This is a genomic window from Peribacillus sp. TH14, from assembly GCF_016651145.1.
GTDB classification, from domain to species: domain Bacteria; phylum Bacillota; class Bacilli; order Bacillales; family DSM-1321; genus Peribacillus; species Peribacillus butanolivorans.
Genome location: NZ_JAEKEK010000002.1, coordinates 173,015 through 371,091 on the forward strand (window position 1 = coordinate 173,015; position 198,077 = coordinate 371,091).

At 36.4% G+C, this 198,077-nt stretch carries 193 protein-coding genes, 21 pseudogenes and 1 riboswitch (1 of these 215 cut by a window edge); of the genes and pseudogenes, 145 read left to right on the forward strand and 69 right to left on the reverse strand.

From position 1 onward, the window contains the following. A protein-coding gene (locus JFU50_RS28745; protein ID WP_201225350.1) for a class II aldolase/adducin family protein crosses the window boundary here: on the forward strand, window positions 1–182 show its final stretch. Its footprint begins 1,114 nt before the window's first position; the window shows 182 of its 1,296 coding nt (coding positions 1,115–1,296); its start codon lies off the left edge, out of view; its stop codon occupies window positions 180–182. A gap of 121 nt (window positions 183–303) precedes the next feature. Further along, a complete protein-coding gene (locus JFU50_RS28750; RefSeq protein WP_201225352.1) occupies window positions 304–1,065 on the forward strand; it encodes a DeoR/GlpR family DNA-binding transcription regulator in 762 nt (253 codons plus the stop codon). Window positions 1,066–1,068: 3 nt separating this feature from the next. On the opposite strand, the pseudogene JFU50_RS31215 reads toward JFU50_RS28750, so the two are convergent. The 4 genes and pseudogenes from JFU50_RS31215 to JFU50_RS32095 form a co-directional block, all read right to left on the reverse strand. Next, window positions 1,069–1,161, reverse strand: a pseudogene (locus tag JFU50_RS31215) (IS6 family transposase); the annotation flags it as partial. Window positions 1,162–1,830: 669 nt separating this feature from the next. Beyond that, window positions 1,831–2,034 carry a hypothetical protein gene (locus tag JFU50_RS28755; RefSeq protein WP_201225354.1) on the reverse strand — a complete coding sequence of 68 codons (204 nt, stop codon included), beginning with the start codon at window positions 2,032–2,034 and terminating at the stop codon, window positions 1,831–1,833. Between the two features lie 330 nt (window positions 2,035–2,364). Next, window positions 2,365–2,796 carry a DUF6946 family protein gene (locus JFU50_RS28760; RefSeq protein WP_201225356.1) on the reverse strand — a complete coding sequence of 144 codons (432 nt, stop codon included), beginning with the start codon at window positions 2,794–2,796 and terminating at the stop codon, window positions 2,365–2,367. Beyond that, the gene (locus JFU50_RS32095) at window positions 2,769–2,906 is read right to left on the reverse strand and encodes a DUF6946 family protein (RefSeq protein WP_446728200.1); all 138 of its coding nucleotides are present in this window, start codon (window positions 2,904–2,906) and stop codon (window positions 2,769–2,771) included. Before JFU50_RS32095 ends, JFU50_RS28760 begins: the two co-directional genes overlap by 28 nt. Window positions 2,907–3,626: 720 nt before the next feature. Here JFU50_RS32095 and JFU50_RS28765 point away from each other — a divergent pair. From JFU50_RS28765 to JFU50_RS28790, 6 genes are all read left to right on the forward strand, one after another. Then, a complete protein-coding gene (locus tag JFU50_RS28765) occupies window positions 3,627–4,718 on the forward strand; it encodes a zinc-binding dehydrogenase (RefSeq protein WP_242485276.1) in 1,092 nt (363 codons plus the stop codon). Between the two features lie 14 nt (window positions 4,719–4,732). Further along, entirely contained in the window at window positions 4,733–5,614 is an 882-nt protein-coding gene (locus JFU50_RS28770) for an HpcH/HpaI aldolase/citrate lyase family protein (protein ID WP_274608386.1), read from the forward strand. Window positions 5,615–5,632: 18 nt separating this feature from the next. Continuing rightward, on the forward strand, window positions 5,633–7,057 hold the full coding sequence (locus JFU50_RS28775; RefSeq protein WP_201225362.1) for an aldehyde dehydrogenase family protein: 1,425 nt from the start codon (window positions 5,633–5,635) through the stop codon (window positions 7,055–7,057). A 300-nt stretch (window positions 7,058–7,357) separates the two neighbouring features. Continuing rightward, complete coding sequence (locus JFU50_RS28780) at window positions 7,358–8,674, forward strand: MFS transporter (RefSeq protein WP_201225364.1); 1,317 nt, start codon at window positions 7,358–7,360, stop codon at window positions 8,672–8,674. A 580-nt stretch (window positions 8,675–9,254) separates the two neighbouring features. Then, window positions 9,255–9,926 carry a GntR family transcriptional regulator gene (locus tag JFU50_RS28785; RefSeq protein ID WP_201225366.1) on the forward strand — a complete coding sequence of 224 codons (672 nt, stop codon included), beginning with the start codon at window positions 9,255–9,257 and terminating at the stop codon, window positions 9,924–9,926. 677 nt (window positions 9,927–10,603) lie between these two features. Continuing rightward, entirely contained in the window at window positions 10,604–11,686 is a 1,083-nt protein-coding gene (locus JFU50_RS28790) for a CdaR family transcriptional regulator (RefSeq protein ID WP_201225368.1), read from the forward strand. 651 nt (window positions 11,687–12,337) lie between these two features. Here the strand turns inward: JFU50_RS28790 and JFU50_RS28795 are convergent. Further along, window positions 12,338–13,573 (reverse strand): annotated as a pseudogene (locus tag JFU50_RS28795) (IS110 family transposase). Between the two features lie 340 nt (window positions 13,574–13,913). On the opposite strand from JFU50_RS28795, the gene JFU50_RS28800 reads away from it, so the two are divergent. The 10 genes from JFU50_RS28800 (at window position 13,914) to JFU50_RS28845 (ending at window position 20,994) form a co-directional block, all read left to right on the forward strand. Then, window positions 13,914–14,351, forward strand: coding sequence for a DUF3997 domain-containing protein (locus JFU50_RS28800; RefSeq protein WP_201225370.1), 438 nt, complete (start codon window positions 13,914–13,916; stop codon window positions 14,349–14,351). Between the two features lie 161 nt (window positions 14,352–14,512). Next, a complete protein-coding gene (locus JFU50_RS28805) occupies window positions 14,513–14,932 on the forward strand; it encodes a bleomycin resistance protein (RefSeq protein WP_342214653.1) in 420 nt (139 codons plus the stop codon). A 33-nt stretch (window positions 14,933–14,965) separates the two neighbouring features. Next, on the forward strand, window positions 14,966–15,160 hold the full coding sequence (locus JFU50_RS28810) for a hypothetical protein (RefSeq protein ID WP_201225372.1): 195 nt from the start codon (window positions 14,966–14,968) through the stop codon (window positions 15,158–15,160). 332 nt (window positions 15,161–15,492) lie between these two features. Beyond that, window positions 15,493–15,912 (forward strand): MerR family transcriptional regulator, encoded by a 420-nt coding sequence (locus tag JFU50_RS28815; protein ID WP_242489170.1) that lies wholly within the window; start codon window positions 15,493–15,495, stop codon window positions 15,910–15,912. 232 nt (window positions 15,913–16,144) lie between these two features. Beyond that, the gene (locus JFU50_RS28820) at window positions 16,145–17,275 is read left to right on the forward strand and encodes an NADH-dependent flavin oxidoreductase (RefSeq protein WP_201225374.1); all 1,131 of its coding nucleotides are present in this window, start codon (window positions 16,145–16,147) and stop codon (window positions 17,273–17,275) included. A 54-nt stretch (window positions 17,276–17,329) separates the two neighbouring features. Continuing rightward, window positions 17,330–18,070 carry an SDR family oxidoreductase gene (locus tag JFU50_RS28825; protein ID WP_201225376.1) on the forward strand — a complete coding sequence of 247 codons (741 nt, stop codon included), beginning with the start codon at window positions 17,330–17,332 and terminating at the stop codon, window positions 18,068–18,070. A 223-nt stretch (window positions 18,071–18,293) separates the two neighbouring features. Next, window positions 18,294–18,857 carry a histidine phosphatase family protein gene (locus JFU50_RS28830; protein WP_201225378.1) on the forward strand — a complete coding sequence of 188 codons (564 nt, stop codon included), beginning with the start codon at window positions 18,294–18,296 and terminating at the stop codon, window positions 18,855–18,857. Window positions 18,858–18,953: 96 nt separating this feature from the next. Continuing rightward, complete coding sequence (locus tag JFU50_RS28835) at window positions 18,954–19,427, forward strand: GNAT family N-acetyltransferase (RefSeq protein ID WP_201225380.1); 474 nt, start codon at window positions 18,954–18,956, stop codon at window positions 19,425–19,427. Window positions 19,428–19,540: 113 nt separating this feature from the next. Beyond that, window positions 19,541–20,314 carry a GNAT family N-acetyltransferase gene (locus JFU50_RS28840; RefSeq protein WP_201225382.1) on the forward strand — a complete coding sequence of 258 codons (774 nt, stop codon included), beginning with the start codon at window positions 19,541–19,543 and terminating at the stop codon, window positions 20,312–20,314. Window positions 20,315–20,448: 134 nt separating this feature from the next. Then, window positions 20,449–20,994, forward strand: coding sequence for a GrpB family protein (locus tag JFU50_RS28845; protein ID WP_201225384.1), 546 nt, complete (start codon window positions 20,449–20,451; stop codon window positions 20,992–20,994). Window positions 20,995–21,510: 516 nt separating this feature from the next. On the opposite strand, the gene JFU50_RS28850 is transcribed toward JFU50_RS28845, so the two are convergent. Both JFU50_RS28850 and JFU50_RS28855 read right to left on the reverse strand, forming a co-directional pair. Continuing rightward, the gene (locus JFU50_RS28850; protein ID WP_201225386.1) at window positions 21,511–22,470 is read right to left on the reverse strand and encodes a hypothetical protein; all 960 of its coding nucleotides are present in this window, start codon (window positions 22,468–22,470) and stop codon (window positions 21,511–21,513) included. 60 nt (window positions 22,471–22,530) lie between these two features. Beyond that, complete coding sequence (locus JFU50_RS28855) at window positions 22,531–22,983, reverse strand: hypothetical protein (RefSeq protein WP_201225388.1); 453 nt, start codon at window positions 22,981–22,983, stop codon at window positions 22,531–22,533. A gap of 467 nt (window positions 22,984–23,450) precedes the next feature. On the opposite strand from JFU50_RS28855, the gene JFU50_RS28860 reads away from it, so the two are divergent. The 11 genes from JFU50_RS28860 to JFU50_RS28905 all read left to right on the forward strand — a co-directional run bounded on the left by JFU50_RS28860 (window position 23,451) and on the right by JFU50_RS28905 (window position 32,095). After that, entirely contained in the window at window positions 23,451–23,843 is a 393-nt protein-coding gene (locus JFU50_RS28860) for a hypothetical protein (protein ID WP_201225391.1), read from the forward strand. 138 nt (window positions 23,844–23,981) lie between these two features. Continuing rightward, on the forward strand, window positions 23,982–24,230 hold the full coding sequence (locus JFU50_RS28865) for a hypothetical protein (RefSeq protein ID WP_201225393.1): 249 nt from the start codon (window positions 23,982–23,984) through the stop codon (window positions 24,228–24,230). 306 nt (window positions 24,231–24,536) lie between these two features. Then, window positions 24,537–24,977, forward strand: coding sequence for a terpene synthase (locus JFU50_RS28870; protein ID WP_201225396.1), 441 nt, complete (start codon window positions 24,537–24,539; stop codon window positions 24,975–24,977). A 271-nt stretch (window positions 24,978–25,248) separates the two neighbouring features. After that, complete coding sequence (locus tag JFU50_RS31220; protein WP_242489171.1) at window positions 25,249–25,449, forward strand: hypothetical protein; 201 nt, start codon at window positions 25,249–25,251, stop codon at window positions 25,447–25,449. Window positions 25,450–25,482: 33 nt separating this feature from the next. Then, entirely contained in the window at window positions 25,483–25,920 is a 438-nt protein-coding gene (locus JFU50_RS28875) for a hypothetical protein (protein WP_242489172.1), read from the forward strand. A 1,439-nt stretch (window positions 25,921–27,359) separates the two neighbouring features. After that, a complete protein-coding gene (locus JFU50_RS28880) occupies window positions 27,360–27,992 on the forward strand; it encodes a type 1 glutamine amidotransferase family protein (RefSeq protein ID WP_201225398.1) in 633 nt (210 codons plus the stop codon). A 750-nt stretch (window positions 27,993–28,742) separates the two neighbouring features. Next, window positions 28,743–29,231 (forward strand): hypothetical protein, encoded by a 489-nt coding sequence (locus tag JFU50_RS28885; protein WP_201225400.1) that lies wholly within the window; start codon window positions 28,743–28,745, stop codon window positions 29,229–29,231. Window positions 29,232–29,481: 250 nt separating this feature from the next. After that, entirely contained in the window at window positions 29,482–30,222 is a 741-nt protein-coding gene (gene map, locus JFU50_RS28890; protein WP_201225402.1) for a type I methionyl aminopeptidase, read from the forward strand. Window positions 30,223–30,515: 293 nt separating this feature from the next. Beyond that, entirely contained in the window at window positions 30,516–30,965 is a 450-nt protein-coding gene (locus JFU50_RS28895; protein ID WP_201225403.1) for an S-Ena type endospore appendage, read from the forward strand. Between the two features lie 172 nt (window positions 30,966–31,137). Continuing rightward, a complete protein-coding gene (locus JFU50_RS28900; protein ID WP_242489173.1) occupies window positions 31,138–31,632 on the forward strand; it encodes a BclA C-terminal domain-containing protein in 495 nt (164 codons plus the stop codon). A 118-nt stretch (window positions 31,633–31,750) separates the two neighbouring features. Beyond that, complete coding sequence (locus tag JFU50_RS28905) at window positions 31,751–32,095, forward strand: DUF3992 domain-containing protein (protein ID WP_397443461.1); 345 nt, start codon at window positions 31,751–31,753, stop codon at window positions 32,093–32,095. A gap of 583 nt (window positions 32,096–32,678) precedes the next feature. On the opposite strand, the gene JFU50_RS28910 is transcribed toward JFU50_RS28905, so the two are convergent. Next, a complete protein-coding gene (locus JFU50_RS28910; RefSeq protein ID WP_116821653.1) occupies window positions 32,679–33,914 on the reverse strand; it encodes an IS110 family transposase in 1,236 nt (411 codons plus the stop codon). A 436-nt stretch (window positions 33,915–34,350) separates the two neighbouring features. Here JFU50_RS28910 and JFU50_RS28915 point away from each other — a divergent pair, with 436 nt between their 5' ends. The 3 genes from JFU50_RS28915 (at window position 34,351) to JFU50_RS28925 (ending at window position 36,765) form a co-directional block, all read left to right on the forward strand. After that, on the forward strand, window positions 34,351–34,503 hold the full coding sequence (locus JFU50_RS28915; RefSeq protein WP_242485230.1) for an aspartyl-phosphate phosphatase Spo0E family protein: 153 nt from the start codon (window positions 34,351–34,353) through the stop codon (window positions 34,501–34,503). Window positions 34,504–34,789: 286 nt separating this feature from the next. Continuing rightward, on the forward strand, window positions 34,790–35,251 hold the full coding sequence (locus JFU50_RS28920; RefSeq protein WP_201225404.1) for a hypothetical protein: 462 nt from the start codon (window positions 34,790–34,792) through the stop codon (window positions 35,249–35,251). A 153-nt stretch (window positions 35,252–35,404) separates the two neighbouring features. Next, a protein-coding gene (locus tag JFU50_RS28925; protein WP_201225405.1) for an IS3 family transposase occupies window positions 35,405–36,765 on the forward strand; the annotation gives its coding sequence in 2 pieces (ribosomal slippage) (window positions 35,405–35,861 and window positions 35,861–36,765; 1,362 coding nt in all). A 210-nt stretch (window positions 36,766–36,975) separates the two neighbouring features. Here the strand turns inward: JFU50_RS28925 and JFU50_RS28930 are convergent. The 3 genes from JFU50_RS28930 to JFU50_RS28940 all read right to left on the reverse strand — a co-directional run bounded on the left by JFU50_RS28930 (window position 36,976) and on the right by JFU50_RS28940 (window position 38,517). After that, window positions 36,976–37,269: a putative quinol monooxygenase gene (locus JFU50_RS28930; RefSeq protein ID WP_056529674.1), complete on the reverse strand. Its 294-nt coding sequence runs from the start codon at window positions 37,267–37,269 to the stop codon at window positions 36,976–36,978. Window positions 37,270–37,371: 102 nt separating this feature from the next. Continuing rightward, on the reverse strand, window positions 37,372–38,013 hold the full coding sequence (locus JFU50_RS28935; RefSeq protein ID WP_056529677.1) for a nitroreductase family protein: 642 nt from the start codon (window positions 38,011–38,013) through the stop codon (window positions 37,372–37,374). A gap of 75 nt (window positions 38,014–38,088) precedes the next feature. Further along, entirely contained in the window at window positions 38,089–38,517 is a 429-nt protein-coding gene (locus JFU50_RS28940) for a MarR family winged helix-turn-helix transcriptional regulator (protein WP_201183568.1), read from the reverse strand. Between the two features lie 237 nt (window positions 38,518–38,754). Here JFU50_RS28940 and JFU50_RS28945 point away from each other — a divergent pair. After that, window positions 38,755–38,922: pseudogene (locus tag JFU50_RS28945) on the forward strand (NAD(P)-binding domain-containing protein); the annotation flags it as partial. A gap of 150 nt (window positions 38,923–39,072) precedes the next feature. Next, window positions 39,073–39,375 (forward strand): IS3 family transposase, encoded by a 303-nt coding sequence (locus tag JFU50_RS28955; RefSeq protein WP_201183566.1) that lies wholly within the window; start codon window positions 39,073–39,075, stop codon window positions 39,373–39,375. Between the two features lie 170 nt (window positions 39,376–39,545). Here JFU50_RS28955 and JFU50_RS28960 read toward each other — a convergent pair whose 3' ends face one another. From JFU50_RS28960 to hxlA, 3 genes are all read right to left on the reverse strand, one after another. Further along, window positions 39,546–40,262, reverse strand: coding sequence for a 3-ketoacyl-ACP reductase (locus JFU50_RS28960; protein ID WP_201183564.1), 717 nt, complete (start codon window positions 40,260–40,262; stop codon window positions 39,546–39,548). A gap of 137 nt (window positions 40,263–40,399) precedes the next feature. Beyond that, window positions 40,400–40,957 carry a 6-phospho-3-hexuloisomerase gene (hxlB, locus tag JFU50_RS28965; protein WP_201183562.1) on the reverse strand — a complete coding sequence of 186 codons (558 nt, stop codon included), beginning with the start codon at window positions 40,955–40,957 and terminating at the stop codon, window positions 40,400–40,402. Between the two features lie 7 nt (window positions 40,958–40,964). Continuing rightward, a complete protein-coding gene (gene hxlA, locus JFU50_RS28970) occupies window positions 40,965–41,612 on the reverse strand; it encodes a 3-hexulose-6-phosphate synthase (protein WP_048883203.1) in 648 nt (215 codons plus the stop codon). 222 nt (window positions 41,613–41,834) lie between these two features. On the opposite strand from hxlA, the gene JFU50_RS28975 reads away from it, so the two are divergent. From JFU50_RS28975 to JFU50_RS29010, 9 genes and pseudogenes are all read left to right on the forward strand, one after another. After that, window positions 41,835–42,200 carry a winged helix-turn-helix transcriptional regulator gene (locus tag JFU50_RS28975; protein ID WP_056519732.1) on the forward strand — a complete coding sequence of 122 codons (366 nt, stop codon included), beginning with the start codon at window positions 41,835–41,837 and terminating at the stop codon, window positions 42,198–42,200. A 212-nt stretch (window positions 42,201–42,412) separates the two neighbouring features. Then, window positions 42,413–43,265 (forward strand): annotated as a pseudogene (locus JFU50_RS28980) (YitT family protein). Between the two features lie 928 nt (window positions 43,266–44,193). Beyond that, the gene (gene zwf / locus JFU50_RS28985) at window positions 44,194–45,714 is read left to right on the forward strand and encodes a glucose-6-phosphate dehydrogenase (RefSeq protein WP_201183556.1); all 1,521 of its coding nucleotides are present in this window, start codon (window positions 44,194–44,196) and stop codon (window positions 45,712–45,714) included. A 29-nt stretch (window positions 45,715–45,743) separates the two neighbouring features. Beyond that, window positions 45,744–46,250, forward strand: a pseudogene (locus JFU50_RS28990) (NAD(P)-binding domain-containing protein); the annotation flags it as partial. 174 nt (window positions 46,251–46,424) lie between these two features. After that, window positions 46,425–46,559 (forward strand): hypothetical protein, encoded by a 135-nt coding sequence (locus JFU50_RS31660; RefSeq protein WP_274606936.1) that lies wholly within the window; start codon window positions 46,425–46,427, stop codon window positions 46,557–46,559. Window positions 46,560–46,587: 28 nt separating this feature from the next. After that, window positions 46,588–47,580: an iron-containing alcohol dehydrogenase gene (locus JFU50_RS28995; protein ID WP_342366389.1), complete on the forward strand. Its 993-nt coding sequence runs from the start codon at window positions 46,588–46,590 to the stop codon at window positions 47,578–47,580. Window positions 47,581–47,654: 74 nt separating this feature from the next. Then, entirely contained in the window at window positions 47,655–48,167 is a 513-nt protein-coding gene (locus tag JFU50_RS29000; protein ID WP_201183550.1) for a type 1 glutamine amidotransferase domain-containing protein, read from the forward strand. A gap of 99 nt (window positions 48,168–48,266) precedes the next feature. Next, the gene (locus tag JFU50_RS29005; protein ID WP_201183548.1) at window positions 48,267–48,983 is read left to right on the forward strand and encodes an SDR family oxidoreductase; all 717 of its coding nucleotides are present in this window, start codon (window positions 48,267–48,269) and stop codon (window positions 48,981–48,983) included. Between the two features lie 256 nt (window positions 48,984–49,239). Continuing rightward, window positions 49,240–50,129 (forward strand): annotated as a pseudogene (locus JFU50_RS29010) (aldo/keto reductase). 116 nt (window positions 50,130–50,245) lie between these two features. Here JFU50_RS29010 and JFU50_RS31225 read toward each other — a convergent pair. From JFU50_RS31225 to JFU50_RS29025, 4 genes and pseudogenes are all read right to left on the reverse strand, one after another. After that, complete coding sequence (locus JFU50_RS31225) at window positions 50,246–50,707, reverse strand: GerAB/ArcD/ProY family transporter (RefSeq protein WP_242489193.1); 462 nt, start codon at window positions 50,705–50,707, stop codon at window positions 50,246–50,248. Next, a pseudogene (locus JFU50_RS32100) lies at window positions 50,634–51,397 on the reverse strand (GerAB/ArcD/ProY family transporter). The gene JFU50_RS31225 and the pseudogene JFU50_RS32100 overlap by 74 nt, the downstream one beginning before the upstream one ends. Then, entirely contained in the window at window positions 51,381–51,560 is a 180-nt protein-coding gene (locus tag JFU50_RS29020; RefSeq protein WP_201225407.1) for a Ger(x)C family spore germination C-terminal domain-containing protein, read from the reverse strand. Before JFU50_RS29020 ends, JFU50_RS32100 begins: the two are co-directional and overlap by 17 nt. Window positions 51,561–51,573: 13 nt before the next feature. Continuing rightward, window positions 51,574–51,765 carry a hypothetical protein gene (locus JFU50_RS29025; protein WP_201225408.1) on the reverse strand — a complete coding sequence of 64 codons (192 nt, stop codon included), beginning with the start codon at window positions 51,763–51,765 and terminating at the stop codon, window positions 51,574–51,576. Window positions 51,766–52,046: 281 nt separating this feature from the next. Here JFU50_RS29025 and JFU50_RS29030 point away from each other — a divergent pair, with 281 nt between their 5' ends. The 6 genes from JFU50_RS29030 (at window position 52,047) to JFU50_RS29045 (ending at window position 55,433) form a co-directional block, all read left to right on the forward strand. Beyond that, complete coding sequence (locus JFU50_RS29030) at window positions 52,047–52,481, forward strand: OsmC family protein (RefSeq protein WP_201183542.1); 435 nt, start codon at window positions 52,047–52,049, stop codon at window positions 52,479–52,481. Between the two features lie 209 nt (window positions 52,482–52,690). Beyond that, window positions 52,691–53,014 carry an isochorismatase family protein gene (locus JFU50_RS29035; RefSeq protein WP_242489175.1) on the forward strand — a complete coding sequence of 108 codons (324 nt, stop codon included), beginning with the start codon at window positions 52,691–52,693 and terminating at the stop codon, window positions 53,012–53,014. A 215-nt stretch (window positions 53,015–53,229) separates the two neighbouring features. Further along, entirely contained in the window at window positions 53,230–53,757 is a 528-nt protein-coding gene (gene tpx / locus JFU50_RS29040; RefSeq protein WP_201225409.1) for a thiol peroxidase, read from the forward strand. Window positions 53,758–53,991: 234 nt separating this feature from the next. Continuing rightward, window positions 53,992–54,141 (forward strand): hypothetical protein, encoded by a 150-nt coding sequence (locus tag JFU50_RS30500; protein WP_207198915.1) that lies wholly within the window; start codon window positions 53,992–53,994, stop codon window positions 54,139–54,141. A gap of 220 nt (window positions 54,142–54,361) precedes the next feature. Next, window positions 54,362–54,526, forward strand: coding sequence for a hypothetical protein (locus JFU50_RS32105; protein WP_446728198.1), 165 nt, complete (start codon window positions 54,362–54,364; stop codon window positions 54,524–54,526). A gap of 16 nt (window positions 54,527–54,542) precedes the next feature. Continuing rightward, complete coding sequence (locus tag JFU50_RS29045) at window positions 54,543–55,433, forward strand: SDR family NAD(P)-dependent oxidoreductase (RefSeq protein ID WP_446728199.1); 891 nt, start codon at window positions 54,543–54,545, stop codon at window positions 55,431–55,433. A 68-nt stretch (window positions 55,434–55,501) separates the two neighbouring features. On the opposite strand, the pseudogene JFU50_RS29055 reads toward JFU50_RS29045, so the two are convergent. From JFU50_RS29055 to JFU50_RS29065, 3 genes and pseudogenes are all read right to left on the reverse strand, one after another. Beyond that, window positions 55,502–55,728: pseudogene (locus JFU50_RS29055) on the reverse strand (transposase); the annotation flags it as partial. Between the two features lie 319 nt (window positions 55,729–56,047). Then, entirely contained in the window at window positions 56,048–56,185 is a 138-nt protein-coding gene (locus JFU50_RS32110; RefSeq protein WP_201225411.1) for a helix-turn-helix domain-containing protein, read from the reverse strand. Further along, window positions 56,166–58,064 (reverse strand): sigma-54-dependent Fis family transcriptional regulator, encoded by a 1,899-nt coding sequence (locus JFU50_RS29065; protein ID WP_201225413.1) that lies wholly within the window; start codon window positions 58,062–58,064, stop codon window positions 56,166–56,168. The genes JFU50_RS32110 and JFU50_RS29065 overlap by 20 nt, the downstream gene beginning before the upstream one ends. Window positions 58,065–58,588: 524 nt before the next feature. Between JFU50_RS29065 and JFU50_RS29070 the strand changes: the two genes are divergently transcribed. The 9 genes from JFU50_RS29070 to JFU50_RS29110 all read left to right on the forward strand — a co-directional run bounded on the left by JFU50_RS29070 (window position 58,589) and on the right by JFU50_RS29110 (window position 65,957). After that, complete coding sequence (locus JFU50_RS29070) at window positions 58,589–59,614, forward strand: amidohydrolase family protein (RefSeq protein ID WP_201225415.1); 1,026 nt, start codon at window positions 58,589–58,591, stop codon at window positions 59,612–59,614. Window positions 59,615–59,689: 75 nt separating this feature from the next. Further along, a complete protein-coding gene (locus JFU50_RS29075; protein ID WP_201225417.1) occupies window positions 59,690–60,403 on the forward strand; it encodes an iron-sulfur cluster assembly protein in 714 nt (237 codons plus the stop codon). Between the two features lie 55 nt (window positions 60,404–60,458). Further along, window positions 60,459–61,031, forward strand: coding sequence for a DJ-1/PfpI family protein (locus JFU50_RS29080; RefSeq protein WP_201225419.1), 573 nt, complete (start codon window positions 60,459–60,461; stop codon window positions 61,029–61,031). A 620-nt stretch (window positions 61,032–61,651) separates the two neighbouring features. After that, a complete protein-coding gene (locus tag JFU50_RS29085) occupies window positions 61,652–62,095 on the forward strand; it encodes a methyl-accepting chemotaxis protein (RefSeq protein ID WP_201225421.1) in 444 nt (147 codons plus the stop codon). Then, window positions 62,071–62,292, forward strand: a complete 222-nt coding sequence (locus JFU50_RS29090) for a hypothetical protein (protein WP_201225423.1) — start codon at window positions 62,071–62,073, stop codon at window positions 62,290–62,292. Before JFU50_RS29085 ends, JFU50_RS29090 begins: the two co-directional genes overlap by 25 nt. 204 nt (window positions 62,293–62,496) lie before the next feature. Then, on the forward strand, window positions 62,497–62,667 hold the full coding sequence (locus JFU50_RS29095; RefSeq protein ID WP_201225425.1) for a hypothetical protein: 171 nt from the start codon (window positions 62,497–62,499) through the stop codon (window positions 62,665–62,667). Further along, complete coding sequence (locus JFU50_RS29100; RefSeq protein ID WP_201225427.1) at window positions 62,649–63,824, forward strand: spore germination protein; 1,176 nt, start codon at window positions 62,649–62,651, stop codon at window positions 63,822–63,824. Before JFU50_RS29095 ends, JFU50_RS29100 begins: the two co-directional genes overlap by 19 nt. After that, a complete protein-coding gene (locus tag JFU50_RS29105; RefSeq protein ID WP_201225429.1) occupies window positions 63,817–64,881 on the forward strand; it encodes a GerAB/ArcD/ProY family transporter in 1,065 nt (354 codons plus the stop codon). Before JFU50_RS29100 ends, JFU50_RS29105 begins: the two co-directional genes overlap by 8 nt. Then, window positions 64,878–65,957: a Ger(x)C family spore germination protein gene (locus JFU50_RS29110; protein WP_201225431.1), complete on the forward strand. Its 1,080-nt coding sequence runs from the start codon at window positions 64,878–64,880 to the stop codon at window positions 65,955–65,957. The genes JFU50_RS29105 and JFU50_RS29110 overlap by 4 nt, the downstream gene beginning before the upstream one ends. A 580-nt stretch (window positions 65,958–66,537) precedes the next feature. On the opposite strand, the pseudogene JFU50_RS32115 reads toward JFU50_RS29110, so the two are convergent. Continuing rightward, a pseudogene (locus JFU50_RS32115) lies at window positions 66,538–66,720 on the reverse strand (transposase); the annotation flags it as partial. 471 nt (window positions 66,721–67,191) lie between these two features. Here JFU50_RS32115 and JFU50_RS29120 point away from each other — a divergent pair. From JFU50_RS29120 to JFU50_RS29195, 17 genes and pseudogenes are all read left to right on the forward strand, one after another. Then, window positions 67,192–68,295 carry a lyase family protein gene (locus tag JFU50_RS29120; protein ID WP_242489189.1) on the forward strand — a complete coding sequence of 368 codons (1,104 nt, stop codon included), beginning with the start codon at window positions 67,192–67,194 and terminating at the stop codon, window positions 68,293–68,295. A gap of 5 nt (window positions 68,296–68,300) precedes the next feature. Then, window positions 68,301–68,468: a hypothetical protein gene (locus JFU50_RS31250; protein ID WP_242489177.1), complete on the forward strand. Its 168-nt coding sequence runs from the start codon at window positions 68,301–68,303 to the stop codon at window positions 68,466–68,468. Between the two features lie 102 nt (window positions 68,469–68,570). Further along, on the forward strand, window positions 68,571–69,785 hold the full coding sequence (locus JFU50_RS29125) for a BCCT family transporter (RefSeq protein ID WP_342366390.1): 1,215 nt from the start codon (window positions 68,571–68,573) through the stop codon (window positions 69,783–69,785). 376 nt (window positions 69,786–70,161) lie between these two features. Continuing rightward, entirely contained in the window at window positions 70,162–70,407 is a 246-nt protein-coding gene (locus tag JFU50_RS29130; protein ID WP_048689328.1) for an AbrB/MazE/SpoVT family DNA-binding domain-containing protein, read from the forward strand. Between the two features lies 1 nt (window position 70,408). Further along, window positions 70,409–70,810 (forward strand): type II toxin-antitoxin system death-on-curing family toxin, encoded by a 402-nt coding sequence (locus JFU50_RS29135; protein WP_144551424.1) that lies wholly within the window; start codon window positions 70,409–70,411, stop codon window positions 70,808–70,810. Between the two features lie 312 nt (window positions 70,811–71,122). Then, window positions 71,123–71,326 (forward strand): DeoR family transcriptional regulator, encoded by a 204-nt coding sequence (locus JFU50_RS29140; protein ID WP_063597005.1) that lies wholly within the window; start codon window positions 71,123–71,125, stop codon window positions 71,324–71,326. Between the two features lie 25 nt (window positions 71,327–71,351). After that, window positions 71,352–71,453, forward strand: a pseudogene (locus JFU50_RS32120) (DeoR/GlpR family DNA-binding transcription regulator); the annotation flags it as partial. Window positions 71,454–71,570: 117 nt separating this feature from the next. Next, a pseudogene (locus tag JFU50_RS29150) lies at window positions 71,571–71,774 on the forward strand (recombinase family protein); the annotation flags it as partial. 117 nt (window positions 71,775–71,891) lie between these two features. Continuing rightward, complete coding sequence (locus tag JFU50_RS29155; RefSeq protein WP_201225435.1) at window positions 71,892–72,098, forward strand: hypothetical protein; 207 nt, start codon at window positions 71,892–71,894, stop codon at window positions 72,096–72,098. Window positions 72,099–72,196: 98 nt separating this feature from the next. Further along, complete coding sequence (locus JFU50_RS29160) at window positions 72,197–74,188, forward strand: sigma-54-dependent Fis family transcriptional regulator (protein WP_201225437.1); 1,992 nt, start codon at window positions 72,197–72,199, stop codon at window positions 74,186–74,188. A 55-nt stretch (window positions 74,189–74,243) separates the two neighbouring features. Continuing rightward, window positions 74,244–74,405, forward strand: coding sequence for a hypothetical protein (locus JFU50_RS29165; RefSeq protein ID WP_201225439.1), 162 nt, complete (start codon window positions 74,244–74,246; stop codon window positions 74,403–74,405). A gap of 37 nt (window positions 74,406–74,442) precedes the next feature. Further along, on the forward strand, window positions 74,443–75,795 hold the full coding sequence (gene lpdA, locus JFU50_RS29170; RefSeq protein WP_201225441.1) for a dihydrolipoyl dehydrogenase: 1,353 nt from the start codon (window positions 74,443–74,445) through the stop codon (window positions 75,793–75,795). A 24-nt stretch (window positions 75,796–75,819) separates the two neighbouring features. Continuing rightward, complete coding sequence (locus tag JFU50_RS29175) at window positions 75,820–76,767, forward strand: thiamine pyrophosphate-dependent dehydrogenase E1 component subunit alpha (RefSeq protein WP_056519792.1); 948 nt, start codon at window positions 75,820–75,822, stop codon at window positions 76,765–76,767. A gap of 18 nt (window positions 76,768–76,785) precedes the next feature. Continuing rightward, the gene (locus tag JFU50_RS29180; protein ID WP_056519793.1) at window positions 76,786–77,844 is read left to right on the forward strand and encodes an alpha-ketoacid dehydrogenase subunit beta; all 1,059 of its coding nucleotides are present in this window, start codon (window positions 76,786–76,788) and stop codon (window positions 77,842–77,844) included. 13 nt (window positions 77,845–77,857) lie between these two features. Beyond that, window positions 77,858–79,102: a dihydrolipoamide acetyltransferase family protein gene (locus tag JFU50_RS29185; RefSeq protein ID WP_098175209.1), complete on the forward strand. Its 1,245-nt coding sequence runs from the start codon at window positions 77,858–77,860 to the stop codon at window positions 79,100–79,102. 129 nt (window positions 79,103–79,231) lie between these two features. Continuing rightward, window positions 79,232–80,055, forward strand: a pseudogene (locus JFU50_RS29190) (aldehyde dehydrogenase family protein); the annotation flags it as partial. 51 nt (window positions 80,056–80,106) lie between these two features. Further along, window positions 80,107–81,156 carry a 2,3-butanediol dehydrogenase gene (locus JFU50_RS29195; RefSeq protein WP_201225444.1) on the forward strand — a complete coding sequence of 350 codons (1,050 nt, stop codon included), beginning with the start codon at window positions 80,107–80,109 and terminating at the stop codon, window positions 81,154–81,156. Between the two features lie 936 nt (window positions 81,157–82,092). Here the strand turns inward: JFU50_RS29195 and JFU50_RS29200 are convergent. Continuing rightward, window positions 82,093–83,238, reverse strand: a complete 1,146-nt coding sequence (locus JFU50_RS29200) for a tyrosine-type recombinase/integrase (protein WP_201225446.1) — start codon at window positions 83,236–83,238, stop codon at window positions 82,093–82,095. A gap of 349 nt (window positions 83,239–83,587) precedes the next feature. Here JFU50_RS29200 and JFU50_RS29205 point away from each other — a divergent pair, with 349 nt between their 5' ends. Together JFU50_RS29205 and JFU50_RS29210 are read left to right on the forward strand one after the other, a co-directional pair. After that, window positions 83,588–83,824 (forward strand): hypothetical protein, encoded by a 237-nt coding sequence (locus JFU50_RS29205; protein ID WP_201225448.1) that lies wholly within the window; start codon window positions 83,588–83,590, stop codon window positions 83,822–83,824. 56 nt (window positions 83,825–83,880) lie between these two features. Beyond that, entirely contained in the window at window positions 83,881–84,834 is a 954-nt protein-coding gene (locus tag JFU50_RS29210; protein ID WP_201225450.1) for a helix-turn-helix domain-containing protein, read from the forward strand. A gap of 301 nt (window positions 84,835–85,135) precedes the next feature. Here the strand turns inward: JFU50_RS29210 and JFU50_RS29215 are convergent. Beyond that, window positions 85,136–86,285, reverse strand: a pseudogene (locus tag JFU50_RS29215) (IS3 family transposase). Window positions 86,286–86,891: 606 nt separating this feature from the next. Here JFU50_RS29215 and JFU50_RS29220 point away from each other — a divergent pair. The 23 genes from JFU50_RS29220 to JFU50_RS29325 all read left to right on the forward strand — a co-directional run bounded on the left by JFU50_RS29220 (window position 86,892) and on the right by JFU50_RS29325 (window position 114,341). Continuing rightward, window positions 86,892–88,274, forward strand: coding sequence for a hypothetical protein (locus JFU50_RS29220; RefSeq protein WP_201225452.1), 1,383 nt, complete (start codon window positions 86,892–86,894; stop codon window positions 88,272–88,274). A 17-nt stretch (window positions 88,275–88,291) separates the two neighbouring features. Beyond that, window positions 88,292–89,524 (forward strand): hypothetical protein, encoded by a 1,233-nt coding sequence (locus JFU50_RS29225; protein ID WP_201225454.1) that lies wholly within the window; start codon window positions 88,292–88,294, stop codon window positions 89,522–89,524. Window positions 89,525–89,883: 359 nt separating this feature from the next. Continuing rightward, entirely contained in the window at window positions 89,884–90,138 is a 255-nt protein-coding gene (locus JFU50_RS29230) for a hypothetical protein (RefSeq protein ID WP_201225456.1), read from the forward strand. After that, window positions 90,122–91,342, forward strand: coding sequence for an AAA family ATPase (locus JFU50_RS29235; protein ID WP_201225458.1), 1,221 nt, complete (start codon window positions 90,122–90,124; stop codon window positions 91,340–91,342). The genes JFU50_RS29230 and JFU50_RS29235 overlap by 17 nt, the downstream gene beginning before the upstream one ends. Further along, complete coding sequence (locus JFU50_RS29240) at window positions 91,343–91,630, forward strand: hypothetical protein (RefSeq protein WP_201225459.1); 288 nt, start codon at window positions 91,343–91,345, stop codon at window positions 91,628–91,630. It begins immediately after the preceding gene. A 151-nt stretch (window positions 91,631–91,781) separates the two neighbouring features. Beyond that, a complete protein-coding gene (locus tag JFU50_RS29245) occupies window positions 91,782–92,495 on the forward strand; it encodes a hypothetical protein (protein WP_201225460.1) in 714 nt (237 codons plus the stop codon). 1,205 nt (window positions 92,496–93,700) lie between these two features. Continuing rightward, window positions 93,701–95,596, forward strand: a complete 1,896-nt coding sequence (locus tag JFU50_RS29250; RefSeq protein WP_201225461.1) for a sigma 54-interacting transcriptional regulator — start codon at window positions 93,701–93,703, stop codon at window positions 95,594–95,596. Between the two features lie 198 nt (window positions 95,597–95,794). Then, window positions 95,795–96,571: an enoyl-CoA hydratase/isomerase family protein gene (locus JFU50_RS29255; RefSeq protein ID WP_201225462.1), complete on the forward strand. Its 777-nt coding sequence runs from the start codon at window positions 95,795–95,797 to the stop codon at window positions 96,569–96,571. Between the two features lie 330 nt (window positions 96,572–96,901). Then, window positions 96,902–97,885 (forward strand): Bug family tripartite tricarboxylate transporter substrate binding protein, encoded by a 984-nt coding sequence (locus JFU50_RS29260; RefSeq protein WP_201225463.1) that lies wholly within the window; start codon window positions 96,902–96,904, stop codon window positions 97,883–97,885. Window positions 97,886–98,000: 115 nt separating this feature from the next. Further along, window positions 98,001–98,135 carry a hypothetical protein gene (locus JFU50_RS31675; RefSeq protein WP_274608381.1) on the forward strand — a complete coding sequence of 45 codons (135 nt, stop codon included), beginning with the start codon at window positions 98,001–98,003 and terminating at the stop codon, window positions 98,133–98,135. A gap of 32 nt (window positions 98,136–98,167) precedes the next feature. Continuing rightward, complete coding sequence (locus JFU50_RS29265) at window positions 98,168–98,479, forward strand: tripartite tricarboxylate transporter TctB family protein (RefSeq protein ID WP_342366391.1); 312 nt, start codon at window positions 98,168–98,170, stop codon at window positions 98,477–98,479. A 12-nt stretch (window positions 98,480–98,491) separates the two neighbouring features. Beyond that, window positions 98,492–99,997: a tripartite tricarboxylate transporter permease gene (locus tag JFU50_RS29270; protein ID WP_201225465.1), complete on the forward strand. Its 1,506-nt coding sequence runs from the start codon at window positions 98,492–98,494 to the stop codon at window positions 99,995–99,997. 92 nt (window positions 99,998–100,089) lie between these two features. Then, on the forward strand, window positions 100,090–100,482 hold the full coding sequence (locus JFU50_RS29275) for a PaaI family thioesterase (RefSeq protein ID WP_242489178.1): 393 nt from the start codon (window positions 100,090–100,092) through the stop codon (window positions 100,480–100,482). Window positions 100,483–100,742: 260 nt separating this feature from the next. After that, complete coding sequence (locus JFU50_RS29280; RefSeq protein WP_207198908.1) at window positions 100,743–101,918, forward strand: MFS transporter; 1,176 nt, start codon at window positions 100,743–100,745, stop codon at window positions 101,916–101,918. A gap of 225 nt (window positions 101,919–102,143) precedes the next feature. Then, the gene (locus JFU50_RS29285; protein WP_201225470.1) at window positions 102,144–103,550 is read left to right on the forward strand and encodes an MmgE/PrpD family protein; all 1,407 of its coding nucleotides are present in this window, start codon (window positions 102,144–102,146) and stop codon (window positions 103,548–103,550) included. A gap of 324 nt (window positions 103,551–103,874) precedes the next feature. Further along, window positions 103,875–104,651, forward strand: a complete 777-nt coding sequence (locus JFU50_RS29290) for an enoyl-CoA hydratase/isomerase family protein (protein ID WP_201225472.1) — start codon at window positions 103,875–103,877, stop codon at window positions 104,649–104,651. 237 nt (window positions 104,652–104,888) lie between these two features. Beyond that, on the forward strand, window positions 104,889–106,067 hold the full coding sequence (locus tag JFU50_RS29295) for an acyl-CoA dehydrogenase family protein (protein WP_201225474.1): 1,179 nt from the start codon (window positions 104,889–104,891) through the stop codon (window positions 106,065–106,067). Beyond that, the gene (locus JFU50_RS29300; protein ID WP_201225476.1) at window positions 106,054–108,162 is read left to right on the forward strand and encodes an acetate--CoA ligase family protein; all 2,109 of its coding nucleotides are present in this window, start codon (window positions 106,054–106,056) and stop codon (window positions 108,160–108,162) included. The genes JFU50_RS29295 and JFU50_RS29300 overlap by 14 nt, the downstream gene beginning before the upstream one ends. Before the next feature lie 108 nt (window positions 108,163–108,270). Next, on the forward strand, window positions 108,271–109,134 hold the full coding sequence (locus JFU50_RS29305) for a 3-hydroxyacyl-CoA dehydrogenase family protein (protein WP_201225478.1): 864 nt from the start codon (window positions 108,271–108,273) through the stop codon (window positions 109,132–109,134). Then, entirely contained in the window at window positions 109,131–110,324 is a 1,194-nt protein-coding gene (locus tag JFU50_RS29310) for a thiolase family protein (protein WP_201225480.1), read from the forward strand. Before JFU50_RS29305 ends, JFU50_RS29310 begins: the two co-directional genes overlap by 4 nt. A 21-nt stretch (window positions 110,325–110,345) precedes the next feature. Beyond that, complete coding sequence (locus JFU50_RS29315) at window positions 110,346–111,116, forward strand: electron transfer flavoprotein subunit beta/FixA family protein (RefSeq protein ID WP_201225482.1); 771 nt, start codon at window positions 110,346–110,348, stop codon at window positions 111,114–111,116. 11 nt (window positions 111,117–111,127) lie between these two features. Continuing rightward, window positions 111,128–112,102 carry an FAD-binding protein gene (locus JFU50_RS29320; protein WP_201225639.1) on the forward strand — a complete coding sequence of 325 codons (975 nt, stop codon included), beginning with the start codon at window positions 111,128–111,130 and terminating at the stop codon, window positions 112,100–112,102. A 145-nt stretch (window positions 112,103–112,247) separates the two neighbouring features. Continuing rightward, window positions 112,248–114,341, forward strand: a complete 2,094-nt coding sequence (locus JFU50_RS29325) for a (Fe-S)-binding protein (RefSeq protein ID WP_201225485.1) — start codon at window positions 112,248–112,250, stop codon at window positions 114,339–114,341. A gap of 352 nt (window positions 114,342–114,693) precedes the next feature. Here JFU50_RS29325 and JFU50_RS29330 read toward each other — a convergent pair whose 3' ends face one another. Next, complete coding sequence (locus tag JFU50_RS29330; RefSeq protein ID WP_201225487.1) at window positions 114,694–115,125, reverse strand: tyrosine-type recombinase/integrase; 432 nt, start codon at window positions 115,123–115,125, stop codon at window positions 114,694–114,696. 328 nt (window positions 115,126–115,453) lie between these two features. On the opposite strand from JFU50_RS29330, the gene JFU50_RS29335 reads away from it, so the two are divergent. From JFU50_RS29335 to JFU50_RS29355, 5 genes and pseudogenes are all read left to right on the forward strand, one after another. Beyond that, window positions 115,454–115,807, forward strand: coding sequence for a hypothetical protein (locus tag JFU50_RS29335; protein WP_098175180.1), 354 nt, complete (start codon window positions 115,454–115,456; stop codon window positions 115,805–115,807). 61 nt (window positions 115,808–115,868) lie between these two features. Then, the gene (locus tag JFU50_RS29340) at window positions 115,869–116,372 is read left to right on the forward strand and encodes a hypothetical protein (protein ID WP_201225489.1); all 504 of its coding nucleotides are present in this window, start codon (window positions 115,869–115,871) and stop codon (window positions 116,370–116,372) included. A gap of 118 nt (window positions 116,373–116,490) precedes the next feature. After that, the gene (locus tag JFU50_RS29345; RefSeq protein ID WP_201225491.1) at window positions 116,491–116,667 is read left to right on the forward strand and encodes a hypothetical protein; all 177 of its coding nucleotides are present in this window, start codon (window positions 116,491–116,493) and stop codon (window positions 116,665–116,667) included. Window positions 116,668–116,827: 160 nt separating this feature from the next. Then, window positions 116,828–117,313 (forward strand): DUF2975 domain-containing protein, encoded by a 486-nt coding sequence (locus JFU50_RS29350; RefSeq protein WP_201225493.1) that lies wholly within the window; start codon window positions 116,828–116,830, stop codon window positions 117,311–117,313. 35 nt (window positions 117,314–117,348) lie between these two features. Further along, a pseudogene (locus JFU50_RS29355) lies at window positions 117,349–117,519 on the forward strand (DUF2975 domain-containing protein); the annotation flags it as partial. A gap of 107 nt (window positions 117,520–117,626) precedes the next feature. On the opposite strand, the gene arfA reads toward JFU50_RS29355, so the two are convergent. Next, window positions 117,627–117,731, reverse strand: a complete 105-nt coding sequence (gene arfA, locus JFU50_RS32125) for an alternative ribosome rescue factor ArfA (RefSeq protein WP_201225495.1) — start codon at window positions 117,729–117,731, stop codon at window positions 117,627–117,629. Window positions 117,732–118,564: 833 nt separating this feature from the next. Here arfA and JFU50_RS29365 point away from each other — a divergent pair. Continuing rightward, window positions 118,565–119,122, forward strand: coding sequence for a hypothetical protein (locus JFU50_RS29365; RefSeq protein ID WP_201225497.1), 558 nt, complete (start codon window positions 118,565–118,567; stop codon window positions 119,120–119,122). Window positions 119,123–119,208: 86 nt separating this feature from the next. Beyond that, window positions 119,209–120,069: a CPBP family intramembrane glutamic endopeptidase gene (locus tag JFU50_RS29370; protein WP_201225499.1), complete on the forward strand. Its 861-nt coding sequence runs from the start codon at window positions 119,209–119,211 to the stop codon at window positions 120,067–120,069. A gap of 1,357 nt (window positions 120,070–121,426) precedes the next feature. Here the strand turns inward: JFU50_RS29370 and JFU50_RS31255 are convergent. The 7 genes from JFU50_RS31255 to JFU50_RS31870 all read right to left on the reverse strand — a co-directional run bounded on the left by JFU50_RS31255 (window position 121,427) and on the right by JFU50_RS31870 (window position 126,526). Continuing rightward, window positions 121,427–121,654, reverse strand: coding sequence for a tyrosine-type recombinase/integrase (locus JFU50_RS31255; protein ID WP_342366384.1), 228 nt, complete (start codon window positions 121,652–121,654; stop codon window positions 121,427–121,429). Between the two features lie 107 nt (window positions 121,655–121,761). Further along, window positions 121,762–122,016 carry a hypothetical protein gene (locus tag JFU50_RS31260; RefSeq protein ID WP_242489179.1) on the reverse strand — a complete coding sequence of 85 codons (255 nt, stop codon included), beginning with the start codon at window positions 122,014–122,016 and terminating at the stop codon, window positions 121,762–121,764. A 50-nt stretch (window positions 122,017–122,066) separates the two neighbouring features. Then, window positions 122,067–122,282 carry a hypothetical protein gene (locus tag JFU50_RS31265; protein ID WP_242489180.1) on the reverse strand — a complete coding sequence of 72 codons (216 nt, stop codon included), beginning with the start codon at window positions 122,280–122,282 and terminating at the stop codon, window positions 122,067–122,069. A 495-nt stretch (window positions 122,283–122,777) separates the two neighbouring features. After that, a complete protein-coding gene (locus tag JFU50_RS29380; protein ID WP_201225501.1) occupies window positions 122,778–124,100 on the reverse strand; it encodes a CitMHS family transporter in 1,323 nt (440 codons plus the stop codon). 419 nt (window positions 124,101–124,519) lie between these two features. Further along, complete coding sequence (locus JFU50_RS29385) at window positions 124,520–125,617, reverse strand: AbrB family transcriptional regulator (RefSeq protein WP_201225503.1); 1,098 nt, start codon at window positions 125,615–125,617, stop codon at window positions 124,520–124,522. Window positions 125,618–125,643: 26 nt separating this feature from the next. Next, a complete protein-coding gene (locus tag JFU50_RS29390; protein WP_342366392.1) occupies window positions 125,644–126,447 on the reverse strand; it encodes a LysR family transcriptional regulator in 804 nt (267 codons plus the stop codon). Next, complete coding sequence (locus tag JFU50_RS31870; RefSeq protein ID WP_342366385.1) at window positions 126,395–126,526, reverse strand: hypothetical protein; 132 nt, start codon at window positions 126,524–126,526, stop codon at window positions 126,395–126,397. Before JFU50_RS31870 ends, JFU50_RS29390 begins: the two co-directional genes overlap by 53 nt. Window positions 126,527–126,790: 264 nt before the next feature. Here JFU50_RS31870 and tcuA point away from each other — a divergent pair, with 264 nt between their 5' ends. The 3 genes and pseudogenes from tcuA (at window position 126,791) to JFU50_RS29405 (ending at window position 130,457) form a co-directional block, all read left to right on the forward strand. Beyond that, complete coding sequence (gene tcuA / locus JFU50_RS29395; RefSeq protein WP_242485222.1) at window positions 126,791–128,302, forward strand: FAD-dependent tricarballylate dehydrogenase TcuA; 1,512 nt, start codon at window positions 126,791–126,793, stop codon at window positions 128,300–128,302. Window positions 128,303–128,928: 626 nt separating this feature from the next. Continuing rightward, a pseudogene (locus JFU50_RS29400) lies at window positions 128,929–129,932 on the forward strand (IS1595 family transposase). An 87-nt stretch (window positions 129,933–130,019) separates the two neighbouring features. Then, window positions 130,020–130,457 (forward strand): VOC family protein, encoded by a 438-nt coding sequence (locus tag JFU50_RS29405; protein WP_201225507.1) that lies wholly within the window; start codon window positions 130,020–130,022, stop codon window positions 130,455–130,457. 394 nt (window positions 130,458–130,851) lie between these two features. Here JFU50_RS29405 and JFU50_RS29410 read toward each other — a convergent pair whose 3' ends face one another. Together JFU50_RS29410 and JFU50_RS29415 are read right to left on the reverse strand one after the other, a co-directional pair. Next, entirely contained in the window at window positions 130,852–130,998 is a 147-nt protein-coding gene (locus JFU50_RS29410; RefSeq protein ID WP_201225509.1) for a hypothetical protein, read from the reverse strand. Window positions 130,999–131,057: 59 nt separating this feature from the next. Then, window positions 131,058–132,185: a 2-methylaconitate cis-trans isomerase PrpF family protein gene (locus JFU50_RS29415; RefSeq protein ID WP_201225511.1), complete on the reverse strand. Its 1,128-nt coding sequence runs from the start codon at window positions 132,183–132,185 to the stop codon at window positions 131,058–131,060. Window positions 132,186–132,333: 148 nt separating this feature from the next. Here JFU50_RS29415 and JFU50_RS29420 point away from each other — a divergent pair, with 148 nt between their 5' ends. Both JFU50_RS29420 and JFU50_RS29425 read left to right on the forward strand, forming a co-directional pair. After that, entirely contained in the window at window positions 132,334–133,197 is an 864-nt protein-coding gene (locus JFU50_RS29420) for a LysR family transcriptional regulator (protein WP_201225513.1), read from the forward strand. Between the two features lie 250 nt (window positions 133,198–133,447). Next, the gene (locus JFU50_RS29425) at window positions 133,448–134,758 is read left to right on the forward strand and encodes a CitMHS family transporter (RefSeq protein ID WP_201225641.1); all 1,311 of its coding nucleotides are present in this window, start codon (window positions 133,448–133,450) and stop codon (window positions 134,756–134,758) included. 91 nt (window positions 134,759–134,849) lie between these two features. Here JFU50_RS29425 and yyaC read toward each other — a convergent pair whose 3' ends face one another. Together yyaC and JFU50_RS29435 are read right to left on the reverse strand one after the other, a co-directional pair. Then, window positions 134,850–135,422: a spore protease YyaC gene (gene yyaC, locus JFU50_RS29430; RefSeq protein WP_201225515.1), complete on the reverse strand. Its 573-nt coding sequence runs from the start codon at window positions 135,420–135,422 to the stop codon at window positions 134,850–134,852. Window positions 135,423–136,050: 628 nt separating this feature from the next. Continuing rightward, the gene (locus tag JFU50_RS29435) at window positions 136,051–136,752 is read right to left on the reverse strand and encodes a hypothetical protein (RefSeq protein ID WP_201225517.1); all 702 of its coding nucleotides are present in this window, start codon (window positions 136,750–136,752) and stop codon (window positions 136,051–136,053) included. Between the two features lie 522 nt (window positions 136,753–137,274). Here JFU50_RS29435 and JFU50_RS29440 point away from each other — a divergent pair. After that, the gene (locus JFU50_RS29440; protein ID WP_201225519.1) at window positions 137,275–137,457 is read left to right on the forward strand and encodes a hypothetical protein; all 183 of its coding nucleotides are present in this window, start codon (window positions 137,275–137,277) and stop codon (window positions 137,455–137,457) included. A gap of 1,017 nt (window positions 137,458–138,474) precedes the next feature. On the opposite strand, the gene JFU50_RS29445 is transcribed toward JFU50_RS29440, so the two are convergent. Beyond that, a complete protein-coding gene (locus JFU50_RS29445) occupies window positions 138,475–138,705 on the reverse strand; it encodes a tyrosine-type recombinase/integrase (protein WP_313889464.1) in 231 nt (76 codons plus the stop codon). A 106-nt stretch (window positions 138,706–138,811) separates the two neighbouring features. On the opposite strand from JFU50_RS29445, the gene JFU50_RS29450 reads away from it, so the two are divergent. From JFU50_RS29450 to JFU50_RS29500, 11 genes are all read left to right on the forward strand, one after another. Next, complete coding sequence (locus tag JFU50_RS29450) at window positions 138,812–139,312, forward strand: hypothetical protein (protein WP_201225521.1); 501 nt, start codon at window positions 138,812–138,814, stop codon at window positions 139,310–139,312. A 964-nt stretch (window positions 139,313–140,276) separates the two neighbouring features. Next, window positions 140,277–140,780, forward strand: coding sequence for a hypothetical protein (locus JFU50_RS29455; RefSeq protein ID WP_201225523.1), 504 nt, complete (start codon window positions 140,277–140,279; stop codon window positions 140,778–140,780). Between the two features lie 227 nt (window positions 140,781–141,007). Next, window positions 141,008–141,937 carry a sugar-binding transcriptional regulator gene (locus JFU50_RS29460; protein ID WP_201225525.1) on the forward strand — a complete coding sequence of 310 codons (930 nt, stop codon included), beginning with the start codon at window positions 141,008–141,010 and terminating at the stop codon, window positions 141,935–141,937. Between the two features lie 19 nt (window positions 141,938–141,956). Next, a complete protein-coding gene (locus tag JFU50_RS29465; RefSeq protein WP_201183935.1) occupies window positions 141,957–142,991 on the forward strand; it encodes a galactitol-1-phosphate 5-dehydrogenase in 1,035 nt (344 codons plus the stop codon). Window positions 142,992–142,993: 2 nt separating this feature from the next. Beyond that, window positions 142,994–144,553 carry an FGGY-family carbohydrate kinase gene (locus JFU50_RS29470; protein WP_201183938.1) on the forward strand — a complete coding sequence of 520 codons (1,560 nt, stop codon included), beginning with the start codon at window positions 142,994–142,996 and terminating at the stop codon, window positions 144,551–144,553. Then, window positions 144,519–146,000: a sugar ABC transporter ATP-binding protein gene (locus tag JFU50_RS29475; RefSeq protein ID WP_201183941.1), complete on the forward strand. Its 1,482-nt coding sequence runs from the start codon at window positions 144,519–144,521 to the stop codon at window positions 145,998–146,000. The genes JFU50_RS29470 and JFU50_RS29475 overlap by 35 nt, the downstream gene beginning before the upstream one ends. Before the next feature lie 18 nt (window positions 146,001–146,018). Then, window positions 146,019–146,996: an ABC transporter permease gene (locus tag JFU50_RS29480; RefSeq protein ID WP_201183945.1), complete on the forward strand. Its 978-nt coding sequence runs from the start codon at window positions 146,019–146,021 to the stop codon at window positions 146,994–146,996. Between the two features lie 12 nt (window positions 146,997–147,008). Then, complete coding sequence (locus tag JFU50_RS29485) at window positions 147,009–148,004, forward strand: substrate-binding domain-containing protein (RefSeq protein ID WP_201225527.1); 996 nt, start codon at window positions 147,009–147,011, stop codon at window positions 148,002–148,004. A 5-nt stretch (window positions 148,005–148,009) separates the two neighbouring features. Beyond that, the gene (gene deoC, locus JFU50_RS29490) at window positions 148,010–148,684 is read left to right on the forward strand and encodes a deoxyribose-phosphate aldolase (RefSeq protein ID WP_201225643.1); all 675 of its coding nucleotides are present in this window, start codon (window positions 148,010–148,012) and stop codon (window positions 148,682–148,684) included. Between the two features lie 1,643 nt (window positions 148,685–150,327). Further along, complete coding sequence (locus tag JFU50_RS29495) at window positions 150,328–151,998, forward strand: M4 family metallopeptidase (RefSeq protein ID WP_201225529.1); 1,671 nt, start codon at window positions 150,328–150,330, stop codon at window positions 151,996–151,998. A gap of 306 nt (window positions 151,999–152,304) precedes the next feature. After that, the gene (locus JFU50_RS29500) at window positions 152,305–152,619 is read left to right on the forward strand and encodes a hypothetical protein (RefSeq protein WP_201225531.1); all 315 of its coding nucleotides are present in this window, start codon (window positions 152,305–152,307) and stop codon (window positions 152,617–152,619) included. A gap of 199 nt (window positions 152,620–152,818) precedes the next feature. Here the strand turns inward: JFU50_RS29500 and JFU50_RS29505 are convergent. Continuing rightward, window positions 152,819–153,349, reverse strand: a pseudogene (locus JFU50_RS29505) (IS110 family transposase); the annotation flags it as partial. Window positions 153,350–153,700: 351 nt separating this feature from the next. Here JFU50_RS29505 and JFU50_RS29510 point away from each other — a divergent pair. After that, window positions 153,701–154,237 carry a DUF1572 domain-containing protein gene (locus JFU50_RS29510; RefSeq protein WP_201225533.1) on the forward strand — a complete coding sequence of 179 codons (537 nt, stop codon included), beginning with the start codon at window positions 153,701–153,703 and terminating at the stop codon, window positions 154,235–154,237. A gap of 165 nt (window positions 154,238–154,402) precedes the next feature. Here the strand turns inward: JFU50_RS29510 and JFU50_RS29515 are convergent, their stop codons facing one another. Beyond that, window positions 154,403–155,347, reverse strand: coding sequence for an urea transporter (locus JFU50_RS29515; protein WP_201225535.1), 945 nt, complete (start codon window positions 155,345–155,347; stop codon window positions 154,403–154,405). A 477-nt stretch (window positions 155,348–155,824) separates the two neighbouring features. On the opposite strand from JFU50_RS29515, the gene JFU50_RS29520 reads away from it, so the two are divergent. From JFU50_RS29520 to JFU50_RS29565, 10 genes are all read left to right on the forward strand, one after another. Further along, complete coding sequence (locus JFU50_RS29520) at window positions 155,825–156,076, forward strand: hypothetical protein (RefSeq protein ID WP_201225537.1); 252 nt, start codon at window positions 155,825–155,827, stop codon at window positions 156,074–156,076. Between the two features lie 48 nt (window positions 156,077–156,124). Next, window positions 156,125–156,427 (forward strand): urease subunit gamma, encoded by a 303-nt coding sequence (locus tag JFU50_RS29525; protein WP_061465959.1) that lies wholly within the window; start codon window positions 156,125–156,127, stop codon window positions 156,425–156,427. 24 nt (window positions 156,428–156,451) lie between these two features. Next, the gene (locus JFU50_RS29530; RefSeq protein ID WP_201225539.1) at window positions 156,452–156,775 is read left to right on the forward strand and encodes an urease subunit beta; all 324 of its coding nucleotides are present in this window, start codon (window positions 156,452–156,454) and stop codon (window positions 156,773–156,775) included. Continuing rightward, window positions 156,772–158,484, forward strand: coding sequence for an urease subunit alpha (gene ureC / locus JFU50_RS29535; protein WP_201225541.1), 1,713 nt, complete (start codon window positions 156,772–156,774; stop codon window positions 158,482–158,484). Before JFU50_RS29530 ends, ureC begins: the two co-directional genes overlap by 4 nt. A gap of 22 nt (window positions 158,485–158,506) precedes the next feature. After that, window positions 158,507–158,965 carry an urease accessory protein UreE gene (gene ureE / locus JFU50_RS29540; RefSeq protein WP_201225543.1) on the forward strand — a complete coding sequence of 153 codons (459 nt, stop codon included), beginning with the start codon at window positions 158,507–158,509 and terminating at the stop codon, window positions 158,963–158,965. Then, window positions 158,955–159,641 (forward strand): urease accessory protein UreF, encoded by a 687-nt coding sequence (locus JFU50_RS29545; protein WP_201225545.1) that lies wholly within the window; start codon window positions 158,955–158,957, stop codon window positions 159,639–159,641. Before ureE ends, JFU50_RS29545 begins: the two co-directional genes overlap by 11 nt. Before the next feature lie 21 nt (window positions 159,642–159,662). Beyond that, a complete protein-coding gene (gene ureG, locus JFU50_RS29550) occupies window positions 159,663–160,274 on the forward strand; it encodes an urease accessory protein UreG (protein WP_201225547.1) in 612 nt (203 codons plus the stop codon). After that, a complete protein-coding gene (locus tag JFU50_RS29555; protein ID WP_201225549.1) occupies window positions 160,274–161,098 on the forward strand; it encodes an urease accessory protein UreD in 825 nt (274 codons plus the stop codon). The genes ureG and JFU50_RS29555 overlap by 1 nt, the downstream gene beginning before the upstream one ends. A gap of 122 nt (window positions 161,099–161,220) precedes the next feature. Then, a complete protein-coding gene (locus tag JFU50_RS29560; RefSeq protein WP_201225551.1) occupies window positions 161,221–161,934 on the forward strand; it encodes a HoxN/HupN/NixA family nickel/cobalt transporter in 714 nt (237 codons plus the stop codon). A gap of 79 nt (window positions 161,935–162,013) precedes the next feature. Continuing rightward, window positions 162,014–162,628: a PadR family transcriptional regulator gene (locus JFU50_RS29565; RefSeq protein ID WP_201225553.1), complete on the forward strand. Its 615-nt coding sequence runs from the start codon at window positions 162,014–162,016 to the stop codon at window positions 162,626–162,628. Between the two features lie 320 nt (window positions 162,629–162,948). On the opposite strand, the pseudogene JFU50_RS31270 reads toward JFU50_RS29565, so the two are convergent. From JFU50_RS31270 to mntA, 6 genes and pseudogenes are all read right to left on the reverse strand, one after another. After that, window positions 162,949–163,047: pseudogene (locus JFU50_RS31270) on the reverse strand (TetR/AcrR family transcriptional regulator); the annotation flags it as partial. A gap of 698 nt (window positions 163,048–163,745) precedes the next feature. Then, entirely contained in the window at window positions 163,746–164,663 is a 918-nt protein-coding gene (xerS, locus tag JFU50_RS29570; RefSeq protein ID WP_342366394.1) for a tyrosine recombinase XerS, read from the reverse strand. Then, entirely contained in the window at window positions 164,609–164,878 is a 270-nt protein-coding gene (locus JFU50_RS31275; RefSeq protein WP_242489181.1) for a hypothetical protein, read from the reverse strand. The genes xerS and JFU50_RS31275 overlap by 55 nt, the downstream gene beginning before the upstream one ends. A gap of 135 nt (window positions 164,879–165,013) precedes the next feature. Further along, the gene (locus tag JFU50_RS29575; RefSeq protein ID WP_201225555.1) at window positions 165,014–165,757 is read right to left on the reverse strand and encodes a Fic family protein; all 744 of its coding nucleotides are present in this window, start codon (window positions 165,755–165,757) and stop codon (window positions 165,014–165,016) included. A gap of 150 nt (window positions 165,758–165,907) precedes the next feature. Continuing rightward, window positions 165,908–166,365: pseudogene (gene hepT / locus JFU50_RS29580) on the reverse strand (type VII toxin-antitoxin system HepT family RNase toxin). Between the two features lie 146 nt (window positions 166,366–166,511). Then, a complete protein-coding gene (gene mntA, locus JFU50_RS31280) occupies window positions 166,512–166,757 on the reverse strand; it encodes a type VII toxin-antitoxin system MntA family adenylyltransferase antitoxin (protein ID WP_242486205.1) in 246 nt (81 codons plus the stop codon). 178 nt (window positions 166,758–166,935) lie between these two features. Between mntA and JFU50_RS29590 the strand changes: the two genes are divergently transcribed. Further along, a complete protein-coding gene (locus JFU50_RS29590) occupies window positions 166,936–167,094 on the forward strand; it encodes a hypothetical protein (RefSeq protein WP_201225557.1) in 159 nt (52 codons plus the stop codon). 497 nt (window positions 167,095–167,591) lie between these two features. Here the strand turns inward: JFU50_RS29590 and JFU50_RS29595 are convergent, their stop codons facing one another. The 16 genes from JFU50_RS29595 to JFU50_RS29670 all read right to left on the reverse strand — a co-directional run bounded on the left by JFU50_RS29595 (window position 167,592) and on the right by JFU50_RS29670 (window position 184,052). Beyond that, window positions 167,592–168,287: a gluconate 2-dehydrogenase subunit 3 family protein gene (locus JFU50_RS29595; protein WP_201225559.1), complete on the reverse strand. Its 696-nt coding sequence runs from the start codon at window positions 168,285–168,287 to the stop codon at window positions 167,592–167,594. A gap of 320 nt (window positions 168,288–168,607) precedes the next feature. Beyond that, entirely contained in the window at window positions 168,608–170,272 is a 1,665-nt protein-coding gene (locus JFU50_RS29600; RefSeq protein ID WP_242489182.1) for a GMC family oxidoreductase, read from the reverse strand. A gap of 161 nt (window positions 170,273–170,433) precedes the next feature. Beyond that, the gene (locus tag JFU50_RS29605) at window positions 170,434–170,976 is read right to left on the reverse strand and encodes a type 1 glutamine amidotransferase domain-containing protein (RefSeq protein ID WP_201225561.1); all 543 of its coding nucleotides are present in this window, start codon (window positions 170,974–170,976) and stop codon (window positions 170,434–170,436) included. Between the two features lie 418 nt (window positions 170,977–171,394). Then, window positions 171,395–172,522, reverse strand: coding sequence for a sugar ABC transporter substrate-binding protein (locus JFU50_RS29610; RefSeq protein ID WP_201225563.1), 1,128 nt, complete (start codon window positions 172,520–172,522; stop codon window positions 171,395–171,397). A 110-nt stretch (window positions 172,523–172,632) separates the two neighbouring features. Continuing rightward, window positions 172,633–173,634 (reverse strand): ABC transporter permease, encoded by a 1,002-nt coding sequence (locus tag JFU50_RS29615; protein ID WP_201225565.1) that lies wholly within the window; start codon window positions 173,632–173,634, stop codon window positions 172,633–172,635. A 43-nt stretch (window positions 173,635–173,677) separates the two neighbouring features. Further along, window positions 173,678–174,670: an ABC transporter permease gene (locus tag JFU50_RS29620; RefSeq protein ID WP_201225567.1), complete on the reverse strand. Its 993-nt coding sequence runs from the start codon at window positions 174,668–174,670 to the stop codon at window positions 173,678–173,680. Further along, the gene (locus tag JFU50_RS29625; protein ID WP_201225569.1) at window positions 174,670–176,196 is read right to left on the reverse strand and encodes a sugar ABC transporter ATP-binding protein; all 1,527 of its coding nucleotides are present in this window, start codon (window positions 176,194–176,196) and stop codon (window positions 174,670–174,672) included. The genes JFU50_RS29620 and JFU50_RS29625 overlap by 1 nt, the downstream gene beginning before the upstream one ends. Continuing rightward, window positions 176,190–176,363: a hypothetical protein gene (locus JFU50_RS29630; protein WP_201225571.1), complete on the reverse strand. Its 174-nt coding sequence runs from the start codon at window positions 176,361–176,363 to the stop codon at window positions 176,190–176,192. Before JFU50_RS29630 ends, JFU50_RS29625 begins: the two co-directional genes overlap by 7 nt. A gap of 273 nt (window positions 176,364–176,636) precedes the next feature. Further along, window positions 176,637–177,065 (reverse strand): GlcG/HbpS family heme-binding protein, encoded by a 429-nt coding sequence (locus JFU50_RS29635; protein ID WP_201225573.1) that lies wholly within the window; start codon window positions 177,063–177,065, stop codon window positions 176,637–176,639. Between the two features lie 192 nt (window positions 177,066–177,257). Beyond that, window positions 177,258–177,995, reverse strand: coding sequence for a cysteine hydrolase family protein (locus JFU50_RS29640; RefSeq protein ID WP_201225575.1), 738 nt, complete (start codon window positions 177,993–177,995; stop codon window positions 177,258–177,260). A gap of 177 nt (window positions 177,996–178,172) precedes the next feature. Then, a complete protein-coding gene (locus JFU50_RS29645) occupies window positions 178,173–178,715 on the reverse strand; it encodes a type 1 glutamine amidotransferase domain-containing protein (RefSeq protein ID WP_201225577.1) in 543 nt (180 codons plus the stop codon). Window positions 178,716–178,774: 59 nt separating this feature from the next. Further along, window positions 178,775–179,512, reverse strand: a complete 738-nt coding sequence (locus JFU50_RS29650) for a cysteine hydrolase family protein (protein ID WP_201225579.1) — start codon at window positions 179,510–179,512, stop codon at window positions 178,775–178,777. 505 nt (window positions 179,513–180,017) lie between these two features. After that, window positions 180,018–180,794 carry an N-acyl homoserine lactonase family protein gene (locus JFU50_RS29655; RefSeq protein WP_207198910.1) on the reverse strand — a complete coding sequence of 259 codons (777 nt, stop codon included), beginning with the start codon at window positions 180,792–180,794 and terminating at the stop codon, window positions 180,018–180,020. Next, on the reverse strand, window positions 180,778–181,953 hold the full coding sequence (locus JFU50_RS29660; RefSeq protein ID WP_201225584.1) for a mandelate racemase/muconate lactonizing enzyme family protein: 1,176 nt from the start codon (window positions 181,951–181,953) through the stop codon (window positions 180,778–180,780). Before JFU50_RS29660 ends, JFU50_RS29655 begins: the two co-directional genes overlap by 17 nt. 143 nt (window positions 181,954–182,096) lie before the next feature. Beyond that, on the reverse strand, window positions 182,097–182,780 hold the full coding sequence (locus JFU50_RS29665; RefSeq protein ID WP_201225586.1) for a GntR family transcriptional regulator: 684 nt from the start codon (window positions 182,778–182,780) through the stop codon (window positions 182,097–182,099). 816 nt (window positions 182,781–183,596) lie between these two features. After that, window positions 183,597–184,052 carry a PAS domain-containing protein gene (locus tag JFU50_RS29670; RefSeq protein ID WP_201225588.1) on the reverse strand — a complete coding sequence of 152 codons (456 nt, stop codon included), beginning with the start codon at window positions 184,050–184,052 and terminating at the stop codon, window positions 183,597–183,599. Between the two features lie 489 nt (window positions 184,053–184,541). Between JFU50_RS29670 and JFU50_RS29675 the strand changes: the two genes are divergently transcribed. The 4 genes from JFU50_RS29675 to JFU50_RS29690 all read left to right on the forward strand — a co-directional run bounded on the left by JFU50_RS29675 (window position 184,542) and on the right by JFU50_RS29690 (window position 188,289). Continuing rightward, a complete protein-coding gene (locus tag JFU50_RS29675; protein WP_201225590.1) occupies window positions 184,542–184,748 on the forward strand; it encodes a helix-turn-helix domain-containing protein in 207 nt (68 codons plus the stop codon). A gap of 205 nt (window positions 184,749–184,953) precedes the next feature. Next, the gene (locus JFU50_RS29680) at window positions 184,954–186,816 is read left to right on the forward strand and encodes a sigma-54-dependent Fis family transcriptional regulator (protein WP_201225592.1); all 1,863 of its coding nucleotides are present in this window, start codon (window positions 184,954–184,956) and stop codon (window positions 186,814–186,816) included. A gap of 206 nt (window positions 186,817–187,022) precedes the next feature. Continuing rightward, window positions 187,023–187,421, forward strand: a complete 399-nt coding sequence (locus JFU50_RS29685; RefSeq protein WP_056519646.1) for a hypothetical protein — start codon at window positions 187,023–187,025, stop codon at window positions 187,419–187,421. 4 nt (window positions 187,422–187,425) lie between these two features. Beyond that, the gene (locus tag JFU50_RS29690) at window positions 187,426–188,289 is read left to right on the forward strand and encodes an alpha/beta fold hydrolase (protein WP_201225594.1); all 864 of its coding nucleotides are present in this window, start codon (window positions 187,426–187,428) and stop codon (window positions 188,287–188,289) included. 21 nt (window positions 188,290–188,310) lie between these two features. Here JFU50_RS29690 and JFU50_RS29695 read toward each other — a convergent pair whose 3' ends face one another. From JFU50_RS29695 to JFU50_RS29705, 4 genes are all read right to left on the reverse strand, one after another. Next, window positions 188,311–188,502: a hypothetical protein gene (locus JFU50_RS29695; protein WP_201225596.1), complete on the reverse strand. Its 192-nt coding sequence runs from the start codon at window positions 188,500–188,502 to the stop codon at window positions 188,311–188,313. Between the two features lie 78 nt (window positions 188,503–188,580). Next, a complete protein-coding gene (locus JFU50_RS30505) occupies window positions 188,581–188,727 on the reverse strand; it encodes a hypothetical protein (RefSeq protein WP_157444368.1) in 147 nt (48 codons plus the stop codon). A 32-nt stretch (window positions 188,728–188,759) separates the two neighbouring features. Next, the gene (locus JFU50_RS29700) at window positions 188,760–188,954 is read right to left on the reverse strand and encodes a CDGSH iron-sulfur domain-containing protein (RefSeq protein WP_201225645.1); all 195 of its coding nucleotides are present in this window, start codon (window positions 188,952–188,954) and stop codon (window positions 188,760–188,762) included. Between the two features lie 575 nt (window positions 188,955–189,529). Beyond that, window positions 189,530–189,883: a hypothetical protein gene (locus JFU50_RS29705; protein WP_207198911.1), complete on the reverse strand. Its 354-nt coding sequence runs from the start codon at window positions 189,881–189,883 to the stop codon at window positions 189,530–189,532. 1,038 nt (window positions 189,884–190,921) lie between these two features. Between JFU50_RS29705 and JFU50_RS32130 the strand changes: the two are divergent. Together JFU50_RS32130 and JFU50_RS32135 are read left to right on the forward strand one after the other, a co-directional pair. Continuing rightward, a pseudogene (locus JFU50_RS32130) lies at window positions 190,922–191,074 on the forward strand (DUF6946 family protein); the annotation flags it as partial. Further along, window positions 191,059–191,187 (forward strand): annotated as a pseudogene (locus JFU50_RS32135) (DUF6946 family protein); the annotation flags it as partial. The pseudogenes JFU50_RS32130 and JFU50_RS32135, both read left to right, overlap by 16 nt. Window positions 191,188–192,013: 826 nt before the next feature. On the opposite strand, the gene JFU50_RS29710 reads toward JFU50_RS32135, so the two are convergent. Then, window positions 192,014–193,171 (reverse strand): HAL/PAL/TAL family ammonia-lyase, encoded by a 1,158-nt coding sequence (locus JFU50_RS29710; protein WP_446728201.1) that lies wholly within the window; start codon window positions 193,169–193,171, stop codon window positions 192,014–192,016. Here JFU50_RS29710 and JFU50_RS29715 point away from each other — a divergent pair. The 3 genes and pseudogenes from JFU50_RS29715 to JFU50_RS29725 all read left to right on the forward strand — a co-directional run. Then, window positions 193,114–193,908 (forward strand): annotated as a pseudogene (locus tag JFU50_RS29715) (NAD(P)/FAD-dependent oxidoreductase); the annotation flags it as partial. The gene JFU50_RS29710 and the pseudogene JFU50_RS29715 sit on opposite strands and share 58 nt — an antisense overlap. Before the next feature lie 596 nt (window positions 193,909–194,504). Then, a riboswitch (Lysine riboswitch) is annotated at window positions 194,505–194,683 on the forward strand. A gap of 138 nt (window positions 194,684–194,821) precedes the next feature. Beyond that, entirely contained in the window at window positions 194,822–195,706 is an 885-nt protein-coding gene (dapA, locus tag JFU50_RS29720) for a 4-hydroxy-tetrahydrodipicolinate synthase (protein ID WP_201184219.1), read from the forward strand. Window positions 195,707–196,090: 384 nt separating this feature from the next. Then, window positions 196,091–196,480 carry a VOC family protein gene (locus JFU50_RS29725; protein ID WP_201225598.1) on the forward strand — a complete coding sequence of 130 codons (390 nt, stop codon included), beginning with the start codon at window positions 196,091–196,093 and terminating at the stop codon, window positions 196,478–196,480. Window positions 196,481–196,774: 294 nt separating this feature from the next. On the opposite strand, the gene JFU50_RS31680 is transcribed toward JFU50_RS29725, so the two are convergent. Both JFU50_RS31680 and JFU50_RS29730 read right to left on the reverse strand, forming a co-directional pair. After that, the gene (locus JFU50_RS31680; protein ID WP_255264167.1) at window positions 196,775–196,897 is read right to left on the reverse strand and encodes a hypothetical protein; all 123 of its coding nucleotides are present in this window, start codon (window positions 196,895–196,897) and stop codon (window positions 196,775–196,777) included. Between the two features lie 153 nt (window positions 196,898–197,050). After that, window positions 197,051–197,911: a tyrosine-type recombinase/integrase gene (locus tag JFU50_RS29730; protein WP_201225600.1), complete on the reverse strand. Its 861-nt coding sequence runs from the start codon at window positions 197,909–197,911 to the stop codon at window positions 197,051–197,053. Between the last annotated feature and the right edge of the window lie 166 nt (window positions 197,912–198,077).

A 198,077-nucleotide genomic window follows, 5' to 3' on the forward strand; every position in this document is an offset into this window, starting at 1 on the left:
TGATTAACAATGGGTATGCAGTTGTATCAGGAAACAGTTTACTGAGTGTATTTGATAGACTAGAAGTAGCTGAATATAGTGCAAAAGCATTGGTGTACTCCAAAAGTATTGGCAAAGTAATCGATATTAGTGATGAAGACATTGAAGAAATTATTGAGGGGTTTAAGTTAATAGCCAAATAATTTCAGTGAAAAAAAGAAACAGTTTCTAAGCTCTCTATTTCTTTAGAGGGCTTAATTTGTGTTACAATACAAAAACAAACAAATGCAAACAAAGATTATGTAGATAGGAGAAAGTGTGGGTATGCTTGTAGCTCAAAGACACCAAAAAATTGTAGAACTCGTAAATGAACGTTCGAGTATTCGTGTTACAGAATTAAGTGAAATCTTTTCAGTGACAGAAGAAACAATCCGGCGTGATCTCGAAAAGCTTGAGAAAGAAACCAAACTTTTACGCAGCCACGGCGGTGCCGTTAGCTTGCAAGAAGATGTTTCGGAAATCCATTTTTCCGAACGAGTGATAACAAATGTCAAAGAAAAAAAAGTGATAGCCTATGAAGCAGCAAAGCGGGTGGTCGAAGGTGACCGGATTATTTTAGATGCAAGTACAACAGCCTGGTATATGGCAAAAGCCTTGCCAAACATATCGATCACGGTTATTACCAATTCCACTAAAGTCGTTATGGAATTGAGCAAAAAAGAAAAAATAGAGGTTATTTCAACCGGAGGAAGATTGCTGCCAAAGTCTTTATCGTTTGTTGGTCCGATAGCAGAGAGATCTTTAAATATGTATCATGTCAACAAAACGTTTTTGTCATGCAAGGGGATTCACTTAGAAGAAGGACTTAGTGATTCTAATGAGGGACAGGCGCTATTAAAAAAGAAAATGATCGAAAGGTCGGATGTTGTAATCCTGATGGTAGATTCCTCAAAGTTTGGAAAACTGGCGTTTTCGATAATCGTACCGCCTAGTGGAGTGGATGAGATCATTACGGATGAAGAAATCGATGAAGTATCAAGACAATTGCTTGAAAATAGAAATATAAAAGTGACGATTGTAAAATAAGAAAGACGCACTAACAAATGTTTTTGATCCTAGGATAGAACGAACTCGCTTTTTAATAAACCGATGATTTTGTTCCACTATGTTTTTGAGGTATTCACTTGGATGCCTAGTCGCATCTTTTTTCCTTTCTTATTTTCTATTACTCATGGGATGCTGTATTCTTCTGATAAAGAGTCCTTCGGTTCTAAGAAACATGTGGTATTCATCTGGTTATGGAAGTGGAATGATGGGGGCTATGGGAGGTACAATAAAACTTGCTGCTAGGAGATTTTTATTAAAAAGATTTGAAAAGGCGACTTAATTGTCGTTTTTATTTTGCACTAGAATAAAGGTGATGAATTACATATTCTCTTATTCAAAGTGACATCGTTCTAGTTCTGGAATACATAAGTAATTTGAACATAAAAACTACTAGGTATGAGCGTCAAAAAGAACAATCATCATAGATTCCAGGAGATAAATTCATCAGTTGCTCTAGTGAGGTTTACTTCTTAATTATTTTAGAAATAACCTCGATAGAATATATATTGATCTAATATACAAGTATACAAGGTGACCCAATATAACTGTTTCATAGTGATTTGTTTGTGATTCGAATTGAAAACAGGTGATCTGAAGGAAGTATGGTGATGTGTACCGAATAAATCAATATAAGATTACTCAAACACCCTAAATAGGGTAGTAATATATAATTGATTTGATTGTACTACTGATCTATAGGGCCTATCATTATTAGGTAGGTCCCTTAATTACGTCTTGCTACTGTTATTTTGAAAACTCTAATGCTAGATAACTATATTTCCAAGTATTCTGAGACATTTTTTGGATTTTTTTACTCAAAACACCAGATAAATGTTTAGTTGATTCAGTAGCAAGTGTTTTCAAAGCAGCAACACCCGCAATAGCCCAACCCCATTTGAAAACAGATCTTGGATGATAAAGAAATGAGAGAGGATGGCTAACAGTCACCCTCTTTTCTTATCTAAAGAACGCTTTAAAATAGGCTTTTCCTCATTTTAATCAATCGTTTGATTAAAATAATATTCTTGACTCCTCAATCGTTACGTTACGCCTCTTCCCAATCCTATTGCTCAGGATTGCAATCACACAAATTATATTTTAGTTCTTTTCGATTCCAGCTAGTAAGCGTAAGTTCTTTATTCCAGCCTTTAGGGGGATTGTGATAACCTCCCTAGGGTTTCTTTAATATCGAAATTAATCTGCCATTTTTCCACCACACTTAAAGTACATAATCACTACTTTAATTGGATGCAAACCGATATGAACTATTCAAAAAAATTAATATGTAAGAAACTTCGGATCTCCACGTATCCACCCAAAATACAAGTCATTTCCATTAATAGTAGCGGGACCTATTATACGGCTTTTTAAGGCCCGTAGCCCAATGAGAGAAACAAACTTTTCGTAATCTACAAATCCTTTATCGCTTTCGCTAAAAGAGTGAATCAACATAAGAGCATTTGGAGACGTGAATTTTTGAGAAAGGAGAATTGCTGAGGCTGCCCTATGTAATAGTTGATATCTAAGGCCTGAAATCTCTGTGTAAGATAACCGTTTTATTTCTAGCGTTTTAAGTAGAAATTGAACTCTTTTTCTTAAACCACTACTAGGTTCAAGACCTAGTCTCTTGCAAATAGTTTTACCAAAATCCTCATTAACCTTTCCCTCAACAGCAATAGAAATCAACTGCTCTTTCTTCTGTTGTGACATCCCTTTTGCAAAACAAAGATATCATTTTGTGAGGCACGACTAGCTCCTGGTAAACTCACTTTATATTCCGGTAAACCGAGAAGTAATTCAGCGTTTTCAAATAGTTCAATCCCAGATTCAAGAAATCTTGCTTTAAGATCAGGTGGAAACTAGTTTTGATCTTCTCAACAATAGGCTAGGGTCTTTGCTGAATATCCTTCTTTAAACGGCTTCTTCTCATTTATTAATTAAATTCTCTCTTTCAATCTCTTTATCTAACTCCATTTATTATATAACTTATATTTTACAAACAAAAACCACTACAACATGCCTTTTTAATCGTCCACTATGGGTGTACTCAAAATTTACAAGGTCCGGACTAAAATCTGGATCATCAGTGTTAAGAAAATATACATCAGTTATCTCAATCATTAACAGTCCTTCTTTGTTTAGTTTCAATCTTTCAATTCCTTTAACATTTTCTTGACTTAGGAAAGCGACCTATGGAATTGAATATCACTTTTGCACACAACTGAAAAACTGTTGTTTTTGATAGAATTTTATCTGGTTGCTGTGTTAAATAGCTCGAAAATTTCGCATTAATAATTTGAATGTTCTGTTTCTTTTTGTACAACAATCTGTAATTCGTTGACAGAAAAAGTAAAATTATTATATTTAAACCACCGGAAAATTGTATACAAAAATTTAATAAAAACAAATTTTGTATACAATATTAGGGGATAAATCTAATAAAAATGGAGGATTGTGTAAATAGATGGAGATTAGTTGAATTAAAAAAAATCTTTGTAACCATTAAAAAAAGAAATCTATTAAGGGTGGAGGAACGTGTATTGAACGGAAGAGTAGCGGCAATGACGGGCTTAGAAGAAATGACCATTAAGGAATATGAATTGCCGAAAGCAGAAAAAGGGCAAGTCATACTAGAGATTATCAAAGCTAATATTTGTGGATCAGATATTCATATGTGGGAGGGCAAGCATGTCCTGAAAAATCATGTACTAGGACATGAAATGGTTGGAAAAATAGTCGAAATTGGTGAAGGTATAACAACTGACTATGCTGGTCAAAGCATAGCGGTAGGAGATAGAGTTGTTCCAGTCTATTATCTGACATGTCAAAAGTGTCAAGCTTGTTTAAGTGGTCACTTTAATTTATGCGAGAATGGAAGCGATTTCATGGGGCAAATTTCAGAAAAGCATCCACACTTTACCGGTGGTTTTGGAACTCATTACTTTATTCATGCTAACCAGTATTTTTATAAAGTTCCAGATAACATCCCTGATAATGTAGCAGCAGGTTCCAATTGTGGGATTGCTCAAATTATGTATGCGATGGATAACTCCAATTTAAAAGTAAACGATTATTTTGTCATTCAAGGTGCTGGTGGGCTTGGGCTTTTTGCATCAGCAATCGCAAAAACAATGGGCGCAAATGTCATTGTCATTGACGGTGTAGATACACGACTAACCGAAGCTAAAAAATTCGGTGCCGATTTTGTCATAAACATGAAGGAATATGACACAGTTGATAAAAGAATCGCTCGTATTAACGAAATTACGAATGGACACGGAGCAGACGTTGTTCTGGAAGTTACGGGCATACCTAAAGCTTTTGATGAAGGACTTCGGATTGTAAGGATGGGCGGTACCTATCTGGAATTAGGGAATGTTCTAGTAGATGAGTCGCTTAATACGACCATCGTTCCCGGATTAATTACGAGAAAGTGTATCACCATTAAAGGAATTCTTCGTTACCAACCATGGTATCTTCATAAAACACTACTGTTTTTAGAAAAATATCATGATAAATATCCATTTAGTTCTCTTACAGATCGAACGTATTCCCTTGATGAGGTACAGCTTGCTCTTGAAAAAGCGGCATCAAAAGAAGTACAAAGGGCTATCATCGAGCCGAATAAATAGGGATGGGTGATATGATGAGGAACCATTTCTTAAGACGATCCTTGCTTTACGTTCCGGGAAGCTCCCTTAAAATGATGAATAGGGCATTGGAAATGGAAGTGGATAGCGTTATTTTTGACCTTGAAGATGCTGTTAGTTTTTCAGAAAAGGTTGAAGCAAGAAAAAGTATTTCAGAATTTATCGCTACTGCCAAACAAACGAATAAAGAAGTGATCGTAAGAACCAATCCAATTGATACTTATTTAGGAATCATGGATTTGATGGCGATCGTGCCGAAAGGACCCCATACGCTGGTGATTCCTAAGGCAAGTGTGAAATCAATATTGACGGCAGATGTCATCATTACTGCGATTGAAGCGGAATTAGGTTGGGGAAAAAATACAATCAAACTGATCCCATTAATAGAAACAGCTGACGGAATTACAAATGTTGATGAAATTGTAAGCGTTGCAAAACGTATAGACGGCGTCCATCTCGGAGGGGAAGACCTTACAAACGAATTAGGTGTTACTCGGACAAAAATTGGTGACGAACTGTTATATGCAAGAAACAAGGTGGTTTTTGCTGCCAAAGCTTTCGAACTGGATGCCATTGACTGTCCATATGTGGATTTTAAAGATACAGAGGGATTGACCTTTGACATTAACAGGGCCAAATCTTTGGGGATGACAGGCAAAGTTTGTATACATCCAGGACAAATTGAGACAATCAATAATACTTTCTCACCTCGTGAAGAAGAAATTAAAGAAGCTGTTACAATTATTGAATCATACGAAAAAGCCATTCAAAATGGTATAGGCGTGTATTCACTGAACGGAAAAATGATTGATGCTCCAATAGTAGAACGAGCTAAAAATTTAATTAATAAAATGGAAAAAATAACAAAAAACCAATAATAAAAGGAGATAAATATTATGTTAAAGGTACTAACAATTGAAGAAATTATTAAACGTGGTAGACAAGCTATGGAAGCAATTTCCCATTTAACTCAAGAAGATGTTCGTGAAATCGCAAGAAAAATTGCATATTTAGCAACTTCTCGAGCTGAAGTCTATTCAAAAGGACTATTTGAAGAAAATGGTGGAAGTGGAAGACTTGAAAGTAAATTAACGAGAAATAAAGATCGACCATTAGGCTTAGCGGCACAATTAGATGGTGTTAAAACGGTAGGAGTTATTGAAGAGGATCCAAAAGGAAACCTAGTTAAAATTGCAAAACCTATTGGTGTACTTTCTTCTCTAGTACCAATGACGGTTCCTGAAGGATTAGTCTCTGCTCAATCAATCTTTAGCATTATGGCTAAGAATGCAATCATTTTTTCTCCACATCCAAGAACAAAAAAGATCACTAATTTTGTTGTAAATGATTTTAGAGAACTCTTAGGCCGTTTAGGATTACCTAAAGATTTAATCCAGTGTATCGAGAAGCCTTCTAAAGAATTAACAGAAGAATTAATGGCTAAATCCGATTATGTTATTGCTACTGGAGGAGCCGCTATGGTTAAGGCAGCTTATTCTTCTGGAACACCTGCATTTGGAGTAGGTGCTGGAAACTCTGTATCTTTTGTAGATGAAAGTGCAGATTTAGAAGATGCTGCTCTAGGAATTATGAAAGCAGAAACAAATGACTGGGGAGCAGGATGCTCTACTGAGAACTCAGTAGCAATTCATGAAAAGGTCTATGAAGACATGATCAATGCTCTTAAAGCACAAGGTGGATATATGTGTACACCAGAAGAGCGTGATTTATTGGTTGCTGCTTTATGGAAAGATGGCCATTTAAATGTAGATTGTATCATTCATTCACCACAAGATATTGCTAAAGTTGCCGGATTTAAAGTAAACGAAGATACAAAATTTCTTATGGCTGAAGAAACTGATCTAGGCGCTAATAATCCTATGACTGGAGAAAAATTGGCCCCAGTAATTGCTGTCTGGAAAGTAAAAGATGTGGATGATGCTATTGAATTAACAAATACGCTACATGCAATTTCAGGTTCAGGTCATTCATGTGCAATTCAAAGTCATAATGAAGAGAACATTAAAAAGTTCGCATTTGGAACGAAAACAGCTCGTATTGCTGTTAATGCAAATACTGGTGTAAATAATGGCGGTGGTAATAACAATCCAATGCCATGGACTTTCACATTAGGATGTGGAACATGGGGAGGAAATGCTTATTCTGAAAATAACACTTTCAAACATTATTACAATACAACTTGGGTTTACCGTACCCTTCCTGATTCAGAAGTAAAAAATCCGCAAATTGATGAAGTCTTTGCAGGGTTAACAGACATTGATGAATTATTCAGTGGTTATCCTAAAAAGTTGGAACTATAAAATATGTGAGCGATAATATCACTTGACGATAGGATTAGTGAAATAACGACATGCTCATTAGAGTTGATCTTGAGCATGTCGTTTCTCACCAACTAATTTTAAAATTTTGAAAGCGCTTATTTAAGGGAGAAACGAGATTGAGAATACCCTATTAGGCGGCACGACTCTCGAATATAAAGTCAGTACTCAACACGAATTAGGTTGATAGGATCGATCAATGCAAAAATATTGCTAGACAAAATAGGAGAAACAGTAGATTCAACCATTATCTCTAAACTTATTTTACTGGGGGAATAATGTATGGCAATAAGAGGTAGCCTTGCAAGAAGAAAATACCTACACATTATATTACCGCTTTTTATTGGTTCGTTACTAGCATATCTTGACAGACTCAATCTTTCATATGCTGCCTTAACCATGAATGAGCAATTAGGCTTTTCTGCTGAGGTTTTTGGAATGGGGGCAGGAATTCTATTTGCTGGATATGTATTATTTGAAATACCAGGCTCTGTATATGCTGAGAAAAAAAGTCCAAGCAAATGGCTTGTAAGGATCATGGTTACTTGGGGGTTGTCATGTGCCCTTATGGCATTTATTAAAACACCAGGTCAATTCTATATTGTGCGCTTTCTAATCGGTGCAGCAGAAGCTAGTTTTTATCCGGTTTGTTATTCAGTTATTATCCCGCGTTGGTTTAACATGAAAGAAAGACCTGCAGCACTTTCCATTATGGTCACTTCTCTGATTGTTTCTAGCATTATCGGTGCACCTCTAGCTGGTCTATTAATAGGATTGGATCTAGATTTTGCATTATTTACGCTTCATGGTTGGCAGATATTATTCTTGTTAGAAGGAGTTTTAGCAGTTGGTTTTGGAATTTTCCTTTTATACTGGTTGAAAGATTGGCCTAAAGATGCTAAATGGATGACGGAAGAAGAAAGAAAGGCTACTATGGAAGAGTATGAGCAAGAAGTAGCTGCAAAAAGCTCTGTAAAGCAATATACGATATGGCAAGTGTTTGCCGATAAAACAGTAATAAAGTTATGTCTCATTTACTTCTTGTGGATTAGTGGATTCTGGGCTTTTGGATTCTGGTTGCCAACGGTTTTACGATCCGTATCTGGATTAAGTAATTCAGGTGTAAGTTTCTTAACGCTTGTTCCAATGACTATTGGATTAATTGGTTTTATTATTAATGGTGTAACGGCTTCTAAGTCTGGTAAATTAAAAAGACATATCGCGACCCCATTGTTTATTGGTGCGTTTGGTATGGCAGCAGGTACATTTACGAGTAACCCAACATTAAGCTTAATATTTATTAGTATCACTTGTTTAGGTGTATATATTGGTCAAGGTTGTTGGTGGTCAGTACCAACTACATTCTTATCAGGTTCAGCAGCAGCTGCTGCTACTGCCTTGATTAATTCAATTGGAAACATTGGTGGTTGGGTTGGGCCATATTTAGTTGGATTTAGTCAAACAAGTACTGGCTCCTACCAAATGGCGTATTTAATTTTGGCTGCTTCATTGGCTATTGCAGGTGTCTTGACGTTAACACTTAAGGATAAAAGTTCAGCTGTTAGTGGTGTTAATATAGAAAAAGAAAATGCGATTTAGAGAAAAATTAGTTGCGATCATTATTGAACAAAGTCTTAACGTATTATAGTTAGTTAATGCAGAGAAGTGCAGCTGAAACATTTTCTGCATTGCCTTCTCTAGTACCGACTATTAAGAAACATTTCTACAAGATTATATTACCCCAAAAAAATACCCTATAGAGTAGATTGTGAAAAAAAGATACTCTATGGGGTATATTTGCTATAAAAAATAAAATTTCTATATATCATACTGAGAGTTAAGTGAGTAGAGAAGTTAAGGTGAATTTAAAGATAAGATTTACAGCACTTTAGCTTAAAAAACATATACAGTGTTATTGAAACAACATGTTTCAAAGTTTAAACGGGAAACTATTTAATATATAGTTTGACATACAGTGTTTTGCTTATCATCTTTTTAAGGCAAATTCACAGCAATATAAAAATTTTGACAGTGATTATTTAAAGTTATATTATGTGGTATAATTGTATACAAAATTTATATAAACAATCATATTGTATACAATATGATTGTTTATATAAATAGGTATATTAAGGATTAATTAAGAGTAATTAACAATAATTTAAATAGGAGGCTGTTTATGCTTTCAAATATAGAATTTAATAAGGAAGCAAATATTTCAACTGCTGAAAATTTAGCTTCTGAGATCCGCAAACTCATACTTAATGGTACTTTGAAACCGGGAACAAAGTTGAAAGAAGAAGATATATGCAAACAACTGCATGTCAGCAGAACACCATTAAGAGAGGCATTTCGAATGCTTCAAAGTGAAAGTCTGGTGTCATACACTCGGTATGTAGGGGTTTCCGTTGCAGAATTATCAGCGAAATTCGTGGAAGACAATTGGGATTTAAGGGCTTTGCTGGAGTGCTATGCTGCAAAGCAGGTAGTTTTTAATGCAACAAAGGAAGAGATTGAAGAATTATATAAGCTCAAAAAAATAATGTTAGAAATTAAACCAAATGAAATTGAAAAGTTTGAAGAAAATGATAAAAAGTTTCATCTTACGATAGCACGTCTTTCGGGAAATTCGGAACTCGAAAATTTAATAATAAAGATGTGGGATAACGCATTGTCATTAAGGATTATTGCTGTTCAAAATAAAAATAGAATCACTAGTGCATGCAAGGAGCATGCGGCTGTCATTCAGGCGATATATGAACGGGATGCAAAAAAAGCAGTAAAGTATATGCAAGAGCATCTTAATAAAGCAAAAGAGGATATATTTGAAAGCCCTATTTTTAAAGATTGAACTTGAGTATTTTTCCTCCAAGTACTTTCTTTACTTTTTCTGTAAATTTAGCACCTTGTTTATTATGTTCTTCTTCCATTTTAATTAATTTGGAATTAATTGAAATGGAAAAACAGATATTCACCATTAGTCCAATTCAATTCAGGTGGTTTTTTATTAGATTCATATACTAGACCGGTAAATGAAAGATATTCCTGAGATTAAAGGTGGACAGACATTTTGGGTAAATAAGACGATAAAGATTAATGATCCTTCATATATTATAGCAGTTGGTAGAGTAGCTCCTTAATATATTTAAAATCTAGTAGCTTTAGTTATTACCATATATATGCTTATTTTATGACTACTCTTTGTCAAAGCACGAGATTGTGAAATTTCCAACTTAAACAAACGGGTGGCTTTAATTTAACAAGCCAAACTAAAAAGTCGGTTCCTTAGCGTTGAGGTGAATGACTTTTCAGCTTGGAATTCTCTTAGCGTAGAAAATTTCTGAAATGGGCGGTATAGCATTGTTTCTACCATTCGTAAAAGTACACTCCTAAACACACAGTGTCAAACATAAATATTCTTTTTTCATTGAAATATTAGGGGCTCTATGTAAACTAAATTGCTATATTCTACAACTCCCTCAATTTTTAAAATAAAAAAGAGATAATCTATAGCAAAGGAAAAAATCTATGATAAAAGAAAATTTCCAGATTAGCCATACGTTTGCCCAAATGATTGTAGATGCGGCAAAAGAAGTCATTGGAAAAGATATAGACTTTATACATCTAGACGGTAAGGTTATTGCCAGTACGGACCAAGATCGAATTGGCTCTTTTCATGCTGCTGCCCTTCAAGTACAGGAAAAAGGAAGTGTTGTAGAGGTTTTGGGGAATGAGGCGTTTAAGGGCGCAAGAAAAGGCATTAGTTATCCAGTGATAATCGATAAAAAAATTCTTGGTGTTATCGGCATATCTGGAGATCCAAAAGAATGTAAGTCACTAGGGTTTTTACTGACCAAAATTACCGAAGTGTTAATAAAGGAACAAATGATCGTTATTCATTCCTTAGACGAATTGCGTTCTTCTATTGTTCGCATGCTCATTTTTGAAAATGAAAAAGGGGATGCCTTCATGAATGAACACTTACAGCAACTTCAACATGAATTAGAAGACAGAGTATTTGTTGCTATTATTCATTTGCAAGGTTTGAATAATAACTCATCACTCGCTGCTAAAATGAAAGAGATTTTATTAGAACAGGGTATTAAACTGTTCACTTACTTATTTCCTAATCAAATAGCTTTAATTATTAATGAGTCACAGTATAAAATAATGCTGAAAAGATTTGAATCGAATAATAGCTTTAAGTATATGAACTGTTCGATAGGGATAGGAAGCATCGGTATTTTAGATGAGCTTTCAAAGTCCTATAAGCATGCAAAACTTGCCTTAAAATATGCTCTTTCCAAAAAAGTAACGGTATGTATATATGCAAAGCTCGATTTAGAAATGATCATGGAAAATATTGATTTCCATATAAGAAATGTCTATGCGACTAAGCTGATCGGTGTACTTTCAGAAGAGGAGATAACTCTCTTGCATACTTATTATGATAATAACCTTTCACTGAAGAAGACAGCTGAAGAATTATTTATCCATAAAAGCACCTTGCAGTACCGTCTAGATAAAATTACTCAAAAAACAGGGGAAAATCCAAAAAACTATCATGATTCTGTGAAACTTTACATTGCCCTTATACTTCAAACTCTTTAGGTTGAAGTTTTATACTTGCTCCTATTGTGGCTTATATCCTAATCAATTTAGTCATTGAACCTGGCTTATGCATACTGCTGTCAGGTAAATGGGACAGCGACAAACAGCATTCTAATCCTGCTAAATAGAAAGAACACTTTATGATTCATCTACCCCACAGTATGCATCAAATACGCATTATTGTTTTATTATTCTATAAGTAAGATTCAACTTCCGAAATATTCAATCATTTTTATAATAATGAATAGTTAAAATATATATTAAGATTTCAAGGCTATTTTTTAACAAACTGTATTTCAAAGCAGTAAAAATGTAAATTTGTCATGATTGACATTTCGGCTTACTGATTTTATCCCGTTCGTAAAAGTACACTTTTACGAACTTTTTTTAATTGGAATTGTTACTTCTTTAAAATAGACTCTTTTAAACAATGATTTTGATTTTTCTTCTTCAACTAACAGGTGCGTTAGCTGAAGATCGGAGCTGTCTTTAAGACAGCTTATTCTTATGCAACTAAACCAGCTAATAGTTTGTCAACATTTATCAATAAAAACTAAAAATATTTCATGCTATACTAAAAATATGCATACCAAATAGCCCCCCTACGAATAGCGTTTGGAAAGTTTTGTGATATTTAGTTGCACTTTCAAACTAGTCTAGATCTTGGAAAGTCGAGTTGTTTTGTAATAGTGCATAAATCCATTGTAGAAGCTTATTAGCACATGCTATAACAGCTACTTTATAGGGCTTTCCTTCTTTCCGTTTCTTATCATAGAACTCACGTAATCTCTTATTACGAGGGATGATTTCATCAGTCGTTTTCTTTTTGCGACAATCACGAATGGCACATCGAACAGCCATATATAGGGCATGCCGTAATCTACTCGAACCTCTTTTGGTTATTTTGTTTACGGATCCCTTGAATCTACCAGATTCAAAGATACTAGGATCAATTCCTGCAAATGCTACGAGTTTTTTAGGGTGATTAAACCGATCAATCTCACCAATTTCAGAAATAATCGTTGCCGCGATTTTTTCACCGATACCAGGGATTGATTGGATTATCTTATATTCTTCAATTTCTTTAGCCAAAGCACCTATCTCTTCATCCAACTTTGATAGGTGCTTTTGGTATTCCATAAGCATTTTGATATACATTTCTTAGCTCATTATGTGACTTTGATACAGTGTTGTCTGAAAGGGATTTTTAGCTGCTGCAGCTATAAGTTTCTTTGCCTTTGTATTTGCCCACTTTCTTGAACGACTTGTACATAATTCATCGATTTTATTACCTAATGCTTCTTCATCGACTACCAAAACATCTTTAGATGTAGGAAATTCTAATAAGGTTAGTAAAGAGGCAACTGAATATAAGTCCCCAAAAACCCCATGATACTCAGGGAAAACCTGATCAAGAACTGCTTGAAATTGAAGTTTCGTTTGTACATATATACCCGTTACATTTTCGTGTTGTCTTGTAGGATTACGAAGGTTTAAGAGTTGAATTCCTCGTTTTTTATTTGGTTTCAAATCTTCTTTATAATACAGCTCGCAGAGATGGTAAGCATCAATCACATCTGTCTTTACTTTTCGTAGAGATGAGCTCTTTGCTCGATAGGAGAAAAGTGGGTTAATGATAATTAGTAAATAACCTCTTTCCTCGAAATACTGAACAACTGGAGTATGATAATGCCCAGTAGACTCTAAAACGACCGGAGGTCGAATTCCTGCTAAGTTTTCTATCTCTCTAAGATATTGGTGTAAGCTCTCTAGCCCTTCAATGGTATGTGCTACTTTAAAACTTCTTTTATAAGGCTTCTTCTTATCCAAGAATGCTTGAACCTGACTTTCACCTTTAGCTACATCCAGACCAACCACTGGATTCATTTTTTATCTCCTCCAAAAACATAATATTTGCCGGTAACCCCTAATCCTTCTTGCAGTATCATAGCTTCGCTTGTTATACGAGATCTTGGTCCCAACCAGCCAAATCATGTTTAAGCAAGTAGGGGGCGAACTGTTTAGTTGACGGGATCTTAAGCCCCACGGGCAGGTACGTTCTACCCCGGCTACCGTTATCATATATCGATATAAAAAATGGTCAACCAGAAATATTTTCTGGCTGACCTTATAATACGAAGGGGCAGGTTAGTCGAGAAAATTATACGAATATAGAATATACTAAAGCTGAAATTAGAATGGATTTTTTTGATATCGAGGGATTTTAATGCAAATAAAGCAATTATTTAATTATTTTCTATTAGCTTTAATATCACTTTCACTACTAACAGGTTGTCCGGGTCCAACTGACTACGATATAGACCTTCCTGGAGGTTATTCTGTTATAAGAACATCAGCCCATCAAGTCAAGATTGCACCAAAAGAAAGTGATAGTAGTTGGGGAACCGACGTCATTCCTACGAAAGTTACTGAAGTTGCTTGGGATGGTAATTATATTATTGCAAAGCAACTTGGTTTGAAAGAAGACGAAGATAGTAGCAATGGCTATCAAATTCCTGATGAAGAGAAAGTGAATTTTTGGATATTAGAAATTAAGACAGGCAAAGTAACTGGACCTTTGGATGACGAAAGTTTTATAGCGAAAAAGGCTGAATTAGAAATATCTAAAGATGTTGTTTTACAAGAAATAGATGATATAAGATAATTTCATAATGAACTAACGGGTGCGTTAGCTGAAGATCAGAGCTGTCTTTAAGACGGCTTTTTCTTTATGCAACTATCGGTGGAGGATTGTTGAAAGGAATGATATAGAATATAGGGTAGGGTACATATATTAATAAAATTAGAAATGGAGATAGAATAGATATGATGTTTAAACTAAATACATTAGTACCAGAGTTATCAGTTTCAGATATAAATAAAAGTCTTAATTTTTATTTAAACATTCTCTCATTTAAGTTAGAGTACCAACGTCCAGAAGATAAGTTCGCTATGCTATCACTAAATGACTGTCAAATTATGATTGAAGAGATAAATGGCTATTGGCAGACTGCGGAGTTAACATATCCTTTTGGGAGGGGAATTAACTTTCAAATAACGGTAAGTGATATTAACGAAATATATAAGAGTCTAAGAATGCATGAGTATCCGATTAAGATAGAAATTCAGGAGAATTGGTATAGGGCAGATAATAAATTAAAGGGACAAAAAGAATTTTTAATTATGGACCCAGACGGTTATTTATTAAGGTTCGTCCAAACCTTGGGGGAAAGAGAAAATGTATAATATTAATATATTTAATAGTATTGGAGGTTTGAAATGATTAATAGTGGAGATGGATTATTTGCTCTTGTAGCTTTTTTACCTATTATTTTTTGTTTAGTAATTACTGGTTTTTCCATTTATTTTGTAATTAAGGTAATTAAGTTCATGAATGAAAAAACAAAATTAGACCGAGATAGAAATGAGAAGCTTGATGAATTAATTAAGGTCAATCAAGGTAAAAAAGATTAAATAACTTTATATTTAATTCAACAAACGGGCGTTAGCGCCATAACAAGGCTGCCAATTGGCGGCCCTTCTTAATGTAAGACTCTTACAATAATTATTCATTCAAATAAAAGTGAAAAAGTACCCTTAATTAACTAGCGAAGCAGTTTAGTTCAATAAGGAATGGGATAACTATAAAAAAGGAAAATTCGTAGTATTGGCGAGTTTTCCTTTTTTATTGCCTGACGAAACCAAATTAATCTAAAAATGTTAGTGCATCATAGAGAGACAAAATATAATACCTTGACTTAGAGTAAACTCTAAGTATTACTCTTACTTTGTATCACAAATTAAAAATGAAAGAAGATATAGACATATCAGATTTAATGGAGGCGGCTACATTGACATATTCTATTGGAGAATTTTCTAAAATCGTTGGGTTAAGCGACCATACATTGAGGTTTTATGAAAAAGAAGGGTTAATAAAAGTAAACAGAGACGAGAACAATGTCAGAGTCTACTCGGATGAAAATAAATTATGGATTGAATCTTTGCTTCACTTAAAAAATACGGGAATGCCACTAAAAGACATGAAACAATTTGCCATGTGGGGGCATGTTGGAGATGCAACTATGGAAGAAAGGTTAGCTCTACTTAAAAATCATCGCAAAAAAGTAGTGGAAGATTTGGAGAAGCTTCGTCGAAGTTTAGAACATCTGGATAATAAAATAACTTTTTACGAAAATGAATTAGGAGACTGTTTCTCTAGAGATTAAGCAGCCAGTTATTTTCTCCATTTTCGTCTTTTTGATAAACCTCGTACAGACAGTTTTCGAAATCGCGTTTTTATCGAAAAAAAATAAAAATAAAAAACGCTTGCGTTAGAGTGCACTCTAAGGATTAATCTACTCTTGCACTATTTAAATACATGAAGGGTTGATAAACCTTTATAAAATAGTGCAAAACTGACATGAATATATAAATAAACATATTGAAAGAGGTTAATAAATGAACACAAAATACAGCAACTTATTTGAGTCCCTTACATTTAAAAATGGTATCACCATTAAAAATAGAGTCGTTATGGCACCAATGACCACTTGGGCAAGTAATGACGATTACACCATTTCAGATGAAGAAGCAGCATACTACAAAAAAAGAGTAAATGGTGTCGGTCTTGTGATTACAGGCTGCACGCATGTTCAGCCAAATGGGATCGGTTTTACGCATGAATTCGCAGCGTATGATGATTCCTTTATTCCAAGCCTTCGGAAATTGGCGGATGCAGCGAAAAGCGGCGGAGCTCCTGCCATTCTTCAAATTTTCCATGCCGGCAACAAAGCACTGCCGGACTTGACACCAAATGGTGATATTGTTAGTTCCAGCGCTGTAGAGACGGAAGCGACGGCCTTTGCTCCTTCCGTATTGCCGAGAGAACTTTCACACGATGAAATAGTGGACGTGATTCATGCGTTTGGAGAAACAACAAGACGGGCCATTGAAGCAGGGTTTGATGGCGTTGAAATTCATGGCGCACACGGATTTTTGCTCCAAAACTTCTTCTCTCCTTTCTTCAACAGACGCGAGGATCAGTGGGGAGGCTCTCTAGAAAATCGCTTGCGTTTCCCACTGGCAGTCGTTCAGGAAATGAAGAATGTCATTAAAAAACATGCGACAAAACCGTTTATTTTAGGATACAGAATATCTCCTGAAGAATCAGAAGAAGGCGGTTTGCGAATGAAGGATACCTACGCATTAATTGATCGCCTTGTTGAGCAGGATGTAGATTATATTCATGCTTCATTGGCAGATGCGCTTTCCTCACTGCCGGTCGACAGCCAGGAAAAAACGTATCTTGAGTTACTTGTGGACCATGTAAACGGCCGGGTACCTTTGTTGGCTGCTGGTTCTATGGTAACGCCGGATGATGTGGCACAAGCGTTAGACAAAGGCCTTACCCTGGCTGCAATTGGCCATGGTTTAATTATGAATCCAGACTGGGTGGAAAAGGTGCAGAACGGACAAGAGTCTGAGATCCAGACAGCGATAAAGGCTTCAAATGTTCGTGAGCTTGAGCTTCCGGAAAAACTTTGGGGTATCATTCAAGCTTCAGGCCCGTGGTTTAAGATTGAAGAATAAAAATTAAGTTGACGGTTTTGGTTACATTTTTATTAAGAGAGGATGTTATACAGTATGTCTACTATTCAAGGTAAGGTTGTCATTATTACGGGTGCTTCTAGCGGGATTGGAGAAGCTACTGCAAAAGAACTTGCTTCTAAAGGTGCGAAGCTGGTACTGGCCGCTCGTCGCGAAGATCGTTTACAAAAGCTACAAGAAGAAATTCAACAGAATGGCGGGCAAGCTATTTATAAAGTGACGGATGTTTCCTCACACGAACAAATGGAAAAGCTGGCTGATTATGCGCTTAAAGAGTTTGGCAAAATTGATGTCATGGTCAATAATGCAGGCGTAATGCCGCTATCACCTGTTCATCAAAAAAAAATCAATGAATGGGATTCGATGATTGATATTAACATCAAGGGTGTGCTCTATGGTATTGCGGCTGTTCTTCCGTCCATGAGAGAAAGAAAAGAAGGGCATATCATTAACGTTTCCTCCATAGCTGGTCACTTAGTATTCCCTGCTAGTGCCGTTTATAGTGGTACAAAGTTTGCGGTACGTGCCATTACAGAAGGTCTCCGTATAGAAGAGGCTAGCAACAATATTCGTACAACCATTATCTCGCCAGGAACTATTGCTACAGAATTACTAGAATCCATTTCAGATTTAGAGTTAAAATCTGAAATCATTGAAGTTAGTAAAATTGGAATCGAGCCTGCTAGCATTGCCCGTTCCGTTGCATTTGCCATTGAACAACCATCAGATGTAGCGATTAATGAGATGATTATTCGTCCAACCATTCAAGAACTCTAAAAAGAAACTTTTGTAACGAGGCAGCCCACTTTTTTTAGGGGCTGCTTTTTTTAAAATTTAAGTTTGTGAAGCATTGTACTTAAACAAACGGGTGCTTTAGTTCATTAACAAGGGTTGCTGCGGCAGCCTTTTTCTTATGGCACTAACGGGGCAGTTTAGTTCAAGAAGGAAATTACAGACAAAAATAGAAACTAGTATTTACTACTTATGTGGGAGGATCTGTATGCTAAAGAAGATTTACATTGTCAGACATTGCGAAGCACAGGGGCAACCTTCGGAATCTCAATTAACAGAAAAAGGTTCGAAACAAGCGAAATATTTAGTTGATTTCTTCAGTAATGCAAAAATTGACCGAATAATATCAAGTCCGTTTTTGCGTGCTATTCAATCAGTAAAACCATTAAGTGAGAAAGCAAATATTAAAATAGAGATTGATGAACGCCTCTCAGAACGAACACTAAGCACAACGGACTTACCTGATTGGTATGAAAAACTAAAAGCAACATTTAATGATATGGAATTAAAATTTGAAGGAGGAGAGTCAAGTCAAGAAGCGAAGAAGCGAATTGTAAATGTTGTAGAAGAAGTCTTTAAAAGTGGGACTGAAAACACAGTAATCGTCAGTCACGGAAATATAATATCCTTACTTTTAAAGAATTATAATAGTGACTTTGATTTCGAGTGTTGGAAAAACCTTAGTAATCCTGACGTTTTTCAAATAAACTGTATTAATAATGAAGTGATCTTGGAACGTATATGGGATGAAGATAAAATAATAAAAATCTAATTAAATACATTAATTTAATGAACGGGTGTAGCGATCCTCTAGTAAGGATCGCGCCTAAAAAATTTATTTAAAATAAGATAACGAAGGGAAAGTCATATGCAAATTATTAGCGTTAGAGAACATCCCGAGTATAAAGAAAAAGCAATTAAATATTTTCAGTGCAAATGGGCAAACGAAAACAGTATGAAAGTATATGAGGACTGTATTACACACAGCATAACAACGGATAGTCCGTTTCCTATTTGGTATTTAATGGAGGATTATGGTGAAATTATTGGCTGCGCAGGTCTTATTAGCAATGATTTTATTAGTCGGATGGATTTATGGCCTTGGATATGTGCTCTTTATATTGAAAATAGCTATCGTGGTAGATCTTTAGGTAAAGAGCTACTTTTACGTGCTAAGGCTGATGCCGAAAAAGCAGGATTCAATAAAGTTTTCCTTTGTACTGATCACATTGGATACTATGAAAAATATGGATTCACTTATATAGGTGACGGATACCATCCTTGGGGAAGTAGTTCAAGAATTTATGAGAGTAATAACCAAAATAATCATTTTTCAGCTTAGCGATTTTTTATTCAAGAATGGCTTTTCTTAATGAACTAACGGGGCAGGTTAGTGGAAGAAGGAAAGTACGACATGTATGATGAATAATCAAAAAACAAAGGGGGAATCAGTGTATGAATAATGAATTTAAAAAGGCCATGAATTTACTGGAAAATAAGGATAAAGAAACTTATCCTACATTTGCTTACTCTGTATTAAATAATTATATTCCTGGACAGGTCTATATGGATGAATTGAAGAAAACAGTTTTAATTGGAACTGATTCAGGTATTTTTGTTATTGGTGGAGACGAAATGAACAATGGTTTTGACAGCATACTTTTAGAAATTTATAGAAGCAGAAAAAATGATAAAAAGCGATTCACTTTGTTTTCTCCATCAAAAGAATGGGATCAAGTTATAAATAAGTTGTTTGAAAAAGAGTTAAGACAAATGCATAGATATTCTTTTCATTTTAATAAGGATACATACTCAACAATAAAAAAAGAAAAACTCCCTAAAGATTTTAAAGTAAAGAGAATAGATGAAAAAATAATTACTGATAGTCTAGAATTTAATGAATCTTATTATAATGAATATTGGGGTTCAGTATCAAATTTTCTTGAGAATGGTTTTGGGTATTGTTTGGTACATAATGATACCGTTGTAAGTGAGTGTACATCTATATTTAGTTCATCACAATTTGCTGAAATTGATATTGCAACTCAAAATAAGTATAGAGGAATGGGCTTAGCTCAATATGTTGCAGAAATATTCATTGAACATTGTATTGAAAGAAATTTGAAACCCAACTGGGATTGTGATGTTAACAATTTTGCGTCGATAAAGCTGGCTGAAAGATTAGGATTCGAAAATCCAATAGAATACTCATTATTCGTTAGAAGGTAAAAAGTTCTTATTTCGCTAACGGGTGCGTTAGCTGAAGATCGGAGCTGTCTTTAAGGCAGCGCAGGTTTGTAAAAGAATGCAGGTACAAAGATTTTTCTGAATCTGAAAAAATTAAAATCTTGAGGGAGAGTAAAATGAAAGATATTCATGATGAAAGCACATGGCCCGTTTGGGATAATGAGACAATAGACATTGTCGAACCAAATCCCAAGTGGGTAGAAAAAGGTAATCAGGAAAAAGCACTTCTTCTTAATCTTCTTTCAACTTTCGGCATAACGGAAATTCAACATTATGGAAGTACATCTATTCCAAATTTACCAGCTAAACCAATCATTGATTTAATGGCTAAAATTGATTCATTTCAAAAAATAAAAGAAATATCTTCATTGTTAGCTAATCACGACTGGAATTATGTACCACCTAACTTAGACAATCGACCTTGGCAAAGGTTTTTTGTGAAAGTAATTAACGACAAACGAGTAGTACATTTACATATTTTACTTGAGGGAGAAGAACGGTGGGATAATCAGCTACTTTTTCGTGATTTATTACGGACTAATCAGCAGTTTATTGATGAATACGCTATTCTTAAAAGAAATTTAGCAAAAAAATATAGCAATGATCGTGAAGCGTACACTAAAGCAAAAACAGAATTTATTAATTATGTTCTTAAATCTTAGTTGTGAACTAATATAAGTTTGTGAAGAAATGTACTTAAACTAACGGGTGCTTTAGTTCATTAAGGTTCACTAAAAATAATCAAACTATTTTATAAAAACTGTAAACAAAATCAATAGAAAAGAATCCAATTTGATCAATCTTTATTTCAAAGCAACAGTTGATTCTTTTATCAACAGATGCCTTAGCACAATAAGAGAAATAAAAAAATCCCTTTCCTAACGTACAGGAAAGGGATTTTTTTTGCTGGGATTTGCTTAACGTACTGGATTCCGAAATGCTGGAGGTACCCTTTCTATACATCTTATTCGATTTCCACAAATATAAGGGATTTAGCATTCGATGCGTGTTCCTGATGAATTCACGTTTGATACGATTGCTTAAAAAAACAACTACCTTTTGGAATTATCTTTTATAGTTTTTACTATGGCTAGAAAAACTATAAATCCAACTATACCCGCGAAACTTAATATATTAATTATAGTAGACAATCCGATTCTTCCCTTCCATTGATAATCTTATTCTTTTTCTTGAATAACTACTCTAAAGGAACCAAAAGCTAGTTGACTCTCATAATTATCAGCAGATACTTCATAAGGAAACGGAAAGGCGATGAATTGGAAATTATTTTCGTTTTCAACTTCCGGTAGTTTAAAATCAAAAAGATATCTAGTTTCTGGAGGAATAGTTGTATATAAGACTTCTGTGTTATCTATAACTGCAACTTGCTCCCAATCTTTTAAAGCTATGACGGCATATCTGAGCTCATCATTCGTTTCATTTCCGGCAGAGAGCTTAAGCTTCTTGCCTTCTTTTTCAGTCATAATTGATTGCAACTTTTCCTGACTATTTGTGATAAATACATTTTCATTTAACCCATCTTTTACAATAGCATCAGGTTTTACTTCCTTTACTTTTTTTACATTTTCGCTGCTGTCAGCTTTGTTGACGGAATACCGCATACTTAAAACTTGTTCTAAAATTCCTGCCTTAATTAGATCGAGTTCCTTCAATTTATACTCTGGCTTTTGCACGATTACAAAAGTCAATTCACTGGAGTCGGAACGAATAGGAACAGAAACTTTGAAGTTTATGGAGCTGTTAGGTTTCATTTCAAAGAAAAATTTATTTACTTCCTGCTCCTTATTTTCAGCTTTGAATTTTACTTGTTTATAATCTTCAAAAATAAGTAAAGTATACTTTCTGTCTTCATCTATGTCGTTGTCTACTGAGGCAACAACTGTTACTTCATTGTCTTTACTATTAAGTGTACTTCCTTGATCTATAAGTTTCCCTTTCAAATTTTCCAAACCATACCCAATCGAACCATACTCATCCGCATTCGTTAGTTCGCGTTCTTTTTCAATATCAACAACGTTAGAAGTGCTTAATTCTTTAGTTGGAGATGAAGAAAAAAACCAGTAAAAAACTCCAAGCAATACCAAAACAGATAACGCAGTAATGTAGTATTTTTTCATAGACCAATCTTCTCCTAATTAAAAGAGATATGCAATGAGCATATCTCTTCATTCTTTTTATTACCAATATGCCTTTGTTTGACCAGTAATATCTTTATACCCTTTAAGTTTAAAAATATGAGTCCCAACAGCCCAATCATTCCCAAAGTATGCTGTTCCGTTCATTGTTTTAACTCCAATATAGTCCGCCTTTTTAGAACTTGCCGAATTAGTTTTGATTAAAGATCCATCACCATTAAAGGTTTTAGCTCGTGCGTAAATATAATCCTGTATCTTATTAGAGGATGATTTAGCTACTGCATAGGCTCCACCTCCAAAAGGTGAATGTGTAGTTAACTTACCGTGAACCTTATTCTTTGCTAGGATGGAACCACCTGTACCATCGGGTACTTGAGTAAATGATTTTTCTTGTGAATTTACCAAACCTTCAGTTTCTGCGGCACTTGCTCCCGTAGCAGAACTTAATATGGATAAACCTAATGCTGTTATCAATAATGACCTTTTCAACTTCAATATAATCCCCTCCATTTATTTGTATATATTTTACTATTTTACTATATAAGTAAATATTTAACAATTTTTTGTAAGGGAGTATCAAAAATAGATATATATCATTTAAAATTAACACGCTCACATTTTTGATAAGAATTTTCATTGTAGGTTATAAGCTAATGAATTAAATGAAACAGAAAATATCAGAAGAAATATATAGGTGTATGAAAATAATTAGAGAAAATGATTTAAATCCAATTGTTTAAGAAAATTCACATAATGTGAATTTTTAATTTTGGGATTATTTACATTAACATCCTTTCAAATTAAAGTAAGAAAGTACCCTTAATTAACTAACAGGTGGTGGACTAAAAGGGGTTGCTGCGGCAGCCTTTTTCTTATGGCACTAACGGGGCAGTTTAGTTGAAGAAGGAACTTTAACTTTATGGTATTATTTAGGAAAGAGAATTGTTGTTAGGAGGACAGTAATGGGTGGTTCGCTTGTCTTGAAAATTTTGTTGATACCGATTGTTGGCATTGGTCTTTATATTACATTTAAATATATTAGACCAATGGTACCAATACCAGGGTTTACTGTGTACAAATCCTCTGGGATAACAGTGGACTATCCTTCTGTTGATTTAGAAAATAAAGAAGTTATTGGAACAGTTTCGTTTAAAGATACAAAAATAATGACGGTAATTGTAAATGTACAATCAAATTATGTTAAGGTTGAAGGCAGTGTTGAGAATACTCGTAAGGGTCAAATTGATAGTGACTATATTGATATGGTTAAAAACCAGGCTGAATTTTTCATTGAAAACAAAATAAGTAACCCTAAAAAGTATTATGAACAGTTTATAGAAGCTGATCCTTCTTGAACTAACGGGTGCTTTACTTCAATAAGGAAGGTTGCTGAGGCAACCTTTTCTTATGGCACTAACGGGGCAGGTTAGTTTAACAAGAATTCCCTTAAATATTTGGTGTTTTGGTAAAATTAAGTTGTGGGAGGGGTTGAAATGGATAAAGAACTTGAAGATATAATTGTTAAATCTTTTTTTAATAGAAGAATCCAACAAAGAGTTTTGTTCGAACTTTTTTCGGCAAAAAAACGAATGGATGCAATAGGCAGATTAAATCATAATTACTTAACTACACTCAGGGAGGAATTTATGATTGAAATACCAAAGCCTAATTCTGACCCAGAAGAAATAGAAAATCTATTGAAAAAACAAGGTGCTGGTAATGATTGTTACGCAATGTCTTAGAATGATTCTATCGACGGAAAGTATATGTCTTTAACTTCGGCTTTAGAGGTGTCAGTCGGTGAAGGATTTCCATCAATAATCTCGTGTATCCCTGGAAAACTCGCCTACTTTGAAGCAGAACAGTCATATGGTCCTCCACCAAGGTTTATTCTGAAAAGAAAATAATCCTTGTTGAACTAACGGGGCAGGTTAGTTGAATAAAAAATGTTTGTTTTTTATAGTTTCAGAAGGGTAATTTGTTTAGACTAAAGAATATGTACAGATATTACGGCAGGTCATAAATTAATATTTGGATAGGTGAAAAAAATGATTTCAATCGATAGAAAACTAAGATTACGAGATTTAGAAGTTTTTCGTTTCTTTAAAGACAATAAAATGCTGGCTTATGTCATTATTGAAGATACTAGAGGACCCTTTACAGAAGAAGATAAAAAGTTAGAGCCACTTTGTTTTTTAGATGACGAAGATATAAATGGAATTGTTAATGTATTTAGAATTTATCTCCTATCAGATGAACCTTTAGAAAAAGAGGATTCGATTATGTTAAGACAGTTTTTTGGAGAATTAGTTGACATTAGTTCTGTTACAAACTATATTACTCAAGAATTTATACAAAAAGACTTATATGAACATGTGGATGATTCTTGGGATGTTAAAACTTATCAAAGAATGTTAGATATAGTTGGTTCAAAGTATAAAATCATATCAATTGATGAAAAAAATTGGTTAAATTTATCTCAAGAATAATGTCAATTTAGTTGAAGCATGGGTTGCTTGGGCAACTCTTTTTTCTTATTGGGGTAGAGTCAGGAAAATGCGCATTTACAACGATAAGCATTTTGATACAAGTCTTATGAGACATTATATAGCCTAATTTAGAGGTACTTTGAATGTGTCTCAATAGGTTCTACTCTATTGAGATTGTGAATGATAGTACTTAAACTATCGGGGCAGTTTAGTTTAATAAGTTCAAATGATAAGATAAAAGAAATGATGGCGAATATAGGGGCGATTTATAATGGATAACTGGAGAAATAATACGATTTGGTTTGAACAAATACCAGATAATCATCAGTCTTACTTAAACTTAAAAGAAGATAAGTATAATGAGATGGAGCTTGAAAACATTGAGTATTTAACTCTTTGGCATCATAAAAAGAATAAGCTGGGCAACTTTGTTGGTATTCCTGAAAATCTCCTCTATCTAGAATTAAACTAGTCCAATATACAAGATTTCCTTGGGATAGAAAAAATGAATAAATTAAAGCGTTTAGAATTACATTATTGTACTAAATTACAAAATGATTTTGGTTTTTCTGGATTAGCCAATACGCTAGAACATTTACATATTAATCAATCTAAGAAATTTGTACCAAATGAAGAATTTTTCTCTCTGAAAAATCTTCGGGTCCTGTGCCTTAATTCTTGCGGTAATCTTGAGAATTTGAATTTTTTAAATCAATTTCCTAACCTAATTGACTTTAGATTTGTTGATACTAATGTGTTAGATGGTGACTTATCACCAATTTTAGACCATCCAACAATCCGAAGTGTAGGCTTTCTGAATAAGAGACATTACAATATTAAAGATGATAAAATGGATGCTTTGTTAAAGGATAAAAATGGTGGAGAAGAATTTAAAACTGTTATCAAGTATGGAAAATATGAGACTTTTAGATATATTTATTAACTCAATTCTTAATGAACTAACGGGTGCGTTAGCTGAAGATCAAGCTGTCTTTAAGGTAGCTTTTTTTATGCAACTATCGGGGCAGGATAGTTCAACAAGCATAGTGTATTCGGACTGTTCAGTAGCGTTTTTTTTATATCTTTCTCCTAATTTTTCGTCTAATAATATATAAAACTCGCGATAATATAGTAAACATAAGTTAAATGACTAATTGTGACTAAGCAAAGCGAACAGATATTTATTAATTTTGAATACCCCACCTTTTTAAAAAGACGGTAGATTAATAAGAGAAGACCTAGAATAATCAATTGTAATATAAATGTTATATAGATATATGCATGTAAAGACTCGCCCATTCCAATGTAAATACCTGTACCTACTAACATAACCCCTAATAGTACAGATATCGCAATAAGATAACTTAGGGTACTACTCTTATTTTCTACCATTTGTGGTGCAAAAAATGTTATTCCTAACACCATGAAACATATCAAAATATGAAGCAACCATACTAACATGATTAAATCTCCTATCTTCACCTAATCGCATTTGATGTTCTGTATAATTTAGCTTTTAGAGAATTTATTCTAGCTTTTTTAATTCCTCCCTTTAATTATCGTCATTATTCCAACTATCGTAACAACATTCTTTTGGAATACCCCGTAATTTAAATTATACTTCGCAGTTTGGGTCAACTCTACAATAATCTTTAATGAACTAACGGGTGCGTTAGCTGAAGATTGGAGCTGTCTTTAAGGCAGTTTTTTCTTATGGAACTAACGGGGCAGTATGTTTATTAAGATGATATAATAAAATTACAGTGATTAAATGCAAGTACCTTGTTCCACTAACAGGCGCAAGAGTTGAAGAAAATATGAGTTAATTGAACTTTATCACTTTAGGAATTATAGTTGAGGTGCCTAAGAATAAATGGAGGAATATCCCAAAAGAACTGAAACATATAAAAGAAAAGAGCCCCCAGGCATTTTGTTTTTTTATGGTTCTTATCTGCTATTAACTGAATTACTTCCTATCCAATATAGGAACATATGGACAGCATTGGTTGTATCTCTTATTATTATAATTACTCTTTTGGTGGTTATTGATAGAATAAAGGGCTGGTATTATACAAAGTGGATTGTGTTTATTCTTATTTTTATATTGGGTGAAGGTTTATATATCTTCAATTCAATAACATAAATTGGAATTGAAATACCACTATTCTAATTTAACTAACGGGTGCGTTAGCTGAAGATCGGAGCTGTCTTTAAGGCAGCTTTTTCTTATGGAACTATCGGGGCAGGATAGTTCAATAAGAAATAGACAATTGGTTAATTGTGGTATATAATCGCATTAAAAGGAACGTACGTTCTTTTTGATGGAGTAGCTTTTGATGTGGAAAAAATAAACTATGAAAATTATGATTGGAGTGTTAGTGGATGAAAATAAAAAAAGTTTATCTATATGTATTTAATACAATGTCAGACTGGGAATATGGATATTTAATTGCTGAACTAAATTCAGGAAGATATTTCAAAAAGGATTTAGCACCTTTAAAAGTAATTACAGTAGGAGCGAATAAAGAAATTATTACTACGATGGGGGGACTGAGTATAAAACCAGATATTGCCCTTGATGAATGTAACTTTGATAGTAAAGATCTTGTAATTCTACCTGGAGGGAATACATGGGGAGAAGCTATTCATGAACCTATCTTGAAAAAAATTGGCGAGGCTTTAAAGCTTGGCACTATTGTTGCTGCTATTTGTGGTGCAACTGAGGGACTAGCGAATATGGGATATCTAGATTCTAGAAAGCATACAAGCAATAGCTTAGAGTATATTAAAATGGTCTGTCCTAATTATAAAGGAGAAAATTTTTATGAGATGGAACCTGTAGTAACTGGTGAAAATTTGGTTACTGCATCAGGAGTAGCTCCTTTGGAATTTGCGATGGAAGTACTGAAAAAATTAGATGTATTTGCACCAGATACATTACATTCGTGGTATAACCTAAATAAGACTCACAAACTTGAATACTTCTTCCAACTAATGAACTCAATAAATAAGTGAGTTTAAAAATCAACTTGGCAGTTTTATTTTACTTGAAATAATCTCCATACTTTTTGCGATGTCAAAGTATAGTTTTTGTACATAACTTAAAAATTTTAGAGAAGTTAATAGAGATTGTGAATGATTATACTTAAAATATCAGGTGCGTTAGTTGAGAACCGGGGCTGCCATTTGGTGGCCTTTTTGCTTAATGAACTAAAGGGGCAGGATAGTTCAAGAGGACTTTTCAATATGACACCAAATAAATGGAATTATGTGTTAAAGTTTTATAAGAAGATTAGGAACTCGAATTTAAAGGGAGATAAAGATGAGAAATGTAATTTATATATTAATTACTATTTTGATTTGGATATTATCAGGAACTTTTTTGTTCATTCATAGTAATGGGATGATGAATGTTAGTCCTTGGGGAATGCACACTTTTGTTAATATAACGATACAAATAGCAGTTATTTTTTTACCGATTATTGGACTATTTTTGTCAATTCTTATTAAGAAAAGAGTCATAAGGTATGTAATGATTTTAGGATGCTTAATAAACATTTATTATCTCTCCATTCCATTTACCTTTGTCTGGTTACATTACTTTAAGGTCGTTTAAATACAGTAGAATACTTTTTGAAAAGTAAAAGTTGCTTTGGCAGCTCTCTTTCTTATGGAACTATCGGGGCAGTTTAGTTTAAGAAGAAATTGTCTCATAATCTATACAATACCCTTATAATAAAGATAAAAAAGTAGGTGTGTAACCAATTGATTTCTTGGAAGATAACAAAATATAATCCTAAAAACAAAGATGAAAGAGGTTATTATCTTGATGACAAGGAATGGACTTGTTTTTCAGAGGTGGAAACAGTAGTAATTGAAGAAGATTATTTGAGAACAGAATCAAATTATATAAACGCAATTACTACTTTTATGGATGAGATGGGTTTAAATAAGGTTTATTTAAACGCTTTAGAGATATGGTCTGACGAGGTTGCGAATCAAAATGCTTCTGGTTTTTTATCAAAAATGTGGGTGGGCAAAGGCGTAACTACTCAAGAAATCAATGAGTTAGCAAAGTTAACTTTAAGGAATGTTATTTGGTGTAAGTTAAGTTACAAAAACGATTTTTTTGTTCATTTCGGATACGATTACTATATGTACATTGGGGCAAATAAGGATTGTCCTAACGCCCGTAAAAAGGTTGAAGATTCTGGATTATTTGTTGAGAATTTTAATTCTCCTTATTTAAATTAGTACCACAATTTCAGTGAGGTTTATACGAAAGTTATTCAACTAACGGGTGCGTTAGCGCCATAAGAAGGCCGCCAATTGGCGGCCTTTTGAACGTATGATTCTTAGCATTATCATACATTCAAATTCAAGTGGAAAAGTATGATACAATCAAGGCTTTTGAATGTTATGATTAAGAAAATCTGGTGGCAGATGTTATGGCATAGAAGGAATTAATTGCAGAGTCTATGAAAAAAAAATGAGGTGAAGAAAAATGGTTGCAAAAACAGAAGAAGATTTTAATGGTTTGAAGGAAATTGGCAAAATTGTTGCCTCCATTAGAGATGAATTGGTACAAAGAACAATTCCTGGCATAACGACCAAAGAACTTGACGATATAGCCGGAGAGCTTTTAGAGAAAGCAGGTGCAGTTTCAGCCCCAAAAGGTGAATATGATTTTCCTGGCTATACTTGCATTAGTGTTAATGAAGAAGTGGCACATGGCATTCCGGGTCCTCGGGTTATTCATGAAGGAGATTTAGTAAATATAGATGTTTCTGGTTCCAAAAACGGTTATTTCGCAGATACAGGAATCTCGTTTGTAGTAGGCGAAGGCGAAGCAGTATTAACCCAAATATGCGACGTTGCTAAAAAGGCATTTGAAGCAGGTCTTAAGAAAGCAAAACCCGGTTCCAAAAAAAGTAGAATCGGAAAAGCAGTATTCGAAACAGCGAGACAGCATGGATTCACTGTTATCAAAAACCTTACAGGACATGGTGTTGGACGTAGAATACACGAAGCACCTGACCATATTTGTAATTATTATGATCCATGGGATAATGAAATATTAAAGGAAGGGATGGTTATCGCATTCGAACCATTTATCTCAACCTTTGAAGAAGAAGCATTACAAAAAGAAGACGGTTGGACCTATGCCACAGAAAAAAGCTATGTAGCTCAATTGGAACATACGATTATCCTTACTAAAAATGGTCCAATTATTGTCACACTTTAATTCAAACATACGCGAAAAAGAAAAATATATGGAGTTCGCTTACTAACGGATGCGTTAGCGCCATAAGAAGGCCGCCAATTGGCGGCCTTTTGAATGTGCGATTCTTTATATTATCGTACATTCAAGTTAAATAAAAAATACTCAACTCTTTATCGAAAAATATAGTCCTTTCTAGTTGATAACTGTGCTAATTTCACTATAATTCCACAGATGTACAAGCATTCTCTAAAAAAAAGAATTAAATATAGAGTGAACAAGCTCAAACACCTTTGTAAAGAAAGGAGGAATCCTTTGTGGGAAAAGAGAAGAACAAGAAATGTAATTGTGAAAAAAAAGAAAAAAAGAAGCCGAAACCCCCAAAACCACCCTGTCCACCTGAATATAAATGCTTTCCTAAACCATTTTGCGATATTGAAATCGTTTGTACAAAAACTTGTGGAAATATACATTTAAATCATGATGTTCGCGATTTGAACATTTGGAAAAAAGGATTGGATGAAAAAACGATTGTCACTGCATCCTTTTTCAATAGCTCCTCTAGTTCAGTTTCCCTTCGAGTTGTTGTGATTCGTATGGGGAAAATTCCTGTTGTACTTAATATCCCAAAAGGAAACTCACTTTCGGCAACTGTAGAAGATGCTGTTTCTATAATTGTATCTCATGAAGGAGAAGGAACAGTTGATGGGACATACTGTTTGGAAATATGTTTTCCTTTTCGCGACAAAAAATTCTTCTTCAACTAACGGTGTGTTAGCGCCATAAAAAGCCGCCAATTGGCGGCCTTTTAAATGTAAGATCATTTTAATAATCATACGTTCTAACGAAAGTGAAAAAATACAAAGTTTCCTATCCTAAAAAGAAGAATACCTTATAAAAAGGGTTTGTACTTTTTATTAACAAAGGAGAGAACAAAAGTTGACGAACAACCTTAATTTTTGTGGGCCACTGGGAAAATGTTGTTCAGGAGAAATTCAAGGGCCAAGTGTAACTGCTAATTCTATGTTTGCCTCTAATACAGTAGGTACTGTGATTTCGGTAGCTCTCGGAGGCGCTACCAGTATTCCCCTTCCCAATAATCAAAACTTAGATAGTTTTGTAACTAATGGTGCAAACACCATTTTCACTGTCCCAGTAACCGGCCGTTACTACATTACCTATCAAATTAATACAACAGCTGCACTCGGACTAGGAGCTGGTTCAAGAATTTTACTAAATGGTACTACTCCAATTCCAGGTTCTATATTAAGACCAGTTATAAGCGTTTCAACCTTTAATAATGATGTCATTGTAAACCTAACTGCTGGTGACACAATTTCATTGCAATTATCTAGCAGTATACTCTTAGTAGCTACTCTCTTATCAGCAGGAGGATCAACAGGTGCATCCCTAACAATTATTAGAGTAGAGTAAAGGGATAATATTTGAAGTACTAATACACTTTTGAACTCTTAAATAACAAAAAACAGATATTATCAACATTATATGGCACTGAATTTATTCTAAATATAAATTAGGAGGGAGATTAATATTGATGCAATTCGGGAATTGTTGTAATGGTCTATTAGGGAGTGTAAATGATGCAGTGTGTTTTACTGTTGATTTAAGTAATACAGCTGGGGTAGCTTTAGAGCTTTGGAATGATGCTACCCCTTTTATTATAAATGGAACAATTGTAGTAGAAAACAACGGAATTATCGGAGCTTCACCAACGGCTGCTCTCTCTGTAAATGGAACTCCAGTTGGTGGATTTATAGTCACAGCAGGTCAAGTCAAATCTATTACTATGAACAATATAAATTCGATTGGACTCATCGGATCAGGTACAGGAACAGCAAGTATCAGAGTTTCATTTTCCTTAAATTATAAATTTTAATTGGAATTTAGAAAAAATTATAAAAAGTGTCATACCATTGTTGAAAAAAGAAGGTGTTTCTGGAAGAAAGGACCTTGAAAAACAGTTCTATATTTTAGGGTAAAAAGAAGCTAGAGTGCCTGAATTTAAAGGTCAGATTCAAGCACAAGAAAAAGGACTCGACTTATGGAGGGCCTTTCGTTTTTATGGATGAAGGTGGATCTCAGTATACAAGCAGCCAGATGTGATCGATTTATGTAAACTATAGGTTTAAAGTGAAATATCACTTTTCTATCCCATTAATACGGGCCTTCATAATCAATGAAGGCCCGTATTAAATACTATATCCTATTTGGAATTCTGAAAATTAATTCTTTAAATAACCCATGTTAATAATATTGAAATTACTAAACTTTGAATCATAATCATACATTCAAAGTTGAAGTGAAAAAGTACCCTTAATGAACTAAACCAGCTAATAGTTAGTCAACATTTTTCAATGAAAACTTAAAATATTTCATGCTATACTAAATTTGTGCATGCTAAATAACCTTCCAATGAACTATATTTGGAAAGTTTTGTGCTATTTAGTTATACTTTTAAACTAGGTTAGATCTTGGAAAGTCGAGTTATTTTGTAATAGTGCATAAATCCATTGTAGAAGCTTATTGGCACATGCTATCACAGCTACTTTAAAGGGCTTTCCTTCTTCACGTTTCTTATCATAGAACTCTCGTAATCTCTTGTTCCGAGGGATGATTTCATCTGTCGTTTTCTTCTTGCGACAATCACGAATGGCACAACGAACTGCCATATATAAGGCATGTCGTAGTCTACCAGAACCTCTTTTGGTAATCCGATTTACTGAGCCTTTAAATTTACCTGATTCAAAGATACTTGGATCAATTCCGGCAAATGCCACTAGTTTTTTAGGGTGATTAAACCGATCAATCTCTCCAATTTCAGAAATAATCGTTGTAGCGATTTTTTCACCGATACCAGGGATGGATTGGATAATCTTATATTCTTCAATTTCTTTTGCCAAAGCATTTATCTCTTCTTCAAATTTGGATAAGTGCTTTTGGTATTCTAGAAGCATTTTTATATACATCTCTAGGCTTAAAATGTGACTCTGATATAAAGTTCTCTGAAAAGGATTTCGAGCTGAGGCAGCCATAAGTTTCTCTGCCTGTGTATTCGCCCACTTTCTAGAACGACTTGGACAAAGTTCATTAATCCTATTTGCTACAGTTTCTTCATCGACTGCTGATATGTCTTCAGAAGTAGGGAATTCTAATAGAGTAAGCAAAGAAACAACCGAATACAAATCTCCAAAAACCCCTCTATATTCAGGAAATACTTGATCAAGAACAGCCTGAAACTGTAGTTTTGTTTGTACATAGATACCTGTTATATTTGCATGTTGTCTTGAAAGATTACGAAGATTTAAGAGTTGTATCCCTCGTTTTTTATAAGGCTCTAAATCCTCTTTATAGTACAGCTCGCAGAGGTGACGTGCATCGATTAAATCTGTCTTTACTTTCCGTAAACTAGAGCTCTTCGCACGATAAGAAATGAGTGGGTTAACGATAATTAATAAGTAACCTCTCTCCTCAAAATACTGTACAACGGGCGTATGATAATGCCCAGTAGACTCTAAAACGACCGGAGGTCGAATTCCTGTTACGTTTTCTATCTCTCTAAGATATTGGTGTAAGCTCTCTAGTCCTTCAATGGTATGTGCTACTTTAAAACTTCTTTTATAAGGCTTCTTTTTATCCAAGAACGCTTGAACCTGACTTTCACCTTTAGCTACATCCAGACCAACCACTGGATTCATTTTTTATCTCCTCCAAAAACATAATATTGCCGGTAACCCCTAATCCTTCTTGCAGTATCATAGCTTCGCTTGTTATACGAGATCTTGGTCCCAACCAGCCAAATCATGTTTAAGCAAGTAGGGGGCGAACTGTTTAGTTGACGGGGTCCAAGCCCCACGGGCAGGAACGTTCTACCCCGGCTACCGTTATCATATATCGATATAAAAATTGTTCAACCAGAAATAACTGGCTGACCTTTATAATACGAAAGGGGCAGGATAGTTGCATAACCGTAGTGTATTCGAACTGTGACGTATTGCAGGATAATTTCATGTCTTTTTCCCTATTTATTAACAAGTTCAAGAGAAAACATTTTAATAATTACACAATTGTAATATAATCCTAAAATAGAAATTAGTTACCTAAAAAGGAGTATTCAAAATGTGCGAAATAAAAATGTATAGGGATTTAGAATTAAATATAAAGAACCTAAGAAAATTACTTATAGAAACTGGTGTTAAGAAAGGTCTAAATCATCAGGAAACACTTAAATATAGTGAAAAGCTAGACAAGTTGATTCTTAAGCAATCCCTAATAAGTAATTATTAAATACTTAAAGATTTACCAAACCCCGCAATCAATGATCTTTATCGAACGAATTAACATTTTCATCTCCCCTTTATGTCGCAGTTTGTATCTGATGTGTAACATGATCCCTTTAAGGTCAATATATTATTACGAGCAAGGCAAATTAGTCACCACATGCATCTCCACCAGCCGGCCTTGCTCTTTACTTCATTTCATATTCGAACTGTGAAATAAGAATGTTGTGTTTTTTTAGTTTTTAGGAAAACTAATTAAAATTGATTTAATACAACAACAGGAGGTAACAATATTGAAAAAATTAATAACTACATTAATCATCTTTAGCTTTATAGCCACTGTAGTATCTTCAAATGCAGCAGCAGCGTCAGACGAGCTATTTAAAACTCCTGTCATAAAGCAAACTGATCAATGGAAAATCGAAATAAAAAAGGGTAAAGAGACGAAAAAAACTAATAAGAATGTGTTTAAATCATATAACGTTGTTATCACCAATATTGGTAAAGAGCTAGATAAAGTTGAATTTAATACTTACAGGAATGAACCAAATACTGAAACAAAATACGGATTAAGTATTAACGACCATCAATATGAGAAATTTAAAAAGGGACAAGCCTTTGAATTTTCAAATTTCCCTATATCGGTTAAATCCAATGAACTTCAATTTGAAATAAGTTGGCACGGAAAACCACACAGCAAAGAAGTTCAGGGCAGAAAATACAAGGAGACGTTTACTTTCACGCCTACTAAATAAGAGAAATGAAGGGCCGGGATACTTGGGTGCCCTTTTTTACCGCACAGTTTGTGTCAACTCTACAATAAGTCTTTATAGAAAAAAGTCGATTCCTTAACGTTGAACTGCACCCCAATTGTTAGACACAACTAACAATTGGAGGTGCAGTTTTTTATGACGAGATTTTCTTCAGAAGAAAAAATACAGGCAGTAAGACAATATATAGATGGTAATGAGGGAGGACAAACAATTGCTAAATCTATTGGTGTTCATCCGAGTTTACTCCATCAGTGGATTAAACAATTTGCACTTTTTGGTGAGGATGCTTTTGAAAAACGCTATACAGCCTACCCCGCACAGTTTAAACTAGATGTACTCAATTATATGAACGAACACGGGACGTCTATCAGGGAAACAGCGGCGATTTTTAATATTCCATCTTATGAAACGCTTCGAAAATGGAAAGTTGCTTATGAATCAGAAGGATTTGATGCCCTACAATCAAAGAAAAAGGGGCATCCATCCATGAAAAATAGAAATAATAAGACATCAAATACTCTAGTACCCGATGAAGGATCAATAGAGGCTTTACAGGCGGAGAATGAACGTTTACGTATGGAGAATGCCTATTTAAAAAAGTTGAATGCCTTAGTTCAAAACAAGGAAAAATCACCAAACAAGACAAAGCACAAGTAGTCTATGAATTAAGGAATACATTCCCGGTGAAAGCACTTATACAGCTCGCAGACATTCCGCGTAGCACGTATTACTATTGGGTGAAAAACTTCGGTCGTCCTGATCCAGATGCAGAACTGAAAGTATTGATTAAATCTGTTTTCGATGAACATGAAGGTCGGTTTGGTTACCGTCGTATTCGTGATGAACTTAGAAATCGCGGACACAAAGTAAACCACAAAAAGATACAGCGTATCATGAAAGAACTAGGACTAAAATGTCTTGTCCGTATGAAAAAATATCGCTCTTACAAAGGAACTGTGGGTAAGATTGCACTAAATATTTTAGATCGCAATTTCAAAGCTGAAAAACCAAATGAGAAATGGGTTACGGATATTACAGAGTTTAAATTATTTGGAGAAAAGCTATATTTATCGCCGATATTGGACTTATTTAATGGAGAAATCATTACGTATACAATCGGTTCAAGACCAACCTACTCACTCATTTCAACGATGTTGGATCAAGCTTTTGAACGTTTAACAGACGACGATACTCTCCTTATTCATTCAGATCAAGGCTGGCATTATCAAATGAAGCAATACCGTAATGCCCTTAGGGAACGTGGCATTACGCAAAGTATGTCTCGCAAAGGGAATTGTTACGATAACGCTGTTATGGAAAATTTCTTTGGTATCATGAAATCGGAACTTCTTTATCTAAAAGAATTTGAAAGTGTGGAACACTTTAAACAAGAACTAGCAAAATATATAGAATACTATAATCACAAACGAATCAAGGCAAAATTAAAAGGCATGAGCCCGGTACAATACCGAGCTCATGCCCAACGGGCTGCCTAACGAAATAACCTGTCTAACTTTATGGGGTCAGTTCACGTAGAGGAGATCGACTTTTTAGGTTAATTGTCACACAGATTATGTACGCCAAATAAGCGCGTGATGTCCGAGAAAATGGAATGGAAATAAACAAGAGTTGCAGCTTGTTTTACCGAAGCAGCAACTCTTTGTTTTATAAGATGGGATATAGGAAATCCCATACATTTTAACTCATTATTTTAATGGTTGTCCTTCAAATGCGTTAACATTTAAAGGTGAAGAAAGGAATTCTTTAGCTTTACCAACAAACGAGGTGAAGTGCTCACTTGAATTATGGCTTGCAACCGCCAGATGATCTTGCCAAACTTCAACCATTGTAAATTCATTGTCTTTTTCTGTAGCTTTGTGAAGAGTGTAAGAAACATTTCCACTTTCCGCTCTTGAAGCTACGATTAGCGGTTGAATCTCCTCTAGAAATGCATCTTGTTTTGCTGGATTAATATTGAATACGGCATGAATGATAATCATTAAACGTCATCCTCTCTTTTGTTAAGCATAATAAACTTAATATATAATTAAAGTAAAAATAACATACTCGATTGAAATTTAATGAATGGATTCTTTATTACATTACTTCCATTGTGCGACTTTATCAATTGGAAGACGAACTGATTGATGGCCATTATCTGCTGCTTTACCGATTGAAATTAGCATAACTGGTACGTATCGATCTTTATCTAATCCAAAAGCTTCTGCAATCTGGTCTTTTTCATAGCCCCCGATTGGATTTGTATCATAGCCATAAGCACGAGCCGCAAGCATTAGTTGCATGGATACAAGACCACCATCAACTAGAACGACCTCTTTCATCTCTTCACTAGTGATTTTTTCGAAATATCCAGCAAATGAGGCTAATATGTTTTCTTTTACTTCTAAAGGCATAAGCCCTAAATCTACAGCTTTACCGTAGATTTCTTCGCCGTTATCAAAATTGTTCATATCACCAAATACGGCAATTACTGCGGAAGATGTTTCGACTTGATTTTGGTTAAAGCGAGCAAGAGGTGCAAGTGTTGCTTTTCCCTCAGGACTATCAATTACAAGGAAACGCCATGGTTGCATATTAACTGAAGAAGGAGCAAGTGTCGCTAAGGTAAGTATTTCCTCCATTTCTTCCCTACTGATTTTTACGGATTTGTCGTAATTTTTTATGGAGCGGCGTCCAGTGACAATTTCTTTGAAATCATTTGTTAATTGTGCTGTAGTAGTCATAAGATAGTCTCCTCTTTTTAACTTTAGTAGTTTAATTTATAGTTATTCTCATTTCAAATTGTAACGAATCAAGTGTTAGACTTGGCTTATATTTTTTTGAATGCGTGTCAGCATATCTGTTAACTCTTGACGTTCTTCTTCTTTGAAATCTTTAAGCATCAAAGTGACAAAACGAGCCTTTTCAGCTTGGTAGAGAATAATCTGTTTGCGACCATGATCTGAAAGACAGACAAGAGTAAATCGATTATCCTCCGGATCTTTGCGTCTTAAAATCATTCCAGTCGCTTCAAGTTGTTTTAAATGCCGGGTAATCGCTGCACTGTCAATGTTAACCTCTTTTTGAAGTGCTGTTTGACTAATTTCATCAACTTTATAAAGCTGATATAAGATATCATGTCTTGATTGACTAATGCCCGTACAACTTTCAAATTTTGAACTTATCTGTTTGTTAAGGCAGTTCATTATATATAAAATAAAAGATTCATTAGAACATGAATTCGTCAAGAAACACCCTCTTTTCATACGTTAGACAAAATAATTGATAGCTCAATAGTTGATGTGTCAATTAATATACTATACCCTAAATAATAAAGCAAGTATTTTAGTACTGCAACTTTTGCTTAACCAGAAGCTGCTCATCAATTATTGGAAGAGGATGGTTATAGATGGTGATAAAAGAAAGATTATGATTATACTTTGAATCCATTACGCTATAGGTGAAATACTCAAGGAGGATTAATGATGAAGGTCGGATTAATTGGATTAGGAAAAATGGGGCTAAACTTAGGAAAGAACTTAATTGACCATAAACATGATGTAGTAGCATTTGATCTAAATACAAATGCTGTTGAAGAAATAAAGAAATACGGGGCTGAAGGTACATCTAGCTTACAAGATCTTGTTCAATCCACAATGGAATTGAATACGGAATGATGGCTTCGATTGGAGAAGGATTTGAAGTATTAGAAAAGATGACCCCTGTACAATGATATGATCCCCTTTTAGTAGACAGAAAAAAGAAAGCACATTAATCTGTCTATATATGGAGGGGATTTTTCTATGGGTAATATTAAAGGAACGTTTGATAAAGCATTCAAAACACTTCCCACCAATACAATAACCTATTTGAAAAAATATAAAATGCAATCCAGTATGTCAAGAAAGGGAAACTGCTGGGATAACGCTTGTATGGAGAATTTCTTCAGCCACTTTAAATCGGAGTGTTTCTATATGAACTCCTTCGGTACCTCTGAAGAGGTTCGAGGTGCTGTAAGTATGTATATTCGATTCTATAACCATCATCGCTTCCAGAAAAAATTAAACAACCTGAGTCCATATCAATATAGAACTCAGGTTGCTTAATTGGTCTTTTTTATTTCTGTCTATTTGACAGGGGTCACTCCACAACAGAGATCATCTTCTTTAGGCTGCCTAATCCTTTTTTTAAAAATGTCCTTTACAAAGGGTACACTTTACAACTAGGTTCCTACTTCTTATCCAATATAGACAAGAAGAGTCGATCACTTCTCAAATTAAGGATTAGTTGACCATAATCCTGAAGTCTTTACTAGGACTCTTGGATGAAGTTTTAACCCGGCTACAAGCAGCTCTGCTAAATCCTCTGATTGCATAACATTTTCAGGATTTCCACTAATAAGATTGGTTTCAATGGCCAAATCAGTTGCAACTGTACTTGGTGTTAAAGCCGTTACACGGATATTATGCTTTCTTACCTCTAGCATGAGTGATTCCGTTAGTCCTAAAACAGCAAATTTAGAAGCGCTGTAAGCACTTGTAACAGGTGCTCCTTTTTGGCCCGCAGTTGAGGACATATTCACAATATCTCCTGATTTTCTTTCAATCATATCAGGTAAAACGGCTCTTGTTACATTATATACACCCATCAAGTTTACTCGGATGATGTTTTCCCATTCTTCAGGAGTTAAATCAAGAAAACCGCCAAATTTAGCTATACCTGCATTGTTGACTAAAATATCAATAGAACCTAGGTCTGATTTGATGTGTTCAACAGCTTGATGAACTGCTTCAAGATCGGCTACATCTGCTGTTGCTGCTGAAACGTTCACATCATATTGCTCTAGTTCCGCGGTTACCTTTTCAAGATTTGACATCGTTAATCCAATCAATCCTAAATGAACTCCTTCTTTTGCTAAAGCAATCGCAGTAGCACGCCCGATTCCTCTGCCTGCCCCAGTAATTAAAGCAGTTTTTCCTTTTAATGAAATCATGCTATCATTCCTTATTAAAAAATTTTAGAATAATTGTTAATAATAACAAAATAATGTTTTAAAGACTAACCAAAGAACCGCAAAGTTTCTTTAGTATGTTTGCGGTCTTTTGGTTATTACATTCTTAGGACTATGTTTTATTCAAGATTGGCATGTCTGCCATACATCTTATTGGTATCTAATCCCTTTTTCTCCATGAATCTCAAGATGACGGCATCATAAAAAAGTAAAAGGGTCTGCTCAAATAATGAGCCCATTGGTTGGATGGTTTTATAATCGCCCTCTGATTGGTCTTTCGGGGATCCAGGCAATTTAATGGTGATATCTGCTAACTGTCCAATAGTGGAATCAGGGAAAATCGTGACAGTTGCAATTTTACCACCAATGCTTTTTGCTTTTTCAGCCATGGAGACTAAGCTTTTTGTTTCCCCGGATCCGGATCCGATGATTAAGATATCCTCTTTTTCAAAGTTGGGAGTTACAGTTTCACCGATTACATAAGAATCAATTCCCATATGCATCATCCGCATGGCGAAGGATTTGGCCATGAATCCTGATCTGCCTGCACCGGCGACAAAAACCTTTTTCGATTCAAGTATCCCGTTGACGAGTTTTTCAGCTTCTTCATCTGCGATTAAGTCAGCTGAATGATTAAGCTCTTTTAAGATTTCTGCTAAATATTGAGTCGTCTGCATCTTAGGATTAACCTGCTGTAACCGTTTGTTCTTTGATCATTTGTTGCATTTTGGCAGCAGCAGCTTTTTTATCAGCTTGTCCAGTAATCCCGCCGCCTACAATGACAAGGTCTGGATTTACTTTAATGACTTCTGGAAGTGTTTCTAATTTAATGCCGCCTGCGATGGCCGTTTTAGCATTTTTAACCACACTTTTGATGGTTTGTAGATCTTCAAAAGAATTTTTTCCGACTGCTTGAAGATCGTAGCCCGTGTGAACACAAATATAATCCACGCCCATAGTATCCACTTCTTTAGCACGTCCAGCAAGGTCTTTTACCGCAATCATATCGACAAGGACTTTTTTACCCTGTTTTTTCGCTTCTTCTACAGCACCTTTAATCGACATATCTTCAGCCGTTCCAAGAATAGTGATGATATCAGCACCTGCTTCGGAAGCTTTCATCACTTCATATCCAGCAGCATCCATAATTTTCAGGTCTGCTAATACTTTTAAGTTAGGGAATGCTTCTTTTACTGCCTTTACAGCATGGAGACCTTCGTTGATCACAACCGGTGTTCCGATTTCTACGATATCAATATGCTCCTCTACTTCTTTTACCAATTCGATTGCTTCTGGAATGTTGACTAAATCTAATGCTAATTGTAATTCCATCTATGTTTCACTCCTCATAATTTATTAAGTTTGTTGCACAGTAGTAATAATGCCCATTGTTCACTTTCGTTGCTCCTGGCAACTGTAACCAATGCTCTTGTTAACAATGGTACAGTGTTAGTATAATGTGTATATTAAAAGTATGAAAGTACGCACTTTATTTTTACATAGTGTTAAAAAGTATACTATGTGTTATTCTATATAGAAATGGAGGTGAAACAAATGTCACGTATGCAGGACAAAATGTTTAACTGTGAAAAAGAATTAACGCTTTATGTTATTGGCGGTAAATGGAAAATGCTGATTTTGTGGCATTTAGGAAAAGAGGGAACGAAGCGATTTGGTGAGCTGAAGGCTCTTATGCCGGGCATTACTCAACGAATGCTTGTTAACCAATTACGCGAGCTAGAAGAAGACCTCATTGTTGAACGAAAAGTCTATCCTGTTGTTCCTCCAAAAGTAGAATATTCATTGACCGAACAAGGAAAAAGCTTAATGCCAATACTCGATTCCATGTATGAATGGGGTAAAAACTATATGGAGAATGTGATGGATACTCCTGCCAATAAAAGTGCGTCTATTAAATAGCAATCATTCTAAAAAGAGGGGATTAAAAACCACAAGTAGACTTTTAATAAGTCAAGACTTGTGGTCTTTTTATTTGCAATGATCCAGTTCATAAAGGAAATAAAGGAGTACATTCTGGAAAAAGGTAAATAATATTCCTGTGTTGTAAAGGATTTTAGCTGTACTGTTTTATAGTAAGGAATCAAGAATAATACATATTTTCAGGTGAGATGATGAAAAAAATTGTTGAGTATGTTTTTTTAACTTTGGGGGCGTCAATCGTTGCTATGGGATTAGAAACGATGTTAGCACCAAACGGGCTAGTAGATGGTGGTGTAACAGCGTTATCGATTATGGCCAATGCTTTATGGGGAATCCCGATTTATGTTGTATTTTTGGGCTTAAATATTCCTATCTTAATTTTTACAGCTAAAGAAGTGGGTAAAACCTTTGTCATTAGAACTCTATATGCAAATATTATTACTACCGTTGGTTTAGTACTATTTAAATCGATTCCTCCTATTACTAAATCTGAAGTATTAATTGTTTAATACGGTGGGGTAATCTTAGGAGTTGGGATAGGAATCGTTGTAAAATTTGGCGGTGCAATAGATGGCACTGAAATGCTGTCGATTTGGTTTAACCAACACTATCGATTTCCGATTGCCTCATTTTTATTTGTCGTAAATGCTTTCATATTTACGATTGCGGCGGTTGTCTATACATTGGAACAGGCCATGCTTTCTCTGGCTGTTTTTTATATAGTGACGAAAATGATTAATTATGTTTTAGATGGATTAAATCATGGGAAATCTGTCATGATCATTTCAGAAAAACCTGATGAAGTTGGAGATAGCATTATCAGTCATTTAAATATCAACATCACATTTTTATATGGAGAAGGCGGTTTTTTTAAGGGAAAGAAAGAAGGTTATTTATTGTATTACAAACAGGTTTCTTTTTTCCAATTTAAAAAGTGTCGTTTTAGCAGCAGATCCATCAGCTATTATGGAGGCGTCCTATGTTTGTGAAACATCTGGTATAGATAGGTCGCTTATACTACCGAAAGCAAATCCTTCTAAATAATAAAGCTTAATATTTGCTTATATTAATTAGCCTCATGTTGATACATGTGTATATCGCCCGTTATAAACCAATTCGCAAAGCTTTGATAAATGACTGTGCAAACGACAAGGGCAAAGAGTCAGCAGTAAGCAAAACATTACAAAGAGTCGTGAACCCAAGGATATTCCATTATTTATCATGAGTCGATAAAACTATTATTTAAATAATGACTCCAAGGCAATTTTGAAAGATCTTCGTAAATAACGAAGATCTTTTTATTTTAAATCCTCTAATTGAAAATCTCACAACCCCATATGGTATATAAAAGTATACTAAGTATATTTTTAAACATTATATAATAAAAAAGTGCGTACTTTTAATTATTTGTTGTAGATATTATACTAACATCAATGCAGCAACCAATCTTTTTTAAGCGGCAATTGTTAAGATGAAAAGGGACTTATACCATTAGGCCTTTTAACAGGGGAATGAAGAATTCTCCTTTATATTTTGAAAATAAGATCGGACTTAAGATAAATCTAATCTTTCTCAACTGTAACAACATCCAATACAGTTGTTAGGTGGAAGTTATACGCATTATTCAAGATAGATCGTCTATTAATGAATGCAGAAAGGAATGAAACGAAGAGGGTAAGGAAAAAAGCAAAACATCGAAAAGTTTGCGAAAGATGTTTAACGATCACTACAAATGATTAATAATGTCCTCAATGTGGCTATGACCATTTCCGGAAATTCATTTTCATGGTGCAAGTTGGGTGAAATAATCAAGTGTATAAAGCGGATGCAGGGTAGCGAAAGTCTGCAATCATTTAGATCGTAAAAAATTTGATGTGCCTTATATGGTTACCATAACCAACAATTATCGAGTATTAGAGTAGGTACCTACCTTTTCTATTGCAAAGTGTTTTGAAAAATGGAGGAATGAAAAGTGGATTCTATGACCTTTGTTTTGTTTGGAGCAACGGGTGATTTGGCCAAAAGAAAAATTTATCCGGCTCTTTTTAATTTGTTTTTAGATAAAAAGATGCCCCAGTCATTTTCAATTATTGGGTTAGGCAGGAGAGAACTATCGGATGGTACATTTCAAACAAATGTAGAACATTCATTAAGAACATTTTCTAGACGCTTTATCGAAGATAAAGCTAAATTAAAAGAATTTATCGACGCGTTTCGTTACAGCCAATTAGATGTAACGGATGTGAAAGGGTATCAAGAACTGCTTAATTTGGTTCAGAGGCGTGAACGGGAGTTAAATATTCCTGAAAATCGATTATTCTATCTGTCTGTTGCACCCGAGTTTTTCGATGTAATCGCCTCTAATATTAAAGAAAGCGGATTGGGAACGACCAATGGATGGAAACGCCTGATTATTGAAAAGCCGTTTGGGCATGATATGGTTTCCGCCCAAGATTTAAATCAAAGGCTACGCAAATCTTTTAGCGAAGAGGAAATTTACCGGATAGACCATTATCTTGGCAAAACAATGGTTCAAAACCTCGAAGCATTGGCATTTACCAATCCTGTGCTTCAATCCTTATGGAATAATCAGCACATAGCCAATATACAAATAACGGCTAGTGAAACGGTTGGAGTAGAAGATAGAGCGGGCTACTATGATCAAGCCGGAGCCATCCGGGATATGTTCCAGAATCATATGCTGCAAATGTTGATGATGATGGCCATGCATTTACCAAAAACGACAAGTGCGGCAGATATCCGGAATGAAAAGAGAAAGGTGATGGAATCATTGCGGCCTTTGCAGAAAGAGGATGTCGGTTCTCAAGTTGTCCGTGGCCAATATAGTGCCGGAGAAATGAATCATGAGCCAGTGGTTGGATACAGGGAGGAACCTGGGGTTGATTCTTCCTCTGTCAATGATACTTTTGTTGCCGCCCGTTTATGGATTGATAATGATTTTTGGGGAGGAGTTCCTTTCTATATCCGTACAGGAAAGAGAATGAAGGAAAAGTCGACTCGTATCGTCATAGAGTTTAAAAATCCAGTGAAGGAATTGTATGGATCCGATCAACAAACGGAACCAAATCTATTAATTGTCAATATCAATCCCAATGAAGGGATATCGTTACAATTGAATAGTAAGAATCCGCTAAAAAACGGGAAAATTGAGCCTATTTCAATTGACTTCTCAACAGGAGCAAAAGACATACCCGAAGCTTATGAACTCTTAATCTTTGATGCATTACGCGGTGACTCGACATTCTTTGCCCACTGGAATGAAGTGGAATTATCGTGGAATTGGGTGCAGCCAGTTTTAGAAGCGTTTGAGGAAAACACAGTCCCCTTACATTTGTATCGTTCAGGTTCGATGGGGCCGGGTGCTTCGGATGAACTTTTAAAAGAGGACGGGTTTTATTGGTGGGAATACCAAGGGTCTAAGTATGAGATGATTTCAAAAGATCAATCAGTAAAAGTATTAAAAATACGTTAACAACACGAATAGTACAGGAGGACAAGAGGATGCAAGTTGGATTAATCGGGTTAGGGAAAATGGGGATAAACTTAGGGAAAAATCTAATTGACCACAACTACGAAGTAGCCGCCTTCGATTTAAATGTTAATGCTGTAGAAGAAATCAGTAAGTACGGTGCTATAGAAACATCGAGTTTTAAGGAACTTATTAAAATCCTGGACGGCCCTAGAATTATCTGGATCATGGTTCCGCACGCTGTTGTCGATTCAGTTATAAATGAGATCACTCCATACTTGAGTAAAGGCGATATCATAATCGAAGCTGGTAATTCTCATTATAAGGACTCCATTCGCCGCTACGGCCAGCTAAAGCAAGTTGGTGTAAGCTTTATGGATGTTGGTACATCCGGGGGAATGGAAGGAGCGCGTAACGGAGCTTGTTACATGGTCGGCGGGGATTCAGAAGTTTGGAGTATGGTTGAACCCATATTTCGAGACACAGCGGTTGAAAAAGGATATTTATATGCTGGTCCAGCAGGCAGCGGCCATTTCTTACTCGAAATCGAAGCAGAAGATATAGTAAGGACCATTGTTGAGGGAGAACCTGAATTTGTTCATTAGTAACATTTAAGATGATGGGAAACACTTATGACGTACTCAATTTTAAAAAAATGGATAAGGGAACCTTAAAGTTGCTAATTTCACCACAGAAAAGGAGAATTTACACATATGAATCGATTTACTTTTCCGAGAGATGTTTATTTTGGAGAAGGATCCTTAGAAGTTTTAAAAACCCTTGAAGGGAAAAAAGCGACGGTTGTTATTGGCGGTCAATCGATAAAAAAAATCCGGTTATCTCGATAAAATCCAAACTTATTTACGAGAGGCAGGCATTGAGACGCAACTAATCGAAGGTGTTGAAAACGATCCATCTATTACAACCGCTCAAAACGGCGGCAAGAAGATGGAAGAATTCCAGCCGGATTGGATCATTGCTGCCGGCGGCGGATCTCCGCTTGATGCGGCTAAGTTGATGTGGATTTTTTATGAAAACCCCGAACTGCCATTTGACCAAATCAAGGCTCCAAATGTACTGCCAACATTGCGTTTTATTGCCATTTCAACTACTAGCGGAACAGGCAGTGATGTATCTCCATTCTCCGTTATTACGGACTATGATAAGGGAGTGAAGTATCCGGTTTTTGGATATGAAATTACGCCTGACATTGCAATCGTTGATCCTGAACTGACGTATTCCATGCCTGCTTCGATTGTAGCCTATACGGGGATGGATGCATTGACACATGGCATTGAGGCATATGTATCCACCCTGCACAACTCTTTTACTGATCCGCTGGCCATGCAGTCGATTAGGCAAGTGGTAGAAAATATTGAAAAATCCGCAGTAGGTGACAAACAGGCAAGGGCAGAAATGCATTATGCCCAGGCCATAGCCGGCATGGCCTTTTCCAATGGATTTTTAGGAATTGTCCACAGCTTAGCCCATAAGAGCGGAGCCATTTTTGAAATTCCGCACGGTACAGCAAATGCACTCTACTTGCCATATGTGATTGATTATAATAGAAAGGTGGAAAGCTCAAGATATGCGGATATTGCAAGGATGCTTGGTTTAACCGGAAATACGGATGACGAATTGATTGACTCGTTAACAGACCTCATCCGTCGTTTAAACAAATCTTTGAATCTGCCATTAACACTAAAGGAATTTGGTGTGGGAGAAGCAGAATTTGAAAAACACCTGAACCAGATGGCAGCAGGAGCTGTTGAGGATCCTTGTACTCCATCCAATCCACGAGAAGTATCGGTGGAGGATATGAAAAAAATCTATATTGCGGCTTACAACGGAGATAAAATCAACTTCTAATGAAGATAATCAGAACATGGTACGGAAATGAATATTTTTACTTCTGTTCTATGATTTTAAGGAGGTTAATGAACATGAGTAAAAAAATCGCTACGCTTATAACAAACCTATTTGAAGATGTGGAGTACACTGAACCAGTACAAGCCTTTAAAGAAGCTGGTCATGAAGTTATCACGATTGACAAACAATCAGGGAACGAAGTAACTGGTAAAAAAGGCACAACCGTAAAAATTGATAAATCCATTGATGAAGTTCATCCTGCAGACTTTGATGCGTTGCTTATCCCTGGTGGATTCTCTCCCGATTTATTGCGTGAAGACGATCGTTTTGGGGAATTTGCAAAAGTATTTATCCAAGACGAAAAACCCGTTTTTGCCATTTGTCATGGACCACAAGTGTTAATCGATACAGACCTTTTAAAAGGTGTCGACATCACTGGCTATAAATCCATTCGCAACGATTTGAAAAATGCTGGTGCAAATTATAAAGACGAAGAAGTTGTCATCAGCAAAAATATTGTAACAAGTCGAGAACCAAAAGATATTCCAGCATTCAATCGTGAATCACTAAAACTTTTAGCTAAATAACAATGGTGATGTAAAAACTTAAATATATCTAACTTGCGGATTCTTTAATCAGAATCCGCAAGCTGGTTAAACAAACGTATGAATAAAGGAGGAATTACGTTGTCATTAAAAGGAAAAAGAGTGGTTGTTTTAGGAGGTACATCTGGTATTGGTTTAGCCGCTGCTAAGGCGTTTATCGATGAATCCGCTCAAGTCATTATTGCTAGCCGTTCTGCTTCAAAATTATCTGACGCAAAAGTGAAGCTTGGTGGTAACGTAGAGGGCTATGAAATCGACTTTCGCAGCGAGGAAAAGGTTGCTGACTTTTTCAAGAAGGTTGGAAAATTTGATCACCTAGTGGTTACTGCAGGTGAAGGCGCAATGGGTCACTTTAGCGAACTGCCTGTTGCAACAGTAAGAGAGGCTTTTGATAGTAAGTTCTGGGGGCAGTATATTTCGGTTCGTGCTGCTCTTCCATACTTGAATAATGAAAGTTCTATTACATTAACTTCTGGTGTATATGGTGTGCGTCCTCCTCAAGGTGCAACGACTCTAGCTTCCATTAATTCAGCAATCGATGGATTAGTACGAGGACTTTCAGTAGACCTGGCACCTATCAGAGTAAACGTGGTATCACCTGGTATCGTTGACACTCCTCTTTACGGCGGAATTCAAGAAGATGAAAGACAAATTATGTACCATGGGATTGCTAAGCAATTACCTGTTGGACGCGTTGCTCAACCTAAAGATATAGCTGAAACCTATGTTTACCTAGCGAAAAATGGGTTTACAACTGGCACATCGGTTCTTATCGATGGAGGAGCTCATCTGATCTAATCCATTGATATCAAAGTCGATTGATAAATTGATTTAGAATAGAAGTGGTGAGGTTGACTCAAAGTGTCAGACACTTACAGACCATCCTCACTTTCTTTGTTTTTTTGCACAGACGGAAGCAGTAATGGCCATATCATGCAATAAAGAATGGCTTTGTTGGTTACGGAAATTCTAAATATATGCGTAGTTTATACGAAGAGACGTTAACATTCTACTTCTATGATACCCAAATACATAATAGAAAGGGTCGAGCCTAATGGATGAAAAGAAAAGAGCGGAAATTAAAAATGCATTAGCCAAACACGTGGTAACCCTACCTGACGGCACTTCTTTACCTAGTTTAGGACAAGGAACATGGTACATGGGGGAAAATCCCCAAGTGAGAGACAAAGAAATAAAAGCCTTGCAGCTCGGCGTAGAATTGGGCATGACACTTATTGACACTGCTGAAATGTACGGAAATGGCGATTCTGAACGCTTAGTTGGCGAAGCCATTAAAGGACGCAGAAATGAAGTCTTTTTAGTCTCAAAAGTGTATCCCCATCATGCAGGTTTAGATATGATTTCAAAAGCATGTGAAAACAGCTTAAAACGACTCGGAACAGACCACTTGGACTTATATCTTCTCCACTGGAGAGGACATGTTCCTTTAGAGGAAACAATTGAAGGAATGGAAAAACTACGTGAAGAAGGGAAAATTTTAAGATGGGGCGTCTCTAATTTTGACACGGTTGATATGGAAGAGCTATGGAACACCACAAATGGAAAAAAATGTGTAACAAACCAAGTGCTATATCATTTAGGTTCAAGAGGAATCGACTTCGATCTCTTACCATGGCAGCGTGAACATAACATGCCAATCATGGCCTCAGTCCCCTTGCTCAAGGAGGCTCTTTAATAAGACAGCTTTTAAACGATCCAGCTATTCATGATATTGCTGACAAATACAATGTCCAACCATTACGAATCGCTCTTGCTTGGACCATCCGTTCGAATAACGTCATCTCTATTCCAAAAGCGGTTCAAGATGAACATGTTTTAGCAAATGCTGAAGCAGCAACAATTGAGTTTACTGAAGAAGATCTCAGTAGAATTGATCAAGTATTTCCTAAACCTACTAGGAAAATGCCATTGGATATTATTTGAAAATTCACTTTAAAGAGGGAATATTGTTGGAGTTGCTGACAATCTAATAAGAATTTCAAAAAAACTGTGTAGAATTTATTCCATACAGTTTTTTTTATCGGGGAAATTTAATATCCTTATCGAATTATTCTCGCATCAAAACCCTTTTTAGTTAGTTTTTGTTTAATGTTAATCGTTAAAAAGAGAAAAGGGACATACAAATATATAAAATAGAAGCCGACAGATGAGTATAAATCAGCTAATCGTTCTATCTGTTTATGGCTCTCTAATACATTAGAGAACAAAAAGAATAAAAAGAGGCAAATGAATAAGCTGATACGTTGTTTGATATTTACTAAATTTTTGAGTCCGCCGCAGACTGCCCATAGATGCCCGCTAATATGAGGCAATACGACAAGGAACCATAAGGAAACGACAATATATTCGACTCTTTCTATGAAAGGCATTTCCGCAATTTTAAGTAAAGTTAAGGTCGGCCAAATCGTATGTTTGAGATGCTCTTCATTAAAGAAAACAAAAGTAATGATTGTTATGGAAGGGTATAGAAGATTGTAAACAAAACCCCGAAACGGGCCCATTTTTTTGATTTTTCAGGGTTCTTGATAAATGGATAGAACATGAGTAGAGTCTCAAAGCCAAGAAACTGAAACACCATCGTATTATTTTAGATGATCCTAATATTTCCTTAACCGAGTGATTAAAAAGAGGCAGTAAATGATTGAATTGGGCAAATTTTAAGGAAAAGAATAAAAGGGGAAACAGAAAAACAAAAGGTATAACTGTTCTCCAGAAACACACCACGGTAATCACATGAAACCCAATGGAAGCAATGTAATAAAGAAGGAATAGAAAAATCACGCTTATTTACCATGTCTTCATTAAAGGAAACATCCAAACTTGAACAACCTCAATATAAACACGTAAAACAATCAATGCCACTACAAGAAAATAGATGATGATAAAAACGTTTAATAACCCGCCAATCCATTTCCCAAAGCAAAATTGATGGATATAAATGATATCGTTATTAGCAATTGTAAGAAGCGATATGTCATCCAAACTAAAACATGAATGCTTATACTTGATAATAGGACGGAAATCCATGCATCGTAACCGGCACTCTTTATAATATCTCTTTGAAAACCCATGATTCCCACACCAATAATATTAGAGTAAATCAGAAATAAAACGAAAAAAGGAGATACTAAAAATCGTTCATCTGTTAAAGTGTGCACCTTATTCCTCTCCTCTTCAAAAATGAAATCCATACTCCCCGACACCTGTTTGTATAATATTCACCTTTGTATTGACTGTAGTTTTGAGATGGGGATACATATCCTGAAACCGGCTATAATTCCACTTTCTTGATTTTGCTCTAACCATGTCTCCAAACCCGATTGGATCTACTTGGTATTCTTGAAACAACTTCATTAAAATGTTTATTCTAAAGATTTTCCATTTTTAGGATATCTTTATTTGCGGTTACATTAAGCCAAGGCGGGACATCTTTTATCTGAGTATTCATCGTTAAATCGATAGATATTTTCGGAACTTGAGCGGTTTGACTAATTGTATAATGAGCTTTTGCATCCAGATTCATCATAATCATATGCCCTTTCATTCCTTCGTCATGCATAGCCGGTTTTGCTAAAGGAACGGGTCATGGCCCTTTTGTCAATAAATCCAGTACTTCGTGCTTTCTTTGAAATCTTACGAATAAGCTAACTTTCGTAAATAACCATGTCAATCTATTAAATTTACGCCGCTAGTTGTTCAAGAGGGAAGAAGATCACCATACCAATAAAAGCTCGTAGCAGAAATTAAAAAAGTAAATGAAAATACCTCTATCATAGAGTAAAAATATACGTGAATAGGCAAGATATTTATGCAGTTAATTTATTTGAGGGAGTGTTAATTATGGCTGATATGAAAATAAATGTGAATGCTATTTGGGATGGTGGGGTAACAGGGAATGGAACCCTTAAAGCGGAGTATCTTGATACAAAAATCGCTATTCCAACATCATTAGGAGGTAGTGGTAACGGAGCAAATCCAAAAGAGGTTCTCGTCGCTTCTGTAACAACTTGTTATGCAGCAACACTAACATTTGTGCTTGAAAGCAGAAAACTTCCTGTGGCGAAACTTACAGTGAACTCTGAGGCAAGTATATCTGATAATGAGTTTAAAATTATCCATTATCCTCACATCGTTTTATCTGCTGGCGCGACAGAAGAACAAATTCAATCTGCACAAAGAGCGACAGAAGCAGCAGATAAAGGGTGCGATGTCGGAAATATATTGAAAAAAGCAGATGTTAAAATTGAAGTTCAAGGTAAAGTTTCTGTGAAATGATATGATTCACTCAAAGATGTAGCGGTTAATTTTTAGAATTTTCAAATATAACGGTTCTTTTAAAATTAAGGCGGCGGTTCTGCTGACTTTCTTATGTGAGGAAATAGCTAAAATTGAGCATGAAGAATTAGTAGTAAACATTCAACTTTTAATACTATTACTACCCTCATGATAAAAACTGGAAAATTAAAGGTGCGGGAGAATCAATGATGCAGGAAAACAATATGTTCCAAAGCAAAGGTCCTCAAAAACAGATTGAATCTGCATCAGGAGCTGACTTTTACGAGTCATTTAAACCATATCTCGAAGACGACAAAACAATCATCACAAGCCCACATAAAATCTTTGGTCCAGAATCGAATGATTTAGTTTTACAACTTCGTAAACGTGGCATTAACACGGTTATTATTGGAGGAATGAATACAAACCTATGTGTTGACTCCCATATGCGTGAATTAGTAGAACAAGGCTTCAAAGTTTATATCGTGAGTGATGCAACAGCTGCTCCTGGTAAAGATGCATTCAATGCATGAATTGTAAACTTTGGATTCGTTCAAGTGGTGTTTGGACAACTCAAGAAGCCATCGAGAAATTAAACTCTTAATTCGGTTACGGTAAACGCTCCAAATAGTTGAAGTCGGATATCATCCTGTTTAAGTTGATATCCGACTTTTTGTTATTCGAAGAATAACACATTAAATAAAGTACACTATATAACAAAATTAGATTAATATTGAGGGTATTAGGTATGCCAATTGAAAGGGAAAATTCAATTACATTTGGTGGGAAACCTGTAACTCTTATCATTCAAGAATTAAAAGTTGGAGACATAGATCCTGATTTCATTGCACTTTCAGAAAATTTACAGCCATATTCATTGAATGACGACAAAGGAAGCGTTCATTTGATTAGTGTGATCGCTTCTATAGATGCAGCTGCAGGTATTTGCGATATGCAAACTCGGAGCTTTAATGAGGAAGTTGCAAAAATGGATAACGTAGAATTTCTCTCTGTAAGCGTAGATTTACCATTTGCTTTATCTCGCTGGCGTAAAGCAGCCGGTCTTGAGAAAGTGAAGATGCTGTCTGACCACCGTGAACTTTCCTTTGGTGAAGCCCTTGGCGTAGCGATGAAAGAACTTCGTTTGTTAACGCGTGCAATCATTGTTCTTGATAAAGACAATAAAGTAACATATGTGGAATACGTAACTGAAGCGACAAACCATCCGGATTATGCCAAAGCAGTCGTAGCTGTGAAAAATGCGGAAGATCAATAATCACTTTTTTGTTCAAATTTATTGATCTTCCACAATCGAGGCATTATCTACAGTATGGAAAAAAGCCCAATTTCTCAATTTAATGATGAGAAATTGGGCTTTTTAATATTGGTATTTCCTTAACGTTGTAAATTCGCGTTTTGCTGGTGGTACCCCATCGCCATCAAGCTAAGGTGAATTTGTATCATCATAATGAAAAAAACGCTATTCTTTTTGTAGAAATATACAGGAAGGATGGCGTTTTCTATGAGTTTTTCTGTTTCAGACGAAATGAATCTCTTTTCTCAAGAACTTCAATTAGCTAAAGAAGTTGGTTTTGTTCAACGTACAAGTAAATATCAAGCACAAGAATTATTTGCTTTTCACCCAGGTTTACGATCATAAGGCCCGCCTCCATTCCTATGAAATATTGGCAGAAATTACTCAGCTAAAATAGGTCAAAACTGGCCGATCCTTATGGCAAGCTTTTAATGTATCTCTATAAATTTTTTTGTATAGAATATAAAAATGTGCCTGTCAAAGAAATTTTTGTAGTCTATGTTATCCATTTGTTAAATAGCAAAATCCTTTAACAAACTTGATGTAAACAAAAGGAGAAAAAGAGATGAATCCAAAATATGAAGCTGCTTTTAAACCATTTATCTTCCGTTCTGGAGTTGAAATAAAGAACCGTATTACAATGGCACCCATATCTACACAAGAGCACATGAAAATGGTGAAGTATCAGACGAAGAAGTTGCGTATTATCAAGAACGTGCCGGTGGTGTAGGAGCGGTAATCACCGCATGCACACATACGTCACCAGGAATGGAAAAGGATTCCTGGGTGTATTTGGTGCAGATTCCGATTACCTAATCCCTAGTTTAAGACGTGTGGCGACAGTTATACAGGAAAAAGGTTCAAAGGCGATTTTACAAATTTTATGGGGTGGCAGAATGTGCCCGCCTGAAGAATTGCTCGATCGTCAACCAATTGCTCCGAGTGCGGTAGCAGCGGAACGGGACGATACCGTGGTACCTCGGGAAATGACAGCAGACGAAATTGATGAAATTATTAAAGCATTTGGTGAAGCAACCAGAAGAGCAATCGAAGCTGGGTATGATGGAGTTGAAATCCATGGTGCCAATACGTATTTGATTCAGCAGTTCTTTTCTCCACACTCAAATCGCAGAACTGACAAGTTGGGTGGAACGCTGGAAAAACGTATGTCCTTCCCGCTTGCTGTAGTTGACGCTGTTAAAAAAGCAGTTTTAGACCATGCAACAAAACCTTTTATCATCGGCTATCGGTTATGGCCTGAAGAAAGAGAGAATCCTGGCATCACCATGGAAGAAACGTTGGAATTGGTGGACAAGTTAGCGGACCAGGACCTGGATTATCTCCATAATTCTGTCGGCGGCTTTTGGAACGGATCAATCCGTGATGATAACAATCAGACATCCCGAGTTGTTATGATCCATGAGCGTGTGCCGCCCATAGAAAGGATTGGATCTAAAGTGAACCTGGGATTAAAAGATAAAACGGCACTCGTGACAGGCGGCAGTAGAGGTATTGGAAAAGCAATTGCCGTCGCGTTTGCCAAGGAAGGCACCAATGTTGTAATTTGTGGCTGTGGTAAAGAAGCATTAAAAGAAGCAGCAGCGGAAAATGAAAAGCTGGGAGGCAATAGGTTTTAATTTTTGATGAAAATAATTATATAAACAGCTCCATGTATGAAGTGAACCCAAAAAGTTAGACACTTTATTTACTTAGGCTGCTTTAGAGCATGAACCCGGTAATCTACTGGGCTCATGCCTTTTAATTTTACCTTGATTCGTTGATGATTGTAGTAATAGATTATTCTAGTTCTTGTTTGAAATGCTCCATGCTTTCAAATTCTTGAAGATAGAGTAATTCGGATTTTAATAAGCCAAAGAAGTTTTCAATGACCGCATTATCGAAACAATTTCCTTTGCGGGACATGCTTTGTGTAGGGGATAAACCTACATTTCTTTCTTGAGCAATGGATTTATAGGATTTTTTCCCTTCTAAGTACTCTAAAACTACATTTGATTTTTCGTCTATCGTATATTTAGTCAAAAAACTGCACCTCCAATTGTTAGATGTTGTCTAACAATTGGGGTGCAGTTCAGTATCATGGTGCTCTTTGAAGTGGAAACTCTACAGTTCATCATTTACTTCAGAAAATATACAATTTTCAGATCCTTTGTGAAATAAGGAATTAAAAACGGCAGAACTTATAATTTGCCCAATAACCACTGAAATCAAGAAAGGATATCCAGGCTTTTCATTATCCATTTTTATTAGATAAACCTTCATTTTTAGTATTCCGCCCGAGCTTTCTATAAATTGTGCTTCTATGAATGCCAAGTTTTTTAGCAGCCGCTGTAACATTGCCATTTGCCTCATTAAGTACCATAAGAATCATATGCAATTCTTGCTCGCTTTAAAGAGGTTGGATATTTCACTGATTCTTCGTGGGATGAGGAAGGATTAGTAAGTATTAATGGCTGTTCTATATTATTCAATTTTTGATGTGAATGATCTGTCGATGAATAATTTATTAACCTTTTAGATAGTCCGATTTCTTTTGGGAAATCACTGTTTGTGATTACATTGCCATTTGCCTTTATGGCCACTTTGTAGGCAAAATTCCTTAATTCACGTACATTCCCAGGCCATTCATACTGCTCTAAGACAAACAAGTCTTGGTCTCCTATTTTAAGTGGTGGTCTCCTAATTTCTTCACAGGTTGTTGTCAAAAAATGATTTAATAGTAAGGGGACATCCCCTGTTCTTTCGCGCAGTGGGGGGACTTGCAAGGAGAGGATATTAAGCCTGTAGTAAAGGTCTGTACGAAAAGTGCCTTCCTCGCAGGCTTTTTTTAAATTACAATTTGTTGCGGCAATTACCCGTACATTTAATTTTATCGGTTCTCTTCCACCCATTCGCACAATTTCTCCTTCTTCAAGCACGCGCAAAAACATGGTCTGTATATCTAGTGGCATCTCGCCAACTTCATCTAAAAAAATTGTTCCTCCTTCAGCCTGTTGGAATTTTCCGGCACGGCCACCTTTTATACTTCCTGTAAAAGTGCCTTCCTCATAACCGAATAATTCGCTTGCTGCGAGTTCTTTTGGAATTGCCCCGCAATTAACAGCTACAAAAGCAGCTTCAGATCGATGACTATAAGCGTGTATTGATTGGGCGAATAACTCTTTACCAGTACCGCTCTCTCCCTCAATTAAAACGGGTAAATCCAGATTGGCCATTGTATGCGCCTCATCGATAACAGATTGGAATTCCGGAGATTTCCCAATCATATTTATGAAGGAGTACTTTGTACTAAATCTCGTTTTATTTAAAGGTTTGACTTTTGAAATCGCATGTATCATAAAACCAATAGGGAATCCTTGATGATAGAAAGGGACTGACTCAAAAATCCAGCCGTCTTTCATGCCTTCTGTGCCACTGCAATCTGATAACGAATTTATTAATCGGTTATTGTAATCAATCCAACCTTTGTCATACCATTGGGTGGAGGCTTTAATGACTTGATGTCCACGATCGAGCACAGCCACTATTTTACTGGGGTTTTTACGAGTTGTTTCAATATAATGTTCAAGTAGCAAAAAGTGCTCAAATTTGAGCCGGCTTAGGAGCTTTTCTTCGATTGTTTGAGTGATAGAAACAACAGCGGATAGAGAGAGGGGATGTACCACGTCCCAAATACCCGTTAAGTTGACCGCTCCAAGAACCTTTTGTGTTGCAGGATCTTTAATCGGCGAGGCTGAGCATACCCAATTGTGAACAGGTTGGCAAAAATGTTCTCCCGCGAAGACTTGCATTGGGACTCCTGTAGCCAAAGAAGTGCCCATAGCATTTGTCCCTACATAGCTCTCTGACCATGAAGTCCCTGCTGTAAAATTCATATTTTCGGCTTTCTTTTTGAGTGAGGCATTTCCATCTAGATATAATAATTCTCCTCTATGATTACAAATCACAATTAAGTGACCTGAATCTATTGCTGATTCTTTAAGTTTTGGTAGAAGGGATTCTGAAATAGAAAAGAACGTGTGGGTTGTTTGATATTCTTGTATTTCATCTTGTGACAGAACCAGTGGGGCTCTCCCTTTGGTGGGGTGTACTCCATGACGAATAGAGCGCTCCCAAGATTGATAAGTTAAGGATCTCACTTCAGATACTAAATTTTGGCCGGATATAAAATTCTCCCAGGCTCTTTCGATTCTATCTTTTTCAGTCTTCGGTGAAGAGGAAATATCCAACGAAATATATGGGTTCTTCATACCGGTACCTTCCTTTTAATGTAAGTACGTGCCATGTTCCTGAAATCACCCTGACCTTTCAGTAAACGCTTACAATAGTTTTAAGTGATTGATAATAAAAAGTTCTCTATCACGTTGGAAATATAGTTACACATATTATATACCAATTATCTAAATTATCAATATCGTTAATCTCCTCTATGCTGTCCCACTCTCAAAATATAATCTACTATTCTATATTTAATCAAACTTATAAGTTTGGTGTGTCGCACTTTGCTTAATTACGATCGTCACTTTTAGATACAGTGTCGCTTTATGCACCATATGTCATTAGAATAAAAATACAGAACTTTCAATATTTTTATTTAAATCTATAGTTATCATTCAAAATTTCCAATTATTTAGAGCCTGATAAATATCGGAATAGAGGCACTCTTGCTTGTATTAAAGAAACCTTTAATAATTTTTGATAGTAAAGAAGGAAGTTTTGGCACAGTATTTGCAATAAAGTAAAGAGAAAGGCGAAAATTGAAGGGGTGATAATGTTGTATAAAACGAAAAGCGGGGAAGAAATTTTTGTTATTGATTCTCATGTGGCAATTTGGGATGGAAGCAAGGAAAACCAGCTAAACATACATGGTGAACAGTTTATTAGTTGTTTCTATGATTATCATAAGAACTTGAGTCCTGAAGAATATTTTTGGCCAAGGGAAAAATTCGAGAAATATGGCTCGGAAACGTTGGTACAGGATGTCATTGTAAAAGGATATGCTGATATGGCTATTTTTCAACCGGTATATCTTAAGGAGTTTTACAAAAACGGGTTTGGAGATTTTGATGTAAATGATGCCCTTTCAAAAAAATATCCAAATCGTTTTATATGTAATGGGACGCTTGATCCTCGACATGGTGAGCGCGGGTTAGAAAATCTAGAAGCGATGAAATTGAAATACGGTTGGCAAGGTATTAAACTTTATACAGCTGATTGGTATGGCGATTCTAAAGGGTATAATCTGTCTGATCCGTGGTCTCAGCGTTATCTGCAAAAATGCCTTGATCTAGGAATAAAAAATATTCATATCCATAAAGGTCCAACGGTCACACCGCTTAATCGCGACGCTTTTGATGTAGCTGACGTTGATGATGCTGCAAGTACTTTTCCAGAACTGAATTTTATCGTAGAGCATGTTGGGTTGCCTAGACTGGAAGATTTTTGTTGGATTGCAACACAAGAGAAAAATGTATACGGGGGATTAGCTGTAGCCATATCACTTATCCATCAACGTCCTCGCTATTTTGCAGAAATCATAAGTGAGTTATTGTACTGGCTGGATGAGGATCGCATCCTTTTCGGGAGTGATTATGGAATATGGGAACCAAAATGGCTTATCGAAAAATTCGTAGATTTTGAGCTTCCTGAAGATATCCAACAGGAAACAGGCGTAACTTTTGATTTGAATGTTAAAAAGAAAATTTTAGGCGGTAATGCAGCCAGACTCTATAATATTGATATCGAGGCTCAAAAAGCGAAGTTGCAAAAATGTGAATTAGCTTCACATATAATGGTTTAATCTCAATCAATAGACCAGTTGAGTCATGTTAAAGTTTTGCCTCAATCATTGAAAAAGAGAGGTGCATCGAACTTTATGAACAAAGAAAAACAGGTTTATAGCATGCTTGATAAAGTTTATGATCCAGAATTGGATCGGCCTTTAACTGAATTAGGATTTATCGATCACACGGTAATAAAAGAAAACGATGTCGAAGTAGTTTTTCGATTACCAACTTACTGGTGTTCACCTAACTTCGCATATATCATGGCCGAAGATATACTGAAGTATGTGGCTGAATTAGACTGGGTAAATGAAGTTAAAGTAACTTTATTAGATCACTGTGCTTCGGATGAAATCAACCAAGGAGCAACTTCAGGTAAATCCTTTAGCGAATCCTTTAGTAGTTTATCTGATGGAGATCTTGATGAATTACGTAAGACTTTCCAGATAAAAGCTTTCTATGCAAGGCAAGAGAAACTTATAAGATATTTACTTCAAAATGGCATGTCAAAGAAAGAAATCATCAATTTATCTATCCAAGAGCTATATGAACTGCCTTTATCTGTAGAAGGGAAGTTACTTAGAGAAAAATACCTGGAAAAGAAAAAAACGTCGAATTACTTAAATCTCTTAGCCATAACCACTCCTGAAGATAAAGAGATAACTGAAGAAGGGTTTGCTGATTATCTGCGAGGTGCCAAAGGATCACGAATGAATATGGAGTTTAATGCTCATTATTGTCGCGGTTTATTAGAGGCTCGATATAATTTGCCTTCCGCTGATGAAAGTACATTGACGAAAATATAATTTTAAGGATGCTTATGAATTTTAAAAAAATTTCAGAAAAGGAATGTGATGAAAAATGAGTAAGAACGTTCTTATTATAACTGGTGACGCTGTAGAGGCATTGGAAGTATTTTATCCATATTATAGATGTATCGAAGAAAATATTAATTGCACAATTGCCTCACCTGTGAAAAAAAGTCTCCAGACAGTTGTTCATGATTTTTTGCCTGAAATGGAAACGTTTACAGAAAAATGGGGATATAAAATTGAATCTCATGCCTCGGTTGATGAGATTGAACCTACTGATTATGACGCACTTATTATTCCTGGGGGCCGTGCTCCTGAATATATTCGTATGAATAAAAAAGTACAAGATATAACCACCCATTTTTTAAAAGAAAATAAACCACTTGGAGTTATCTGTCACGGACAACTGGTATTAACAACGATAAGAGAATATATAAAGGGCAGGGAGATGACAGCTTATACGGCATGTAGACCCGAAATAGAAGCTGCAGGAGCTACATACGTGGAAGAAATGCTTCATGTTGATGGCAATATCGTGTCAGGGCATGCTTGGCCAGATCTCCCAGGTTTTATGAAAGAATTCTTTAAATTACTAAATGTTAAAAAAGAAGCTTCTGTTTAATTAAGTCAAAAGGACTGAAACATTTCCTCCATTATTTTCAAGCTAATATGAGTGAGAATACTAATATTTAGAAAAAAGGGTTGCCACTGGCAATCCTTTTTAAATTGGACAATATTTATGGCTGAATTTATTAAAACGGCTTCCACTTTATTGAACATAATCCCTCATTCAAATGACAGGCATGTTCGTTGATCTATATCAAAGAGTAATTAACCAGAATGGCTGCTGTTGGCTCATGTATGGGTAGGAAATATCACATATCCAGAAATGGTCCTGAAAATGGATTGGGTCGCACGACTTATTTATATAACGATTTAACTATGTCGTATTAATTCTATAAAGTGAGATAGGTTGCGAAAAATAAAGGGATTGGCATTTCGCAGAGGTCTGCGACCTAAGAGACTATCAACACCCTCTCCAAATCGTAAAAAGCAGGTTTAAATTTAAAAGAAACCATCTGGAAAGCACAAGGGGCAGACCAAGATTACCAACAGGGTACAGCTAATGGAAAACGTGTTCAAGCTCTGGCGGGTGCCAAGAACCATGCTGTTGTGCAATCCGATTGCCATCTTGAAAAATCGGTTCAATGCATTATCGGCGCAGCGTTTGGCAGCAGCTGAATGCTCGAGCAGATGAAATCTATCAATCTGTCTGTTGACATGGCGGATAAAGGAGTCACCCCATTAGTATTTAGCGCGACAAAAATTAAAGAAATCTCCACTCTAATTACTGATATTTCAGGTCAGACGAATTTACTTGCATTAAACGCTGCAATTGAGGCTGCTAGAGCCGGGGAGCATGGAAAAGGATTCTCAGTTGTTGCAGAAGAGGTTAGAAAATTAGCCGATCAAACCAAACAATCTGCAAATAATATCCATAAGCTTGTTTCAATCATCCAAATTGAATCAAACGAGACCGTTAATAATATTCAAATTGTAAGAGAAAACGTAGACTCTGGAAAAAAGCATTCTGAAGAAACAGTAACAAACTTTGAAGAAATTTTAATTTTAATTGAGCAGGTAACATTCAGATTCAAGAAGTGGCAGCCTCTACCCAGTTTATAAAGAATGGTTTTGAAGAACTACAGCAAACCATAGAAATAATTGCTGAAGGGTCACAGGAAACGCTATCTGGTACTGAAACAGCAGCTGCTGCTAGGAAGCAGCAATTGGCCTCAATTGAGGAGGTTCCAAATGCAACAATTTCCTTGACCAGATTGTCGGAGGAATTGCAGGAGATGATTTCTCGTTTCAAAGCTTAACTAAAAAAATGCCCCGAAGCGTTACCCCTCCTTTTCTGAATGAACTATTTCTAATGCAATGTGCACATGCGAATATGTGGTTGTGGCTTTAAAAAACATATCTCAGACGTCATATTTTACCTAGTTTGGTATTTGTATAAATAACAAGCAAAGGGGGAAAATGAAATAAGAAATAATGGGATTTGAAAGGGCAGATGAGAAGTCATGAACTCAATAATAGTAGAAATAAATGAGGCTTTTAAAGATGCAGAAGACTTTTTCATAGAACCGTTTATTTTGGATGGTGAAGCAGTCCTTTTACTTGGTTTACATTCAATAGTTAACCTTATAAAAACAAAAGAAATATTAAAAAAGATATGGATACCAGTGAAGTGATTCATTCAATAAGAGTAAAAAGAACTTTTTTCAACAGAAAAGGTGCTGAAATAAATAGTGAAGAAGCAATAGAGTCTATTCTTCAGGGTAAACTCATTGTTTACTCAAAAGAAAAAAATATAATGTTGCAATTTGAACCACTTCCCAAAGAATTGAGTCGGTCAATTGAATCGCCGGCTAATGAAAACGTATTACAAGGTCCTTTAGATTCTTTTATTGAAGATATGTCAACAAATATAGGAATAATGAGAAAAAAAGTTTCCTCTGCTCAGCTCTCAGTTAAAACCTATACGGTAGGAAGTGATCAAAAAAAGAAATTATCAATAGTTTATTTGGACGACCGAGCAGATAAAGGTGTGATCAAAAAGATCATTTCACATATTGAAATGAATCAACACACAAATATTCTCTATCTTCAGCATCTTTATCGTTTTATGGGTGTGCGAAAATGGGAGGTTATCCCTCAGTTTAATAACACAGAAATGCCATTGGAAGCAGTAGATGGTTTAAACAAAGGAAGGGTCATTCTATTCGTTGACGGTTTTCCCTTTGCGCTTATCTTGCCACATTTATTATGGGATATGTTCGCCCAGGCGAATGACCGTAACTATGCTTACCCAATTATGAGCGCCATCCGATTTTTACGTGTTCTTGGCGCTTTGGTTACCCTTATATTTCCAGCTCTCTATGTGGCCCTTGTTGCTGTAAATCCTGAGATATTAAAAATTGAATTGGCTCTATCGATTGCTCAGAGCAGGGCGGGAATACCCTATCCCCCTTTTGTTGAAATTACAATTATGCTCCTTATTTTAGAGTTAATTATTGAAGCGAGTATAAGGCTTCCGCTCAGTATCGGTCCAACGGTAACAATGGTAGGGGGAATTGTCATTGGACAAGCAGTAGTAGACGCAAAGCTGGTTAGCAACCTTTTAATTATCGTTGTAGCAGCAACCTCGATAGCGAATTCAAGCGTTGTAGGGTTTCAAAATGCGTTAATCCTGCGCTTACTTAAATATGTAGTTGTTATTTTTGCTTCAATCTATGGCGTGTTGGGAATATTATCCGGTCTGGTATTCATAAGTGCTTACTTTGCAAGTCGAGAGATATTTGGAATTCCATACACTAGTTTAACTAAGGGGAGGGGGGGAATTGGATAAAAGCCTTCAGGTTATATGCATGGGGTTAATGTCTCATTTTGGTCTTATTTTTTTCATTTATCCGGAAAGAATTATTGCCAGCACACAAAAAGGTCACTGGGAACCGATTTTAATTCAATGTGTCATATTTATTCTATTTTTATGGCTTTACCTAAAGGGTCTATCTTATTTTCCAAAACACGATATTATCGGTATTTTAAAGACCTTAGGTAAAGCTTTTTCTTTCACATTACTTTTTCCTGTTCTTCTTTACTTAATTATAACTACTATTGAACTTGTTAGCGCCTATGCAGAAGTGACCAACATTATCTTTTTAGCGAATACTCCTACATGGGCAATTATTACATTAATGATTCCTATTTCAACTTATATCGCCGTAAAAGGAATCGAAACCATCTTACGTACAGCCTTATTAATATTCTGTATCTTTTTCCCATTAATCTTACTTATGCTTTCGATTTGCTTTCAAGACGTTGATTGGCATAATGCATTTCCGATTATGGATACCGGCTTTAATTTTTTTCGAGAACCTCCCTTTTATACAAGTTTTTTTTCTTTCGCCATTGTTTTTTCATTTTTAGGTTTTATTCCAAAAAAAATATCGTATAACTCTAAAAAAATCATGTTTGCAGTCTTTTTGCTTATCCCATTTTTTTTCTTATCCGTTTATTTACCTCTTTTAACCTTTGGAAATGAAACGGCTAGTACGCTGCTTTTTCCCTTTATAACCACATTGGATAAAGTTCAGCTTCAATGGCTTATATTTGACAGGGCAACCTTGTTTTTTGCGTTAAGCCTAGTTACCTTTATCATGTTGCTTACTTCCTTACTTTTATGGCAGTCCTCTATAATAATGAGTCAATATTTCCCGGGATTAAAGCAAAAATATCATATTGTAGCCTTATCTGTTAGCATTCTTATCATTTGCTTATGTATTCCTAGTTGGCAAGAGACTGAGAAGTTGCTATGGTGGAATACTGCTTTCCGATTTTATATTTTAATCGTACTCCCTTTAATTATATTCCTAATCGGTGTAAGGAGAAAAAGACTATCATGAGAAGTATTATGATTTGTTTTAAACTAGTGCTTATTCTATGTATATTGATGCCATTAAGTGGTTGCTGGGATATTAAAGACATTAATCATCGTGCCTTTCCGATTGCAATGGGAATTACTAAAGAGGGAGAAAAATTCAGAGTCTTACTTCAAATTCCTATTTCTTCAGAGGGTGTTCAGAAACAGACAATTGTCAAAGGAACAGGATTAACCATTTTAAAGGCAGTAGAGGACATTAGAACTAATATGGAAAGCAGTGTAGACTTATTGCACATAAGGATAATCATATTTGATCGAAAATTAGTAGAAGAAGGAGGGATGGAAGAACCGATTAACACGTTTATGAGAATTCGTGAAGTATCTTCAAAAACATTAATCGCAATATGTGATGATAATATAGATGCTTTTTTCTTAACACTCAAAAAAAATCTAGAAAAAGGGATAAATCTTTATGACTTTTTTGAGAAATATGCAGGTTGGACCCCACAAATATCTTTAACACGTCTATGGCATGTTTATCGAGCCCTTAATTCCTACACTCAAAATGTAGCAATTCCTATGGTCAAATCAGGGGAAAACACTGCAGTTACTTATACAGGTTCTGCAGTGATGAAAAGAGGAAAAATAGTTTCTAAAATGGATCCTAAAGAAACCCTCCTTTTTAATGCCTTTCATGGGAACAGTATGAAGGGAAGAGTAGAAGTAATGGAACATGCAACCATCATGATTGTTGGAAATACAGGTTTTCATAAAGGAGAACTAAGAAATCATATTCCATATATGTTCTCAACGATTCGTTTAGATGTAGTTATTCAAGAGAGAAGAGGAAAAGTTTCCAATGCAATAATTAAAAAAGAGCTTGAAAAGGTAATGGTAAATCGTTTTGATGGAATGCTGAAACGGTTTCAAAAGCAAGAAACAGATGTCTTCGGTTTGGGACAATACTACAGAAATAAAATTCCTTATGAGGAATTGAAGGACTGGCGAAAGAAATATTATCCCAATCTAGAAATGAAGCTTACCATTCATACTACTATACAAAATGAGGGAAGTATCAAGACTATAATTGACAAATAGATTTTGGATATCATACAAAAAATGGATAGGATTTAATTTTAAAATGAACATTATCAAGAGCCCCATGCATCTTGGTGTACTTTGAATTGGAAATACTACAGTTTATGCTCTACTTCAGATAGTATATATACTTATAATCTTTCAAGAAATAGTGAATACTTTAGTACTTGTTGATTATTAGGCACTTTGAGAAAATAAGGAATTATTCAAAAACGGTAGAAATTATAAACTTCTCAATAAACACATGAAATCAAGAAAGGACATCCAGACTTTTTATCACCTACTCATTTTACAGTTTTATTAGTTAAACCTTGATTGTAAGTATTCTGCCCGAGCTTTCTATAAATTGTGCTTCTATGAATGAGAATACTAATATTGAGAAAAGGGGCTGTCTAATAAGTCCCTAAAATAAAACAGGTGAAGAAAAACGATTCGTTTTTCTTCACCTGTTTTTCTAGTTTTATCATTATTCATTGTAAGTAACTGGCGAAAGCCAGCTACCTTCAGTAGATTCTGAGCCATGGCCTACGATGTCAAACTCGGGTTGGACTTTCCCCGAAGCGAAAATCGACGGAACGACCTATTGCCCTTGATGTGACCAAAAACACTCACAACCTCGATTTTTTCGTCGAGCGTAGATTTGTGCATTTGATTCAGACCAAAGGTTCACTTTTGCTTTCGTTTTTAGTTCTTCATAAATCGGGTTATAATGCACCTGACGAGTTCCTGCTGCCTTTGAGCAACGCGATTTCAATGGGCAATCTGAACAGTCCTTTCATTCATAAATTTTAAATTCACGCGTGAAGCCATTTTTATCCGTGCGGGTCGAATAACGTTTAAATAAAACCTTACGGTTATTTGGACAAGTTTATTCATCCTTGTGTTCATCATATATCCAGTTACTTGCATGACGAATATCTTTTTTGTAACTCGGTTTTTGTTCCGTTAAAAATGTATTATAGAGAATCAAGGCTTCAAATTCTGTTTCAAAAGAGTTCGTAATCTTCTTTATTTGTGATGACCTGAATCTGTTGGTATGTCTCGTCAATTTTCTCTTGCAGCTTCTCCTCAAATTTCATCGTTGCCTTTTTCCACACAAATATCACGCAGGTTGGAAACAATCGGGTATTGGCGGCGACGATGGAAAACATGGATTTGAAGAATTTTTACAAATCAAAACTGTTTATCTTAAGTTTTAATTTGTGTACGAAGAAGGTGAAGTGTGTTGAACAATATGAGAGTAGAAGAGGATGCAATCGGAAAGGTTGCAATTCCTAAAGAGGCTCTTTATGGAATTAACACAGTACGAACAATTGAAAATTTGTCGTTTTCAAATCGAACGCTTCAGCAATACCCACTTTATGTGAAAGCACTTTTGATTGTAAAAAAATCAGCTGTTGCTGCAAATGTTGAAGCTAAAGTGTTATCAAAAGAAGTGGGTGAACAGATATCTTCTGCTTGTAATCAACTTTTATCTGGAGCAAATGGAGATCAGTTTTTAATTGATGTATTACACGGCGGCGGTGGGATCGGAACAAATATGAACGTCAATGAAGTGATTGTCAATTTTGCTAATACGGCTTTTGGCGTGGAAAAAGGCGGGTATACACCCATTCATCCAACAGAGCATGTAAATGCATCTCAATCTACTTCAGATGTTTGTCACACAGCGATCCGGATGGCGATAATTTCAAGTTTTCAATTATTAAGACAAGAAATGAATGATCTTATAGAAAAAGTGGCGTTTAAAGCAAGTGAATTTGGTGATATAACAACTATTTCCCGAACATGTTTACAAGATGCCATGCGTGTTGGATTAGGTGAAAAATTTAGTGGTTATGCAGCGATGTTGGAGCGCCGTCTCAAGCATATGGAAAAGTCCGTTGAACAACTGCACGCTATCAATCTGGGAGGAACGGTTATTGGCTCTGGTGTTGGTGCATCAGACAGTTATCGAGATGTGATTGTTATGAAGTTAAGTGAAGCATCAGGACTGCTGCTTCATCATCGGGAAAATTTATTTGATGCTGCTCAAAATATGGACGATTTAGCGGATTTGTCAAGTGAACTAAAACAGCTTGCATCTTGTTTGATTAAATTCGCTAAAGATTTACGATTACTGTCATCAGGACCAGAAGCAGGGTTTGGTGAAATTGTACTACCAGCAGTACAAGCAGGTTCATCGTTTTTCCCGGGGAAAATAAATCCGGTAATACCGGAAACACTCATTCAATGTTGTTTTCAAGTGTTAGGTTGTGATCGTGTCGTCCAGGCTGCATTAGAACATGGTGAATTAGATTTGAATGTATTCGAAGGTGCAGCGGAGTTAATATCTTAGATGCCATGAACATGTTATCAATCATGCTGCCAAAGTTCACGATGCTTTGTATAAATGGGACTACTGTCAATGGAGGGGTGCTTAGTATAAGCGGATTACTAATGGTAATAGCGTGCATTGCTACTTACTTTTCTCCACTAGGATTGGCGGTGCAAATGCAAAACCCATCTTAAGTTTCAAAAACTGGTTGCAATCACTTTAACCACAACCATTGCCTCTGGTTTAACATTCTGGGGAATTGTTGAGCCTGTATACCATGTATCAGCGCCGCCGGAATCTTTGGGAATTACCCAAATAGTCCAGCCGCGGCCATCTTTGCCATGTCAAAGATGTACCTTCATTGGACAATTACACCTTATGCTATATATTGTGTACCAATTATTGTTTTTGCTTTTACTTATTATAATATGCGTAAACCATATAGCTTATCGTCTACATTATCACCTGTTCTAGGTAAGAAATTAGACGGGAAAAGCGGACAGGTGATTGATGCAGTCTGCTTATATACATTGGCATTGGGTATGGCAGCTTCGATGGGTACGAGTACGATGAGTCTAGCTGGCGGAATCAAAAGTTTGACCGGAATTGAAAGTACGCCGGTTGTTTGGGGAATTATTACACTTGTCGGAACAGCAATCTTTATTGTTTCTGCATCAAGTGGATTGACAAAAGGAATCCGAATTTTATCTATTAAAGCGTTCTATGCCGTTGCGTTATTCCTTTTTATTGCTGGTCCGACTTCTTATATGCTGAATTTAGGAACAGAATCGTTAGGTTACTACTTAACACACTTTTTTGAGAAGAGTTTGTTTACAGGATCTGCTGCTGGAGATCAATGGCCTCGATGGTGGACAACATTTTATTGGGCAAACTGGTTTTCATGGGCAGCAATTACGGCTTTATTTCTAGGGAGAATAGCTTATGGATATACAGTAAAAACCGTAATCCTTGTTAACTTTATTTTGCCGGCGATATTCGGTGGCATTTGGATGACGATTTTTAGTGGAACATCCATTCAAATGCAAATGGAAGGGGGAGCACTCGCAGGAGTTTTGAATAACAGTGGTCCTGAATTGGTTTTATATGCTGTATTCGAAGCGCTTCCTTTTGCTCAAATTGTTATCCCTTTTTATCTATTCATTGTTTTCCTTTCATTTGTTTCGGGAGCGGATGCAAATACCGCGGCAATGGGTGGCATCAGTTCGACTGGTATCTCCCCAAAAAGTCCTGAACCGGGAATATTAATCAAAGCTACTTGGGGAATAACCGTAAGTTTTGTTTCATGGATGATGATCAGTTTTGCGCAAATAGACGGAATTAAAATGCTCTCTAATCTTGGTGGTGTCCCGGCTCTGATATTAGAGCTCGGTGTATTGATAGCGCTCTTCAAAATTGCAAAATCCCCTGCGAAATATGATGTTAGTGATCAAAAGGAAATCGTAGAAGACCAAGACTTAATCGATGTAGAGAAAAAAAGTGAAGTTATATAATAATCAGCTAAAGAATAAAGGAGTAAGAGAACCGGGGCATATATTCTGCTCTGGTTTTCTTGCGTATATATAATTAGATAATTGATTTAACCATTAGATAAACTGTAGCTTGGGCAGCTGGTCCAACCTAAGGTAACATGATCATTACTTGCTCATAAGATAATATAATATTGGCTGTACCATTTTATATTAGAATTGCTGGGATAATGAAGGTTGTTCAGCTTGTAGAATAAGGTCCCATTTAGGGTCTAAATCTGCAAGTTTTTTTATGTAATCAAAAAAATAACAGATACCAGATAAAAGTAGTATAAACCATAAAGACCAATGTTATAATAGTAATAACAATTATAACTTTCTTTTGAAGGGGGAATGAATAATGGCCATTAGGAAATTAACTAAAGTCGGAAATAGCTTGGGTATTACGTTTCCAGTTGAAATGTTGAAAACTGCAAATTTAGCTTTTGGTGACGAATTAGAGGTTGAGTTCAAGGGTGAAGAAATCATTTTAAGGAAAAATAAAAATGTCAAATTACCTAAAGGTGTAGATGCGGAATTTATGGAAATGTTATCAGATGTTATAAAAGAACATGACGAAGCATTCAAGGGATTGGTGGATAGGTAATATGACATTGGATATTATCTATCTTTCCACCAATCAAATTATTGCTATCAATGCCATTCAAATAAAAGTATATTCTCCTACTGAACAAATCGGGGTGAAAGATCCCGGCCTCCTTGATTCTGCAGTGAACAGACCCAGACAAACTGTTTTCGAGAATGATGCTTACCCATCTATTCATGAAAAGGCTGCAGCCTTATTCGAATCCATTTCTAAAAATCATGCTTTCCACAACGCAAACAAGAGGACAGCACTCGCTTCCCTTATTATGTTTCTAAAGATCAATCATTATCAATGGCTAATGGGAATAGAAGAAGAACAGGATTTTGTTGTAGATGTCGTCAACCATAAGTATGATTTTAATGCTATCGCAAGAATCATCCAAGAGAACATAAAGGCTTTATAAAAGGGTTCGAGAGATTCATGGAGGATTTAAGCTATTTGGTCTTCTTTACCGAAGTTTGGATTTATAACATTGGAAAATATAAAGATGGAGATATGCAGCAAATTCATGCTGGGTTTTTTGAATACAATAAGTAATTATTGAAAAAGTGGGGGAGCAAGTCGTCTGGATGACTTGTTCCCCCTTTTAATCTCATGACTATGTATACTTATAAAAATTTGTGGTAATTGGCGCTGTTAGTGCAATTGAATGGACAGGCGAAGAGTCTTTGACTTGTTCTATAATGTAAATAGAATAAAATTTGGAGGTGGAGAAATGCTTCCACAAGATAGACAAAGTGAAATCATGAAACAACTACATGAATTTAAAACAGTCAAAATTTTGGAACTCAGCAGAGAGTTAAACGTAACGCGAGAAACAATACGAAAAGATTTATATGAGTTGGAGGAAAAGGGCTTGTTCGCAAAGTCCATGGGGCGCAATTCTAAACAAAGCAAACTTAGAGACAAGCTACATTAATCGTTAAAGTACGAATGAAAATGAAAAAAGAAGTATTGCAAAGCGGGCATCCGAATTTGTAGAAAATGGAGACACCCTTTATATTGACTACGGAACAACAACCTTAAATTTCACTCGTGAAATTTAAAGTAAAAAAGATTTTACGATCCTAACTAACTCATTGCCAATTGAACATCTCCATTTCTGAGCATACGTTTCATACCCCTTTTTGGTATAGTTGAAGGATTCAGAAAGGGTAATTATGTTGAATTTTGGATATGCACGCGTTAGTACACAAGATCAATCATTGTCGTTACAACTTGATTCTTTAAATCATTTTGGAGTTGATCAGATTTTTGAAGAAAAGGAATCAGGAAAGAGAAGAAATCGTCCTCAGTTGGATGAGCTTCTAAAAGTGTTACGCGAGGGAGATACTGTGGTTGTCTATAAATTAGACCGTATTAGCCGAATGCTTGTAGGATTCAAGGTAATTAAATAACTGAACGGAGGAGAATATGCTTTCATCGGATGAAGAAAGAGAATTTAGACTTGAAGTGAAATCTAAGAAACTAGCAGATTCGATAGATTGAGAAAGAGCCTGGAAAAGGCAAAGAAAGAGGAGACAAAAGTTAAAGAAAGTGTTGATGAGCCTAAACAAATTGATTTGAATATAGGTATCGAGCCGAAAGAAGAAGAAATTTTGGGAGAAAATGAGACACTGACATCTGCAGAAAGAGAGAAAGAATTAACAGATACTAGGCCTTTCATTTGCGGGTATTTTTGCTTTATATGATAATTTGAAAAAAGTGAATAATAATATCTTGGACCAAATAGAAGAAGTAAAAAAATTATGTGAAGAATTAGCAAATTTATGTTATGGAGGGCATTTAAATGAAACATAAACTTACAAGAGAGTTAGTTGGACCCATAGATTATAATCCTTCTATTAATCAACTTTGGAAACGATTCCAGGAGTTGGGACAATATACTGGTGATGGCGTACGTGATGACATCATTGATTCCTGGGAGAATTCAAAGAAACTAGGCATCAGTCCTTTTCAAAACAGAATTCAAGAAATTATTAACGAGAACGAATTGAAAGATCGACTCGAGAAAAATGAAGAATTACTTACTTATGCTACACCAAAAATAAATAAATTATCCGATATTTTAATTGAATCTAAAACGATGCTTTCCATTGCAGATAATCACGGTACTGTTTTATATTCAAGCGGTGAAAGGAATGTTTTGAAAAAGGCGGAGAAGATAAATATTTTTAATGGTGGAACTTGGAGTGAGCAATCGGCAGGAACAAATGCGGTTGGGCTTGTGCTAAAAAAGAAACAGTTCTCCCAAGTTTTGTTTTCGGAACATTATTGTGAAAAACATCATGATTGGTTTTGTGTAGCTTTCCCTATTTTGTACCCGTTTACAAATGAACTGCTTGGAATTATGAATATTGCAGGATACGAAATTCAGATGAATTCACAAAAGATTAAGTACATCGTTTCAGAAGCGAAAAATATTTCTAAGTCTATTAATCATTATTTTTTTAAATATGCCTTGAGTAATCATTTATTTTTAAACACTGCTTTGGAAGGTGTAGAAGATGCTGTATTTATTGTGAATGGCGGTAAAAGTATTGTGGATAAAAATGATGCTGCTAGATCACATTCCATTCTAAGCAATATTCAAACCCTTAAAAATATCCCTAAATTAGATAGTCTCATAGATTTTGTTTTGCAAAATGGACAGCAAATTCTGAGAGAAGAAGTAAGTATGGATAAAAATAAGCAAAAATTCATTTGCTCCATTTATCCTGTCACTTTCCAGACTGAAAATTTGGGGGCTGTTATATTTTTTAGAAAAAATACGGAATCCCCCACATTAATATCGCAAAAGCCTACAATAACTCGTTCAACCCATTCTAATACAACCCGCTATAGTTTTGACGATATGATAGGTTCCTCAAAGGAATTTACAGATGTCGTAAAAAAAGCACGAAAAGCATCGTTAATTGATTCCACTCTTTTTCTCTCAGGTGAAACAGGGACGGGTAAAGAGCTTTTTGCACAGTCGATCCATCAAGCGAGCAATCGTAGTAATAAACCTTTTGTAGCGATTAACTGTGGAGCTGTTCCACATGGATTGCTTGAAAGTGAATTATTCGGTTATGAACCAGGTGCATTCACCGGAGCTAAATCGAAAGGAAGCCCCGGAAAGTTTGAATTGGCTCAGGGAGGTACGATTTTCCTTGATGAAATTGGAGATATGCCGCTGAATTTGCAAGTACACCTGCTTCGGTTATTGGAAGAAAGGGTGGTCACCAGACTGGGCGGGGACAAACTGATTCCGCTTGATGTACGTGTCTTTGCGGCTACTCATAAAAATTTAAAGGAAGCTGTACAAAAAGGTGAATTTCGCGAGGATCTATTGTATCGTCTTCATGTGATCCAATTGAGAATTCCTGCTTTACGTGAAAGAATCGGCGATGTCCCTGCATTGGTCCATCACTTCATAAAAAAAATGAGTGGAGAATTTGGAAAACGTGACATTGTAGTACAATCAGATACCATGCAGTACCTGACACAATATCATTGGCCAGGGAATATTAGGGAATTGAAAAATGTCGTTCAACAATCTCTTTTTAATATGGAAGGAAATAGCCTATCCCCATTCGATCTGCCTCCAGAATTGCTTGAAGGCCCGGTAGTAGAAGACGAAAAGGTAAGACTCATTGAAGCGATGATTAAGGAGGATGGAAATGTCACAAACGCCGCAAAAATCCTTGATATTTCTCGCGCTACCATGTATCGAAAAATCAAACAGTATCAGCTGACTGCTGAAGATTGGAATAGCAAAAAAGTAAAAAGCCAAATTTAAAAAAATCCTCCATTTTATACCTCTCTCAGTTGAGAAGGATAAAATGGAGGATTTTTTGTCTAGAGACAGTGAGACAAGTGAGACACAATCCGTCTCATTGATACAAAATTTAAAGATGAGTGAAAATACAAAGGAAGAGGAACCACATTGTTATGACAGCGTTTTCATCTATTTTATAAAAGTTGGCACGCCACTTGCATTATATGAGTGTAATTAACTTTCACTTTAAGACGAAAGCAAGGTGATGAAAAGAAATGAAAGAATTTGATGTAGTTGTCATTGGTGCAGGACCTGGGGGATATGTTCCCGCCATTCGGGCTGCACAATTGGGCAAGAAGGTAGCGATCGTCGAAAGAAAGAAAATAGGCGGAACATGTCTGAATGTCGGTTGCATTCCTTCAAAGGCATTATTGAGACATAGTGAAATGGTTGAAGAAATTCAAAAGGCAAATAGCTGGGGCATTAAAACCGGTGAATTATCGATTGATTTTCCAAAATTAATGAAACGTAAAGATCAAGTCGTACAGACGTTGACCGGTGGTGTTCAGCATCTATTAAAGAAAAACAACATTACCCTTTTTCTTGGAGAAGCGTCGATTTCGGATGCTTTAGTTGTTTCCATTGGAGACGGCAAAATCAAAGGTAAAGATATTTTATTAGCAACAGGAAGCACACCATTTATCCCTCCTATTAAAGGTTTGGATAAAATAAACTACCACACTACCGATTCTTTCTTTGACTTGAAGGAACTACCAGAGTCCATGACGATCATTGGCGGCGGGGTCATTTCAATAGAGTTAGCTTTTGCAATGGCCCCACTAGGAACAAAGGTGACCATTATCGAAGTGGCTCCTGACATTCTATTAACTGAAGACCTTGACGCACGAAAAATCATTAAAAAGCAATTGCAAAAGAAAAATATACAAACCATTATAAAAGCCAAAATCCAGGAAGTACAAAAAGGGAAGGTCATTTTAGCGGATCAAGAAATCTCATTTGACACTCTTTTGGTGGCAACTGGAAGAAAACCAAATATTGAAGTGGCACAAGAACTTAACCTAAAAATGGATGCATCGAACAAGTTTGTGGCAGTTAATGATGATTATGAAACTAGTAAAAAACACGTTTATGCAGTTGGAGATTTGGTAGGAGGCTATCAATTGGCACATGCAGCAAGTGCAGAAGGGCTCATTGCGGTTCATGCCATGAATGGCGATCATCCTCAACCTCTATATCAAACGGAAATTCCTAGATGTGTCTATACACATCCTGAAATCGCTTCGTTCGGGCTCAATGAAGAACAAGCAAAGAATGCCGGTTATAATGTGAAAATAACCACATCTAACCTTGCAGGAAACGCGAAAGCCATTGCGATGGGGGAAACGGAAGGTTTTATCAAAATTATCTCGGATCATCAATATGAGGAAATACTAGGCGCCGTTATTGTTGGGGCGAATGCAACAGAGTTAATTGGAGAAATATTGGCCATGAAGCACTCAGAAGGTACGATGAATGAGCTAGCAAGCATGGTGCATGCCCATCCTGCCATTTCTGAAGCAATTGGAGAAAATGCAAACGCTTTACTTAAACAAGCAATTCATATGTAAACAACATAAAGGGAGGAATAATAAATGGAAAAGAAAGAAGTCCTTTGGATTTATCAAAAGATGAATGAGATTAGGTTTTTTGAAGAAGATGTGCATCGTACTTTCGGAAAAGGTTTAATTCCAGGATTTGTCCATTTGTATGCAGGAGAAGAGGCTGTTGCAACAGGAGTAATGGCACTATTAGATGATGAAGATTATATTACCAGTACCCACCGTGGACATGGACATGCGATTGCAAAAGGTTGTGATATTAAAGGCATGATGGCAGAGATTATGGGTAAAAAAGATGGCTTAGGCGGAGGAAAAGGTGGATCCATGCATGTTGCCGATGTTGGTAAAGGAATGCTAGGTGCCAATGGAATTGTTGGGGGTGGTTTCGGCTTAGCAGCTGGTGCAGCTCTTACCATTAAGACTCTAGGAAAAGACAATGTCGCGGTTTGCTTCTTTGGTGATGGAGCGTCAAACGAAGGAACATTCCATGAAGGGCTAAATCTAGCTTCTATTTTAGACTTACCGGTCATTTTTGTTTGTGAAAATAACCAATTTGGTGAAGGTACACCATTTAGATATGCAAGTGCATCTGAAACCGTTTCTGAAAGAGCATCATCTTATAATATGCCTGGTGTACGTGTGGATGGTATGGATGTTGAGGCTGTTTACAATGCTACAAAAGAAGCCATCGAAAGGGCAAAGTCAGGTAACGGTCCTACCCTAATTGAATGTGATACATACCGGAAATATGGTCACTTTGAAGGGGACGAACAAAAATACAAAACGGATAACGATCCAAATAAAGACCGTGATCCAATTATCGAATTCAGAGAAAAAGCGGTTCAAAATGGTTGGATGACAGCAGAAGAGGCGGATGGTATTGAAGCACAAGCTAAAGAAACGATCAAAGAAGCAGTTGCTTTTGCAGAAGCAAGCCCACTACCAGATTTAGAAACTTTATATACGGATATATTTGCATAAGAATAGGGGGAATGAAAAATGACAAAAAGACAAGTAACTTTTATGACTGCTATTACTGAAGCGATGACACAAGCAATGCGAAAAGATGAAACTGTTATCTTAATTGGTACGGATGTTGCTGGCGGTGCTGAAGTCGACCATTTAATCAAAGACGATGGACGTTATGATGATGCATTTGGTGGGGTTTTCGGATTATCCAAAGGAATGGTAACAGAGTTCGGTCGCGGACGTGTCATTGACACACCGATCGCAGAACACGGTTATTTTGGTGCAGCAGTCGGTGCAGCTGCTACAGGATTACGTCCCATTTCCGAATTGATGTTTAACGACTTCATCGGATTTGCTTTAGATCCAATCTTAAATCAAGGTGCAAAGATGCGATATATGTTTGGCGGAAAAGCAAAAATCCCACTTTCTGTTCGGACAGTACATGGTGCAGGAGCAGGAGCAGCTGCCCAACACTCCCAAACTTTGTATGGAATGTTCGGTTCTATTCCGGGAGTTAAAGTAGTCGTTCCCTCCAATCCATATGACGCAAAAGGGTTGATGCTAGCAGCGATTGAAGACGATAACGTAGTCATTTTTTCGGAAGATAAAACCCTCTATGGCATTAAAGGCGATGTGCCTGAAGAATATTATACAATTGAAATTGGTAAAGCCAATGTGACAAGAGAAGGAACGGACCTTACGATTGTGGCGATTGGTAAAATGGTTCGAGTAGCCCATGAAGTGGCAGAAACATTAGGTAAAGATGGAATCTCAGTGGAAGTCATTGATTTAAGGACGGTTGCCCCTTGGGATCAAGAAACTGTGTTGGAATCGGTGAAGAAAACGGGAAGACTAATCGTTATTGATGAGTCAAATCCACATAACAACACAGCTACTGATATTGCATCAGTAGTGGCGGATAAAGCCTTTGATTATTTAGATGGTCCGATTAAAACGGTATGTGCACCAAATACACCGGTACCATTTGCGTTTAATTTGGAACAGGCCTATATTCCGGATGCAAAAAAAGTATTGACTGTTGCAGAAGAGTTAATTGCTGACTTGAAAAAACAACATGTAATGAAATAGGAGGTGAAGCGAAATGAGTGAAACAATCGTAATGCCTAAATTAGGAATGACGATGACTGAAGGTACCATTGTTGAATGGTATAAAGAAGTGGGAGATCCTGTTAACGAAGGCGAAGCGGTTTTAATGATCAGTTCAGAAAAATTAAACCAAGAAGTTGAAGCTCCGATATCGGGTACTTTACTCATTAAAAATGCGGAGGTTGAAGAACAACTAGAAGTCGGTGCTCCAATAGCTGTGATTGGAGAAGCAGACGAAGTGGTTGTAACGAATGAATTACAAGTTGAGCAAACAGCAACAGCCCCTGTAGAAGCGGAAGCTATTGATCAACCTGCTAAAGTGAAAAAAACCGAAGGAAAAAAAGTAAAAGGTAACCGGATATTCATTACTCCATTAGCGAGAAAAATGGTTAAAGTAAATAATCTGGATATTGATTTAATTAAGGGCACCGGTGGAAACGCTAGAATTACAAAACGAGATATCCAACGTGTTCTAGCGGGTGGTTACGATTATCAAGCAGAGTCACAAGTTGCAGCAGCCCTAGCTACACCTGCTGCCAATGATGAATCCGTAGGTGAAGGTCTGCGTCCGATGCGAAAAGCGATTGCTCGCAATATGCGTAGAAGTTTGGGACAAACCGCTCAATTAACGTTACATCGAAAGGCAAATGCTGATCGTTTAATTGATTTCCAACAAGTGCTAAGGAAAGAAATTGAGTCTGCTGATTTAGATGTCAAACTTACTTTGACTGTATTGGTTGCTAGAGCAACGGTTCTAGCTTTACGAGATTTGAAGAAAATGAATTCTCACTACCAGGATGGCAAATTGACAGAGTTTGATGAGGTTCATCTAGGTATTGCAACTTCTTTGGACGATGGCTTATTAGTCCCTGTCGTTAAGAATGCCCAGCAAAAAACAATCGGTACTCTGGCAAAAGAAATAAAAGAAATATCGACGAAAGCAAGAAACGGTCAGGCAGGCGGAGATTTACTAACTGGCTCAACATTTACCATTACAAACCTTGGAGCCAGTGGAATTGAATACTTTACACCTATTTTGAATACACCAGAAACAGGTATTTTAGGAGTAGGGGCTTTCCAGGATGAATTAATCTTAGATGAAGAGGGCAAAGTTAAATCCGTTAAGAAAATTCCATTTAGTCTCACCTTCGATCATCAAATAGCAGATGGTGCTCAAGCAGCAGAATTCCTAAATGTCTTAGTCAAATATATTGAGACACCATATTTACTAGTTCTCTAATAAAAGTATTAAAAGAGATTAACAGTTAATGAATAGCCATCTATTGTTAATCTCTTTTTGCATAGGATCATATTAAACTAAAAAGGGGTAGCGTCAGGATTTAGACAATTTACAACGGTAAGAGAAAAACCTGGTTTTGGTAAAACCGCAGGGTCAGCCTCTTGTTAACCATCCTTTAGTCGATAAAATTGCTTTTACCGGTTCTACTGAGGTTGGAAAGCTAATCATGTCAAGCGCGTCTAAAACTTGAAGCGAGTTACCCTTGAGCTTGGCGGAAAGTCGCCAAACATCATCCTTCCCGACGCTGATTTAACAAAGACAATACCAGGGGCACTTAACGGTGTTATGTTCAACCAAGGACAGGTTGCTGTGCAGGTTCCCGAGTATTTATTCAAAAGAAGCAATTTGATAATGTTGTAGCAGATATGGCTGAACATGCGAAAAGAATTAAACAAGGCTCCGGAATTTTTGCGAATACACAAATTGGACTGCTGGTTTCCATCGAACAGTAAAACCGTGTACTTGGGTATATTGAAAAGGGACTAAATGAAGGTGCACAGCTTGTTACAGGTGGTAATAAGCCTCAGGAACAGGGTTACTTTGTTTCCCCCACTATTTTTGCAGATGTACGGGATGAAATGACAATCGCTAAGGAAGAAATCTTTGGACCGGTTATCGCTGCTATGCCATATGACGATATTGATGAATTAATTAATCGTGCCATCAATAGTGAATATGGACTGCCAGCTGGTGTGTGGACACGCGATGTGGCTAAAGCTCACTATATCTCCAGCAAGCTTCGTGCGGGATCCGTATGGGTAAACTGCTACAATGCATTCGATGCAGCCTCTCCATTCGGCGGATACAAACAATCAGGTATGGGACGTGAAATGGGCTCCTATGCACTTAATAATTATACAGAAGTAAAGAGTGTCTGGATTTCAATGCAGTAAATATATAACTCAATAATAAAAGGAATTATTAACACTTAAGGAGAGGGAAAAATGAAAGCTCTGAGATGGCATGGAGTAAGAGATTTACGATTAGATAATATCGAAGAACCGACTGCAGAAAAAGATAAAGTAAAAATTAAAGTAGAATGGTGCGGGATTTGTGGAAGTGATTTACACGAATATACTGCTGGACCGATTTTTATTCCAACTGAGGCACCACATCCATTAAGCGGGGGCAAAGCTCCTATCGTATTGGGACATGAATTTTCTGGACGAGTTGTTGAAGTTGGAGAAGAAGTAACAAAGGTTCAGGTTGGTGATCGTGTGGTTGTTGAGCCAATTTATGCCTGTGGTAAATGTGCGGCTTGTAAACAGGGGACGTATAATCTTTGTAAGAAAATGGGCTTTTATGGTCTTGCTGGCGGCGGCGGCGGTTTCTCAGAGTACGCAGCGGTTCCAGAGGCAATGCTTCATAAAATTCCAGAAGTGGTGTCTTATGAGCAGGGGGCACTTGTTGAACCATCAGCGGTAGCTCTTCATGCTGTACGTCAGAGCAAATTGAAAGTAGGAGATAAAGCTGCTGTTTTTGGAACTGGTCCTATCGGACTTTTAGTTATTGAAGCACTAAAAGCATCAGGTGCATCAGAAATTTATGCAGTTGAGTTATCTGAACAGCGGAGAAAAAAGGCGGAAGAACTTGGTGCTATTGGTATCGATCCTAGTCAATGTGATCCTGTGGAACAAATTCAAAAGCTAACAAACGGAGGAGTAGATGTTTCTTATGAAGTTACTGGAGTTCCCCCGGTTCTGTCTCAAGCAATTAACTCTACCCAGAATGGTGGAGAAACTATGATTGTAAGTATTTTTGAAAAAGAGGCCTCTATTCATCCTCAAAATATTGTTCTAAAAGAGCGTACAATAAATGGCATTATCGGGTACCGCAATGTATTCCCTGCAGTTATTAGTTTAATGGCCCAAGGTTACTTCCCTGCTGATAGATTAGTAACTAAACGGATTAAGCTTGATGACGCAATTGAAGAGGGCTTTGAGGCTTTACTAAAAGAAAGGAATCAAGTGAAAATTTTAGTGAAATCCGAATAGTAAAAAAACAGATTTCCTTAAAAAGGAAATCTGTTTTTTTATGCTATAAAAGACATACTTCCATTCATGGTAATACAGTTTTTTCATCAACAATCTATTTGACCCTACCTCAACTCCCTTTTGTTATTATCTTTAATCATTTAAACTTCATTTTAAATCCCAACCCTCATCTAATTGGAAAAACCGCTGGTTTAGTAGATGCGGTGAACCGTATCACAAGTGAGTTGGACTTTTTTAAGATAGCACTAAGAGATTCAAAAATGATCCTCAAGGTACCCTCCAACTAAATATGGGGTATGACAACCAAAAGCGAAATATGGGACCATATGCAAATAAATTCCAATTATGCAGGGTATTAAGAGAATATTGAATCTCTTAATAAAGTTGTTCCGTTAAGGGTCATTTAGTTGAGGAAAGAATTATGTACAAAGTATAGAAATAAAGTAATAGATAAAAAAGATATGAGATTAATTTGCATTGTTAACACAAATGAATGGATGTGGAAGTTAGTAAATTGATAACAGATTACTTGGAACAGGATTTACAGTTTCTTATTCAATTGTCTTAGATTAACTCTCAGTCAAAAATAAATTTATTTTCCAAGCCCATTGCCCAATTATTTCATTAAAGAGCTTCCTAGAAATACTAAATTATTTCAATCCAAACAGAAAAATCATATAATCTTTGACGAGTGTCTTCTATTATATAGGGTAAAAGAAAGAGTCTTTTACCTTATATAATCTTCAAGATGCTGCTGGCGTTATTTTATAACGTGTCCCAGCCTGAGAACATACCGATCGACCATCTTCCACGTTTTATGTCCCGTCTGTTTCATGATAGCAATATCAGTCATTCCAATTATTTCCGCTCTAGCAACGCCTGACTTAAGTCCCAAAATCCAGCAAAAACTTCTCCAAAAATGACGACTTTCTTCTATTATATATACTCCCCAAACACATCTGATTTCCACAAATGAATCGCATGGCGTTCTTTTTCAAAAACCTTCTCCAAATAAATTTCTGTAGTGGATAGCTGCTCATGGCCCAGACTCTTCATAATCTGATAGACATCCACTCCATTTAAGTGAGAAATGATGGCAAAAGCATGCCTAAATGTATGAGGACCAATGGAAGAAGAACGAAACTTCAAAAAAGGCAATCCACTCTCTTTAATGGCCTTTGTTATGTATTGAGACAAATAAGAGGGAGAGTAGGCCCGGCCGGTATTGGTCGTAAAGAGCGGGTCGTCTCCTTCTGCTGCATCTATATCGTCGATTCCTCTAGCTGAACGGAACATTCGAATACTGTTCATTCCTTTTTCTTTCAATGGTATTTGCCTTTTTTTATTTCCTTTACCTAGGACCTCTAAAAAATACGTGCTGGTAATGGAATCATATTGAAGATCCTTGACTCGGAGTCTTGTAAACTCTTCATTACGCATGCCTGTCATCGTTAGGATATGAATAATCGAAAAAACGATGGGGTGGTTGATTTCCCTGAAGTAATCAAGTAGCTGAATGACTTCGTTTGGTCCCAAATCACGGTTCGGCCGATCATCTTTACGAATACTTATCTTAAAGAAACCTTTATGAATGGGGTCACTGATATAGCCTGATTCGAACAGGAATTTCAAAAAACTCTGAATGATGGTTGTCTTTCTGGATAATGTGGCAACGGAATAAGCGCCTTTTTTTAAGACATAGGGGCTTTTTTCTGATAACCATTCCTGATATCTTCGAATGTGCCGGGTAGATAGAGATTTAAAGAGGGAACCGTCCACAACTTTTTCCAAGTCTACATGGATTTCCACCGAATAAGTGAGTAATTGTTCAATAAATTGAATAAGCTCTCGCTCATAGGCTTGGACGGTGCGGGTGGACTTTTCATGTTGCTGTTTTAAATGCTCTCGTCGTTGAAGAAACCACTGTAGCATTTCTACATCGCTAAAATCGGAAAAAGGCTTATGTCCATTCTTTTCTGTCGTATCTAATCGTTCTTGTAACGTGTGGATGGAAATTTCTGAAAGGCTTTTTTTCCATGCACTACTCTGAATCTCTTTCGTATTTTCTATCAGTTCATGCATACCTGAATCCCTCACTTTTATAATCCAACGATTAATAAGATAAAGTATATATTTATTAAAACCCTTTTAATTAATAGTACTTACATTATAACAAATTATAAGAATTAAATAATTATGTAAGACCTAAATAAAACCTATCTTTATTTAGGTTATATGGTTTAATTTATCAATACGTTATTTCATTTAATATAGATTTTATTGATTAACATAAAAAGATACATTAAAGTATAATTAATAGATTTCATTCATTATACATATTAAGTACTCTAGTAACGGATATGATAGAATGAATAAATGAAGAACCATATATATGAACATTTAAAATATATGAATAAAGGGTGGAGTAAATTTGATAATTTCAGATGTTGAGAATAAACACGAAATGATCCCGTATGAAGTTGGAGATTCAGTTCGGGTTCAGCAAACGTGCACAGAAGAAGAAGACTCAGAGAGTTTTTACTATATTAAAGAATTTGAAAAGAAAAAAGGGGAGGTCATGGAAGTAATCGATCATCCACGTCTACAATATCGCATAAGATTTGGACAAGCTGAAGCCGTTTTGTATCATGAGGAAATTACGCTGTAACAAGCAGGGGTAATGATGATGAAACGAGAAATCCAGGAAGACAGGAGTGGTATAAAGTGGAATGGTATACGCAACAAGAGGTAGCCGATTTACTAGGTGTCTCCAAAGCAACGGTCTATCATTATGCAAAGCAGAAGAAAATTAGTAAAATTGCGGATCCCCATCGAATTCATAGAGAGGCACGCTATGAAAAAGCGGAAGTGGATCAACTTGTGAATCAAAAGAAATCGCACCCTACGGGTATGAGGCCTACTGAAGTAGCAAACAAACTAGGATTGTCTGTTCAAAGTGTCTATAAGTATATTCAAGAGGGGGTAATAAAAGCAGAGGTAGTACCTTTTGGAGATGAGAGGACAATCTATGTCATATCTGAAACAGCCTATGAAGAAGCGGCCGGATTACTGAAACCATCTGAATCCCAACGCCCAAAACGATTTGAGTATTATCATTCTAGTCAAGATATCGTCTTATTTCAGAAATTCCATTCAAGCAAGGTGCCTGAAGCACGTGTTATACGGAATAAGGAGAATGAATGGGGTTTTTACTTAGCAAATATTCAAAAATGGTTGCCATTTGAAGAAGGGATAAGGGAGTATCAGTTAAAGCCGGTCTATCCCATTCATCAATCCACTTTGGAGTATAAAGGCTATGTACAGCTAGAAATTCCGAAGGATGCCGTTGTATTTTATCCATTCGTGGACTATTTATATGAAACATGGGGAATGGAAAACATACGATTGAGGGAACAGGATCACACGATAGAACTCTTCATCCGGGCGGGGGAAAGGCCATTAACGACAAAGTGTTTCTTTGCAGCTGATATCTTGCCATTTTTAATAAAAGGAGACATCTACAATGAAGAGGGTCACCTGATTTTACGAAGTTCTTATAGAAAAACTAGTTTGGAATTACCTATTGATCTATTAGAAAGTATGACAGAGTTAGCTGAACAAGAAGGAATTAGTATGAGTAAGTGGGTAGAGCAAAAATTATCATCACTACTAAAGTGATTTTAAATGAAGAAAAGGTTTGATTGAGGTCTTTATACCATCCAAGTCATTGCCCATTCATTTTATACAGAGCTACTCAGAGGCGTCAGTAAATATTTTATTGAATATAAACTATTTCTTTGCATATTTTTATTTCAAAATACACTAAAAAAAGACCATTTCATATCCTGGAAAGGAGCATGAAATGGTCTCTTTTATAATAATTTTTTAAGCTGTTGCTGAAGTTAAACAAATTTTCTTAGTTCAAATAACTATAATTATTGGATTTGAGTCAATATTTTGGACACTAAAAAGTTAAATCTTAAGCTGTATTCCTAATTCGATCTTCAATGGCTTGTGGGGTTTGATAGCCCAAGCTGCTGTGAATTCTTTTTCGGTTATACCAACCTTCAATTAATTGGAACATCGCTAATTTAGCTGTTTGATAGTCTAGATATTGTACGTGGTTGACTTCTTCCTTTTTTAATAGGGCATGAAAGAATTCAATACAGGCATTATCGTACGGGCAACCTTTCTGACTAAAGGATTGCTTAATATGATGGTTTTGGATATGTTGAGTAAACTCACTGCTTGTATATTGTGAGCCAAGATCCGTATGAAGAACTAAGCCCTCCGAGGGCTTTTGTGATAAGTGTGCGTTATTGAAAGCTTTTATGACCAGTTCTGTCGTCATTGAACGAGAAAATGAATACCCTACTATTTTCTTAGAATGAAGGTCCAATACCGAAGCTAAATAACACCATCCGTCTTTTAACGTGTGGATATACGTAATATTGCTACCCATTTCTCATTAATGGTTTGAGTAGTGAAGTCTCGTTTTAGCAAATTATCCAATTGAATAACCTTTTCTTTAGATGGATAGGGACGGTATTTTTTCTTGGTAATAGAACGAATTCTCGCCTTGCTCATTAAACGTTGAACACGCTTTAGACTTAGGGAAAACCCTTTGGTTAATAAGCTTTCATGAATCTTTGGAGCCCCATATCGTCCTTTGCTTTCCAGGTAAATAAGATGAATTTCCTTCGTTAGTTCTATGTTTTCCTGTTCGCGATTTGATACGACTATTTGAAGGGATTGATAATGGCTGCTTCTTGGGATTTCTAGTATTTCACACATCTTCTGTACGGGATATTGTTTCTTGTGTTCCTCAATAAATTCGGTAAGATCTGTCTCGGTTACTTTTTAGCGAATATGGCCATAGCCTTTTTTAAGATTTCAACTTCTTGCTTTAACCGAAGGTTTTCCTTCTGAATGGCGTCTAATTCCTTTGGAGTCATGGACTCTTCCCCTAAACCGATAGGAGTAAATTCTTTAACCCATTTATAAATGGTAACTTCTGATACGCCATATTCGCCGCTTAATTCTTTGACCGAATTACCCGAGTGATAAAGATCTACAATAGTCTTCTTGAATTCATTATTATATTTTTTACCTGTATTTTTACGTTCCAAGACGGACACATCCTCTCAAAAATCATTGTAAGGACTTAACTAAAATGTGTCCATGAAACTATACTAACTCCATTATCGTAACTTAGGTATGTTGTAAATAAAACTAATCCTAAGAAGAAAATTTAAGAGATATACAATAAGACATCTCTTAAAATAGTGTGTTTCTAAAAGCTTCTATATTAAATCGAATGAACCATTATCCATAAAACAAAAGTTAATTTCGCTGTAGAACGAATCTCAGCAACGGAAAAATCATACATATAAAGATATCTTTACTTTTTAGGAGGTGTGCAAAACTTATTTAGAAATTAATAATTAGCAAATGGGATTAGGTATAGATGAGAATAATGTACAGATAAACATTTAAATGCATATAAGATTAATTTTTTTAATAAAAGGTTATATAGAATTTTTAATAAAAGGATTACTAAAAAGGTGATGAATCCGAATATCATTCGAATAAATTGTAGGAATTGAATATTTTGGTTAGCATTTACAAACAATACGGCTATTTTTAATACGAAGATAGAGTATTATATAGAATTCATTTATATTATTAATAATATATAATAATGGTATTCAGTTAAAAGATGGGAGCTATACTAATTGATATTAAATCGAGTGCTTTTTGCTAGAGAAGCTATTATAACTATCTTACATAGAGGGTTTGATAATGACTGTAATCTTCAAGGAAACATCTATATAAAGAAAAAACTAGGACGATATAACTTAGTTTTCGAACAGTCAATAGTTAACGATGAAATTCTAGATAATCTAAATCATGTAGTATTTATAGAGGAAGGTTTTTTAAATCCTAAACATGAATTAAATCCATATTCACAGAGTAAATGTACTTTTATGAGAAGATTTGTTTCAAGCTCAAAACCTAAAAAAATTATAAAAGCGTTAGAAGATAAGTTTGAACTTAAGTTATCATTAAAAGATTTACTCATTATTAATGAATTTATCAAGAAATATACAGGACTCGATCTTAATCGTAATCCTATACTTTATGGAGATACATTATTGTACGAACCTATAAGTGTTAGTTTTAAACCTAATCATTTGAACGGAATAACTTTTAATAATCTAGAGAAGGATTCAATTGTTATAGTTAAATTTAAGAATAAAGATATCATAGTGTCGTCTCATTTAAAGGTGATAGAAAGTTTCACATCAGAATTAGAGATTAATCCTTCTGAAGAATGGAAATCATTAGATATAGAAATTTTTAAAAATAATAGATTAGTTTATTTTAATTATAATCTTTCATATATAAGTACAGTACATTTAAGTATGGGTATGGCAAGTAGATCTAAACGAATAAAATTAAATGAATTAGATGATTTTTTTGAATTGCAAAATGACCCTAGTAAACATGAAATGATAATTGGAGAAGCAGTTGATAAATTAGAAGAGCTGTTTTGGAAATCTAATAATCAAATGAGACAAAAACTTTTAAAAGAGCAAGAAAAGGAAAATATCACATTTATAAAGCCAGGTGAAACAAAAAAATCGATTGAGATTATTTCTAAATATCTTCAAGAATCTCAAGATGAATTCTGGGTTTTTGATCCTTATTTCACCGATAAGAATAGATTTAATAAAACACTAGATTGGCTAAGAATTTTTTACGAATGCTCATCACAACCAAAGAATATAGTCTTCTTTTGTAAAGACGAAGATAAGGCTTACGATTTCGTTACAATTAAAGAGGCGATAAAGCAAGATTCTGTGTTAAAGAGAATAGTAAAGAAGGGAATATTAAATTTAAATTTTATTCAAATCAGTTCACCTATACATGACAGATTTATATTAGGTAGAAATAAAAACACCTTCTCAGGATTAACTATTGGGACTTCTTTAAATTCAATTGATAGTAACCACTTTTGTATTAATATATTAAATCATTCAGCAGCAAAGAAAATTTTAGGAGAACTTAATGATTATATAAATGAAGGTAATCTGGTAGGAAGTTGTGAGATTTAATAAAAGAGGTAAATTATATGGATAATACTACGATTCAAAATCTTGCGAAGGTTATTACTGGAAACTGGGATGAAAAAAAACAAGATGTTAAAAAGGAAATCAATTCTATTTTAAAAAGAAAGTCTATAAAACGTATTTTATTTGAATTAAATGAATCTATAAAAACAAGGGAAATAAGTGATAAAAATAAAGCAGTATTAATAACTACTATTGCATTTATTAGAAGAGATTTAGATTCTAAAGAAGAGATCGGTAGATTACTCAATCAATATGGTATGATTAATCAGCTTTATGGGGGACTTATAAAATTACTGGATGGAAAATCTGAAACATTTAAAATTGATATTGAATGGAGCATCAGGGATCATCAGAATAACTTTGAATTTTTATATAGATTCCCTGCACCTGAATATTGGAGATTTATAGACTTAATAATTACAGCTTCAATATTAAAAGAATTTGATTCAGAAAAGTTTGAACGTATTTTATTATTAGATAAGACTAATTTATTATTACTGAATTATATTCAAGGAAACATTCGATGGAATCCGACTCAAAATCTAATCGTCAAATTGTTAAACGATCAAAATACTGCTTTAAGACGTAGTATAGGACTATTCTTGCTAATTTCACCTATTGAGAGAGTAACTAAAAAAAGTGGAAAATTAACTAAAGAAGATGCTTCTATTTTAAATAATCAAGTACAAAATTTTATTAAAATTTTTGAAGATTTAATATTTACGTACCGAACGGAACTTTTAGTCAATTATTTTTTACATAATAAAAGGTCTAAGTCTTGGCCTGTATTTTTAGCTAAGTTAATGATAAATCATGAGTTGAAAGAATGTCTAATTAGAGAGATTGAATCTGAAAAAGTAAAGTTTCTAGATGATATTTTGATACTTCTATTAATAATTAGAAAAAATAGAGTAAAGGAATCTGGAAACGAGGGTTTCAAACAGTCTTTATATGACGCAATTATAGAAAAAGTTAAAAGTTTTATAAATACAGGGACTGGTATATATAAATGGGATTATCAAAAGGAAAAAGAATTTGAAATCATTTGTAGCCTCTTGTCTAAAAAGAATAAACTTAAACTTAAAAAATTCATTTTAAAAACACATGCAGAATTAATGATTTCTGACTTAGATGAGTTAGTAAGGTATGACATCTATTTAAAAGATAAAAATAAAGCAGAGATCCTTAATGGGATGGGTAAAGTTATAACTCACAATCTAAAAGCAAATTAAAAGTTAATTTCATCTAAAAATAATTATATAAAAGAAATTTATTGGGATATTCTGTCCCTTTAATGTATCAAAATATTTTATAATTTGAAGGAAGCTGTATATAGTATTTTCCTGAGAAGTTCAATAGTTCTATTGTGTTTTCATGTCCTTTATTTTAAAGAGATATTAAGATCTATTTTAAAATTAATTAATAAAATTTGTGAAAGGGCTATGATATTGAAATATTTATGTGTGAAAATCAGATCTATAAGAGTAATTATAGATAAAGAGACAAATATCTATGATATAGACAATAAGAGGAAATATCTCAGGGTTTATTGAATTTCTTTGATATAGATAGCGAAAAGGAGGAATAGATAGTGTTTTATAAAACAGGATTTAGAGAGAAGAAAAGTAAAACTGGTTTTCATTTAGTTCCAGATAATTGGAATGACTTTGGATATTACACTTTATATAAAGTGTTTTATGTGAATGAAGAATTAGAAGAAACGGAGTTAGGTTACGTAAAGATTGCCTATAAAGGCCAAAATGAGAGTAGCACATCTTTAGAGAGTACATTTGAGAGCTTGTCAGATAATTATTTTTCATTAGGTCAGAGTGCTTGCATACTATAGGGAATTAAAGAAATTAGGAGATCAAATAAGAATTGATTATTTTAATAATTTAAAGGATGTTGCATATAATGAAGAAATTTATAAAGAAGTGAAAGATGAGGAAGCTTTCAAAACTTCATTAGTGCGAGAAATAAATCCTAGAGTTTTTGATAAACAGTTTACTCGAATAGCTCGAGGTGGGGCTGTTTTAACTGATTATGCATTTGAATACAATATCCCAAATTCTAAACTCCCTGGTACTATGTTTGAATTTGAGGTGATACCTGAATCATTACCGCCAACTAATATACATGCAATCATAGGAACTAATGGTGCAGGGAAAACAACAGCTTTAAAAGGGATTATCCAAGAATATTTAAATGGGAATTTAAGTGATAGTTTTGCTAACACCATTTTTATCTCATTTAGTGTTTTTGACAAGCATCCTATTTATGAAACAGATGACAAAGAGAATGAATATTATTATGTTGGAGTAAAAAAGAATAAATCTGAAACGAAAACTTATGATGAACTTAAACAAGAGTTTGCTGAATCTGTTTATAAGATATTTTCAAAAAAGAGATTTTATTCTCTACATAGAATGTTTGAAATTTTAAATGCTGATTTTAATTTAAGCAGTTTTGGATTAATAAATATAATCGAAGATTATATCGTTACGAACCAAAGTAAAGAAGAAACAGAAAAATATAGTGAAATATTGGCTGATAGATTTATTGATTTAAGTTCAGGACATCAAATTATTTTATTATCGATAGCTAAGACTGTCGAATTAATAGTAGAAAAATCCCTGATTTTAATCGATGAGCCTGAGACACATTTGCATCCACCTCTACTATCAGCATTTATAAGAGCAATATCAGAATTAATAATTTCTGAAAATGGTGTGGCGATTTTAGCTACTCACTCTCCTGTAGTACTTCAAGAAGTCCCAAAGTCATGTGTTTCTATAATTAGAAAGCGTGGAGACTATATTAAGATTGATAGACCAAGATTTGAAACATTTGGAGAGAATGTAGGTGTTTTAACAGAAGAAATCTTTGGTTTAGAAATTAGAAATACAGGTTTCCATTCTATGCTGAAAAAAGAAGTCGAAAAATATAAGGATTATGAAATAATTATAGATAGATTTAATAATGAACTAAGTATAGAGGCTAAATCATTAATTCGTACATACATAAATCAACTAACTAGAGAGGGAAAATAAATGTATTCAATAAAATTTCCTGATTATAATTTAGAAGATTTTTTGGATGAAATGTTATCTAATAAGCATGGGGAAACATATAACTTTTTAAAGGGTAGATTACTTGCTATAAAAAATATACTTATTGAAAAAGAAACTCAATATATTAGTTTAGCAACCTCAGATTCTGGCGGATTGTATAGCCTTAATGAACAATTAAGTATCGATATTCCTCAGAATGTTTTACTAAAAGATATTCTTAATCTTCCTAGGAATATTAGTAAAAAAAATAATCGAGTTACTCAGTAAAAATGGATTAAGTGTTATATTTGATAATCTTTCGGGAATGAGTTTAAGGGGAATAATAGAGGTAATAAATAATATCACGATTGAGGAAGTCTTAAATCGAATAGGTGACCAAGATAGGGTTAATTACTTGAAATTTATTGATTCAAAATCAATGAAAACGGTATATGAAAAATATTTTGTGAATACTAAAGGCTCTAAAAATATTGGAAGAGATGTATACGAATATATTATTTCAAAAGCAGAAGATGACTTATGTCCATATTGTTTACATGGAACAGTAAAAACTGTAGATCACTATCTCCCAAAAGCATATTTTATTTCTTATGCTGTTACGCCAATAAACTTGTTACCTTGTTGTTCAGACTGTAATAAAAATAAAAAAGATATTCGAGATTTAACAGCAAATAAAATGTTTATTAATCCTTATTTTGATAATATAAATGATTTAAATTGGCTGGAATGTAAACTGATAGAGAATCAATGGCCTATTACATTTAAATATAATGTGAAGGAAGACATTGAAAATGAGATTTTGAAAAAAAGATTAGAAATGCAATTTGAGAGTTTAGAGTTAGGGACTTTATATGCAAGTAACGCAGTAAGGTATTTTAGAGGAAGGGTTAAATTAATTGTTGAAGAGTATGAATCAGGAAATGAAGAAGCACCTATACAGTTTTTAATAAGTAGTAAAGAATCCATGGAAATTTATAATTTAAATGCATGGCAAGCAAAAGTATATGAAGCATTATTGAACTCTGATTGGTTTTTGGTTGATGCAATTAATCATTTAAGAGAATATTATCATATAGAGGATAAAGGCGTTCCCCAGCTCCCTCGATTGAATGGGGTTTTCCATAATGATTGAATATATTTTTATATTGTTATAAAAAATCTTGTCTCCGTAAGTCACTTAAAAAACATAGTCAAAACAAGTCATTAATTTTGGATAGGTGCTAAGAACACTTAAAAATTCCTATATTATAGCCTTTCCAGGAGAACTGGGGTCGACCCTCGCTGTCTATCTATATAGGAATCATAGGACTTCAAACAAAGTCAAAAGCCTTGTAATTAAGGCTTTTTTATTTTGTCCTATTTCATAAAATATATAACTGTTAGATTCTCATTGACAGGGAAGAGATCGTGGGTTCGAATCCCTCACAGGTCATCTTACAGTAAAAACCCCTGCTAAGACTGGTGTTTGAGCATTTTCCTAACTTTTGACAGTATGCAGTACCCGCGCAATAATAGAGTAGGGGCTTTAAAGTTTGTTTTTTATTACACAATTTTTCTAGTTAACATAACGTTTATTATAGGTATTTAGCCTTGCCAAGTGGCAGAAATATAGATGATATCTTATGTTTTCATTTCTACACACATACTAAAAAAGAGAAGACTAGAAAATCTTCTCCTTTTATTTTAACCTTTTCACGATAATTGGTTCTTCTCTCTCTCAGCTGTTTCGCAGCCTTTTTTAGCTCTCCTGCTCAGGGTTTGTATATAGGGCAGCCGTTGTGGTTGAAGTAAAGAAGGAATGCTTGTTTTAGGGATCGTTAACACATTTGATATATGAATAGTCGCTGCGACTAATCACAACTGTAGAATTATTAAACAAAGGTAAATTTCGTCCCAATGTACTTCCTCTCCGTGCCAATAATATGCAAGAAATGAATAAAAACTGCATATTTTCGGCTTATTGAATTTATTTGGGGATATTGATAACAGATAGGTAAGGGTTTGACGTTATCTCCCCCTTTCCCCCTGCTAGCACCAGTACGTGCAACTTTCATCGCATACTGCGCCCAAAATTATCTCATATATTCAATTCTGTATACTTAAGGAAAAAGCTATATTTCCAAGTCAGATTGTGTCTTCTTATTGAAAGACTAGACACTGTTTTATTTTTAGGTGATTATATAATATTAAATGAAAATAGAATACCCTAAATTTTTTGAATAGAGTAAATTTTACATTAACTGTTCAGTTTTTGTCATGTATGATTAATATATGAACACTTACAATTTTTTATCAAAAAGACGATTTTATAGATTATAGTAAACGGGGGAATCATAGATGAAGAATAAGATGATTATGACATCGGGGAATCCAGAGTTAACAGCCAAGATTGAAAAAATTGCAAAGGAACTTAATTTTTCAGTAACTGTTGTTGAGGGAATTTTAAATGAAGCTGCCCAAGAAGTAAAAAGACTTGTATCACAGGGTGGATTTGAAGTGGTGATAAGCCGGGCAGGGACAGCCAAGGAAGTTGCCAAATTAGTCCAACTGCCTATTGTCCATAGTGCTTCAAGTAATTTTGATATCTTAGGTTCTTTTAAAAGAGCTAAAGAATTGGGAGATAAAATTTGTTTTATTACTTACCCAGAAGAAGGTTTTGCCTTTAATTTTGACCAAGTGATTGAAACAGTTGGTTTTGATGTAACGATATTGCCGTATCATACATGGGATGAGCTGGTTAAGCAAATAAAATGGGCAAAAGAAATGGGAATGGAAGTAGTAGTGGGCGGCGGCATTCGGGCACATGAAATTGTTCAAAATCATGGAATGAAGAGTATGAACATTATTACAAGTGATAGGACAATAAAAAGAGCATTAATCTTAGCTAGTCAAGTAGGACAAGACCGAATACTAATTAAAAAAGAGACTGAAAGATTAAAGGCAGTTATTAATGTGACGGATGAAGGGATTCTCTTTCTATCAAAAGATGGTCAAATAGAAACATTTAATCCTGCGGCCGAAAGGATATTTGGGATAAAGGAATCATTTGTTACAGGGAAGAGAATTGAGGAAATACGAACCCCCCTCCTTTTAAATTTGTTGCAGCAAAAAAAAATATATACTGACAATGGAAGTTTCCGTTTACAAAATATAATTATTAATTATGAACCACTTATTGTTGGATTAGACAGGATAGGCACGGTCATTATTTGCCGAGAGATTAGTAAGATTCAAAAATTAGAGAGTGAAATTAGAAGAGAATTGCATTCAAAAGGGTTAATAGCCCGTTTTACATTAGAAGATATTCGGCATAAAAGTGAGCAGATGGAGCTCGCGATTAAACTGGCTAAAGAATATGCCGTGACGAATTCAACCGTTTTGATTATTGGAGAAAGCGGAACGGGGAAGGAGTTAATGGCCCAAGGTATACATAATGCCAGTAACAGAAAAGATGGTCCTTTTGTTGCTGTTAATTGTGCAGCTCTTCCAGAAAATTTAATTGAAAGTGAATTATTTGGGTATGCAGCAGGAGCCTTTACTGGTGCGAATAAAGGAGGTAAACAAGGCTTCTTTGAATTGGCCCATGGAGGAACGATCTTCCTTGATGAAATTGGAGAAATTCCTGATTTTATTCAAACAAGACTATTAAGGGTTCTTCAGGAAAAAGAGGTTATGCGAATTGGGGGTGATCGGGTGATTCCGGTCGATATTCGAGTTGTAGCGGCAACAAATCGTAACCTTTGGGATTTGGTAAAGGAAGGAAAGTTTCGTTCTGATTTATATTTTAGATTAAATGTACTTCATATGGGGCTTCCACCATTACGTCACAGAATGGAGGATATTCCGATTCTTGTTGATTTCTTCTTACAAAAGATGGGCTCAAAACTCTGTTTTGAAGATTTCTCGGGTAACCTAAAAAACTTTTTTTTGACGTACAGCTGGCCGGGGAATATTAGGCATCTTGAAAATATTGTAGAAAGAATTCAGCTCGGTGTACAGAAATTTAAAGGGGAAGATGCCTTTATTAATGATATTTTAAGCGAAACAGAAGATGATGATCGTCAGTTAAATCAAAACGAGGTAATCATGGTCCAATTTGGTACGATGGAAGAAATAGAAAAGCAAGTGATTAATAAAATGATGGAATTAAATAATCAGAATAAAACCGTAGTTGCTGAAAAATTAGGGATTAGCCGTACCACGTTGTGGAAAAAATTAAGTGAAACTTCTTAAGCGTTTAAAATATTAACAATAAAAAGTAAAATGTTGCTAAACTGAACAGAAAAGTAAATTTCCAGTGTATTTTTATAGGTTATTAAATTGGCATACTTCTTGCTTTATATATAGGTGTAAGAAAGCTTAACTTTGGAATTAACGGGTCATTCAACTTAGTAAATCAGAAAATCAAATTATAGGAGGGAGGTATTGTTATTGGATCGTGTTATTTTGGAAAAGCATCATAATTACGCAATTATTTACCTAAATGAACCAGAAACGTTAAATGCTTTTAGCAAAGGATTAAAAGAACAACTTTTATCCGCATTAAAAGAAATTGAGAAAGATGAGTCGATCCATGTTGTCATTCTTTCAGGCAAGGGAAAATCGTTTTGTGCTGGCGGGGATTTGAAGGGAATGGCAAAGAAATACACTACATTAGAAATTAAACAAACAATGGATCAGGCTGCTAAGATTGTAGAATTAATCCGTAAAATGCCAAAGTTAGTTATCACCGCAGTTCATGGATATGCAGCGGGAGCGGGGATGAGTTTAGCATTAGCCTCAGATCTTATTATCGCAGAGGAAGGTTCTAAGTTTTCTTTATCGTTTAAAAATGTCGGTTTAATTCCTGATTTAGGTCTTCTCTATCATCTCCCGAAAAAAGTAGGAGAGTGGAAGGCGAAAGAATGGATTTGGAAGGGAGTGACCATTCCAGTAGAGGAAGCTTATGATTATGGGTTCATCTATGAAATTGCTTCGAAAAATCTAGCGTTGAAGAGAGCGATTGTATTGGCGGAAGAATTAATAAATGGTGCACTGCAAGCATTTATACATTCTAAATTCATTATTAATAGTTCTTCATCTTTGTCCTTTGAGGAGGTTTTACAAAAGGAGAATATGAGCCAAACGTTTTTACGTACCACATTGGATCATAGAGAAGGAGTAGAATCTTTTATTGAAAAACGAAAGCCTGAATTTACAGGGAAATAAAACTCATAGCAGATTTAAAATATCAACTATGAACGATTTAGCATGCGGATTGTTTAAAAACCAAAATAGTTAGCCGAAAAAACTATGGATTTTGATGGCTTTACTTTTGGCATCATTCTTGAGAGAGAAATTATGTAAGAAGAATTTTTATTGTAAAAAAAGTCAGAATATTAATTCAATGCTGAATTTTACGTTTATTAAAAGGGGGAATTCTGAAAAAAAAGATAGAGAATGTTTATTCATAAACTCTTAGATCAACTAAAAAAATGAAAGCGTTTTATTTTATTTGTCTCTCTAGCTATCTCATTTAGGAAGGGGAAAAGAAAAATAATGAAAAAAATTTCATTGTATTTAGTACTAGTTGCCATGATTATCTTAAGTGCCTGTTCAAAGTCGACGGGAAATGCTACTACGAATAAAGCAACTGCAGATTTCCCAACCAAACCAATAGAAATTATTGTCCCATACGATGCCGGCGGTGGGACTGATATGGCAGCAAGGGCATTGGCAAGGAAAGTCAGCGAATATCTGCCAAATAACCAGGCGGTAGTAGTTGTTAACAAGCCTGGCGGAGGGGGTACGGTAGGAAATACTCAAGTATTGAATGCGAAACCAGATGGTTATACATTATTAATGACTTCAACAGGAGCTTTATCAATCCAGCCTAATTATGGAAAGGCAACTTACTCCCACGACAGTTTTGCACCTATCATGCGTGTGCTTTCTAATCCGCAAGCAATTATTGTCAAAGCAGATGCTCCTTGGAAAACATATGATGAGTGGTTAGCTTATATGAAAAAGAATCCTGAAGAATTCACTTATGGCACTGCAGGCACAGGTCTTACTGGTCATATTGCGATGGAAGCTTTATCTAAGGACGAAAAAATTAAAGCAAAACATGTTCCGTTCGATGGTGCAGGTCCTGCGCTGACAGCATTGTTAGGTGGACATGTTAAAGGTGTAGTCGTTCAGACTCAAAATCCACGAGCTTTAGTTGAATCTGGTGAGGTTCGTCCGTTAATAAATATCGGTAGTAATAAAGAAGAAGGTTTTGATGGTTTCCCTTGGGCAAGCGAAAATGCTTCAATAGATGTTTATCATGGACTATTAGCACCTAAAGATACTCCTAAGGAAGTTTTAGATATTTTGCATGATGCCTTCAAAAAAGCATTGGAGGATCCAGCTGTTATTGACCAAATTAATAAAGGTGGAGCAAATCCAGCTTATGCAGGACCAGAAGATTTTCAAAAAGAAATCACGGAAAGTTATAAGAAAACTGGAGATGTATTAAAAGAAGTGGGATTAATTAAGTAAAACCAAAACAAGGATATATATCATCTAAACATTTATCATCAAGTAGGTTAATGATTTAGATGATAGATGTTCAATCTTTTTAGATAAAAGAAAACAGGAAAAGGGTGTTGAGTCAGTGCTTAATAACAAAAGCGAAATTGGAGCTGGGATTTTTTTATTCCTTTTTGCATCGGTCTTTTTTGTTCAAGCTCTAGGATATGACTATTTGGGATCCTTAGGACCAGGGCCAGGTTTTTTTCAACTTGGATAAGTGGAGCGCTTGCTGTTTTATCACTTTTATATATTTATCAATCTTATAAAAAGGGTAAAACAGAAGAAATAAAGGAAGAAGATAGCACACCAGAAGAAAGTGCACAAAATGAAAAGTCCTTTGGAAAAATAGCATATATAGTAGGATGCATGTTGTTTTACGTATTTGCACTAACCTATTTGGGGTTTGTATTAACTACGACCATCTTCCTTTTTGCACTGCTTTTTAAGGAATATAAATGGTATACGAGTCTTGGTATTGCTATTTTCGTATCAATCCTCCTGTTCTGGGTATTTGGATCTTTATTAAATGTGGCTTTGCCAGTTAATGTATTAGGTTGGTAAGGAGAGGAATATATGGAATCTTTGCAAGGGCTATTAATAGGTTTTCAGGAAGCACTAACTGTTTGGAACATTATCTATTGCATTATTGGTGTGTCAATGGGGATGTTTGTAGGCGTATTGCCCGGGCTGGGCCCTGTTGCAGGAACAGCCCTGTTAATCCCGATTACATTTGGGATGGAACCGGTATCTGCCATTATTATGTTAGCGGGCATTTACTATGGATCTATGTATGGCGGGACGATTACATCCGTTTTAATTAATACACCGGGAGAATCAGCGTCTGTTATCACTTGTATCGATGGACATCAACTAGCGAAGCAGGGGAGGGCAGGAACAGCCTTAGGAGTTGCCGCAATCGGTTCCTTTGTTGGTGGAATTGTGGCTGTTTTAGGACTCACTTTTTTAGGTCCTCCATTAGCACGCTTTGCTTTAAAGTTTGGTCCTCCTGAGTATTTTGCTCTCATGTTGCTTGGATTGTTATTAATTGTAGGATTGATGGGGAAATCAATCACAAGAGGACTTATCGCTGCTTTATTTGGTTTATTATTAGCGCTAATTGGTATGGATCCGATTTCAGGAGAAATTCGATTCACCTTTGGACAAATGAATTTAATAGAAGGTATTGATTTTGTTATTGTGGCTATGGGTCTTTTTGGAATATCAGAGATCCTACTAAATGCTGAAAATAAGATGAAGATGGATAAACCAGCTAAAGTTCAGGGAATGCTGCCAAGAAGGGATGAATGGAAACCAACGATGAAATCAGTTGGAAGAGGAACGGGTATTGGGATGTTAATTGGATTAATTCCTGGCGCAGGAGCAACGATTTCCTCCCTTATCTCTTATTCTATTGAGAAAAAAATGGCAAAGGATCCTTCTCGATTTGGGAAAGGGGCTATTGAAGGAGTTGCAGGACCTGAAACGGCTAACAACGCTCACAGTGGTGCCGCACTCATTCCGCTATTTACACTCGGCATTCCTAGCTCGCCAACGGTTGCTGTATTACTAGGAGCCTTTATGATGCATGGTTTAGCTCCAGGGCCTGCATTATTCCAAAACAACCCTAATTTTGTATGGGGCATTATTGCCAGTATGTTTATTGGTAATTTCATTCTGCTCATTTTTAATCTTCCATTAGCAGGATTTTGGGCGAAAATAGCACTTGTTCCATATAAGCTATTATTTCCATTGATTCTTATTTTAACAATGGTTGGGACTTACAGTATTAATAATAGCTTATGGGATATAGGGTTAATGCTTTTATTTGGGGTTGTGGGATATATTATGAAAAAACTAGATATTCCTGCTGCAGTAACCGTCTTAACATTTGTTTTGGGAGGTCAAATTGAGTCTTCATTTCTTCAATCACTTGCGACATCAACAGATGGATTTCTCATCTTCTTTATGCGCCCAATTTCTGGTACTTTAATTGCTATCGGTTTGCTTTTACTTGTTTTCAGCACATTAAATGGATTTAAAAAGAAGAAAAATTTAATAGAAGGTGATTTTGAAGTTTAACTTCATTCAGCAGAAGTCCTCGACTATTAATTAAAGATGTAAAGGATTTAGTTATTGCGGGTTTAAAAAATGAATAATGTTAGGTGAGGAAAATGGATAAACATATAAATAATGGAATGAAGAATAATCCTTATTGGAAGCATATTGGCTTAAAAGAGATAGAGTTAAGGGAAGGGACTGCTATTTTAGAACTTCCCGTAATCTACGAGATCACACAGAGCAGAGGTAATGTTCATGGAGGAGTGATTGCGAGTTTAATTGATGCAGCTGTGGGTGCAGCACTTCGATCGCTCCTTCCTGATGGTAAAGCAGGGGTTACAGTAGAATTGAAGGTGAATTACCTTCGTCCTGGATCAGGCGATAAGTTGATTGCCAAAGGTCGAGTCATCAAAAAAGGCAATTCCCTTGTAGTTGGGGAAGCGACCATTTTAAATGATGAGGAAAAAGAAGTTGCCGTTGGGTTGGTGACTTATATGTTGAATTAGCTATTAGATGTTTTCTCATCTACTTTATGCGCCGAATTCTGGTACTTTCATTGCTAAAATTTATTAGAAGGTGATTTTGAAGTTTAAATAAGTCCTTCCATTAAACAGGATATCACTTTCCAGTTTAAAAACTTATTAGAAAATCCCTGTTTTTGGTATGAAAACAGGGATTTATTGTTGAACTATGTTGAAGCTATTAAAGGAAAATAATGATAGAACATATATTATTCATTTCACAATGATTCAAACGCGGAGGAAATATGAAACGAAACCTTTTATATATGGTTACTCCTTTTATTTTCATTTCAGTCTTTGCAGCAAGACCTATGACATCTTTATTTGCAAACGAGTTAGAAGCAACGATGTTCGAAATTGGAATGATCACTGCCTGTTATTCGATTGCACCACTTATTATCGCCATTTTTGCCGGGCGTTATATTGATCGATATGGAGAGAGAATTCCAATATTCATTGGATCATTAGGATTATTTATTTCTTTGTGTCTTCCATACTTTTTTCCAAGTGTTCAAATTTTATTTATCTCACAGCTCATTTTAGGTGGATCACAATTACTTGCCATACTCGCGATTCAAAATGGAGTGGCGAAGTCAACAACAAATAAGAATCGTGATCGTTCAGTTGGGACATTTAGTCTTTTCTCTTCAGTTGGGATGCTGCTCGGTCCTATCCTTGGAGGATATTCAACCGAACATTATGGCTTTCAACTGACATTTATGATTCTAGCATTTGTTCCCTTTGTCCCTATGGTTCTATCTCTTTTCATTTCTAAACCTTCAAGAGCTGTTTCCGTGTCAAAGAAAGAAAAATCTACGAGTATGAAAGAGTTGTTTCGAATTCCTGGCTTATCTCGAGCTGTTCTGGTCAGTATGATTATCTTATCAGCCTTAGATATATTCTATGTCTATTTTCCGTTGTATGCCCAATCCATAGGACTAAATTTTTCGCAAATAGGCTTGCTTTTAGGAGCACAAGCAGCTTCCAATGTTTTAGTAAGAATTTTTATGCCAAGATTAGTAACTATGTTTGGCAGGGTGACAGTACTGTGGGTATTTATGATGATTGGTGCTGTTTCCTACGGCATGATTCCGTTTTTTCACGAGTTTCCTTTACTGTTTGCCGCTTCCTTTCTATTAGGAGCAGGTCTAGGTGTTACCCAGCCATTAACGATTGTCCTCTCATACAATGTTTCTCCTCCTGGTCAAACTGGGGAGGTCTTGGGAATTCGGCTGGCTGCTAACAGGCTTGGGCAAACGATCATTCCCTTTGTTTTTGCTAATTTAAGTACATTAATTGGATTGGGTCCGATTTTATTTATTAAAGCGATTGTGCTTGCAGCAGGTGCATTAACAGCACGTGGAATTATTGACAAGCTGAAGCAAGAAGAAATGTCAGAAGGAAAAGTAAAAGTTCGTTAAAACCATGGACGTGTTTTATAAAAAGGTTGTCTTAAAGAATAATGTTGATAGAAGTTGAAGGCACGAGACTCCTGCGGGAGAAGCCCACAGACACATAGTGTCCAAGAGGCTCGGCGGTCGCCCGCAGAAAGTGAAGTGCCTGAAACGGAAATCAACAACCGACTTTAACAGAAACGAAAAAAATAATAACGATGAGAAACGTTTTGGTAAATAGGAGGATATAAAATGAATACGAATGAAAATAACACAATCAGCGTTATGAATGAAGAAAAAGGTAACGGTTCAATAGAATATAAAAATATTACCGAAAGATTGGCTGCCCATGTAGCTAATTTTAGAAATATTCAGTTAGATGAATTGTTAGTTAATCAAGTGAAAAGAACTTGTTTAGATTATGTCTGCGCGGCTATCACAGGATCGAACACAGAAGTAAGCAGGCTTGTTTATGAATACCTGCTAGAGTCTGAAGGGAGAGGAACGACCAATATTATTGGGCGTCAAACGGGATTATCAAAAGGAAACGCTGCCTTCCTAAATGGAACGAGTGCCCATTGTCTTGATATGGACGATGGACATACAGGGGGATCGGTTCACCCGGCAACTGTTGTATTTCCATCTGTATTTGCTATAGCACAACATGTAAAACCAACATTCGATGAATTGGCAAAATCCATTGTTATCGGTTATGACGTTTGCTTAAGAATTTCATCTGCTATTCATCCATCTTCAAGGCAGCGAGGCTTTCATAATACACCAGTAGCCGGCATTTTCGGTTCTGTAGCAGCGGCAAGCGTATTATACGGATTGAAAAAGGAAGAAGTTCAAAATGCCTTTGGAATTGCCGGGAGCTTTGCTGGCGGGATTTTTGCTTTTTTAGGCACGGGTTCGGAAGTGAAACGGATTCATCCTGGACAGGCTACACGTGACGGGATTACTGCAGTTGAACTGACAAGAAAGGGATTATCAGGACCGAAAGGAGTATTGGAAGGAGAAAATGGCCTTTTTCAGGCCTTTGCAGACGGTAAAGTATCGATTGAACGAATGTTTAGAAACATTGGTGAAGAATATGAAATCATGAATATTTATTTTAAGCCCCACCCATGCTGTCGACATTTGCATTCTTCGATTGATGCTGTGTATGAATTAAAAAGGAATTCACCCATTCGATCTCAAGATATTGTTGAAATTCGCATAGGTGTCAATCAGATTGCTTATTTACATCGTCATAAGGATTGCCAGACATTATTGGATGCACAAATGAGTTTGCCGTATGCGATAGCTGCAGCCGTCTATCATCCAGTATTGGAGGTTAATCATTTTCAACCAGAACAGACAAAAGAAACCATTAGCAGGCTGGCTCAATTAGTGGAAGTGTATGTGGATGAAGAAGCTGATCAACATTATCCTGCACAACGGGCAGCGAGGCTTGAAATTAAATTAAAAAATAGCACGACACTCACATGCTATGTAGAAAACCCACTAGGAGAGCCCTCTAAACCATTAACAGATGAAAAATTAGAAGAGAAATTTATGGCTAATTGTTCATCTATCATTGGGGGAAAAAGAGCGAAGTCAATTGTAGAAAGTATAAAAAATCTAGAGGGAAATATAGACACACTTTATTCTATTTAATTGAACTACCCACCACTAAGCTAACACTTGAAGTGGGGGATTCCTACGAACACCAGTGTATCCACCAGTTATTGAGTAGGCTCTACCCGCAGAACACTTCATATCTTGTACGTTGGATTCGCCACACTCCCTACTCTGCTTGGTTTTCGCTACTTCGGTGAGTGTGGGCAGAAAGGACGTTGAAGATTTTACATGACAGACGAGTTTCCTACGCAAAAAGGCGATTCATCTCCTGCCTATTCATTGGGCTATCGCCCTTCACATTCTTTGAGGTAGGAGTCTTTTCGCCTAAAATAATAAATCTTGGAAATGGAGAAAATAGGAATGCACTTTGAAAATATTCTCGTGTATAAAGATGGAGCAATTGGCGTGATAAAAATCAATCTTCCTGAAGTGAGAAATGCACTAGATACTCAAACAGTAATTGAAATAGAATATGCATTACTACAATGGGAAAATCATGAAGGTGTGAAAGTGATTCTCTTTACAGGGGAAGGAGCAAAATCCTTTGCTGCAGGTGCTGATATTAGACAGCTAAGGGAAAGGAGTGCATCTGATGCATTGTTGCCTGGTCTTTCAGGATTATGTCAAAAGATTGAGCAAAGCACGAAAGTAACCATTGCGGCGATTAACGGATATGCTCTTGGAGGCGGATGCGAATTAGCCTTAGCTTGTGATATCCGTGTTGCTGCTTCCCATGCTAAAATCGGCTTGCCAGAGCTCAGTTTATCTATCATCCCAGGAGCTGGCGGTACACAGCGATTGTCAAGAATGGTGGGTAAAGGAACGGCACTTGATATGATCTTAACCGGTGAAATAATTACTGCGGAAAAAGCTGAAAGAATAGGCTTAGTTTCTACTGTTGTACCGATGGAAGAATTATGGGAAACGGTAGTAGGAAAAGCTCAAAAAATCATTGAAAAAGGACCAATGGCCGTGAAATTAGCGAAGATGGTGATTCATCAAGGCTATGATACAGACATGAAGACCGCTTTAGCATTAGAAAAATTTGCTCAAGCCATTCTTTTTAATTCTGATGATAAATTGGAGGGTACAACGGCCTTTTTAGAAAAAAGAACACCACAATTCCAAGGAAAGTAACATCATTGTTCATTAACTGAACTCTACTATTTTAAAAATAAACAGACGGACTTAAAATGGTTCGTCTGTTTATTTTTTAATAAAGCGCGTTCAAATGATAAACAACTAAGCGAAAATAACGTGTTTATTTTAAAATAAATCATTATTTTAAGCGTTTTTTATAGTTGGCACGCATCTTGCTACTAATATATACGAAAGTAATTATTAATAAATCATAACAAAAAGGGAGAGTTTAATATGGATTTCAACTTAAGTGCAGAGTTACTAGAATTACAAAAATGGGCAATAAACTTTGCGAAGGAAAAGTTCTCAGAAAAAGCATATACATGGACAAAAAATCATGAAGTACCTTGGGAAAACGCTAAAATTCTAGCGGAAAATGGATTAATGGGCATGACTCTTCCTGTTAAGGATGGCGGTCAAGGGATGTCATTAGTAGAAGCGATTATTGTTATGGAAGAAGTGGCAAAAGTTTGCCCTAGTACAGCTGATATGCTGCAAGTTGGGAATTTCGGAGCCATTCGCCAGCTGGCTGCATATGGCTCAGAGGAACTGAAACAGCGTGTCCTTCCAACTATTTTAGCAGGTGAGAAGCTTATTTCCGTCGCGATGTCAGAGCCTAACGCAGGCTCAGCGGTTACAGACCTAAAGACGAAAGCTCGTATTGAAGGAGATAAAGTCATTATCAATGGATCAAAAGTATTTAATACACACGGGCCTCATAATTCTTATTATGTTGTATGGGTTAATTTTGGAGACAGTGTTAAAACGTGCGGTGCCGTATTAGTGGAAAGAGGCGCTCCTGGCTTTACAATTGGAAAAACGGAAACACATATGTCTGGTGAAGAGCATTGTGCCTTATATTTTGAAGATTGTGAAGTCCCGATGGGTAATATTTTAGTTCCAGATAACGGATTCAAACGTTTGTTTACAATGTTTAACGTTGAACGGATGGGAAATACATCAAGGTCTCTAGCCTTAGCACAAGCTGCCTTTGATATGGCGGTACAGCATGCAAGGGAAAGAGAACAATTCGGACGTCCGTTAGCTGAATTCCAAGGAATTCAATGGAAAATTGCTGAAATGAAAATGAAGTTAGAGGCAGGCAGACTGTTATTATATAAAGCTGCAACAAATGCTGATAAAGGGGCTCCAAATCCTTTGGAAGCAAATATGGCAAAGGCCTACATTAATACCATTGCATTTGAAGTGGCACATGAAGCGGTCCAAATCTTTGGCGGTTATGGTTATTCTACTGACTACCCGCTAGAGTACATTTTTAGAAGAGTCAGAGGCTGGATGATTGCCGGTGGAACTCCGGAAGTGTTGAAAAATAAAATTGCTGAAGATGTGTTTGATATGAAATTTAGTCAAAGAAGACCAAAGACAGGAGGAGAAAAAGTTGTCACTAAATAATAATGTTACCGTTGCTGTAGAAGAAAAACCACTATTTTTAATGGAGCATGAAGGAGCCCAGCTTTTAAACGAGTTGGGGCTCCCAGTTGCCCAATCTCTATTGGTTCAAACGAAACGTGAAGCTGTTCAATTTGCACAAAGAATCGGTTATCCCGTTGTACTGAAAGGGATGTCGAGAGATATTGTTCACAAGACAGAAGCAGGAATCGTTAAGATAAATGTCCAGAATGCGGAAGAAGTTGAAGCAGCCTTTACTGAGATCATGGAAAACGCTTCAAATTACGATAATAAGGCGATAATGGCAGGAATTCTCGTGCAAAAAATGGCTCCAAAAGGAACTGAATTGATTTTGGGGGTGAAAAAGGATCCTGTATTTGGCCACCAGCTTGTGATTGGCTTCGGAGGAATCTTTGTTGAAATAATGAAAGATTTTGCCATGAGAATGATGCCGATTTCTATAAAGGATATTGAAGAAATGTTGCAAGAATTGAAAACGTATCCAATTATTAAAGGCTACCGCGGACAAGAAGGGCTGAATCAAGAGATCATAGCAGACATTTGTCTGGGATTAAATGAATTAGTGAAGCAGAGACCTGAAATTGAAGAGTTAGACCTTAATCCTGTTATTTTTTCAGATCAAGATGCTTTCATTTGTGATGTGAGAATTTTATTAGGTGAAAAGAAAGAAACAGGATGTAAGCAAAGATCACTAGAAAATCTAGAGAAAATGATTAACCCTGCCTCTATAGCAGTGGTCGGGGCATCTGCAAACGAAAAGAAAAATGGCGGACGGCTTTTTCGCTACCTGGTTGAAAATCAATTCCCTGGCAAGCTTTACCCTATTAATCCAGGTGCCTCTGAAATAAAAGGTTATAAAGCTTTTCCAAATATCAGAGAGGTTCCAGAAGATATTGATTTGGCTTGCATCATTGTGGAAGCCAAAAGTGTTCCACAAGTTATGGAGGATTGTATTGCAAAAGGCGTGAAAGCAGTCATTGTATACTCCTCTGGCTTTGCGGAAATAGGGGAAGAGGGGAAAAAGCTTCAGGAAGAGCTCTTGGACCTTGCGGAAAAAGGAAATATACGTGTGCTTGGTCCTAATTCCATCGGTATTGCCAGCCCATCTAAAAACATTTATACCGCTTTTGGAGCTGCACTAGAATCAAAAGTAAAGCCATTTGGGAATATTGGCTTTATCTCACAAAGCGGTGCGATGGGAAGCGCCCTTCTCAGCCGTGCATGGGAACAAGGTGCCGGTTTTAGCAGATGGGTAAGTGTTGGAAATGAAGCTGACTTGACCACGACAGATTTTATTGAAATATTGGCTGAAGATGAATTGACAAAGGTGATTACCGTCTTTATGGAAGGGATTAAAGATGTCAAAGCATTTGAAAAAGCAACGGCCAAAGCTTTAAAGGCAAAGAAACCGGTATTGGTGTTTAAAACAGGAAGATCTGCAGTTGGAAAAAGAGCCGTGCAGTCTCATACAGGTTCCATTGCAGGGGATGATGCGGTTTATTCAGCCGCTTTCAAAAAGCTTGGCGCTCTAAGAATTTTGAATTTAGATGAAATGATTGATGTTTCAAGAGCTTTCACTGTTCAAAAATTACCAAAGGGTAATCGTATTGGTGTATTGACCGCTTCAGGCGGAGCCTGCAGTGTCATTGCGGATTTGTGTTCGGAAGAAGGATTAATCGTTCCTGAATTAACGGAAAGTTCCGAAAAAATAAAAGACCTAATCCCGCCATTTGGTTCTGCGCAAAATCCAGTGGATGTAACGGCTGAAGTCATTGCTAAGCCTGAAATGTTCAAAAAGGTGCTGCAAACACTTGCCGAAGACCAGGATATTGATGGAGTCATTGTGATGTTAACAACGAATGCAGATCCGGGTGCAGCGGTTATTGCTGAAGCCATTATGGAGGTTCAGAGAGAGCAAGACAAACCGATTGTTGTTGGGCGCTTGGGAGCAGATGGTATTGCTCCAAAAGCAATGACTTTATACGATGAAGGAAATTTCCCTGTATACGCATCTCCAGAACAAGTAGTGAGCGTCATGAATTACCTAGTGAAATATAGCCAATTGCTAAAAAACTGATTAAAGACCTTTATTTAATACTATGTTTGCCTGCGTGAAAGAAGAAAGTAATTAAACAATCTATCACGCAGGATTTATTAAAAGCATACTGAGAACGGAGCGGAAACGATGAAGAAAATAGCTGTAATCGGAAGCGGTCTAATGGGAACGGGAATTGCCTATGCCGCGAGTGTCAATCATTTTCAAGTGCAGCTTCAGGATATTAGCACTAAAGCTATAGAGAAAGCTGAAGCTTATATTAAAGTAGAAATGAAAAAAGCTGTAGAACGGGGTTATATGACAGCGGCAGAAGAAATCGAAAGCTTTAATCGAATTACTTTTACAACAAGTATGGAGGAAGCAGTAAGGGAGGCAGATTTTGTTATTGAGGCAGTCCTTGAAAAGATGGATTTGAAAATCGAAATCTTTAAAAAATTGGATGAAATTTGCCCAGAACACACAATCTTAGCGACAAATACGTCAACGATGAGCCCGACCGAAATTGCAGCACAAACATCGCGGCCTGATAAATGTATCGCCATGCACTTCTTCAATCCGCCCCACAAAATGAAACTCGTGGAAATCATCAGAGGGTTAAATACCTCGGATGAAACCTATGAATCAGCTAGGCAGGTTGCAGAGCAAATGAAAAAGGAAACCGTTGAAGTCAATGAATTTCCCGGATTTGTAACAAGCCGAATGAATTGCTTAATAGGGAATGAAGCGATGAATATGCTGATGGAAGGTGTCGCCTCTGCTACAGATATTGATAAAGCCATCAAATTGGGGTTAAACCATCCAATGGGGCCGCTTGAAATGGCAGATCTTGTAGGGTTGGATACACGGTTGAGAAATATGGAATATTTGTATCAAACCTTAGGAGAAAAATATCGCCCATGCCCGCTTTTAACAAAATATGTGAAGGCTGGAAGACTTGGAAAGAAATCAGGGATTGGTTTCTATGACTATAGCAATGAGGTGGGAAGCAAATGAGAAATGCTGTTATCGTTGATTCAGTTAGAACGGCTATCGGTCGTTTAGGCGGCAGTTTAAAAGATGTCGAAGTAGATTATCTGGCTGCAAAAGTATTGGATGAAATTGCCCTCCGTGCAGGGATAGATAAAAATCAATTGGATGAAGTGATTTTAGGACAAGGCAAACAAAGTGCTGATTCTTCTAATCTAGCAAGACTTTCATTATTGCGAGCTGGATATCCAATAGAAGTACCAGGCTACACCATTCATCGTCAATGTGGATCAGGACTTCAAGCCATTAACAATGCAGTGCAGCAAATTCAATGCGGGCTGTCAGATGCGGTTGTTGCTGGCGGTGCGGAAAGCATGAGCACTGCCCCTTATTATATTCGAAATGCTCGATATGGATATGGTGCTGGGAATGGAGAAATTTTAGATCCAAATACGGAAAGTCAGCCTAGGTCCCAGCCAATAGAGATTTATGGGAAATTGAATATGGGAATCACAGCAGAAAATTTAGCGGAAAAATATCATATTTCTCGTGCTGAACAGGATGAATTTGCTGCCCGCAGTCAAGAACTGGCTCTATCAGCTATAGAAAAGGGTTTTTTTGATAAAGAAATTGTTCCATTTGAGATAAAAGCGAAAAAACAAAATGTTGTATTTGATCGTGACGAACATCCACGTCAAACAACTTATGAGAAACTCTCTACCTTAAAGCCTGTTTTTAAAGTAAATGGGACAGTTACAGCCGGAAATAGCAGCGGCAGAAATGACGGTGCTTCAGCTTTGCTTGTTATGTCAGAAGATACGGCGGCAAAACAAGGGTTGCGGCCAAAGGCAAAAGTGATTGCACAAGCAGCATCCGGTGTTTCTCCAGATATCATGGGGATCGGACCTGTTCCCTCTACTATGAAGGCATTAAAAATGGCAGGACTAACCTTTGATGATATCGGCTTGATTGAATTAAACGAAGCTTTTTCGGTCCAAGCATTGTCTGTTATTAAAGAATGGAATATCAGCTGGGATAAAGTCAATGTAAACGGCGGTGCCATTGCTCTTGGCCACCCGATTGGAGCATCAGGAGCTATCTTAATGACAAAATTATTGCATGAAATGGAAAGACGCGGCGAAAAGTACGGCCTTGTCACCCTTTGTATTGCCGGGGGCTTGGGTATTACGACTATCGTTGAGAATTTACAAATTTAATAAAGAAAGAGGAGAATAGAAATGAATATTTTTGTCATGATGAAAAGAACCTTCGATACAGAAGAAAAGATCTCCATTAAAAATGGTCAGATCCATGAAGGGGATGCCGAATTCATTATCAATCCTTACGATGAATATGCCATCGAAGAGGCGATTGTGTTGAAAGAAAAGCATGGCGGAGAAGTGACGGTTGTAACGGTTGGGGATGAAGACGGAGAGGCAGAATTAAGAACTGCACTAGCGATGGGAGCAGGTAAAGCGGTTTTAATTAATATAGAGGATTGGGACCATGTCGATTCATTCACAGTTGCGTCCATCCTTGTCAAATACTTAGAGAAACAAGAGATTGATCTGATCCTTTCTGGAAATATGACGGTAGATGGAGGATCCGCACAAGTTGGACCCCTTGTTGCTGAAGGATTAGGAATTGCCCAAGTTACAGCGATCACCAAGCTGAATGTAAATGAAGGGAAAGCGCTGGTTGTAAGGGATGTGGAAGGGGATGTAGAAACCATTGAAGTATCACTTCCGATTCTCGTGACGGCACAACAAGGATTAAATGAGCCGCGGTATCCCTCATTGCCAGGAATTATGAAAGCAAAGAAAAAACCGCTTGAAATCTTTGAGCTTGATGATCTTGACATAGATGAAGAGAATGTTGAAGCAAAGATATCTATGGTTGAAGTTTTCCTCCCGCAAGTAAAACAGGCTGGAAGAATACTTGAGGGAGATGCCCATGAGCAAGTGAAACAGTTAGTATCATTGTTAAGTTCAGAAGCAAAAGTTATATAAAAGGTGGGTTCATAATGAAAAAAATATTAACGGTTACTGAAATAAAAAACGGTGAATTACGAAATATTTCATTTGAAACAATTGCAGCTGCTAAAATGGTTGCAAACGGAGGAGAAGTAGTAAGTGTCCTTTTGGGTAAACAAGAAAAAGGTTTTACCGATGCTTTGATTCAATATGGGGCAGATAGAGTGATTATTGTCAATCATCCACAATTAGCTTTGTATACGACAGATGCTTATCAGCAAGCTCTACTGCAGATTATCGAGCTTGAAAATCCAGACGGAATTTTTATGGGGCATACAGGAAATGCGAAAGATGTTGCACCCCGAATTGCGATGAAGCTGCAAAGCGGATTAGTTTCAGATGTAATTGCCATTGAAAAGAACGGGGAAGATATTTTATTTACTCGTCCCATTTATTCGGGCAAAGCTTTTGAAAAGAAGAAAATAAATAATGGATTGTTATTTGCAACCATTCGTCCAAATAATATTGCGTCACTTGAAAAGGATGAATCCCGTAGCGGAGAAGTGACTTCTATCAATGTAGAAATAAAAGATTTACGTACGATTATCAAAGAGGTAGTACGCAAAGCGACTAGCGGGGTTGACCTTTCAGAGGCTAAAATCATTGTTTCCGGCGGCCGCGGCGTAAAGAGTAAGGAAGGCTTTAAAGTGCTGCAGGAATTGGCTGATGCGCTAGGTGGAGCAGTAGGGGCATCCCGTGGTGCATGCGATGCTGATTACTGCGATTATTCTATGCAAATTGGTCAAACAGGGAAAGTAGTCACACCTGATCTATACATTGCCTGCGGAATTTCCGGTGCCATTCAACATGTTGCAGGGATGTCTAACTCGAAAGTGATTGTAGCGATCAATAAGGATCCGGAAGCAAATATCTTCAGCATCGCTGATTATGGAATTGTCGGAGATTTATTTGAAGTAGCGCCTTTACTAGTAGAAGAGTTTAAGCTTGTAGCAGTTAACTAGATTAGAAAAAAGGTTAGAGTGCTTACAGGGAGGAATTCATTTCTTCCCATTTACTTCAAAGCAGTGTGCTGATAATTGAAGAGAAAATCATCAATAGGATTTGTTCCCCATTAAAGTGAACTGATTTAGAAACAACCATGAGGGGATGATAAGGGTGTTATCGTTGCTGAATTTACTTGCTTTCCTGACCGTGGCTGGATATGCGATCTATTTGTTTGTCAATCTATTATATACTCGCTATTTGTTTATTAAGCTTGGTAAAAAAGCTGAGTTTGAACCAAACCTGAAAGAACGCTTCAATCTAATCTTAGTCAACGGCTTCGGTCAGTCAAAATTATTCAAAGACAAGAAAAGCGGTTTAATGCATTTAATATTATTTTATACTTTTTTTATCATTCAAGTAGGACTTATAGAACTTATTATCAAAGGATTTATTAAAGGCTATGAGTTTCCTTTTGGTGAAGCACATAAATATTTCAGTCTCCTGCAGGAGTGGGCTACGTTTCTTATGCTGCTCGCCGTCGTATATGGCTTCTACCGCCGATATGGTGAAAAGATAAAGCGTCTGCAATGGAAGCGCGATGGTAAAGCCGCTTTTGTTTATATCGCTTTAAGTACATTGACTTTATCCATCCTGGTTTCATTAGGATTCGAAACGGTAATGTTAAACCATGAACCAAATCTTGTCTATGCTCCATTCTCTGGTGCAGTTGCATTATTGTTTTCCGGTATCGGAACAACGGCAGGAACTGTGATGTTCTACGGATTTTGGTGGGTTCATATGCTGACTGTATTCACGTTTATGGTATTTGTACCACAGTCTAAGCAATTTCATGAGTTATTTGCCATGGTTAATATCTTCTTTAAGAAAAGCGGCCCTGTTGGGAAATTGAAAAGGATTGATTTTGAGGATGAGACAGCTGAAGAATTCGGTGTCGGGAAAATTGAGGATTTTACCCAGCATCAGTTGATTGATCTGTACGCATGTGCAGAATGCGGACGATGCACAAATATGTGCCCAGCTTCAGGAACTGGAAAGACATTATCCCCGATGGATCTTATTGTTAAGATGAGGGACCATTTGACAGAAAAAGGGGCAGTGGTTACCTCTAGACAGCCATGGGTGCCTGCCTTTGCTTTTAAAAACACAAGAGGCAATCAATTAGCATTAGCGGATAGTGGTTCTCAAGAAGTAGCAGCAACGATCGAAAGTGTGAGTTTAATAGGAGATGTTGTGACAGAAGAAGAGATTTGGGCATGTACGACGTGCCGTAACTGTGAAGACCAATGTCCCGTGATTAATGAGCATGTGGATAAAATCATAGATTTGCGCCGTTACCTTGTCCTAACAGAAGGAAAGATGAATCCTGATGCACAGCGTGCGATGACGAATATTGAACGTCAAGGAAATCCATGGGGGATGAATCGTAAGGAACGTGTCAATTGGCGTGATGCTTTAGAGGATGTGACAATTCCAACGACAAAAGAAGTGAAAAAATCAGGAGAAGAGTTTGATTATCTGTTCTTTGTTGGATCGATGGGCTCTTACGATAATCGAAGTCAAAAGCTTACTCAATCCTTTGCTCGCCTGCTGCATCTTGCCGGAGTGAGGATAGCTATACTAGGGAATGAAGAAAAGAACTCTGGAGATACACCACGTCGTCTTGGAAATGAGTTTTTATTCCAAGAACTAGCAAATGCAAATATTGAAACTTTTAAAAAGTATGATGTGAAGAATATTGTCACGATGGACCCTCATGCTTTTAACACATTAAAAAATGAATATCCTGAGTTTGGTTTAGAAGCAGAAGTTTATCACCATACGGAATTGCTAGAAAAATTAATCAAAGAAGGAAAGTTAACACCAAAGAACACGGTAGACGAAGTGATTACGTACCATGATTCTTGTTACTTAGGTCGCTACAACAATGTTTATGACCCTCCAAGGGAGATATTAAAAGCTATTCCAGGTGTGAGGATTGTAGAAATGGAACGTAATCGTGAAAATGCGATGTGCTGTGGTGCAGGTGGAGGCATGATGTGGATAGAAGAAAAAGAAGGTCAGCGAATAAATGTATCCCGTACTCAGCAAGCATTGGAAGTCAGCCCAAGTATCATTAGCAGCGGTTGCCCGTACTGTTTAACGATGTTAAGTGATGGTACGAAAGCATTGGAAGTAGAAGGAACGGTCCAAACTCTAGATATTGTTGAAGTTTTAGAAAAGTCAGTCCTAGGCTAATAACTTTTATAATTGGTGAATTTTCTTTAACTGGTTTGGGTTTTGTAATTTGGTTTTATAACTTGGAAAATATACTTTGATACTTTTTAAAGTTGCATCTTCAAAAGAAAGAAAGAGCGTTGAAAAAAATGATTCTTATATTTCGGTTTTTTATGATTTTCTTTCTGCCATTGTTCTGACAATTGGGGTTTTTCTACTTCACCCAACATTGTCATTTTTGGCAATTATTACAAGTTATATAGCTACCATTTTTTGGCCTTACCAAGTGGCCGAAGGATAGATGCTATCTTAGGTTTTTATTCTACACACATACTAAAAAAAGAGAAGACTATAAAATATTCTCTTTTTCCATTTAATCCTTTTCACGATAATTGGTTCTTCTCTCTCCCAGCTGTTTCGCAGCCTTTCTAGCCTTCTCCTGTTCAGGGTTTGAATACAGGGCAGCCGTTGTTGTTGAAGTATGACCAAGTTGAGTCATCAGCAAATGGATGTCTCCTGATTGCTCCATTAATTTAGTCCCATATGTATGCCTTAGTTTGTGTGGGGACATCGATTTATTGGACTTAAATGCCTTGGTGTATTTCTTTACTAGAGCCTCGATGGCTCGATTGGAAAGAGGGGTAGCTCCATCATTCACCCTAGTCAAGAATACATAGGCCGTATCATCGCTTGATCCCCTATAACGTTCCGTTCGCACAGCTAGATAATCTTTTATGTCCTGCATAGACGGAGGAGAGACTGCCACTACATCTTTTTTTCCACCCTTACGTAAAACGTTTATCATATAAGACGTGGGAAAAATTGCTTGTAGTGATTGAAGAACAGCGAAATAAGTTTATAAAGCTCGTCCAACAAGATCTGCTCGATGAAACAATTTCCGGGAGATTTACATAAGAGTAGGTTTTTTCGAGGTCCTCATTGTGAGGGCTTTTTTTGTTGCAAATATAAACACCCAATTAATTCTAGGTATTTTGGGAGTAATGAGCGTATATTGTATTGGATGCGCTTCAAAAGGATTATTTTAAAAATAAGCCCATTTTACTAGGTTGGTTTGATATACTAGAAATGGAAAAATTGAGAGGGTCATTTTTATGAGTAGGGAAGTGTAAAAAATGCTCTGGAAAATTTACTTTTGGCTAATTATAGCTATATCGATAGCTTCAATGTTTGTAGAAGCGGTTCATGGTCCGGTGATAGAAACTACGGATACTGTTATCAGTATTATTTCCACAATTGGATTATTTGGTTATGTATATAACAAACAATTGTTATCAAAGTCATTCTGGAAATTCGTATTTATAATAACTGTAATTGAAGTGCTTGCATACACCATGTTGGATGTGCTTAATGATCCAGAACTTGGAGTAGGAGGAATGATTTTCGTTACAGCTTTCACGCTTATCATAATGTATCCTTTCTTTCTAGGTTTATATAGATATGGATTCCGTAAGCAAAATTTAGCTTAGTAACTTCATAATAGCAGGTGCATTTGTTTGAATAAGGCATTAAAAAAGGAGACCATAAAATATGTTAACAGTCGATAATTATATTGATTCTATTAAAGCTAACCTTGAGAAACATTCAGATTTGTTAGAAGGTAACCTTAAAAATATCATTACATACAACTATTTTTCTGAAATAGATTTGTTGGATTTTACCGCATTTATTGAGCCTACAAATTTTGAAATTTCAATAAGGATGTTCTCTATGGATAGAGAAGCTAACGAAGTTTTCTATGAAGGTAATGACACAACAGTTTTTGCAGGTAGTGTTGATGTAATTCCTGATGTAACATACTATCAGTTAATCGACAATTCATTGGATGATTTTCTTGATAATTTTTACGAAGAAAACTATCCAGCAATATACGAGTTAGAACAAAAAGCGTTTACAGATTGGTTTGGTCAATGTTGGAAAAAATCAGGTGGGGATATATTGGATTTACCATCGTTCTTTGTTTTCCACGACGATACTAAATCATATGAGTTAAAAAATAATCAATGGATTGATGATGAAGAAAAATGGTCATAAAAAACGGTGAAGAATGCCTATATATAGGCATTCTTTTTTATTATCAAAATATCAACATTAACGATTAATATAGCTTATATTTAAATATCTCAAATTTGCACCCAAAGCTTTCGCAGATTTGGAAACAAAATTGAATACTGAAACAGCTAATCATCAGGCCATAAGGATCATGGCCATCAAAACAGCTGAATATGACGCAAAGGTTAAAGAGCTTGCTGCAGCTAACAATACAATTAAAAACTTGAATGCTACACTTAAATATGCGGAAGAAAAGGCTGGACAAGCGGATAAGTAAGTCGCTGAACTTGAAAAAGAAATTCAAAAGGCTAATAAAGAATTGGAGAAACAATATAATAATAACAATAATAATATAATTAAAAACGATATGAGTTTATTGTAAAACAATAAATCATGTGTTAAAGTCATTTTATTATTAAATCAGTGAGGTGCTTTAAATGAATGTTAAACAAGGTTCAACCACTTTCTTAAAGGTAATTATTTTTCTGATTGGAATTGCGATGCTTGCTTTATGTATCTATTGGTTGCCTGAGATAGCCATTAAAGATGCAAAGGTACATCCAGATACGGCTTATTTCCTAATTCCCTTTTTAGTATGTGCATATGGATTCTGTATTACGTTTTCTGTTGCGTTGTATCAAGCATTTAAACTACTAACCTATATCGAAAAAAACAATGCTTTCTCTGATTTATCCCTTAAATCTTTGAAGGTTATAAAAAAATGTGCTTTTACAGTCATTCTCCTCATTTTGTTAGGAATAGTAAGCTTAAAGGTGCTTGCTAAAATCACAGGAGACGACCCAGCAGGTCCTATATCACTAAGTCTAATGGGTATTTTAGCAACAAGTATCATCGCAGCCATTGTGGATGCACTTCAAAAGCCATTAAAAAATGTCCCAGATATTAAGCCAAAAAATGAATAACGGTTTGAGAAAATTTAATTAACGAGGTACTTTTTATGAAACAAATTACGACACTCTTTTTAAAGCTAGCTGTTATTTTTATAGGAATCCCAGTTCTTGCATTGTGCATATTTTTAGTGCCCCATATGGCGAATTTCGCAGCAAAATTGTATCCAAATATTGCCCCAATGAAATATCTCGTTTTCATCGTGATGTATGGAGCGGCAAAATACCAACAAATTGATACTTATTCGTTTTAAATATGGGGTCCTTAACCTTCATAAATCTAATCGACATGAAGAAATAATCGAATAAGAAAAAAATAAGAGCATCCTTAATAGGAGTGCTCTTTTTTCCGGTTATAAGAACCTTTGCCTTTTTTGTTTTTAATAACACGAGTGGAGGGATCAAAGGCCCAGCGCATCCGGCTGTTTGTCATTCACCAATTGTTTTCTTTTTTGTTTTACTCATTGTATATATTCCTACTTTCATAGATATTTGAAGTAAATACCTCAGCTCTGCACACCTTTGTTTTTACTCGCAATAATTGAAGCCACAATTGCAAAGGGAAGTAAAAAGAAAGCTAGTATTCCATATGCTGCTCCTTCAAATCCCCTAATCTACACAAAACTTATGTAAAACAAAATAATTGAAGCTATGAAGGTTAATATACCTGGTAAAAGCCTTACAAATAAAGAGGTTTAATTTTCTAAACCACCAAGCCAAAAGTATTGCTATTATCCCTGGAACACATGCAATTAGAAGTGGAACTCCCAACATCAATTTTGTAACCCCCTTAAAGTTTATATGTAAATAATAACGAATAAGTAAATTATTTCTTGTTTTAATTAAAAAATGAAAAAGACAGCCGGGGGTGGTCGCCTTCTTCTATTTGTGAGGGAGGAAAATAAAATGTCGAACTAAGGTAAAGGTAGGTTTAATCAAGTTGGATTCACGGGAGGTGTGAAGGTAAAACTTGTGAGGTAACTTACATTCTTAATAAAACCTTTTAAATCTTATAATGCAAACTCCTACTTTCATTATTTCAAGACTTAGTATACTTTTTAATTAAGTGCAAAAATAAATACTTATATGGTAAAATTTACAATAAGGAGGGAGAGCAGTGAGAGGCGTCTTTTAATTTATATTAAATTGCAATTAATACCTAGAAATATATACGCGAGATTAATTAATTGATAATTTAAAAAAATACGAATGTTTATGCAAAATCATTGTAGGTCTTATAGAAAAAATATTAGATGGGGTGAAGAATTGAAGAAGTTACTATATCTTATATTAATAATTCCTATGTTTTTGTTTGGATTTAATCCAACATCAACCTTTGCAAGTTCTCCTACTAAAGAGGTTGATTTAAAAGAAGAGGGAAGCCAACCAGGTGAGTTTCCGACAGAAGATACAACTCTATTAGGTACTGATGTACTTTTAGGTCAAGAAATATCCGTTCTTGTAGATGAAAAAACAGGAGAAATGACTAATATTGAAAATGGTATGTCTACAATGTGTGCTACTTGTAATCGATATACTTGGAAAACAGCCACAGATACAAGACAATCAAGAGTCTTTCACAAAAAAATAACTGATACTACAACATGGAGTTTTAACCTTAACTTTAAGGTGGAAATAGCTGGTATAATAGCTGTTTCTGGTGGTGGAGACAAGGTATATTCGGCAACGAAAAAATGGGACCAATACAAAGAAACATGGAAATTGACTGGAACACTAAAAACCTATAACCCAACTGGTAATTTGATAAAAACAGAAAAAAGAAATGAAACCTACATTAAATATAAAAAAGTAGCAACAAAATAAATTAAAAATAGTGAAAATGCAAACCCTTTTTAGAATAAGGGTTTGCATTTTAGAATTTGAAATTTTCGTACAACAAAGGGGTAAGAATGGGTACTAATATTAAGCAAACTCATCGCTTTATATTATATATAACAACACTAATTATGGTTATTTTTCCTCTTGTGGAAAGTATATTACAAGAACTTTCTTTACAAATAAACAAACAATTATTTTTCTTTTTAAGTAAACTGGTAATTATCTATGTGCTTTTTCTTTTCTTAAAAAAGAAGAAAATAACCTTATCTAGCATTCGGCTTAAAAAGGTACATATAAAATATATTCTTCTTGGTATTTTAATGGGTATTATAGTTCACATGCTATCTGTGATATTCGGTAGGATTCAATATTATCTACTAACTGGCGAATGGCTTTCTGCTGAAAAAATTGTTAGTACACTTATGGAGAGTAGTAAAAACATAAGTTTTTACAGCATTATTATGATTGGCTTTTCAGTAGCTATTAGTGAAGAAATTCTTTTTAGAGGCATATTATTAAAAGAATATCAGAGAATGAACATAAAACCGGCAATAATTTTAAGTGCTCTTATTTTTAGCATTTACCATATGACGGTTGGGAATTTGGTTTTTGCATTTGTAATGGGTATCTCTTTTGCACTAGTAACTATCTATACTGAAAGTATTATTCCGGCTATCTTTTTTCACTTTTTAGTGAATGAAATATTGAGGATCTTAATGCATTTCCCAGAAAAGGTTACTGAAACTTATTTTAAGGTAATGGTGTCTCCAATTACTACCATAACTGGTTTAATACTTTTTCTATCTATATTAACTTTCTTATTTATAAAAGTAATAAAAAATAATCATTTTCAAAGTGAAAAAGTCAAATTCTTTGATAGGTATATTATTTTGTTGTTTTTGATGTATGTTATTTTTCTAACAATAAAATAAATTTAACCAAAGACAAACGGGCAAATGATTACTGCACATTTGGGTATGTCGCCTACCGTGGAGTCAATAGCCTGCGCCTACGCTAAATAGTATGAGAAAGCGAAAGCACAAGTTTAAAAGAAATGAGCAGAAGGGGAATCATTAGATTGCCCTTTTCGTAGTATACAAACACGTCTTATGCTTACATATTTTATCCTAATGTATTTGTATTTTAACAGCGGAGTAGGCTTAAAAAGAAATCCACTCTTTCAACATAATATTAATTTAGTTGAAAGAGTGATGTAGGTAAATAAAAACCAGAGAAATCCCTGGCTTAATGGACAATATGTATGCGGCCATCATCCCAAATCTCAATGCTTTGATAGCTACCAAGATAATTTAATGTATCGCTGATTGAGCTTTTTCTATTAATTCTTTCTGACCATTCATGAACACTCACGGTTAAGAATTAAATTATAGAAATAAACAATTTCAGCTCCGCCAATAACCTCAGAATTTATGCAGGTAAAAGAGACTCCATATTTTCTTATGAACCACAAACGAGCATCTTTATGGCTGCTGAATTCCGGAATTTTAGCTTCATCTTCACGGGATATAGGGCAAGCTTATTTTTATAATTCTCAAATTTGCAACCAAAGCTCCGTTTATAAAAAGAAGTGGAGAAACATGGCAAAGAGGTTGTAAAAGTAAAAACTAAAACTGAGGATGCTGAAACAATGACTAGAGATAATTGAAATGATGAATTGTATAAAATTCTTTTTCGTCTCATAACATAAGAATACTCGTTACAATGAGATACAATTAAAACCTTTAAGGAAATGAGCTTAGAGGTTTTTTTCTCTGAATATGACTGGTCCTGGCCAATCGTATTCAGAGATCAAAATAAGGAGACCTATATTATACAATGAGCAAGTGTGAATGTTCTGTTAAATGATACTTTTAAGATGTGGACTTTTTTTGAACATTTTTATCCTGTCTCAAAACAACAAGGTTACTTGTCGTTTTGAGACAGTGAATTTTATACATTTACAACTTCCTATAATTTATCTTATGTTAACTAATAAAATTGTAAACTACGAAAAAGGCAATCTAATGACTACCCTTCTGCACGTTTTTTTAATCTTGAGCTTTCGCATTTAATAAATATTTTATAAAGGATCTTTTTCCAAATCAATGAAAATTTCCGAAGTTACACTTAAATATAAAAAAGAGAAGACTAGAAAATCTTCTCTTTTTTCATTTAATCTTTTTCACGATAATTGGTTCTTCTCTCTCCCAGCTGTTTCGCAGCCTTTTTAGCCTTCTCCTGCTCAGGGTTAGTATAGAGGGCAGCTGTTGTGGTTGAAGTATGACCAAGTTAAGTCATCAGTAAATGGATGTCTCCTGACTGCTCCATTAAGTTTGTCCCATAGGTATGTCTCAGTTTGTGTGGCGACATCGACTTATTGGACTTAAATGCCTTCGTGTATTTCTTTACTAGAGCCCCGATGGCGCGGTTGGAAAGAGGGGTGGCTCCATCATTCACTCTAGTCAAGAAAACATAGGCCGTATCATCATTTGAGCCCCTATAACGTTCCGTTCGCACAGTTAGGTAGTCTTTTATGTCTGCATCAACGGAGGTGAGACTGCCACTACATCCTTTTTTCCACCCTTACGTAATACGTGTATTTGTTTATCTTCAAAATCCAAGTCTCATAGCCTTAATTTGGATAACTCGTTCACCCGGATGCCGCTTCCTAAGAAGAGGGATAAAATTGCAAAATCACGTTCCTGGTCCCTTTTAAAATAAATAAGTTTCATGGACCTTTCAGGTAGCTCCTTTTCATAGTTATGCATCACGAATTCAAGAAACCGAGCATCCTCATCATTGTGGAAAATCTTTGCCGATATTCTCGAAGCACTGGCCCCCAAAGTCTCTTTTACTTTGTTCACTTCAATTTTCAACATGACATTTCGATAGAAGTAAGGTTCGCCGTCATCATTTTCTGACTGAGTCGTTAAATACTTGAAAGGGAACGTAATGCTGAAATTTCCCGATTGACGGATACCTTTTCGGCTTTTTTTGTTTCCTTCTTATTGATAGGGATATTTCTCCGTTCCAAAAATTTGATAAAGGATTGAGCTTCGATCAACTTTAACTTTTCCAGCACTGACAGGGGGATATCTTTAATATGCTCCTGCTCAGCAATGCTCTCAGCTATCAGCCACTCCAAAAATAATTATAATCAAGAACGTAATTCAAAAGGGTAGAAGGGGGGCCGGGTATCCAATTTATTGTCAACATACTCAACGATGTAGAAAGGTATGGACTTAACCAGCTGTTCCAATTTCTGCTCATGGATTTGACATTCTCTTATCAACAGATCCACATAATATCAGTAAATACTTCAGTTTTCCAATCTTATTTAATGGTTTCAATTATGGACATAAAGGAATGGAGGGGAGGAAATGAAAACAAAGCAAGACTTGAACACCGGTTATCACTGCAAACGTTGGATCATTTCAATTTTTTCATGAACCTATTGATGAAATTAGAGGGTTCTTAAATCAATCACAATCATTGAGACCTTAATAGGGTCTTTTTTTAAATAAATCGACTGAAATTATAAACATAGAACTTTACCTGTCAACAAAGTTGTATCAAAAACTATCTAGCTGAAAAATGCCACAAAAGTCCTTGCAAACAAGTATACAAGGACTTTTATAATTTACATAAAAGAAATGGCACCACTAATTATAGCTAATACTGTTAAGATTAACGATGTCAAGATGGCCCATTTGTATGCGAATTTCTGATATTCTCCAAGGTCTTTATCAACCATACCAACTAATAGAATGGTTGATGCAACAAGTGGACTCATTAAATGAGCGGGTTGTCCCAATATAGAAGCCCGAGCAATTTCTAACGGACTGATTCCATAGGCTGAAGCTGCTTCTGCAAGAATAGGGAGAACTCCAAAATAATAGGCATCATTCGATAAAACGAAAGTGAATGGCATACTTGTAATGCCAACAATGACAGGAAAAAATTGACCTAGTGAAGCAGGTATTATCGAAACCAGTCCATTAGCAATAGCATCAACCATTTTTGTACCGGAAAAGATTCCTGCAAATACTCCTGCCGCAAAAACTAACAGAACAACAATCAATGCGTTTCCAGAATGTGCTAAGATGCGCCTTTTTTGCATTTCCAGATTGGGGTAGTTAATCATTAAAGCAATAGCGAAACCGACCAAAAATAAAATAGGAGAAGGTACCAATCCCATAATAAGAATGACCATAATGCCTACTACAATGAATAAGTTAACCCACAATAAATGAGGACGTTTAATGTCAATGTGTGGGACTATCTCAGTGGCTTCATTTTCTACAGTAGCAGCTATTTCAATATTTAACTCTTCTATGTGTATTACACCCAGTCGTTTACGTTCTTTTGTTCCTAAAATAAATGCGACGAAAATAACCCAAAGAGCACCACAGATCATGGTTGGAATAAGTGGGACGAAAAATTCGGATGCATCAAGTCCCAATACTGCGATTGCCCGTGTAGCAGGTCCACCCCAGGGGGTCATTCCACTCATAACACTTAAAGCTAGCATGGCTACTGTGGCTAAAACCAATGGATTCATACCGATTCGTTTATAAAGTGGATACATAGCTGAAACAGTAATGATATACGTTGTTGTTCCATCTCCATCTAGGGCAACGAGTAATGCAAGAATTGTGGTACCTACCGAAACTTTAACAGGATCTCCTTTGACAACTTTTAATAATTTTTTGATCAGTGGGTCAAATAAGCCCGTGTCTATCATAATACCAAAAAATAATATGGCGAATAATAATAGAGCAGCAGAAGGAGCGACTAGCTTAATGCCTTCCATCATCATAGTGCCAATTTTACTTCCAAAACCACCAATTACTGCAAACACGATCGGAACTAAAGTTAAAGCAACAATGGGTGATAAACGTTTGGACATAATTAAATAGGTAAAAACGATAACCATAGAAGTACCTAAAATTGTAAGAAACATTATTAAATCCCCTCCCTAATTTTGAATGCGCTTTCAATTAATCTCCGGATGACTTAGAAATAATTTGCGAATTTTCAGAAAGAGACTGGTAGATTAATAAGTTTTACACTATGCTTATGCGCTTTTCTTTATTAAAGGTTAATACAGAGAGAGCAATAAGTTAAATACATATTTTTTTGGTATTGTTATCAAAATAATTTATTCTTTAAAAAAGAATGGAGACTAAAGCAATGAAAGCCACTGGAAAAGTGATTCATAACTATAGATTTTAAATTTAAATGCTACATTTAGTTTTATAAAGAAGGTCATCATCTAAATTATAGATGATGATCTTCTTTTCTTTATGAATCAGACTTTTTCAGTGCCTTTGAGCAAAGATCCCTCCTTTTTATTTAACATTTAGATTTACTGAATTACTGTTAGTCTTTTTTTCTTAAACTTAATTTTAATACCAATCTTAGTAATGGAGGAACGGCGATATAAATAAAAGCCAACCGAAATAGTTGATAGCTGGTAACAGTAGATACATCAGCATTGACTTCATGTGCAATGATTCCCATTTGATCCATTCCACCAGGGGCTAAACTTAAAAAACCCGTAATAGATGATAAATCATAATACTTGGTCAGTAGAAAACTGAAAAACATTGTTGCGCAGATCAAAATTAGCCCGTTCATCAAAGCCAATAATATGGTTTTCTTTTTGTTTTCGAGTTGTTCCGGTTTTAATAGTAAACCGATATAACCGGCAACCATAAATTGAGATATATCAAGAAGTGAAGGGGGAAGCGGGGGTCCCTGCAAACCAAAAAGGCTTATTGCAGCAGTAACGATTACTGGTCCTAAAAAGTAAGGAGCTGGTAATTTGATTATTTTACCTATTCTTGCTGCGAGAAAACAAATAAGCGCGAACAGAAAGATAAGTGGAAATAATTCACTCCACTGTGGAATAACGTTATCCATTATTCTAGATGAGCCATTGGTACTTTCCGATGCAAAAAGGGGACTGGAAATTAAAAATGGAACTAAGAAAACAACCATGATCACTCTTGTAACATGGAAAAAGGTTACTGTTGTAATATCAATCCCTTTCATTTCTTCTGCAAACACAACGATTTGTGACAACCCTCCAGGAATACTGCTTGTTAAGGAGGTAGGATAGTCAATACCGGTAAGTTTTGACATGACAAAAGCCGAACATACACACACAAGGACAATTAAAATTGTAAGGATCAACATTGAGGGAAGGTGACTAATCATGTCAGAAAATGAGCTCTTGGTAAAGGAGATGCCAATTGAATAACCTACAATAATTAATCCTGTATTTCTAATCGAAACGGGCCAAATTAATTTAACGTTTTTGAAGCGTGAAGTAATTAATAGGGCTGCCATTGGACCTAGAAGCCAGGGGATTGGCAACCTGATAAGAGAGAAAAGGCCGCCTCCAATAAAAGCAGTTACGATTGCAGCTAATAATTGGATTCCCCTGCTTACTCTATTTAAATCCCACTTTTTCATATTAATTCTCTTCCTTTGTATTAGATTTATTTCGTTTCGTCTTGTTTCCTTTGTTTAGAATCATTTAGAAAATCAATAAATGCTTTTACTTGAGCCAAATCCATAGTGACATCCCGATAAAAAATCCAAGTTTCTCTAAGCAAATAGCTATTATCGCTTAATACAACGGGGAAAGTATACAGTGGTTCATCATTCTTAATACAGATTTCTGGTAAAATGGCATATCCTAAACCATTAAGAACCATTTCTTTACATGTTTCTATCCGATCTACCTCCATTGAAACCTTAGGTGGTACTGTAAATGTTTCCTGCCACCAGTTTTCAATAGTTAGTTTTAACGATTGGTCTGTTTGATAATTCACTCTAGGAAGAAAAGGAAGATCATTTAATTCAATTTTTTTACTGGAAGCAATGCAAATCTTTTCTTCTTGAAATAACACTTTATTTTCCTGCCATTTGTAAGGACCTCTAACTATCCCTAGGTGTGCTTCTTCTTTTTTAAGCATTTGATGAATTTCAGAACTCCATCCAGTTTTCAAACTAATTTCAACATCTGGATACAGGGTTAGAAATTCTTTTAATAATACTGGAAGTTTATATCGGGCAAACAAGCCAGATACACCCAAACGTAAAGTTCCTTTTACTTTTTCATCCAAATTTGAAATATGTTCTTTTGCATCTCGTAACTGGTTACTCATATCTCTTGAATATTGAACCAGATATTCGCCTTTAACAGTAAACTCGATACCTCTTTTTCCTCTAGAGATTAAATTTGTTTTAAATTCTTTTTCTAGCTGTTTTATACGGTAGGTTAAAGCTGGTCGCGAAATAAATAGTCGTTGTGTCTGCCTTTGTTATATTTCTTTCTTCATGAAGAGTAATTAATATATGCCAGTCTTTTTCATCCATAATATTTTTCTCCTTTCGTCATAAAAAATATTTATAGGTAATTAAAAATAGCAATAATTTATTTGATTTCTAAAAGTATAATACAACTAATGAATGAAAGAAATCTATCTTTTTTTGTGTAAATCAATAATCTCACTAAGTATTTCTAGTATTTATCATAAAAATTTTTTATGTCAATAAATAAAAAAACAATATTATTTTTATTCTTTATTTTCACTTATTATTTACATGAAGAGTTATCACTACTTAGCAGGAGGGGTAAAAATGGAAAATACACAAAATTATGATGTAGTTGTAGTAGGGGCAGGAAACGCAGCTTTATGTGCCGCAATCTCAGCAAAAGAGGGCGGTGCTAGAGTTCTTGTATTAGAACGAGGACCAGTGGAAAAGCGTGGAGGAAACTCTTTCTTCACAGATGGAGCCATACGTGTTGCATACAATAATTTAGACGCAATCAGAAAAGTAATACCTGAATTAACAGACGTAGAAGCCGAGTTAATTGTTATGCCTGAATACGCTGAATCTGATTATTTAGATGATCTAATGCGAGTAACAGGTGGACAAAGTAATCCTGAATTAGCAAAACAGCTAGTTACTAAATCGTATGAAACAATTGCGTGGATGCGTGATCAGGGAATAAAATTTGAATTGAATTATGAAAATCAATCTTTCGTACAAGATGGCAAGCGCAATTTCTGGGGAGGACTGCCTATCAAAACGGAAGATAAAGGCGTTGGCTTAATGAGACAGCTCTTTGCGCGGACAGAAGAAATTGGCATCGACGTTTGGTACGATTCACGTGCTGTGGAGCTTGTATCAGAGAATAACACAATATCGGGTGTCGTTGTTGAGAAGGATCATACAATGGTAACAGTTCAGACATCCGGTGTGATTTTGGCTTGTGGCGGCTTTGAAGCCAATAAGAAAATGAGAAGTGAAAATATTGGTGAAGAATGGGAAGCGGCGATTGTTCGTGGAACCGAGTTCAACACAGGAGACGGCATCTCCATGGCTATGGCAGTCGGGGCTCAAAAATTTGGGCAGTGGTCTGGATGTCATTCGATTGGGACAGATTATAACGCGCCAAAAGTAGGAGACTTCACGAAGCCGGGAGATATTTTTAAAAAGCATTCTTATCCGTACAGCGTCATGCTTAATAATGAAGGGAAACGTTTTGTTGATGAAGGAGCAGATTTGCGAAATTACACCTATGCCAAATACGGCCGTGAGGTATTAAAACAGCCTGGACATGTGGCATATCAAATTTATGATGCACAGGTACGCCCGATGCTGCGTAAAGAATATGACCTTGAAGAAGCGACTATTTATAAAGCAGATACACTTGAAGAGTTGGCTAGTTTCCTGCCGGTCAATCAAACACAATTCCTTAAAACGATCGAAGAATATAACAGTGCCGTACAAGATGGCGAGTATAGACCCGCAGAGAAAGATGGCAAAGGAACGAAAGGAATTACCCCTCCTAAATCCAACTGGGCACTTCGAATTGAGCAAGGGCCATTCTATGCTTTCCCTGTAACGTGCGGAATCACCTTCTCGTTCGGTGGTTTGCATGTAGATGCTACGGGTCATGTGTTAAACAAAGAAGAACAACCGATAAAAGGTCTCTTTGCGGCTGGTGAAATGATTGGGGGGATTTTTTATGAAAACTATCCTGGTGGATCCGGGTTAATGTCTGGAGCAGTCTTTGGAAAATTAGCTGGTTCATCCGCAGCCCACTATTTTCAAGAAAAGGTTGAAGCGATCAATAATCATTGAGTCTTTTCCTTGCATAGTTAATTAGATAAGAATGTGTCCAAAAATTCTAGGGATACATTAAATAGAAGAATAAAAAACAGCCAAGGCTTAAAAAAGTTCTTGGCTGTTTGGTACTTCAAATATTAAAAGTCTTTATGCATTGACTAAAACTCATATCATATAGGGATATGAGTTTTAGTCAACCTTAGTAACAGTTTATCTATTGCAGTTTTTTCAGATGTAGTGATTGTATAGCTTTAGGCGTCCTGATAGCCTGACAATATGATTTTTCCTCTATTATAGCTATTCGATTTTAGCACCAGCTGAATAGATCAGCTGGGCATTATCGCGCATGAAGTCAGTGCTGACTTATCAACAGTTACCAGTTATCAATTATTTTGTATGATTATAATATATAGGTGTTCTTCCTATGCTTCGATTGATGCTAAAATTGAGCCTGTGAAAAAGGGCTGACCAGTCAATAAATAATGGCTTGGTTTGTGGATACTTTCCCTATAACAAGGATGAAAGATAACAATTAGTTTTCTTTTTGTTTGGCTGTGTTAAAGGTAAATGTTGATAATTGAAACCTCCCTGATTCCCTTATATAATTAATATAGGAACAAGTATTCGGGGAGGTTATAAGGATGGACAAGGCGTTTAGCAATTTATTAAATCACATTGATAAATTAACCCTTACAAAAAAAGAACAAGTCTATCAATGGGTAAAACGTTATGTTGATCCTTCTTCCTCTGTCGGTGGACGTTTAATCAATGAAATGAGGGAGACTCGCTTTAAAGATGGGTTTGAGTGCCTTCACTGTAATTCTGTGCTGTTCGATTCGGGAAATACAAAAATCTTGCAGGAAGACTTTTACAGACACAACAAATACCGTTTTGTTCCGCACTCGTAAAGACAACGAATGGATTACATTTGTTGATTGTATGTTCAAAGGCTATTCTCTACGAAAATCGGCTGAAATCGTAGGGGTTACTTGGGTTACGCTTTTTTATTGGAGACACAAGCTCTTGAACGCTCTTAAACAAATCGATTTTGAACAATTTGAGGGTATTGTCGAGGTCGATGAGACCTATTTCTTATACTCTCAAAAAGGTCAACGTGACATTACTGGTAGAAAACCCCGTAAACGTGGCGGCAGCTCCAAACACAGAGGAATCAGCCACGAGCAGGTTTGTGTTCTTGTTGCTAGAGATCGTACAAAAGCGACTGTTTCAAAAGTATCTTGTATGGGGCGTATTGTTAAGACGAAAGTTGAAAAAATGATTGGTTCAAAGTTGACACCCGAAAATGTACTTGTAATAGATGCTTGGAGAGCCTATAAAACGTATGCAAAAGAAAAAAGGCATTGAGCATTACAGAATTAAATCAAACGATGGTAAACACGTTATTAAGGGCTTATATCATATTCAAAACGTTAATGGTCTCCATTCCCGATTGAAACAATTCATAAACCGATTTAAAGGTGTCGCAACGAAGTACCTTGATAACTACCTAGCCTGGTTTTTGTTTGTCGATAGCCGCTGTAACGAAAACACAAAGCACAATATTAAAGATTTTCTATTATCATCATTTGTCTTTGAAATGACAGATACTTACGATAGTTTACGCTTATCAAAATTCGCTGTATAGTGCTTATTTAACAATCGTGACAGGAATTTGCAATAAGTTTGTTGAATAATTCTCCGATGAGCACTTGATCTCAAGGAGGTATGAGATATGAAGATCAATAGAATAGATCATGTGAGTATAAACGTAAATAATCTCTCAGAGGCTAAAGCGTTTTTTCTTGATTTAGGACTTGAAGTGCAAGCGGAATGGGAATTGGGTGGAGAACAGTTGGACCGAATAGTTGGGCTTAATGATGTTAAAACGGCATGTGTAGGATTGGGGATGCCAGATGGTCAGGCATGGATAGAGCTAGTCAAATTTTATACGCCATCAGATGAAAAAGATATTCAGCAACCTTTTGCAAATACGCTGGGTATCCGACATATTTGCTTTGCTGTTGAAGATATTGAAGCTATTGTTGCAAAATTGAAAAAGAAGGGCACGGAAATCTTTAGTGAAATACAGCAATATGAAGAAAGTTATAAGTTATGCTACGTTCGTGGTCCAGAGGGAATTATTTTAGAGTTGGCGGAGAAAATCAAATAAACAGACGATATGCTGACATATATATAGCAACACTTCCGCTTAACTAAACACACTGATATTTCAGACTGGACGGCTGTCTTTTATAGGGGCAGTCGTTCTTTCCCCTTGTTGGACAAACGGGGGCATTAGCTAAAAAAAAATGGGGAACCTTGACAAATGAAGGTTCCCCTAATTTATTATATAAAAAATCAACATTTAAATTTAACAGAGCCTTTTGTTTAATACTCTAGTAACCATGAAAATCTGGATTCAGTATCTATATCCTAAATTGTATAAGGGTGAATCGCTCCCCCAGGAAAATTTTCATCTATTCTCAACCCTATTTTATTATTGAATTTTGTAGGCATCGGTTAGTTGGAGATACATTAGAGTCTGAGCTCTATTGAAAACTCACTTATAAAAAACAAGGATCATTGAAGTAAACTATTTCGGAAAGAATTTTAGTGCCTTTCATATTTTTGAATAGTGCTTTCGCTTCTTTTTCTGTGTCAAATTCAAAAATTTTAATATTTCCTTTTAAAAAGACAGTGATGACCCACATTGCAAATCCTCCAAGTGATAGATAATTTTTTTTTTGCGTAATTTGCAAATCAATTCAAATCAAGCTAATTGATAGGAAAGCTCGTAATTTTTTTTCGTGTACACGTAACCCTCTAAAATGATTCTCGCTGTGCGTACCACTTTAATAGCGCGTATGTGTCCTGCCAAAAAATCAACTTTTGTTTCCATTATCCCCGCCGGGTGGGCTAATCGAAAAATTTCCTGTTTGATGTTCACCATCTCAGATAAAATCGTTTCCTGTAAGTAAGCTCCTGCAGTTGCACAGATTGCTCCTGTAATAGCAAGCGCTTGATGGGGCTTTTGCATCGACATCATTCTGATCATCAAATCCATCTCTGACGCTTTTCTTTCCGATCCGTTTAGGTCGACGTAATCCATAGGAGGAGCAATTAGAGTCATTTTAGGCACAGCAGGAGATTGGACAGTTGCTGATTTCTTATCGGAAAATTGACACATTTCAGCTGCTATCGACCGGATTTCTTCTAGTTCATTTAATTTTTCCTGTGAATATTCAGTGGGCAATTCGCTTCCGTTTAGACCAATATCCTGTGCCCTTACAAAAACAAGTGGATTAGCAACATCAATAATTGAAACTTGAATCAGTCGATCCTTCGTTTTAATCATGTCAATCGGATTTCCTGTAGGGAATAGTTTTCCTGTGACTGCTCCTTCAGCACGAGTAAATGAAAGATAGATAGGTGATCCTTTACCAGGCACGCCTGGAATTGAGCAGCTACCTTCTGTTTTCACTTGTCCATTTTCAACCTCTACTTCTGCAATAATCAATTTCTGTGTATTCGAGTTAAAAATTCTCACTGTTGTAACAGGTTCTTTTGCCGGAACTATTCCGTGCTCAATTGCGTAAGGTCCTACAGCAGATGAAATATTACCACAATTTCCTTTAAAATCAACCATTTGATTATCGATGCTGATCTGCGCAAATGTATATTCCACATCGAATTCTGGTGAATCCGATTTTTTGATAATCGCTGCTTTACTTGTCAATGAATTCCCTCCTCCAAGACCATCAATCTGTCTCCGATCCGGACTGCCCATCACGTCAAGTAAGAAACCTTCCCAGTGTGAGCGATTCGAAGGCATATCTTCAAAGTTAAGGAACACACCTTTACTTGTCCCGCCGCGCATTACAACTACTGGTACTTTCATTGTATAACCACCTTTTCTCAACCCAATATTTATAGTACTACCGGTTCCATTGGGAATATAGTATGATAAGTTCTGTAATAAGTAAAATACATATTTTTTTAATAAAAATGATAAAAAAACTTATAATCGAAAAGTGGGAGATGGTTAAGTGGACGAAAAAGATTGGATTGCGATAAGGATACTATATGAAGAAAAAAACATTAGCCGTGCCGCAGAGCGTTTATATATATCGCAGCCGGCGTTAACGTATCGGCTTAAAAATTTAGAAAAAGAATTTAGCACGAACTTATTTTTCAAAATAAAAGGAGGCATTGAGTTTACTTCCGAAGGGATACATTTAGCGGGCTATGCGGAAGAAATGGTGAAAAAGTTGCAAAAAACGAAAGATTATATGCTGAATATGAAAAATGAGGTAAGAGGAACGTTAAGGCTTGGCGTTTCCAGCAACTTTGCCCAATATAAACTACCAGAAATATTGAAAAAGTTTTCAACACAATATCCTCATGTACAATTTAATGTGAATACAGGCTGGAGTACAGAAATCATGCATCTTCTGGATTCCTCTAGTGTTCAATTAGGCATTCTTCGTGGAAACTATGAATGGTATGGAATCAAATCGCTACTGCATAAAGAAAGACTTTGTTTAATTTCTAAGAAAGAGGTAGACTTGGATAACTTGCCAGAACTTCCATTCATAAATTATAAAACCGACAGTTCTTTAAAAAACTTAATAAATGGCTGGTGGCATGATAGATTCCCGGAGCCACCATTTGTAACTATGGAAACAGATCGGCAGGAGACGTGCAAAGAGATGGTCAAAAATGATCTTGGTGTTTCTATTCTGCCGGAAATATGCCTGCAGCCTTCAGATAACTTGCATACATACGGGTTATCCTACAAAAATGGGAAGCCGGTGTTAAGAAATACATGGTTAATGTATAACCAGGATTCTTTAAAACTCTCTACTGTGAAAAACTTTATTGATTTCCTGAATAAAAATTCCAATCTTTAACGAAAAAGCACAATGAATTATTGACAATTTCATTGTGCTTTTTCGATTTCTTAATTTAATATAAAATGGATTATAAGTTTTTTTTTCGAAAAAGTACAAAAAATATGTATTTCACTTATTTAACGATATGAACTATTCTAAAAAAAGAAAACAAAGAAACAGGGAAACAGAAAATATTATATAATATTTTTTAACTATTCAAACTTTTCGTTTGACTTGTAAGCGGTTTCTTTAATAGGAGGGGATTCATATTCTTACGTTACTTGGAATTTCAATGGTCGTTGTCTTTACTTATTTAATCATGTCTAAACGGTTATCACCTGTTGCTTCTCTTGTAGTCATTCCAATTATCTTTGCATTAATTGGCGGATTTGGTCCAGAGCTCGGAGATATGATGCTCGATGGAATAAAGGTTGTCGCACCTTCAGCCGCTTTGCTATTGTTCGCTATTTTGTTTTTCGGAGTTCTGATTGACGCTGGATTATTTGATCCACTTATTAAAACTATGTTAAAAATCGTAAAAGGGGATCCGGTTAAAATAGCGATAGGAACAGCAGTAATCGCAATGACCGTTGCCTTAGATGGTGATGGTACCACGACTCATATGATTACGATTTCCGCTATGCTGCCTCTTTACTTACGACTTGGTATGAATCCACTTATTCTTGGAACTATTTCTATGTTGGCTGTCAGTATTATGAGTGGTATGACTCCTTGGGGAGGACCTGCAACAAGAGCAATAGCATCTTTAGGTCTCGATGCAAATGAATTCTTTGTCCCGATTATCCCAACACTATTCGCAGGAATTGCAGCTATTCTTTTTACCGCTTATGTACTTGGGAAAAAAGAGCGCAAAAGGATTGGCGTTGTTAATATCGAAGCTGCACCTGAAATGAAAGGAGCTCTTGCTGAAGCAGCGGTAGCTTCCGCCATACAAGACGATTTAAAGCGCCCTAAATTAATATGGGTCAATCTTTTGTTGACGCTCACGGTTATGGTCGTTCTTGTAATGGGCATAGTACCGGTACCTGTGTTGTTTCTAATCGGGTTTGTGCTTGCTTCAATCATTAATTACCCTAATCTAGAACAGCAAAAAGAGCGAATCGTGTCACATGCAGGAAACGCTATAACCGTTGTCACATTAGTATTTGCGGCTGGTATTTTCACAGGGATCTTTTCGGGTACGAAAATGGTCGACGCCATTGCAAATTCATTAGTGGCCATCATTCCTGATTCTTTAGGCTCTTTTTTACCGATGGTCGTTGCGTTCACCAGCATGCCATTTACGTTCGTTTTATCCAATGATGCTTACTACTTTGGCGTTTTGCCAATTCTTGCCGAAGCAGGAGCAGCTTATGGAGTGAGTCCTTTAGAAATTGCCAGAGCTTCCGTACTGGGCCAGCCTGTACATTTCTTAAGTCCTCTCGTGGCATCGACTCTTTTACTAGTAGGGATGGTAAAGACAGATATCGGGGAACTACAGCGGTATGCATTTAAATGGGCTCTAATTTGCTCATTAGTCCTTATCATTGTTGCTATCTTGACAGGGGCTATTATTTAAGTATAATGTTATCTAATATTTTTCGAACTTAAACAAAGTAGGGCTGTGCCAAAACTAATTATTATTAGTGGTTTTGGCTCAGCCCATTCTTTTATTTAATTCCAGAAGTCTCGCCGGTCGCTTGAGTAATGATTTTTACGATTGTTTTCGCAAGGTTCATAACCGTGTATAGACGAGTATCATTTAAAAATTGCATGGTTGGCAGCGGATCTATATAGTTGACCATTCCTGTAATATGATAGTCTCCCACTTCCGGCAATACTTTTTTTAAAGCTTTCCCTGGGACAAGAGGTCCATCCTTCAAGAAAACATAACCGACCTGGTTTTGATCCCCTAAACAAGCATCCACACTAAAAATAAGAGGCTTTTTGAATTGTTTTTTAATTTCTTTCAACGTGTCTTCTAAATTAAATGCATGAACGGGATTTTCCAAAGTGCCGTAAACACGATAAGGCACCGTGTGTTCTTTAAGCATTGTCCCCACTAAAGGGCCTAATGAATCCCCAACTGATCGGTCTGAACCAATACACAGAAAGATTACATCTTCATTTTGACATCCTGAAGATTGAATAATCTCTTTGACTTTTAATGCTAAATTCTTTATTTCTTCGCCTTTTGGTTCCACAGAATTAATCTGCTCCTTCTTCTTGTAAATTAGACTCATCTTGATTCCCCTTTATTCCATTATACGAACAAAAAAGATATCATGCATATAAAGATAAGCATATACTTAAGAATGATGGTTCTTTTTCAATTATTAGTATTTAACACTCTGAAAAAAGTAATTCTATTATTTTCTTCGCTTCTCTTATGCTTTATTATAAGAATCCTCAATATAAAAATGAAATTTAAAAGATATGAACTAACAATAAGATTCTTATGCTGTGATTCGCTCTCTGACTACATGAAATGTTTAAGTGGATGCTCCATAATATAACAAACAGTAATATATATATGTTATTATAAAGCCCTCGAATTCTATTAAATTCGAAGGCTTCTTGATTGCCAGAAATCAGTATTATGTAAACTAAAGGACCTTTGTGTATTTTCTATTCCTCCCAAGACGATCACGAACTTAAGGAGCGGGCAATTCCAACCCTTAGGCTTACCAATGTTTATTTAGATATTGATCAGGTGGAGTTTTAACGGCGTATAATGCAATGAAAGATATGATTAAATATATGGAAGAAATGAACTGCACCCCAATTGTTAGACACAAACTACAATTAGGGTGCAGTTCACTATTTGAAGTGTCTTTTTCTGTTTAACTATTGGTTTTATTATTGGTTTTATTATCGCTTACGTTTCAACAGATCATTAATATAATTTATGATAGTTGCAATTACTGTAAGATCAATGATTTTATAAAGTGTAATATGAACAATTTGTATAAATTGTAAAGAAAAATATTTATTGAATGTTTTAATTGTGTTTGAAAGCTCCTCGTCATTAATTGGTAATGAATAACTTATTGCAAAAGTTAAATAGAAACCCTTAAAGGGGGATAATTGAATGTCATAGAAAGTTGCTAATACTAAGCTATAACACAATCCAAAAAGGTAATTAGGGGCTAGTAGTAACACTACCAGAAAACCTAGTAAGATCAAAATATTTGTTTTTTGTCCCGGCTCTGAAATATTTTTTATTATTCTATAACCTAAATCAATCAAAATCAAAATGAAAAAGACAATTACAATGACTAAAAAAAGAATAATGATGTATTTCTCTATTAATTCATTACCAGTAATTTTATATAGTTCAATGCTTATTACCTTAATGCTTTTTAAACTAATCATCATAATAATAAATAATAATAAGATTCTTATGAGAAAAATAAAGACAGGGTTTTCTTGAAATTTGGGTATTTTTAAGCCAATAGTAAAAATGATAATTGAAATACCCAATAAAAAAGTTGACAAAATATAACTCTTTAAGAGTGTAACTGGTAATAGAGCATACATTATAGTAAATATAATTATAATAAACTTATGCATATATAATCCCCCTATACAATAATTTCAAAATTCTACTAAAAGATTATTATACTGTTATTTGTATAAACCTTTTATTGAAACTTTTGTTTTTAGTGCAATTGTCTTAGGGGTGAGAATGTGACTATTGCAGAAAGGAAATATCGAAAATATAAGGATGGGTGATAATGAATTCAATAAAGGATGAAGCTACAATATCCGCCGAAGTTATTTTCGAATATTAAAAAAATACCGTTATTTCTGGTCATAAATTTTGTAAATTGTTCTGAGAATAAAATACTTTTTTCGTTTTCAATAATATCGAAGGATTAATATTACCGTGTAAGGAGAATTTATAAAGTGTGAGTAATGAAAAATGATAACGTGACATCGTGTTTGATAGAATTATATAGCGTTCTTTCTTATCCCCGAACATAAAAAGAGGTTAGTTCGAGGGAGTCGAAATAACTTTTCAATAATGTGAATTATGGTAGGGCAAGGTAAGGTATTAAATAAAAAAATAAAAAATGAAAGGGAGTAGAAATAATGAATGAAATACAAAATTCCCGATACCTTGCACAAATAAAAAAAACTACGGAAGAACCAGAGAAAAAGAAAATTGCTCCTATTAAAATGCTAATAAAACAACATGGAGAGACAAGCAAAAGTTTAGCAGCCAATAAACAAAATAATCCATTGCTATATAATCAAAGCTCGGAAGAAATATAAAATCCATAGAAGAGCGAAATACAAAGATAATGATCCTATTGGAGTGGCAATAGAACAGCTAATAGAAAAACAAAGGGAGTTAATCAAACATCAAACAGCTGAGGAACAAAATAACTAAACCAAATGTTTAAGGTCGATTCTCCTACTTGGAAATCGGTTTTTTTATTTTGCTCAACAAAGGGTGTGGTGTCACAACTTTATCCGGTTTATAAATAATTTTTATAAGAAATGTAAAGGATGCACCGCTCTTACTTTAATAGAGGGGAAGCACTGCTGGATGAAATTATCAGCCAGGATACACGTTTAGTAGTAAAAGTTAAATTTATAGAAGGTGTATAGTTCTGCATACTTTGATTTGGCCTAGCAACAAGAATTAGAAGGCATAGTGTTTAAGTGTAAGGATTCTCGTTATGAGATAGGGAAACGCAGTCAATCATAGCTAATATGATGATTTACTGATAATGGGGCTAAGGAAAGGCGAATTTGGGCTTTTACTATCCTTTCAAGATGGTAAACTAGCTGGACTTATGGAGTTCATACCACTAGCTGAACGTAAAAAATTATACCGTATATAGAGCTTAGGGGAAAAGAGCCTCTAGGCTTTTTTTATTGTTAACTGAAATGAACGAAACTGTTAACTCACTAAACTTTATGGTTCAATGATGTATCATTCAGAAAAAACGACCTATATGTCCGGAAATTATTCGTTATGTAAGTAAGATTTACTTATATAAAAAGGGAATCTTATAATACAGTTCAAGGGGGTTATATCTTTAAGAAGCTCACCCTTTGAGACAGCATAAACTCCTCGATACCAAACCTTAAAAGACAAAAAAAGACCTCCTCCCAGTTTCTCTGGAAAGAGGTCTTCCTGTCATATATAAGCCGGTAAGTGAAGTGAAACCACTGTACAGCTTTAGACTCAAAAATTGAAGTGATAAGGATTATTAGCTTTGGGAGTTAGCATTTAACTTCCAGTATAGTACATTTTCATACTATCAAATCAAAAATTCACTTCTACCTACGCTTATCCAAAAGCTCGGCGGCCTTTCGAGCCTTTTCCCGTGACGTATTTATATAAAGAAGGGAAGTATCAGATGAGATGTGCCCCAATTGAGCCATAATTAAAGGTAAATCCCCATTGGTTTGCTCCGCTAGATTCGTAGCATAATTATGTCTTAATTTATGCGGAGACATCCTCTTGTCGAAGGAGTTGGTATAAACAGCATATGAAGAAGCGGCCGGTATACTGAAACCATCTGAATCCCAACGCCCAAAACGATTTGAGTATTATCATTCTAGTCAAGATATCGTTTTATTCAGAAATTCCATTCAAGCAAGGTGCCTGAAGCACGTGTTATACGGAATAAGGACAATGGATGGGGTTTTTACTTATCCCTTCTTCAAATGGTTACCATTTGAAGAAGGGATAAGGGAGTATCAGTTAAAGCCGGTCTATCCCATTCATCAATCCACTTTGGAGTATAAAGGCTATGTACAGCTAGAAATTCCGAAGGATGCCGTTGTCTTTTATCCATTCGTGGACTATTTATATGAAACATGGGGAATGGAAAACATACGATTGCGGGAACAGGATCACACGATCCTACTCTTCATTCGGGCAGGGGAAAGACCATTAACGACAAAGGGTTTCTTTGCGGCTGATATCCTGCCATTTTTAATAAAAGGAGACATCTATAATGAAGAGGGTCACCTGATTTTTCGAAGTTCTTATCGAAAAACTAGTTTGGAATTACCCATTGATCTATTAGAAAGTATAACAGAGTTAGCTGAACAAGAAGGAATCAGTATGAGTAAGTGGGTAGAGCAAAAATTCTCATCACTACTAAAGTGATTTTGATTGAGGAAAGGAGTTATTGGCTTCATTCAAAAAACTATATGTTATCGAAACTTAGATTTGTTGTAATAACTCAAAGTACGAGATGTAGATTTACGAGATATACAATAGGATATCTCGTAAAATGGTGTGCTTCTAAAAGCTTCTATATTAAAACGAATGAACCATTATCCATAAAACAAAAGTTAATTCCGCTGTAGAGCGAATCTCAGCATTTGAAAATTAGAAATATAAAGATAATCTATGCCTTAATGATGGAGTTTTGAATAATGGATTAAATTTTAACTTTCAACTTGCATGGGTAATTCCTGATATTCCATGTAATAATTGCCTACTGTATTTTTGAACAAGAAAACAAATCCATAATAAAGGCAAACGTGACTATTTAAGTAATTATTAACAAAATTTTCCGTAATATAAAATGATATTAGCATTTTTAGAGATGTTTGATTTTTAATTGGTCACATAATCAATGAATAGACTATCCTGCCTACAACATTCAATTGGGAAAACACTCTTCTCGAACTGATTCGAGTTGGCTACTATATCTGAACCTACGAAAGGAGACTTTTAATTGGTTCAGCTATTATTAGGATTTGTTGTGTGAAACAGTAAAAAGGAGTTTACTGAGTGAAAAAACATGGCTTTAGGTTTAAATTTAAACTATCCTTTTCTAGTGAAAACAAAGGTAAAATTAAGGCTAGTCTTGGACAGGAAAAAAATTTTAGTCTTAGGCTTCAACTTTGTGTTAAATGTAGAGAAATTCTTTTTGTATGTATGGGTAAAGTTGTAGTATCCGTAGCCCCTATGCTGCTGTCTAGTCATTTGATCGTCATTTTAATGGAGTCTTTTTGAAGAGTCAGAATCCCTACATTTCCCCATCCATCTTGGTTTAATGAAAAAGTTCCGACGTTTTTTGAGTTAAAAGAAACATTGTTCTCAAAATTTGCTACATAAAAAGGTGGCGAATAAATTAGGATTCTTACCCGCTAAGAAATTAAATTACTATTACCATGGTGTGAATTCTGTTTCTGCTTTTTATGATTTGTTTCAATATTTTGACGGGAACTTCGTACAGTTAAAGAACGAAAACGATATGATCGTAATTCGATATATAGACAGAAAAGGTTTGTATAAAGTAGGAGAAATGCTTATGGATCATAGAAATAATATAAATTTCATATCTATGTACAAAAAGAACAAGAAATACCCGCTGCTTAAATTTCCTGTCAAAAAGAACGACAAATGGAAAGTTGAGTACGGTTCGACTCGTCAAGTAGTAGAAACGAATGCAAGTATCAATGGTCTTAAGAATGTTATTGTTGTGAAAGAGTGGTATTCTGATGAATTTGGAACTACTTACTATTATTACCACAAGGATTACGGCGAACTTGGAAGGACCTTTAAAACAGGTAAAGTCAAAACAACGCCTGCTATCGATCAAATACTGTACAACATTAAATAACAATAAATCTAATGGGTGAGCAAACCATGTTTGCTTGCTTTTTTGATACTTGGTTTTGCCAATATAAAAATTTCGTGTTAATAAACAAGAGTTGTTTCTTATTTAAACACAATTGAAATTATGTTCAAAAATATATAAAGCGTTTTCATTTATCAGAAAATTACTTATAATCTAAATATGAAATTAATTTTAACGAGTGAACATAATTTCTCAGAAGGGAGGATGAAATGTACTCAAATGAAGAAATGATTGTAATAGCAAAGATGTATTATGAGATGAATCTTACACAGAAGGAAATAGCAGAAAAACTAAACTATTCAAGACCAACAATAAGCCGGATTATTGATGCGGCGTTTAAAGCGGGGATTATTGATGTCAAAATAAATTACTCACTCAATTCAGTTCAGGAGTTAGCAAATAAGATAAAGGAAAAGTATAAATTAAAAAAAGTGTTCGTTTTACCGGTTTATGTAGATGATGTCCCACTCATTCAAAATGATATAGGCAAAGCGGTTGCAGGATATTTATATGACATCTGTGAGAGTCACTCGATTTTAGGTGTTTCTTGGGGGACATCCATGAGTTACGTTATTCCTCATTTAAAGGAAAAAAAATTACCCTTTATGAAAATAGTTCAATTAAATGGGGGAATAGCTAAGAGTAACTTTTCCACAGGATCAGGGGCGCTGCTTGAAAAGTTTTCAGAGGCGTTTTCAGCCGACCATTATCTTTTACCCGTTCCATCCATTGTGGATAATTCGATTATAGCTAATTCAATTATGACAGATTCTAGTATTGAACAAGTTTTAAATCTCGGTAAAAAAAGTAATATTGCGGTATTTGGAATCGGGAATGTGTCATATGAATCAGTTCTCTATAAAGGTGGGTATTTTAAAGGAGATTCGTACGAAACATTAATGAATCAAAAAGCAGTAGGCGATATTTGTTCAAGATATTTCTCGTTGGCGGGGGAAATAGTCGATAAAGACTTGAACAAACGAACCATTGGGCTAGAGTTAGAAGAATTACGAAATAAAGAGTTTTCAATCGCTTTAGCTGCAGGCAAGGCAAAAGCCGGTAGTGTAAAAGGAGCTTTAAATGGAGGGTATGTAAACGTACTTTTCATAGATGAAGAATTAGCAAAAGAAATAGTTTAATTTAAATGGGGGAAAAATCATGAAAGCAGTCAAATTGTACGAGCCAGGCAATTTACAGGTAGAAGAAGTAGAATTACCGTCAATCTCGGAAACAGAAGTATTAATTAAAGTGAAGGCAATCGGAATTTGTGGATCAGATATTCCTAGAGCACTAACAAAAGGTGCTTACTATAAAGGGTTAACACTAGGTCATGAATTTTCAGGACAGATTGTAGAATGTGGATCAGATGCTTCGGAATGGTCCGTCGGAGATCGTGTAACTATTGCTCCGTTAGAACCTTGTATGGAGTGCGTTTATTGTAAACAAGGAAAATTTGGTTTATGTGACACATACAACTATTACGGTTCAAGAACAGATGGTGCAATGGCGAACTACATTAAAGTAGGAAAAGCTAATATCCTGAAGCTTGAAGATACTATATCGTACGATGCAGGAGCAATGGTTGATCCGGCTGCAAATGCAGTTCATGGACTTTGGAGAGGAAACCTAAAAAAAGGTGATACAGCTGTAGTTATGGGACTTGGAGCGATTGGAATGTTTGCCGTGCAATTTGCACGTGAAATGGGTGCAAAAGAAGTTATTGCTGTTGATATTTTCGAGGAGAAACTTGAAATTGCTAAAAAGCTAGGAGCAGATCGGGTAGTCAACTCGAAAAAGAAAAATATAGTGCAGGTATTAATGGATACTCACGTGGACTTTGTTATTGATACATCAGGTTCTCCGATTGCACAAGATCAAGCGGTCTTGATTACTGGGAAAATGGGACGTGTTGTATTTCTTGGAATCTCTAATCAGCCATTAACCCTATCTGCTAAAACAGTTGATCGTCTATTACGATATGAAATTGGTATTCACGGCTCTTGGAATTCTTTTTCCGATCCCTTCCCTGGTAAGGAATGGTCATATGTGATTGAGAGTATGGCACAAGGGAAGATCAAAACCGAAGAAATTGTGTCCCATCGTTTTGATTTAGACGAAACACCAGCCGTGTTTAAAAAAATAAAAAACAAAGAAATTGTTTTTAATAAAATTTTGCTTTACCCCGGAGAATAATTATGAAGAACGATATCGTACTAGGTATTGATTTTGGAACACAGTCTTTAAAAGTTGGTGTCTACACAGTAGAAGGAAAGCATGTTTATACGGCAAGCGCTTCTTATCCAACATACCATAGAAAAAATGGGTATTCCGAACAAAATGCGAACGACTGGTGGGGAGCGCTGCAGAAGGCCATGCAATACGTTACTCAAGCGGTCGATTCAAAAATGATAAAAGGGATATCGCTTTGTGCTACCTCTTCAACCGTTGTCTTAACAGACGAAAGCTTGAATCCGACAACCCCAGCACAATGCTGGATGGATCAGCGGGCTACAGCCGAAGAAGAAGAGATTAATAGTAATCAGCATTTTCAAGTGGAAAATCATCTGCTATTCTCTGGCAAGAAAACATCAGTTGAGTGGATGACTACAAAATCCTTATGGTTGAAAAAGCATTATGACTTAACAGGCAAAAGAATCGTCGAACAAATTGATTGGATTAATTATCAATTAACAGGAGAGCTTGTGGCATCAAAATGTAACGCCAGCTGTAAATGGAATTATGTTGATCGACTAGAAGGATTTTCTGAATCCTTCTTCAAGGAGATTGGTCTTGAAGGCATTACTGAACACTGGCCTTCAAAAGTTCTGAGTGTCGGTGATCAAGTGGGTAACATAACATCCAATGCAGCGGAGTATTTAGGCTTGGTTACAGGAATACCGGTTTTTCAAGGAGGCATTGATGCCCATATCGGTATGATTGGCTCAGGGGCTCTTGAGCCTGGTCAGCTCAGTATGATTACAGGTACAAGTTTTGTTCACTTAATGCACCACGATAAACCGGTTTTTAATGATTCACTTTGGGGTCCTTATGATTCACCCCTTCTTGAGGAACACTGGCTTCTTGAAGGTGGTCAATTATCATGCGGATCTATCATTTCATGGTTTCTACAAGAGTTTTATGGACACCGGACGGACAAAAAAGAAATTTACAAAGAACTTGAAATGGAAATTAATAAGATTGATCCAGGTTGTGAAGGGTTGCTCGTTTTAGATAGTTGGAAAGGGAATCGAACGCCATATAAGACGCCATATGCTACTGGTGCCTTTGTTGGTCTTACACTATCACATAACAAATATCACATTTATAGAGCCATTCTTGAAGCGATTGCGTTTGGTACAAAAAATGTAATCCGAACCATGAATCATTCTTCGATCCCAGTTGAAAGAATCATTGCAGGGGGTGGTGGAACACACAATGCTTGCTGGATGCAAATCATTAGTGATGTCATTGGACTTCCAATCTCGATTCCTAAAGATATTGAAACCGGTTCAAAAGGAGCAGCCATTATCGCTTCATACGGTCTAGGATTCCACCCCACCTTGAAGGATGCGTCGATATCTATGGTAGAGATGGAAAAAACCTATTACCCAGATATGGAGAAAACAAAAAAATACGATAAGTTATTTGAAATCTATTTACATTTAAATCAGGTATTATTTCCTATTATGAAACGATTGAAAAATGGAGGGGGTGACCAGAGTGAGCAACATACTCGAAATGAAGCAAGTGTCTAAATCTTTTCCAGGTGTGAAAGCGGTGCAAAATGTAAACTTCACTCTTAAAAAAGGAGAAGTACATTGTCTAATTGGGGCGAATGGAGCTGGAAAATCTACTTTAATGAAAATCTTATCAGGTGTATATACAAAAGATGAAGGCGAGATAAGATTAGAAGGAAAGCCGGTAACAATTAAAACACCTGTTGATAGTATGTCTCTTGGAATCTCAACTATTTATCAGGAGCTCTCCCTAGTAGAAGAATTGAGTTTAGCAGAAAATATTTTCCTTGGAAACTATCTAAAGCCAAATGGAGGCTTTGTAAAATGGAGAAAGATTAATGAAGAGGCAAAAAGGCTATTTTCTGTACTAGGATTATCTGTATCACCTACCATGCAAACATCTAAGGCCAGTATGGGTTTAAAACAAATGACGGAAATCGCAAAAGCCATAGCAGCTGAATGCAAAATAATAATCATGGATGAACCCTCAACTGCATTGTCCAATGATGAAGTGTTAAAACTATATGATGTTATTAAACTATTAAAAAAACAAGGGTATACGATTGTTTATATTTCTCATAAACTCGAAGAATTATACGCTGTGGGAGACCGGGTAACCGTACTTAGAAATGGAAAATGGGTTATCACAGATGAGATGAAGAATCTCGCACAGCCTGATTTAATCCGCCACATTACCGGACGTTCTATTGAAAAAAGGGATAAGGTCCATACAGAAACAAATAGGGAAGAATTCTTAAAAGTGAAAGGGTTTACAAATCATAAAATACAAGACGTTTCTTTTTCAGTAAGTAAAGGAGAAATCGTTGGTTTATACGGACTGGTAGGTTCTGGAAGGACGGAATTACTAAGAGCGATATACGGAGCAGATCCGATACAAGCAGGGGAACTAATGATGGATGGGATGAAAAAGAGTATATCCTCTCCACAAAAAGCAGTGGATGCTGGCATGGGACTTGTGCCGGAAAATAGAAAAACTGAAGGGGCTAACCTGGACTTGTCCATTTTAGAAAATGCATTTCTGCCTTCCCTTCACACCTTTTCTAAGCGGAGTTTTGTAAAACAACAGCAAATGAAAATGGTTATGCAAGAGATGATTAAGAAATTAAATATTAAAACAAGCGGTAGTGATGTGCCCATGAGGAACCTAAGCGGGGGCAATCAGCAAAAAGTCATAATTTCCAGGTGGCTCATTAATGAATCCAAACTTCTACTATTCGATGAACCTACGCAAGGAATCGATGTAGGAGCAAAAGACGAAATTTATGGCATTATGAAGGAACTTTCAAATCAAGGGACTAGCATAATAATGGCAACATCAGAAATTGAAGAATTACTCACCGTTTGTGACAGGGTACTGATAATGTTTGAAGGTAAGTTGATCAAGGAATTTTCGCACCCTTCCAATTATAAAAGCGAAATTATGAATATCGCCGTATCTGGTTAATACAAAAGGAGGCGTACTATGAATGCAAATATAGAAGTAGCTCGAGTAAAGCAAACAAAATCCCTTTCAATTAAGAATATTTTAAAGAAGTATAATCTTTTCTTTATCTTTTTAGGTTTCATCCTGATTGGCAGCATACTATCTGATCAATTTCTTTCTGTACAAAATTTACTGAATCTTCTTCAACAGTCTTCTTTTGTAGGAATCGTTAGTATTGGAATGACGTTTGTCATTTTAGTTGCTGGTATTGATTTATCTGTTGGAGCAGTGTTAGCGCTAACAGGCATGTTAGTATCGATTTTGCTCGGTACAGGAATGAATCCTATACTAGCCATAGTCATTACACTTATAGCAGGAGCCTTCTTGGGCTTCGTAAATGGATTTGTTTCCACTAAATTTAAAGTTCCGGCCTTCATCGCAACTCTTGCCATGATGGTAAGTGCAAGAGGACTTGCCTTACTATCAACAAATGGAGAGCCAATATACGATCTCCCGGAAGGCTTTACAGCATTGGGCGGGAATGTTTTTGGAAAGATTCCATTCACCGCGATTGTTTGGATTGCTTTAACGATTGTAGCCCTGGTGGTTTTAAAATACACAACATTCGGAAGAAAAATATATGCAGTAGGCGGAAATGAAGAATCATCTAGACTCTCGGGTATTCCAGTCGAGAAGTATGTTACATGGTGTTTCGTAATCGCAGGGTTGTTAGCGGCAGTGGCCGGCATTCTCATGAGCGCGTGGCTAACCGTCGGACAACCAACGGCTGGTACTGGTCTTGAGTTAGATGTTATCGCGGCAGTTGTCATAGGTGGTACAAGCCTTATGGGCGGAAAAGGTAGCATAGGTGGAACATTCATTGGTGTGCTGATCATGAGCATGATCGTCAATATCTTCAACCTGTTAGGTTTATCATCTTACTACCAATCTATATTTATGGGCTTAATCATTGTACTAGCATTAATTATGAACCAATATATCATTAATAAAAAATAAGGGGTGTTTAATTTGAAGAAAAAGTGGATGACAGGTTTAGTGGCAATGGCACTTACGTTTACGTTAACGGCATGTGGAGGCGGTGCAGCAAAAGACTCTGGTTCAAACACAAGTAAAGATGGAGGTGGTGAATCATTAGTGATTGGTTTCTCCCAAGCAACTCTTGAATCTCCTTTTTATACATCATTGGTTGATGGAGCTAAAGCAGAAGCTAAAAAAGAGAACGCCGAATTAATCGTAGTGGACGCTCAAAATGATATAGAAAAACAAAATACAGATGTGCAATCTCTTATTACAAAAGGAATCGATGTTTTGCTCATTAATCCGGTCAATCCATCAGCTGTAGCACCCGCTTTAAAAGCAGCTGAAACAGCGGGTATACCAGTTATCACAGTGGATCGTCAAACAAAAGAAGACGTCGTTTCTTATATTGGCAGGGATAATGTAGAAATGGGTCGTCTTGCTGGTGAAAAAGCTGTCGAGCTTCTAGGGGGTAAAGGAGCTACCGGTAAGGTTATTGAATTACAAGGGGACGCTGGTGGCACAGTTATGAAGGCTCGTCATGATGGATTTCATGAAGTTGTAGAGAAAGAAAAGGGAATTAAGATTATTGAAGGTCCTTACAGTGAGTATATACGTGCAAAAGCCGTTTCATCTATGCAGGATTTACTGCAGGCTCATCCGGATGTAAAACTGGTATACGCTCATAATGACGATATGGCACTTGGGGCAATGAAAGTATTAGAGCAGGCAGGAAAACTGAAAGATGTTAAAATTGTTGGAATCGATGGGTTAATGGAAGCCGTGAAAAAAATTGAAGCAGGCACGTTTCATGCAACAGTTATCAACGATCCGATTTCCCTTGGGACACTTGCTATCCAAACAGCAATCAAAACAGGAAATGGAGAAGACGTTGAAAAAGTAATGAATGCAGATACAGGATTAATTGATGAAAAAAATGCAACGAACTATGTGGACGATTCGAAAAAATTCGCGGAAATAAAATAATGGAGATGAATGAATTGAATTATGTAAAATTGATTGATCATACTTTACTTAAAGCAGAAGCCAAGAAAGAAGACATTATTAAGTTATGCGAAGAAGCAAAACAATTCGGATTTGCCTCCGTATGTGTGAATCCATCTTGGGTAGCGAAGTCAGCGGAAATCTTACATGACACGGATGTAGAGGTTTGTACGGTCATTGGTTTTCCATTAGGTGCGAATACTCCTGAAACAAAAGCGTTTGAAGCAAAAAATGCACTGGAGAATGGAGCAACAGAAGTCGACATGGTCATAAATATAGGGGCTTTGAAAGATAAAAATGATGAACTTGTCGAACACGATATACGTTCAGTAGTTGAAGCGGTGAAAGAGAAGACAATAGTGAAAGTGATTATAGAAGCTTGCTTGTTAACAGATGAAGAGAAAGTGCTGGCTTGTGAAATATCGGTAAAAGCTGGAGCCGACTATGTTAAGACTTCAACAGGATTTTCCTTACACGGAGCAACTGTTGAGGATGTAGCTTTAATGAGGAGATCTGTTGGACCAAATATCGGAGTGAAGGCTTCAGGGGGTGTCCGAAACCTTCAAGATATAGAAGCTATGGTAGAGGCAGGGGCAACTAGAATAGGGTCTAGTTCAGGTGTCCAAATATTTACTGGAAAAGTAGCCACTCCTGACTATTAATAAATGTCGGAATACAATATTAAAGATTCTTAAAAATAGAATTACTTTCTTAAGAAGTTAGCTTATACCTTATCATTGTGAGCAGAAAGTTTACACTCATTCTCTTACTCAATAAAACTAAAGGTCGGTGTTTCCTTCGCGTAAGAAATATTAGCCTTTTTCATCCTTAAATTAGGGGGGGTTAATTCATTAATAGTCTACCGAGGTTATGTTAAATGACGAGGTAGTAGGGATATATAATGACTGCTTTTAGAGTAAATGAAGAAGGAGGTTTAAAATCGCCGTTAAGGTATCTGCCTCTGCTCAAAAGCTTGACTACGGGGGTTCGAATTGCCTTCGCATTGAAGGGATTTAAAAACCTATACGGGTTATATGCGAAGTTCACCATGGTTTTCAAGATCCTAAATATTTATATGACCTACCAAAGGGAATGTGTTCTGGAAAGAGTATGATTGAAAATTGGATACTAAAAAAGAGAATTAAGGTAGCTTGAATCAGATGGAATTAGACGCTAACCTTAGTGATATAGGGCTAAACCTAAGAAAAAGGGGATAAAACAATGGAATTTTACGTTTTAAAAGGTAATTTCTCTGAGATAAAATATGATCATTGGGGTGACAGTTAGAATGAGAATCTAATCACCTACCAGCTAAGGTTCTTTCACAGCCGATAAAGTCTAAGTTCCAATAACTATCTATTTTCGGAACTTAGACTTTTTGTAAATAAATCTAAGTCCTAGATTCAGATTTAAGAGATATACAATAAGATATCTCTTAAAATAGTGTGTTTCTAAAAGCTTCTATATTAAATCAAATGACATTATCCATAAAACAAAAGTTAATTTTGCTGTAGAGCGAATCTCATCATCAAAAATTAGACATATAAAGGTAAACTTTTCATAAAATTGATGATTTTTGAATAATGGATGTCACCTTGCATGGGTAATTCCTGATATTAGACGTAATGATTGCCTACCGTAACAAAAAAACAAATCCATAATAAATCCATTCCTGATTATTTAAGAAATGGATTTAACAAAATTTCTCACAATATATTAGCATTTTTTGAGATGTTTGATTTTAAATTGGTCACATAATCAATGAATAGACTATCCTACCTACAACATTCAATTGGGAAAACACTCTTCTCGAACTGATTCGAGTTGGCTACTATATCTGAATCTACGAAAATAGACATAAAATTGGTTCAGCCCATTATTAGGATTTGTTTTGTGAAACAGTAAAAAGGAGTTTACTGAGTGAAAAAACATAGCTTTAGGTTTAAATTTAACCTATCAAACACCCGGAACAAATTTTCTAAATGTACGTATGACATAACATTACTCTTAAATAGAAGAACCTATTTTGATCAATCTTTTTTCAAAATGGGTTCTTTTTATTTACGCTAATATAGGGCCAGGAGACCTTTTGATCATTCCTTATTTCAAAGTTACAGTTTTAGAAGTATTCGAAAAGAAAATTTAATTTCATCACCATGTCGAGTGGTAAATTGTACCTACCATAAGATAGCATCCGGATTATTCTTAATAGTTTTTATAAAATTAAAATAATTCCAAATATTCATGTAAATTAACTTTTATTAATCTATAATAAAGTCAATGGAAAAAAATGGGGGTATCGATATTGAAGAAAAAGTTTATTGTTCCTGCAGTTCTATCGTCAGCGTTGTTGGTAGGTTCTATCCCAGTCGGTAATGTATTTGCGAAGCCGGTTGATTCGAAGGTGGCTAGTAGTGTACAAGCTTCTAAAAAGTGGAATGAGAAGGCAAGCGTTCCTGTTTTTGTGAAGGAGCGATTTGCTGAGAAATTCTCTTCTAGCAACCCTTCCAATGCACTAAATTATTTAAAGAAAAACGAAGGTAAAACCGGAATTAAAAATCCAGATAAAAACCTAAAAGTAAAAGATTCACAAAAAGATAAACTCGGTATGACCAACGTTAGGTTTAATCAATCAATAAATGGAGTGAACGTAGAAGGATCCGAAGTTATTGTTCATTTTAATAAGAATAATGAAGTCGTATCCGTCAACGGAAGAGTAAATCAGACGATTGCCGATGATGCGGTGGACACGACTGCCTCCTTAAGCAGTGATGCAGCACTAAAGCAGGCACTATCATCTGTCAATGCCCCTGAAGAGCTAACGTATGAGCCAACTTCTGAGCTTGTAGTCTATCCTTTTGAAGGAGAGAATCATACAGCTTATAAAGTGAATGTTAACTTCATGGGGGATGAGCCTGGCAACTGGTTTGTCTTTGTGGATGCAAACACGGGAGAAATCATCGATAAGTATAATGGTTTAATGCATGCTGATGAAATGAAAACACAAAAAGGTGCTGGAAAAGGGGTACATGGTGCTCACAGGGAATTACATATTACCCAAGTGAAGAAACCTAAATCTGGAACTCAGTTTGCGTTAGCTGATTACTCTCATAATGGTCTTGATGGAATACTTACGTATGATGCTAAAAATGATAATAGTTCCAGTAATGATACTCTATATGTGGGGAATTCTGCTGCATTTATCGGCGACTATGATCGGGCTCTTGTCGATGCACACTATAATTCGGAAAAGGTATATGATTATTACCTTAATGAGCATGGCCGAAATTCTCTTGACGGTGAAGGAATGGCAATCATTTCTAAAGTCCACTATGGCAATAATTACAACAATGCATCCTGGAATGGGCGTTGGATGACCTATGGGGATGGTGACGGTGAGGTCTTTATTTCACTATCAGCCGGTCTTGACGTTGCTGCCCACGAAATGACTCATGGCGTCATCACTCATACAGCAAATTTAGTTTACCGCAATCAATCTGGAGCACTAAACGAATCATTTGCTGACGTCTTTGGTGCACTTGTTGACGACGATGATTGGGAAATGGGTGAGGATATTATGGCACCAGCTGCTAAAGCTGACGGTGTAACGAGATTGCGCAGCTTGAGTAATCCAAACAGTGTTGTAGTAAGTAATGCGGAAAGAGCTGCATATGGCAGTGGAGTCTATCCGGCTCATATGGATGAATTTTATCACATGCCAACTTCGGTAGATGGCGGCGGTGTCCATGTTAACTCCTCGATTACAAACCACGCTGCATACTTGATTGGTCAAGAAATTGGAAGGCACAAGTTAGGACAAATCTACTATCGTGCAATAAGCGTTTATTTAACGCCAAATTCCCATTTTAGTGACGCTCGTAAGGCTATTGTTCAGTCTGCAATTGATATTTATGGTGAAGGCAGCAAGGAAGAGGCTGCAGCTGCTGCCGGATTTGATTCGGTGGGAATTTACTAAGTATATAATTGGATCCGCCCGCAGGAATCAATATTTTTAGCGGATTTTAGAAGAGTATTGAAGTGCGTTTTATGTTCCCCCAGAATAAGAGTTTGGGGGATTTTTTGTTATGGTCTCACCAGCCTCCCATGTGTTGCCACATACACTCTGGGCACGTGGAGTGCTGTTCACTACTTGTAAGGAAAGATAAATAAGAGATGTAACAGTGATTAAAGAGCCTTTTGTAAGGCTCTTTAATTTTATTAAGTATAGAGAGTTTTAAATAGATTGCTTATATTAACAATACATAGATAAATACTGACCTCTATGCTGCCAGAGATAAAGCTAAGTGTCTTAAAATTACAGCATCAATCACCAATATTTTCTGATGATGATATTTTATATATGTACAATGTGTTAGAGGAGAGTAACATATCAGACCAAGATATAAGAAAAAAGCATGTTGAGATGTTAAAAACGAAGGCAAGTATTAAGGCAACCAATGAAAGCCAAATTAAAGTAGCGACATGTATGACTTGTGGAAGAGCAGTATCTGGTAAAGTTGAGGTCTTTTGTTTGTTAAATAAGGAGCGGTTTAAAGGTAGTATTTATTGTTATGAGCATCAAAAACCTCATATTTAAAAATGAGTAAGATTAGCTGGACATAGACAATCCCAATTTAGTAAAGCATTGAGTTCTTATTATGAGGACTCATATGGATTGTCTTATAAGGGTATAACCAATGGTTATACCCATTGGGGTGAAATTAATGAATACAGAGTGGTTGCAAAGCTTTTCTGAAGCAGTTAAACAAAAGAGTTTGTCGAAGGCTGCCAAATCAACTAACATTTCCCAGCCGGTCTCCAAAAACCCCTCTATATTCAGGAAATACTTGATCAAGAACAGCCTGAAACTGTAGTTTTGTTTGTACATAGATACCTGTTATATTTGCATGTTGTCTTGAAAGATTACGAAGATTTAAGAGTTGTATCCCTCGTTTTTTATAAGGCTCTAAATCCTCTTTATAGTACAGCTCGCAGAGGTGACGTGCATCGATTAAATCTGTCTTTACTTTCCGTAAACTAGAGCTCTTCGCACGATAAGAAATGAGTGGGTTAACGATAATTAATAAGTAACCTCTCGCCTCAAAATACTGTACAACGGGCGTATGATAATGCCCAGTAGACTCTAAAACGACCGGAGGTCGAATTCCTGTTACGTTTTCTATCTCTCTAAGATATTGGTGTAAGCTCTCTAGTCCTTCAATGGTATGTGCTACTTTAAAACTTCTTTTATAAGGCTTCTTTTTATCCAAGAACGCTTGAACCTGACTTTCACCTTTAGCTACATCCAGACCAACCACTGGATTCATTTTTTATCTCCTCCAAAAACATAATATTGCCGGTAACCCCTAATCCTTCTTGCAGTATCATAGCTTCGCTTGTTATACGAGATCTTGGTCCCAACCAGCCAAATCATGTTTAAGCAAGTAGGGGGCGAACTGTTTAGTTGACGGGGTCCAAGCCCCACGGGCAGGAACGTTCTACCCCGGCTACCGTTATCATATATCGATATAAAAATTGTTCAACCAGAAATAACTGGCTGACTTTTATAATACGAAGGGGCAGGATAGTTGAAGAAAGCTCTATTATTTTCACTGTACATGATAGAATTTTATAAATGGAAATTTGTAGAAAACAGTTTAATTTGTGGGGGCGGAATTATGAATATTGGAAACGAATATTTAAAAATTGTAATTGAAAGATTTAAAAGTGTAAAAAGTCTTGGAGATAAAACGATAAACCAATTATCTAAAGAGGAAATCTATTGGACTTATAATGACGAGTCAAATAGTATTGCAATAATAGTAAAGCATTTAAGTGGAAATATGGTTTCAAGGTGGACTGACTTTTTAACAACAGACGGAGAGAAGGAATATAGAAATCGTGACGAAGAATTTTTAGATGATATATCTTCAAGATCAGAGCTCACAATTGTTTGGGAAAAGGGTTGGCAAACCCTAATTGATACATTAACTGGTTTAAGTGAGAAAGATTTATTAAAAAAAATATATATTCGTGGAGAAGGTCATTTGGTATTAGAGGCTATTGAGAGGCAATTGGCACATTATTCTTATCATGTGGGACAAATTGTTTATATTGGTAAACAATTAAAAAATAATAAATGGGAAAGCCTCAGTATACAAAAGGGAAAATCTGAAGAGTATTTAAAACAAATGCTTGATAATCACCGAGAGTAAACAATCAAAAAGGAGGATACAGATTCGCTTTTCTTCTTGAACTAATTTTCCGATTGTTTATTAAAATAATGAGCTATCATTAAGGTAAAAAGGGGACAATTTTGCAAAGGTAACGGTCTTTGGAAGTAATGCCCCCTCATGCTCCATTCTCAAAAGTCAAATTTGTTACAACCTAGGAAGGACTTTTCTCGCGCCTAGGAAAAGCCAGGTACTAAGAACGAAAGGCATTGTCAGGGCTGGAAGTCCATAGGGTAAAAGCCAGGTAGCAACACTTGCCGATAAGGGTACTGTCACACAAGCTGCGATGATCCCTGATATAGGCGCAAATCGATTATGGTCCTCTTTAAAAACTATAGATACGGCAATGCTGGTTAAAATCGCATTGTAGCCATAAAGACCCATAATAATTAACGAGTGTTCCCCTCCAAGTACGAATGATATGAGTAATGCAAAAGCATTACCTAAAATGGAAAAAAGGCCATATTTCCATCCGGCCCAAAATACGCCAATAAATAACAGAATGCCAGCTAAGGTACTATCTAGAAAAAAAATTTGCCCTATCCCATTAAAACTCCCTTCCAGCCAATTAACCTTTCCAGAGATGTTTAAGGTCCAGTGTGATAAGTCTTGAGGAACTAGTCCCGGACTTAACTGGAAAGCCTTTAACTTGTAAGATACAAGCAACATAAACCAGGTCAGAATGATAAAAGGGAATGTAAGGATGGGAATCCCTGTGTTTCTCATGAAATGCACCATTGCTGCGGAAAAGATTGCGGCTAAAGCAGCTCCAACTAAAGCGATAAACCACTGAGAGGGTCCAGTTAAAAACAATGTTAGTGCAATGCCTGTTAGCACGGAGTTATATCCGTATAAACCTGAATTCACACTGTTTTCATTAGCACCTCCCAGTTTTCCGATTAGCGTTCCTATGATAGCGGAAGATAGAGTAATAATCCCTAAATGATAAGAGTAAATCGTGATCGCCATTAGAATAATGAAACCAGTAACAGCATTCTCAATCAATATGACTTGAGAGATTCCTTTCAGTGATGACTTCATTAAAGAAAGAAACATTCCATCGGTCAATGAAGTACGTTTGTCTATTTGCATAATACTAACCCCTCAATTAAGATATTTAAAAAAATAGGTTCAGATACAATCATTTCATTTTCTACAGTTTTAAAAAATATCCTCTGACACATTCCTTGTTAATCATGCATCAAGAGTTTAAGTTCAGCAGAAGGGCAATGTAAAAACCTAAACGAAAAATGTAAGATAATCATTTTTCCGAGTTTACCTTTTTTATAGGGGATTTTTGCAAGTCCTATGTTTCCGGAAAGAGTTCTCCCTCCTTTGAATAAAATCCTTTAGCTTTTCTTAAATTTCCTCCATACAAAGTCCATTCACTTAACTATTAAATACAAAACTATATATAATTTGATATATATGTATATTATGATATATTAATATTTCAGGGGAATCAATCCTTCATTTTATTGTGAATTATGGATTTTTTTGTCAATAAAATGAAAAAAATCTAAAATAGTGATATTCTGTATGGTGTTTAATGGTATTTTTTATCATGAAATGATACATGATCATTTGAATGCAGATAATTCAGGTAACGTTATTGATGAATATTTGATTCGATTCTCCATTAGTAAAAAAGCAGGCCATATTAAAGAGGGGATTTTCCGTTTATCTCAGATAACAGGGTGTAATGTCTACCTTATATCTTTGAGGAGTCAGGCAAGCATCTGGTGGGGGATAAACAGTTCATACTTCGCAATTGGTTCAACTAATCATCAATGGGGTGGGAAGATAGGTCTCGAAAATTAATGGAATTTTCGCTATACTTGGTCATTTTAAAAATGAGGAGGCTTTACGATGCAATTATTACCGCGTGAGATAGATAAGCTCATGATTGTAGTGGCAGCTGATCTTGCTAAGCGACGAAAAGAAAGAGGATTAAAATTAAACCATCCAGAAGCCGTAGCACTTATCACCTATGAAGTGTTAGAAGGGGCAAGGGATGGAAGAACGGTTGCACAATTGATGGAATATGGTGCAATGATTTTGTCGCGCGAAGATGTTATGGAAGGTATTCCAGAGATGATCCACGATATTCAAGTAGAAGCTACTTTTCCTGATGGAACAAAACTAGTAACGGTTCATAATCCAATCAGATAAGAATCGACAAGGAGGCATGCTCAAATGATACCAGGGCAACTATTTTTAAAAGAAGAAGAAATTATTTGTAATGCCGGGAAAATAGTTACAAAGCTGTCTGTAATTAATACAGGAGATCGGCCTGTTCAAATTGGCTCTCATTTCCACTTTTATGAAATCAATGAAGCTCTTCAATTCAATCGCGAAGAAGCGTTTGGGAAACGGTTAAATGTTCCTGCGGGTGCTGCCGTTCGTTTTGAGCCTGGAGATGAAAAAGAAATAGAATTGGTTGATTTTGGAGGAGAACGTCGTGTGTATGGATTAAATAATAAAACAGATGGATCCGTGGAAAGAGGGGGAAATCAATGAGTTTCAAAATGTCAAGAAAGCAATATGCCGGGATGTATGGTCCAACGACAGGAGATTCCATTCGTTTAGCGGATACAGATTTAGTGATCCAAATTGAGAAAGATTATACTACATATGGTGAAGAAGTCGTTTTTGGCGGCGGAAAAGTAATCCGTGACGGGATGGGGCAACATCCTCTTGCAACTCGCGAAGATGGAGTTCCGGATGTAGTCATTACAAATGCTGTTATTCTAGACTATACCGGAATTTATAAAGCGGATATTGCAATCCGTGACGGAAAAATTGCTGGAATCGGAAAAGCCGGAAATCCTTTAGTAATGGATAATGTGGATATTGTAATTGGTGCTTCTACAGAAATTATTGCTGGGGAAGGGATGATCGTCACAGCTGGTGGAATCGACTCCCATGTACATTTTATTAATCCAGCACAGGTTGAGACTGCGTTGGCTTCCGGTCTTACAACTTTAATTGGAGGAGGCACGGGTCCTGCTGCAGGATCAAAAGCCACAACTGTTACGCCAGGTGAATGGAATATTCATAGAATGCTGCAAGCAGCGGAAGGATTTCCAATTAACGTAGGCTTCACTGGAAAAGGACAAGCTGCGAACGAAGAGGCGTTAGCTGAGCAAGTACGTGCAGGCGCAATTGGATTAAAAGTGCATGAAGACTGGGGAGCTACAGCCTCTGCTATCGACCACGCTCTCCGAGTAGCGGACCAATATGACGTACAAGTTGCCCTTCATGCAGACACGTTGAATGAAGGCGGATTTTTGGAAAACACGCTAGCGGCGATTAAAGACCGAGTTATTCATATGTACCATACGGAAGGGGCAGGGGGGGGACATGCTCCTGATTTAATTAAATCAGCGAGCTTTATGAATGTTCTACCATCATCTACAAACCCGACTTTGCCATATACAATTAATACGATCGATGAGCATTTGGATATGTTAATGGTGTGTCACCATTTAAACCCATCTATTCCTGAAGACCTTGCCTTTGCTGATTCACGGATTAGACGCGAAACGATTGCGGCTGAAGATATTCTTCAAGATATGGGTGTATTCAGTATGGTTAGCTCAGATGCACAAGCAATGGGACGAATTGGCGAGGTTATTTTACGTACATGGCAAACAGCAGATAAAATGAAAAAACAGCGAGGAGCGTTGGAAGGTGACAGCGAGCTTTCTGATAATAATCGCGCGAAGCGTTATGTAGCTAAATATACGATTAACCCCGCTATCACGCATGGTATTTCTGGATATGTCGGTTCGATTGAAGTCGGAAAAATGGCGGACCTTGTCATTTGGTCACCGGCATTTTTCGGCGTGAAGCCTGAAATGATTCTTAAAAATGGCTTTGTTGTAGAAAGCTTAATGGGTGATGCCAATGCGTCTATTCCGACACCACAGCCAGTTATTTATCGTCCAATGTATGGATCTTATGGAAAAGCCATGTCTAAGAGCTCAATTACCTTTGTTTCTCAAGTCGCTTTTGATGATAAAGTTCATGAAAAATTAGGCTTGGAAAAAACGGTTCTTCCAGTTCATGGTATTCGAAACTTAACGAAAAAAGATATGAAGCTTAATTCCGAAACGCCTGAGATTACGGTTGATCCACAAACGTATGAGGTAAAAGTAAACGGGGATCTCATTACTTGTGAACCTGTGGATATAGTACCGATGGGGCAACGCTATTTCTTATTTTGAGTCTTATTTTGAGGTGAAACTATTGATCATTGAAAAAATTGTTGCAAATATCGAAGCAATGGACAGAGAAGAAATTGCGAAACGCCATATGGAAAAGGTGTACCTGGAAAGTGCTAATTTAGTGAAACGGATTCAAAGAGTGACCACCGACCACGGCCACGAAATTGGCATTCGCTTAAAAGAACTGCGTGATCTTAAGGCCGGCGATGTTTTATATATGGATGATAAAAATATGATTGTCGTAGATGTCCTTTCCGATGATCTATTGGTCATTAGCCCGCGAAGTTTAAAGGAAATGGGAACGATTGCCCACCAATTGGGGAATCGTCACCTTCCAGCTCAATTTGAAGAGAACAATATGCTCGTTCAGTATGATTATCTTGTTGAAGAATTGCTGCAAGAGCTTCAAATTCCTTTTACACGTGAAGATCGGAAAGTAAAACAGGCTTTTCGCCATATTGGACATAGCCATGAATCCTAATATTCTTTCTTTATTCCAACTATGTGATTCGAATTTTCCAACTGGTGCTTTTAGTCATTCATATGGTCTAGAGACGTATATTCAAGAAGATCAAGTGTATGATCAAGCATCGTTTTCTCAGTGGCTTCATGTATATTTAAATGAACAGCTCGTCTATTCAGATGGGCTGGCAACCCGTCTTGTCTATGATGCCTTGGAAAATGAGGATGTACAAACGGTGTGGAAGGTCGATCGAATGCTGACGGTTCAAAATTTGCCGCGTGAAACGAGAGAAGGTACCAAAAGAATGGGAGAACGTATGGTAAACCTTGTGGGATCTTTATATGAGTTTCCTGTTCACTCGCAATATCAAAAACGGATTAAGGAGAAGCACTCCTTTGGACATCCAGCTATTGCTTTTACGATGATAGGGCACCATCTTGGTGTTCCGAAATCAACTACCACCCTCTATTATTTGTATTCTACTGTTTCAAGTCTTGTTCAAAATGCCGTTCGGGCGATTCCGTTAGGACAAACCGCGGGACAGAAGACGATTCATGAGTTTCAAAGTGCTTTAATAGAGGCAACAGAAAAAATTCAAACTTTGGATAAAGAGGATTTTGGAATCATTTCACCAGGTTTAGAGTTATCTCAAATGAAACATGAGCGTGTGAATATTCGTATTTTCATGTCTTAATATAGAAGGAAGTGTTTTTATATGGAACCGATTAAAATTGGAGTAGGCGGACCTGTTGGAGCCGGAAAAACGATGTTGGTTGAAAGGCTAACCCGTCATTTAGAAGGTGAAATCAGCATGGCCGTTGTGACGAATGATATTTATACAAAAGAAGATGCTAAATTTTTAATGCAAAATGGAATCCTACCGGCAGACCGTATTATTGGGGTTGAAACAGGCGGATGTCCACACACAGCTATTCGTGAAGACGCCTCCATGAATTTTGCGGCTATCGATGAATTAAAAGAGAAGCATCCGGACGTAGAGCTCATTTTTGTGGAAAGTGGAGGCGATAATCTTGCGGCGACTTTCAGCCCAGAGCTTGTGGATTTCTCCATCTATATTATTGATGTAGCTCAAGGCGAAAAAATTCCGCGTAAAGGCGGCCAAGGGATGATTAAATCAGATTTATTCATCATTAATAAAACGGATTTAGCTCCTTTCGTTGGCGCAAGCCTCGAAGTGATGGAGTCTGATACGAAGGTTTTTCGCGGAAATAAACCGTTTGTTTTCACCAATTTAAAAGATAATACGGGGCTTGATCAGGTCATTAACTGGCTTATGAAGAATGCATTATTAAAAGGATTGGAATAATGGAAGACTGGACTGGAGTTTTGTGTCTAGATGTCGAAGATCGGAATGGAAAGACTGTAGCGAAAAATGTATATTTTCAGGGCGCATTGAAAGTGATGCGTCCGGTTTATCATGACGACTCTGGACAAGCTTGTTATTATATATTGAACCCCGGTGGAGGCTATTTAGACGGAGATCGCTATAAAATACAAATTACGCTCGAGAAGCAAGCGAGACTAACCTTAACGACACAATCCGCAACAAAGGTTTATAAGACACCTAACACTCATGCCTACCAGGAAACAGAGATCTTTCTAAAGTCTGGATGTTATCTCGAATATATTCCGGATCCGCTAATTATGTATCAGGACGCGCGCTATAAACAAAAAAATGTCATTCGCATGGAGAAAGGGGCGACTTTCCTTTATTCCGACATTTTAACCCCGGGGTGGTCTCCGGATGGAGATCGTTTCAGTTATAATCGGCTTCAATTCATCAATGAAATTTATATGGACGATGAGCTTGTGGCCTATGATCATATTCAATTGAATCCTGCTGCCCAAAATATAGAGAAGATTGGCTTCATGGAAGGGTTTTCGCATTTAGGTTCCATGATTGTGGTTGGCGAACAAACAAGCCCTGACCTCCTTGATCGGTTATATCAGGCTATTAATGGGAATACAGATCGATATAAAATTGGACTATCTTTATTATCTGTACCAGGATTTACGGTTCGTGTATTAGCTAACTCGACACAAGTAATAGAGAAAATCTTTACTGAGTGTCACCGAATTATTAGTCAAGAGTGGTTTATAACCAAACCGTGTTTTCTAAGAAAGTATTAATACTTAGAACCCGGCAACCAAAAGGTTGCCGGGCTTTTATCCGGGTTAATCAGGCTGTAAAAAACCGCCACTTATGGACGTTTCACTTTATACGGGACAAAAAGTTTGAAGGAGAAATATTTATGGATGTTACATTGTTTTCAGTTTTAACGATAGGTTTTGTTTTGGGAATCAGGCATGCAATTGAGCCTGATCATGTGATTGCAGTATCAACAATTGCAAGTCAAAGCAAAAAGTTATGGCACGCTTCTCTAGCAGGAGTATTTTGGGGGATAGGTCATACGATAACATTATTTATAGTTGGTATTATTCTTATTCTTATGAAGGGTGAAATACCAGGGAAATGGTCTATGTCCTTAGAATTTTTAGTAGGAATCATGCTTGTTTATCTTGGTGTTACAACGATCCTTTCTTTCAAAAGTATCCATGTTCATACGCATGCACATGATGGAGATGAACATAAACATGTCCATACCCATGAACATGGTGGTAAACATGAGCATAAACACAAACGTAAACATGTTTCATATTTGAAATCAATGTCTATTGGTCTAGTCCATGGTCTTGCAGGAAGTGGCACTATGGTTATATTGACGATGAGTACAGTTAAGAGTGTTTGGGAAGCGGCTATTTATATCCTTTTATTTGGAGTAGGGACGGTCATTGGTATGCTTTTTTTCACTACGATTATTGGTATCCCTTTTGTGTTAAGTATGAAACGTGTTAAAATTAGTAGAACACTTGTATTCACAATGGGCACAATTAGTATGGTTTTTGGAATATATTATATGTATAATTTAGGGGTTAATGAAGGATTATTTAACCTTTGGTTTTAAGTCAGTAAGGAATGTTGGATCGAATCGTGCTAACATACACACTATTATTGAACGCTATATATGGAAGAAGGGGGATTAGATGAATACTCTTGGATATGCGATACTTAGTTCGCTTGGTAGAAATCCATGTTCTGGCTATCAATTAGTTGGATATTTAGAGGTATTATGGCCTGCGAAGCATAGTCAAATATATCCTCTGTTAACTAAAATGGAGAAGAATGGACTTTTGGAATTTGAGCATATTGAACAAACGGGTAAACCTGATAAGAAAATATATTCAATCACAGAAAAGGGAAGAGAAACTCTGGAAAAATGGGTCATTGAATCGCCTTCTGATCCCATCATTCGAGATGATTTTCTTATTAAGATGTATTCGATTTGGTTATCGAATGAAGAAAATGCGAAAAAATTAATTCAGGACCGAATTTCTAAATTAGAACAAACCGTGGCCTTGCGAGATGAAAATATAGCCAGAATTGAACAAACACATGGGAAGAATGGGTTAGAAATGACATCTAAACATTTTGGTGGTTATATTCTTTTTAATAGAAGGAGTATGTTAGATAAAGAAGAAATTTCATGGTGTAAGTGGGTTCTGAATTTGATTGAGAAAGCAAGATTAAACAATTTATTGTTAGGAATCATTGTAGGAAAACTTAATATAATCATTCAAGACAAGATCTTGATTTATTGACTATAATCAAAAATTCCAGGTTTGTTTCGGTGCCTGTGCATCCCAATCACCCCAAAAACTTAATTATTGAATCTGATACCCAAAAAAGGGGGGCTGTTTAATAAGCACAGCCCTCCTTTTGATGTTGTTGGGGAATTTTCCTACAATCAAAACGAAAGGTTCCGTTTTATAAATATTTAGGAGGAGAGGTATTCTTTGAAGATATTAAGAATTTATTTGAAGATGTACCTCAAAATTTGGAGTTTTTAATTGGGATTTTAGAACAGATAAAGGGACAGTACCTATTTTTTTCAGGTAAATGTCCCTTTTCCTTGAAGGATTTAGTTTTTCAAACCAGCTGCAAAAAAGGGGCCATTAACTGTAATGGTAGATAGGATATGAGCCATTTCTTGGGGAGATTCTTTCCTTCCGCTGGGTAGAGTAAGAATGAGTTAATAAAAGTGGATTTGACCGTTTGGGCAATATGAAGGCAGATGGAAACAAAGGATTTAACAAAAACCCCTTAATATTCCATATCCCCACGTTTTCTGATGGTAATAAAGAAAAATCAGGAAATTAACGAGGATATGAAAGGAGACGTTCATTAATGATACGCACAGAACTAGTGCATCACAATGATGCACGTAGTTTGTAGACAAAGGGGAAGAACAGTGAAAACTGTTCTTTTTTTTGTAGGAATCTTAGTGATGTATAGGGAAATATATAGGTAATAGAAAAGGAGGGAAGGTTTAATAAACTATGACAGATCCAAAGGAACCGCATATTCCTGAATATATATATAAGTTAATCCAGCAACCTAACATTTCTGCTGATACTATGCGAAAAATGTCCGATTTTTTTATGAAAACCTCTGTCCCTAGATTAATTGAGCAACATAACTCAGAGAAGAAAAATAACAAGTAATGAACAGCTACCACTGTTCTTTTTTTATGTAATAAAAAGCCCTTTGAATGGGTATTTTCAAGCTTCCATTCAAAGGGTACTTGTTTTAGATGATAACAGAATAGTACGTTTACTGTCTTCATATAAATTCACAGTTGTTTTGCTCCACAGGTAATCTGGACTCGTATCTGCTCTTGTGCCCCCACGTGGACCGAGCATGATTCCTCTTAAATTCTTATGTAATATCACGTGTCTTTTCAATCTCACGCATCACTTTTTTACTTTCTGCTGATGATAGGTTTGTATATTTTTCTGTTGTCTCGATCGAGTTATGGCCTAATTGATCGCGCAGTAAAATGAGGTTACCGCCATTTTTAATCCATTCGCTCGCAAAGGTATGTCTAAATTTATGAGGGCTTAATGCCTGGCCAGAAGAGAACTCTTCTTGCGAATTAAAAGCCAATGTATATTTTGTCACAAAATCTTGAATGGCTCTTACAGAAATCGGTTTTGCCGAACCTCCATATTTTGAGACAAAAACATAAGAGGTATCTTTAGCTCCAGGATAGCGGACTTCTCTGATTCGTAAATAATCCTTTAAGTCGTCTAAAGAAGATACCAAGACCTCGACCGTATCGGCTTTACCACCTTTACGGATTATGTCCATTTGCCTTTTATGAAAGTTAATATCTTTTATGGTGAGGGAGGCGACCTCGCTAACACGAGCACCACTACCAAGCATCATACTAATTATTGCTATATCTCTTTCCTTATCACGAAGAAAAGCATTCCTTTGACGAGGACTAAGAGAGTATTCATAGCCGCTTCTTAGGTATTGTAAAAATTCATTGATTTCCTGATTATTAAGAATGACAGAACTGATTTTTTTAGCACGCCGGTTTGCTGAATCTTCATCTTTTTTATGTACTTTAATTTTGCTGAATACATTGCGATAGAAGTAACATTCACCTGTTTCCTCATTTTCTGTTTCAGTAGTAAGATAGTTGAAGAGGGATTTGATGGCATTAATATTCCTTGCAACGGCATTTTCGGACCGTTTTTTCTTCACATCATTTTCCACGCTGATAATTTCTTCCTCTAAATATTCCTTATAAAACTCAGCATTTTTTTTGTTAAATTTTCTAAAATGGATAGAGGGGTATCCTTAATACAATCAACCCCTGATATGCCCTCATGTTGTAGCCAATTAAAGAACTTCATGTACTCATGAACATAGCCAAGGAGGGTAGAAGCTGAATATTTCGCTCTTTTTTTGGAACGAACATATTCAATGACGTAATCAGGCATATCCACCAAGTGAGTTTCTAATCGTTTTTCATGTAAAAGTGATTCTCTAGGAGAAGCCATCAAAAAACCCCTTTTGTCGAAATGTGTCGAAGTTCGCATTAAATACAATTTTAACGAGAAGTTAACCATAATATAATTATGGTTAACCTTGGACGTGATGATCTTTTAATCTTCTAATATTAGAGTTAAATTTCTTTATCTAATTGCATGTAAATGCTTCTTTAAGCTATCTTCAGCACATTCAGATATTAAATCAATAAAATGTTCAACATTTTGTTCCACACTTGCTGTTTCTAACGTTTCATAATACCTTATTCGTTGTTCATTTTCAGCTTTAACAATAGCAGGAGGATAGCCGTTCTTCATTAAAATTAAATTCATCAAAAGTCTTGCAGTTCGTCCATTCCCATCAGAAAAGGGATGTATATACACAAACTTAAAATGAAATAATGCTGCTAATTCTACAGGATGCAGTTCATCTTGCTTTTCTTCATACCAATTGAATAGGTCTTTCATTTCATCTTGAATTTGAAGAAAATGTGGAGGCGTATGTTTACTACCTGAAATACCAACATTAAACTGGCGATACTGTCCTGCATTTTTATTGTCGATATTTTTTAAAACAAGGTAATGGATATTTTTGAGTGTACTTTCATCTATAGGTTGATTTTTATTTACACACTCTTCAACAAAATCAATTGCTTCTGAATGATTAATAACTTCTAAATGTTCTTGAAGTTTTTTACCACCAATAGTTAAACCTTCTTCAAGCACAATTTTTGTCTCAATAAGTGATAAAGTATTTCCTTCAATTGCATTTGAATTATAAGTCCATTCCACACGATAAACCTCATAAAGATTTTTAACAGCTTCTGGTGGAAGTGGTCTGAGTTGGTCTAATTCATTCTTAAGTTTATTAATTAGAGTAAAATTCTTCATAAACATACACCTTCTTATATGGTAGTTGGTATCTTAAAAAATCATTCATTATATCTATTTTATTATCTTCAGTTTAACCTCTTAGGATAATTATACCAAACTTATAATTGCAAGTCTATATATTCGTTAAATTAGAATTTAACGCGAACTTTAACACTGAGCATCACGTTCCCCTTTTCCTCTAAAAGTTTTTCTTCTGCTTTTTCCCACAGAAAGGATTTGTTTTGTATAGTCAGTAAAATCCCCAAGATGGTTTGCAACAATTTGCTACAAAATGTCTATATTAACCGTCTGGTAATCATGAACGGCTATGTTTCTGAAACCCACCATGGCCTTTAATCGTTTGACAGTATTTTTGTCAATAATTAAAGCCGCATGAAGCATATCAAAAGCATCTCTGCTGGTTTGAGGCAATCCCCATTTCTGTTCAGCTACAATATGTATAACCAAGTCGATTGACGCTTCGCAGGCCCTTTGTATATTTAGGATTATGGAGTCTTGTTTGGTATAGTCCTTTAGGTTTTCTGGATTATTTGCGTATACACCTTAACCCGGTTCATACAACGTTCTATTACACTGATTTTGTTCAAAATCACATCATTCTTCATAAATGGTCCCACTTTTTTCGATTTTTTTTAAGATATTTCACGTTCCTCATTCAATTTAGCGTACATGCTGAGTGCAGTCATTTGGAGGTTTTTAAGAAGAGTATCGTTCGCTGAATATATAATTGTACCGGTAGTACATATCTGGGCTAAACCGTGGATGCTGTACGGATATTGACCAAATCCACCTCACTTTTCAGAATATCTGCTAATTCCTGTGCCAGCTGAAAAACTTCATATGTAGTAAGCGATTGATTCTCACTGTAGAAAGCAATATCGATATCACTGTCTTCATGTGAAGAGTTTTTTGCATAAGAACCAAAGATAATAATGAAAACGGGATCTACTTTTTTTATGAGAGTATCTTGAATGGTTTGAAACATCTCTGTATACATAAGACACGCCCCCTATATTTGAAGATTATACCAAACGTTCATTCTCATGCCCGTTTATGCGTAAAACTAAAATTTTACGCAAAGTTAATCAAAAGGAGCCCTTCCTTTTATTATCACCCTCATTTTCAGTTCTTCCTTTTAAATAACCTTGCGATAAACGAATCCTACCAGACATACTATGAGAAACACGAGGCAAAATGCAGGGAATACTGGCCAATATCCTGGGTATGCCCTACAAAATAACCCATCCGGTGGTAATGCAATCAATGCCAACTTGAATCCCTCTTCCCAGCAATACACCTTATATGGTGGTACCAATCAATATCAAAGTCGCTGATATAAACCACAGTGTGAATGATGCGTTTTTACCTAATAGGAATGAGTATACCATGCCCTTCAGGAGCCACTAAAAGAGATTCCCGAAGGGTGTTTTTAATTTTCTTTTAGAAAAACAAAATGGAATACTAAAACAGCTAACCGGATTTCAATAATAGTAGACTTCTGCATTTAGTCTCGATTTCCTTTCAATTTTTAATATATTTTTTCATGGGTTTCACCCCTTTTTTCGGTTCTCTGCTTGTCCCAATCACCCAACTTTACTCGACATACGCCCAAACCCTCCTTAAAAGAGTTGGAACAGAACATTGAAAAGGCATTTAATAATATGAAATGTCGAGAAGTAGAGCGTTTAGCCTAGATACGGTGAATTCATCTAGAAAAAAAACCACTCTTTTCCAGAGTGGTCTCTAATTTCTCGAGTCGCTACCATACCCACGGAGCAGCTGCTCTAGTTTCACCCAAAACTGAAATCCTCTTACATCTGGTGTCCTTCATTTATTCCCCTCTCAGGTGAGGGATCAAATCAGCCCAATCGTAATCTTGGAGGTAGTAATCTTTAACGCTGTATTTTAAGGTGTTGGTGTCAGCCAAAGATTTAGGTCCAGGGAAGCCGATTACTTTCCAACCGACGTAATCCGTGTTTCCCCCGTAAACTGGATCACTATAGAAACCTTGACGGGTGTGGAGAGCCAAAGCACTGAAGAAGTCCAATCCCTCGTCAAACGTACCCTGGAGAAAGGTACTGTGCTCACCCGAGGTATCAAATTTCATATGCTCCGGCTTCACCCTCCCTGAAAGGTCTACCAGAATCCCATCCTGCTGTTCATCGCTTAAACCCTTAAAAACAGACCCGAACTTCTCATGCGAAATCTCGTCCAGCTTTCGGATCCCCTGGCGATAGGTCTCCTGCATCTCTACCATGCGATCTCGCCAAGCGTCTACCTCTTTACCTGCTATTTTAAGAAATCCTCCACCGTCTGCAGAAGCATAAATGTAATTTATACTCGAAAGGTAACGGTCAATAAATCGAACCACGCCAGCCTCTCGTGCTCCAGGGTCATGATCTGTTGGTATTATCCGAGCTGTCGCTTCTTCTATAGTCTCCCATTCGTGTTGGTTAAAAAATAAGCGTGTGTCGGACTCGTGATTCACTGGAGAATTTATAACGGGCCAATCTGCTTTACTTGTCATAGGAAACACTCTCCTTTTATTAAAATAGTCTCTCGAAAATTAATTTTCCATTTCATCTCTAGCTTCTTTTTGACTAAGGATTCTGTTTTTTCATTCTTCAGCTTAATGATAGGGAAATATTACGTTTAAGATTATTAATTCTCATTATTCCTTATCAGGAGTATGTCTATGAACAGCAAGACAAACTCTTCAAAGAACTTTACTTTTAAAGCCATTTTTTGATATTCTACCAATAAATTAATAAAATTTCTGTGAATTCCGTGATATGTTAAAGCTTTTCTTAAAATACAATTATTTTTTTAAAATCCATTACTCGTGGTTTAGTTGACATACTGTTCTTGACGATCCTTGGCATGTACTTCAGCGATATACTCGGAAACCCTCCAAGCATTGGCCATCATTGTTAGTGTCGGATTAACCCCTAAGGATGTTGGGAAACTACTTCCGTCTAGAATGAAGAGATTCTCAACATCGTGTGCCTGGCACCACTTGTTTAAAACACTCTTAGATGGATCGTTACCCATTCTGGCAGTACCATGTTGGTGACAGGTATTACCAGTTAATTCGTTTTCGGGAATTACCTTGATCGTCTTCGAAGCTCCCGCCGCCTCAAGGATTTCAACGTTTTTGTTTATCATCCACTTCGCCATGTTAATATCGTTCGAGTGTGGTTTGTATGTGATTCTCGCAACAGGTAAACCCCAGGCATCCTTAACATCGGGATCAAGGTCCACCCTGTTAGATTCTTGAGGTAAGTCTTGAAGAATAATCCCAATCTTCATTGAGTGGTTGTAGAAGTCGCGATCAGCATCCTTCATGGCTATCCCCCACTCTGGTCTGTCTGGGCAAACCCAGTTAATTGGGTGTCCTACTTGCGAAGAAGAGGTAATACAACCTCCGATGTATCCTCGCTTCTCATCAGTCTCGTAGAACTGCATAGAGCCTGCGCTGATGTAATGACCTGCAAAGCCGTGAAGAGGATCATGTACGTCCTTATCGAAAATCCCTGTTGCGAACGCGTATTCATGGAAAGTTGCATACTTGCCGACCAGCCCACTGCTGTTCGCCAAGCCATCTGGGAATAAGTTAGACTTCGACATAAGTAGCAGCCTTGTTGATTCTATGGCACCAGGACATAAAATTACAATGCTAGCCTCCTGTTCAACCTCTTGGCCATCTGAATCTATATAGATTACTCCCTTAGCATGACCTTCTTTATTTACGGTGACTTCTCGAATCATACAACCTGTTCGCAAATCGCAATTTCCGGTGGCTAAGGCTTGGGGGATAAAGTTAGTCAGTGTGCTCGACCGAGTGGTTCCCGGATCTCCATACTGATTCCAAAATCCCGTATAGTTCGCTGGAGTTCTTCCCTTATAGGGCTTCGAGATTGAAGCGTGAGGAATCGGGAACGCATTTATCCCTAGCTTCTCAGCACCCTCGTAGAATTTCTTCCCAAACTTCGTAGGCGGCAATGGCGGAGTTGGGTACCCTTTGCTACGTCGTGGTTCATACTTGTTTGCTTCTGCAAGGCCAGATACACCAAACTCCCACTCAACCTTAGTGAGATAAGGCTCAAGATCATCATAAGTAATAGGCCAATCCGCAAGATCAGCACCTTCAATATCGCCATGCAAAGAGTGCATCTTAAAGTCTTGTTCCAACGGACGAGGGACCCAGCCTGCCCAATGCACTGTACCACCGCCTACCATCTGCGGAGTAGGAGAAAACTGGAACGTCTTGGCTTTAGATTTTTCATCTGCTCTAACGGTCCTTGGGCTAATCTTCGGGTCCGGCCAAAGATAGTTTCGGTTAAGATATTTAAGTTCATCACCCGAAAAGTTTTCTATCTTCATACGAGGACCTTTCTCTAACACTACTACCTTTAATCCTGCTTCAGCTAGAACCTTAGCGGTAGTGCCACCGGTGGCACCTGCCCCTACGATACAAACATCAACCGGATCTGGCTTCTTAATATAAGTCATATAATTTCTTCCCCTTTCGAGTCGAGTTTTCTTTCATAAAATAGTTGACATAACTGTTAGAGAATATAGTGCTTTCCGTTTTTCAATCTCATATTTGGTATATATAGAGTCATAGTTTTTTGCAACACGCGCAAATCCTCGTAATAAATTGTCCGCACCTCTTAAACTTTACTTGCTACGGAAGCATGTTCTAAGTATCTAACTATCTCTCGGGCGAAGGCTGGTAAATCGACAGGTGTTCGGGACGTAATCACGTTCCCATCGCAAACGACCTCAGCATCTACCCATTCTCCTCCAGCGTTTTCTACGTCGTCGCGAATCGGTAAATAGCCCGTCACCTTTTGTCCGCGTACTGCACCCGCAGAAGCAAGCAGCCATCCACCGTGGCAAATTGCTGCTGTCAATTTACCGGACTCGTATGCATCTCGAACCAGATTAACCATTGGTTTACAGAGTCGCATATGATCTGGTGCGAATCCACCAGGAACTATAACAGCGTCAAAGTCATCGACATTGACTTCATCTGCGGATTTGTCAGCGTCCATTGGATAGCCAAGCTTACTGTGATAAGTTGATTTCGTTCCAGATCCAACGATTACAACCGTCGCACCCTCCTCTTGCATTCGATATGCTGGATACCATGCTTCCATTTCCTGATAATCATCTTCGATAAGTAATGCAACACGTTTACCTTTTAATCTCATTTTCTTTTACTCCCTTCATTACGTTCTGTGTTAGTGCTACGATCAATCAAGTGCTCACATCAAGCTTTCTGGTATTTACTCTTAGCTTCTTCCAACCATTCGAAGCATTTGTCACTAGTGATAACATCTCGTAATTCATTTAGATATGGCGAATTGGCTTGTCGTCTTTAAAATTCATAGAAATTTTAGATTTATTCGTACGTGCGTTACTTAACTGTGTGTATGTCATGTATGTAGGTCATTATTAGCGGTCATATGACTTCCACCCCCTTTCAAAAGCTCTACGATTTCACGTTCTACCGCCTCGAAATGGTCTATAGCCGCCGACGGGCTACGAGGTAGTATGACTTCGACCCAATTGCTCAATGGCCCTCGTTTTTTTATCTCCGCCTATGGAGCTTGATTGGACACAAATTTTTTATTCCTTAAGCTCTGTACCAAGTGCCCAGTCCATATAAGCTTCTCTTATATCAACATTACCTTTATCAACTATAACAGTCGGAACATTCTGAACTTTAGGAATAGAGTATCCTAAATATTGGTGCATAAAAACAGATTTAATTAATTCTCGACCCATATCAACCGTACCAACATCAACAGTAGCTGTCAGCTTCCCTTGACGGATCGACTCAAAACCGGACTTAAGACCGTCTGCACCGATAACCATTATTCCTTCTTTACCATTCCATAGCTTTAAACCAAGTCCTTCAACGGCTTGCACAGCACCCATAGCCATTTCCTCATTCTCACCATAGATTAAATCGACTTTAGGATGTGCAAGTAGTAAGTTCTCAGTAGCCTGCATCCCTTTGTCTCGACGGTAATCACCGCGTTGTTCTCCTACAATTTTCATATCAGGATACTCTGAAATAGCCTTTTGGAAACCATGTTTACGTGAAGCAGACCAGTGACCAGGTAAACCCCATACCAATAAAATATCTCCTTTTCCGCCTAACTTTTCAGCTGCATATTGACCTACTTGGAACCCAGATTGATAATCGTTGTTATAACTGATCACCGAAACTGCTTTCAACTTGCTTTCATCCCACAATTCAGCTGGCATATTAAACAAATAAATCATAGTATCGTGTTCAATAGCCTTCTCATAGACTGCATTCATAGAATCAAAATCACCTGCCGAACAGACTAATATTGCATCAAATCCTAGGGAAGTCCAGTTTTCAATTGTTGACACTTGGGACTCTACAGACTGAAAATTACCCGGTGCAGCCATCTCAAACTCGAATTTCACTCCAAAACGATCACTTAATTCATTCATCATTGTATTAGCAGCGTGTTCAAAAGCATCATAATGCTCAGAAGCAGCTGGCGGTAAAAATCCAATTTTAATTGTTTCCCCTTTTACTGCATTTCTCACCTGTTCTTCAAATTTGTTATCTCCCCACTGATAAACGTTACCAGATGCGGATGCAGAAATGCTTTCCGTAGTTTCTGAAGACGTTTTGTCATTGCTACAACCTGACACTATCAAAATTGCTATTAGGGATAAATATAAGATACTCAATCTCATTTTTTTGAAAGACATGAGTTAGACCTCCTTAAATTTTAAATTTTTTTTTTTTGCATGTTTCTTAACGCGTTCCTGCCATCTAAGAAGTGTCATAAAATGAAATCTTTCCATATCAACCCTTTAAACTACGAATTTTTCACTTTACCTTTGAAGTGACCGGCTAAAATTGGTACAACTGCTGCAAGAAGAATAATCAAACCTATAACTATAGTCTCCCAATACGGATTCACATTTTGAAGATTCATAGCATTTTTAATCATAAATAAAATAATTGCTCCGAGTGCAGTTCCGATTAAGGTTCCTTTACCACCAGATAATGCTGTTCCTCCGATGATAGCTGCAGCAATAGCCTCTAACTCGTAGCCCGTACCCATTTCAGGATGTACTGTGGTAAGACGCGAAGCAAGAAGAACACCTGCTGCAGCAGCGGTAAGTCCAGATAGTGCATATACCTTAATACGCAATTTATCGACTTTGATACCCGATATTCGAACCGCCTCTTCACTACTTCCTAGAGCAAGGATATGACGACCAAATTTCATTTTTCGATATACGATTAAGAGCACGATAAGTAGAATGATCGATACAATAACAGGAAACTGCACTCCAAAAATACGTCCTGATCCAAGAAATTGAAAACTATCTGACATATATGAACCGAGAGGAGTTGCTCCAGTCCAAACGTATAAAATACCTCGTAGAATAATCATCATTGCTAAAGTAGCCATAAAAGGAGATATATTTAATTTAGTAATGGTAAGCCCATTTACAGCACCTATTAATACACCAAGGAACAGAGCAGACACAACAGCTAAGACAACATTAACATCGTGATTAAGTAACCATGCAGCCATTCCACCACATATACCACATATAGATCCAACCGATAAATCAATACCACCCGTAGAAAGGACAAAAGTCATACCATATGCTAATATCATTATGAAAGAAGCTTGTTGTAATACGTTTAAAAGATTTATATGAGTTAAGAAATTTTCCGAGACAAATGACATTACTACTATGAATACTCCTAGAGCAATGAAAAGGCCAAGGAGGTTTCGATCGATTTTTAGTGGAAACCCAAAGTCATTTTGTCTACCAATGGTTTCTAAACCTTTATTCCCCAATTATGAACCCTCCTTAAAAGTCTTTTATTTGTTATTACTCAAATCAGTTTTTTGCAGCCAAATAACGTTCAATAGCTACTGCAATAATAATGATTAGCCCAGTAATGATTAAACGATAAAACTGGTTCACTTGAAGGAGGTCTAGGCCATTTGACACCAGGGCAAGTATTAGAGCACCAATCGCCACCCCAACCACACTTGCTTTGCCACCAAACAGACTTGTACCGCCAATGACCGCTGCAGCGATAGCATCTAGCTCATATCCATTTCCCATTGATGGCAACACTGACGTCAGACGTGAAGTCAGAAGGATACCAGCTACTGCAGCGAGTAATCCCGAAAAGGCATACACACTTATTTTGATTCTTTCAGTGGACACACCAGATAAGCGTGCTGCTTCCGAATTGGAGCCTGCAGCTATAACTAAACGTCCATAACTAGTAGATTTGAAAATAAAATGCAATAACAGAAAAATGACCAATGTGATCAAGACTGGCATCGGAATTCCTAGCACTTTTCCCTGAGCAAGAAAGGCGAACTCTGGAGTGGCAAAATTACTAATTGGTTCATCTTTAGTGAGCAGGAATAACAGTCCTCGTCCTATATATTGCATGGCTAAGGTCACCAAAAAGGCCGAAACTCCTAATTTAGTAATTATGAGTCCATTGATGGTACCAATTAGTAAACCTACAGATAATCCTGCTAAAATCGCGATCCACATGTTTAAACCACTCATCATTAGCCAACCGGTAGCTCCGCCAGCGAGCCCAATAATCGACCCTACTGATAAATCGATGCCACCAGTTGAAAGCACAATCATTGTTCCAAATGCAACCAACATGATGAATAACGATTGCACCAATAAGTTTGGTAAATTCTGAATAGACAAGAAGCTTGGTGCCGTCACTGCCAAAAACAGAAACAATAGGATTAGGATAACTGATACACCATACCCCTCGCGTGTCAAAAGGATAAGAAAACTATTTTTAGAATGGGCCACTTTTTCATTATTGGTTATTATTTTGAAATTACTCATCATTTATACCCTCCTGAAGCGTAGCGCATTATGTTCTCCTCTGTAGCTTCCTCACGTAAAAATTCATGTACAATCTCTCCTTTATGCATTACATAGACACGGTCGGAGAGTCCCATAAGCTCGGGTAGGTCGGAAGAAACCATGAGGACACTTCCTCCATTACGTACAAACTCAGCCATTAAATTATAAACTTCGACCTTTGCACCTACATCAATACCTATCGTTGGTTCATCAAAAATCAACACTTTTGGATTTGTGAAGAGCCATTTAGCTAAAATTACTTTTTGTTGGTTACCACCACTTAAAAACTTAACATTTTGGTGCACAGAAGGTGTTTTAATACCTAAACGTTTTACATAATCTGATGCTATTTCTAATTCTTCTTTTTTCTTTAAAACAAACTTCTTTGAAAGAATTCGTTTCATCGAAGCTAGTGTTATATTTTTACTGACTGACATTTCTATTAACGCTCCATGCAATTTTCGATTCTCTGGGAGCAAGCCAATACCAGCACGAATGGCATCACGTGGCGATTGAATTCGAAGTTTTTTCCCATTTACTTCTATGGTGCCTGAACTGATTGGATCAGCACCTACAACTGCCCGTACCGTCTCAGTTCGTCCTGAACCAGCAAGCCCAGCTATACTTACAATTTCTCCTTCGTTAACATGGAAGTTGATATTTTTCAAAACTCCTGGTTGGTTTAAACCAGTAACCCGTAAAGCTTCTTCACCAATTGGAACCGTTTCCTTTTCAATAAAATTCGATATCTCACGCCCTACCATCATGGAAACGAGTTGGTCAACATCTGTTTCATCGGCATTAACTGTTGCTATATGCTTCCCGTCACGCATGACATGAAAACGGTCAGCAAGTAAGAACAACTCTTTGAGATGATGGGATACATAAATAATCGATACTCCTTGTTCCTTTAAAGCCCGAATGAAGTCAAATAAAACTTCACGTTCGTGTTCAGCAAGAGCAGCCGTTGGTTCATCCATAATTACAACAGACGCCTCGACAGAAAGCGCTTTAGCAATCTCGATTACGCGATTTTTCAGAGCACCAAGTTCTATTACTGGTCGTTTAAGATCCTCTACTGTAGAAAAGAAATTTCGGTAAAGTTTTTCCGTTTCTTGGTACATTTCTTTTTCATTTAGAACTTTCACTGCACCGCCAAGATACGAGTTATAAATTTCTCGTCCAAGATACACATTTTCAACTGCAGTTAAATGAGGAGCTAGTGTTGGCTCTTGAAATATTGTGCTAATACCAAGTTCTTGAGCATGTCTAGCATCTTGTATTTCTACAGATTCCCCCCGAACTCGGATTTCCCCACTATCCTTGCGGTATAAGCCTGATAAAATCTTTATCAAAGTTGACTTACCAGCACCATTTTCTCCTACCAGTGCTAGCACTTCCCCTTTTCGTACATCGAGTGAAGCGTTTTCAAGCGCCTTCACACCAGGAAATTCCTTGGTGATTCCGGTCAACGAAATAAGCACGCGATCATCTTCTACTACCATTTGATATCCTCCATTCCATAAAATTTTCTTACACCTTGATAGTAGTTAGCTAGTTTACAAAAATACTTTAAATAACGTTCATTCTCGCTTAAGTCCTTAAAGCGAACAAACTTCTCGTGGGCAACCTCGTCCAGCTTCCGGAACCCCTGACGGTAACCGCATCTCATCGATGCACTACCACCAGGTGTCTGTCTCTTTGCCGCTTTAGAAACTATGTAATTTATTCCCGTGAGGTAACGGTCGATGCCTCGGACTACCTCGCCCCCCCAGTTGCCGGAATCAGGGTCTGTTGATATAAACCGAGATTATGGAACAGCCTTTAAAAGCAATCGTCTTCTTATAAAATTGATCAAGAAAGGTTTATATCTATTTAAAAGAGTCATGGTCTTATTTTGTAGAGAATAAGGCCAAGACCCTTTTTTTGTTACAATAAGCAAAAGTTAAATAAGAAGCTCTTCGATTGCATAGAGTGCTGCTTGTGCACACTCAGTGTCTTGATCAGGTGTACCACCAGAGACTCCAATACCCCCTACCAATTGACCTTCAATATAAATAGGGCAGCCCCCTCCAAAAATCGTCATTCTGTCAGTATGAACAAGTCCATGCAATAATGATGGGGTGTCTTTAATTGATGGGTACCAATCAGCTGTAGGGAGTCCAAAACCAACGGCTGTATAAGCTTTGTTTTGGGCGATTTGACTAGGCATAAGATTTGATCCATCCATTTTAATAAATCCTGCTAAATTTCCGCCGTCATCGATAATAGCAATGCATGATTTTGTATCCAACTCTTTTGCTTTGCTCATAGCGTAATTTAACATTTTGCTAACTAATTCTTGTGGCAAAATAGCCTTTTTTTGTATAGACATCAATTATCAATCCTTTCGTTTTAGAAATAAATTAATAATATGAAAAATAGTTGATATATAGTAAATGAGATAATTGTTTACAAATTATAGATAGTTTTTTTATATAATTGAAAAAGTTTCCCTTTATTAACTTTCATTAGCGCCCGGGCCGGGAATTGCCAGCCCTTGGCGTTAATGTAGGGGGGGGGAGTATCATGCTCGCTGGTATTTGCCCTTAGCTTTTTCCAACCTTTCGAAGCATTCGTCACTAGTGATAACGTCTCCGTAATTCATTTGGATATTTCTTAAGAATTCCCAATGTTGCCCATATCCTAGTGGTGTATCATTCGTATGGGAACTAGGTACTGCTGTCGCGCAGTCCGCAAGCACAACTACCTTGTAATTTTGATTCCATGCGTCGATAGTTGTCGTTATAACGCAGTTAGAAGTTGATATACCAGCTATTACAAGAGTATCTGAGTTATTTTCTCTCATGAATTCACCTAACGGCGTACTTTGGAAGGCACTGAAACGACTTCTTCGTACAATAGGTTCCCCTTCCTTTGGTTGAAGAGTACCGGAAAAACTGTCAGTCTCAGGGTTCCCCCAACTTGCAGGTGACTCAGGAGTCCCGCAATTTAAAGCTGGCCACTTTAGAGCACAAATTCCTTTGTCATGCCCATCAGGACGAAGCCCCCACTGAGAAAATACAATCTGGCTACCTTCCTTTCGGAATCGCTCAAGGACTTTCTCAACCGGTTTAATTACATCTTTACCACTAGGGGCACCTCCCACGCTCGGAATAAATAGCGCACCTTCAGGTTCGTTACACATCGGTTGCATATCCAATACAAGTAGCGTTGTTTTCTTCGGATCGATCTCCGATGAAACCATGGCACTCCTGTCAATTACTTTATCAATATTTTCTAGCGTGAATTTCAACGACGACATACTAATTCCTCCTTCTAAATTTTAAAGTTATTTATTCGAGAGTTACTTAACGTCATTTACGTAGGTCATTTCTAATCCATCAAAATCGCGGGTTATGATGGTTTTCCTCTTTCAAGTCTCGGTTAGTAGGTACTAATCCTCTTGCATCGCTTCAACGTCGCCGTCTCCTGCGCTTGCTTAGACGCTACTTTTCACGGACGCCGGTTCCAGGTACTCGACTATCTGCCGGGCGAAGGCTGGTAAGTCTTCAGGTGTTCGGGACGTAATCACGTTCCCATCGCACACGACCTCAGCATCTACCCATTCTCCTCCAGCATTTTCTACGTCGTCGCGAATCGGTAAATAGCCCGTCACCTTTCGCCCGCGTACTGCACCCGCAGAAGCAAGCATCCAACCACCGTGGCAAATTGCTGCTGTCAATTTTCCTGACTCGTATGCCTCTCTGACCAGATTAACCATTGGTTTACAGAGTCGCATATGATCTGGCGCGAATCCACCAGGAACTATAACAGCATCAAAGTCATCGACCGTGACTTCATCAGCGGATTTGTCAGCGATCATTGGATAGCCAAGCTTACTGTGATAAGTTGATTTCGTTCCAGATCCAACGATTACAACCGTCGCCCCCTCCTCTTGCAATCGGTATGTTGGATACCATGCTTCCATTTCCTGATAATCATCTTCGATAAGTAATGCAACACGCTTACCTTTTAATTTCATTTTCTTTTGCTCCCTTCTTTACGTTCTGTTAGTGCTACGATTAATCAAGTGTGCTCACATCAAGCTTGCTGGTATTTGCTCTTAGCTTTTTCCAACCTTTCGAAGCATTCGTCACTAGTGATAACGTCTCCGTAATTCATCTGAATATTTCTTAAGAACTCCCAATGTTGCCCATATCCTAGTGGTGTATTATTCGTATGGGAACTAGGTACCGCTGTCGCGCAATCCGCAAGCACTACTACCTTATAATTTTGATTCCATGCGTCGATAGTTGTCGTAATAACGCAGTTAGAAGTTGATATACCAGCTATAACAAGAGTATCTGAGTTATTTTCTCTCATGAATTCACCTAACGGTGTACTTTGAAACGCACTGAAACGACTTCTTCTTACAACAGGTTCCCCTTCCTTTGGTTGAAGTGTACCGGAAAAACTGTCAGTCTCAGGGTTCCCCCAACTTGCAGGTGACTCAGGGGTTCCGCAATTTAAAGCTGGCCACTTTAGAGCACAAATTCCTTTGTCATGCCCATCAGGACGAAGCCCCCACTGAGAGAATACTATCTGGCTACCTTCCTTTCGGAATCGCTCAAGGACTTTCTTAACCGGTTTAATTACATCTTTACCACTAGGGGCACCTCCCACGCTCGGAATAAATAGCGCACCTTCAGGTTCGTTACACATCGGTTGCATATCCAATACAAGTAGCGTTGTTTTCTTGGGATCGATCTCCGGTGAAACCATGGCACTCCTATCAATTACTTTATCAATATTTTCTAGCGTGAATTTCAAAGTCGACATACTAATTCCTCCTTCTGAATTTTAGAGTTATTTATTCGAGCGTTTCTTAACGTGTGTGTTGTGTCATGTATGTAAATCTTTTATACTAGTGTTCACATGACGCCCACCTCCTTAAAAAGATTAACAATTTCACACTCTACCGCTTCCAAATGGTCTAAGCAGCCAGCGGGCTTAAACTTTTTCTCTCCGCCTAGGGATACCTGCCGTGGTTCGCCTTATAGACCGGATTGAAGATGCCATCTCGTCACCAATTTTGTGTTCGTATTTATTATGGTTCCCCCTTAGAGAATGAGGAAAATTAGAAATGAATAAAATGCCCTTTATACCCTCCTTGAATCCGCTTTCAAAAACCTGTTCGATTTTACGTCCTTTCATTCATTATGCAAATTATTTGTTAGCCACATAAATGATTGTGTAATTATTTTCTATAGTTTGGCCAAGCCAGCCGCTGCCCTCATTAACAATAAACATACTATTCTGAAATCTACCTATTTTACAAATCCTACTATCCTATGGTCAATGATGGATGTTTTTCGAATACCTTATAATCATGTGCCGGTAAAAGTATTGCATTTTGTTTCCGCAACCATTCATAACCGGCTAATACCTCACGATAGTCAGTACAATATCCAAGTGGAATATTGTTTTCAATATGATCGTATAGATAAAATGCATCCCCCACAATAATCACAGGACCTTCATTTGTTATAACTTTGACTACCATTCCACCTGGCGAATGACCTCCAACCCAATGCATTGATATACCAGGACACACTTCATACTCATCATCAATCAACGTTAAACGTCCAAACGCTTCCCCTGCTAAATATGCTAACGGTTCTCTTGGAAAACTCTTAATAGGGTTGATTGGCAGATTTTTTGGGTCTAAAACATGAAACCATTCTTTGTTATTTACAATAAAATTAGCATTTGGAAACTGTTCTACATTCCAGTAATGGTCAAAGTGTAGATGTGTTAATAAAACGGTGTCAATTTCCTCACAGGAAGTACCAACCTCCTTTAATAATTCATTTGTATCTTTACTTGAACTCAAATGATCAAATTGGTCTTTTTGTTCATCTGTATAAGTTTGATCAATCCCATCCATCCCTGTATCAACCATAATTTTCCGACCTTGTCCTTCGATTAAAAAACAAACCAAACAAATTTTCACTGGGTCGTGTACCCCATAGGCATGATCATATACAACCGTACCAGGGGCAAACCAGTCTGCATTTTTTAAGATGCTAATTTTATACATCTTTTTAAAACTCGATTCCATATTTTGATATCACATCTAAATTGACTTCAATTCCCAGTCCAGGATTCTGAGGAACTGGTACTCTTCCATTTTGTAAGGTAATCGGTGTTTTTAAAAGCTCATCCCTAAGAGGATTAGGGTTTCTATCGAACTCAACGATTGGTTCATTTTGTAACGGAACAGGGTTTGCCGTATGCGGACTCGGTGGGATCGATGCTAATACATGAAGTGCCGCAGCTAGGGCGATTCCTGACCCCCATACATGTGGAATAACAGTTACACCGAAACTTGAGGCCAGTGCCTGTATTTTCATCCATTCAGAAAACCCTCCGGAAACGCAAATGTCCGGTTGGGCTATATCTACACAACCTTCTAAAAATAAATCTCTAAAACCATATCTAGTAAACTCACACTCTCCTCCCGCAATAGGTATGTTTGTTGAAGATCTAACTTCGCGGTAACCCATTCGGTCTTCTGGAACAACTGGTTCTTCCAAAAACATTACATTGAATTTTTCAAGTTCCTTCGCCATTCTCACTGCCGTAAAAACATTATAAGAATGGTTACAATCCACCAGTAGGGAAGTATCAGGCCCAATGGCCTCTCTAATGATTTTAACCCTCTCTAAATCCTCTTCTATTGACAATAGGCCTACTTTCATTTTTAATATCTGAAACCCCGCATCGACGTAAGATCGAGCTTCTTCAGCCAATTTTGGCAATGAATCTTTGTAATTGAGAACATCCTTGCCTCTGTAGTAACAACCTGTTGCATAGGCAAATACGCTTTCTCGAAATGAGCCTCCAATTAAGTTATGTACCGGTTTACTTAAGATCTGACCATAGATATCCCATAAAGCGATATCTATTGCGCTTAACGCTTCAATATACGTCCCTTTTTGTCCAAAATCTCGTGTATCTGCATAATTCTGTTCCCAAATTTTAATCGGATTTTGTATCTCTTTATTAATTAATTTTGGTGCTAAGACGTATTTGATAGCAGCTGCGACTGGTTCAGGAGGACCATATTGCCCTCCTTCCCCCCACCCAATTAACCCCTCATCCGTTTCAATTTTAACTATTAAACTATTTCTCTCAGGGAAAGCACATTGGGAAGAGTAAAAACGTTCATTACCTAGTGGCGTTCGTAGAATATACGTTTGAATATCTTTTACTTTCATAAACAATACCTCCTAAATAGTTGAATTTGATTCATTCAGCGACCTTTAAATGAAGACGGATAAGATAAGGATACGTATTAGATCAATGCCACTTCTTTGATGAAAGATTCCTTTAGGCCTCGGACCTACTATTCTCATTTCATTTATATTGTTCTAATGTTATTTTTCACTGCAAATATTATGGATTCTTTTGTTCCCCTAACATGTTTTCTCATTTTTTGCTCCGCAAGTTCACCATTCCTTGCTTGAACAGCTTCAAATATTTCCCAATGTTCTTTATTGGATAATTCTAATCTTCCAGGAATATGATAAGAAAAATAATGAAATCTCTGAATTTGGTTCTCGAAATCGGAAACTATAGCAAAAATCTTATTGTTGCCTGTAACGTCAAGGACAATCTCATGCAATTTGTTTCCCAACTCAAAAGACTGCTCCTTGTCTCCGTTATCAAGTTCTTGATCAGCCTTTTCTAGTGACTCTTGTAATAAGGTTATCTTTTGTTCACTTATCACACTTGCCGCAATCCTAGCACTAATACCTTCAAGAGCTTCTCTTACTGTAAAAATTTCCTCAAGATCTTTGATCGTAATTTCTTTAACCACAGCCCCTCTTCTTGGGAAAAATTCGACTAATCCATCCTGGACTAGGTGTCTGATAGCTTCCCTGATGGGTGTCCTGCTCACCTGAAACTCCTTGGCCAGTTTTTCTTCGACTAAGGGAGTATTTGATGGCAAATCACCTTCCATAATCTTCTTCTTTAATGTTTCATATACCATACTAAACCTCGCATTGCCCTGAACATTGTTAACCATTGCTTCTTTCTTCACTTTGAACACTCCATTTGAACGTAGTTAGGATAATTATCTAAAATATAATTACAATATTGTTTATAGTATACAATTAGGTTGAAAAATTATTATTTTGTACAATTACGACAATTTATTTATATAAATTTCATGATTGTATACCATAATATTCGTTTTTTACTTATTTTCAGGATAATTGTATACAATTTTCTTAACACTTTCAATTTAACATACCTTTTAGTGATATTCAACAATCTTTTCCAAAAAAACTTATTTTTTACAATAGGGGTGTATAAAGTTCCTCGGATCCATTAGATATCCTGTCAATAGAAGTTAAATACTATGACTAGCTTGGTAGAGTGAATCTATTTCTATTGGAGATGTGTGTTTACAAAGGGACAAGGAGACTGATGCAACCGAAGCCCAGCAATCCAGAGCAGGCGATGTCACTGATTAAAGAGGAGTACGTTAGTTGTAGACGGAAAAACAGAAACCAAACAAAGCGTAAAAAGCCAGGGACAGGCTGAAAAGAATTTGAAACAGCAAAAGTTTATTGTAAATCGGTTCTGATGCAATAAACAATTGATAGAGACCTATCACAGTCAAAGGTAACTCTCATTCTGTTAATTTTGAAGGAAAAAACGAATGATTTTCTTAAGATGAACAAAATATCAAAGACGACTAAGCATTTCTATAAGAAAGCTTTGCCGCCTTTTTGTTTGTAAAGTGTACTTTTATGAACAGAATTGAATGAATAAACAAAAGAATATTAATTATCCTTGGAATCATCTTAAAATGAACCAATATAAAACATCTAAATATTTACCTCTGACTATATTATCCGTTTTTCTTTATGATTATCCTGTTGCATCTGTCCTGCCCCTTATAACCCGAAAATATTAACTCTGATATATGCCTACCTTCTACTTCATTTTTAGCTATACCAGTCATTTCAGCATATTTATCATTTACCAGCAGTGTAAACCCCTTGCTATCCGATATGTAAATACCATCGTTAATCGTATTCAAAATCGTCTCCACTTCTTTTGAATATATGTACTTAAACGCATCTCCTTTTTCTTCCTTTAATTCTGCTGTTTCAAAGTAAATGACCTGTTCATTAAAAGTTAACTTCTTTCTTATTTTGACCAACTGTTCTACTCTGGCTATATTTTCAGCACTCTCATTACTGTAAAGAAGCACTCCTTTTTCGTCGTACAACATAACTGGCTCTATTATATTGTTGATGAATTCATCCAATTTCGTAATGTGAAAAATCTCGTTAATATCCATTCCGCTTTCCTCCTTCACTGATTCACGGCTATTGTATACTAATTTATACCAAAGTAAATCCTCATGTAATAAATTTAGTCAGAAAGGTTGCCCGTACGATGCATCACTTATTATCGGAGGATGATGTTACACACCTGAATAATGTAACGAGTGTTTAGTCTCTACCTCCTGTAATGTGACGTTATGTTAAATAGGCAGAATAAGAAATATGTTTTTCTTGTTCCGCAATAGGGCGCTTTAATTTAATAAAAAGGAGAGCACATATTATACATAACTAATATGTGCTCTCCTTTATTCTCTATATTTAAAAGAAATGCATATTCTTATGTTTCTAATGAATGTTTTTTAAACGAGAACCTACAAGATAATAACTGATTTTACATATCGTAATTAATAGATATAATAAAAATCATGAAACCTATTGTAATTTTCAAAGCCTTAAAATGCTAGATTGGCTAAGAGCCGGCAAAACATTCTCCCCTTCAGGAAGTGGGTAATTTTCGAGATATAGGGGTATGTGTAAGTCAGTTTCACCAAAAATTAAATATTACACAATCAACGGTCTCTCAATATCTTTCCATTTTACAGAAAGCTGGACTTATTGTAAGTTCCACCCGTATTGGAAAGTGGACATATTATAAAAGAAACGAAGAAAACATCCTTCAACTCGCCGAGTTTATTCGGCAAGACATATAAGAAAATTAGACTGAATTTCTCGCCATTGTGTCGAAAAATTCAGCTTAACCCCTCAGATATATCGAACAAATTTTGATATGTTAAAATGTTTAATGGAAGTACCATCGATGTAAAAAAGATAATGATGAATAAGTTTGATAGACACCAGGGATATTCATGTATGAATGGATATCAACGAAATTCAGTTTTGAGGAGGGGAACATTTATGATGGCTGACGAGCAATGGAGGCAGTTTGTTCTTGATGGGAACACCGACATCAACGTACGAAAAGAAGTTTTGGAATCGTGGAATAGGTGTAAACAGATGGGTGTTTCTCATGAGAGGGAAAATGTTTTTTCTCATATTCCACAAAGTGATCTTGTAGGAAGACGACAAAAAAACCTCGACCTGATTAATGCAGCGTTGCCAGTTATGAAGGATTTTTGTAAGGGCTTAAAAGGAGGAGGATACCTGCTTTTACTTGCAGATGCAGAAGGATACTTAGTGGAAATGATGGCTGATCACAAATCTCAAAAAATAGCCGACCAGTGTGGAATGTCTGTAGGTGCACGATGGATGGAAGAAAACGTTGGTTCAACAGGGCTATCAATTGCGCTTAGAACACGCACTGCCATGGCTACTTCAGGGAATGAGCATTACTGTTTAGCCCTTCGCGTTTGGGATTGTTCTGCGTGTCCTATTTTTGTTGATGGAGAATACATAGGGGCCTTTGACGTTTGCCGTATGGGTCCTAGTAATGATTTGAGAGAGTTATATACACTGGCATTTGCTGGTGCTCATGCTATTAGTGAAAGATACCGGTTTCATAAAGCAGAAATCAAAGAGCAAGTTTTATCACACGTATTAACTGAATACGTTCATAAGTTCAACTCCAACACAGGTATTATATCGTTTGATAAACAAGGTATAGAGTTATACAAAAACAAGCCTGCTCATGACTTTTTAAAGTTGTGTGAAGAAAACAACGGTCATTCGGAATCAAATAAAAAAATGATATTGAGTAGCGTTGAAAAAGGTTCAGTTTCAACCGAAATTGAAGTGAATGAGAAGAAGTTTTTCATCAATTCAGAAGAAATAGTGAAGCGAGGTAAACCATTAGCCAACGTCCTATTTATACATTCCCAAACTAAGGAAACCCTACCAAAAGGTAAAATCAATCAAGATTACTTTGCCTTTCACACTAAAAATACAGCTTTCCAGAAGACCATACAAACAGCTATAAAGGTTTCAAGAAGTGATGCAAGTATTCTTATACAGGGGGAAAGTGGAGTCGGGAAAGACTTTATGGCTCGCTTTATTCACAAGCAAAGCGAAAGAAGGGACCAACCTTACACTGCGATTAATTGTGCAGCCTTGCCTCGAGAACTAATTACTACAGAGTTGTTTGGTTATGAAGGCGGAGCCTTTACAGGTGCAAAACATAAAGGGAATCAAGGGAAAATTGAAGCGTCGGACAAAGGAACCATATTCTTAGACGAAATAGCAGATTTACCACTTGATTTACAGGCTACTCTTCTTAGAACTTTAGAAGAAAAACAAGTGGTAAGAGTAGGAGGTACTACGCCGATTCCAGTTGATGTACGTTTTTTAGCTGCGACAAATAAAAATATTAAAGAACTAATTGAAAAAGGAGAATTTCGTGAGGATCTCTATTATCGGTTAAACGTTTTTAATATAAAAATCCCTTCTTTAAGAGAACGAATTGAAGACGTGGAAAGCATCTTGAATACAATGTTAGGTGAAGCTTGTGAAAAAGCACAACGAAAAACAATCTCTTTCACTCCAGAAGTAATGAATATATTCGAACAACATACATGGCCAGGGAATTTAAGAGAGATGAGGAACGTAATTGAGCGAATTGTTTATCTACATGATGAAGATCACTTCGATTCATTTCATGCACATGAGTTTTTAGGATTGGATCAATCAATAGATAAAATAAGTGAACGTGAATATCTCTCTATCATTCTCAATAAAGCCAACGGTAATCGTGCCCAAGCTGCGAGGGAAATGGGTATCTCCCGCAGTGCTCTTTATCGGAAAATTCAAAAATATAACGTCGAATAAAGTATATATAACTGTTCGTCTGTCCGAACACAGACCGGTCAAATGTACATTTTTAAAATGGGAATCATCAAGTTCATAAAGTAAAAGCCTATTGCAGACTCCATTTTCACTTTATTTTAAACGTCTAATTAATTGGCACGGTTCTTGCAATATATCAAGTTGAGGACCATGTCCCAATAAAACAAGTAAAGGGAGGCTAATAAAATATGCAAGTAGGATCAAAAGAATGGATGGAAAATTTCCAGGAAGCCGTAAACACAGATCAAGAGTTAAATGTAATAGGTAAATATTGTGTTACAGACTTACTCTTGCAAATCGGTGCAAAGGAATACATAGTCCAAATTAAGCAAGGTAAACTGACTAACTTCTTTGAAAAGGGAGCGTTAGACGGATGGAGTTTTGCGATTAGAGGTAGTTTAGAAGCTTGGGAAAAATTCACTCAGCCAATACCACCTCCAATGTTCCATGAATTATTCGCAGCAGTCTTTCAAGGGAATTTACAGCTGGAAGGAAACCTCAAGGAACTGTATGCCAATTTGAGGTACATGATCCGTTTCCTGGATGTTACTCGAGAAGTAAAAAACAAGTTAGTTAAAGGAGTGTAATATGATGGGTAAATTTTCTTCTGTTAAAGGTCAATATGTTTATGTTGAAGTAGATGGCATTGAGCACAAGGTTTATTTTGAGGAAAATGGACAAGGTATCCCATTAGTTTGTCAGCATACAGCTGGGGCTGACAGCAGACAATGGCGAGACTTACTTGAAGATTCAAACATTACACAGAATTTTAGGGTGATAGCTTATGATTTACCAAGACACGGTAAATCAGATCCCCCTCATGGTGTGGAATGGTGGAAAGAAGAATACAAGCTTACAACAGATTTTTATCTTCAATTTGTTTTTAATTTCTGTGAGGCTTTGGAGTTAGAAAATCCTATTTTTATGGGAAGCTCTTTTGGCGGACATGCTGCGCTTCAGTTGGCACTTGAGTATCCTGAGTACTTCCGAGCCACCATACCTGTTGAGGGATCCGACCATACACCTGGATTTTATCAGGAATGGTGGAATCATCCCCATACTCACGGTGGAGAAGTTTGTGGATCAGGAGTCTGGGGACTCATGGCTCCACAAAGCCCAGAAAAAGATCGTCGTTTAACATCGTGGTACTATAGCCAAGGGGCTCCAGGTGTATTTAAAGGAGACCTATATTTTTATAGTGTAGATCATGATTTACGTGGAAAGCTCCATCAAATTGACACGAATAAATGTCCAGTATATATGCTGACAGGAGAATATGACTATCTTTCAACACCTGAAGACTCTAAACGTACGTCTGAACAAATACCAGGAGCCAAGTTTGTAGAAATGAAAGGTATTGGTCATTTCCCAATGAGTGAAAACCACGAAGTATTTGTTAAATACTTGGAAGATGTTCTTCAAGATATCTTAACCAAAGAAAATACTTTAGTATAAAAAATAAAAATAAAGAGGCCATCACAAAGTCTGTTTCAAACGAATCATGACATCATACAGGAGAGACGAAAAGTCTCTCCTCTCTTTTTTATCCTTAATCGATGTTTTCTCTAATTCACTTAACACAGGACATTCTTTAGGCTGTGCGTATCCATGAATTGAACCAAAAAACAACATCGGAATGGTAATAATCAATATATATAGCATTTTCATAAAACTCACCTCAGAAGTTATCTTTCCTAATTTTAAGAAAAATAGTCCAGTTTTTGAGGTGTAATAGCTCAATTTTATTCAACTAATCTGCCCCTTTAGTTCATTAAGCAAAAAGGCCACCAAATGGCAGCCCCGGTTCTCAACTAACGCACCCGATAGTTCAACAACATACTCTTTCGTAAAAGAAAAATGAATCGGGCGGCTTTTTGGGGTTCGATTTCCCAAAATGGTGCCCTAAAGCTTCTGTCCCACTAGCTTTATTCTGCCCTAACTACGCTTTCGAAATTACTTTTGTGGGATCCGTCACAAAAAGGTTTATTATCGGAAAGTCCACATCTGCATAGGGAAAAGGCTTCTTTTGTTTCAATATTATTCCCTTCACCATCGACTAGCTCTACATTCCCTGATACACGTAATGAACCATTATCATTAACTTTAATAGTAGCTATAATAAATCACCTCTTTTTTAAAACATTTTTGCCATGGGGGAATAACTTTAAACGATAAATAAGTTCTACTTCCTCAATATTATTTGATTGACATCCTGCAATTACCAAAAGAAGAAGTGTTATACCAATAAAAACACACCACATTTTATCGCCCTCCCCCTTATTTTTAGAGGATATTACTTTAAAAAGTTCCAAAAACTTTATTCTACTAACCTGATCCTTTAGTCGCATAAGAAAAAGCAATCCTTCTTAATGAAGAATCGTACCCGTTAGTTAAGGAATCGACTTTTTTTACTTCTTCTTAATGAACTAACGCACCCGTTAGTTCATTAAAAAAGTATCAAACTTTATTTCATATCTACACAAACACCATTTACTGTATCTTTTAGTATTATGGCTCGTGTAGCGTTTGTGAACTTACTAGTCAATTCAGTTAACTTCACTTCTTTTTCTGGAAAAAAGGGCAGTGGTAAAGATCAATTTTAGTAAATTATACAAAAATATTTAGATATTAATTTATTTTAGAAACTTTTCATATAAAAAGCTACCCACTAAGAGTGGGTAGCAAGTAATACAAGTTATTTGAAAACAATTTGTAGTTTTCCATATACTTTGCCAGAAGAGTATCCATCTTTCACATCAACATAAAATTTACCTATTTTCATACCTGTGAATAATGTCTTTCCACCTGCTAAGCTATGATAGCCTGTGCACTTTCCAGTACTAGCATTGCAGATACGAGACCATACGTTACTATAATTAGTCAATAACTTACTTCCAGAAGAAGTCTTTAAATAGATTGGGGAAACTAGTTCTACCTCTAAGTCACTACCATTGTTAGGATTTCCAATTTCACCATCCCATTTTCCATCTTCTGTTTGAAAAGAATACTGAGGAACACTTGCTTGAGCAGAAGAAGTACCTAATACCATTCCACCTACCAGAACTAACACAAAGGTACTTAAGATTGAAAATAAGTTTTTTATGTTATTTCCTCCTCCAATCTTTATCCCTTTTATAATATCAGAATAAACTGATTATTAAAACGATTAAAAATGACTATAGCTTATTAGATTCAAACATCTTTTGGTTGCGTCATCTTCATCGTTTTAACAGTTCTAATCACTACGTTTGTTGAACTCCCTCGGTATGATAGCTATAGCTCTCGAATACTCACTTAGTAGAATATGGAGTTTTCTATTACTCCTTTATTTAACTATGCCTCCACGAAGCCAAAATGATCTGAACTCATTGCTTTTAACCGTTAATATATTTTCAAGGGTTATGAAATCCTGCGAATGAATAAATAAGGGGAGTTTTTTCATTTGTATTAATTTCCATTATTTTCTTTTCAATAACAAGGTTCTGATAGTTTCCGCCATACCGTAAAAAGTAAAAAAGCCCAGCCCATTACAAGCTAAGCAGATTTCCGTTTTGATGTCTGTACCCCAATTTCAGCTTAGACTGATACTGATGGTGGTTCTGGTGGTTCTGGTGGGATTGGAAGCTGTGGAGGACGCTGATTGTAGCTTTTGTTATACCATCCCATATATACAACACTCCTTTTTCTACTATATATATGGGATGAAAAAATACATGCTTGTCCAAATTACCTAAGTTCAGTGCTTTTATCTTATCGAGTCTTCTATTGAAAAAAAACCTCTCAAAAATTCGTTCCAATAGAGTACCCCAATAGGAACGTTTTCGAAATCCATTTAAATCAAAGTTACAACCTTATCCTTATTTCAAATGAACATTTGTAAATTTAGAGTACACCCATAGTGGACGATTAAAAAGGCATGTTGTAGTGGTTTTTGTTTGTAAAATATAAGTTATATAATAAATGGAGTTAGATAAAGAGATTGAAAGAGAGAATTTAATTAATAAATGTGAAGAAGCCGTTTAAAGAAGGATATTCAGCAAAGACCCTAGCCTATTGTTGAAAAGATCAAAACTAGTTTCCACCTGATCTTAAAGCAAGATTTCTTGAATCTGAGATTGAACTATTTGAAAACGCTGAATTACTTCTCGGTTTACCGGAATATAAAGTGAGTTTACCAGGAGGTAGTTGTGCCTCACAAAATGATATCTTTGTTTTAGCAAAAGCGATAAAGAATTTGTAGATTACGAAAAGTTTGTTTCTCTCTTTGGGCTACGGGCCTTAAAAAGCCGTATAATAGCTCCCGTTACTATTAATGGAATTGACTTGTATTTTGGGTGGATACGTGGAGATTAGAAGTTTCTTTCATATTAATTTTTTGAATAGTTCATATCGGTTTGCATTCAATTATAGTCGTGATTATGGTACTTTTTTAAGTGCTGTGGAAAAATGGTAGATTAAATTCGAAATTAAAGAAACCCTGGGGAGGTTATCCAATCCCCCTAAAGGCTGGAATAAAGAAATTACGCTTACTAGCTGGAATCGAAAGAACTAAAATATAATTTGTGTGATTGCAATCCTGAGCAATAGGATTGGGAAGAGGCCCAACGTAACGGTTGAGGAGTCAAGAATATTTTTTTAATCAAACGATTGATTAAATTGAGGAAAAGCCTATTTTAAAGCGTTCTTTAGATAAGAAAAGAGGGTGACTGATGAAATCTCTTTTTTTTCTTCTAAATCTTTTAAAATACCGGACTTTGCTTACAATCGGAACCCAAACATTCCCCCAAGTACATACACAATGGGAACCTCTCGAAAGCCTTTTACTCTTCCTCTCTTACAAATATATATATCTGATTGAGAAACAACGCTAACCGTTTACATGAGGGGCCTATATGACCCTTTATCGAAAGGTGAACCAAAGCGATTAGAAAAACCTCGTTGAAATCCAGCGAGGTTTTTTATTTATCTATATACATTTTCTGTAATCTACTTTGCGGTATATCGTAGCTTAGCTCCCTCTACCTCTTTTTTAACGGGGATTTTCAGTATCAATCTTTTTCTCTTTTTTTGACTTAACCTATCGCCTCCTTTCGAAGTGAATTTTGAAAATTAGTAGTTTATTTACATATATTTGTAAATTACTAAATTCACTTTCCTTTTCATTTTTTCACTTTAGTTTTTATCTTAATAAATCTTCACGTAAAATAAACTGAGCCAGTTCCTCCATTTGATCTGAAATTGCCCGATCACTTTCTAGAGGAGGGCAAATTAGACGGACTTTCTCTAAATAGTCTCTAGTTGCCTGTGCCAATTGATTTTCAGCTTTTTCCAGATAGATAGCTTGAGAAGCACAAATCATTTCAATCGCTATAACTCTAGCAGAATTGTGAATGATTTCCCGAGCTTGACGGGAGCCAATTGTACCCATGCTGACATGATCTTCCTGGTTTGCCGATGTTGGAATGGAATCAACACTTGCGGGATGTGCCAATACCTTATTCTCGGAAACTAGTGAAGCCGCTGCATATTGAGCAACCATCAAGCCGCACTCTAAACCAGGATTGACAGCTAAGAAAGGTGACAACCCGCTTAGTTGCGGATTTACAAGCCTTTCTGTTCTTCGTTCAGAAATATTCGCCCACTCAGCTGCAGCTACTTTCAAAAAGTCCATTGAAAGCGCAATCGGCTGGCCATGGAAATGACCTCCTGAGATGATTTCTCCACTTTCTAAAACAATCGGATTGTCAGTGGCGGAGTTCATTTCTACTTTTAAACGTTCCTCAACATAATTAAATGCTTGCCAAGATGCTCCGTGTACTTGCGGGATACAGCGGATGGAATAGGCATCTTGAATGCGTACTTCCCCTTGGCGTGTAATCCTTCTACTGCCTTCCAGCCAATTTCTCATTCTTGAAGCCACGAATTCCAGCTCCGGATGGGGACGGACAGCTAGTAATTCGCTATCAAAGGCAGATATAACCCCATTAAGCGCTTCCATTGTTAACCAAGCTGCCATATCAGCTGCTAGGTCGACACGCTCCGCTTCATTAAGCGCAAGCACCCCGACACCAGACATTGCCTGAGTTCCGTTTATTAATGCAAGGCCTTCTTTCGCTTCTAAAGAAACCGGTTTCAATCCAGCCCTTTTTAGTGCTTCCTTACCCTGAAGAATTTCCCCCTTGTATTCTGCTTTACCTTTGCCAACTAGAACGATGGCAATATGAGAAAGCGGTGCGAGGTCTCCGCTAGCACCGACTGAACCTTTACAAGGTACAACCGGGTGAACTCCAGAAACAAGAATTTTTAGCTCACCTGGTAGTCGGGGCAGACGGCCGATCCTCTATTATTCGCAAGCTGGTAAAAAGTGAACTCAAAATAAGTATTCCGGCAACAGTAGGCATCTATTTCGGGTATTTCTCTGGATTTCGCCACGATAATGTCCCTAAATTTGAAGTATACAAGATAAAAGATAATACAGCCATTCTCTTTCCGACGAATGATGATTTATATGTTATTGTCGGCATTTTGCCATTAGAAAATAAGGAATTGATAGAACGGTTGAAATTAAATCCGGAAAGCTGTCTACGCAATCTCTTAACAAATAACTTTCCGAATACAACAATTGGGGTGCGATTGAAAAATGCAGAACTAGTAGAACCGGTCAAAGGCATTCTCGGATATGATAATTACTGGTATAAAGGAATGGGAAAAGGATGGGCGTTGGTTGGAGATGCAGTTTGTTTTAAAGATCCTGGCATGGCACAGGGTATCCATGATGCTATATGTGGAGCACGTATATTATCTAATATTCTATCAAAATATAAGGGACAATCCGATCAATCAAATCAAATGGCTGAAGAATATCAAAAGGCAATAGAAGATGAGTTTATGGTTCGGTTTCACATGGGATGCCAAATTTCAAAGAATGAACGAATATCTGAACAACAGGATGCTGTCAACAAGCTAATCAGTTCTCATCCAGAGGCTATAGAGAAGTTTTTAGGGATTTACAATTACGCAAACGAGCCCGCTGTTTTAGAAAAAGAACTCGCACGAATTATGCAGTCGATCTAGCAATGATTTTTAGAAATTAAGTGATTCAAGTTCAAAAATAATTCGCTATAAACATAGAGCAACAATATGCTGTTAATTTTAAGATTGGACAACTATCTCAACCAAATTATAAATCAGTTTAATCTCATTTTAGATAGCGTTTACTCTTTGGTAAAGTTGCCCGATTACACAATACAGCTTAAAGAATCAATGGAGTTCTACTTACAATTGAAGCGATTCGTTTTCTTGCTTCCCAAACTTCACGGATTTTCATATCTTTTCTTTCCTTTGTTAGTTTTGTATTAGTCATGTTGTCCTCCCCTCCTTGATCAATATTATTGGTATTCATAAGATAAATACTAATTCCTTCTATTTCCTTCTATAAGATATATCAATTGTAAAACTGACTATAAAGGTGAAACTTTTCAAACTGTTTGTTTTATAAAACTATTAATCTGTTGAGTTTACATAATAGAGGAATCCAGCCCAATACCTTAGCCATTTCCATCGATTATCCATGTATTCTCAAAAAAATATTTCTAAATTGGCCTTGCAATAGAAAGGATTTCCTGTTATATTACAGTCAATTAAATATTTTCTTACTTCATACTTTTTGAAGTGAGGATAGAGGAGCAAAGACCATTAGTACACATTTTGAGGAGAATGAGATCCTATGACTATTGTGGAAAGGGGAATTTGCCGAAGCGGAAAGAATCTCATGTTCTTGAAGCTGGTTCTGCTGTTGAATAAATACAGAACTGTCATATAGGAAACTATATGGAGGGCTATCTTACGCGCCGAAACGATTCTTTTTTATTAAATATTGTTTCTACTGCAGCAGCGAATCCTCGTTGTTGCTTTTTTGCGTTTGCTCCTGAATGGCCCTAACCACCTCTGAATTTTTTAAAAAAATTATACTAAAGGGTGTGAAATTATGAATTTTGGCCAAGTTTTAACTGCAATGGTTACCCCGTTTAATCATAATAATGAGGTTGATTTTAATGCTACGAGAACTTTAGTAAATTATTTAATTGCTAATGGTTCTGATGGATTAGTTATAGCTGGTACAACTGGAGAGTCGCCTACATTAACAGCAGAAGAAAAAGTAGATTTATTCAAATTTGTTGGGGAAGTTGTCGATGGAAGAGTTCCAGTTATAGCTGGAACTGGCTCAAATAACACGAAAGCTTCGATTAGCTTAACAAGACAAGCAGAGGCAGCAGGAGTCGATGGAATTATGCTCGTCACCCCATACTATAACAAGCCGTCTCAAGAAGGATTATTTCAGCACTTTAATGCAATTGCCCAATCAACATCATTACCGGTAATGCTTTATAATATTCCAGGACGAAGTGTTGTAAACATGTCAGTAGAGACGATTGTTAGTCTCTCAAAGATTAACAATATTGTCGCAGTAAAAGAAGCAAGTGGTGACTTAGATGCCATGGCACAAATCATAAGCAAATCCTCTAGTGATTTTACGTTGTACAGCGGCGATGATGGGTTAACATTACCTGTTTTAGCTATCGGTGGAACAGGCATTGTTTCGGTTTCTTCACACATCATTGGTAATGAAATGCAAGAAATGATCAATAGCTTTAAAAATGGTGATGTCCATGGTGCTGCTTCTACACATCGTAACCTTCTTCCAATTATGAAAGCATTATTTGCTGCATCAAACCCATCACCGGTAAAATCAGCATTAAATATGCGAGGATTAAATGTTGGAGGTGTCCGCTTACCATTGGTCCCTTTAAACAATGAAGAAAAAATAGCTCTACAAATAGCTCTACAACCTAGTAACGTAGAAGCTGTTTAGTTGAATAAATAAAATAATGATTCATTCAGCGAGACTGGCGCTAAAGGTCTTAATTCTGTCTTTGTTCTTTTTGCTTGCGTAGCTGCCATCCGTACGTTTATAGCATATCGAATGATTGAAATTAGTGAAAAGGTTCTAGAAGATATTGCACCATAGGAAGACAATCTTTAAGGGGTAAGGTTGAAAAAACCTTACCTTTAATTTTACGGGTCTTAAGTTCCATAATCACCTTTTCTTTCACTTCGTTTTTATCTTTTTACAGATGATAGATAGATAAATAAAAATAGTAAACGCATAAATTCTTTGATAAACCAAAATAAATGTTTACTAAGTTGGTGTATATTTCATTTAAATTTATTATTTATGTTGAAAGGAAGAATACAAATGATAAAAAAAATGGAACATATAGCTATTATTGTTACTAATATGGATCATACTATTCAATACTACTCAGATATGTTTGGATTTAAGGTTCGCCTTCGAGCATCTTCAAAAACAAGAGAAATGGCATTTTTGTACTTGGAAGAACAGCCTAGTATGGAAATTGAACTAATCAAAGACATTGAACCTATTGGTAAGTATAACAAAAGTGGAATCGTTAACCACCTTTCTTTTACAGTAGAAGATATTAATATAGCAATTAACCATTACCAGAATAAAGGAATTGAATTTTTATCCCCTCAACCACAACCAACACTTGAATGTGGACGTATGATTTTATTCAATGGACCTAATGGTGAATTGCTACAATTGGTAGAACGAGCAAAAGATTAAAGATTCTTAATATGAGATGAAATAAGTAAAAGTTTGATCATTTCTGTGACCCTTATAATATTAAAAGCCCTTTACATCTAAGGAGTAGACAAATTTCATAAACCGAAAATATATAGAAGGTTGGGGATATACTGATTATTGATGGTGATAAGATTACCATATCCAAAGAAGGCACTGAAAAGTAAGAAAAGAAATCGATGACTTGATGGATGAATTGTTTGAAGATTAACAGATTAGCCCTTCTCAGTTAAGAGAAGGCTTCTACGATTTGATAGACGCAGAAAGTTTATTTGTCTACATTATTTGTTCATCTGATTTTTGGATGATTTCTTTTAGTTCTCCTGTATCACCTTTAGCATTAATAATTTCAAAGATCTCATTTAAGCCATCTGAGGTTTTTTCATCTTCCGTTTTCACAATATCCCTCCTAATTGTGGTTATCTTTTAAGGTCTCCCAAATTAATAAAAATAGCCCCCTCCAAATAGGAGAGGGTGTAAAGGGGCTTATGGAGTTGGCTTGGCCTGGGGAATACACCCCGATATACATCTAGATAGGGCATGAAGGTTTTCCTACCTTAATAAATTATCATCAAAAGTATTTTCAATGGCTAATTCCAATTCTTCTTTTCCTTCTCCTACATAACGTTTGGTCATGTTCAAATCTTTATGCCCCATCAATTTTGAAACGGTTTGAAGGTCTATCCCCGAATCGATTAATTTTTGGCAAAACGTATTCCGCAGCTTATGGGGAGTCGCATTATATTTAGTCAGCATATATTGCACGGACCTTGGCGTGATGCGCTGATTCACACTGGATATGAAGATCGCTTCCGTTTCCATATTTAAAAATTCCTTGTATGCCCTGATCTTTTCACTAGCAGCCATGGAGAGTGGAATCTTCCTGTCTATATCCCCTTTTGAATCCCGGATGAGGATATATTGCCTGTCTCCCTCTTTTTGAATGTCGCTATGGTTCAAATCACAAAGTTCGGACACTCGGATACCCGTATGGATCAGTGTATAGACAATGGCAATATTCCTGAAATGCCCAGAGGCCTCGATTTCTTTTAGGAGATCAGCTTGCTCAAGCATGTTCAGGGCTTCTGGCGGATCTTCTTTCTTTTCCTTTGCTTTACGGTCGATGTTGAGGACGATCTCGGGTTTATCAAGGAACCTGGAAAACATCGTAATGGCTGAATAATGTTTTTCAATCGTTCCTCCACTCTTATTTGACTGTTCCATATCGTCTAAATAGGTTTGCACGTGGGATTTTTCAATCTCTTTCGCTTCTTCTTTAAACCATTGAAGAAACTGGGAGATGACTCCCACATAGGTTTTAATCGTACCATCGGATTTATTTTGACCCATTAACCATTCCGCAAAAGAATGAAGAATTTGTTTATTGTCCAGGATTTCTTCTTTACTGGTCATCGAGAAGCCCCCCTACCAAAATCATGCTATTAATAAGCCTATCCAATACACGAATAGTGGAATTTATACAAAAAAACCTTAGGAGAATCCTAAGGTTTAGAATGCGTAGATAGGATTTGAACCTGATTATACGGGTTTATGAATCCTAATTGATGTGATAAACATT

What these genes read in the sequence shown, in the direction of transcription:
- JFU50_RS28750 (WP_201225352.1), top strand. Translation starts at nt 304, where the DNA reads ATGCTTGTAGCTCAAAGACACCAAAAAATTGTAGAACTCGTAAATGAA.
- JFU50_RS28760 (WP_201225356.1), bottom strand. Translation starts at nt 2,796, where the DNA reads ATGTCACAACAGAAGAAAGAGCAGTTGATTTCTATTGCTGTTGAGGGA.
- JFU50_RS28770 (WP_274608386.1), top strand. Translation starts at nt 4,733, where the DNA reads ATGAGGAACCATTTCTTAAGACGATCCTTGCTTTACGTTCCGGGAAGC.
- JFU50_RS28775 (WP_201225362.1), top strand. Translation starts at nt 5,633, where the DNA reads ATGTTAAAGGTACTAACAATTGAAGAAATTATTAAACGTGGTAGACAA.
- JFU50_RS28780 (WP_201225364.1), top strand. Translation starts at nt 7,358, where the DNA reads ATGGCAATAAGAGGTAGCCTTGCAAGAAGAAAATACCTACACATTATA.
- JFU50_RS28785 (WP_201225366.1), top strand. Translation starts at nt 9,255, where the DNA reads ATGCTTTCAAATATAGAATTTAATAAGGAAGCAAATATTTCAACTGCT.
- JFU50_RS28790 (WP_201225368.1), top strand. Translation starts at nt 10,604, where the DNA reads ATGATAAAAGAAAATTTCCAGATTAGCCATACGTTTGCCCAAATGATT.
- JFU50_RS28800 (WP_201225370.1), top strand. Translation starts at nt 13,914, where the DNA reads ATGCAAATAAAGCAATTATTTAATTATTTTCTATTAGCTTTAATATCA.
- JFU50_RS28805 (WP_342214653.1), top strand. Translation starts at nt 14,513, where the DNA reads ATGATGTTTAAACTAAATACATTAGTACCAGAGTTATCAGTTTCAGAT.
- JFU50_RS28810 (WP_201225372.1), top strand. Translation starts at nt 14,966, where the DNA reads ATGATTAATAGTGGAGATGGATTATTTGCTCTTGTAGCTTTTTTACCT.
- JFU50_RS28815 (WP_242489170.1), top strand. Translation starts at nt 15,493, where the DNA reads ATGAAAGAAGATATAGACATATCAGATTTAATGGAGGCGGCTACATTG.
- JFU50_RS28820 (WP_201225374.1), top strand. Translation starts at nt 16,145, where the DNA reads ATGAACACAAAATACAGCAACTTATTTGAGTCCCTTACATTTAAAAAT.
- JFU50_RS28825 (WP_201225376.1), top strand. Translation starts at nt 17,330, where the DNA reads ATGTCTACTATTCAAGGTAAGGTTGTCATTATTACGGGTGCTTCTAGC.
- JFU50_RS28830 (WP_201225378.1), top strand. Translation starts at nt 18,294, where the DNA reads ATGCTAAAGAAGATTTACATTGTCAGACATTGCGAAGCACAGGGGCAA.
- JFU50_RS28835 (WP_201225380.1), top strand. Translation starts at nt 18,954, where the DNA reads ATGCAAATTATTAGCGTTAGAGAACATCCCGAGTATAAAGAAAAAGCA.
- JFU50_RS28840 (WP_201225382.1), top strand. Translation starts at nt 19,541, where the DNA reads ATGAATAATGAATTTAAAAAGGCCATGAATTTACTGGAAAATAAGGAT.
- JFU50_RS28845 (WP_201225384.1), top strand. Translation starts at nt 20,449, where the DNA reads ATGAAAGATATTCATGATGAAAGCACATGGCCCGTTTGGGATAATGAG.
- JFU50_RS28850 (WP_201225386.1), bottom strand. Translation starts at nt 22,470, where the DNA reads ATGAAAAAATACTACATTACTGCGTTATCTGTTTTGGTATTGCTTGGA.
- JFU50_RS28860 (WP_201225391.1), top strand. Translation starts at nt 23,451, where the DNA reads ATGGGTGGTTCGCTTGTCTTGAAAATTTTGTTGATACCGATTGTTGGC.
- JFU50_RS28865 (WP_201225393.1), top strand. Translation starts at nt 23,982, where the DNA reads ATGGATAAAGAACTTGAAGATATAATTGTTAAATCTTTTTTTAATAGA.
- JFU50_RS28870 (WP_201225396.1), top strand. Translation starts at nt 24,537, where the DNA reads ATGATTTCAATCGATAGAAAACTAAGATTACGAGATTTAGAAGTTTTT.
- JFU50_RS31220 (WP_242489171.1), top strand. Translation starts at nt 25,249, where the DNA reads ATGGATAACTGGAGAAATAATACGATTTGGTTTGAACAAATACCAGAT.
- JFU50_RS28875 (WP_242489172.1), top strand. Translation starts at nt 25,483, where the DNA reads ATGAATAAATTAAAGCGTTTAGAATTACATTATTGTACTAAATTACAA.
- JFU50_RS28880 (WP_201225398.1), top strand. Translation starts at nt 27,360, where the DNA reads ATGAAAATAAAAAAAGTTTATCTATATGTATTTAATACAATGTCAGAC.
- map (WP_201225402.1), top strand. Translation starts at nt 29,482, where the DNA reads ATGGTTGCAAAAACAGAAGAAGATTTTAATGGTTTGAAGGAAATTGGC.
- JFU50_RS28910 (WP_116821653.1), bottom strand. Translation starts at nt 33,914, where the DNA reads ATGAATCCAGTGGTTGGTCTGGATGTAGCTAAAGGTGAAAGTCAGGTT.
- JFU50_RS28915 (WP_242485230.1), top strand. Translation starts at nt 34,351, where the DNA reads ATGTATAGGGATTTAGAATTAAATATAAAGAACCTAAGAAAATTACTT.
- JFU50_RS28930 (WP_056529674.1), bottom strand. Translation starts at nt 37,269, where the DNA reads ATGATTATCATTCATGCCGTATTCAATATTAATCCAGCAAAACAAGAT.
- JFU50_RS28935 (WP_056529677.1), bottom strand. Translation starts at nt 38,013, where the DNA reads ATGACTACTACAGCACAATTAACAAATGATTTCAAAGAAATTGTCACT.
- JFU50_RS28955 (WP_201183566.1), top strand. Translation starts at nt 39,073, where the DNA reads ATGGGTAATATTAAAGGAACGTTTGATAAAGCATTCAAAACACTTCCC.
- JFU50_RS28960 (WP_201183564.1), bottom strand. Translation starts at nt 40,262, where the DNA reads ATGATTTCATTAAAAGGAAAAACTGCTTTAATTACTGGGGCAGGCAGA.
- hxlB (WP_201183562.1), bottom strand. Translation starts at nt 40,957, where the DNA reads ATGCAGACGACTCAATATTTAGCAGAAATCTTAAAAGAGCTTAATCAT.
- hxlA (WP_048883203.1), bottom strand. Translation starts at nt 41,612, where the DNA reads ATGGAATTACAATTAGCATTAGATTTAGTCAACATTCCAGAAGCAATC.
- JFU50_RS28975 (WP_056519732.1), top strand. Translation starts at nt 41,835, where the DNA reads ATGTCACGTATGCAGGACAAAATGTTTAACTGTGAAAAAGAATTAACG.
- JFU50_RS31660 (WP_274606936.1), top strand. Translation starts at nt 46,425, where the DNA reads ATGAATCGATTTACTTTTCCGAGAGATGTTTATTTTGGAGAAGGATCC.
- JFU50_RS29000 (WP_201183550.1), top strand. Translation starts at nt 47,655, where the DNA reads ATGAGTAAAAAAATCGCTACGCTTATAACAAACCTATTTGAAGATGTG.
- JFU50_RS31225 (WP_242489193.1), bottom strand. Translation starts at nt 50,707, where the DNA reads ATGGGCCCGTTTCGGGGTTTTGTTTACAATCTTCTATACCCTTCCATA.
- JFU50_RS29020 (WP_201225407.1), bottom strand. Translation starts at nt 51,560, where the DNA reads ATGAAGTTGTTTCAAGAATACCAAGTAGATCCAATCGGGTTTGGAGAC.
- JFU50_RS29025 (WP_201225408.1), bottom strand. Translation starts at nt 51,765, where the DNA reads ATGCATGACGAAGGAATGAAAGGGCATATGATTATGATGAATCTGGAT.
- JFU50_RS29030 (WP_201183542.1), top strand. Translation starts at nt 52,047, where the DNA reads ATGGCTGATATGAAAATAAATGTGAATGCTATTTGGGATGGTGGGGTA.
- JFU50_RS29035 (WP_242489175.1), top strand. Translation starts at nt 52,691, where the DNA reads ATGCAGGAAAACAATATGTTCCAAAGCAAAGGTCCTCAAAAACAGATT.
- tpx (WP_201225409.1), top strand. Translation starts at nt 53,230, where the DNA reads ATGCCAATTGAAAGGGAAAATTCAATTACATTTGGTGGGAAACCTGTA.
- JFU50_RS30500 (WP_207198915.1), top strand. Translation starts at nt 53,992, where the DNA reads ATGGCGTTTTCTATGAGTTTTTCTGTTTCAGACGAAATGAATCTCTTT.
- JFU50_RS32105 (WP_446728198.1), top strand. Translation starts at nt 54,362, where the DNA reads ATGAATCCAAAATATGAAGCTGCTTTTAAACCATTTATCTTCCGTTCT.
- JFU50_RS29045 (WP_446728199.1), top strand. Translation starts at nt 54,543, where the DNA reads ATGCACACATACGTCACCAGGAATGGAAAAGGATTCCTGGGTGTATTT.
- JFU50_RS32110 (WP_201225411.1), bottom strand. Translation starts at nt 56,185, where the DNA reads ATGATTCTTATGGTACTTAATGAGGCAAATGGCAATGTTACAGCGGCT.
- JFU50_RS29065 (WP_201225413.1), bottom strand. Translation starts at nt 58,064, where the DNA reads ATGAAGAACCCATATATTTCGTTGGATATTTCCTCTTCACCGAAGACT.
- JFU50_RS29075 (WP_201225417.1), top strand. Translation starts at nt 59,690, where the DNA reads ATGAACAAAGAAAAACAGGTTTATAGCATGCTTGATAAAGTTTATGAT.
- JFU50_RS29080 (WP_201225419.1), top strand. Translation starts at nt 60,459, where the DNA reads ATGAGTAAGAACGTTCTTATTATAACTGGTGACGCTGTAGAGGCATTG.
- JFU50_RS29085 (WP_201225421.1), top strand. Translation starts at nt 61,652, where the DNA reads ATGCTCGAGCAGATGAAATCTATCAATCTGTCTGTTGACATGGCGGAT.
- JFU50_RS29095 (WP_201225425.1), top strand. Translation starts at nt 62,497, where the DNA reads ATGAACTCAATAATAGTAGAAATAAATGAGGCTTTTAAAGATGCAGAA.
- JFU50_RS29100 (WP_201225427.1), top strand. Translation starts at nt 62,649, where the DNA reads ATGGATACCAGTGAAGTGATTCATTCAATAAGAGTAAAAAGAACTTTT.
- JFU50_RS29110 (WP_201225431.1), top strand. Translation starts at nt 64,878, where the DNA reads ATGAGAAGTATTATGATTTGTTTTAAACTAGTGCTTATTCTATGTATA.
- JFU50_RS29120 (WP_242489189.1), top strand. Translation starts at nt 67,192, where the DNA reads ATGAGAGTAGAAGAGGATGCAATCGGAAAGGTTGCAATTCCTAAAGAG.
- JFU50_RS31250 (WP_242489177.1), top strand. Translation starts at nt 68,301, where the DNA reads ATGAACATGTTATCAATCATGCTGCCAAAGTTCACGATGCTTTGTATA.
- JFU50_RS29130 (WP_048689328.1), top strand. Translation starts at nt 70,162, where the DNA reads ATGGCCATTAGGAAATTAACTAAAGTCGGAAATAGCTTGGGTATTACG.
- JFU50_RS29135 (WP_144551424.1), top strand. Translation starts at nt 70,409, where the DNA reads ATGACATTGGATATTATCTATCTTTCCACCAATCAAATTATTGCTATC.
- JFU50_RS29140 (WP_063597005.1), top strand. Translation starts at nt 71,123, where the DNA reads ATGCTTCCACAAGATAGACAAAGTGAAATCATGAAACAACTACATGAA.
- JFU50_RS29160 (WP_201225437.1), top strand. Translation starts at nt 72,197, where the DNA reads ATGAAACATAAACTTACAAGAGAGTTAGTTGGACCCATAGATTATAAT.
- lpdA (WP_201225441.1), top strand. Translation starts at nt 74,443, where the DNA reads ATGAAAGAATTTGATGTAGTTGTCATTGGTGCAGGACCTGGGGGATAT.
- JFU50_RS29175 (WP_056519792.1), top strand. Translation starts at nt 75,820, where the DNA reads ATGGAAAAGAAAGAAGTCCTTTGGATTTATCAAAAGATGAATGAGATT.
- JFU50_RS29180 (WP_056519793.1), top strand. Translation starts at nt 76,786, where the DNA reads ATGACAAAAAGACAAGTAACTTTTATGACTGCTATTACTGAAGCGATG.
- JFU50_RS29185 (WP_098175209.1), top strand. Translation starts at nt 77,858, where the DNA reads ATGAGTGAAACAATCGTAATGCCTAAATTAGGAATGACGATGACTGAA.
- JFU50_RS29195 (WP_201225444.1), top strand. Translation starts at nt 80,107, where the DNA reads ATGAAAGCTCTGAGATGGCATGGAGTAAGAGATTTACGATTAGATAAT.
- JFU50_RS29200 (WP_201225446.1), bottom strand. Translation starts at nt 83,238, where the DNA reads ATGCATGAACTGATAGAAAATACGAAAGAGATTCAGAGTAGTGCATGG.
- JFU50_RS29225 (WP_201225454.1), top strand. Translation starts at nt 88,292, where the DNA reads ATGGATAATACTACGATTCAAAATCTTGCGAAGGTTATTACTGGAAAC.
- JFU50_RS29240 (WP_201225459.1), top strand. Translation starts at nt 91,343, where the DNA reads ATGTATTCAATAAAATTTCCTGATTATAATTTAGAAGATTTTTTGGAT.
- JFU50_RS29245 (WP_201225460.1), top strand. Translation starts at nt 91,782, where the DNA reads ATGAAAACGGTATATGAAAAATATTTTGTGAATACTAAAGGCTCTAAA.
- JFU50_RS29250 (WP_201225461.1), top strand. Translation starts at nt 93,701, where the DNA reads ATGAAGAATAAGATGATTATGACATCGGGGAATCCAGAGTTAACAGCC.
- JFU50_RS29260 (WP_201225463.1), top strand. Translation starts at nt 96,902, where the DNA reads ATGAAAAAAATTTCATTGTATTTAGTACTAGTTGCCATGATTATCTTA.
- JFU50_RS29270 (WP_201225465.1), top strand. Translation starts at nt 98,492, where the DNA reads ATGGAATCTTTGCAAGGGCTATTAATAGGTTTTCAGGAAGCACTAACT.
- JFU50_RS29275 (WP_242489178.1), top strand. Translation starts at nt 100,090, where the DNA reads ATGGATAAACATATAAATAATGGAATGAAGAATAATCCTTATTGGAAG.
- JFU50_RS29280 (WP_207198908.1), top strand. Translation starts at nt 100,743, where the DNA reads ATGAAACGAAACCTTTTATATATGGTTACTCCTTTTATTTTCATTTCA.
- JFU50_RS29285 (WP_201225470.1), top strand. Translation starts at nt 102,144, where the DNA reads ATGAATACGAATGAAAATAACACAATCAGCGTTATGAATGAAGAAAAA.
- JFU50_RS29290 (WP_201225472.1), top strand. Translation starts at nt 103,875, where the DNA reads ATGCACTTTGAAAATATTCTCGTGTATAAAGATGGAGCAATTGGCGTG.
- JFU50_RS29295 (WP_201225474.1), top strand. Translation starts at nt 104,889, where the DNA reads ATGGATTTCAACTTAAGTGCAGAGTTACTAGAATTACAAAAATGGGCA.
- JFU50_RS29305 (WP_201225478.1), top strand. Translation starts at nt 108,271, where the DNA reads ATGAAGAAAATAGCTGTAATCGGAAGCGGTCTAATGGGAACGGGAATT.
- JFU50_RS29310 (WP_201225480.1), top strand. Translation starts at nt 109,131, where the DNA reads ATGAGAAATGCTGTTATCGTTGATTCAGTTAGAACGGCTATCGGTCGT.
- JFU50_RS29315 (WP_201225482.1), top strand. Translation starts at nt 110,346, where the DNA reads ATGAATATTTTTGTCATGATGAAAAGAACCTTCGATACAGAAGAAAAG.
- JFU50_RS29325 (WP_201225485.1), top strand. Translation starts at nt 112,248, where the DNA reads ATGATAAGGGTGTTATCGTTGCTGAATTTACTTGCTTTCCTGACCGTG.
- JFU50_RS29330 (WP_201225487.1), bottom strand. Translation starts at nt 115,125, where the DNA reads ATGATAAACGTTTTACGTAAGGGTGGAAAAAAAGATGTAGTGGCAGTC.
- JFU50_RS29335 (WP_098175180.1), top strand. Translation starts at nt 115,454, where the DNA reads ATGCTCTGGAAAATTTACTTTTGGCTAATTATAGCTATATCGATAGCT.
- JFU50_RS29340 (WP_201225489.1), top strand. Translation starts at nt 115,869, where the DNA reads ATGTTAACAGTCGATAATTATATTGATTCTATTAAAGCTAACCTTGAG.
- JFU50_RS29350 (WP_201225493.1), top strand. Translation starts at nt 116,828, where the DNA reads ATGAATGTTAAACAAGGTTCAACCACTTTCTTAAAGGTAATTATTTTT.
- arfA (WP_201225495.1), bottom strand. Translation starts at nt 117,731, where the DNA reads ATGACAAACAGCCGGATGCGCTGGGCCTTTGATCCCTCCACTCGTGTT.
- JFU50_RS29370 (WP_201225499.1), top strand. Translation starts at nt 119,209, where the DNA reads ATGGGTACTAATATTAAGCAAACTCATCGCTTTATATTATATATAACA.
- JFU50_RS31260 (WP_242489179.1), bottom strand. Translation starts at nt 122,016, where the DNA reads ATGTTGAAAATTGAAGTGAACAAAGTAAAAGAGACTTTGGGGGCCAGT.
- JFU50_RS29380 (WP_201225501.1), bottom strand. Translation starts at nt 124,100, where the DNA reads ATGTTTCTTACAATTTTAGGTACTTCTATGGTTATCGTTTTTACCTAT.
- JFU50_RS29385 (WP_201225503.1), bottom strand. Translation starts at nt 125,617, where the DNA reads ATGAAAAAGTGGGATTTAAATAGAGTAAGCAGGGGAATCCAATTATTA.
- JFU50_RS31870 (WP_342366385.1), bottom strand. Translation starts at nt 126,526, where the DNA reads ATGGATGAAAAAGACTGGCATATATTAATTACTCTTCATGAAGAAAGA.
- tcuA (WP_242485222.1), top strand. Translation starts at nt 126,791, where the DNA reads ATGGAAAATACACAAAATTATGATGTAGTTGTAGTAGGGGCAGGAAAC.
- JFU50_RS29405 (WP_201225507.1), top strand. Translation starts at nt 130,020, where the DNA reads ATGAAGATCAATAGAATAGATCATGTGAGTATAAACGTAAATAATCTC.
- JFU50_RS29410 (WP_201225509.1), bottom strand. Translation starts at nt 130,998, where the DNA reads ATGTGGGTCATCACTGTCTTTTTAAAAGGAAATATTAAAATTTTTGAA.
- JFU50_RS29415 (WP_201225511.1), bottom strand. Translation starts at nt 132,185, where the DNA reads ATGAAAGTACCAGTAGTTGTAATGCGCGGCGGGACAAGTAAAGGTGTG.
- yyaC (WP_201225515.1), bottom strand. Translation starts at nt 135,422, where the DNA reads ATGAGTCTAATTTACAAGAAGAAGGAGCAGATTAATTCTGTGGAACCA.
- JFU50_RS29435 (WP_201225517.1), bottom strand. Translation starts at nt 136,752, where the DNA reads ATGCATAAGTTTATTATAATTATATTTACTATAATGTATGCTCTATTA.
- JFU50_RS29440 (WP_201225519.1), top strand. Translation starts at nt 137,275, where the DNA reads ATGAATGAAATACAAAATTCCCGATACCTTGCACAAATAAAAAAAACT.
- JFU50_RS29460 (WP_201225525.1), top strand. Translation starts at nt 141,008, where the DNA reads ATGTACTCAAATGAAGAAATGATTGTAATAGCAAAGATGTATTATGAG.
- JFU50_RS29465 (WP_201183935.1), top strand. Translation starts at nt 141,957, where the DNA reads ATGAAAGCAGTCAAATTGTACGAGCCAGGCAATTTACAGGTAGAAGAA.
- JFU50_RS29470 (WP_201183938.1), top strand. Translation starts at nt 142,994, where the DNA reads ATGAAGAACGATATCGTACTAGGTATTGATTTTGGAACACAGTCTTTA.
- JFU50_RS29480 (WP_201183945.1), top strand. Translation starts at nt 146,019, where the DNA reads ATGAATGCAAATATAGAAGTAGCTCGAGTAAAGCAAACAAAATCCCTT.
- deoC (WP_201225643.1), top strand. Translation starts at nt 148,010, where the DNA reads ATGAATGAATTGAATTATGTAAAATTGATTGATCATACTTTACTTAAA.
- JFU50_RS29500 (WP_201225531.1), top strand. Translation starts at nt 152,305, where the DNA reads ATGCTGCCAGAGATAAAGCTAAGTGTCTTAAAATTACAGCATCAATCA.
- JFU50_RS29510 (WP_201225533.1), top strand. Translation starts at nt 153,701, where the DNA reads ATGAATATTGGAAACGAATATTTAAAAATTGTAATTGAAAGATTTAAA.
- JFU50_RS29515 (WP_201225535.1), bottom strand. Translation starts at nt 155,347, where the DNA reads ATGCAAATAGACAAACGTACTTCATTGACCGATGGAATGTTTCTTTCT.
- JFU50_RS29520 (WP_201225537.1), top strand. Translation starts at nt 155,825, where the DNA reads ATGATACATGATCATTTGAATGCAGATAATTCAGGTAACGTTATTGAT.
- JFU50_RS29525 (WP_061465959.1), top strand. Translation starts at nt 156,125, where the DNA reads ATGCAATTATTACCGCGTGAGATAGATAAGCTCATGATTGTAGTGGCA.
- JFU50_RS29530 (WP_201225539.1), top strand. Translation starts at nt 156,452, where the DNA reads ATGATACCAGGGCAACTATTTTTAAAAGAAGAAGAAATTATTTGTAAT.
- ureC (WP_201225541.1), top strand. Translation starts at nt 156,772, where the DNA reads ATGAGTTTCAAAATGTCAAGAAAGCAATATGCCGGGATGTATGGTCCA.
- JFU50_RS29545 (WP_201225545.1), top strand. Translation starts at nt 158,955, where the DNA reads ATGAATCCTAATATTCTTTCTTTATTCCAACTATGTGATTCGAATTTT.
- ureG (WP_201225547.1), top strand. Translation starts at nt 159,663, where the DNA reads ATGGAACCGATTAAAATTGGAGTAGGCGGACCTGTTGGAGCCGGAAAA.
- JFU50_RS29555 (WP_201225549.1), top strand. Translation starts at nt 160,274, where the DNA reads ATGGAAGACTGGACTGGAGTTTTGTGTCTAGATGTCGAAGATCGGAAT.
- JFU50_RS29560 (WP_201225551.1), top strand. Translation starts at nt 161,221, where the DNA reads ATGGATGTTACATTGTTTTCAGTTTTAACGATAGGTTTTGTTTTGGGA.
- JFU50_RS29565 (WP_201225553.1), top strand. Translation starts at nt 162,014, where the DNA reads ATGAATACTCTTGGATATGCGATACTTAGTTCGCTTGGTAGAAATCCA.
- JFU50_RS31275 (WP_242489181.1), bottom strand. Translation starts at nt 164,878, where the DNA reads ATGGCTTCTCCTAGAGAATCACTTTTACATGAAAAACGATTAGAAACT.
- JFU50_RS29575 (WP_201225555.1), bottom strand. Translation starts at nt 165,757, where the DNA reads ATGAAGAATTTTACTCTAATTAATAAACTTAAGAATGAATTAGACCAA.
- mntA (WP_242486205.1), bottom strand. Translation starts at nt 166,757, where the DNA reads ATGTATACAGAGATGTTTCAAACCATTCAAGATACTCTCATAAAAAAA.
- JFU50_RS29590 (WP_201225557.1), top strand. Translation starts at nt 166,936, where the DNA reads ATGAGAAACACGAGGCAAAATGCAGGGAATACTGGCCAATATCCTGGG.
- JFU50_RS29595 (WP_201225559.1), bottom strand. Translation starts at nt 168,287, where the DNA reads ATGACAAGTAAAGCAGATTGGCCCGTTATAAATTCTCCAGTGAATCAC.
- JFU50_RS29600 (WP_242489182.1), bottom strand. Translation starts at nt 170,272, where the DNA reads ATGACTTATATTAAGAAGCCAGATCCGGTTGATGTTTGTATCGTAGGG.
- JFU50_RS29605 (WP_201225561.1), bottom strand. Translation starts at nt 170,976, where the DNA reads ATGAGATTAAAAGGTAAACGTGTTGCATTACTTATCGAAGATGATTAT.
- JFU50_RS29610 (WP_201225563.1), bottom strand. Translation starts at nt 172,522, where the DNA reads ATGTCTTTCAAAAAAATGAGATTGAGTATCTTATATTTATCCCTAATA.
- JFU50_RS29620 (WP_201225567.1), bottom strand. Translation starts at nt 174,670, where the DNA reads ATGAGTAATTTCAAAATAATAACCAATAATGAAAAAGTGGCCCATTCT.
- JFU50_RS29625 (WP_201225569.1), bottom strand. Translation starts at nt 176,196, where the DNA reads ATGGTAGTAGAAGATGATCGCGTGCTTATTTCGTTGACCGGAATCACC.
- JFU50_RS29630 (WP_201225571.1), bottom strand. Translation starts at nt 176,363, where the DNA reads ATGAGATGCGGTTACCGTCAGGGGTTCCGGAAGCTGGACGAGGTTGCC.
- JFU50_RS29635 (WP_201225573.1), bottom strand. Translation starts at nt 177,065, where the DNA reads ATGTCTATACAAAAAAAGGCTATTTTGCCACAAGAATTAGTTAGCAAA.
- JFU50_RS29640 (WP_201225575.1), bottom strand. Translation starts at nt 177,995, where the DNA reads ATGTCGTCGTTGAAATTCACGCTAGAAAATATTGATAAAGTAATTGAC.
- JFU50_RS29645 (WP_201225577.1), bottom strand. Translation starts at nt 178,715, where the DNA reads ATGAAATTAAAAGGTAAGCGTGTTGCATTACTTATCGAAGATGATTAT.
- JFU50_RS29650 (WP_201225579.1), bottom strand. Translation starts at nt 179,512, where the DNA reads ATGTCGACTTTGAAATTCACGCTAGAAAATATTGATAAAGTAATTGAT.
- JFU50_RS29655 (WP_207198910.1), bottom strand. Translation starts at nt 180,794, where the DNA reads ATGGAATCGAGTTTTAAAAAGATGTATAAAATTAGCATCTTAAAAAAT.
- JFU50_RS29660 (WP_201225584.1), bottom strand. Translation starts at nt 181,953, where the DNA reads ATGAAAGTAAAAGATATTCAAACGTATATTCTACGAACGCCACTAGGT.
- JFU50_RS29670 (WP_201225588.1), bottom strand. Translation starts at nt 184,052, where the DNA reads ATGGATATTAACGAGATTTTTCACATTACGAAATTGGATGAATTCATC.
- JFU50_RS29680 (WP_201225592.1), top strand. Translation starts at nt 184,954, where the DNA reads ATGATGGCTGACGAGCAATGGAGGCAGTTTGTTCTTGATGGGAACACC.
- JFU50_RS29685 (WP_056519646.1), top strand. Translation starts at nt 187,023, where the DNA reads ATGCAAGTAGGATCAAAAGAATGGATGGAAAATTTCCAGGAAGCCGTA.
- JFU50_RS29690 (WP_201225594.1), top strand. Translation starts at nt 187,426, where the DNA reads ATGGGTAAATTTTCTTCTGTTAAAGGTCAATATGTTTATGTTGAAGTA.
- JFU50_RS29695 (WP_201225596.1), bottom strand. Translation starts at nt 188,502, where the DNA reads ATGAAAATGCTATATATATTGATTATTACCATTCCGATGTTGTTTTTT.
- JFU50_RS29705 (WP_207198911.1), bottom strand. Translation starts at nt 189,883, where the DNA reads ATGGTATTAGGTACTTCTTCTGCTCAAGCAAGTGTTCCTCAGTATTCT.
- dapA (WP_201184219.1), top strand. Translation starts at nt 194,822, where the DNA reads ATGAATTTTGGCCAAGTTTTAACTGCAATGGTTACCCCGTTTAATCAT.
- JFU50_RS29725 (WP_201225598.1), top strand. Translation starts at nt 196,091, where the DNA reads ATGATAAAAAAAATGGAACATATAGCTATTATTGTTACTAATATGGAT.
- JFU50_RS29730 (WP_201225600.1), bottom strand. Translation starts at nt 197,911, where the DNA reads ATGACCAGTAAAGAAGAAATCCTGGACAATAAACAAATTCTTCATTCT.